Here is a 225,688-nt window from a genome sequence, read left to right on the forward strand (position 1 = left end):
CGCTTATACTTTGGTATGGGGTTAGACCAATGGTCTAAGCCTCACGACGGATCAGCGCCTGGCATCCTAAAGCGCGCCATACCGCAGTCGATAACCCTGAACCTGCAACCATCGATGCAAAAGGCATTGTCAGCGGTGTTGCCACCAAGGAGGGGCAAGCATGCTCAGACACATCTCTATCGGCCCACGGCTGGGGCTTTTCTTTGCCGTTATCGTCTTATTCCTGATTGCTCTGGGCGGTTTTGCGCTGAACCAGTTGCGTTACCTGAATGATGAAATCGTCACCATCGATATTCATCGACTGCCCAGCCTGGAAGCCATCGTCAACATCAACAGCAATTTTTTGATGGTGCGCATCCAGACGGCCAATATGCTGACCTCAGATAATACAGCGACGATTGAACGCTACTCCGCCAATGTCGATGCCGCCCAGGCCGCTCTGGAAGACGCCAAGATTGAATTCGAAGGGCTGATGCGCGCGCCAGCCGCCATTGAAATTTATGGCCAGATGCTGGAGGGCTTTGATCAATACTGGCCGTTGAATGAACGTTTGCGGGAACTGGCATTAGCCGGCCGCGAAGAGCAGGCAGAACAGATTCTGGAGGCCGATCTGGCTCCGCTGGCCGCCACCATCAGTGCTGAAATTGCCGAGTTGGTGCAGTTCCAGAAACAGCGTATCCGCGATTCTTCCACCGTCGCCCAGCAAACCTTCAGCATGGCCCGGATGATGATCCTTGGCGCTATCGGCGCGGTGATCGTGCTGGTGATCCTCTGCGCCATCTGGCTGACCCGCAGCATTGTCGGACCGATCCGCCAGGCCATCGGGGTTGCCAATGTCGTCGCTGATAACGACCTGACCGGCGATATCGACATCATCGGCCGCGATGAAGCCAGCCAGATGCTCAGCGCCCTGCAGCGCATGAAGGAAAATCTGCGGACGACCCTGATGAGCATTAACGAATCATCCGATCAACTGGCATCGGCTTCGGAAGAACTCAGCGCGGTCAGTCGCGAATCCACCCAAGGCTTGCAGCAACAGTCTGCAGAGCTGGATCAGGCGGCGACGGCGGTTACCGAAATGACCGCCGCCATCGAAGAAGTCGCCAATAACGCCAACGAAACCGCCCAGGAATCCCAGCAGGCGGAAGAGCGGTCGCGTTATGGCTTGGAACAGGTTGGCCGCACCATCAGCTCCATCGAAAGTCTGGTGACGGTGATCAAAAATACCGCCACCGATATTGCAGACCTGTCGTCAAAAATCGCCGACGTTACCTCGGTTTTGGACGTCATTCGCGGCATTGCCGAACAAACCAACCTCTTGGCATTAAACGCCGCCATCGAAGCGGCCCGGGCGGGTGAACACGGCCGAGGTTTCGCGGTGGTCGCCGACGAAGTACGCAGCCTGGCACAACGCACCGCCGATTCGACGCACGAGATCGAGCGCATCATCGAGGCGGTGGAAGCCGGTTCAGAACGCGCCGTCAGTGCTATGAACACCAGTAACGACAGCGCCGGTCACACCTTGGAAACGGGCCGTGAAGCCGGCGAAGCCCTGAACGCCATCGCCGCCCTGATCAGCAGCATCAGCAACCACAACACCGCCTCGGCCAGTGCCGCCGAACAACAAGCAAAGGTGGCGCGGGAGGTGGACCGCAACCTGATCACGGTGCGCGATCTGGCGACCCAGACCGCTGCCGGCGCCGAGCAGGCCAATTCCTCCAGCCAGGAACTGGCACGGCTGGCGGAGCAACTCAACAAACTCGTGGGTCATTTCAAGTTGTAAGCTGCCCACCCTGTCCTGGGCAGCAGGCCGCTCAGTCTGCTGCCCAAAAACGACCTGAGTGACGCTAAAACACCTTAACCAGCCGCAACCAGACCCTAGCTGGCCCCGGTCTTGCGTTAGTTTTCGACCATTCACTGGTTTCTCTTATTCCGTAGCGTTTTCGCTCGCAGTAAGGGTTTGGAGACATCGCATGCTGCGTAGAATCAATATCGGATTACGGCTGGCGCTGATTCTCGGCACGACGCTGGTTCTGCTCTTTGGTCTGGGGCTTTACGGCCTGCAACGTCTGGGGCAACTCAAGGATGAGATTACCCAGATCGACGCTCAGAACGTGCCCACCCTGATTGCCGTGAGCAACCTCAACAACGCCTTTATGCAAGTGCGCACCCAAACCGCCAACCTGATGTCGGCGCTGACTTCGACACAGCGCCAGCTGTTTCGCACCAAACTCGACCAGGCACGGGAAGATTTGAACCAAGCCAAGGCCGATTACGCCGCACTGGTGCAAACCGAAAGCGGGCAGGCGATGCTGGCGGAGATTGAGACGGATCTGGCCGCCTATTGGCAATTGAACGATCGCGTCTGGGAAATGGTGGCTGGCTTCGACAACATCGGTGCCCGCGACATGCTCGATGAAGACGCCGCGCCGCTGGCCGCCGCCATCGACGAACGTATTCACGCCACCATCGACGAACAAAAAAACCGCATCGCCGCCGTGGCGGATATTGCCAATCGCAGCTACCTCCAGACGCAACTGACCACCCTGGGATTATTAGCCGGCATCGCAGTGCTGATTCTGCTGCTGTCCTGGCGGTTAACCCGCTCAGTGACCGGCCCGCTGCGCGAAGCGGTGCAGATTGCCAACCACATTGCAGCTAACGACCTGACCAGCGACATCCAGCTAAGCGGTCACGATGAGGCCACCGAATTAATGCACGCGCTGGTGCGCATGCAGGACAATCTGCGCGATACGCTGGCCAGCCTGTCCAACTCCTCAGCACAACTGAGCACCGCCTCCGACGCCCTGAGCAGCATCACCAATGCCGCCAACGACAGCGCTCAACGCCAGTCGGAGGAAATCGAACAGGCCGCCACGGCGGTGAATGAATTAACCGCCGCCATCGAGGAAGTCGCCGGCAACGCCACCAGTACCGCCGACCAATCGCGCCAGGCCGACGAGCGCACCCGCTATGGTTTAGGCAAGGTAGACGCCACGCTGAGCGCCATCGAAGAGTTGGTTGGCAGCGTGCAAAACAACGCCCAAAGCATGGAAAGCCTGGCGACCCGGGTAACCGACGTTGGCTCGGTGCTGGAAGTGATTGGGGAAATCGCCGATCAGACTAACTTACTGGCGTTGAATGCGGCCATCGAAGCGGCCCGCGCCGGCGAACACGGCCGGGGTTTTGCGGTGGTTGCCGAAGAAGTGCGCGGTTTAGCGCAACGCACGGCGGATTCTATCGCTGAAATCGAAACCATCATCGAAGCGGTGCAAAGTGGCACCGAAACCGCCGTGGGTGCCATGCGTTCCAATAACGAGCAGGCCAGCCACACCCTGACCAGCGGACGCGAAGCGGCCGATGCGTTATCGACCATCGCCACCCTGATCAGCGATATCAACGACCGCAATATGGCCTCGGCCAGCGCCGCCGAACAGCAGGCATCGGTCGCCAAGGAAGTGGATCGTAATCTGGTCACGCTGCGTGATCTGAGCAACGAAACCGCCCAAGGTTCGCAACAGGTGCAAACCTCCAGTGACGATCTGGCACAGCTGGCGGCGAGCATGAATGAACTGGTGGCGCGTTTTAAGGTATCGGCCTGAACGAACCCAAACCCGGCTGATACCTCAGCGTTCGAGAGGCGCTCTGGTATCAGCAACGCAGCGCCTGCTGACAAGCCCAAAACCACTGGATTGCAAACACCACGGATAAGATTGTGCGTCCCATCCGCCGAACGTGACCACCCGCTTTGCCGGCGCTGCTTCGACCTGTACTGAGCCCAGCGGTAAAGCCTTATGGCAGAGCGGTTACCGCGATTTTCTCAGCCCAAAAAACCCGCGATTATTCCCGCAAATAACGCAAACAAATCCCATTTCTAACCGCCTGAAAATCTAGCAGTGGTCAGCGTTTGACAGCTATATAAGCAACGTCTAAATAAGTAATAACAGCCAATTATAAGGCTGATTATTTCCGAATCGCTGTGGTGTTACTGCGCCCTTGGACAGCGATGGGTCATCGCTTGTGTGCACTGTTGCAGATGTTGTTAGCAAAACGTTTTCGCGGGTTTCAAAAAGACCGGCGCGAACTGTTATTGGCTGTTAATTGGAAAAGGAGCAGACCCTTATGTCTGTCAGAAAAAAGTTCTCCCTGGCGGTGACTTTGTTGATTTCGCTGGTTATCGCCATCACGGCGATTTTTACCGTTATTTCGCGCAACCATGAGTTGACACAAACCGCAGAAAACCAGGCCCAACAAGCGGGCAGCCGTATGGTTCGACTGCTGACCATCACCGACTCCATCATGATGGATCGCGTGCGCAGCAGCATGGCGGTGCTGATCAAGCGCGGTCAGGCCATCGGCACACCCCGCCTGGCTGGCGATACTCAGGTCGGCGAACGCTCCGTGCCGCAACTCTGGCTCGGTGGCGATGCCCAGGCCAATCGCTATGATCTGGTTGACGAACTCACCGCCGATATGGGCGGCACCGCCACCCTCTTTGTGTTCGACGGCGAAAACTATGTGCGCGTGTCCACCAACGTCCAGAATGAAGGTAAGCGCGCCACCGGCACCATTCTGACCCCCGGCGGTGCGGCCTTCCGCGCCATCGAATCCGGCCAGGCGTTTTATGGCCAGGTCGATATTCTTGGCAAACCCTATCTCACCGGCTACGCGCCCATGTTCAACGCTCGCAATGAGGTGGTGGGTATCTGGTACGTCGGTTATTCAGCCGATATGAGCGTGCTCGAAAGTGCCATTAGCGAGGCCTCGGTGCTCGAGGATGGCTTTACCGCTCTGGTCGACGACAAAGGCCGTCTGCGCATGCATTCCAGCAACGTCGACACCGCCACCGTCGAAGCGGCGTTAAAGGGTGATCACGATCACTGGGCGTTCACTGAAACGAATTTTGATCGCTGGGGTTACAAGGTCGTCTCGACCTATTCACGCCATGAACTTAACAGCATTATTTTGTCCGATTCACTGCTGATCGCCGGTGCCATTATCGTCATCGGCGCGCTGCTGATTGTGGCGATCAATCTGTTGCTGTCGACCGTAGTCACCCGACCGATGCAGCGCATGATTGGTCTGGTCAACGACATTGCCGAAGGTGAGGGCGATTTGACGGCCCGCTTTGCGTCCAACAGTCGCGATGAATTCGGCCAGATGGCCAAGGGTTTCGATAAGCTGCTGGCCAAGGTGCAGGACACCATTCGCAGCGTCGGCCAGTCATCAACAGAAGTACTGAACGCAGCCCAGGGTTTGCGTACGGTGGCGGAGCAATCCAGTCTGTCGATCAGTCGGCAGACCGCCGATACCGAACAGGTCGCGACCTCCATGCACGAGATGTCGATGACCGCTCAGAACGTCGCCGACAGCGCCAGTGCCGCCGAAGCCGCCGCACGCTCGGCCGACACTCAGGCACACAGTGGTCATGATCTGGTGCAGCAGACCATCCAGGTCATCGAACAACAGGCCAAAACCATTGCCGATTGCGCCCGTGCCGTCGAAGAACTCGACCAGCACAGCGACGCCATCAGCGGTGTACTGGAAGTGATTCACGGCATCGCCGAACAGACTAACTTGCTGGCCCTGAACGCAGCCATCGAAGCAGCACGCGCCGGCGAACAAGGCCGGGGTTTTGCCGTTGTCGCCGACGAAGTGCGAATGCTGGCCAACCGCACTCAGGATTCCATCGACTCTATTCGCAGTCAGATTGAACAGCTGCAGAACGGCGCCAAAGCCACAGCGCGGATGATGAGTTCGACTCAGGAACTGTCCGAAAACCTGACCTCCAAAGCCGAGGAATCCGGTTCGGCCATCAATCAGGTCCGCCAAGCGGTGGGCAGCATTACCGAACGCAACGCCGACATCGCCAGCGCCGCCGAAGAGCAAAGCCGGGTGGCTGAAGACATCAACGCCACCCTGGAACGTATTCACAGCAATGCTCAGGATACCGCCACCCAGGCCAACCAGACCCGCAGCGCCAGCGAAACCATGATCCGCCTGGCCGAAGGTCTGCAGCAGCAGTTAGCGCACTACAAGGTTTAAACTACAAGGTTTGAACTACAAGGTTTGAACTACAAGGTTTGAACTACAAGATTTGAGTGTCAGCACCCTCAGGGATTGAGGGTCGCTTTTTGCTTTTTGCCTTTTGCTTTTCGCCTTTTCCAGCACAAACGCCCCACTGCAACAGCTTTGCAACAGGTCCGCTTTAAGCTGTCAGCTTTTTGCACGGAGCCTTTATGCGAGCCTTGCTGAGTTCCCTTTTAGCGTTGAGTTTTGTGGCATCGGCGCAGGCCGTCGAACTGAAAATCGCCACCCAATATCCACCCGGATCCGTAGCGGTCACCAGCCTAAACGCCCTGGCTGACGACCTGTCCAACGCCACCGGCGGCGAGTTGGAGCTCAAGCTCTATCCCAGCGGGGTAATGGGCAACGATCCAACGGTGCTGCGCAAGATTCGCGTCGGTCAGTTGCACGGCGCTCTGGTTTCGAGCAGCACCCTGTCACTGCTGGACGTCCAGGCCGACGGCATCAGCCAACCCTTTCAATTCGACTCTCTGGATGCCGTGGATACGGCTCGCGATCAATTCGATCCGCGCATTCGCGCCCAGTTAAACGAACAGGGCTGGTACGGTTTCGGTCCGCTCGACGGTGGCTTTGCTTATTTAATGTCGCAGCAACCGGTGGATGGCATGGCCGGTTTGCAGGCGAGCAAGCTGTGGTTGCCGGATACGCCAACGGTGCGTGACATCAGCAACAGTGTGGCTATCGACTTTGCGGTGCTGGGCGTGGGTGATGTGTTGGCAGCGCTCGAAACCGGTGCAATCGACGCTCTGATTGCACCACCAGCGGCCGCCCTGACTTTGAACTGGCACAGCCGGCTGGATTATCTGACCGACCAGCCGGTGGTCTACACCTGGGGCATGTTGATCTTGCCAGAGCGGGCAGTAGCGCGGCTGTCGGACACGCAGCGTGAGGCGCTGTTCAGCCGTCTGGATCGCTGGGCCAGTGAGTTGGATGCGCAGATGCGACAGTCCAATGCCTCGGCTCGCACCGCCCTGTTGAGTCTGCTCACCCCGGTTGCCTTTGCACCGGCCGAGCTGACAGAGCTGCGTCAGCAACTGCCGACACCCTGAGCGACGCCTCAGGTGTCGCATCTGTCCGCTGTTATGGAACAATTTCGCGGTCAATCCCCAACCATGCCGGTTGGGTAACGCTTGGTAACACCCGGGTGTGAGCTTGTGTAACAAGCGTGACGGCCATAAAAAAAGCGCCCTAGGGCGCTTTTCGCGGTCTTAACGACCGATCAGAACAGTTCCAGATCCAAATCATCCAGATCCTTCCGCAAGCGATTTTGCTCCAGATGGTCTTCAATCGCGCGACGCGCCGCCAACCGACGATGATTGGTGGAACGTTTGTTTTCGCTGGTATCTGCCGGTTTGTGCAGTTGATTGTCCTCAATATTAGCCAGTTCCAAATCAAACAGATTCACAGACATGAGATCAGCTCCTTTAAATGGCGACTGCCGTTTCTTGTTCTTTTTTGGTTTATCGACGCTGAGTACCTGGCCGGTACCCGAACGAAAAACGCATTTTAGTCAGCGGCTGTGGCAAAACTGTGAACGTCTGAAAGGACTCACTTTCGGCCCCCAGCTGCGACCAAGTGGCAAAATGTAAGCAGGATATGTGCCCATGCGAGAAAGGTTCTCAGACACAAGACCAATCTGCGTTGTCAATGCACGCGATCGGTGCTGTCGAATACCTGTGGCAGGTTGGTGTGACGGATCAGGGTGAACATCTCATCCGCCGGCAGTGGCCGGCTGATCAAATAACCCTGGGCATGACCACAGCCGAGTCGTTTCAGATAATTCAGTTGCTCACGACTTTCCACACCCTCGGCGACCACGCCCATCTTAAGACTGTCAGCCATGGCCATGATGGCTTCGATCACTGGGCTGCTTTCACCCTGACGCCATTCCTGCAGAAAGGAGCGGTCAATTTTCAGCGTCTGAATCGGGAAACGCTTGAGGTAGTTGAGCGAGGTGTAGCCGGTGCCGAAGTCATCCAGCGTCAGGCCGACACCCAGGGTGCGCAGCTGATTGAGAAAATCCTGAGCGTGATTGGCGTCTTCCATCAGCATGGCTTCGGTCACTTCCAGTTCCAGGTAACGCGCTTCCAGACCACTTTGTTTGAGAGCGTTGGCGACGCGATCATAAAGGTCGTCGCGGTAGACCTGACTGGCCGAGAGATTGACCGATACGGCGATGTCACCCAACCCCTGACGCTGCCAGCGTGCGGCATCAACACAGGCGCGTTGCAGCACGGCATCGCTGATGCGGCCAATCAGACCGGCATCGATGGCCAGCGGAATAAAGTCTTCCGGATCGATCGGGCCGCGCTGCGGATGTTGCCAGCGCACCAGCGCTTCGACCGAATCGATCATGCCGGTTTTCAGATTCAGCTTGGGCTGGTAATCGACACTCAACTGATCGGTGGTCGCCGCCTGGCTGAGTTCCTCCACCAGCTTGCGGCGTTCGGCCGGACGGTCGCTCAACGCCTGGCGATAGAACAGCAGCGTATTGCCACCGCGCTGTCGTGCCTGACCCATGGCGGTGATGGCCTGGTTCAACAGCTGGTGCAGATTATCGCGATGCACCAGACAGACGCCCATGCTGGCGGTGATGATCAGTTCGTGTTCGCCAATCAGGCTGGGCCGGCTGACTTCTTCGAGCGCCATCAACAAGGCGGTATCGAGCGCCTGACGATCGCCGCCGTAATCGAGCAGCAACGCAAATTCATCGCCGCCGAGGCGGGCGACCGAACGCACCGGATCCTGCAGATTATTGAGTCGGGCGGAAACATCGCGCAGCAACTGATCACCGACATCCTGGCCCAGGCTTTCGTTGATCGCCTTGAAGCGATCGAGGTTCATCACCGCCACCGCGTACTGGTTCGACATCAAAGGTTCATGGCTTTCGAACTGCTTGAGCAATTGATGGAAATAAGCCCGATTGAACAGGCCAGTCAGCTTGTCGTAATTGTTCAGATAATCGAGTTCCAGCGCCTTGTTTTGCTGCTCGGTCAGATCGCGGGCGATGCCTAAATAATGACTGGTACGACCATCGGTGCTGCGAATGGCACTCAGCGTCAGCCGCATCGGAAACCGATGATGACCATCGCGCAGCGCTACGATCTCGCCCTGCCAGCGACCGTTGTTGGTCATGCCCTGAGCGATGCGATTGCGCTGTTCGGTGCGAATCACATCGAACAAACCCTGGCCGACCAGCTGGCTTTTCTGCCGCCCGATTATCTGACTGAACACCCGGTTGCAAGTGCGCAGACGCTGGTCGCTGTCGAGCACAAAGACGCCATCGGGGCTGTTATTGAACAGCGATGACGACAGCCGTAATTCTTCCTGCAAACGCATGTCTTTGGAAATGTCACGGCGCGTACCGACCATGCGTTGGGGCCGGCCCTGATCGTCACGAGAAATCACCCGGCCGCTGTCTTCCAGCCAGATCGGGCGGTCGGCATCGGGGCGGTGCAGGCGGTAACGGGCGTGGTAAAAACGGGTACGACCTTTCAGATGGGCGCGCAACGCCCGCCGCACCAGAGCGCGATCGGCCACGTCGACCCAGGCTTCGAGATCGATGTAATCAACGGCATCGGTCACCTGGCCGAAAAACCGCTGCTGATCGGAGTGATAGACGCGTCGGCCGGTGATGTCCCAATCCCAGAAACCGATGCCACTGGCGGCCATCGCCATGTTCATCTGTTCTTCGCTTTTAAGCAGCGTCTGGTTGACCTGCTGACGCAGACCCACCTCGTCGTTCAGGCGTTGGTTAATCGCCTCCAGCTCGGCCGTTCGACGGCTGACAATACTTTCCAACTCATCACTGTGGCGCGACAACTGAGTCGCCAGACGGCGCCGGTCAATCAGACTTTCCAGATTGCGTTTCGCCATATTGCTGGCCTGCCAGGAAGCCAGCAGAATCAGCAGCATCAGTGGCAAATGCAGTTCGATCAAGGTCTGGTTCGGTAACCCTGGCTCAGCAAAGACGGGAATCAGCAACACCGGCAGACAAGCCATCACCTGGCTGCGCCACTGTGGAATCAGCGCGATGCAGGACAGCACCGCATAGGCAATCCCCAGGGTCAGACAGAGCCCGCCAGCGCTCGCCTGAACGCCCCAGTAAATGCCGTGCACCAGTGCCAGGGCGCTGATCCAGATATCCGGCCGCCAGCCTGGCCGCAGCTTCAGATGCTGCCCGCCCCAACGCGCAAACGCGATACCCACCAGCGTCAGCAAGGCCATCAGAGCCAACTCATAACCGGCAAAGGGTGCCTCACGCATGGCAGTGCAGACGCTGGCCAACAGCCACGAACTGATCCACAGCAGCGAGCTATAACGCAGCATCAGCGAATGGCGTAGAAAACGCAGGGTGTCCTGAGGTTGATGCATCAGCAGATCGCCATGGCTCGGCGTAGCACCGAGATGAGAGTAACTTGCATCAGTATAGTTCAATTTTGGCGCTTTACCGGCCAATACCGATAACGGTCGTCGGCTTGGGACAGGCGGGAACCAGCGCATCATTACTCCAGAGCCTGCTGTTTGGGCGAAGGCTTGTTGCTGCTCAATGCCGGTACTGCTATGAGCCGATTAATCGCCTGGCAAGATCAGTGAGGCTGACAAACAGACGCCATCAGGCTCACATTATGCGACCTGGTCTCGGCGCTTGGCGTTGCCAGTGGTATTCTTGTCGGCATAGCGGCTGGGCCAGATCACCTGCGGCGCCACACCTATGGCGTCAGCGATGATGCGTTCCCCCTTGGGCCAGGGCCTGGCCAGGGCATTGGTCAGTGTACTGGGCGAAGCATAACCATGGTGCACTGCCAACCGACGCAGGCTCCAACCGGCCTTGCGCACCGCGGCTACGATGTCGGCACGATGCCAGTCTTCAGGGCTGGTTTTTTTAGCGTCATTTTGTGTAGTCATAAAACAAAAGCAGTGCGCCATGTTTGTTGCGATATAACCGCATAGTGCACACGTTTGGGTCGACATTCAACTTTTATGGCGTTTTTCCGCATATAAGCGCCATAAATATGACGATCTGTTAAAAATTCAATTAAATCAATGGATTACACTAAAAAATGGCACATTCAATGGCACAAGATCAAGCTGACAGGGCAACTGATCGAAGCTCAGATGACTTTATGCAGCGTCTGAATGTGGCGATACAACGTGCCGGCGGCGCCACTTCCATGGCGAAGCAGGCGGGCGTCTCGACCTCGGTATTACGCAAGTGGCGCTCTGGTCAGTCCGAGCCAACGCTCCGACATCTGTGCCAACTGGCCAAAGCGGCTCAGCTGTCAGTCGGTTGGCTGGCCGCCGGAGAAGGGCGGATGGACAGCCCGGCTGGCTGGTCGACAGTCGCCGAGACAGCGAGTGCCTATACACTCAGCGTCGCTGACACCATCGATCATCTGCCCGTTGAGATTTACGCCAAGATGGTGACCCCGCTGCACGATCTGGGCAAAACCCCCGACGAACGCCAGGCCATTTTAACGGCAACGCTGCGCTTGCTGGGCGTGCTGAAGATGGCCGGCTCGATCAATATCGACAACCTCGACGAAGCCGACCTGCTGCCCATTATCCAGGTCGCCCTGCTGACCAACGGCGACCCCGAAGGCAGCCAAGACGCCAAGGAATAACGGCGACCCGGCAGTCGTCAATCTGCCATCCCCAGCCCGGCCTTCCTTCTGGTACACTCCATTCCCTGTTTTTTTGTACAGCTATTGATGCCGATGGACCTCAACGCCCTGCTCGACCAACTGAACCCCGAACAACGCCAGGCCGTGGAAAGCGACGCCCAGCATTTATTGGTGCTCGCTGGCGCCGGCAGTGGCAAAACCCGAGTGCTGACGCATCGCATCGCCTGGCTGATTGCCGCCGGGCTCGCTTCGCCCTATTCGGTACTCTCGGTCACCTTCACCAACAAGGCGGCACGCGAGATGCGCGGCCGGGTGGAGGAACTGCTCGAATCACCCAGTACCGGCTTGTGGCTGGGCACTTTCCATGGCCTGGCGCATCGGCTGCTCAAAGCTCACACCGTCGATGCCGGCCTGCCGGAAAACTTCCAGGTCATGGACAGCGACGACCAACTGCGGCTGGTCAAGCGGGTGATGACTGAGCGCGGCATTCCCGACGACCGGGTGCCGCCCAAACAGGCTCAGGGTTATATCAACCGTCAGAAAGATGAAGGTATTCGTGCGGCGGCTTCCTTCAGCAATGGCGACTGGTTTGGTGAAGCCCTGGTGGAAATCTACCGCGCCTACGAAGATGTGTGCGAACGCTCCGGCCTGGTCGATTTCGGTGAACTGTTGCTGCGCGCCCACGAGTTGTGGCTGAACCAACCGCACATCCTGGCGCACTACCAGCAACGCTTCACCCACCTGCTGGTGGACGAATTTCAGGACATCAACACCATTCAATATGCCTGGCTGCGCGTGCTTGCCGGCGACCGCCTGAGCCTGACCATCGTCGGCGACGACGACCAATCCATTTACGGCTGGCGTGGCGCCAAGGTCGAAACCATCCAGACCTTCGAACACGACTTCCCCGGCACCCACATCGTGCGTCTGGAACAAAACTACCGCTCCACCTCAACCATCCTCGACGCTGCCAACGCGGTCATTGCCCGCAACCCGGCGCGACTGGGCAAAAACCTCTGGACCGAAGGCGACAAGGGCGACCCGATTCGTCTCTACGCCGCCTTCAACGAACAGGATGAAGCGCGCTATGTGGCCGATGAAATCAGCCGGCTGATCGACGGCGGCACCAACGCCAATGACATCGCCATGCTGTATCGCTCCAACGCCCAGAGCCGGGTGCTGGAAGAAGCGCTGATCCATAGCCAGATTCCCTACCGCATTTACGGCGGCCAGCGTTTCTACGAACGCCAGGAAATTCGCAACAGCGTGGCCTACCTGCGACTGGTGTTGAATCGTCAGGACGACGCTGCCTTCGAACGCGTCAACAACGTACCGACGCGCGGCATTGGCGGCAAAACGGTGGAAGCCATTCGCACCATCGCCCGCGATCAGGGCTGCTCGCTGTGGGAAGCCAGCGCCAACGCCGTCGAAAATAAAGCCATTCCTGCGCGTGCCGCCAATGCCCTGGCCGACTTCATGCTGTTGATCGCCGACCTCGAAGCCCTGGTCAGCGAGCAGGAAGAACTGGGCAAGATGGTCGAAAAAATCAACGACGCCTCCGGATTGATCGAACACTACGAACAAAAAGAGAAAGGCGAAAAAGCCCGCGCCCGCATCGAAAACCTCCAGGAACTGGTCACAGCCGCCCAGAGTTTTGCCGGCGACGACGAGGCCGAAACGCCGATACAGTTACTGGCGCAATTCCTCGGCGAAGCCTCCCTCGATGCCGGCGACCGCCAGGCCGACGAATTTGAAGACAGCGTAAACTTAATGACGCTGCACTCGGCCAAAGGCCTGGAATTCGAGCAGGTCTTTCTGGTCGGTATGGAAGAAGGTTTGTTCCCGCACAAGATGTCGATGGACGACGCCAGCGGCTTGCAGGAAGAACGCCGTCTGGCTTATGTCGGCATCACCCGCGCACGCAAAAACCTGACGCTGACCTACGCCGAAAGCCGACGTTTATACGGCTCCGAACAATTCAATTCGGTGTCGCGTTTTATCAAAGAAATTCCCGCCGAACTGATGAACGAAGTGCGGCTGCGCTCGTCGGTGTCGCGCCCGGTCAGTTTCGGCTTGCAGGAAGATATGGCGATGGAAGCCGGTGGCTTCAGTTTAGGCCAGCGCGTACTGCATCCGATGTTTGGTGAAGGCACCTTGATCAATGCCGAAGGCGGTGGTGCACAAGCGCGCGTGCAAGTCGCATTCGATGACGGCAGTGAGCGTTGGTTGATGATGCAGTATGCGAAGTTGGAAGTGATTTGATGACGTTTTTAACGGTTAAAAGAAACTGAATGCGCGCTTCCCTTCGCGAAAGAATCATCCAGGTTTGTGACCAGAAAATCGCCACCAAAGGCGATAACGTCGGCCTGTCGTTTTATGCATTTTTCGCTAATAAAAATGACGACCCCGACTTACTGATGGAAGCGGCCACCTGGTGGATTAAAACGCACCAACTGGATCATTTTGAGAAAGCAGTAAAGATTAAGACGATGGTGTTAGCCGACCAATAATATTGCACGCCGTTATTCTTCGAGCATAAAACGACGCAGTAATTGTTCTTCTCTCATCACCAGTAGAATAACAACTTCGGCAGCTTCATAGCGGTAGAAAACCCGACAAGGCGGCACCACAACTTCCCGATAGACTGAAGCGGGCAATTCCGGTGGCATTCGGCCGGAATCAGGAAACCGAGCCAGGCGTTCCACTTCCTGAAAAACCTGCGCAACCAATTGATTGGCCGCCTGGGGTTTATCCAAAGCAATGTACTCGGCGATGTCATCCAGTTGTTGCAGCGCTGGTTCCGTCCAGACTATTTCAACCATTTCGCCATTTTCTCCCTGGCTTCAGTATGACTCAGCGTGCGGCCTTCCATAAGCGCACGTTCACCACGGGACAACCCATCCAGAAGCGTCAGACGACGCTGCATCATTTCGTAATCCTGAACGTCAACCAGATAGGCCGACGGCTGGCCGTGTTCGGTAATCAACACCGGCTCTTTCGAGGCATGAAGATCCGCCAGTATCTTGGTGGCCTGGCGCTTGAGATTGGTGACCAGTTCGACTTTCATGGCTTCCTACCGAGCGGCTACTTAGTGACACTATAGTATCACTTTCAGTGAATCATAGAACAGCCGAGCCAGGCGATGGTTGCAGCACCAGCACCTCATCACCATTCTCCAAACGCTCTCCGCTGGGCACCCAGCCCAACTTACGATAAAAGCCATGGGCGCGAACACTGGGGTTGCTGTCTGCGGCCAACCAGATTGCTTTGTGACCCTGCCGCCTAAGCGCTTCAACAACCAGCCCCAACAACTGTCGGCCAATTCCCTGGCCTTCGAAGTCGGGTAGCAACGCCAGTACCAGAACTTCTCCGGTATTCAGCTCACCGTTGCAGAACCCAACGATGGTTTCATCGACCATAGCGACCCAACCGCACAAATATCCATCATCAAAGCCCTGACGTATCGATGCCGGGGTAATGCCCAACTGCGCCAAGCGCTCGGTGGACATAGGATTATCGCCGGTCTGAGTACGAACGATAAAGAGCGGGTCCACATCGGTACTCTGAGTTTCTCGATATTGTATGAGCATCGGTTATTTCCCTTGAGTGGCCCCGCCAGTATCAGCTGTTGCTTAGACGATAGGTCGCACAGACTTTGTTTCCGGCCGGGTCGCGTAAATAGGCGGCGTAAACTCTCAAGCCGGACCTCTCGCGAATGCCCGGCGGATCTTCACAGTGCGCCCCTCCGTGCTGTAAACCCAGCCGATGCCATGCGTCCACGGCTTCCGCATTGGGCGCTTTAAAGGCGATGGTGATGCCATTACCCTGACTGGCAGGCTCGCCATTGATCGGCTCCGCCACTATTAAGGAAGCGCTATCGCTACGATAAAAGCAGCGACCATGGTCGTCCATCTTGGCACTTTGGTAACCCAGCGCTGCCAGCGTCGCATCGTAAAAATCTTTTGATGCAGCAACATCCAGCGCACCGACAGTGAGGTGATTAATCATGGTTGCTGTCGCCTTTTGCCGTTAACGACCGCAAGACATCGGGCAGGTTGGTCAGCCCCCAGTGCTCCAGATAACGACCGTCGCGGATGCGCACCACATCCATGACTTCAATCTCAATAACGCCATGGCTGGGTTGAACACCAAACAACTCGCCTTGGTGCGTGCCTACAAAACGCTTAAAGGTCGATACCAGATCGTTTTCGGCGGTCTGATGCACGATGTCCACCCTTAAATCCGGTATGGCCGGACGCAGCAATTCGTTGAAAACGAACAAGACTCCGGCAGCGCCATTGTCCGACTCGGGTGGCGCGGAATGATTGATAAAGTCAGGATCGAAAAAGGCGTCGCTATCGTTGTTACCGCGCTCAATCACCTCGCGGTTGAAACGAATAACGGCTTGTTTTGCTTGCTGTGACATGGTCTGGCCCTCGTTGTTAAGAGCGGCCAGTATGCGTTCAGGTTTGAACAGTCGACTTAGTAAATTGGTTCAAAAACTGTGGCCATTCAGCCAAGGTGACTGGGTGGGTAACCGTAGTATTTACGAAATGCCAGGCTGAAGCTGGAGTGGTCCTGGTAGCCGACACGATGGAACACCTGCGACGGCGGCGTGCCGGATTTCAATAATAGCTGCGCCTGCTGCAGTCTGCGTTCGAGCAACCATTTGCCTGGGCTTAATCCGAAGTGTGCCTGAAACGCACGCTTAAACCCTGACAAACTCATATGGCACAAAAAGGCCAGCTCTTCGATGCTCACTGGCTGCAAAGCGTATTGATTAACCACCCGTGTCAGGTGATAAATCGAAGCCTTGCCGCCGGCCAGACCCAGACGATTGATCGTCTGCTCATGCTTGGTTGTTAAATAGAGCAACAGCTCCCGGACCTTGATCTCAAGCAAGTTGTTGTCTGGCGTATCGGCCTTATGACACAACAACTGCAAAGACTGACGAAAGTTCATTAAATAATCGTCAACTTCAAACAGCGCATGATGACACTGAACATCGGCACTGACAGTCTGGGTTTGAACTTCGGCAATCAGTTTGGGATCGACATACAACAACAAAGACTGGAAACGTCCGGCTTCGGCAACGAGCTCGGACGTCAGCATGGCACCCGGGCTTAGCATGACCAGCTGATTGGCGGCCACCTCGAACTGAGTATGCGGTTGCAGCACGGTTTTATGGCCTTCGATCAGGAAATTGATCAGCACATAATCGAGGTGGATCACATTCTTCTGACGGCTTTCATGCATCTGGTAAGGCTGCAACAAAACCGTCGGCCAACTGTCTTGCGCGGCGACAAGATCAGCGGGTACTCGTACAAGAGGTAAAGCATCAATGGGTTCTGCCATGGCAATCGCGCTCTAGTCTTCGTGCCGGATCAAAACTGATTTAATCTCGATAAAATTTAGCAAAACGAAAATTATCCGCCTGGTAGCCCAGAGTTTGATAAAAGCGGTGAGTCTCAGAACGCTGCAAGCCACTGGTCACTTCGAATTTCACACACTTCTGGCTAATGAAAAAAGCTTCAGCCTCAGTAACCAGTAACCGCCCAATGCCTTTGTTTCTGACGCTCTGTTCAACCAGTAAGCTGGTAATGCGACCGCTGTTACCAGCTTGATGAAACAGTGGCGTTAGATGGCAGGAAATAAAGCCGACCAGGTTGCCATCGAGTTCGGCAACAAAGACGGCATCACTCTGACTTTTCGAAAAGTCAGCAATTTTATCGGCTAACCTAGCTGGCGCTATGACATAACCCAGTTGTGGCATTAACTCAGCGAGTCGCTCGGCATCGGCAAGCCTGGCTTCACGAATCACCACTGACATTAATGCGACCTCCTTTAGCCACTTACCTCAGTCTTCCAGACGCAACTGCATTTCCATCAAAGTCGGGCTAAAGCCCAGCTTTTTATATGCCCGAATGGCCGACGCATTGTGCGAATAAACGTCCAGGTAAAAATTACTGACGCTCTGAGATTTTCCCCAGTCGATCAGCCGCTGCATGATCAATTGATTCAAACCCTGGCCGCGATAGGTCTCGGCGACAAACATAAAACCCAGATAACCATGACGGTTATGATTGAGCGCCGCTTTCGAATGTCTGATTTGCACATAGCCGGACGCAATGATTTCGTCCGACACTTCACCCACCAGCAGATAAGTGTCTGCATCGTCGATCAGATAATCGAGGTCGTAATAATAAGCGCCATTGGCTTTTAACGACGCATTAAAAGGACGCTCTGCCGTTATCAACGCCTGCTCCAACTGAAGCAGGGCGGTTTTATCGGTCGGCTGCGCTTCGCGCAAGCTGACTGTCCTTTCGCTGGCATGTCCGGCTATCTTATTCAAGCCAGATACCTCGTTTTCAGGTGATCCAGAAAATAAGTTGGGTTCAAGGTTTCACCACTGGCATTTTTCAGCAGGTCGTCGTAATTAAAAAAGCGACCCTGTGACCAAACGTTTTCGCTCAACCAATTAAAAATCGGCTGCAATTCCCAGTCGCCAATGCCATCGGTCGCACCGGAAACTTCTTTGATCATCGCCTGATGCAACTGGGCGGCGTTCATGGCGCCGAGGGTGTAAGACGGGAAATAACCAACCGCGCCCATGGTCCAGTGAATGTCCTGCATCGGGCCGTCTTTATAATTACCGCGCGTATCCAGGCCCAGGTATTTCTCCATGGCGATGTTCCAGCGTTCGGGAATATCGCTTACGTCAGCGCGGCCGAGGATGATGTCGCGTTCCAGTTCGTAACGCAGGATGACATGCAACGGGTAGGTCACTTCGTCGGCGTTAACTCGAATCAGGCCTGGTTTTACCTGGGTGTAGAGCGCGCGCAGATTATTAGCTTCGAACGCCGGATCCTGGCCGAGGTGTTTGCTCAATAAGGGCGCCAGGGCTTCGATAAAGGGCCGCGATCGACCGAGCTGCATTTCAAAAAACAGACTCTGGCTTTCGTGCACGCCCATGCCCATCGCCTGGCCAACGGGTTGGCTGAGCCAGTCTTTGGGCCGTCCCATTTCATAGCGGGCGTGACCGGTTTCATGGATCACGCCCATCAGGCCTTCAATGACATTATTTTCGTCGTAACGGGTGGTGATGCGCGCATCTTCCGGCACGCCACCGCTGAACGGATGGGCGGTCTGGTCGAGGCGGCCGGCGTTAAAATTGAAGCCGAGTTTGCCCATTAAGTCGCGCGCCAGGGCGTCTTGTTTGTCGATGGCAAAGGGACCTTGCGGTAGCACCGGGGCCGGCCGACTGTTTTGGCGATCGAGAATATCTTGCAGCAGGCCCGGCAGCGTCGCTTTCAGTTCATCGAACACCGGGTCGATGCGTGCCATGCGGGTGCCCGGGTCGTACAGGTCGATCAGGGCGTCGTAGTGGTTGGCATAACCGCGCTCATCGGCCAGAGCGGTGTGTAATGCCTGAGCCGATTCTTTAGCCAGGTCGAAGACCTTTTGCAGCATGGGTTCGAAGTCGGCCCAGTTATTTTCCGGACGCAGGGTGCGCCAGGCGTGTTCGCATTCATTGCTGGCCAGGGCCTGAGCTTCGACCAGTTCTTTCGGTATCGCCAGCGCCTGCTTCCACTGCACCGTCATTTCGCGCAGGTTAGCGCGTTGCCATTCGCTTAAATCCGCTTCATTTTCGGCCGCGTTAAAGGCATCGGTGAGGCTCGGGTCCTGGAGGATTTCCGCACTCATCACGCTTAATTCGGCCATGGCTTTGCCACGTGCCGAGTTTCCTCCGGGCGGCATCATCACCGCCTGATCCCAACCCAGCATGGCCTGGGCGTGCTCCAGTTGAGCGAGACGATGGAAGGTTTTTGCGAGGGTGGTGTAGGACATGGATTAGGACCGGTTGCGGTGTGGTGGTTAAGTCTAACAAGAGGTGGTGGTGAGAGGGAGACGCTGAGCGAGAGACGGGAGACGCTAAACCCATTGACTGCCAATCGCGCCTTGGTTCCGCTAACCTGCGTCTTCCGTCCAGCGTCTCCCGGAACACCATGTCCACCATCCAAAGCTTCGCCCCCATCGAGCCGAACCAGGCCAAAATTCTCGTCCTCGGCTCCATGCCCGGTAAGGCCTCGCTGCGGGCGCAACAGTATTACGCCCATCCGCGCAATGCGTTTTGGCCGATATGGGCGCGGCTGTTGGGTTTCGATGCTGATTTGCCGTACCAGCAGAAAGTCGCCCAGTTAAAGGCCGGTGGTGTGGGTGTCTGGGATGTCCTGGCGGCCTGTACCCGCACCTCCAGCCTGGATTCAGACATAGTCGAATCGTCCATTGTGCCCAACGATTTCGCCCGCTGGTTCGAACGCCAGCCGCAAACCCGGGCCGTTTTCTGCAACGGTGCCAAGGCGTTCGACAGCTATCGCAAGTACGTTATTCCGACATTGCCCACGGATTACGCGGCCTTGCCGCTGATCCGGCTAGCGTCGACCAGTCCGGCTCATGCCAGCCTGACACTGGATAAGAAATTTGTGGACTGGTCGGTAGTAAATAATTATTTGTTCGGCTAATTGGCCCTGGCGACGCATTCCTTTATTGTAAGCGTTTGTTTCAGACCCCGGGCCCACGGATATGCGCTTGGAAAGGATTTTTCGACCCCTGCTTCACCTGGGAATAGGTGCTTTTCTCTTCGCCGGCCAGGCTTCTGCCTACGATCTGGTGGTCAGCAGTCACACCCGGAGTGTGCGCTACACCCAGGCTGAGCTGCTGGCGCTCGAAACCTCGACACTCGAAACCACGACGCCCTGGACCGACGGCATACAGCGGTTCGAAGGTGCCCGCCTGGAAACCGTGCTCGAAAACGCCGATGTCGACGCCGAACAATTGCTGGCCAGCGCACTGAACGGTTACTCCGTCGTCATTTCCGTTGCTACGGCCATCAAAGAAGGCGCTTATATCGCCGTTCAGGTCGATGGCGAACCGATGCGCGTGCGCGATAAGGGTCCGTTCTGGCTGGTGTTTCCCTGGGCCGAGCGACCGGAACTGCTCAATCGTGAAGTGCGTTCCTGGTCCATCTGGCAGTTGCAACGTCTGGAACCGGTGGAGTAGTCCGCATGATGAAACGCTACGGATTTGTCGTGCTCTGGGCGCTGGCCTTTCTGGTCTTGCTGGTCTGGCTGTGCGCTCTGGTGGTGAAGATCTCTAACGAGATCGACCGTTTTGATGAGCAACTGCGCGATGAAAGACCCTGGCATATTTCCCGCCTGCAAGTGGAAATGGAACGCATGAGCGGCTCACTCGATCTGTATCGGGCCGTACCAACCGAAGCACATCGTCAACGCGCTTTATTGCATACGGAAATTTTCTGGAGCCGCGCCGCTTTGCTGACCGAAGGCTCCACCGGCGACTACACCCACAGCGTTGACCCCGAGCTCTACCAAAAAGTATCGAATATTATTGCTTTCCTCGAAGCGCATCAGACGGAGGTCTATCGGATGTCATCGGCCGACGCTCAGATGCTGGCCGATGAATTAACGCCTTGGGGCGAAGCCTTTCAGTTCAGTTTCTTCCGCCTTTACGAAAATGGTTATATTCAGGCGGTGCAGCGCAGTGAGTTGGTGCAGGCCACTTACTATCGCATCCGCGATGTGCTGATTCTGCTTGGCACGCTCGGCACTCTGGCCATGCTCGCCATGTTAATTGCCTTACTGCGTACGCGTCGGTTGCGCCTTACCGCCGAGCGTTCACGCCAGGCCCAGGCGAATTTTCTGGCCCGGATGAGCCATGAAATCCGCACCCCGTTAAACGGCATCATCGGCACCATCCAGTTAATGGAACAGGCGCAGAACCAGGCCGAATACGACAACCTGATCGATACCTTGCACCAATCATCGGATGCCTTGCTGGCACAGATTAATGACGTTCTGGATTACAGCCGACTGGAGTCGGGTCAGCATCAGGTCGATATCGCACGCTTCGATTTAATCGAACTGGTGACGCATTCGATCGCCGTCTTTATGGCTCAGGCACAAACTCGAAATCTGGCGTTGAGTTTTCAACATGCTCAGCCAGACAGCCTTTGGGTGCGCGGTGATGACGCCAAAATCCGCCAGATTCTGCTCAATCTGATCGGCAACGCCATCAAGTTTACCGACAGCGGTCGCATCCAGGTAAGCCTCACCGTTGAAGATAAGGGTGACGATCAACTCTGGGTCAGACTGTCGGTACGCGACAGCGGCATCGGAATCGCTGCGGATCAACGCGAGCGCCTGTTCCAGCCATTCAATCAGGCCAACGGACCGGAACAGCGCCATGCAGGCGGCACCGGCCTGGGTCTGGCCATCAGCCGGCAACTGGCGGAATTGATGGGCGGCTCTATGACGCTGGAAAGCCAACTGGGCCGAGGCAGTGAATTCACGCTGAGCCTGCCTTTGCAGCGTGCACCGGCAACGGTCAAAGCCGTGGCGCCAGCAAAAGCCGTTGAGCCAACCAACCAGCCGTTGAGCGGTCGTGTGCTGATTGCCGAAGACAACGCCATTAATCAGCTGATCGCGCAGCGCATGCTGGAAAAACTCGGCGCCGAAGCGGACATCGCCCACAACGGTCGTCAGGCCCTTGAGATGGCGCAACAGCAGCATTACGACCTGATCTTAATGGACGTGCAAATGCCGGAAATGGATGGTCTGGAAGTGGCGCGACAGTTACAGCACGACGGCCTTGAGATTCCCATTATTGCGCTCACCGCCAACGCCACTCTGGATTCGCGCCAGGAGTGTATGCGCGCTGGCATGGTCGATTTTCTGTCCAAACCTTACCGGCTGCGCAATCTGGAAACGGTGGTGTCGCCTTACTTAAGTGGTCGCCCGATCAACGCCGATCAAGCCGTTGACGAAACGTCTCCATGATGGCGTCGTACAGACCATCACCGGCCCAGGCATCTTCCACACCACTGTCGATGGAAGGATTGTCGTTCACTTCGATGATATAAACGTCATCGCCTTTTTGTTTTAAATCCACGCCGTACAAACCGTCACCAAAAGCGCTGGCGACATCGAGCGCCGCTTTAATCACCGCGCGCGGTGCTTCGTGCGTGGGCACGGTTTCAAAACCACCGCTTTGCTGGCTGGGTTTGGCCGCGTGGTTATAAATCTGCCAATGCCCTTTGGCCATAAAATAACGACAGGCATAAATGGCGCGACCACCGAGCACGCCGATGCGCCAATCGTAATCGGTCGGCACATAAGCCTGAGCCAGGATGATGGCGCTTTGCGACAACAAATCTGCCGCGGTTTGCTTTAAGCCATCGGCGTCGTTCACCTTGATCACGCCGCGTGAGAAGGCTCCGTCGGGAATCTTCAACACCATCGGATAACCGAGATCCGCTTCCAGTTCACCCAGCACCGTCGTGTTTATCTGACTGATGGCACGGCTGGCCGGTGCCGGCAACCGACGGTTGTGAATCAAATCCGATAAATAGATTTTATTGGTGCAACGCAGTATCGAATCCGGATCGTCCATCACCACCATGCCTTCGTACGCCGCCTTGCGCGAAAATCGATAGGTGTGATGGTTGACGTTGGTGGTTTCGCGAATAAACAAAGCGTCGTATTCGGCCAGACGGAAATAGTCGCTGGGCTGAATAAAATCGACATCCAGACCCTGACGTTTGGCCGCGCGCTCAAACTTGCGCAGCGCCGCCTTATCACTTGGCGGTAAGGCTTCGTCTTTGTTGACCAGGATGGCCAGATCGTAACGATAGTTGCGTTTGGCGCGAGGCGCGCGCCAGATTTTTTTGGAAAAGCGTTCCAGACTCTCAGCAAAAAAAACTTCTTCGTCTTCGCCCAGTTTATTCAGACCGACGGCGCGCACCGATGCCAATTGCCAATCGGTCTTCTTATGGAACCGCACTTCCAGAATGGGCACTGAAAAACGCTCGAACAACTGTCGCGATACATCGGCAAGATCGCTCTGCTGAGTTTCGCCAAAGTAGATGCGCCAGCTGAGTTTGCTGGCGGTGTCGGCGACCTTGTCCAGCGCCTTATTAATCGACTGATCGAACACCCCGTAAATGGCCGGTTGCGACAGGTCGGTCAGCGCCTTTACCGAGGGAATGACTTTGTGGCCGCGCGCTTCCGCCAACAGCGAGACATAGTAACCGCGGCTCATGTACTTGTAGGACCGGCACAGATTAATTACCCGCTGCGGTTCCAGGTCGGCGCCATCCAGATAAGCCTGAGCAGAACGCAGGTCTTCGGTGGGATGGTAGGCTTTCCAGTCAATTGTCTGGTCGACGATGATGCTCAGTCGCGTCACGCGAAAAATCCTTTGTGTGAGACCCGAAACGGGCGACTATAGTGTTATCACTTTGGTGCAAAATACAATGTTCTGCCAGGGTGAATTTTCTGCGGTCACCGTCTGATCCCCAGCGCCATTTTTCACCCTTACCCGATTGAGAATCTGCCATGCAATTCAGGCCAGCCACTGCGGCCGATCTGGACGCCCTGATCCAGCTGGAACGCGACTGCTTCGACAGCGATCGCATCAGCCCAAGGTCCATGCGTCGCTTTTTGAAACGCAACTCCCCGATCTTCCGTCTGGCCGAGCAAGACGGCGAAATCCTCGGTTATGGTTTGCTGCTGTGTCACAAAGGCACCAGCCTGGCGCGGCTCTATTCGCTGGCGGTTTCGCCACGCGCCCAAGGGCAGGGTTTGGGTCGGCAATTGATGACGCAACTGGAACAGGCGGCCGAAACGGCGGAGCGACGCTTTATCCGGCTGGAAGTACGCACCGACAACGCCGCCGCCATTCATCTGTACCAGAGCCAGGGCTACAAAATTATCGGCAAGCGCGCCGGCTATTACGAAGACGGCGGCGATGCGCTGTGCCTGGAAAAACGCCTGCATCCGGCGCATCCGCAACCGGAAAACCTGCCGTTTTTCAGCCAGACAACGCCCTTCACCTGCGGTCCAGCGGCGTTGATGATGGCGCTGCATCATCAGGACAAACAACGACCGCTGAATCGCGACGAAGAAATCCAGCTGTGGCGCGAAGCCACCACCGTTTATATGACCACCGGCCTGGGCGGCACCTCGCCTTTTGGCTTGGCCGCCGCTGCGGCCCGGCGTGGTTTTGACGTGGCGGTCTGGGCCAGTCATCTGGACGTGCCGTTTCTGTCGTCGGTTCGCTCGGCTCACAAACGCGACCTGATGACGCTGGTGCACGAGTCGTTTCTCCACGATTGCGCGCAACTGCAGGTGGAGCTGGCGGTGAAACAACTCACACTGCCAGACATTCGCCGCCTGCTTGATGACGGCTGGGCGCTGCTGGTTCTCATCAGCACCTGGCGACTGAACCGCAACAAGGCGCCGCATTGGGTCTGGCTGGTCAGTATGGATGACGATCACGCTTACCTGAACGACCCGGATACCGACGAAGAGTACGACCGCCGTGATCTGGATAACCTCTTTATGCCGGTACGGCTGGACGAACTGAATGCGCTGACCCGCTATGGCCAGCAACGTTACCGCGCCAGCGTGATGGTTCGGCGGCGTTAAGCGCAACGCCTTCTTGGCAAAACCGCCGTTGATCCGTTGTCGCGGCGCGCTTAACGTGCGTTGCATCCTATTGTCGAGTTATCAGGTAACGCCATGCAGTTTGAGCAGTTGGAAGTTCACCCGCGTCACGGCCCGAGTCTGTATCTGGATCAGTGGCAGCTGGTGCCGCCACAAAGCTGGGTGATTCTTGGCGGAAACGGCAGCGGTAAAAGCGCGCTGGCGCGCTTGCTGTGCCACGAGCTGCCCATCGCCAAAGGAGCGTTGCACGACCGACCCGCTCAGGTGCACTGGCTATCGCTGGAAAGCCAGCAGGCGCTGTACGAGCGCGAGCTGTACCGCGACGAAACCGACTTTAGCGACCATCTCGATCCGGGTACCTCGGTGCGCGAATTACTCGAAGAAATCCGCCCGTGGAGCGATGAACACGAGCGCCTGGTTCATTTGCTGACACTCACGCCCTTGCTCGAACGCGGTTATCGACTGCTCAGCAGCGGCGAAGGCCGCAAAGTCATGCTGGCGCGGGCGGTGCTCGACGCGCCCGATCTGCTGCTGCTCGACGAGCCTTTTGAAGGATTGGACCGTCAGGCGCGGCTCGATTTGATTGCCGTGCTGGGCGATCTCGCCGCGAACGGTCAATGGCTGATGATGTTGATCGGCCAGCGTCAGGATGTACCGCCCTGGGCGAGCCATCTGGCATTGCTCGATCGCGGCCGACTGGTGTTACAGGGCGAGGCGCAGACGGTGCTCAATCATCCGGACTGGACGGCTGCGCTGGATCTGTCCACACGCCAAGCCATCGAGTTGCCCGAGCGCCAATCCGAATTCCAGCTCCCTGACTGGCCGGTCGACAAGCCGCTGGTGGAACTGCATAACGGCCGCGTCGAATACAGCACTGGCGTGCAGTTCGAAGGCCTGAACTGGCAACTGCGGCCGGGCGAACATACGCAGATTCACGGCCCCAATGGTTGCGGTAAATCAACGCTGCTCAACCTGATCAGCGGCGATCACCCGCAGTGCTACGCCAACGACCTCACCGTCTTTGGTTACCGGCGCGGCCGGGGCGAAAGCATCTGGGATATCAAGAAGCATTTGGGCCTGGTGTCGGGCCATCTGCATCGCGATTATCGCGTCGCCGGCAATGCGCTCACCGCCGTTGTTTCAGGTTTAACCGATTCGATTGGTGTCTATCAGGATACCGGCGCGCACGAAGCCCAATTGGCGCGCCAGTGGCTCGGCTTACTCGGCCTTGCCGACAAAGCCGGCGAAGCCTTTAAGCGCTTATCGACCGGCGAACAACGGCTGGTGTTGATCGCCCGGGCGCTGATCAAACAACCGCCGCTGTTGATTCTGGACGAGCCGACTCAAGGCCTTGATGACGTCAACCGCTTTCGCGTGCTGGCTGCGGTGGAGCGTATTCTCGATGCGGGTCCGACGACCTTGCTATTCGTCAGTCACCGCGACGATGAACAACCGGCACTGATCCAACGTCATCTGCGTTTCAGCGCCAGCACCGATGAATCAGCCTTATTTCAGGTTGCCATCGAATGACGCTGCGTTATCTGCTGAAGTTTTTAGTCTTGCCGCCACTGGCCCAATTGCTCGGCCTGTTGTTGGCGGCTTTGCTGTGGCGCCGTCTGCCCCGGCTGGCGCGCGCCCTGGCAATTGTTTCGGCTCTCAGTCTGTGGTTATTGGCAACACCGCGCATCAGCGAATGCTTGGTCGCTGGCCTGGAACAGCAGTATCCAAGGCTGACGCCGACCGAACTGGCAGCGAGCGAGGCTCAGGCAATCGTGGTAATTTCCGCCGGGCTCGACCCGACGGGCACCGAATTTGGTCGCCCCAGCGCCAGTGAACATACCTTGCTGCGGCTACGTTATGCTGCCTTTGCGCAACGTCAGACCGGGCTGCCACTGCTGGTCTCCGGCGGTCGTGTGCTGACGCAAAGCAACCTGACGCTGGCGGAAATCATGGCGGCGGAATTGGTGACGCAATTTCGCGTGCCGGTGCGATGGCTGGAAGGTCGCAGCCGCAACACCGAGGAAAACGCGCAATTTTCGGCCAACCTGCTTAACCGCGCCGGTGTCCAGCGCGTGCTGTTGATTACCGAAGCCTTTCATATGCCCAGAGCCGTGATGGCGTTCGAAAACGCCGGCCTGGAGGTCATCGCCGCGCCAACCGCGCCCTTGAACACCAGCGAATCCGCCATTCTCGCCTGGGTGCCCAATGCATCGGCCCTGAACAACAGCAATCTGGCACTGCACGAGTACCTGGGCTGGCTGGTTTATCGCCTGGGTTACTGAACCGACAGCTGAGCCGACTATTGAGCCGACAATCGCGCCAACACCGTCCACTGCTCATCGCTGACCGGGCTCACCGATAAACGCGACTGACGCAACAACGCCATCTCCGCCAATTCCGGCGTCTGTTTGATCTGCTTTAGCGGCACCGGCTGGGGCCAGCGCTTGCGGAAGGCCAGCTTGACCACCGTCCAGCGTGGGTTATCGGCGCTGCTTTTAGGATCGAAATAAGGCGATTCAGGGTTCAGCGCATCCGGGTCCGGGTAGGGCTCACTGATCACCTCGGCTTCACCGACGACCGCCGGTTCCGCGCAGGCCGAATGATAGATCAGCACCCGGTCGCCCGGCACCATGGCACGCAGGTGATTGCGCGCCTGATAGTTGCGAATGCCATTCCAGGGTTCGCCGGCGTCACCGCAAGCGGCCAGATCATCCAGTGAAAACTCATCCGGTTCGGTTTTTGCCAACCAGTTCGCCATTTGATTCTCCTCTGTGCCGTGGTTTCATTTTTGTATTTGCTTTTTCGACGTTCTGTGCCAAATTGGTCGACCGGCGTGAAAATATCTGCATTTAGCAGCATTTAACGTCAATTATATGGCTTTTCAACTCAACAGTGATCCGGGAATTGTGCAAACGCCAAAATTCCGGCAGGGAAGTACGCTTATGAAACGTAAAAAGCCCGATATTCTGATTGCTCTGGCCTTTATGCTCGGCCTGGGTGTGACGCTGTCCAGCCTCAGTCAAGGCGATGATGATGCGCGCAAGTCCGGCTATAACGCCAAGGCTTCGGGTGTCATGGTCAACAGCAACACATCCTACTGACATTCAGGATTCAGACGAACTGGTAACCCAGGATCCAGGGATGGATCACAGCCGACACGGTTGCTGATTCAACGATTGTGATTCAACACCTGTTGATCAGTCACCACAGCGGCCAGTGGAATATCCCAACTCTCCAGCGGTATGCGGTCGACCTGCTGGCACTGATGTGCCACACCGATCAAACGCGGCTGCCGCGGCCAGCGCGCACGTGCCGCAAAGGTGCGGTCATAAAAACCACCGCCCATACCCAGACGCCCACCTTCAGCATCGAACCCCACCAGCGGTAACAACACCCAATCCAACGCCCAGGGCGGTTGACGCCGGCCGGAGGTTGGTTCGGGAATGCCAAATCGATTGGCGAGCATGGCACTGTTCGTCCGCCAGGGACGAAACCACAGCGCGATCTTGCGCGGCTGCAACACCGGCAGATAAACCTTCTTGCCATCACGCTGCAGGCGGCGCATCAAAGCATGCAGATCAATTTCGCCGTCGGTCGCCCAATAAAGCGCTACCGACCGTACTCGACTGTAACCGGGCAGACGCACCAGTTGGCGGGTTAGGCGCTCGGCGGCAAGCCGTTGTTGATAGGAAGAGAGTGCGCGCCTGCGGGCACGTAATTGGCGACGCAATTGTTGTTTGAGTTGCGCGGTGGCGGATGTCATTGAGCCCCCGACTCAGCCCCAACAAACAAAAAAGGAAGGAAATGCCCCAGACTACCGCTGCCGTGGGAGACCTTGAACCGTGAAGTCCAAGGCGGCGTTCCACGTATCGAATTAGGCTTTCCGACAAGCGGACATGCTCACATCGAAAACTCAGGAACACCTGTATTCAAAGTATCGGCTCGAGGACTGTGCACGACTGGCGCATAGCCCAGGGACAACACCAATTATAATGAAAATCCCGGTAATGACAGTCTTGACAGCGCGCTTTTCGACAGCTGTATAGCGACTTTACTCGCGCCTTCAGGCGTCGTCGTCACCGTCCAGATCCAGTGACATCGACTGCGCCTGGGCTGGCAGCACTTCATCCAGGCGACGCACCAATTTTTCGGTAATGATTTGTTCTTCACGATTATCGCCCGGTTCACGATCGAGCAATTCGCGGGTCAGGTTCAAAGCTGCCATCACCGCAATGCGTTCGATGCCAAACACCTTGCCGGTGGTGCGAATTTCTTTCATTTTCCGATCCAGCGACGCAGCAGCCTGCTCCAGCTTGGCTTCCTGACCTTGGGGGCAGGCGACGCGGTATTCGCGCTCTAAGATGGTGACGGTCAGGGTATTGGGTTGGCTCATCCAGATTGCTCCATCGTCTTCAGCCGTTCGATCATCGCCTCGACGCGATCGCGAGCCAGTTCATTCTGCTTCACCAGCTTAGCGCGCTCACCCTGCCAGGCGGCACGTTCGGCTTTGAGCAGACGATTTTCCTGTTCTAATTGCTGATACAGCTCGATCAGCGTTTCAACCTTATACTCAAGCTGCTTCAGAGTGGGTTCGGACATAACACCGCGGGCCTGCGAAGAAAGGGTTGGAAGACCGCCGAACTATATAGACTGGCTCAAAGAGCGGTCAACGACTGCGGTCACAGTGCCAACAATGGTAGCATTTTGCCGATCAAACCCCACCTAGGGAGTCGCAAAAGACGCCCGCGGAGAATGCATGTCCGAATCGAACAAAGATGTCCCCCAGATGCGCCACCAGGATCTGGCCAAATTTTTTCAACTGCTCGGCTCCGGCCAAAGCCCGACCACGCTGCACGCCTCGCTGACCGGCGTCTTCGCCGCCGGCCACCGTATGGAGAGCGCCGACTGGGTCAGCTGGGCGAGCGATATGATCGGCCCCAGTGAAACTCTCACCACCGATCACCAGGCCATTCTCAAGGCACTCTACAGCACCACCCTCAATGCCCTGGAAGACAGCAACATGAGTTTTCGGCCGTTGCTGCCAGCCGATGACAGCCCGCTGAGCGATCGACTGGAAGCGTTGAGCGACTGGTGCGGTTCTTTTCTCGGCGCCTTTGGCACCGTCGGCGTGGTCGCTGAAGATAAAAAAATGCCGACTGAAATCGAAGAGATCCTCGAAGACCTTTCGGCCATCGCTCAGGTCGAAACCGATCAGGACGGTGACGCCCAGGCGGAAGAAGATTTCACCGCCATCAGCGAGCACGTGCGGATGGGCGTGCTCAATCTGTTTCTCGAATACAACCGGCCGGCGGCGGATGGCAAATCCGAACCGACGGTACATTGAGCGGCTCTGGAGACACCTTAATGACAAGCATCAGCCGAACCGAATTCGCCGAGCGTCGCCAACAGCTTATGGAGCAACTGGCACCGGGCAGCATCGCCATCATTCCTGGCGCCAGCGAAACCATTCGCAACAACGACGTGCATCATCCGTTTCGCCAGAACAGCGACTTTATGTACCTGACCGGCTTTGCCGAACCGGACGCCGTGGCCGTGCTCGTGCCTGGCCGCGAAGCCGCGCAATACATCTTATTTGTGCGCGATAAAGACCCGGAGCGGGAAATCTGGGACGGCTATCGCGCCGGTCCGGAAGGCGCCGTCGCCGATTACGATGCCGACGACGCCTTTCCCATCGATGACATCGACGACATCCTGCCGGGCCTGATGGAAGGCCGCACCCGCGTCTATTCGCACATGGGCGTCGATGCCGGCTTCGATCATCAGCTGATGGCCTGGGTGAACCAGATTCGCGCCCGGGTGCGTCTGGGTGCTCAGCCGCCGGACGATTTTTCCGACATCGCTCACCTGCTGCACGACCAGCGCCTGGTCAAATCCGAGCAGGAAATCGCCATCATGCGCGAAGCCGCCCAGCTCAGTGCCAAAGCGCACAAACGCGCCATGCAAGCCTGCCAGCCGGGCGTGATGGAATACCAGCTGCAGGCGGAAATCGAACACGAATGCATGCGCGGCGGCAGTCCCTGGCCAGCCTATCCGGCCATTGTCGGCGCGGGCGATCACGCCTGCGTGCTGCACTACATCGAAAACTCAGCAACCATCAAAGACGGCGACCTGGTGTTGATCGATGCCGGCGGCGAACTGGAGTATTACGCCTCCGACATCACCCGGACCTTCCCCGCCAACGGTCGCTTCAGCGCAGAGCAACGCACGCTCTACGATCTGGTGTTGCGCGCCCAATTGGCTTCTATCGAGGCCGTCAAACCCGGCGCCACCTGGATTGAGCCGCACAACACCACCGTGCGCATACTGACCGAAGGTCTGGTGGAACTGGGTCTGCTCGAAGGCGACGTCGATACGCTGATTGAACACAACGCCATCAAACCCTTCTACATGCACAAAACCGGACACTGGCTGGGCATGGATGTGCACGATGTCGGCGATTACAAAGTCGGCGGCGAATGGCGCGTACTGGAACCGGGCATGGTGTTGACCATCGAACCGGGCCTGTACATTTCGCCGCACAATACCGACGTTGATAAAAAGTGGCGCGGTATCGGCATTCGCATCGAAGACGATGTCGTGGTTACCCGCACCGGCTGCGAGATTCTCAGCGCTGACGTCCCCAAAGACGCGGACGAAATCGAAGCCTTAATGGCCGCTAACTAAGCTCATCTCTATCGCGGGTACCGCCCGGTGCCCGCTGTCTTTATGTTGCATCCGATGATCACTCCGCCAGCAAGCAAATCTGCCGCTTTTGACTAAGCTGTCGTATCAGAACAGACGTTTTTTTGGCCGGAGACCCAAATGCAGGTTCTGATACTCGAAGATGAAGTCGTCATCCGAGAACTCATCAAGACGGTGCTCTATAGCCTGAGCGATGATGTCGAAGTATTGGAAGCCGACACCACCCACCAAGGCCGCGCGCTGTGGCAACAACACCGACCGCAACTGGTGTTGTGTGACTGGTCACTGGCCGATAGCAGCAACCCTGGCATCGAGCTGGTCAAATACATCCGCGAAACCGACACCGATACGCCGATCTTGATGATCACCGGCCGCGGCGATCGTGAAACCGTGGTCAGCAGCCGGAAAAACGGCGTCACCGAATTTATCATCAAACCCTTCGACCCGGTCCGACTCGGCGACCGACTGAAAACCTACCTGGCGGCGACCAAACCGGATGAAGCCCCGACAACAGCCAAACAACTGCCAGCTTTGGACGTTTGGCTAGGCGATATAAAAAGCCGGCTGACACCGCCACCGACGCTCGGAGGCATCCGCGACATCGTCAACCAACTCAGCGCCAAAGAACCGCCCAGCGGCAAAGACCTGACCAAACTGTGGCGCACCAACCCGGCGATTACTGCCCGGCTGATTTATATCGCCAACAGCGGCATGGTCAACCGCTATGGCAAAAACGTCGATAACTTACTCGACGCCATCAACAGCATTGGCGTCACCATGGCGATGCAACAGGCACTGGCATTAACGCTGAACCAGCGCGATCAACTGTCGCATCCGGCGCTGGCACAACAGGCCATCCTGCTGTGCCAGGATGGCGAAAAAATTGCGGCCGCGGCGGCCACTTTAGCCAAGCAACTCAAGGCCAACGTCAGCCAAAGCTATACCGCTGGCTTGCTCTATCCACTGGGTGAGCTGGCACTGCTGCAACTGATGCAAAGTTATCTTGATAAGGGCGGCAAAATCGACAACGCCGAAATCGAAACACTGCTGGAAAAGTTGAGCGGAGACTATCTGAAAGCGCTGCAACAACTGTGGAAACTGCCGCAGGAATTGCGCGAACGCATCAGCGCCGCGCATGAATTACCGACGGACCTGAACCGACACGAATTAATTCTGATGACCGTCGCCGTCGACCAGGTAAAAGGACGTACCGACGGTGACGACTATCAACGCAAACTGGGCTTGCTTGGCTTGCTGCCGATCAACGATTAGATACGATGACCAGCGCCGACTTTTCTCCAGTGCTTGATGAGTCGCTCGGGAATATCATCGAGCGACTGCACTTCGGTCACTCCGCCGGCCTCCAGCGCTACCTTGGGCATGCCATAAACCACACTGCTGGCTTCATCCTGAGCCAGCGTATAGCAACCCGCCTGATACATGGACAGCATGCCCGCCGCACCATCTTTACCCATGCCCGTTAAAATCACGCCCACCGCATTGGCGCCGCAGGCATCTGCTACTGAGTTGAACAACACATCCACCGAAGGGCGATGGCCCTGCACCAATTCTGAATCGACCAATCGAGTCTGGTAATCCGAACCGGAACGCACCACCGCCAAATGCCGGTTGCCCGGCGCGATAAAGGCCTGGCCCGGCAAAATGCGTTCATGCCCCTGGGCTTCACGCACCTGCAAAGCACTGTTGCGATCCAGCCGCGCCGCGAAGGTGCGGGTGAAACCCGGCGGCATATGCTGGGTAATGACCATGCCAGGGGAATCCGCCGGCAGAGCACTCAATACCGATTTAATCGCCTCGGTGCCACCGGTTGAGGCGCCAATCGCCAGAATATGTTCGGTACTGATGCCAAGCGCCTGGATCGGTTGCGTGACCCTTTGTTGCGTCGCGCGAAACTGCTTAACGGCGGCAGCGGCGCGCAGTTTTTCGTGAATAGTCGTCTCATAGTCGACCAGCTCCCGACGCACATCGAGCTTGGGTTTGGCGATATAATCCACCGCACCCAGGTCCAGCGCCTGCAAGGTAGCCTCGGCGCCACTTTCGGTCAGTGTCGACACCATGACCACTGGCATCGGATGGCCTTTCATCAGTTTTTGCAGGAACGTCAGGCCATCCATGCGCGGCATTTCGATATCAAGCGTCAGCACATCCGGCGGTGACCGGCGGATAAAATCACGGGCGGCATAAGCATCGCCAACCGCACCGACCACCGTCAGATCCGGTGCGCGATTGATCAACTCAGTCAGCACCTGACGAATTAACGCAGAGTCGTCGATGATCAAAACTTTTATCACATCGTTTCCTTATTCTGATAAAAAAACCGATCAGATATCAAACAGCTCAATGTCACCTTCTGGTCGCTCATCGTTAAGACGATGCAGATACTGATCCTCTCGTTTAAGGATGGTGTCGTTATGCATCTGTTTCAGTTTTTTCACCAACACCTGACCCGACTCGGTAAAGAAATACACCTTACGCGGAAATGGCGAGAGTAAATCCTGGGCCTTAACCGGGATGTTTTCATCCGCTAAATACTTCAATACAAAATCGGAATTTTTCTGCCCCACGCTCTGACTGGTAATAGCTGCCAGCACATTGCCACCACCAAAGACTTTAGCTTCCAGATGCTTGCGGCTGGCACCCATTTTGATCAGCTCATTGATCACCAACTCCATCGCATAAGCACCATAACGCGCGGACTTGTAGGACGTTAAAGATTCAGAGGTTTCATCCGCCGGAAGCAGAAAATGATTCATGCCCGCAATACCCAGCTGAGTATCGCGAATACAGGCTGCGACGCAGGAACCGAGGACGGTAACAATCAACTTGCCCGGCTGCGCAACATAATATTCACCGGGCAGAATTTTGACCGCTTCGCGTTGAAAGTAGCGGTCATAATAACGATTGGGGGCCAGCTCAACATTGTGGTGCGGTTGGGACTGACCGCTATAGCTTTGTCCGTCGTCGTAACTCACTCGGCCTCCTAGGCTTGCCGCTGATAAATGGTCTTCCCGACCAAACGCAGAGCACGATATTCACGGTCAATGGTTTCTGAATGTCCGGCCACGTAGTAACCGTCTTTGGCCAACAAGGGCACCATGCGATCGAGCAGTTTAAGTTGCGTGGGTTTATCGAAATAAATCATCACATTGCGACAGAAAATCACATCTAAATCCGCTTCCACACGCCAGTTGCTATCGAGCAGATTCAGCCGTTCGAAACGAATCAGCCGACTCAGTTCCGGGCGCACCTTCACCAGTCCCTGACGCTCGCCTTTGCCCTTCAGTAAATAGGATTTTTTCAGGCCGATATCCAGGTCCTTAACCCGGTTCTCGGCATAGGTTCCAAGGCGCGCCGTTGCTAATACCTGGCTGTCGATATCAGTTGCCAGAATCTGTACCGGCGGAGTCAGACTTTTAAACGTCTGGCAGGCTGTCATGGCGATGGAATAAGGCTCCTCTCCGGTACTGGCAGCGGCGCACCAGATGCGGATCGGCTTGCCTTGACGATGGCGCTCCGTCAGCATGCCCGCCAGCGCCTGAAAGTGATGCGGCTCGCGAAAAAAAGACGTCAGATTCGTCGTCAAGGCATTGATGAACAGCTCAATTTCATCGGGATGTTGATCCAAAAAACTCAGGTACTGGTGGAAGCTGTTCAGATTCAGCAAGCGCAGACGGCGCACGATACGGCTGTACACCATCTGACGTTTGCTATCGCCTAATTTGATGCCGGCCGCCTGAAAAATCCGTTTGCGAATGGCCTCGAAATCCGCTTCGTCGTAGTTAAATTCCCATTCCTTGTCGACCGTCATGATGGTTTAAAAAGACTCCCAGTCATCGTCGTCGCTTTCCGGCAGCGGAACCACCGATCCTGCCGGCTTACTGACCGGTGAACGCTTTGCCGAGGTCGAACGAATGGGGGCAATATTCGTCGCCTTCGATTCACGTTCTTCGGTTCTGGGGGCAACCCGGGCCTGCATTTTTCGACTCAGCTCAAACTGGGACAGGTTTCGGACCAGGGTATCGGCCTGCGCCTGAAGGTTTTCCGACGCCGCTGCGGTTTCCTCTACCAGGGCGGCGTTTTGCTGAGTCATTTCATCCATCTGACTCACCGCCGTACTGACTTCGGAAATACCGCTGCTTTGCTCGGCCGATGCGGCGGCAATTTCGCCCATGATGTCGTTGACACGTTTGATCGACTTGACGATTTCGTCCATCGTCTCACCAGAGCGATTCACCAGAACGTTGCCGTCTTCGATCTTCTCGACAGAGTCCGAAATCAACGCCTTAATATCTTTCGCGGCATTCGCCGAACGTTGCGCCAGCGAGCGAACTTCCGATGCCACGACCGCAAAGCCCCGTCCCTGTTCGCCGGCACGCGCTGCTTCGACGGCCGCATTCAAGGCCAGAATATTGGTCTGGAAAGCGATGCCATCGATCACGCCAATGATCTCGGAAATTTTCTGCGCTGAGGCGTTAATGGCTTCCATCATGGTCACCACCTGACCGATCAGATCGCCGCCCTGATTCGCCACTTCTGAGGCCTGTTCGGCCAGACGATTGGCCTGCTGGGCGTTGTCGGAATTCGAGCGCACGGTGGAACTGAGTTGCTCCATGCTCGACGCCGTCTCTTCCAGATTCGACGCCTGCTGTTCAGTGCGATTACTCAGGTCGCTGTTACCCTGAGCAATTTCCGCCGAAGCGGTTTGAATGGTCGCCACTGCCTCACTGATCTGAATCAGCATGGAATCGAGGTTTTCTGCGGTCTTGTTGCAGTAGTTGCGCAGATCGCCAAAGCTGCCGCCAAATTCGGTGGTAATACGAGTAGTCAGGTTGCCTTCGGCCATCTTCTCTAAGGCACCGTTGACGGTCGTCAGGGCGTCATTAGCGACAGTGACCAATTCATTAATGGCTTCGCCCAAGGTGCGGAAGAAACCGCTACGCCCCTCGACATCCATCGACAAACTGAAATCACCATTGGCTGCGCCTTCCACGATGCGAGTAACTTCGCGCTCAGTCCAGGCCTGCTCAGTACGATCCTTCCATTCGACAATAGTACCCAGCCGCTGGTTAGTCTCAGGATCAAAGATCGGTGTGGCCTGCAGCTCAAAGGTTAACTTACCCACCTGAATCTCGGTGATGTAGGTATCGGTCAGACGGTCCAGCATACTGATCTGATGCTGCGGGTTTTTATGAAAGCGATCGATGTTGCCACCAACAATGTTATCGGCCGAAAACTGCGGTAATTCTTTACGCAGATCGGCTTCAACCCGGTGCATCATTTCCGACACCGCTTCGTTGACGTAAACCACATTGCGGTCGACATCTGCAATCATGACATTGGTGCTGGTGACATCCATGGCTTTACGGATGCGCGCATCGGACACTGCGTTGGCCAGACTTTCACGCAAAGTTCGGTGCATCGCTACAACCGACTCTAAGACACTGCCAGATTTAACTTTGTCCGGGATATCAATGTCTTTATACCCACTTTGAATAGCCTGCATTATGCCGCGCAACTGGTCCGGCTCGGTACCCAGGTTATTGCGCAAATTGCGGAACCCCCAGATTGAAAACATCAGCGCGAGCAACATAATGACACCCGCGATAATCAGCTGAATGGTTACCTGGCGAATCAGGTTCGCCCCAGTCATAACATCTTCCTGCTGCTCGACTAACGCAGTTAGCTGTTGGTCAATCTGAACAAAGGCGGCTTCCAACTCTTCCAGCTCAGCAACACTCAGCTGGCGGCCAACTGCCGCACTGGTATCCTCCACAAAGCGCTCAACCAGTCCGGGTAACGAAGCGGGAATTAACACATTGAGTTCTTGGGCATCGACAACCAAATGCGCCATACGGTCATTGATCTCGAGCTCCAATTCGTTCAGATCTTTCCGTAGCTCGGAAACACTAAAAGGAACCTGATCGCGACGATAGAGTTGCGCCTTTAAAATATTATTGATCCGCTTTTCTGCCAGAGTATCAAGTGATGCACCACTCGAAATCAGGTCATTGCGAAAGGCCGCCGCTTCCATCCGGGCACTGAACCCGGATACCGAACCAACCAGCGCAAAGCCGATGATCACCAACAAGATCAGCGGTATCACTGTGGTCAACAACTGTCGCGTACTGAAAGACGGTATCAGTTTATTCATGGTTTGGACCTCCAGCGTCCAGCATTCTCAAAGCACCGCAGCACGAATCTTTATGAGTCACTGGTTTTGCCAGCTTCTTTAACAGCCACAGCTTCTTCATCGATCAGCCCCAGTTCGTTACTGCTGATCAAGGCTTCTATATTGACCAGAATGATCATCTGATTTTCCTGAGTGGCGAGCCCCGACAAAAAGCGACTGTCGAATGCCACGCCAAAATCCGGCGACGGTTTTATTTCATCGCGCGTCAAACCAATCACATCGGACACTCCATCAACCACCATGCCGACCAGGCGATCGTGCACCTGCACAACAATGACAATGGTGAACTCGTCATACTCCGGTTTGATGTTGAGGAATTTGATGCGCAGGTCGACAATCGGCACTACTTCGCCACGCAGATTAATCACTCCCTTAATAAAGGCAGGCGCATTGGCGATACGGGTTACCGCTTCGTAACCGCGAATCTCCTTTACCTGCATGATGTCCATGCCATAGACCTCGTCACCCAGCGCAAAGGTCAGGTATTCATAACGAACTTCGCTGTCGGTTTGTGCAGTCATGACGCCGCCTCCATCGCGGGGATTTCTTTCATGCCTTTGGCCAGGGATGCCAGATCCAGAATCAGGGCGATATGACCATCACCCATGATGGTGGCTCCCGATACGCCTTTGATGCGTTTGAAATGCTGTTCCAGACTTTTGATCACCACTTGCTGCTGACCAATCAAGCGGTCCGCCAGAATGCCGAAACGCTGTTTGCCGGACTCCACCAAAACGACGATACCCTGATCAAGTTTCTGGCAGTCGGTATCGACCTGCATGGCTTTATGCAGCCGGATGATCGGCCAGTAATGGCCCCGCACATCGAGTAATTCATCACCACTGAGGGTTTTGATTTCGTGCTTCGATGGCTGAATGGATTCGACAATACTGGCCAACGGAATGATGTAGGTTTCGTCGCCAACGGCGACGGCCATGCCGTCGAGAATAGCCAGAGTCAGAGGCAGCAACAGCTTCAAGGTGGTACCAAATCCCTGCACCGATTCGATGTCGATGCGGCCACCCAGGCTGGTCAGATTTTTCTTCACCACATCCATGCCGACACCACGGCCGGAGACATCGGTCACTTGTTCGGCCGTGGAAAAACCGGCTTCGAATATCAACTGCCACACCAGATGATCTGGCATGTTGTCGTCAACCGACATGCCGCGTTCGCGCGCTTTTGAAAGGATGCGCTCACGACTCAAACCGCCGCCGTCATCCATAATGCTCAGGACGATATTGCCGCCTTGCTGCGATGCGCTGAGTCGTACGGTGCCGGTTTCTGCTTTGCCCAATTCTTTGCGTTTCTCGGGCGTTTCGATGCCGTGGTCAATGCTGTTGCGAACTAAATGTGTCAGTGGATCGGACAGTTTTTCGACCAGACTTTTATCAATTTCAGTGTCACCACCTTCAATCACCAGTTCGACTTTTTTGCCCAGCTTGGTGGCGATGTCACGCACTACACGCGGAAAACGGTTAAAGACAAAAGACACCGGCAACATACGGATCGACATCACCGATTCCTGAATTTCCCGGGTATTGCGTTGCAGCTCTTCAACCACCGCTTCCAGTTTTTCCTGCCGAATAGCGGCAAAGTCTTTGCCCATCATCGCCAACATGGACTGAGTAATAACCAACTCACCGACCAGGTTGATCAGACTGTCGACCTTATCGACGTTGACTCGAATCGATTGATTGGATGCGGTTGCACCTGCCGCTGGTACCGCCGATTTTGCTTTCACTTCATCCAAGGGTTTAACCGATTCTGACGGTTTGGCGGCGGGCGCTTTTTCCGGCTCTTCAAAGAAGCCATAACCTTTATCTTCTATTGGTTCATTGCTGGCGACGGGTGCTGCGTCCTCGAAAAACCCGTAACCTTCATTCTGGTTTTCATCCTTGCTGTATGCAGTCTCTTCTGACTCTTCGAAAAAGCCGAAACCGGGATCGTCTTCAACCGTGCTGTCATCAACGTCGTCAAAAAAGCCAAAACCGACATCCTCGGTTACCGCTTCTGCTGAAGCCGATGAACCACCTTTGAAAACAGCTTCCATCTCCTGAATACGTTGCTTCACCCAGCCTTCATCAATGATCTCATCAGCCTGGTAGCTGGCCAGCAGCGCACGCAAGTCATCGACCACAATCAACATCTGGTCAATATGGTCAGTCACTGGTCGGCATACTTCTTTGCGCCAGTCGTCCAACTGGTTTTCCAGAACGTGGGTTATCTGGCCGAGCGCAGAAAATCCGAACACACCGCTGCTGCCCTTGATGGAATGTGCCGCGCGGAAGATGCTGTTGAGCAGCTCCATATCCGGTGCGTCGATATCCAGACTCATCAGACCATTTTCGAGGGTATCCAGATGTTCCTGACTTTCCTCGAAGAACACTTGATGAAATTGACTCAGGTCCAGACTCATAACCTTATGTCCTGTTATGGAAGAACTTTGGCAGCGACTTCCAGCAAGCGCTGCGGGTCGAACGGTTTGACCATCCAGCCGGTTGCGCCGGCACTGCGCCCCTGGGCTTTCATGTCGTCTCCGGCTTCAGTGGTCAGCACCAAAATCGGCGTGGTTTTGTAATTGGCCTGGGCGCGTAATGATTTGATCAACGTCAAACCGTCCATGCGTGGCATGTTCTGATCCGTCAGCACACAGTCGTACTTGGCGGACTGACATTTATTCAATGCGTCCTGACCGTCTTCTGCCGTCGTGACCTGATAGCCCGCCGTTTTCAACGTGTGCTCAACCATCTGTCGAATGGAGGAGGAGTCATCAACTATAAGAAAGTGCTTGCTCATCCGTTTTGCTTCCTTTGAGTGATAGAGAAACCATGGCCATGTTGCCCGGTGGGGTAACAACCATCTCCGTTGCAAGCTGTCGACACAGTGCGAGTCCACGACCAGCAACAGCTTCAAGATTCAATAGTGTGGAGTTGTCACGCAGGTAACCGGGACCGCTGTCTTCAACTTCAATAATCAAACTGCCACTGGTTAAATTCATACGAACTTCCACCCAATCGGCATCGCTTAAATAAGCCAGGCGTTGTTCGCGTTTTTCGAAATAATGTGCAAAGCCGTCGGGATCGGTTTTTAGATTTGAATCCAACCCTAAACAGCCATGATCAATGGCGTTGGTAATTAATTCTGTTAACACCGTGAAGGCGCGTTGTTGCAACGTCAGCGAAACGACCCAGCGTTTGAGTACTTCATCCGCGGCGGCCAAAAAGGCTTCAACGACCAAAGCCAGGCCACATAACCGGTATCGCCACAAAGCATTGCCTTGCAATAAACGGGTGTCGATCTGTACCGGGGTATCGGGACGCCTAAACTGACTCGGACTGAACACCATCAGGCTGACATCATCGTCCGGGGTAGGCTGATCCAGATGGTTTCTGAACACTTCCAGGCAACCGGGAATGGCGCTACTGGCACTGGCCTGTTGCAGACGTTCATGAATGGCACCGACGGCGAGAAAGTTGTCGTTCAGATCACGCTGTTCAATCAGGCCATCGCTGACGGCTATAAAAAAACCATCTTGCGTCGATTTCAACACAGAGGTCTGGCCATCGAAGTGCGCTTCGCCACCCAAACCCAGGGGTAAATCGGTTGATATAAATTCCTGCTGGATGCCGTCCTTGACCCAGTAAGCCGGGGGCATTCCACCGTTCCAGATTTCCAGTTCACGCAAGTCCGGATCGTATTCGAACATGACGGCGGCAACGAAGCGGTCGTCCGGCGATTCTTCAAACACCTTGCGGTCCATTTCCCGGATGATCATCACCAACGGAAAACCTTTCTTAACCATGGTGTGGAACACCCCCAGAACAGGCAGCATGGTCAGCGCCGCTGCCAGTCCGTGCCCGGTTGCATCGGCGACCATGCCGTACAGATGTCCATTGGCACCGGAACAACTCAATACCATGTCTCCGGAGAACTGGGAGTGCGGCTGAATGTGCCAGTGCAAGCCTTCATTCTCTTCGTGATAACGATCGCGCAGGTGATCATAAATAAACCGCGCCATCCGCGTTTCGTCTTCCATCTGCACCAGTAACCGCTGTAACGATTGGTTGTTGCGCTGAAAAGTCCGGCGCAATCGGCGCTTCTCCAGAAACGCCTTCACTTTCAATCGCAGCAGCGTCGGCCGGATGGGCTTATTCAGGTAGTCGTCTGCACCGATCTGAAAACAACTTTCGATAAATTCTTCGCTGTCCTTGGCGCTGATGATCAATACAAAAGGTTTATGTTCATGCCGCTGCCGACGCAAAGCCCGCAATACATCCAAACCATCGCCATCACCGAGTACCTGATCGAGAATGATGAAATCGTAATAGCCTTCGCTGATACAGGTCATGGCTTCGGCGTGGCTGTATACCTGATGCATAGGCAAACCCAACCGCTCGACGGCTGACCTGATGGCTTCATTGGCTGATGGTTGATCATCCACAATCAATAACCTTTCAGTTTGCTGAATCATCGAACGGAACTACCTATTCAAGAGGAATCAGCTTTTGCAGATTCGATAACACGATCAAATCTCTGGCGGTGCCTTTGGCGCCACGGATTACCAGTTTTTTGTTCTCGGCGTTGGCTTTTCTATAAAGCATATTGACCATACCGACGGCTGAGCTATCCAGATAAACGACACGTGAAAAATCCAAAGTAATAACACTGACCGACGAGTCTTTTAACAGCGGTTTATAGTCAGCCGTAAAACGACTGTGATAGCCGAAGTTAAATTGTTCTGGGATGCTGATTACTGCTTTTTCGGTACTCATCACTGCTCCTTAAAATAGTTCAACATCACCCGAACCCTCGGGTTGGTGTTCCACGGGGGACAGCTGAATATCAGCGTGACAGTTGATCAGGCGTTGATAGTCCGCTTCAGTCATTGGCCGTTTGATGGTAATGATCTGCTGCTGGATGGCCTGCATTAATTTCATCTGGTGTTCAATGGTCTGATAGCTGATGTCGCCAAACTGCAAGCCACGTACCGCATCGTTGGAGGCCTGCGATAACTTGCTCGCTACGGTTTGGATATCGACGGTGGCTTTTTCGTCTGAGTCGGCCTTTCTTACCAGTCGCTGAATGGCATTTTCAACATCCGATTTGGAGTTCAAAATGAAGTTCATATCGCTCGATGCCGTCACACCAATGCGTTCGTGCAAGGTGCGAATATCTTTGCGTACCGAGATAACCTGATTACGAATATGACCACTGAATTCAGCGGAGCGGGTAGACAGGGCGCGAACCTCATCGGCCACCACGGCAAAGCCACGGCCGTGTTCTCCAGCACGCGCTGCCTCAATGGCAGCGTTGAGCGCCAACAGGTTGGTCTGATCGGAAATACCATCAATGTCTTCCAATGCCTTCACCACCGATGGCATCTTTTCTTCGATGCTGGCCACCAGTTCCACCAATTCCATCATTTCAGTACTGTTATTTACTGTGGTGGTAACGAAGTTATCCATGGTCTCGGAAGTGCGCAGCGCAAAATCCTGCATGCTGGTGTGCAGTGAGTCAGAATTTTTATCTTCGTGGAATTCGAGAATCTGATTAATTAATGCATTTTGTTGATCAAGTAATTGGTGAATTTCCTTAAAGGCGCCAACCAGGTTATCGACCGACTTGTTCTGGCGCTCGTTCAAACCATCCATGACACTTTTATGCTCTATGAGTTGGTCGTTTAACCAACGCAAGGCGGCATCAAAGTAGTCCGGTTCTCGGGCATTACTTTGCTGCGCCGGAGAATTTTTCCGACTGATACTCTGATTAACTGTTTTAGTTGACCATTTTTTTGCCACACCGACCCAGGCCAACACTGACAAAGCCGTCATTGCCGGCAGAATATTGGTTGGCAAAATACGCCCTAGGGCTGTACTTGCAGCCACTAACACCAAAACACCAAGAGCAAAAAAAACTCTGCCCTTCTTTAGTGGGCCAAAACCTAATTGCATGGAAGATTTTCCTAAGTCGGCTGGTACCGGTTCTGTTATTGAACGTAGACCGACATAGCGCTTATGCAAGCTGGAGGCGGACAGTAATGCGCCCATCCTGCTGCAGGACAAGAATAATTTTTACAGCTGTTAAATTCGGCCCGGGCCAATATTCAAATTTTCTAATTAACGAAAAGAATCCAGACCAACACTGGCCTGAATGCCGATAAAATCTGGCTTAGACAGCTCATTTTTAAAACGTCTATTGCCGTTGCTGCTGCTTAATTTAAGTTACAAAAAGCAGCAGAAGCGGACAGATTCGATACCGTACGCTGTTATAACGTTACGAATGAAGGTCGATATCAATTCGTTTGCTAAACAAAAAATTTTTATGTCTGCTAATAAAATCGGCATAACTCGTTATTTGCACTACAGTGAGATTTTTATGCGCCGTTTTTTATCAACGATAAATACGCTAAAGGGATGTTGATTGTGGCCAGTGAATCTATAGTTGATCAGTACATTGATTCGTTGTTTGTCTTCGAGTTTTCTGAACCCGAATCGGTCGAGGTTGTGGCTTCAACCATTGACGCTCATCAAGCCTTGGTACCGACGTTCAAAACACCCAACCAGCTGGGACAGTTTATGCTGATGTCGCAACAGTTGCTTGCCCTGGCTCATCAGCTGCCGCCATCGCGGCTTAAACAACATTGCCTCGATACCGGGCTGAAGGCGTTGTTTTCCGGTGCGGAATTAATGCACCTGACAACCGAGGTCGATGCGGGCGACACACCCAATCTGAACGAACTGCTGAAGCTGAACACTCTGGTTCAGTAGTCTTCCATCACTGTCTTCCGAACTAGCATAAGATTAGAACAGAACGGTTTAGCAGCGCGGAGCCAGCTGCCTTGAAATTTGCGATGACAGCTCGACCTAGGAGGTAACCGGCAATCTTCGTTGTCCTGCCCGGTTACATCTTTGGTTAAGGAGGAACGACTTATGTCATTGCGCATTAACGATACGGCTCCCAACTTCACAGCCCAAACGACTCAGGGTGTTATCGATTTCCACGATTGGATCGGCGACAGCTGGGCCATTCTGTTTTCCCATCCCAAAGACTTCACCCCGGTGTGCACCACCGAACTGGGCTATATGGCCGGCCTGCAGCCGGAGTTCGACAAGCGTAATACCAAGATCATCGGCTTGAGTGTCGATGCGGTCGATAACCATGAAAAGTGGGCCAAGGACATCGAAGAAACTCAGGGTCACTACCCCAAGTATCCGATGATTGGCGATACCGATCTGAACGTTGCCAAGCTGTACGACATGCTGCCAGCTGACGAAGACGGTGATGCGGAAGGTCGCACCCCGGCCAACAACGCCACCGTGCGTTCGGTCTTTGTGATCGGCCCGGATAAGAAGATCAAACTGACCATGACTTATCCTATGACCACCGGCCGTAACTTCGATGAAATTCTGCGCGCTCTGGATTCGATCCAGCTGACTTCCAGCCATCAGGTCGCGACACCGGTTAACTGGAAGCATGGCGAGGATGTGATTATTCCACCGGCGGTGTCGGATGAAGAGGCACAGAAGAAGTACCCTCAGGGCTATCGCACCTTGAAGCCTTATCTGCGGCTGGTGGAACAGCCCAAGTAAGACAGCGGTTGCGTTGTTATAGCTGAGTTACCTCTGACACAACCCGGCCTGGCGCCGGGTTGTTTGCTGGGTTGTTGTGTCAGTGGCTGTGCAAACCGACTCGATTGCCTTCGCTGTCTTCGAAATGACCGACAAAACCCCGCTCGCCAATACTCATCTTGGCGTTGATAACCTGACCGCCATATTGCTCGACGCGATCCAGGGTGGCGGCGATGTCATCCACAGCCAGATAGACCATGGCGCCCTGATAGGAAGGCGTATAGCCGTGTGCCTGCATCAAGGCGCCGGCACGGTGATCCGACGCCGGGAACAAGGTCATCTTGAAATTCTCGCCCAGATCCAGCTTTTCCATGGAGGTCTCCAGCACGCCTTCGTAGAAGCGTTGCGCACGCTCCATATCCGCCACCGGAATTTCAAACCAGGCGATGGGTTGGGAATCCAGAGCCATCGTTATGCTCCTTACCGGCGCTGCCGGTTGACCACAGGTGCGATCAGTTTAGACGCTTTTTAGTCAGTTCAAAGTCGCTTAGAAAGTCCCTTGAAAAGTCGCTTAGTCAGTTCAACGCCGGCCGATCATAGATGACAAAGGAGTAGTCGTAAGGGTTGGGACCTTCGGCTGCAAAGTCTTCACGCGACTGTTCCTGCCAGGCGTCAAAATCGATGGCAGGAAAGAGCGCATCACCCGCGACCTGGGCATGCACCAGGGTGACATAAAGCCGATCGGCGCGCGGCAATGCTTCGGCGTAAATCTGGGCTCCGCCCATCACGATGACTTCTTCGCCACCATTCACCGCCAGTTGCGCATCAGCCAGTTCCAGCGCCTCATCCAGCGAATGCACCACCTGACAGCCTGCGGCGCTGAACCCGCTATCGCGGGTGATGATGATGTTGGTGCGATTGGGCAGCGGTCGGCCGATGCTGTCGTAGGTCTTGCGACCCATGATGACGGGTTTGCCAGAGGTGATCTGCTTGAAGTATTTCAGGTCGTTGGGCAGGTACCAGGGCAGTTTATTGTCACGGCCTATGACGTGGTTCTCAGACATAGCCCAGATAAGTGCAATGCGCATGCGTTCTCTCCTTCACTGAGCGCGGTATACTAACAGAGAGCCCGGCCAGCGAGGACGACGCTGGCGCAGTCGGTCACAGGCTTGCGCGGCTGCATCAGAGCCGCTAAAGTTCGCAACCCTTTTTTTCCTGACCACTTATCCAGCAAACCGAGGCCGCTATGACCGCCATTCCCGCCGAGATTCGTGAAGTGCGCGAACAGGCCGATTGTCTGTTCAGTGAAACCCAGGTCGAAAAAGCCATCGATACTATGGCTACCGACATCTCCCGTGATCTGGAACAGACCAACCCTATCGTATTCAGTGTGATGAACGGCGGCCTGGTGCTGACCGGCAAGCTGGTCACCAAGCTGGGTTTCCCGCTGGAGATCAGCTATCTGCACGCCACCCGCTACCGCGACAAGACTTCCGGCGCCGACCTGGAGTGGCGCATGCTGCCGCAGCAGTCGCTGGAAGGCCGTACCATCCTGATCGTGGACGACATCTATGACGAAGGTGCCACCCTCGGCGCCATTGTCGATCACTGCCGCGAAGCCGGTGTCGCCGAGATCAAGATCGCCGTTCTGGTCGACAAACAACACGACCGTAAAGCCCGCCCGGACATCGTGCCCGACTACGTTGGTCTGCAATGCGAAGACCGTTATGTCTTTGGTTATGGCATGGACTACAAAGGCTACTGGCGCAACGCCCCGGGAATTTACGCCGTCAAAGGGCTTTGACGGAAAACGCGGAGTGCCGCCCAGCTGGACGGGAGACGGGAGACGCCGGATAGCGGAAAACCTAGCTCAGCGTCCTGCGTCTCCCAGCAGTATCGCCCGATGCTGCTGTAACCTCCCTGCCATCTAAATGTCATACACTGGTGGAACCGACCATCCAGAGGCGTGACATGACCGAACCGCTCACCGTTACCCCAGCCCACTTCATCAATCGCGAGCTGTCGCTGCTCGAATTCCATGACCGGGTGCTGTCCCAGGCTGAAAATAATCAGATTCCGGCGCTCGAGCGACTGCGTTTTCTGTGCATTTCCAGCACCAACCTGGATGAGTTTTTCGAGATTCGCGTCGGCGGTTTGAAAGAACGCTTCGAAGCCGGCTCCACCCTCACCGGTCCGGAAGGGCTGACACCGCGCCAGCAGTTGGATGACATCGCGGAACGCGCGCACCAACTGGTGGACCGCCAGTATCAAATTCTCAATGAGCAGTTGCTGCCGCTGTTGGCCGAGCATCATATTCGGGTCATCAAACGCGAAGACTGGAGCGAGTCGCAAACCGCCTGGTTGCAGCAGTTTTTCGAGCACGAAGTACTGCCGTTGCTCAGCCCGATCGGGCTCGACCCGGCGCATCCGTTTCCGCGCATTCTCAATAAGAGTCTGAACTTTATCGTCAAGCTCGATGGTAAAGACGCCTTCGGCCGCAACTCCGGCCAGGCCATCGTGCAATGCCCGCGTGCTCTGCCCGATATGATTCAGCTGCCCGCCGACGAAACCGGTTCGGGTCCACATGACTTTGTGTTTCTGTCGTCCATCATTCACTACTTTATGGACGAAATATTCTTCGGCATGACAGTCAAAGGTTGTTACCAGTTTCGCGTTACCCGCAATTCCGATCTGTTCGTCGATGAAGAAGAAAGCGGCGATTTGCGCCGAGCCATCGAAGGGGAACTGGTTTACCGCCAATACGGCGATGAAGTGCGGTTGGAAGTGGCCGCCAATTGCCCCGATGAATTACTGGAATTTTTGTTCAAGCAATTCGAAATTACCGAGACCGATTTATACCGTGCCAACGGCCCGGTTAACCTGAATCGGCTCGCCAACCTGATTGACACAGTCGCTCGCCCAGAACTGCTCTATCCGCCCTTTGATGCCCGGGTTCCGCGCGTATTGCGTCGCAAAGCCAATATTTTCGATGCCATTAAAAAGAGCGATATTCTGCTGCATCATCCGTTCGATTCCTTTATGCCGGTGGTCGATTTTATTCGTCAGGCGGCGAAAGATCCGAACGTGCTCACCATCAAGCAAACGCTGTATCGCACCGGTGCCAATTCGATCATCGTCGATGAATTAGTAGCCGCTGCCAAAGCCGGCAAAGAAGTCACCGTCATCATCGAATTGCTGGCGCGTTTTGATGAAGAGGCCAATGTGGTTTTGGCCGAACGGTTGCAGGAATATGGCATTCATGTGGTGTACGGCATCGTCGGTTATAAAACCCACGCCAAGATGTTGATGGTGGCGCGGCGCGAAGGCGACAAGCTGCGTCATTATGTGCATCTGGGTACCGGTAATTACCATCCGAAAACAGCTCAAGTATACACCGACTATGGTTTACTGACCTGCAATAAGCAGATTGGTGATGATGTTTATCGGGTGTTTCTGCAGCTCACCAGCCTGGGCAAGGTCAGCAAACTCGATACGCTGTTTCAATCGCCTTTTACGCTGCATAAAACCATGATGCGCCGCATCGAGCGTGAAATTGAAAACGCTCAAGCCGGCAAAGCCGCGCGCATTATTTTGAAGATGAATTCACTCTACGAAGAACAACTGGCGCGTAAACTTTATGAAGCCAGCCAGGCGGGTGTCCAGGTCGATTTAATTGTCCGTGGTGTCTGTCAGATTCGTCCGGGCTTGCCCGGTGTTTCGGAAAATATTCGGGTGCGTTCCATCGTCGGTCGTTTCCTCGAACACACCCGCGCTTACTGCTTCCATAACGACGGTGATCCGGAAGTGATTCTCGCCAGCGCCGACTGGATGAGCCGCAATATGTTTCATCGCGTAGAAATCGGTTTCCCGCTGTTAACCAAAAAACTGCGCGACAAGGTGATCAAGGATTTGGAAAGTTATCTGGCCGATAATTGCCAGGCCTGGGAACTCGACAGTGACGGTCATTACCTGTTGTGTCGCCCCGGCAAAGCAACGCCTGTTTCGGCGCAACAGAGTTTGCTGGATGAAGCCATCAGCGGCGCCGGTATCAGTTGATTCAGCTGTCGCCGTTCGCCATTGTCGGCAACTGCAATTGATAACCCAGCTTAGTCAGATACTGCGCTTCCTGCTCCAGGTCGGCCTGGGTCAGGCTGTGCTCTTCCCACCAATCTGCGGTAGCGATCAAGGTCAGATCGGTGTTGTCGATACGCAACGAAATGCCTTCCGATTTACTACCGGTACGGGCGCGATGCAGCACCACTGCAAGACGAAACATCACCAACAAGGCGGGCAGAATCTGGCGGTCTTCATCGGTTAAATGTGTCAGTGCATCGGCGTCCGGTTTTTTGCGATGATGTTGAATCAAAAATGTCAGTCGCTGTTGTTCTTCGCGACTGAAACCCGCTAGGTCACAATGCTGCACAATGTACGCCGAATGTTTGTGGAACTGGTTATGGCTGATGTCCAAACCCACTTCGGCCAGCTGCGCCGCCCAGCGCAAATAATTGTTCCACGGATGTGGATCGCTCAGCCCCAAAGCGTCGACATTATCGTTTAAAAAACCTTCGGCGGTGGCAGCGACGCGCTCGGCCTGAGCGGCATCGGCGTGAAAGCGTTGCGCCAGATGAGTCACACCGCGACTGCGCACATCTTCCTGATCGAGCCGGCCAATAAGGTCGTACAACAAGCCTTCACGCAGCGCCCAGGGCGACGCTTCCATGCTGTCGAGGCCCAGGCCTTCGAAGACAGCGCGCAAGACGATCAAACCGCCGACAAAGACCGGCTGCCGATCGCTGCCCAGACCATCCGGTTTGAAGTCATCAATCGATTTAGCCTGGCCAGCCTGGTCGCATAAATCGTCCAGCAAGGCGCGGGTAATAATGGGTGAACCGGTGGTCGCTTCAGCAACTTTGGAAATGGCCTTGATGGAACCGGAACAACCGATGGCGCGTTGCCAGCCGACCGTTAGGAATTCATCGCGCACCGGTTCAATTTTTTGCAGGCAATAGGTGGTCGCCTTCTTCACGGCTTTTTTGCTCAGCGAACCGGATTCGAAAAATTCGCGCATCAAAGCAACGCAACCCATACCCAGACTTTCCAGCTGCAAGGGCTGGAATTGTTCGCCGACAATCACCTCGGTGCTGCCGCCACCGATGTCGACCACCAGGCGGCGATCGAGTTCGTCATCCAGCCCTTGGGCCACGCCCTGATAAATCAGCCGCGCTTCTTCGGCGCCAGAAATCACATCGATACGATGACCGAGCGCCTGTTCAGCCTTGGTTAAAAACACTGACGAGTTGGTCGCCTTGCGCAAGGTTCGCGTGCCAACGGCGCGGACTGCCGAGGCCGGCAAATGACTGATGCGCTGACCAAAGCGGCTCAGACATTCCAGGGCGCGACGCTGTGACAAATCGTCCAGAGCGCCATCTTCGCTTAGACCAAACCCTAATCGCACCGGCTCTTTAATGCGGTCGAGCACGGTCAACTCGCCCTTGTCGAGGCGGGCGACAATCATATGAAAGGAGTTGGAACCCAGATCGATGGCAGCCATTTCTTCGACCCGGTTGCGCCAGAAATCCGACAACTTAAGCATGAGCAATGCAACCTAACAGGCAAACTGCGACAATGCTGACTCAGCTTTATGACAGGAGCAAGGACGATGGCCATCCATTCATTTCGCAACCATCAACCCAAACTGGGCCGGGCGGTGTTTGTCGATCCCAGCGCCATGGTCATTGGCGATGTGGAACTGGGTGATGATGTCTCGGTCTGGCCGGGTGCCATCGTACGCGGCGATATGCACCGCATCCGCATCGGTGCGCGTACTTCCGTCCAGGATGGCGTGGTGCTGCACATCACCCACGCCAGCGACTACAACCCGGACGGTTATCCCTTGACCATCGGCGACGATGTCACCATCGGTCATCAGGCCTGTCTGCATGGCTGCACCATTGGCAATGAAGTGCTGATCGGCATTGGCACCACCGTACTCGATGGCGCTGTGGTCGAAGACCGGGTAGTGATCGGCGCGGGCTCGCTGGTGCCACCGGGCAAACGGCTGGAATCGGGTTATCTCTACGTCGGATCACCGGCGCGACAGCAGCGTGCACTGAGCGAAAAAGAGCTGAGCTACTTCCGCTATTCGGCCGCCAACTACGTCAAACTGAAAGACGACTATCGCGCCGAAGGTCTGAACGGTGTTGCGCCAGCCTGACACTGATCGTCTCGGAAAATTTCGTTCAATAAGCTTTTTCAGCTTGAGCCCTTGAAAAGCTTGTTATACAGTCCCACGGGTCGAAACGCAGTGTTTCGTCATTTTAAACCCTCAACACGAATTCATAAGCACAGACGGAGGTTAGCTATGCGACGCATTCATCCATACGCACAAAATACCTCTTGCTCCGCCCGCCTGATGGCGACCGGAGTTAAAAATCTGTTGCGTCCGCGATTCGTGTAACACCTGCCTCACGAGCCGCGGATTGAAGCCGCGGCCCGTACTGATTTAGCACCACAAAACAGTTCCCTCCAAGGCTCCAATCCGTCGCTCCAGGCTTAACAAACTGGAGAACGAACCATGTTAGTCAACAAATTGATCAACCATTTGCAGCGCCGCCGCGAATTGAACCTGTGGCTCAAAGAGAAACGCCAGCAACGCTTTCTGGCCGATCATTTAAGTGATCACCTGCAAAACGATATTGGTCTGCACCAGCAAACCGTCGAGCGTCCGCTGAACTGGAAGACGATTAAGGAAGAGCGCCAGGAGCAAGCCAGTATTGGCAGAGAAAGAGCAGGGCCTGGTAGCGCCTAACGATGGGGAGCATCCATTTCGTCAGAGACGATGCTGACAGGATGCTCCCCATTTTTTGTGTCGGGGCGCCAGGGCAGATCCGCACCCCGACAACAGCTGCTTTATCCCCTCTCACTCAGTGATAGACTGCCCGCAAGCCCCTCGGATAACGGCTTGTATGCGCACCGACATCGAACGCCTCTACCAACAAGAAAATCGCCGCGTTCTCGCCACCCTGATTCGCCTGCTTGGCGATTTCGACCTGGCCGAAGAAGCCTTACACGACGCCTTTATGGCCGCCTTAAAACAATGGCCCGAAGACGGCATACCGGATAACCCCCGAGCCTGGCTGGTTTCCGCCGGACGCTTCAAAGCCATCGACCAGCTGCGCCGCCGCAACCGCCACCGCGATGCGGTCGAGGAAATGACCACTCAGGCCCTGATCGACCAGGAGGCCGAAGCGGACGATATCGATCACAGCATCGACGACGACCCATTACGGCTGATCTTCACCTGCTGCCACCCGGCACTGGCCCGGCCCGCTCAGTTAGCGCTCACCCTGCGTGAAGTCTGCGGCCTGCGCACCGAAGAAGTGGCGCGCGCCTTTCTCACCAAAACCCCGACCATCGCCCAGCGCATCGTGCGCGCCAAAAGCAAAATCCGCGACGCCGGCATCCCCTACGAAGTACCCGAACGCCACGAACTGGCGCAGCGACTGGAAGCGGTCCTGGCGGTGGTCTATCTGCTGTTTAACGAAGGCTATGCGGCTTCGGAAGGCGATGATCTGACCCGGCCGGACCTCGCCGAAGAAGCCATTCGCCTCGGCCGCATGCTGGCCGACCTGTTACCCGAACCCGAAGCACTCGGCCTGCTTGCCCTGATGCTGTTGCACCATTCGCGTCGACCTGCGCGCAGCGATGCCCAGGGTGAACTGGTGCGCTTGCAGGATCAGGACCGCAGCCTGTGGGACAGCAAACTGATCGACGAAGGCTGTGCGTTAGTGCCGCGCGCTTTGGCGCCGGGCGGTATCGGGCCTTACGGTTTGCAGGCCGCCATCGCCGCCCTGCATGCCGAAGCCGCTAACTTTGCCGACACCGACTGGGCGCAGATTCTTGGCCTCTACGATGCTCTGCTGCAACTGAACCCATCGCCAGTCATCGCCCTGAACCGTGCTGTCGCTCTGGGGATGAGCCAGGGCCCGGCGGCGGGACTTACTGCCATTGAAGCGCTGCTCAGCGATGCCACCTTGCAAAACTACCATCTGACGTTCGCCGCCCGCGCCGATTTCTGTCGCCAGCTTGGTCAACTGGATAAAGCCCGTGCCGCCTATCAACAAGCACTGGCACTTACGGCTCTGGCACCGGAGCAGCGTTTTCTGCAACGCCAACTAAAAGCGCTGGGTTAACAATGTCGAATTGCAATCTCGGCCAGCGACTACAACAAAACCACCACGGAGAAACACCATGCAATACCTAGCTCTGGTCTACTACAGCGAAGCCAAGATGGCCGAACTTTCAACCGACGACTGGGACGCCCTGAACCGGGAATGCATCGCCTGCGGTGAAGGCCTCACCGCCAATGGCCAGATGCTCGACGGCCGCCCGCTGATGCCGGTCGATACCGCCACCACCGTGCGCGTACGCGATGGTAAAGTGACCGTAACCGATGGCCCCTTCGCCGAAACCCGCGAACAATTGGCCGGGTTTTATTTACTGGAAGCGCGCGATCTAAATCAGGCCATTCAACTGGCTGGCAAAATTCCACCGGCGCGTTATGGCAGTGTGGAAGTGAGGCCGGTAAGGGAATTGAAGAGCGAAGGAAATGAGCACTACCGCTAGCCAAAGAAGCTGATTAATAAAATCAGTCGTTTATCAATGAGGCTATCGTTTGCTAAAAAAACTGCTCAAAAAATTCAGCGAACCTAAGAAGGAAGGCACTGAAGTACGATTGATACTTCCGCAAGAGACTTTCACCGTCGCCAATTACCGGCGAGAAGGATTGCCCGGCGTTGCGGTCATCAATACAGGGTTAATGGACTTTGATCATCAAGGAGTTTTCTGTTGGCATCTTTCATTGATTATCGACTTTGACGAATCAGAAATTATTGACAATGGAATGCCGTCCATTCAGGAAAGAGAAATCGTCGAAGCCTTTGCTGACAAGCTCAACAAAGAAATTAAAGCAGGAGGCAATGCTTTATTTTTAGCCAGGGAAACCTGGAATAAAACCCGTCGATTGGTGTGGATGGTCTACGATCCGGATATCGCACACGAGCACCTTCAACACCTGATTGAGCACCATCAGTACCCAAGATACTTTGATTATCAAATGAAAATGGATAACGAATGGCAACAGCCAAACTGGTACTTCGATTGGATAAGGAAGTCTGAAAAATCCAATTAACCGCATGGTTATATCAAACAGCATTCTCTCAAGAGTGATAGGACATGTCCCTTGATCATCTGTAAGACCAAAAGGCTGATACTGCGCGAAGCACAAGTCGACGATTCTGCCTCTCTCTTAGAGCTGCTCAACGAACCTGCCTGGCATCAATTTATTGCCCCGAATTCAATCGACAGCATCGAAAAAGCGTCCGATTACATCGAACAGAAGATGCTAACCAGTTACCGCGAACATGGCTTTGGCCTGTGGTTGGTTGCAACCATTGATGGCTCGTTACCCATAGGCATTTGTGGTTTGCTAAAACGCAATACCCTGCCACATCCTGATCTAGGCTTTGCACTACTGAGCAAATATTGGGGCCAGGGTTTTGCGTTGGAGGCAGCGTCGGCTTCGGTGGCCTATGCGCAAGAGACCTTGGCACTGCAACAGCTGTTGGCGATCGCCAAACCGATAAATCACCGCTCCATCGCTTTGCTGGAAAAGCTGGGCTTTCGCCATGAATCCGGTTTTTCTCATCCTGGCTCCGACGAGGTTTTGTCGTTATTTGCCAAGTCGTTCGGTTAATTAAGCAAGCGCTGTCGAAAAAGGTCTGACCGAGTCGACTAAGAGGACTAACCACAACAAGAGGCGTCCTCTGATGCGTTTTATGATTATCCGTAAAGCCGACACCGATACCGAAGCCGGCGTGATGCCCGGGCAAGATTTATTGGAAGCCATGGGCCGTTACAACGAAGCCCTGGTCGATGCCGGTGTCTGGCGTGGCGGCGAAGGTTTAAAACCGAGTAAAGACGCCTATCGCATTCAGTTCAGTGGCGGCGGCGAGCCGCAGGTCATCGATGGCCCCTTTGCCGAAACCCGCGAACTGACCGCCGGCTATACCATGATTGAAACCCAGAGCGTTGAAGAAGCGCTCGACTGGGTAAAACGCTGGCCGCGTGAAGATGGCGATGTCTGTCTGGAACTGCGTCCGGTCTACGGACTGGAAGATTTTGAGCCCGGTGTCGGCCTCGACATTCACAACGATCTGGACGCCCGCACTTCACGTCAATCGGTCAGTCAGGCGGTGCATCTTTCGTTCGAGGGCAATTGTCGCGAAGCGCTGGAGTTTTATGCTGACTTATTGGGCGGCAAACTGCTGACCATCGCGACCTACGGCGAGGCGCCGGAACCAGCACCGGTGCCGGACGACTGGTCCGACAAGGTCATTCACTCTGAGCTGTCGTTGGGTAATCTGGTGATTATGGGTGTCGATGCGCCACCGGCCTATTTCGAAAAACCTCAGGGCATCAGCGTGCAACTGAGTTTCGACAGCGTTGAGAAGTCACGCTATGCGTTCGATCAGTTGGTTGAAGGTGGCAAGGTACGGATGCCGTTTGACGAGACGTTCTGGTCGGCCGGTTTTGGCATGCTGACCGATCGCTTTGGTATTCACTGGATGATCAGCACGATTTAACGGCGACGGCCTAACGCAACTGACTGTCTTTGGAACCGCGCCGGTTGTAGCTGCTGTAGGCGGCATCGGCGTCGCGTTCGGCCTGGCAGTTGATGCACAGTTGCACGCCGGGCAAGGCTTGGCGGCGCGCTTCGGGAATGATTTCGCCGCATTCGGCGCAGTCGTGTCGGCTTTCGCCCTGAGGCAGGTTGCGACGCGCACGCTCCAAAGCGTCATCGATGGTGGCATCGATTTGATCCTGGACGGCGCCATCGCCGGCCCAACCACTGGCCATACCCACCTCCGCGTTATCGAAAACCCAAGCTTAGCTTAGCAAACAGCGACCTTTCGGCCATGGCTGTTCACAATATTAAAGATAGGGTTCAACCGAGCCCGCATAAAGGGTGTAACCCGCCGAACCCAGTTCGGAATCGTGTTTTTGGGTACGCATCAGGCCGGTGACGTAGACCGGTTCATCCAGACCTGGGGTCGGGAAACCGCCTTGAGTTTGCACATGGATAATCTGATTGGCGGGTGGTGGCGGGGTGTGAATACAGGCGCCGAAGTAGGGCACCAACAAGAAGCTGAGTACCCGATCTTCGTCCTGTTCCAGCGGCACCACGAAACCGGCAATTTTTACCGACAGGCCATCATAGGCTTCCACCACCGGCGCATCAGCCAGGGCGTCGCGCATCGACTGGTACAGCCGCTGTGCTTCCGGGTCGTCGTCGGCCAGGCTCGATAGAGGTGTTGTTGGTTGCTCGATCTTGGCCGCCAAATCACCATAACTGAAGCCGCTGGGGATCAATTCTCCCCAGCGCAGTTCCTGCACCGGCCGGCTGTCGGCCCAGGCGGTACTGACCAGCATTAATCCGATCAGCGCCAGACGAAGTTTCATGCAGTGCCCTCAGGTGGTGACAGTCAGGCCGTCACTGAGTGAACGACGGTAGGCTTTCCAGCCCGGCGCCAGGCCAATCAGAATACTCAGCGCAACCACCGCCAACAAGACGCCAGACATCGGCCAGACCGGCAGACTCAGTGTCAATTGAATGCCATAGGCTGGCTGTACCCAAAGTGCAGCGAGGGCGATCAGCGCCCAATGCAGCAACAAGCCCAGCACCAGACCGGCGATGCCATAGAAGCCGGATTCAATCATCAACAAGCCAAGAATATGCTGCGGTCGGGCACCCAGTGCCCGCAAGATCGCCATTTCCCGGCGACGTTCATTCAACCCAGCAAGAATGACTGTGACCATGCCGAGCAAGCCGGTAATCACCACCAGACCAGAAATGGCGATCAAGGCATTTTCGGCGATGCCGATCATTTGCCACAGCTCGGCCAGCGTTGCCCCGGGAATAATGGCGGTCAGTGGTTCGGCGCGATACTGATTGATACGGCGCTGAAAACCCAAGGCCTGAATGCGCGATTTCATGCCGACCAAAACGGCGGTGACGGTGTCGGGCGTCAGGTCCATTTCCAAGGCTTCTTCGGCCGACACATCGAAACCGGGCAAACGCACACCGGCAGTCCAGTCGATATGAATGGCGGTCATGCCTTCGAGCGGAATGTGCAGGGTGCGATCCACCGGCGTACCGGTTGGCGCCAATATGCCGACCACGGTGAAGGGTTTGTCGTCGTGCAGTTCGAAAGAGGTACTGCCCAGACCGTGGGCGATCACCACCGAGTCGCCAAGGTGATAATCCAACGCCTTGGCCACGGCGCTGCCCAGAACAACATCATAAACGCCGTCGAAGCTACGACCTTCGCTGATGCTCAGATTCTGACGACGACCGTGTTGATAATGCTCGAAATAGTCGTTGTTGGTACCGAGCACGCGGTAGCCATGGTGGGAATCGCCGAGTGAAAACGGAATGGTCCAGTCGACGGCGTCGTTGTTGCGGATGTCGTCGTAGGTTTGCCAACTGATGTTGTTGGTGGCGTTGCCGATGCGAAACACCGAGTACAGCAACAGATTCAGACCACCGGTGCGGCCACCCACAATCAGGTCGGTACCCGACAGCGTATTGGAAAAACTGGAGCGGGTGTCTTGGCGAACGCGGTCGACGGTCAGCAACAGCGCCAACGACAGTGCCACCATTAATAAGGTCAACACAGCGGTTGAGCGTCGGTTCCACAGACTGCGCAGCGCGAGGTTGATCCAGTTCATTGGCTCACCTCCGCGGCATGGGCGGTCAACGCCAAATGCTGATCAAACCAGTGCCCCAAGCGACGGTCATGGCTGACGAAAATCAGCGACGCCTTGATGCTGCGGCACTGTTCGGTGAGCACCTGCATAAAGTTTTCGACGTTGTCTTCATCCAGCGCCGAGGTCGGTTCGTCGGCGATAATCAACTCTGGCGAGCCGATCAAAGCACGGGCCGCAGCCACACGTTGTTGCTGGCCCACGCTGAGCCGGGAAACCGGTGCATGCCACAAGGCTTCCGGCAATTGCAGACGACGCAACCAATGTTCCACCGCAGCGCTCAATCCACCGTGCTCATCCTGAGTGCGTTGCAGCCGACGTTTCGACAGTCGCGCCGGTAACTCAACATTGGCAGCGACCGATAAATAAGGCAGCAGATTAAACTGCTGAAAGATGTAACCCAAGTGATCGGCGCGAAAGCGATCGCGTCGCCGTCCGGACCAATCACTCAGGGGTTGTTCGAGCACCTGCAACTGGCCTTCGCTGGGCACCAAAACACCGGCCAGCAAGTTCAGCAGCGTACTTTTGCCGCTGCCGCTGGGGCCCTGGATAAACAAGGATTCGCCTTGGGCTAATGCCAGGTCGGCAAGCTCGACCGTAGGCCGGGACATGCCCGGCCAGCGGTAGCTCAGCGCCTGCCAGGAGACAGCTGTGCTCATGGTGTGATTACTCCAGGTTTAAAGTGGTACGGCTCGGCGATAGTTCGGCAGCGCCCTGGCTGGTTTCAGTCAGGTATTGAACGTCGAGATCTTCAAAACGCTCAAAGGCGTCGAACAGACCGACTTCCACCTGCACCAGTTCGTCTGGATTGTCGCAATGGAAGTGCCAGCTAACGTCCACATCGCTGTGTTGGTGGCCTTCGTGGTCATGATCGTGATCGTGGTCTTCGTCATGGTCGTGGTCGTGGTCGTGATCTTCATCATGATCGTGGTCATGGTCATGATCTTCATCATGATCGTGGTGCTCATGCTCTTCATCTTCGAGCACCGCACTGTCGATATCCACATCTTCCAGTTCGCAACCGGCGGCAGAGCTCAGTGTCCACAAGGCATCAGCATCACGCAGCTTGGCCAGCGCCGCATCGATAGCGGCGTGCTGTTCGTCAGTGCTCGGAGCGTGTTCAAAACCAAACACATTATAGGCCGGCGATTCCAGAGCAAAGACCACTTCGTGATGATCGGCGGCAATCGATAATTGCGCTGCGCCGTGTTCGTGCGCGCCATGCTGACGTTCGGTTTCAGCCATTACAGAAGTAGCCAGCGGAGCCATGGCAAAGGTTGCCAACAACAGGGGGAGTTTGGTTTTCATAGGATCCTCAATTCAACAATAAATACGACGGCCGAGGTTCGGCCACTAACATCAGTTGAGTATTGAAGACGAAGCCGGTGGCCCACGAGCCGCCGGTTGGATTGCCGTTTTATTGAGGGTCCACAAAGGACGCTGGGTCACCAGCGGGGCAGCGCTGGTGACAGTAGAGAACGCGACGAAAGATAAGGCGCCAACCTGGCTAAGTTTAAGCAGGTTACAGCTCTGGCAGTCGGTAAGGTCATCAATATCGGAATGGTGATCATGATGCGCCGAGACACTTTGCATCTGCTGCGCCAGATGCACCGGTTCATGCCCGTGCTGCAAGGCACCCTGGCACACCAACATCGCCAGTGTGACCAATAACAAGGCGCGCCAACGACGCTGGGCAATCTTAACCATCAGGCAGGCAGCATCCGTTCGGCGCGGGCCGAAGAAGTTTGCTGTCTGCCTGAAATCGGACATTGGACCTGCTTACCTCTAGTGGTTACTGCAACACGACGACCGGCACCAGCAGCGAAGCCTGACGCGGTTCGGCGCCGTCGGCTTCGATGGTGGCCGTGAGTAGCAACTCACCGGTTTTGCTGCCCGCACTGAATTGCGCGAAGAAAGATTGCTCACGGTTATTGGTTGGGTCGGACAAGGACGGATCGCTGTGCAATTTCATCGGTGTCGGCTGACCACCCGGCCGGGTCACGGTCAGGCTGACGCGGCTGGCGTCTATATCATCGAAAGAATCCGGCAGGATACGCACGATCGCCTTCACCTGCTCACCCACCTGATAGATCGGCGTTTCGGTATCGACACTGACACCGATCAGCGCCACCACCTCACCCAAGGCGGTAAAGATGGTGGTGCGTGGCCGTACCGGAACCCGCTTAACCGCGGTTTCAGCGCCCAGATCCAAAGCGGTAACGACAAAATCCTGAGCCGATTCTTCGTTCAAAATGGCCTGATGCGTCGCAAAGCTGGTGGGGAATACATGACGATTCTCGAGCACGGCACTGTTGCGCATGACCACACCGTCGCCACCCCAGCTGGTTTCGATCTGCAACTGGGCTTCTTCGTCATTGCTGAGGTAATTAATGCGATATTGCTCGGGAGTGCGTTGGTCGATACCGATGACGATCACGTCTTCGATATGCTCCGGCAGCGATTGTTCAATCACTTCCTGAATATGCATCTGACGTTCACTGGCAGCGACCAGGTCGGGCAGACCATCGGCTTCTACGCCATCCCAATTCAACCGCACCCAGTCGTCCGGATTGTCCATATTGAAATCGCCGAGGCGACTGCCAGCATCACCACAGCAACCGTCGTAACGCGGAATCAAATCGAAGGTCGAGGGGAAAGTCAGCATGGTGCGGCGAAAGCCATCGACTCCACCCATAAAGACATTGGCGGTACCCCAGCCATTTTCCAGCAGATCAAAAACTTCCACCGAGCCACGTAACGGCGTGCCAGCGGTGATCAGACGGTGCACTCGCTGACTGCCACCTTCTTCGAGAATATAGGCTCGGGAAATCAGGCCACCCATGCTGTGGGCAACCAGATCGACGGTTTGCTCCTGGGGAATATTCTGGTCGATAAAATCGGCCAGGATACGGGCATTGTCGAACACGCTGAGACGCCAGTCGTAGTCGAACAAAAACAGATCTTTGCCCTCGCGGTAACCTTCTTCGGCTAAGCGATTGATAAAGCCGGCGTAAACTTCCTGCTTATAGACGCCGAGATAAGAAATCTCCCGAATCAGACCGCAAGGCCGGATGCTGGTATCCGCCGGGTCGTAAGCCAAGGTTGGAAATTTAGTGATGGACGCGACGGTGCCCCAAACCACCTGCTGCTTGCCATCGGCGCTGTCGCGACACAGCCGGGAACCCAGCAGGCCGGGTACAACAACAACCGGAGTGTGCATTTGTTGTGAGGGTTCATTTTGGGCGCAGGCAAGCAGAGTAAAACTGCTCAGCAATAGGAGACCGCACAACGTTAAGTTGCGTCGAGCGGTGTTCAGTGAAGGTACGAATAACATGGTCTTTCTCCCTGGGTTGTATCCTGCGCAACCCCGGCCGGATGTTACAGTGTATCATTTTATTTGCAAGCCGGACGGGTGTTGCACGCTTGGATATACTGACGTTTTCCTTGTTGTGAGTTCGCTGTGATCGCCGCCTACCTCAATGCACTCTTTCCGGTGGTGTTTTGCGCCGCGCTCGGCTGGTTGTTAGCAAAACGGACCACCTTGTTGTCAGCGCCGGGGCTGTCTCAACTGGTCACACAGATTGGTTTACCAGCACTGATCCTCAATGCCCTCCTGGGTATGGAGGCACCACTGGCAGATGTTTCCGCTACGGCAGTGGCCATGTTGCTGGTGCTGGTGGTGTCGACACTACTGGGCGCGGTGGTACTGAAACTGAGCGGCCTAAGCGTGCGCGGTTACCTGTCGATGCTGGTCAATCCCAATACCGGCAATCTGGGGATCCCGCTGGTGTTTGCCCTGCTCGGACAAAACGCCCTGGTGCACGCTGTGGTCATCTCCACCGTCGTCCAGATCAGCCATTTTACCCTTGGCACTTGGCTGCTGTCCGGTCGTTTTACGCTGAAATCAGTACTGGGTAACGCTTCTATTATTGCGTTAATCGTCGGCGCGGTTTGGCATGCTGCCCAGGTGCCGACACCGACGGTCATTCTCAGTACGCTCGACTTGCTGGCCGGCATGACCATACCGGTGATGTTGTTATTGCTCGGTCGCTCGCTGGCGGGGATTGATCTGAGCGAGTTGCGACGCCTGGGCAGGATACTGGGACTGTCTTTCGGTCGGGTGATGTTGGGGATCAGTGCGGCAACCTTGGTGATCTGGCTGATGCCGTTGGCACCCATCGTGGCGCAAACTTTATTGCTTCAGGCCTGCATGCCGGTGGCGGTGATCAGCTACATTCTGGCCAGCCATTATGACGGACCCAAGGATGATATCGCCGCCGTTACTCTGATCAGTATTCCACTGTCGCTGCTGGCGGTAATGGCGTTGATGCAGTGGGCGCCGGTGTTTCATTGATCACAGCGTGCCGCCGGTTTCGATGCGATAACCCAGATCGATAATCGACTCTTTAACCGCTTCACCGCGCAAACGCGCCAATAACGCCTGGGCCGCCCGTTTGCCCATGGCTTCGCGCGGTGTCACTACGCTGGCCAATTGGGGCGCCATCACCTGACCGACATCGTGGCCGTGAAAACCGGCGATCGCCAACTGGCCGGGAACATCCAGACCGCGTCGCACGCATTCAAAATAGGCACCGATGGCAACGTCATCGTTAGTGCAGAACAGACCATCGGCGTGCGGATATTGCTGCATCACTTCGCCGAGCAAGGTGGCCCCAACACTGTAAGAAGAGCGCTCGGCGCGGCGCAGTGTTTGAGGTTTTAGGCCAGCAGCGCGCATCGCCTGGTTATAGCCTTCTTCACGCTGCAGGGTCCGGGCATCAAGCCGCACCGCCAGATAAAGAATATGACGTCGACCGCGCTCGATCATGGTTTCGACCATGGCCCGGGCGGCAGCGACATTGTCGAAACCAACCGCCTGATGAATCGGCGGGTTGCGGGTATCCATCAACTCCACCGTCGGTACGCCGGCGGTTTCCAACATACGCAATGTGCGATCAGTGTGTTGGCTTTCCGACAGCAGAACGGCATCGACGTTGTACGACAACAAGGACGCCAGGGTGCGTTCTTCCACCTCCGGACTGTAACCATAGTGCGCTAGCATCAGGTGATAACCGGCCGGTTCGGTCACCGCTTCGATGCCTTTAAGCACATCAGCAAACACCTGGTTGGTCAGCGATGGCAACAACACACCGATGGCCCGACTGGTCGATTTCGACAGAATATCCGGGCCGCGATTGGGAATATAACCGAGCGTTTCCACCGCTTCGAAAATGCGCTGGCGCAAGCCTTCAGACACCGTATCCGGGTCGCGCAGACAGCGACTGACGGTCATTTTGGTGGCGCCAACCTGATCGGCGATGTCTTGCAAGGTAGGACGACGTTTCTTCACGGAGCTCCGCTATCGAGTTGGACAAACCGCTTCATCTTACACCAGGCGCGGCTCAAGCGGTGCCCCGGCCAATGACATCGAGACAAGCGTCCAACACGGCTTCGGCCGGACGATTAATATCGATGCGAAAGGCTTCATCCAAACCCGGCCGCTCCAACTGTTCGAACTGACTTTGCAGCATGTCGCGACCATTAAAATAATGATCGCGTCGCTGCGACAGCCGTGCCCAGATGGTGTCGATATCACCATCAAGATGCACAAACACCAGCGATGGATCAGCCTCGCGCAAGGCATCGCGATAACGCTGGCGCAGCGCCGAACAGGCCAACACCAAAGGTGCGCGCGTGCGGATCAACTGCGCCAGGCTGTCCAACCAATCGGCGCGGTCGGCGTCGGTCAGCGGCACGCCACTGGCCATCTTGCTGACGTTGTCTGCGCTGTGAAAATCGTCGGCATCGAAAAATGGCAACTGCAACGCCTGCGCCAATTGCTGACCGATCAGACTCTTACCGCAACCAGACACACCCATAACGACGATGCTTTGGTTATTCATTGATGAGCACCACTTCTATTGCCACCACAGTTACTGCCACCAAAGAGCCAGCTGCGGAAAGGCAACCAACAAGCTCAGCGCGACCAGTTGCAAACCGATAAAGGGCAGCAATGAACGGAAAATTTCACCCAGCGAAATGTCTTTCGGCGCGACGGTTTTCAGATAAAAGGCGGCCGGACCAAAGGGCGGCGACAGGAAGGACACCTGCATGTTCATGCAGAACAAGACGCCAAACCAGATTGGGCTGTAACCCAGCTCGGTAATGATGGGCACAAAGATCGGCATGGTCAGCAAGGCCACCCCAACCCAGTCGAGAAACATGCCCAGCACCAGCAAGATCGCCATCATAAAGAGGATGGTCGCCAGGCCATTACCGCCGCTGACCGCCAGCACCGTTTCGCGCACAAATTCGATGCCACCCATAAGGTTATAAACCCCGACCAGAGCCGTGGCACCAATGCCAATCCAGATGATCATGCCGCAGGTGCGCAAGGTGGTAATGGTGGCCGAGCGAATCATCTGATAGCTCAGTTCGCCACGCACCCAGGTACTCAGCGCAATGCCGATCACACCCAAGGCAGAGGCTTCGGTTACCGACGCCACGCCGGTATAAATTGAACCCAGCACCACAGCGACAGACAACAACGGAAACAGCAAAGCTTTAAAGAAGTTCGGTGCCGGTTCGGCGTCAGTTTCGGCTGCGTTATCAGATGGCAAAGGCGCCAGCGACGGATTCAGATAAGCCCGAATCAGCACATAACCGACGTACAGCAAGGCCAACAACAAGGCGGGCAAAAACGCGCCTTTAAACAGATCGCCAATGGACACGTTGGCGGTGAGACCGTAGATAATCAGCACGATACTCGGCGGCAACATGGTGCCCAGTGCGCCGCCGGCACAGGTCGTACCGATGGCCAGACGACGGTCATAACCCAGACGCAGCATTTGCGGCAACGCCAGCAAACCGAGCAACACAGTTTCGCCGCCGATCACACCCGACATCGACGCCAGAATGACCGCCACAACTAATGTCTGAACCGCCACACCGCCGCGAATTTTGCGACCGAGCCGATTCATGGCATCGAATAAATCACGGGCGATACCGGAGTGGTCGAGCAAGGCGGCCATCAACACAAACATCGGCACGGCCAGAAACACATAGCTGCCAATAAAGCTGAACAGGCGACTGCTGACAATGCCCAAGGCCGGCGGACCGAACCAGCCGAGCGCAAAAATCAGCGCCACAAAACCGGTCACAAAGGCCAGCTGCATGCCGGTCAGCAGCAAGGCAATCATCAGCACCAGCATCAGCAAACTGCCGTAGGCGATGCCAATATCAGAAAGTTCAAACATCAGACCTTCCTCCGCCACTGGCGCAGATCACGCAGCAGATGCAACAGGTATTGCAGCGTCAGCACGATGATGGCGACGAATACCATCACCTTCAGCAGGGCCGGAAACGGCGGGTTCCAGGCCGAGCCGGAAGTTTCCAGACGAAAGGCGCCCCAAGGCGTGAACACCGCTTTCTTCGCCATGATTGAGGAGGCGTAGAGCATCATGGCGCAGAAACCCAGACCAAACAGATGATGAACGATGCGCAAGGCTCGTTGGCCGCGCTCGGACAGGTGGTCATAGATCAACACCACCCGCACGTGTTTATCGGTGGCAAAGGCATAGAGGCCACCGAAGATAAACAGCGACGCGCCGAGAAAAGTGGCGGTTTCATGCACCCAGAAAGTCGGCGCATTAAAGGCATAACGTCGCACCACTTCGTAACAACCGATGAGGGCGACGATGGCAAAAATCAGGCTCAGTTTTTTGCCGAGCCAGACAATGGCGCGGTCGAGCCAGGTCGATGCCAGGTCCGCATCGTCCTCTGTCGGCACCACCGCAGCTTGGGGTTCGGTATTCATGCAAAGGCTCCGGCCCCGGCTATGGCCAGGGCATGACAATCAATAACTTAGAGCAGGCCCTGGGATTCCAGGAAGGCGGTGACCGAATCGTAAACGCGACGCGCGTTGGGCGATTCTTCGGCGTATACCTCCCACTGCGTCCGGGCGATGGCACGGAACTCCATGCGCTCTTCCGCCGACCAGTCGTGGATGGTGATGTCCGGGTTGTCACGCGCTTCTTTGACCGCATCGATATCGGCCATCGCCAACTGGGTGCTGATGTCGTTGGCAAAGTCACGCACGGACACCGTGAAGATCGCCTGAATGTCTGCGGGCAACTCGTTCCACTCATCGAGATTCATCGCCACTTCCAACAACGGCAGCGAATGGAAACCAGGATAAACCGGGTGCGGCGCAATTTCGTGCAGACCCTGAGCGTGGTTGGTGGAGAAAACGGTGTTGTCGGCGGCATCAATCACGCCTTTGCTGAGCGCGGTATAGACTTCCGAACTGGGCAGGTTGACCGGCGCGGCACCAGCGGCAGCAAACACCGATTGCACCAGACCTTCCGGTGCGCGCAGTTTCAAACCTTGCAGATCGGCAACGCCATCGAGCGGCACTTTGGACACAAAAGCTTCCAAACCGGTCGCGGCACCGCCGACGAACTTAACGCCATAAGGCTCATAGAGTTCGTTCATCAGCTCATAACCACCGCCGTAATAGATGTAGTCGATCAGTTGATCCGGATTCGACCAGGCGCCGACGGTGTTGCCGATCAAACCGAACGCAGGATCTTTACCGGAGAAATAACCGGTCACCGAGATGTGTCCATCGAGAATGCCGGACTCGATGGCATCGAGCGTTTCAGTGTGGCTGACCACGGAATTGACCGGCAGGATTTCAATTTCGACACGACCGCCGGTCATGGCTTCGACGCGCTCGGCCCATTCCTGCTTGATTTCGAAATTGCGGACCCCGGACGGGTCGGATGATTGGAACTGAAAACGGTAGTCTGCGGCGATTGCCTGGCTGCCGATGGCGATCAAGGCCAAGCCGGCCGCCCACTTGAGTGAAGCGTGCATGGTAGTCTCCTAGCTTTTGTTTTTGTTGGTTTTGTTACCGGTAACATCGTTAGCAATGTTACCGGTAACTCGACAAACTCTAATGCAGCTTTTCCGGCTTGGCAAGCGAGGATTTGCGCGCAGCGAATTGAAAGTGCGACAAGCTATTCGAAGGGGTAGCGGAAGTTCCAGTCGGCGCGCATGGAATCCATCAACTGCATCATCGACAGCGTCTCAGCCAAGGGAATCACCGAGCTTTCCAATTCGCTGGCAGCCAGGCACCGCGCCACTTCTTCAACCTGATAGACAAAGCCGTTGTCATGCCGCTGCCATTCATGAGTCTCGCTGCTAAGCACCTCGTTACCACCGTCATGACGATGATGAGTAAAGCGATTACCCTGCTGAAACTCGGGGAATTCTACATAGCCCTGACTGCCATAAATCATCGCCTCCTGCTTCATACTCAGGCTGCAACTGGTACTGATATTCACCATCACACCGGATGGGTAGCGCAGCAGATAATTAGCCCATTCATCGACGCCAGTAGCACCGAATTCGGCCATCGACTTGGCCTCAACCGGCCGCTCGCCTAGCAGGAAGTTGGCGAAGGTCAGCGGATAAATACCCATATCCAGGGTCACACCACCGGCCAGATTCGGATCTTTCAATCGGGTTTCATAATGCGGCGGCACAAAACCACCGAAGCTGATATTCAGTTGGCGCAAATCGCCGATCAGGCCGTTATCCAATTGCGCTTTTAACTGCGCCTGAGCTGGCAAAAACCGGGTCCAGATGGCTTCCATCAAAAACAGACCACGCGCCTGAGCCAACTCGATCAGAGCGCTGGCCTGAGCAGCATTAACAGTAAACGGCTTTTCCACCAGCACCGACTTGTCATGCTCCAGAGCCATGCGGGCGTTGTCGTAATGGAAGTTGTGCGTGGTGGCGACATAGACCACATCGATATCGGTTCGCTTGAGCAGGGTTTCATAATCACTGCCATCAATGCCGAACTCGGTGGCAAATTCGGCCGCTTTGGCCGGCGTGCGAGAAGCCACGGCGAGTAATTCACTGCCCTCGTGCTGCTGCACAGCGGCGGCCAGTTTGCGGGCGATAATACCGGCGCCAAGAATGCCCCAGCGAATCACGGCTTTACTCATAGGACGCTCCGATTGGTGTGTCATCTCGTCGTCAAGATGGCGCAAAATGTGACCTCTGACTGGCCGAGTCTGATTGCAATGTGTCAGGCTAGCCCCATTGACTTAATACAATTTTACCGACGGCTGCCGAGTTGCAGCGTCTCGAATGACCCACAAAAGGACAGGTGAACCACCCATGTCTCCGCTGAAACGTTTGCTCGCCGCCATCATCGGTCTGGCCGTTATGGTCTTTCTGTTCTGGATTGGCTTATTTGTTTTTCTGGCCGCGCTGGCCATTGGCATTGGCTTGGCGGCAATTAACGCCATTAAATTAAAACTGACCGGTCGCCCCTTGTTCGCCAGCCGCTTCCGTCGTTTTTACGAACAACAGCAGCGCCGGCAATCCTCACAAAAGGGCAATGTCATTGAAGGTGAAGTCGTTAATCACGACGACGATCGCTAAGCCTTTAACTCTCTGCGCTGATGTCTTCGGCCGACTTTTTCGGAATAAAGCGGCTGAATAACAAACCCAGCTCAAACAGCAACCACATCGGCACCGCCAGGATTGATTGAGACACCACATCCGGCGGTGTCACCAGCATGCCAATCACAAAACAACTGACAAAAACGTAAGGTCGTTTCTTACTCAAAGATTCAACCGATGCGATGCCCGCCCGTACCACCAGAAAAGTAGCAATGGGAATTTCAAAGGCGATACCGAAAGCAAAAAACAGCTTCAGACAGAAATCCAAGACGTTGCCGATATCAGGCATCAGGTTGATGTCTTCCGGGCCCACCGAAGTAAAAAAACCAAACACCAGCGGCAGCACCACGAAATAAACAAAGGCCACGCCGGCATAAAACAGAAAGACGCTGGAGATAAACAGCGGCACCGCCACCATGCGCTCGTGCTTATATAAAGCCGGTGCAATAAAGCCCCAGATCTGATGCAGCAAATAAGGCACCGACACAAAGATGGCCAAGACGATGGTCAGTTTCAGCGGTACGAAAAACGGCGAGGCGACACCGGTGGCGATCAACTGGCCACCCTCAGGCAACAGAATCTGCAGCGGCCGGACCAGAATCATGTACAGATCACCGGCCAGAAAATAGAGGCCGAGAAAAACGACAAAGACCACCAGTAATGAACGCATCATCCGGTCGCGCAACTCCTTGAGATGCGCTACCAGCGGCATGGAAGAATCTTCAGGGTTTTCCGTGGTCATCATTACTGCCTGAGGGTGCCGATGTCGACTGCGATGGAGTCGAGGAGGAGGAGGATGACGACGGGTCTTTACCCGCCGGCTCATCATTATTGCGGAACGTTTGGCCGCGGGTTTCAGCCATAATCTTCCGGTTCAGTTCATCCAGCTTCACTTCCTGTTCCAGCTGGGTCTGCATGGAACGCATAAAGCGGCGCAAATTGCCGACCTGACGACCCACTGTACGAGCCACGCCCGGCAATCGTTCCGGGCCAATCACCACCAGACCGATCACGGCAATCAACAGCAGCTCGCTAAAACCCATGTCGAACATCGGTGAAGCCTCTTAGCTGCTGCTCTTGTCGCTTTCCTGCTTGGCTTCAGCAGTGGCGGTTTCAGAAAACTGAGCGTCTTTGGATTTTTCTTCCAGACTCTTGGCTTCTTCCGCCTTTTCCGCTTTCTCTTCTTCGCTCATCGCTGACTTGAACGACTTAATAGCACCGCCGACATCACCACCCAAGCCTTTCAGTCGCTTGGTGCCGAAAATCAGCACGACGATCGCCAAGACGATCAATAATTGCCAAATGGAAATTCCACCTAAACCCATCTTGCACCTCACTCGGTTTTAAAGCGCTTCGGCCGCTGCCGAAGTGCGGGATTCGTGCGCGCCCCTCAGTTGGAGCGGGCGGCTTTTTCATCGTGTCCGGACAAACCGACACGTCGCTGTAATTCTTCCAGTACCGCGTCCGGGCCTAAACCCAGGTCGGCCAGCATCACCAGGCTGTGGAACCAGAGATCAGCGGTTTCACTGATGAGTCGCTCCGCCGGGTCGCTGCCTGCTTTAACGTTCTTGGCGGCGAGAATAGTTTCGACGGCTTCTTCGCCCACTTTCTCGAGAATCTTATCCAAGCCCTTAGCGTATAACGAAGCCACGTAGGATTCATCCGCCGCCGCGCCTTTACGCGCTTCCAGCGTCGCCGCCAATTGTTGCAAAACATCCATAATATGACACCGTCGTTAACGAATTATGTCGGTCCTAAGGCCACAGCAGCAAGAGGGCACCAACACCCAGTCCGGCCCATTGGCCCGGCGACAGGCTCAGCAGCCAGGCGCCTGGATCACCGGTCCAGAACACAAAGAGTAACAAAACCGTCGCCAACAGCCGGCGCGTCAGTTTGCGATTGGCGCGCTGCTGACTGACTTGAATATCGGCCAGACGCTGCTGCAAACGCTGCTCAACCTGACCGACCTGCCGCAAGTTGAGCAAGGTATCGTGCACCAGATCCGGCATCTGCGGCGCCTTGGCGAGCCAGCCCGGGCCATGCTGTTGTATGGCTTTGAGCAGTCGCTTGGGTCCGACCTGCTCGCGCATCCAGCGTTCCAAAAAGGGTTTGGCCGTCGCCCACAAATCGAGTTGTGGATACAACTGACGACCCAAGCCTTCAACATTCAGCAGCGTTTTTTGCAGCAACACCAATTGCGGTTGGACGTGCATATCGAAACGCTGTGCGGTCTGGAACAAACGCACCAGCAATAAACCAAAGGAAATTTCCGCCAACGGCTTTTCAAAAATCGGTTCACACACCGACCGAATCGCCGCCTCGAATTCATTGACCCGGGTATTGGCCGGCACCCAACCAGACTCAACATGCAGTTCGGCAACGCGATAATAGTCGCGATTAAAAAACGCCAGCAGGTTCTGCGCCAGATAGTTCTGATCTTCGCGTGACAGCGAACCGACAATGCCGCAATCAATGCCAATGTACTGCGGCGATTGCGGATGCTGACGGCTGACGAAAATATTGCCCGGATGCATGTCAGCGTGGAAGAAGGAATCGCGGAACACCTGCGTAAAGAAAATCTCCACACCGCGCTCGGCAAGGATTTTCATATCGACGCCAAGTTCGTTGAGCTCATCAACACTGGACACGCCGATACCATCAATGCGCTCCATTACCAGCACATTGCGCCGGGTGTATTCCCAGTATACCCAGGGAATATAGAGCAGCTCAGAGTCTTCAAAGTTACGTTTAAACGCTGCCAGGTTGGCGCCTTCACGCATCAAATCCAGTTCATCGAGAATGGTTTTGCGGAAATCTTCAACCACCGCCTGGGGCCGCAAGCGATGACCATCCGGCAGCATATTGACCAGCCAGGCCATCACTTCCATCAAGCGCACATCTTTAATAATGCCGCTTTTGATACCCGGCCGGATGACCTTGACCACCACCGAGCGACCGTCGGGCAATACCGCACTGTGCACCTGGGCAATGGACGCCGACGCCAGCGGGTCGGCATCAAATTCAAGAAACAGATCGTCGATGGATTGACCCAAGGCTTCTTCGATCAGAGCGCGGGCTTTTTTGCTGGGAAAAGACGGCACATTGTCCTGCAAAAAGGCCAGTTCGATGGCCATTTCCGGCGGCAGCAAGTCGCGCCGGGTCGACAGAATCTGGCCAAATTTAACGAACACCGGGCCGAGCGTTTCCAGCGCGCGGCGCAGCCGATAGCCTTCGCTGCCACGCGCCGGAATGATCCAGCGCAACGGGAAAAACCATTGCGCTACCCGGATCGGCCAGGGGACTTGCTGGTAGCGCAGCAGGGTATCCAGACGGTATCGACTCAGCACCCAGGCGATGCGGATCAGACGAAAAATGGTCAAGAGCGGGACGTCTCCGTATTCAGGCGTTTGGACAAACGCTCCAGACGCGCAGCCAGACGGTCGGCGGCCAGGCGAGTGTTATGCACCTGCTCGCTGTGTGCTTGCCAAAGCGAGTTAGGTACTAGGGCATCGCTTTCTTCGCGCAGATAGTTATGCAGCGTGCGCCCAGCCGATTCGCTCTGAACCCGCGCCCAGCCAGCAAAACTGCGTAAACCTTCGGCCAGCCAGTGCGCCGGGAGATCACCCAGGCGATCACCGAGCGCCATTTCCCAGTCGATATCCAGCCCGGCGAGAATGGACTGCAGCGTAAAGAAGGTACGGGTATCGCCCTGAATATCGATCTGATGCGCCATCATCGCCTGAGTGCGATCGGTGGAACGCAGCACAGCGAACAAATCTGTGGCGCGGCCGCTGACGCGGGCGTTAACCGACTCGGGCTCTTGAAACGCCACTTCGATATGAGCGGTTTGGGCTTCAGCGCTGTCGGCTTCGATCGCCAACGCAACCTTTAATGCCGGTTCGCGCATTTCCAATACCAGACTTTGACCGGCCAAATCAGCCAACCGATGCCGGGCACTGGGGTCATAACGGAGGGCTTCGTTGATCAGTCGCTGCAGCGGCAAAGCCAGCAGACTCATGGCTTGATGCCTCGGTGCAAGGCAACAATACCACCGGTCAAGTTATGGTATTGCACGCGTTCCAGACCGGCATCGCTCATCATGGCTTTCAGCGTTTCCTGATCCGGGTGCATGCGAATGGACTCGGCCAGATAGCGGTAGCTGTCGGCATCGCCGGTGACCATGCTGCCCATGCGCGGCAGCGCCTGGAACGAATAAAAATCATAGGCGCGGCTGAGCAGATCGTTACGCGGCTTGGAAAATTCCAGCACCAGCAAACGGCCACCGGGCTTCAAGACGCGCTGCATTTCTGCCAGGGCTTTTTCTTTGTGAGTGACGTTACGTAAACCAAAGGCGATGGTGACCACATCGAAGCGGTTGTCATCAAACGGCAGCGATTCGGCGTTGGCCTGAACGGTTTCCAGGTTGCCGGCGATGCCACGATCGGCCAGGCGGTCACGACCAACCTTGAGCATGGACTCGTTGATATCCGCCAACACCACCTGGCCTTCGGCGCCAACCTTGCGCGCAAAGGCGTAACTCAGATCGCCGGTACCGCCGGCAATATCCAGCACGCTATTACCGGCACGAACGCCGGACAATTCAATGGTGTAACGCTTCCAGAGTCGGTGAATGCCGAACGACATCAGGTCGTTCATCAGATCATATTTGCTGGCCACCGAATGAAACACATCGGCCACCTTTTTTTGCTTATCGCCAGTGGCGACTTCCTGGTAACCAAAATGAGTGGTGTCTTTGTCGGCCATCCGAACTCCGCAGCAATAACAAGGCAGCCCGCATTGTAACGATTTCGCCTGAGCGGGGCGACAGCACCGGCCTTGGAAACTGACCTTTACGCCCGGATAATGACTTCAGTCAAATTGCCTGCCACCGACTTCAGGAGTTCCACCGCCATGCGTCATTATCCCCAAACCCGTCTGCGCCGCCTGCGCGCCCATGACTTTTCGCGCCGCCTGGTGCGTGAAAACCAGCTGACGGTGGACGACCTGATTTATCCGGTTTTTGTGCTTGAAGGTGAACAGCAGCGCGAAGCGGTACCCTCTATGCCGGGCGTGGAACGCCTGTCGGTGGACCTGCTGGTGGCAGCGGCCGAAGAGTGGGTGCAACTGGGCATTCCCATGGTGGCGCTGTTTCCGGTGGTGCCAACAGAAAAGAAATCGCTTGAGGCGGAAGAGGCTTACAACCCCGACGGCCTGGCACAACGTGCCACCCGGGCTTTAAAAGCGGCCTATCCGGAACTGGGTGTGATGACCGACGTAGCGCTCGATCCGTTCACCACTCATGGTCAGGACGGCATTATCGACGACAGCGGCTATGTGATGAACGACGTCACCGTCCAGACGCTGGTGCGCCAGACCTTGTCGCACGCCGAAGCCGGTGCTGATGTGGTCGCACCCAGCGATATGATGGACGGGCGCATCGGCGCCATGCGTGAAGCGCTGGAAGACGAAGCCTTTCATAACACCCAGATCATGGCGTACTCGGCCAAGTACGCATCGAATTATTATGGTCCGTTCCGCGACGCGGTCGGCTCGGCCGCCAATCTGGGCAAAGGCAACAAATCGACTTACCAGATGGATCCCGCCAACAGTGATGAAGCGCTGCACGAGATTGCACTCGATCTGGAAGAGGGCGCCGATATGGTGATGGTCAAGCCAGGCATGCCCTATCTGGACATCGTGCGCCGCGTGAAAGACGAATTCCGTGTGCCAACCTTCGCCTATCAAGTCAGCGGTGAATACGCCATGCATCAGGCCGCTTTTGCCCAGGGCTGGCTGGATAAAGACAGCGTCATGCTGGAAAGCCTGATGGCGTTTAAACGCGCTGGCGCCGACGGCATTCTCACCTATTTCGCCGTCGATACCGCCCGTTTACTGGCAAATCGGACTTGAAAACCAGCGCCTAAGCGTTCATGTTAGGCGCTTCCTGAGGGAGCGCCGTCCGGTGTTCCCGGTCAATACCGCCAGACAGCTTCTTACTGCAAGGGTGCCCAGCAGCCTTGATGGCTCAGGAACGATTTCATTTAACGAGTACGGAACCTAATGAGCGAACAAATCAAAAACGTAACCGACGACAGCTTCGAAAGCGAAGTACTGGGCAGCGACAAGCCCGTCCTGGTGGACTACTGGGCGGAATGGTGTGGCCCCTGCAAAATGATTGCGCCGGTTCTGGAAGAAGTCGCCGATGAGTACGCCGAGCAACTCGATGTTGCCAAACTGAACATCGACGACAATCCCAACACGCCGCCTAAGTTTGGTATTCGCGGCATTCCGACACTGATGATGTTCCGTGGCGGCGAAGTCGTTGCCACCAAAGTCGGTGCTTTATCCAAAACTCAATTGATCGAGTTTATCCAGGGCAACCTGTGACGCCGTTCCGGGCCGGGAAATCCGGCCCGAATCTTTTCTGGACAGGCTAAATTGCACCCCCTATAGTGTCTTTAATTCCAAATTCCAACGCTTCCCAACCACGTCTCTGGGCACCCCGCCCACCCATCATCCCTATATAATCAAAACCGCTAATCCTATGAATCTGAGTGACTTAAAAACCAAACCTGTGCCTGAGCTCCTGGAAATTGCCAAGGACATGGGCCTGGACAACCTGAACCGTTCACGCAAGCAAGACCTGATTTTCACCATCCTGAAACGTCACGCCAAAAGCGGTGAAGACATCTGGGGTGATGGAGTCTTGGAAATTCTGCAGGACGGTTTTGGTTTTCTGCGATCGGCAACCGCTTCTTATCTGGCCGGCCCGGACGACATCTATGTCTCGCCCAGCCAGATCCGCCGTTTTAATCTGCGCACCGGCGATACCATCTCCGGAAAAATTCGCCCGCCGAAAGAAGGCGAACGTTACTTTGCGCTGCTCAAAGTTGACAAGATCAACTACGAACCACTGGAGAGTGGCCGCAACAAGGTTCTGTTCGAGAACCTGACGCCACTGTTTCCACAAGAGCGACTGCTGCTGGAATCCGGCAACGGCTCAACCGAAGATTTATCCGGCCGGATTCTCGACCTGGTATCACCGATCGGTAAAGGTCAACGTGGCCTGATCGTCTCGCCACCCAAGGCCGGTAAAACGCTGATGCTGCAACATGTGGCTCAGGCAATTACCCGCAACAATCCGGAAACCCATCTGATCGTTTTGCTGATCGACGAACGTCCGGAAGAAGTGACCGACATGCAGCGTTCGGTGCGCGGCGAGGTCATTGCTTCGACCTTCGATGAACCACCGGCGCGTCACGTTCAGGTTGCCGAAATGGTGATCGAAAAAGCCAAGCGTCTGGTCGAGCACAAGCAGGATGTGGTCATTCTGCTCGACTCTATTACCCGTCTGGCGCGGGCTTACAACACCATCGTACCGAGCTCCGGCAAGGTACTGACCGGTGGTGTCGATGCGCATGCACTGGAGCGCCCCAAGCGTTTCTTTGGTGCAGCACGGAATATCGAAGAGGGCGGTTCGCTGACCATTATGGCCACTGCCTTGATCGACACCGGCTCGAAAATGGACGAAGTGATCTACGAAGAATTCAAAGGCACCGGCAACATGGAAGTGCATTTGGATCGCAAGATTGCCGAGAAACGCATCTTCCCGGCCATCAACGTACGCCGCTCCGGTACCCGTCGCGAAGAGTTGCTGACCAGCCAGGACGAACTGCAACGCATGTGGATTCTGCGTAAACTGCTGGCGGAAATGGAAGACGTCGCCGCCATCGACTTCCTGATCAACAAACTCAAGCAGACCAAGACCAACGACGAATTCTTTAAATCGATGAAGGGGTAAATCGCGGTGGGCTTCGCCCTCAAAAGAACCCTTAACGGGTTCTTTTGAGCGATTTACGACCGGCCATGGATGGCCGGGCTGGACCACTCCACTGGGACGTCCAACTACTAAACCAGCCCCTTAACGGGGCTTTAATAGGATTTTTACGGCCGACACGGAAGTCGGCCTGGACCAGCTAACAGGGATGTCCTGCCTGCCAGGCTTCGCCCACCACGATTTAGCAGATCAAAAAAATCCCGGCATTTGCCGGGATTTTTTTATCTAAGGCGGCTTACGCCATTTCAGTGCTGGACCGAACTACCTTACTGACAATGCCATATTCAATGGCTTCATCGGTGGTCATCCAGCGATCCCGCTCAATGTCTTTACGCACCTGTTCAATGCTCTGGCCAGTCGCTTCGCTGATGATGCGCGCCAGACGTTCACGCATACGCAGAATCTGCTCGGCCTGAATGGCGATATCGCTGGCCTGACCACCCACACCACCGGTCGGCTGGTGGATCAGAAAGCGGGTATTGGGTAAGCAATAACGGTCTTCTTTATCGGCCGCTAAAAAGATGTGGGTGCCCGCGCTGGCTACCCAGCCGGTACCGATCACTTTAACGCGCGGCGCAATAAACTGAATGATGTCATGAATGGAGTCACCCGCTTCTACGTGACCACCCTGGCTGTTGATAAACAACTGGATGTCATCGTCCGACTCTTCGGCCAGGGTCAGTAACTGACCGATCACCTTCTTGGCCATGCTCTGATTGATCTCTTCACAGATCAAAACTTTGCGCGCCTTGATCAGTCGATCACCAACGGGATCAAGGATTTCTTTGCTGTCTTTCTTATCGTCGCTCATCTATGTCTCCTTGGGCTGGGTGAGCCATCACGGCGTATTGCGCCGTTAAGGTTCTCAGGGTGACAACCCAGCTTATACACAAAGTGGTTGCCTATGACGGTTAGCTGTCTTTGTTATGACAACCTCTGAAGATATATCTCTAACTTATTGATTTTCTTTTAAAATTCTCTTTCTTATCGAGCATCATTGGCAGCACCGCTCTACGCCTCCGCCCCACACTGGCGCAGTTGACCCAAGCTTATCCAACAACTTATCCACAGATTAGAGAGCGGCCTCTGCCGCTTCCACTGTTTCACTCAATGTCAGCCACTGCGCTTCCGATTCCTGCAGGCGCTGACTCAAAGTCGACTGCTCTTTGAGCAAGGCCTGGAGTTCGTCTTTACGCGAATCTTCGTATAGATCGGTATCGGCAAGGTCGCTTTCAATGGCTGCCAGGCGTTGCTGCTGTTTTTCCATCGCTTTTTCCAACTGCTGCAACTGACGCTTCATCGGTTTCAAGCGTTCACGCTCAGCCGCTTTCTGCTGACGCAGCTGTTTTTTATCAATCGGGGCGCTGTTTTGCGGTTGCGCATTGGCTTCTTTACGACTTTTAAGTTGCTCCGGCTGCTTCAACAACGCCTGGAAGTAATCGTCCAGATCGCCACTGTATTCGTCGACGCGACCCTGATTGACCCACCAGAAAACCTCAGCGGTGTTGTTCAGCAAATAGCGATCGTGCGATACCAGAATAACGGCGCCTTCATATGCCTGAAGCGCCAGGTTTAACGACGCCCGAACTTCCAAATCCAAATGGTTGGTTGGTTCATCCAGCAATAGAACATTCGGTTTGCGCCAGGCGATCAGGGCCAGCGCCAGGCGCGCTTTCTCACCACCGGAAAAATGTTCAATGCGTTCATCGGCGCGGTCACCATTGAAGCCGTAACGACCGATAAAGTTACGCAGTGTCTGGTCGCGCTCACGCGGATCGAGACGCTTCAGATGTTCCATCGCGCTGGCATGGCTGTCCAGGGATTCAAGCTGATGCTGAGCGAAATAGCCAATGCGCAGATGTTGTCCCGAGGTCAACTCACCAGCCATCGGCTCCAACTCGCCAGCGAGCGCTTTGACCAGGGTCGATTTACCCGCGCCGTTTACACCCAGCAAACCCACTCTCATGCCTGGATGCAGGCTCAGGCGAATGCCTTCAATGACAGCGCGTTCGCCATAGCCCAGACTAACGTTACTGAGACTGAGCAGCGGATCCGACACCTTGTCATGGCAGGGCAGGCTGAGATCATAGCCATTATCGATATGCACCGGCGCTTCCAGCGTCATCCGTTCGAGCATCTTAACTCGACTCTGCGCCTGCTTAGCTTTGCTGGCCTTGGCTTTAAACCGATCGACAAAGGACTGAATTTCAGCGATACGCGCCTGCTGCTTTTCGTATTGCGACTGTTGCAGTCGTTCCTGCTCGGCGCGTTGACGCTCGTACTGGCTGTAGTTACCACGCCACAAGGTGAGTTGGCGCTGACTTAGGCTCAGTACCTGGGTAGCAACGCCATCGATAAAGTCGCGGTCGTGCGAAATCAATAACACCGTACCGGGATAGCGGCGCAACCAGTTTTCCAGCCAGTAGCAGGTGTGCAAATCCAGGTGGTTGGTCGGTTCGTCAAGCAGCAACAGGTCGGCCGGTTTCATCAAGGCACGCGCCAGGTTCAACCGAACCCGCCAGCCGCCGGAGAAATCCGCCACGGCCCGATCGTAGTCGCTGGTGGTAAAACCCAATCCCAACAGCAGTTGCTCTGCCTGACTGGTTTTGGCGTAAGCCTGATAATTATCGAGCTCGCCCAGAACATCGGCCAGACGATGGTCGTCTCCGGCCGCTTCGGCTGCAGCCTGTTCGGCTTCCAGAGCGCGCAATTGGTCATCGCCATCAAGTACGAAGTCGCGCGCCGATCGTGCGCTGGCATCCACTTCCTGCGCCATATGGGAAATACGCCAGGAGGCGGGGATGGACACACTGCCGCCATCGACAGCAAGCTCGCCCTGCAAGACTTGGAACAGCGTTGACTTACCGCTGCCATTGGCACCGATAACGGCCACCCGCTCACCCGGATAAAGGGTGATGGTGCTGTCTTCAATCAGGGGGACGCCGCCGCGCTGGAGGCTGATTTGGTTAAGCTGAATCATGGCGCGGAGTTTACCAACGCTCTGTGATACTGTCTGCGTCCAATACCATCAGTCTCATCAATATGACGTCTTTTGGCCCCAAGCTTTGGGATTTTGCCCTTTCCGTTTATCCCGACCACAAAGAAACCCTGCTGCAATGGCAGGCTGACGGCGCGGGCGTGAACGATATTCTGCTGTGCGGTTTCGCGATGAAGCACCAATGGCGCCTGGACTGGTCCGCCTGGCTGACGGTCGAAACCGGGCAGCCACGACAGCTGCTACGCCGGGTAAGACAGCATCGTTTCCAACTGGCGCGCAGTCATCCGACTCGGCCATTGGCTTTGCAGTGGGAGTTAGTACTGGAGCAGTGGGATCTGGCGTTGCTGGCCGGTTGTCTGGATCAACAACACAGCAGCATTACGGCTGAGCAGGCAGTCGATGCGCTTTGTCAGCATTGGCAGATAACAAAAACCCAGACGCTGCACCAACTGGTGCAACGCCTGGGTTCCTGAAGCACTGAGTTAGGCGTCTTTTTTCGGATCGAACAGGCTGCGACCGTCACCCGATGGCACAGTATTCACCAGCGGCTTATTCTCCGCCGGTTTGGCCGGCGTTTCTTCACGCTTAGGCTCTGCGGGCTTGGGCGCTTCCGGCTTCGGCGTGCTGGTTGCAGCTGGCGCCGGGCTAGGCGTTGGCTGTGTCGGTTTTGGCGCCGCCGGTGCAGGGGTCGCTGGTTTAGCGGTGCTGGCCGGGGCTGCAGGCTGCTTCACCGGAGCTTTCTTCGGTGCCGCCGCTTTTTTAGCCGGCGTCTTCTTTGCGGCTGATTTCTTAGCAGCGGTTTTCTTCGGTGCTGCTTTTTTAGCCGCAGCTTTCTTAGCCGTGGTCTTCTTCGCCGCTACCGACTTCTTAGCCGTGGTTTTCTTGGCAGCGGTTTTCTTAGCGGTCGTCTTCTTGGCTGCCGTCTTTTTAGCGGTGGTCTTCTTCGCCGCCGTTTTTTTGGTCGCCGCTTTTTTGGCAGTCGACTTCTTGGCGGTGGTTTTTTTGGCAGCGGTCTTTTTAGCGGCAGCCGCTTGTTTTACGGCTGTTTTCTTAGCCTTGGCAGCGCTTTTCTTACTGGCTTTGGCTTCGGCTTTCTTGGCCTGAGCCGCCTGTTTTTTCTCGGCAGCCTGACGCGCCTTTTCAACCGCCTTGTTCACCGCATCAGCCGACTTTTTCTCTGCCAGTGCAGCGGACAAGTTGTCTTTGGCGATCTCGAATTCCAGTTTCAGGTCTTCAACCACAGCCTTGCTTGACGCCAAGGTCGCATCAGCTTTCTGCAGTTGGTTTTGCGCCGTTTTAGTAGCACTGGCTTTAGCGCGGGCGGCAGCGGCTTTGCGCTTGGCTTGCGCTGTTGCCATCTGCTTCTTGGCGGTATCCAGTTTTTTCTTCAATTGATCGCGCAGCTTCTCTGATTCAGAAACGGCTTTGCCGCGCGCTTTTTCCAATTCGGTTTGCAATTTTCCCAGTTCAGTTTTGAGCAACTCAACCGGTGAACTCAGTATGGATTTTGCTGCTGCCTTACGCTTAGGTGCTGCTTTGCGTTTGGCAGTGGTCTTACGGGCAGTAGTCTTCTTTTTTGCGGCGGCCATGAGTCTTTCCTCTCATTTAATCCCCAGTGCCCTGTACTATTGTCAGGGCGTTATAAAAATTCAAGCCAGGACATTGAATTCGACAACATTATTGCGTTTTTATTCGACTATTTCCGATATTTCCGCTCGATGTATTTGCTGACCTCTTTTAGCGGGCCTTTTACTGAGCAGTAACTCACTTCTCGATCCGATGGTTATTTATCTTGATCAATCCAGTCGATTAACTGCTGCCAGTCAGTTAAGTCTGCTTGCTGGGCATTATCCAGGTCGTACAAACCCATGCCGTATTCCGATGCCCGTACATAAAACTGGGTATCGCGGAAGGTGGCAATAAAAGGAATTTTTAAGCTGCGTAAAAACAGCTCCAGCTTGGAATACACCAGGGTGTTTTTACGAGCCCGGTTAGCCAATACCGCAACACGGCGCGGCGAAGAACGATACGCCGGGCACAACAACAAATCTTTAATGAAAACGGTGGTAGCACGGATATCAATTGGCGACGGTGTTACCGGGATCAACACCACATCGCATTCGCGGACCAGTTCATTCAGCAAGGAACCGGTCAAACCAGAAGGCGTATCGATAATAACTTTGGAGGTATCTGCCGGCATGTTGCGCAGATGCCAGGATCGGGTGATCTGGGTGGCGGCGCGGCGGAACGCGGCAACACCATGAATATAACGCTGGTCCGCCTGGCGCGACTGCAACCATTGGGTTGACGAAGCCTGGGGATCATAATCGATCAACACGGCGGTTTCGTTGCGGCTGGCAAAGAGACTGGCCAGGTTGGTCGCAACAGTGGTTTTACCGCTGCCGCCTTTCGCGTTGGCGACCAGAATTCGTACCGGCTGCGGCGCAGAAATAACACGAGCGCTGGGCGATTGCGCCTCAGCGTTTTCGGTATTTTCCGGATTTTCTGAAGGATCAGCAGACATTCATCAGACCCCTACTAACTCCCTGGTTATTGTGCTTTGCAATGGTCATTAACTGACGCAAAGCGACCATGGTTTTTGACCCCATGGTTTTTGACCATTGTTGGCCTAAATCCAATTTAGAACGCATACAGATATCCATCCGAACCTAACACCAATAGTCGGTCATTCTGCCATGTCATATCAAGTACTGTCGCACTGCGGAACGCATTTTGCCAAAAAGAACCGATTCTCCAAACAGCCTGACGCTCACCGCTGTTCAAATCGTATTGCAGAATTTCACGATGCGTCGTGCCCAATAAGAGTTGGTTTTGGCCGATAAATCGAGCGCTGTATAAACGATGCTGATCGGTGGGCAGATCGGCCACCTTACGCCGGCTAGCCAGATTCCAGACCGAGGATATTTCGCTGGCCGGAGCCAGTAACGCCAGCCGCCCATCGCTGCTGAGTTTTACTAAGGTGACCTGATTGGGCAGGTCAAAGCGCTGGATCAAAGCATTGTCGCGGACATCCCAGAGCCTTGCAGTGAGGTCTTCCGAGCCGGTCAAGGCGCGGCTGGCGTCCGCCGTCAGCGATACCGACAGTACCGGACCATCGTGCAAAAACTCGCGCAATACGCCGCCATTAACGGTGTCGAATAATACGGCTTTGTTGTTATTTAATCCCAGTAAGGCAAAACGACCATCAGCGGATAAATCGACCGCTTCAATCCGCGCGGGCGCCGTCCAGAAAGACAGTGACTCGCCGTTGCTGGTGTCCCAGGTCACCAGGTTGTAATAGTCAGCGGTCAGTGCGACCAGGCCATTGCTGGAGAACTGACTGTAGAGGATTTCGCTGTAGCTGCCGGGCTGATGATTCCAGTCGTACTGACGCGCCGGTGGTCGGGTTGTCCAGTAGCTGCCGCCCTGATGAATGGAGCCCACTACCAGACGATTACCATCAGCGCTGAGCCCGCCGCTGTAGGCGCCCTGCGTAGCCACCTCCCAGCGCTGTTCTGGCACCGAATACCAGCAACCGGCTAACACGCTGGCCATCAGACTGATGCAAGACCATCGCCATAGGGAAAACAGCACCGGGGGCATCATAGCGATAACGCGAACAACGGGCCGGCGCAGGTCATCATCACCAGCGCACTCAGGCGACTTGCCCACGATGAATGTTGTGCAGTCGTTCGATCAACCGATCTTCCAACTCAAAGCGCTCGGTCATCTGCTCACCCAGTTTGGACAGGTCAGCTGGCAGTTCCTCGGCATGGAGTGCGCATTGTTCGGCGGTGTCGTACTTGTCGTTGAAATAGAGGATAAATTCGGTGGTGGTTTCCAGTGCGGGGTACAGCTTGTGTGCCAAATCCAGACCGCCGTCATCAAATTCACGGGCTTCCCGAATCAGTTGTTCGTAGACTTCGAAATGTCCGGCCGAAACATAATCCATCAGTGTTTCGCAAAAATCCTGCAGCGGCTCGGCCTGCTGATCGGCGGCGATGTCTTTCTTCAGCTTGAAATAAGCAACCAGAGTCCGTTTGCGGTTCTCCAGCCAACGGTCGATCATTTCGTGCGTGCCACCCCAACGTTCATGGGCTGTTTTGCAATCTTCGAGCATAGCGATTCCCACGGTAAGAAGTTCAACAGGGTAACCCGGCCGTTCATTATTAGGTTTGCTCCCTGGGAGACTCACTATAGGTCAGCCACCCACACCCGACAACTGCCCCCTATAACCCAGTGGGCAGCCGGCGATGTGGCGGCTAGAATGACTGGACTGATGGCTATTGACCGGCCAGGATGTAGCCCGTTCACATCGTTTCAGGAGGCGTTGCCGAGATGACCGCTCAGCCCATTTACCGTCGTTACTGCGCAGCTATTCTGGGCAGCCTGATTGTGCTGCTATCGACTGTCAGCCTGACCGCTTCTGCCGAAGAAGAACCGCTGGGCCCAAACTACGTGGCGCTAGAGCCGGAATTCACCTTGAACTACGGCCAGGGTGATCGACTGAAATACGTGCAGTTATCGGTCACGCTGGAAGTGGATGACAATAATGCGGCCTTGGAAGTGAACGCTCACTCGGACTCCATTCGACACGCCGTCATTATGCAATTCGCCCGCGAAGAAGAGAGCACTTTGCGCAGTATCGAAGGGCGGGAATTAATTCGGGAACGTTTGCTGGATCGCTTGCGCGAAGTCATGGAACGCGAAGTGGGCGAAGCCATGATTCGCAAGGTGCTGTTCACGTCCATCGTCGTTCAGGGATAAGAGTACAAGGCTAAGGGTTCAGGGATAAGAGTTCAGGGCTAAGAGTGCAGGGCCAAGCAGCAACGCCAAGCGTTTAATCAGGCAGTGCGAGGGGAGTTTGCTTCGCGCGAGTGACTTTCCTGCTGGCGCTGATACTGTTCAAAGCCATCATCCCAGCCGGATTCCCACGCCGCCACCAACACATCAATCTGATAGCAGCAGTCTTCCGCGCCACGACCGGTCAAACCCACCAAATAGCCCTGTTGGTAGGCTTTATTGAGGCTGTCCAGCGTCCAATGCGTGCGCTCCACGGTGCTAAACCTCTGTGCGTCTTAGGCGCGATGAGCGGTGACTTGGCGTTAACCGCTCTAAATTGCACCGAACGGCCAATACGAAATAGTGATGAAGTTCACAATACTACCGCGCAAGACCGTTCTTATGTAAGCACTTTCGACGCTGAATCCGGCCTATTGACGCAGATATAGACTTAAAAAAGCGTCGAAATCTTCACCGCTGTCTGCCGCTTCCATTTGCTGCTGTGTCGCCAGGCTGGTTGTCGCGGCGTCGTGCAGGGCTGCAAAGATGGCTTGATCATTGGGATCGTCCTTGCAGCAGTTACCATGGATGCCCGCCAGATCCATACTGGCCTGGCGGTAAGAACCCGCCTCGCGCACCTGAGCCAGAAACCGTGCCGACGGTGTTAAGTCGACATCCACCATCTTGGCACGTTGGGCTTCCACGGCGGCGGCATAACCCGAGCCCGGCGCTATAGCATCGAGTTCAACGGCCAGAGTTGCCAGGGAATCGAGCACGCGCTGACCCTGCTCACGCAGACCCACCGCCTTGCCGTTGAACACCAGTTCCAGCTTCGGATCGCGGCCAGCCGCCGCAACGCGCTGGTTGTTTTCACGCAGCCGGAAACAGTCTTCGCGCTGGATCAGTGAATTGTCCTGCACCAGACACCAGAACAGGAACAGATCGACAAAGCGCATGCGTTCAACATCGATGCCATAAGGTGCGAAAGGATCGACATCCAGACAGCGCACCTCGATGTATTCAACGCCACGCTCGTTCAACGCATGTATCGGTTTTTCACCACTGTGCGCCACCCGCTTGGGACGCAGGTCGCTGTAGTATTCGTTTTCAATCTGCAGGATGGCGGTGCTGAGCTGACGGTACTCACCATCGACCTTGGTACCGATTTTTTCATAGGGCGCATAGGGCGTATGAATCGCTTCGGACAGAGTTTCGGCGTAGGTTTCCAGGCTGTTGAAACAGACATAAAGGCTGCTTTGGGCACTATTGGAGTAACCCAGATCGCTCATCCGCAAGCTGGTGGCATAGCGCCCGAAGAGGGTGTCGTCACCCAGACTTTCCAAGCCGTGGTTGCCCTTCGGCAAGAAGCTGCGATCGGCTGCCGGCGACGCGCCGAACAGATAGAGCAACAACCAGGAATGGCGCCGGAAACCACGGATCAGACTGAAATATTCGCGGTTGATAAAGGCCTGCAGTGAGCCGTTCCAGCCTGAACGTTGTGCCCAGTCGGCCCAGAAATCAGTGGGCATTGACCAGTTGTAATGCACGCCGGCAATGGTCTGCATGGTACGACCATAGCGATGCCACAGGCCATGGCGATAAATGGTTTTCAGTCGACCAATATGACTGCTGCCGTATTGAGCAATGGGAATCTGCGTCTCAGCCGGTAGACGAGTGGGCATGGATGCCGGCCACAGTTGCTCATCCTTTAACTGAGTCAGCGCATAGCGATGCAGCTGACCCAGTTCGGTCAGGGCCGACTCCGGTTGATCGTGCACGCCGGTGATAAATTCCAGCAGGGCTTCAGAGTAATCGGTAGTAATCGACGGATGCGTCAGCGCCGAACCCAGCCCGGCCGGATGCGGAGTTTGGGCAATATCGCCAGTCGTGGTGGCGCGTAAGGTTTCACGCTCGATACCGCGATTGAACTTAAGCCAAGCCGGGTTCAGATCAGCCAATTGACCCAAGCGGGTGAGGGTAGGCAAGGGAAATTCCTCTGTCAGGGCCCGCTCGCAAGGTTGCTCAGGCCATTATTCTTCGCCGTCAGTGGGGCCGGTATGCGTACTTTCCAAGCACGGCCCACTGCCGCATTTGCCTATCGGGACCAGCCTATCAGAGCCGTCCACCCTTTTTCTGCAGGGCTTGCTGCAACTGGGCACCCAGGGCGGTTTGTTGCGGTTCGGGCTGGCGTTGCCGGCGCGGTTGCCCGCCACGACCACCGGCCGATTGACGACCCCCGTCAGAGCGTTGCTGCTGGGGCGCACCGGCTTCATCGTCGAGGCGCATCGACAACGCGATGCGTTTGCGCGCCACATCAACTTCCATCACCTTCACCTTAACGATGTCACCCGCCTTAACCAGCGCCGACGGATCCTTGATAAAGCTGTGACTCATTGCCGAGATATGCACCAGGCCATCTTGATGCACACCCACATCCACAAAGGCACCGAAGTGGGTGACGTTGGTAACCACACCTTCGAGGACCATATTCAGTTTCAGGTCGGAGAGTTTTTCCACACCGTCCTGGAAGCTGGCGGTTTTAAATTCCGGGCGCGGGTCACGACCGGGTTTTTCCAACTCGCGCAGGATATCGGCCACGGTCGGCACACCGAAGGTTTCGTCGGTGTAGTCCTCGGCTTTCAGGCCACGCAGAAAAGCCGCGTCGCCGATCAGATCGGTCACCTGCTTGCGCACACTGCTGAGAATGCGCTCCACCAGCGGATAGGATTCCGGGTGAACCGCTGAGGCATCGAGTGGGTTATCACCGTTCATCACCTTCAGGAAACCCGCCGCCTGCTCAAAGGCTTTCGGGCCGAGTCGGCTGACTTCTTTCAGGTCCTTACGACTGCGGAAGGCGCCGTGCGCATCGCGATGGGCGACGATGTTACCGGCGATGGTCGCATTCAAACCGGACACCCGGGTCAGCAATGGAATCGACGCCGTATTCAGATCGACACCGACGCCGTTCACACAGTCTTCAACCACCGCATCCAACTGACGTGCCAGCGCTACCTGGGAAACGTCGTGCTGGTACTGACCGACACCGATGGATTTGGGATCGATCTTCACCAGTTCGGCCAGCGGGTCCTGCAGGCGACGGGCGATGGAAATGGCGCCGCGTATGGTCACATCCAGATCGGGGAATTCCTTGGCGGCAAATTCCGACGCCGAATACACCGAAGCACCGGACTCATTCACCATCACCGCCTGAGCGTTCAGCTCGGGATGGTCTTTGAGCATGTCTTTAACAAAGCGCTCGGTCTCACGGCTGGCGGTGCCATTACCGATGGCGATCAGTTCAACCTGATATTTAGCACACAAAGCCGCCAGCACCTGCGCCGATTCGCGCGTTTTATTCTGTGGCTGGTTGGGGAAGATGGCGCCGTGATCCATCACCTTGCCAGTGGCATCGAGCACCGCCACTTTCACACCAGTGCGCAAACCTGGGTCCAGACCGATGGTCGCTTTGGGGCCTGCCGGTGCGGCCAGCAGCAGGTCTTTCAGGTTTTTGGCAAAGACATCGATCGCCGCCTGTTCGGCGTCTTCGCGCACCCGGTTAAACAGGTCGGTCTCGATATGGGTCAGCAATTTCACGCGCCAGGTCCAGCGTACGACTTCGGCCAGCCAGGCATCGCCGGCCCGGCCTTTATCTTCGATGCCAAAACGTTCCGCTACCAGCACCTCACCCTGGCTGGAGCCGCGCGGCTCTTCACCGGGAAAACCCAGAGACAGTTGCAGCACACCTTCGTTGCGTCCACGGAACATCGCCAGCGCCCGGTGGCTGGGTACTTTTTTGATCAGTTCGTCGTGTTCGAAATAATCCTGGAACTTGGCGCCTTCGTGCTCTTTGCCATCGACCAGGCGCGCGCGCATTTCGCCGTGCTGCCAGAGGTAATCGCGCAACTGGCCGATCAGCGTCGCGTCTTCGGCGAAGCGCTCCATCAAAATGGCGCGGGCGCCGTCAAGCGCGGCTTTTACATCGGCCACACCTTTGTCTGCGTCGACATAGGCTGCGGCTTCGCTCTGCGGGTCCAGCGTTGGATCGTTAAACAGCGCATCGGCCAGCGGTTCCAAGCCCGCTTCGATAGCGATCTGACCTTTGGTGCGACGCTTGGGTTTGTAGGGCAGGTAAAGGTCTTCCAGCTCGGTCTTGGTGTCGGCGCCCTTGATGGCACCGGCCAGCTCGTCGGTCAGCTTACCTTGCTCGTCGATGCTCGACAGGATGGCGGCGCGCCGGTCTTCCAATTCGCGCAAATAACGCAATCGATCTTCCAGACTGCGCAGCTGGGTATCGTCCAGACCACCGGTGACTTCCTTACGGTAACGACTGATAAAGGGCACAGTGGCGCCTTCATCGAGCAGCGCGACGGCGGCACTGACCTGGCGTTCGTTAACCTGAAGTTCGGTGGCAATGCGGCTTTCAATGGACGGCATGGACGCTTCCGCTGTGGCTGGATTTGAAGCGCGCATCATTAGCCAAAGCGGCCCCTATTTCAAGGCTCGAACTGTGAGCTAAATCCTTGATTCGACAAAGAAAAGCAAAAGCGCTTTGCGAGCGCGGTTGTGGCCTTGCACAGCGCCACCCATAATCGCCTGCCAACCCTTGCACAGCCTCGATGCTTTATGAGCGAACGCGATCTTGTTTTGATCGGTGGTGGTCACAGCCATGCTTTGCTGATCCGCCGACTGGCCATGAACCCCCTGCCCGGGGTGCGCGTCACGCTGCTTTCCGAGGCCAGTGAAACACCCTATTCCGGCATGCTGCCGGGCTTGATAGCCGGTCACTACAGCGCCGACGACATCCACATCGATTTAAACCGACTGTGCCGCTGGGCCGGCGTGCGCTTTATTCGCGGCCGGGTGTGCGGACTGGATGCCGGCGCCAAGCGCATCCAGATTGAAGACCAGCCCGATTTGGCTTACGACAAGCTCAGCATCGACACCGGCTCAACACCGGACCTGTCGATTCCCGGCGCACGCGACTTCGTTATCGGCGTTAAACCCGTCAGTCACTTCTATGCCCGATGGCAACACTTACTCAACGAAGCCGGCCCGGGCGGCCATTGGGGTGTGGTCGGCGGTGGTGCCGGCGGCGTCGAACTGATACTGGCGATGGCGCACCGCTTGGGTGCCAAGCGCTCGGTACAGCTGCATCTGGTTCACAACGGCGAACGCATTTTGCCCGGCGCACCCGAGGCCGTTGTCCGCGCCGCCGAAGCGGCGTTGCAGCGCCAAGGCGTACAGGTGCATCGTCGCTTCCGAGTCGCAGCGGTGGAACAGAGCGGTCTGATCAGTAACGACGGTGAACGGCTGGCGCTGGATCAGACGCTTTGGTGTACCTCGGCGTCGGCGCCAAACTGGCCCAAGAGCTCCGGCCTGGCCTTGGCCGAGAACGGCTTTATCGCGGTCAATCAGCAACTGCAGTCCGTCTCCCACGCCGATGTCTTTGCTGCTGGCGATATCGCTGAGCTGCTTGCCGATCCGCGCCCCAAAGCCGGTGTTTATGCGGTGCGCGAAGCGCCCTTTCTCTACAACAACCTGAAACGCGCCTTTGCTGGCCGGGCACTGCAACCAATACGGTTGCAGAAACGCTTTCTGTCGCTCATTTCACTGGGCGATAAAAGCGCTGTGGGTCACCGTGGACCGCTGGTGATTAGCGGTGCCTGGGTGTGGCGCTGGAAAAATCGCATCGACCGCGCCTTTATGGATCGCTTTCAGGCGCTGGGTCCGCCTCAAACCATGGCTCAGGACGAAGCTGGCGAAACCATGCACTGCGCCGGCTGTGGCTCCAAACTGGCGCCAGCCATTCTGGCTGGAACGCTGGATCGGCTGCCGCGCCGCGAACGCCCCGGCTTTACACCGGCCTTGGGCCAGGCTGAAGATGCGGCGAGCTGGCAGCCCACGCCCGGGCGCTTACAGGTGCAGAGCATTGACGGCTTTCGAGCTTTCAGCGACGACCTCTACCGCTTTGGGCGAGTCGGCGTCTTGCATGCGCTCAGTGATCTGCACGCCATGGGTGCCGAGCCGGTGGCCGCGCAGGTCTGGGCTACGTTGGCCTATCAGCATCCGCGTTTGCAAAAACGCGACTACGACCGGCTGATGACCGGCATCGCCGAGGCACTCTACGCCGAAGGCGCCACTCTGGCCGGCGGCCACAGTACCGAAGGTCCGGAAAATCAGCTGGCGCTGGTGGCTCAGGGTGAAGCCGAGCCGCAACAGCTGTGGTCCAAACACGGCGGCCAGGCGGGCGATTATCTGGTACTGACCAAGCCACTCGGCACCGGCGTAATCCTCGCCGCCGATATGGCAGCGGCCGCACCGGCACAGGCCGTCGATGCCGCCTGGGCATCGATGCTGCGTTCGAATCAGCAAGCTGCTGCAGCACTGCGGGCTTTGCGGCCGACAGCGGTCACCGATGTGACTGGTTTCGGTCTGCTCGGCCATCTGCTGGAAATGCTCGATGAGCAACTGGGTGCCCGGCTCGAAAGCACCGCCATAGCGGCGTTGGAAGGTTCGCTGGCGTTGTTTGAAGCGGGTTGGCAATCGACCTTGGCGCCGCAGCTTGAGCCCTACCTTAATGACTGTCAGTTCGATGCGTCGGTACCCGAACCAGTGCGCCGCCTGCTGCTCGATCCGCAAACCTCTGGCGGACTATTAATCGCCCTTGCGCCGACTGACTGGCCGGCGTTACAGGCCGCACTGCCGGGCGCGGTTTGTATCGGCCAGCTGACCGAGCGCGCTCAGCAGCCGACTGCGGTAGTGGTCCAGGCGACCGAGCCGCTATAATCGCGGCCCCTTTTGGATCAATAGCACCGCATGGCTGACCGCATTACGCCTGAACAACTGCTGCCGCTGCTGGCCGGCGACACCACCTTTATCGATGTGCGCGCACCGATCGAGTTCGACCAGGGTCATGTGCCCGGCGCGCTTAATCGCCCGCTGATGACCGATGAGGAACGCCATAAGGTCGGCATCTGCTACAAGCAGCAAGGCCAGAAAGCCGCCGTGGCGCTGGGTCATAAGCTGGTCTCGGGAGAGGTGAAAGCGCAGCGGGTAAGTGCCTGGCTGGAGGCTGCGACAAAGCCGGAGCAGACGGTGCTCTATTGCGCCCGTGGCGGTATGCGCTCGTCGATCAGCCAGGGCTGGATAAGCGAAGCCGGTCTCGATCTGCCCTTGGTCCAGGGCGGCTACAAAACCCTGCGCCATGCCTTGATGGAGCAGAATCAACACTTCAGCGATAGCGCCGATCTGATCGTCGTCGCCGGTCGCACCGGCTCGGGTAAAACCAAGGTGATCGAGGCGGTCAGCAACGCCATCGACCTGGAAGCCCTGGCCAATCATCGCGGCTCAGCTTTTGGACGTCACACCAGCGCGCAACCCAGCCAGGCCAATTTTGAAAACGCCGTCGCCATGGCCAGCCTGCGCATCGACACCAGCCGGCCGGTGGTGATCGAAGACGAATCGCGCAATATCGGCAGCGTTCATCTCGGTCAGCGTCTGGCCGAACGCATTAAAAGCGCTGCTGTGGTGATGCTGGAAGTGTCGCTGGAAGAACGCGTCGAGGTGATTCTGGAAGACTACGTCATCGGTTTACAGGCGGAGTATCAACAGCAGTTTGGTGCCGAAGGTTGGCAGCGTTATCGCGACTATATGGAAGGCGCCTTGCAGCGCGTCAGTCGTCGCCTGGGCGGGTTGTTGTATCAGCAGGTTTTCAGCGAACTGCAGTTCGCGCTTCAGCACCAGGACACGACCGGTTCACTGGACGCCCATCGTGTCTGGATCGAATTACTGCTGCGCAATTACTACGACCGGATGTACGACTACCAACTGCAAAAAGCGCCGCGTGATATTTTATTCAGCGGCGGCCGTCACGAGTTGATCGACTTTCTCAATCAGCGCCAGAACGGTAACTGATACGTCAAAGTCACCATCTCAGTACCCGGGTTTTCCAACGCAACGCTGGCGTTGGACAGATGCGCATAATGCACGCCGATGCGGGTGGCATCAGCAAACTGCCAGACCAGACCACCGCTGGATTTCAGCTCGAACATATGACCCAGATCGGTGTCTTCACCTGCGCCGTAAAAATACAGTCCCGGGCCAAAACTGAAGGTGAATGCCAGACCGGTTTCACCACTGGTAAAAAACGACGTGCGGCTGATACCGGTGTAGAGATAATGCGACTGCTCCCGGGTGCGCATGAAACCAAGCAGCGGCTTGAAATCGTAGCGACTCAAGCCTCTCTGCGCTTGTATTTCCAAGCCGTATTGAGTGTCCTGATTGTCACGAAACATATCGTAAGTGCCAATAAAAACCTTGGCATAACCCGCTTCATCGTCGGCCCAGACGGGTCCAATCCAGAGCAACAAAAACAGCCAGCAATAACGCACTACGTCTACCTCTTTTATCGTCATTCGGCGAACAACCGCTCGTCCGGGTTTTTATCACAAGCATTGCTGCAGGCATCTCCTTTTGCCAATCCATGCGGTTAACGAACAACCTCAGCCAGCCGCTGCACCGCCTGGTTCAGTTGCTCGGCCGTCACATAAGGCGCCGGTCCCAGGCGCAACGCATCACCACGACTGTCAGTATAGACACCGCGCGTTTTCAGCTGCTGCACGATGTCCGCGGCCTTGGGTGTGTGCAGTACCAAAAACCCACCGAGGTGATCGAGTGGCGTCTGCGGCAGTTGCAGATGGTCGGGCCAGGCATGTTCGTGCAACAGATTCAGCAGGTGTTGTTGCTGCGCTTTGTAATAGGGGTATAGCACAGCGGGTGTTAATCCCTGGTCGGTGAAGAAATCAAGCACCGACACCGCCCGGTAATGGCTGGTGGTGTCGTAGGTGGACCCTTCAAATGCCCAGCGACCACGACCGTATTGCACCTCATTGCTGGGAACCTGATTCAGCGTCGCGTATTCGGCGTACCAGCCGGTCACCAACGGCCGCCAATCGCAGTCTTTGGGCACGCGCAGAAAACAATTGCCTTCGCCGAATTGGCAATATTTATAACCACCCCCAACAACAAAGGCGCTTTCCAGTTTCAATTCGGCCAACGACCAGGGCAGCACATTGACGGCGTGATAGGCATCGAGCAACAACGGCAAATCACGCTGCTGACAAAAAGCCGCCAGCTCACTCAACTGCGGCACGACACGACCGCTTTGAAACAAAACCGCCGAGCACAATACAGCGGCAGTCTTGTCATCCACTTGAGCCATTAAACGTTCCACCAGAGTCGAAACCGGCTCGGCCGCCACCTTGACGACTTCGATGCGGGTTTCATTCAGCCGATCGAGCAGACGACGCATCGAATGAAACTCACCGTCGGTGGTAATCAGTTTGGGTTTGTCCTGCAACGGCAAGGCCGATAACCAACGCACCAGCAATTCCTGAGTGTTCTGACCCAGGGTGTATTCGCCACTGGGATCATCGAGCAAGCGCCCATAGCCGGCGCGCAGTTGCTCGGCCTTGGCAAAAGCCGCCGACCATTTGTCATCAACGTGGGTAGCGGCGTCTTCAATGGCTTGCATCTGACCTTCGAAAGCGACATCCGGCCAGGCCTGATGTGAATGGCCGGTGAGCAGGATGCGTTCGTCGACGCGGAATTTTTGGTAATGGCGCTGCAGTTGGCGGGCACGGTCCTGCCAGTCACGCGGGGAATTGGTTGGGTTATTCATGGTCGGTCCTAAATGTCAGTCGCCATAGCCTAGCACCAAAGACATGTTCCCTCAGTGAGACGCCCGGTTTCTGGCTGGTCGCTCGCTGCCTGGCTCGCTATGCTCGACGCTCTTGTTTTTGCTGTTCATTGTTATTGTTATCGGTCGCCTTACCCCGGAGTTTATTGCCATGACCCAAAGCGAATTTCCTTTCCAACTGCCCAGCCAGCCAGAACACCACAGTGCCTTGCCGGATAGCTGTGATGTCGTCGTCATCGGCGGCGGTGTTATTGGAGTCATGACGGCCTGGTTTCTGAATCGCAAAGGACTCAAGGTGGTGCTGTGCGAAAAAGGCCGCATCGCTGGTGAGCAGTCGTCACGCAATTGGGGTTGGGTGCGCCAGCAAGGTCGCGATCCACACGAACTGCCGATCATGATGGAAGCCAACCGGCTGTGGCAGCAATTGTCGGCCGACAGCGACGAAGAACTCGGCTTTCGCCAGACCGGCATTCTCTATGTCGCCGAGAGTGAAAAAGAATTGGCTCAGTTTGAGCAATGGCAGCGACTGGCCAGTGAGCAGGGACTGGATAGCAAGATGCTCAGCCCCGCTCAACTCCAAGGCCAGCTACCCAGTTATCGTCGTGATTGGCTCGGCGGACTGTTCACGCCCAGCGATGGTCGTGCCGAACCCTGGCAGGCGGTGCCGGCGCTGGCGCGAGCGGCAGCCAAAGCCGGTGTGACCATCGTTGAGCAATGCGCGGTGCGTACCCTGGAAACCAGCGCCGGTCAGCTCAGTGCGGTGGCAACCGAGCGCGGGGTTATTCGCTGTGAGCAGGCAGTTTTGGCCGGTGGCGCCTGGTCGAGTCTGTTTGCGCGCAATGCGGGCATTCACATTCCGCAGCTGTCAGTGCTGGCTTCTGTGGGTGCAACCACTGCTTTGCCAGAATTCTACGACGGCCAGATCGGCGCGCCGGATTTCGCACTGCGCCGGCGTCTGGATGGCGGCTACAACATCGCGCCGGGTTACGATCACGATTTCTTTATCGGTCCGGATGCCTTCCGCCATTTCCGGCATTATCTGCCGCAGTTGCGCAAAGATTTTTCCGGCACGCATTTTCATCCACTGGCACCGAAAAACTTCCCCGATAGCTGGGGCACCCAGCGCCACTGGCAGGGCGATCAGATCAGTCCGTTTGAGCAGCAACGCATTCTCAACCCGACACCCAATCACAGGGCGCTGAACAAGACTCTGCAGCGCATCAAGGATGCCTTTCCGGGTTTTGGCGATGCCAGCATCCGCACCAGCTGGGGCGGTATGATCGATACCATGCCGGACATTCTGCCGATACTGGATCGGGTACCGAGTTGCCGTGGTTTGGTAATCGCCACCGGCATGAGTGGTCACGGTTTTGGTATTGGGCCCGGTATGGGCAGGGTGATTGCCGATCTGGTAGCCGAGCAGCCGGTCGGCCACGATCTCAGCCGTTTCCGCTTTGATCGGTTTAGTGATGGTTCAAAGGTTGAACTGAGCCCGGCGTTTTAAAGGAACAATTCGGTTCGTGGTTTGTTCCGCAGCCACCGGGGCAGGTTCTGAGTGGGACGCTGCAAGTACGTCCCTGTAAGCTCGGCGATCCACATCCCTGTGGATCGACGCCCACTCAGAACCTGCCCCGGCGACTGCTCATTACTAGGCATTGGGTTGTTACTGAGTTACGGCTGCAACCGTTCAACCTGCCACTGAGATCCTTCACGTCGATAGATAAACCGATCGTGCAAGCGTCCACCGCGACCCTGCCAGAATTCAATCTGCTGCGGTTCCACAGCGATGCCGCCCCAAAACGGCGGCAACGGAATTTCTTCGTGGTCGGCAAAACGCGCTTCGGTTGCAGCAAAAGCCGCATCCAAATCGTCACGTGAGGCAATCGGCTGACTCTGCTGGCTGGTCCAGGCACCAATCTGGCTGGCGCGCGGCCGGGAATGGAAGTACTCCGCCGAGGCCTGCTCGTCGATGCGTTGGGCGTTGCCATAGACCACCACCTGACGCTCCAGCGCCAGCCAGCCGAAGTGCAAACTGACCTTGGCATTGGCGGCGATATCGCGGCCTTTATGGCTGTCGTAATTGGTGTAGAACACAAAGCCGCGTTCATCGAGCGCTTTCAGCAACACCACTCGCTGGCTCGGCTGACCATTAGCATCGACCGTGGCCAGCGTCATCGCCGTCGGATCAGCGCTCAGTTGTGCATCGACTGCCTGTTGCAACCAGGTTTCGAATTGCACGATGGGATCAGCATGCAAATCCACACGGTTCAGCCCACCCTTGAGGTAATCACGGCGAATATCATCGAGTTTCATGCGGTCTCTCCTGGTTGCGTTAACGCGGCTGACAGTTCGGGCAATAGCAGGTGCTGCGGTTATTGGTGCGCATTTCTTTGATCAGCGTTGCGCAGCGCTTACACGGCAAACCAGCACGGCCATAGACATTCAGCGACTGGGCAAAATAGCCTGGCTTGCCATCACCGCCGACAAAATCGCGCAAGGTCGTACCGCCCTGGCTGATCGCCAACGCCAGCACCTGCTTGATGGTATCAACCAAGCGCTCGCACTCTGCCTTAGTGATTCGTCCGGTTTGTTTATGGGGATAAACACCGGCCATAAACAGCGCTTCGTTGGCATAAATATTCCCAACACCGACAACGACTCGCGCGTCCATCAGGAAGGTTTTGATCTTGGTTTTGCGCTTGCGGCTGAGCTTGAATAAATAGTCAGCGCTGAACGCATCGCTGAGCGGTTCCGGGCCTAGGTGTGCAATCAATTCATGGCTGTTGATCGGCGCTTCGGTATAGAGCCAGGCACCGAAACGGCGCGGATCGTTGTAACGCAGTCGCACGCCATTATCGAGTTCCAGATCGAGATGATCGTGCTTGCCCGGCGTCGGATCATCGAGCAAGACGCGCAGGCTGCCCGACATGCCCAGATGAATGATCAGCACGCCGCGTTCGAGTTGGATCAGCAAGTATTTGGAGCGCCGCTCGGTGCCGAGAATTTTTTGGTCCTGAAGCTGCGCCGGCATTTCCGGCGTCACCGGCCAGCGCAGACGACCGTCGCGCACGGTCAGGCGCATAACGCGCCGATTCAAAATATGAGGTTCAACACCGCGTCGTGTGGTTTCGACTTCGGGTAATTCGGGCATCTGGGTTTCCGTTAATCAGAACAGCGGCGGCTGAAAAGCGGCCATTATGGCATGAAGGGCCGGGGACGACATGAGCTGTAGAACCCGGCCCAAGGCTCAGTTCACTTTCTGTGCACGCAGCAATAGAAACAACGGAATTTCCTGTGCTGCACGACGTTCAGCACGGCTCAGTTTCTGGCTCGGCTGCAGCGCTTCCAGCATGGGGATTTCCACCAATTGATCCACCAGAAAGCCGCTACTCACCAAAGCACTGACATAGTGGCTCAGTGGTCGGTGATAGCTGCGCGTGGTGCCCTGGCCGCTCTGGTGTCGTTGCATCGGTATGTTCAGTGGCGACAGATAAGTGTCGATCCGCCGGTACTGCAATTGACGACCGCCATCCCAGCCCCAGCCACTTTGGCGTGGAATGCGAAAACACGGATGCGTCATCAACATCACTAACCGACCACCGGGGCGCAGCAAGATGGCCGCGTTATCGATGGCCGGTTGCAGCGGATTGATGTCCTGCACACTGAGCATAAATACCGCCGCATCAAAGCTTGTGTCTCCCAGGCGTGCGGGCAACGCCGGATCGGTCACATTAGCAACGATGAAACGACGGCCGGCGCCAGCATGGTGTTTGCGCGCACGACTAATCAATTTGCCGCTGAGATCCACACCGGTATAACTCAGGCCCAGCCGACTGGCATGTTCGGCCAGTGCACCCGGACCGCAGCCCAGATCCAGCAAGCGTTCACCGGCCTGCCCATCAACAGCCTGCAATACAGCCGGAATGGCCAGCTTACGATGGTGGATACTGCCACGCGGGCCAGACCAGCCTGCGTACCAATCAGCGACACCATCCCAACTCTGGCTGGAACGCGACGCAATGGATTGTTTTGCCATCACAAAATTTCCTGTCGTTAACTTCGACGGAAACACAGCGACGAGCAGGCCCTGTCATCCAAAAGAAAACTGGATCGGAGCGGTGTCGAAAGAAGAGGGGTTGGTACCGTCTGCTCGCCACTCAGGCGAAGCGCAGGCGACCAAAGACGATGTCAGCAAAAACCATCAACGACATGATGGGAACCTTATCAAATCAGAACGCAGCCGCATTCTAGGTAGCCTCGCTGCTGTGGGTCAAGCAGACACAAAAAAACCGACGCTGCAGAACAGGGTCGGTTTTTTTAACGAAGGCCGAGACTTACTTGATCTTGGCTTCTTTGAAGATGACGTGCTTGCGAACGACCGGATCGAATTTTTTGAATTCCATCTTGTCGGGAGTATTACGCTTGTTCTTGTCGGTGGTGTAGTAGTAACCGGTACCGGCGCTGGACACCAACTTGATTTTATCACGCATGGCTAAGCTCCTTAGACCTTCTCGCCACGGGCACGAATGTCGGTCAGAACCGCTTCGATACCCTTCTTGTCGATGATGCGCATGCCCTTAGAGGAAACACGCAGTTTGACGAAACGCTTTTCACCCTCAACCCAGAAACGGTGAGTGTGCAGGTTCGGCAGGAACCGGCGCTTGGTCTTGATGTGAGAGTGGGAAACGTTGTTCCCGGTTACGGGACGCTTACCCGTAACTTGGCAAATTCTGGACATGGTGCAATCGCCTCCGATTCTTCGGTCAGACCGACGTTATAGCTCGTGAAATTGGCTTTTGGTTCAAAGCCTGGAGTCCGTTCGGCACGCGCGCCGTTTGGCCCCGATCCGCCCTGTCGATCCGGGGCCCGGATAAAATGAGGCGCGTTTTATACCAGAAGGCCCGAACCAACTCAAGCATCCTGGCGAAACTTTGTTCAGTTCCTGGAGTGCAACCTCATTCACCGTAACCAACCGCGTTCGGCAAAGCTCACCACCACACCAGCACCGACCACCATGTGGTCGAGTACTCGAACGTCGATTGTCTGCAATGAATCGATCAGTCGGTCGGTGATACGACGATCGGCATCGCTCGGTTCAGCGACGCCGCTGGGATGATTGTGCGCCAGTATGACGGCTGCGGCGTTATGCGACAACGCCCGTCTCACCACTTCGCGCGGATAAACCGCAGCGCCATCAATGGTCCCGGTAAACAGCGGCTCGTAGAGCAACACTCGATGCTGATTATCAAGCCAGATACAGGCAAAGACTTCGTGCGGCAGGCTACGCAGTTGCGCCAATACAAAGGAACGCGCATCAGCCGGCGAGGTCAGTGCCGGCCCGGTGCGTAATTCATCGAGCAGATAGCGCCGGCTCATTTCCAGCACCGCCTGCAACTGCACGAACTTGGCGCTGCCCAAGCCCTTACCAGCGCAAAAAGCATTTTGATCGGCGGCCAGTAAGGCAGCCAGACTGCCGTAATCGTTGAGCAGGGTGCGCGCCAGATCGACCGCCGTCAGACCGGGCAAACCAGTGCGCAGAAAGATCGCCAGTAATTCGGCATCGGTGAGTGAAGCGGCGCCTCGTTCGAGCAGCTTTTCCCGCGGCCGTTCGGCCGCCGGCCAATCCTTAATCGCCATCCTTGCATCTCCTTGTGGTCCAACCGTGGACTCTGAGCACAACCACCCCCATGTGGTATTCTCGCGCTCTATTTTGAAAGGCGGGACCTTGGCATGCAAACACTGGTCGGAAAACGCATCGTGGTCGGTATCACCGGAGGCATCGCCGCTTATAAGTCGGCTGAGCTGGTGCGCGAGCTGATTCGCGCCGGCGCCGAAGTGCGAGTAGTGATGACCGAGGCGGCTCAGGAATTTATTACCCCCCTGACTTTGCAAGCGCTCAGCGGCCATCCGGTGCATCGCAGTCTGCTCGATGAAGAAGCTGAGATGGGCATGGGTCATATCGAGCTGGCGCGCTGGGCGGATCTGTTATTGGTTGCCCCGGCGACGGCCGACTTTATTGCCCGCCTCGCCTCGGGTATGGGCAATGACTTGCTGACCACTCTGTGCCTGGCCACCCGTGCACCCCTGGCTTTGGCACCGGCAATGAACGAGAAAATGTGGCTTAACCCGGTCACTCAAGCCAACGTCGAAAAGCTCACCACCTTGCAACCGGGCACTCTTTGGTTCGGTCCCGATGCCGGCCAGCAGGCCTGTGGCGATATTGGCCCGGGCCGGATGCTGGAACCGGTCGGGCTGGCCGAGCTAACTGCGCGGGCGTTCAGCGCCGGTTTTCTGACCGGGCGCAAAGTCGTCATTACCGCCGGGCCAACGCGCGAAGCCATCGACCCGGTGCGCTACCTGAGCAACCACTCCAGCGGCAAGATGGGTTTTGCGCTGGCCGCTGCAGCTGCCGAAGCCGGTGCCGACGTCACCTTGATTGCAGGCCCGGTAAAGCTCGCCACGCCACCGCGAGTTAAGCGGCTTGATGTGACCACGGCTGTAGAGATGGACGACGCAGCCCAGGCCAATCTGGACGCGGTGGATTTGTTTATTGCCACTGCGGCCGTAGCGGATTATCGGCCGGCGTCTGTGCCGACCCAGAAAATTAAAAAAGACCAAGGTCAGAATGGTCTGACGCTGGAACTGATCGAAAACCCGGATATCGTTGCCGGGGTCGCCAACAGCGAGCGACGACCCAAGCAGGTCATCGCCTTTGCCGCTGAAACTGAAAACCTGGAAAGTCACGCCCGCGCCAAGCTGGAGAAGAAAGCCGTCGACTGGGTCGTGGCCAACGATGTGTCGCGCAACGACATCGGTTTTGGCAGCGACCTCAACGACATCCTGCTGGTCAGCGCACAACGCAGCGAAGCCTTCGGCCCGGCCAGCAAGGCCCAGGTAGCGCGCTGGCTGATCGAACAATTTGCCACCCAACTGCCACCGATACAGGACACCGAATGAAGCACCGCCTGAAAATCAAAAAACTCGACGCTCGTCTGGGCGACAGCATCCCTCTGCCCAGCTACGGCACCGAAGGTTCTGCCGGTCTCGATCTGCGCGCCTGTCTGGATGAGCCGCTGACGCTGGAACCGGGACAGACCACTTTAGTCGGCACGGGCCTGGCGATTCATATCGATGATCCGAACTACGCCGCCATGATTCTGCCGCGCTCTGGCCTCGGCCATAAACACGGCATCGTGCTGGGCAACCTGGTGGGCTTAATCGATTCGGATTATCAGGGCGAGTTAATGGTGTCGTGCTGGAATCGCGGCCAAACCAGCTTTCAACTGGAACCCGGCGAACGCCTGGCGCAACTGGTTTTGGTGCCCGTGGTGCAGGCGGAATTCGAATGGGTCGAGGATTTTGAGGTCAGTGATCGTGGCGCCGGCGGCTTCGGGCACACCGGTCGTCACTGATCAGTCTTCACGCTGTTGGGTAAACAGCGAGCGCCAATAAGCATCGGCCGGCTGTTCACCCAATTGCACCAGCGCTTCATCGAGACGTTCGGGCTGACTGCCGTAGCCGGCGATCAGATCGTTGATCAGAAAGAAGCGCTGCTCGAGCTTCAGGCGCACTCTCATATAAGCCGGTTCTTCCACCACCGTGAGCGGATAGACACCGGTCGATAGATAAAAGCGTGCGTAATAGCTGTAATTCAGCGCCACTTCACCCTTGAGAATACGCCGCACCGTGCGTTGAGTGACACTCAAAAAGTCGGCAAATTCGCGTCGGGTGAAACCGTTTTGGGTGATAAAACGACGCATGGCGTCGGCAATCATCAGGTAATAATCATCCGAATAGAGAAAGCGGCGCGCCTCTTCCATCTCTTCGATGGAGATGTGCATCGAACGATCAATATCGCGGTGAATGGTACGCGGACAATCATCAATCAGGCCGCGCAACGCCTCCATCGACTGCGATGACGGAACCCGCTGCAGCAGCAGCGCCAATTTGATCTGGCGGATATTGCGGTAATCGCCAATCGGCAAGTGACCAAAATAATCGGACTGCGCCAGGATATGCAGGGGCGACAAGCCCATGACAAAGCTCCACCAGGCAATGATGTGCATGCGGTATTGGCGCTTGCCTTTTTCCATTTCCAGATAGGTTTTCTTGGATACCGATAAGGCATTCATCAAGGCCGGAATTTTCTGCTGGTTCATATGACGAACCTGCGCCAGAAAAGCACCAACGTTCTCGTTGAACTGTCCCTCGATTTCGCTGAAATCTACGCCATCAAGTGCAATGGGGTTTGAGCGTGAATTCGGATTCATAGCCACCGTTGTTGTCATCCGTTCAGATCGACTTCCATGCCGCCTTACCCATCCATTCGCAGCCGCCTGTTATGTGGCACGCTCCGTTCCAGTCACGCTATCGGCAACAACTACCATTCACAATACCGTCTTTTCGCTTTTTGTTGTCATGTCTAACAGTTAGTACGACCAATAGCCCATTCTAGAGCGGCTGCAAGGCGGACAAAAACGACACCTTTTGGGGTGCCGGTTTTTAAAGAGGGAGAATGCCGCCCGGATTCAGGCGGCGGGAGGGGCACTAAAGTCTGTGCTCAATCAAAACGGTACAGGACAAAACCGCTGTCCAACTGACGCAGCGGTGCAACCTGCGCCGGCATCAACCGCTGCGCTTGCGGCGAAGTCTGGAAAACCACCTCGGCATTGCCCCAGTCGGCAAAACGCCAGTTGTTGTCCGCCGACGGATTCAAGGTGCCCTGACTGAGCAGGTAGTTGGCGACCACATCGCGGTTTTTATCCGGGGCATCGATCACCACCGTCGAACCATCCAGGTTCGGGAAAGAACCACCGCCGCCCGCGCGGTAATTGTTGGTCGCTACCAGAAAGCGCTGCTGCGGATCCAAGGGCTGGCCTTGATAGGTCACATCGACGATACGGTGTGCATCGTTGATCACATTACCTTCACCGTCATAGCGCGGCGGCACGGTGACATCGATGCGGTAGCTCAGGCCATCAATGACATCGAAGTTATAGCTGGGGAAAGCGTCGTTAACCAAGGATTGTTCACCGCTGGCCTCGGGGTCGATGGTGTTGAACTGACCGGCGGCCCGCTCCAGCCATTCCACAACCTCCGCGCCGCTGAGCTCAACGACTTTTAAGTCATTCGGATAGATGTACAGATCGGCCACATTTTTCAGCGCAATCGGGCCAGCCGGTACTTCGGTGTAGTAATCCGCACCGCCGCGACCGCCGGCTTTAAAAGGCGCCGCCGCCGACAAAATCGGCATGCCATCGTATTCGGTGCCGGCAACAATCTGTTCAACGTACCAGCGCTGAGCGTTGTTAACGATTTGAATCGAGGGATCGTCCTGCACCAGCGCAAAGTAGGAATTAATGTTGGCCGTGGTTTCACCGACACGCTGCGCCATATAGTTCAGCGTTCCTTCATGATCGGCACGGACGGCGCGAACAATCTCCGGTACGGCATCCACCAGGGCGACGGTCTCGCCATCACGGCGCTCATAGATAGGTTGTGCCTGTGCCTGGCTGGCGACAATGGTCCAGTCGCCGGTTTCGCCTTCCAGCGTCAAATCGATAATGCCCAGATGGCTGCCCCAGAAACCGGGCATGACTGAAGGCACACCGAACAGCGTGCCGGCTTCAGCGTCAACGCCTTCAATGCCGTCGTAACCCGGGCCCGGAAAGACGCGGTGGGAATGGCCAAACATAATGGCATCGATGCCATCGACCTGAGCGAGATAGCGGCTGGCGTTTTCATCGCCACCCTGGCGCACGCTGCCGCTGATGCCTGAATGCGGAATGGCAACAATGATGTCGGCACCCTCGGCCTGCATTTGCGGAATGTACTTTTCCGCCGTCTCGACAATATCGCGCGACTGCACCCGGCCGGTCAGATTCGCCTGATCCCAGACCATGATTTGCGGTGGCGTAAAACCGATGTAGCCAATTCGTAACCGATGCAATTCTCCGTCGGTGTCGGCAACGGTTTTATCGAGAATCACGTAGGGCTGAAAGTAGGGTTCGTCGTTGCTCGGGTCGTCATCACCATCGTCCACGACCACGTTGGCAACCACGTAGGGAAATTCGGCACCGGCCAACGACTGCTCTAAAAATTCCAGGCCGTAATTGAATTCATGGTTACCGATATTGCCAACATCGTAGTCGAGCAAATTCATCGCTTTAAAGGCCGGATGGATTTCGCCGTCTTCGAGTTTGCGATCTTTAGCGGCGTAATCGCCCAAGGGATTACCCTGAATCAGGTCGCCGTTATCGACCAATACCGAGTTGGTCGCCTCCATACGCGATTGATTCACCAGCGCCGTCGTTCGTGCCAGACCCACGGTGACGTTGGTACGGTCTGAGTAATAGTCGTAGTCGACCAGGTGCATATGAATGTCGGTGGTTTCCATCAACCGCAATTCCACCCTGGCTGCATGGGCGACACTGCTAGCACTCAGCGCCGCCAGTATGGCGATTCCTGTTGTCAGTCTGTTCATGGCAAATGCCTTCTTACTGGTTGGTTCAGCGAAAGACCCGGCATCCTGGTGTAAACGATCACGCCGGGCGTCCTATTCGACCCTTTTTGACCCTGCGGTCAACTAATGCCAAAGGCCAACCATCTTGGCAAGAACGAATGACAAAGCGACGACAAAACCGGACCAGCTCACACCCAACCCAAACATCCCAGAGCGATCGCCACAGCCACCAACACCAGCACCGGGCAACGCAAAAACCGCAGCCCAACCAACGCCAGTAACGCCAACGCCAAGGCCGTCGCGTCATCAATAGCGGACACAAACACAGGCTGATACAGCGCCGCCAGCAACAAACCAACAACCGCCGCATTGATAGCGGCCAGTGCGCCGGCTAAGCGTGGGCGCTGAGCCAGTTTTTGCCAGATATCGGCCAGCGCCAACAGCAGTAAAAATCCGGGCAGGAAGATAGCCAGCGTTGCCACAGCAGCACCCCACCAGGGTTGCTCCGGCTGCAACTGCGCGCCCAGAAAAGCCGCCAGGGAAAAAAGCGGACCCGGCATCGCCTGAGCACTGGCGTAGCCAAAGAGGAATTGGTCAGCATCGATCGCAGCACCGACGCCCGCCTGCAACAGCGGCAACACCACATGACCGCCACCGAACACCAGACTGCCGGCCGAGAAAAACGGCAACGCCAGATCGGTCGGGACGCTGCGAATGATAAAGAGCGTTAACACGACCAGCGCAAAAACAATCAGCGGCCAGAGTTTGATCCGGCCATTGGTTGTAGTATTCAACTGGATAGAATCGGCAACCAGAAAACGGGCGCCGACCAAAGCCATAACCAGTAGCAACAAGGGTTGCACCCAAACCCAGGGCGACACCAACACCGCAGCGGCAGTCACCAGCGCTATCGACTGGGTTAAGCTTCGTCGGCAAAACGACACAAACAGACCAATCACCGCATCGGCCACCACCACCAGCGCCAACCACTTCAAACCCGAGATCACAGCGGGCAACCAGGCTTGGTCCAACCAGCTGCGACTGCCAATCGCCAGCGCAGTCATCAGCATAAAAGACGGCAAGGTAAAACCGACAAAGGCCGCCAACCCACCGAACAAACCCGCGCGCTGCAAGCCGATGGCAAAACCGACCTGGCTTGAGGCCGGGCCGGGCAGAAACTGGGCCAGTGCAACCAGACGCGCATAGCCGTCGTCATCCAGCCAACCCAGACGCTGGACAAAGGTCCGCCGGAAATACCCCAGATGAGCAGCCGGCCCCCCAAAGCTCAAGCAACCGAGCACAAAAAAGCGAAGGCCTACCACCAGGGCCTTGCCAGCGGTCGATAAGCGTTGCGTCATCCGAATCACCCTTGCTATTGAACCAACAGTTACTGAACCAACCGATCATTGTTGCGAAGGTCGATGACTGTTTTATGGCATTCGACTTTCATGGCATTCGGCACTCCACACCGGCTGCACAATCGCCGACTATGCTGTGCACTGGATTCCTTAATACCAACCTCTATGCGTATTCGACTTCGTTATCAGGTACTGGCGGTCATCTTGCTGGCCAACGCTCTGCTGACGTTGGCCATTGTGGTCGCCAACAACCAGGCCTTCAGCACCAGCTTTGAAAACTATCAGGAAGCGGTGCAGAGCAAACGGCTGGCGCCATTGATCGAGGCGCTGGCCGAAGACTATGCCGACCAGGGTGGTTGGCAGTCGATGGATAACTTCCGCTGGGCAACCTTAATTAAACCCTTCTTATTTGGCCGGCCCGATAGCGAGGCTGAAACGGCTTCGCCGTCACCCAGCCGACGCTTTCGCGGCCCGCCGTTGCAACTGCGTGATGCCCAGGGAGCGCTGATTGCCGGCCCACCCATTCCCCGCCATTTCAGCACCTGGCTGCCAATTGAAAACAGCGCCGGCGAACGCATCGGCGAACTGGGTGTACCTTCCAGCCTGCGCCTGACCGGAGAGTTCGACCGGGTCTTTGCCGATCAACAACGTCGGCAACTGCGCTGGATTGCTTTGGTGGCTTTGCTGTTGTCAGTCGCCGTTGCGTTGCCATTTGCCGCCGTTTTAACCCGACCGATCAGCCGCCTGCAACGCGCTACACACCGACTGGCCGGCGGTGATTACAATACTCAAATTGCCGTCACCGGCAGCGATGAACTGGCCGACCTGGCGCGCGATTTTAATCATCTGGCCACGACGCTGGCGAAAAACCTTAATGCCCGACAACGTTGGATTGCCGATATTTCTCACGAGCTGCGCACGCCCATAGCGGTGCTGCGCGCCGAGCTTGAAGCCATTCAGGATGGCGTGCGCCAACCCAGCCCGGACACCGTCACTTCGCTGTATCAGGAAGTCGAACGACTCAGTGCTCTGGTGGAAGACCTGCACGAACTGTCGTTGTCGGACGCCGGAGCGCTCAGTTATCGACGCGAGCCTCTGGAACTCACTGAGCTCTTAAAGGAAGTCCTCAGTCATCAGCAAGCGGCCTTCGATCGCGGCGGTTTGCAGCTGACACTCAAAACGGTCGACGCCCCCATGCTGATTGAGGCCGACAGCCATCGACTGACCCAACTGCTGACCAACCTGGCGCAAAACTCCCTGCGCTATACCGATGCGCCGGGCCAGGTGAGTGTCAGCCTGAGTCGCACTGACCAGTACGCCCGGCTCGAATGGTCCGATTCGAGCCCGGGTGTTCCCGACGCTGCCTTAGCCCGGCTGTTTGACCGCCTCTACCGGGTAGAAGATTCACGCAATCGCGCCAGCGGCGGTTCCGGCCTGGGTCTGGCCATCGTGCATAACGTCGTCAGTGCGCATCAGGGGCACGTCGAGGCGCGTCATTCAGCGCTGGGCGGACTGACGCTCATCATTGAACTGCCGTTGAGGAAAACCGCATGAGCGCATTGATTCTGATCGTCGAAGACGAGACCAAATTGGCCGAGGTGGTACGCGATTACCTGCATCGCGACGGCTACGACACTCATCTGTGTCACCGCGGCGATGAGGTTCTGCCCTGGCTGGCCGATCATCAACCAGACTTGATTCTGCTCGACCTGATGCTGCCGGGCACCGACGGCCTGACACTGTGCCGCGAGATCCGCAAGACTCTGACCACACCGATTATCATGACCACGGCCCGAGTCGAGGAAATCGACCGTCTGCTGGGTCTGGAGCTCGGTGCCGATGACTACATTTGCAAACCCTATAGCCCGCGAGAAGTGGTGGCGCGGGTTAAAGCCGTACTGCGGCGCACCGGCCTCAATAATGGCAACGAAACGGAAACAGGTACTCATCTGGAATTACCCGAAAGCGCCAATGAAGCGCGCTTTGGTGATCGCAAAGTCGAGCTGACTGCTTTAGAGGCCCGGCTGCTAGCGGAGTTAATGCGTCATCCCGGCCGTATTTTTTCGCGTGACCAACTGATGGATGCCATCTATCCCGATCGGCGCCTGGTCAGCGATCGCACCATCGACAGCCACATCAAAAACCTGCGTCGTAAGCTGCAACTGCTGGCACCGGAAGAAGAATTTGTTCGCTCGGTTTATGGCGCTGGCTACAAGTACGAATAAGCAGTTGGTAAAGGTTATGTCGTGCATCCTGGCTCCATATTCGCTGCGAATAAGGCGGCGAGACTGAACATCACCGGGGCACAGGCCCTGCGCTATTCAGGAGCACAGATCATGAAACCAACACATCGCAATACCTTGATCGCCACCGCTCTGGCCGTGGCTCTGACAGCCGGCGCCAGCAGCGCCTTGGCTTGGGGTGGCAATGACCGTCAGCCCGACCCGGCCGAACGCTTCGGCTATATCTTTAACGAACTGAACCTGAGCGACGACCAGGCCGAAGAAGTGCTGGACGTCATGCGCAACTTCCGCGACGACCAACGCCAGGCCATGCAGGCCCGTCGTGATTCCGGAGCCGGCCGGCCGTCGGAAGAAGAGTTTGCGGAGCTGCGTGCACAGGCTCGTACTGCGCTGTCGGATCAGTTAGGAACCGTACTCAGCGCCACTCAGGTTGAAGACTTGATGACCTATCTGGAGTTCCACGGACCGATGCTGGGTGGTGGTCGCCACGGTCGCGGTCAGTTTGGTGGCCAGCCAATGCCGCCGGCACCGGCGGAGTGAGGTTAAAGCAGTAAGCCGGCCGATTCCCCCACCGGTTTTCTCGAGTTGCCCACCTTTAGGTGGGCTTTTTTTGGGGTCGCTTTAGGTCTGAATATTTTTCAAATACTGACCCGGTGTTAAGCCCAGCACCGCTTTGAAATCGTGAATAAAATGCGCCTGATCAAAGTAGCCCGATGAAAAGGCGACATCCAGCAACGACACTTTCTCTGTTTGTTTTAATAGCCAGCGCGCTCGACCAACGCGTTGCACCCGGCTGTATTGTTTGGGCGACAAACCCACCAGCAGTTTGAATTGCCGCTCCAACTGGCGCTGACTCAGTGGAATCTCTTGCAGCAGCTTAGCCAACGGAAGGCTGCCCTCTGTCTGGCTGATGCGTGTGAGTAACGAATGCACCGGCCCTGGCTTGAAACCAGACTGGCGCAACCGATCCAACAGCGCCTGTTCGATCAGCCTTTGTTGCTGATCGCGGTGGCGACATTCGCTGAGTTGTTCGGCCAGCCGCCCCAGTGACAAACCGGGCACCCTGTCTTCGAGCGTCAGTTCGTCCAAGCCGACCGCAAAAAAAGGATGTCCCATACCAGGCTGGAAGCGAATACCCACCAGCTTAACTTGCCGCCCAAACTGCACTTGAGTGCTGTGCATCACCGGACCACTGACCAGCGCCGATTGATCAACGACAGCACCGTTAATCTGCACGGGCGCCGCCAGATTAAAAATGACCCCACTGCCGCCGTCTGCGTAGAGATAATGCGAACGGCTTTGGTGCCAATCGTCGATGTCGAGCCACCAAAAATTCTGCACATAAGGCAACAACGCAGGCGTCGGTGACCGGCGGAAAAATCCTTGCAGCCTGGGGGCCGTGTTTAAGCGTAGCGACATCTTTGTGACCGTCTCAACGGTTCTGATAGTGACATTCTAGCCTGTCAAAACAGACCGTTCTAACCTCGCATCAGGATGTCGATTTTCTACAATCCGGTCGCACTTAGGCCGATTATCTTGGCGTCTCCAAACATCACAGGAGACCGACCATGCGTTTTGATTTTCAATCCGCCAGCCCTGGCGCCATGAAAGCCATGTTGGGACTGGAAAGCTATCTGGCTACGCAAAGCCAAAGCGAAGCCGGCGTCGAAAAACGTCTGATCGAGCTGGTTAAAATTCGCGTTTCTCAGATCAACCGTTGTGCCTTTTGCCTGGACATGCACACCAAGGACGCCCGCGCTCTGGGTGAAACTGAGCAGCGTATTTACGCGCTCAATGCCTGGCAGGAAACGCCGTTTTTTTCCGATCGCGAACGTGCCGCTCTGGCCTGGGCTGAAGCTACCACCCAGGTATCGACCCAGAACATCGATGACGCCGTTTATCAACAGGCGCGTCAGCAATTCAGCGAATCCCAATTGGTGGATTTAACGCTGGCCATCGCCACCATCAACGCCTGGAATCGCTTTGCGGTAAGCTTTCAGGCAGCCGTCGGCGACTATCAATCGCCCTATTAATTGCACTCTCAGAACTGACTGCGCAAAAAAAACGGGTGTCCATCGACACCCGTTTTTGTGCAGATTAAAGCGCTTAAACCGGCGCTATTGTCAGACCCTGAACCCGCAATACTTCCAGACAAGCGCCCAGAGTGTGGTAATCACATTTGGCACCAGCAGCACTTTTCTCGTTGGAAACTTTGCTGTTGTCGCGCGTTAACAAACGGAACCAGGCACCGTACTGATGATCGACAAAATGATCCCAGCTGTATTGCCACAGCTGCTGATAGTGCTCCAGATATTTGTCGTCGTTTGTCGCCTGATGCAGCAGGGCGGCGGCGGCAAAGCTCTCCGCCTGAACCCAGAAATACTTGTCGTCGTCGCACCACTGGCCTTCGGGATCGAAGCCATAAACCAGGCCACCATGATCGGCATCCCAGGAGGTTTCCCAGGCGCGATCGAAGAGTGATTTAGCGCGCTTCAGCATCCAGTCTTCCGGTGCGTGTCGATACAGCATCAGCAGCAGTTTGGTCCATTCAGTCTGGTGACCCGGTTGGAAACCCCAGGGGCGATAGAGGTTTTTCGGATCGTCCTTGTTGTAGTCCCAGTCGATGCTGAAATCCGCTTTGTAGTGCTCCCAAATCAGCCCGTCGGTCTGGTCGGCCTGACGTACCGCTATGTTCTGCGCCAGGGTTTTTGCCCGGTCCAGATAACGCTTTTCGCCAGTGGCCTCGAAGGCGGCAATCATGGCTTCGCACAGATGCATATTGGCGTTCTGGCCGCGGTAATCACTGAGCACACCAGCGGCGCTGATTTCGTCGGCGTAGAGTCCGTATTCGGCTTGCCAAAAACGCTGCTCCAGTTGCTCGAAGGTGGTTGCCAAAGGCGCATTATCGACCAGTCCGGCCTGGCGGGCAGCGGCGTACGCCAAGAGTACAAAGGCGTAACCGTAAGCCTGCTGGGTCATGTCTTCGGGTTGATGATCGCGCAGCGTCCAGGCATAGCCGTCAGCTTCTTCGCGCCAGTGCACACGCTCCAAATAATCCAGGCCGTGCTGGGCAATGCTCAGGTAATCGGCTCGATCGAAGAAGCGACCGGCCTGAGCATAGTTGACGATGATGCGGGTTGAAGACACCAGTTGACGAAAGCCCGGGTCAAACAGACTGCCGTCGTCGTAGTAATTCTGGAAATAGCCGCCGCCGGAATCGACCACGCGCGGGTCGTAAAACGCCAGAATGGACTTCAGATGGTCCACCAGAAAATCGCTTTCATAAAAATTCATCGAATGTTCCTCAGGCGTCGAACGGCCAGCGATCGCTGACTTCAGACCAGGTTGGCAGAGATGGCAGTGCGCCAGCGCGGCTGACGGCTTTGGCACCACAGGCCGCGGCGAAGTGGGTAATTTGCTCAAGCTCGCTCCGGCTCAACTGGCTCAGTTCCCGACCATTGAGCGCACGCAGCAGACCACCGCTAAAGGCATCGCCACCGGCGGTGGTATCGACGGCTTTAACAGTCGGCGGCGTAACGACTAAATCGCCATCGCGCGTCAACACCCGAATGTCGCCACCTCCGTCGGTCACCCAAACCGCTTTGACGGTATCGAGCCATTCATCCAGCGGGAAGCCGCTGGCTTCGATCCAGTCGGCTTCTTCTTTAGAGACTTTGACGATGTCAGCCAGACGCAGAAAACGATCGATCACCGCTGGGTCCACCACTGTTTTTGGCCAGAGGTTATGGCGCAGGTTTACATCGAAACTGATGGTCGCGCCGACTCGACGTGCCTGGGCGATGGCCGCTTCGGTGGTCCGTGCGATGGCCACGTCAGTCAGGGTGTTGGAGCAGAAATGAAACAGGCCCGCGCCGTCGAAGGCGGGGATGGGCAGATCTTCCGGTGTCATCAATACATCCGCTGACGCTTTGCGCAGGAATTCAAAACTGCGTTCGCCCTCGCCATCGAGAAAGACATAAGCCAGGGGCGTATGAGCGCTGGGATGCACGCCCAGAAATTGCATATCGACACCCATCTGCACCATGGCGTCGGTCAGAAAGCGACCAAACCGATCATCGCCAACCTGACCGATAAAACGCGCCGGAGCGTCCAGACGGGCAACCGCTGCGGCCACATTGGCGGGCGCGCCACCGGGATATTGGCGAAACTCGGGCAGGTCAAAACCGCCTTCGTGGGCGCTGTTAAAATTCAGAAAATCGATCAGCAATTCGCCGAAACAAAGTATGGGTTTCATCTTGTTGTTGGATCCGTACGGTTGATAAAACAGGCGGTATCGATCACCTGGAGTTCATTCATCGGAGCGTCCTCCGACAGGGCGGTTAATAATACCCGACCCAGTTGCCGACCCGTGTGATGCAGGTCTTGCCTAAATCCATCGACCGGCAGGTGGAAATAATCCGCCAGGGTTGAAGTCTCTAACGCTACCACATCTGCGCTGCGTCCGGCATCGCTAAGGCCGGCGAGCACGCCCATGGCGGTGATTTCATTGCCACAGATATAGCCATCCGGCGGTGTGTTGCTGGCGGCTAATTGGCGCGCCAGAGCGCGCGGATCAAAGTCGGCCGTTTGTGGCAACAACTGTTGCTGTTCATCTACGGCGATACCTCTTGCCTGATGGGCGTGCATAAAACCTAAGCGCTGATGCCAGGCGAACAGATAACGCGACGGAGGCAGTAATAGACACAGCCGTTGCCGACCTCGATCCAGCAAATGATCGGCCGCGCGACGACTGAAATCGACATTATCCATATCGACATACGGATGCTGCAGCGCCAGCTCAGTCCGGCCGAAGGTGACAAAGGGCAGGCCCGCTTCGGCGAGAAACCGAACCCGCTTATCCTGACTTTCGGTCAGCGTCAGCACCACGCCATCGGCCAAACCCTGCTCCACCAGGATACGCACGGGCGCAAGTTCATCCTGATCACTGCGGCTGGGAATGATGGTGAGCTGATAGGGCGTTTCCGCCAGTGCGGCCGTCAGCCCTTCAATCAAAGGACCGGTGCCCACATCACCAACGACTTCGCCGGGCCTTAACACCGGCAGAATCAGCGCAATCACGTGGGTCTTGCCGGTCTTCAAACCGATGCCCGACTGATTGGGCCGATAACCCAGTTCGGCAGCGGCGGCTTTGACGCGAGCGATGGTGTCGGGGCGCACTTCCGGGCCGTCCTTCAATGCCCGCGACACAGTGGTGATCGACAGGCCCAGATGTCGGGCTAAAGTTTTTAACGTAGTGCGGGCGCGCATCATGCGAACAGCCTCTGTGCAGAATATTGAGCTGGGTTCACGCCATCAGCTCCGGTAACTGCGTTCTAAATGGTCAACACGCAATTCCGCACTATTGAGGCGATCATCGCCCTGCCAATAGAGCCGACGCGGCTCGTCCGGCAACAAGGTCAGGCTGTTATCGCTCCAATGACCCGCCGTCGGCGCCGACAGAGTGACAAAGTGCGCCGGTCGATCACAGCTCAGCTCAATCCAGCTATTACCTCCATCCTGACCCTCTTTAACACTGACGTTGGCGATGGGCAGATCGAGCGATTTCCACAGCGAAAAATAGCCAGTGGCGTCGCAATCGAAGTGCTGCTCGCCGGAAAGAGCCGTCGCCTGGGCGACAACAAATTGTTGATCGGGACGTGCAGATTCGATGTCGGCGATCACAGCGCTTTCGCCCGCTGCAAGCGTCCGCTGAATCACTTCTTTGCGCTCAACGTCGCCATCCAGAGTCAACACCCGCCAGCTGCCATCCAGTTGCGCCGGTTCGGCCCTGTCATTGACCGCAACCAACTGTTTTTGCGCTCCTTCGCCAATAAAAAACAACTGAATGGGTTGGTAGAATCGCTTGGCGTGGTAGTGCAATTGCTTCCAGCGCCCGCCGTATTCCAGACTGCTCCAGGACGCCACCGGCCAGGTATCGTTCAACTGCCAATAGAGCGTACCCATGCAATGGGGCCGCAGCGAGCGCCAGTATTCAACCGCGGTTTTGATCGCCAGCGATTGCTGTACCTGACTCAGGTACAGGAATTGATCGAACCCGACCGGGAAACGGAAATAGCGGGTGAACATTTCCACGATGCGGGAATTACCGCCGGGGTTTTTCTGATGCGCTTCCATGACAGGGCTGGTGACATTGCGATCACCTGGGTCAGTGATGGACTCGATCAACGCCAAAGACGGAAATGACTGATAGCCGAACTCGGAACAGAAACGCGGTTTGATGTCGGTGTAGGCGGAAAAGGATTTGCCTTCGTGCCAGACATCCCAGAAATGCATATCGCCGCGTCCATCGTCGTGCCAGGCATCGCCGAAATCCAATTCACCGTTGCACGGTGAGCTGGGCCAGAATTTTCGACTCGGGTCCGCTTGAGCGACGGTTTCATCGAGCACGCGATTGAGGCGATCGTAGTTGACCAGATATTGGTCCCGGTTATTGCGCGATACCTCAAACCAATCGATGGCACCGATGACTTCATTATCGCCACACCACAAAGCAATACAGCCATAGGATTGCAGGCGGCGAACCTGGTAATCGACTTCCGGTCGGACGTCATCGATAAAGGCTGGCGTGCTGGGGTAGAGCGCGCAGGCAAACATCAGGTCGTGCCAAACCAGCAAACCAAGCCGTTCGCAGGTGTCGTAAAAAGCGTCGTGCTCATAAAAACCACCACCCCAGACGCGCACCATATTCATGTTGGCGGCGACGGCATCGCCGAGCAGTTGCTGGTAACGTTCGGGCTGATGACGGGCGGGGAACGCATCCGCCGGTATCCAATTGGCGCCTTTTGCAAAGATATCGACGCCGTTAACCACCACCGCCATTCGATTGCCCGCCGCGTCTTCGCTGAGATCCCAATGCAGTGAGCGCAAACCGATATTCCGCTGCCATTGCTGAGCGCCCAAACGAGCGCTCAGTCGATACAGCGGTTGCTCACCATAACCGGCTGGCCACCAGAGCTTCGGATGCTTAACAACCAGCGTCGCCTGCGCCTGGTTCTGACCGGCCGGCAGCGTTAGCAGGATGGGTTCGGCATCGGTCAGCGACAGCTCGATTTGTTCGCTGACGTCGGCGGGACCCGTGGTATCGACGGTAATATTTAAACGGACACAATCGGCGTCATGCTGTTGATCGACCCGCACCGTGTCCAGTCGACGCCCCGGATGCATTATTAATTCGGGCGCCACATAGACGCCGGTCGACAGCAGACAGAGCCCCCAGTCCCAACCCGCATCACATTGGGTTTTGCGCACCAGGTTCATGTGTGGGATCTGGTTATTCATCTCTGCCCAGGGAACCGGGAAGGGTTGTTGTTCGGCGCGCTTTGCCGCCAAGACCGCGTTATCGTGCAGGGTGATGGTTAAACGATTGGTGCCGACATGGAGCGCCGGGCGAACATCAAGATCGAAACGGCGAAAGAAGTTGGCCAGTTCGCCCACCGGCTGATCGTTAATGGCGACGCTGGCATGGGTATCCACAAAGGCAAGACGCAGCGTCACCTGATCAGCAAGGTCCGCCTCGGTGATTGCAAATTCGGTCTCCAGCACCCAGTCGTGCTGATGCACCCACTGCACCGCCGACTCATTGTTACGCCAATATGGGTCCGGAATCTCACCGGCCGCCAGCAGGATTTGATGCACGTCCAGCGGGACCGTAGCCGGGAAAACCGAGCCCGGCTGATCGGCCCGGTACAACGTCCAACCCTGCTGCAATAAGCGGGAACCTCTGTCTGAAGCCATGCATTTCACCCCTGGATAGCCGAAAAATCTTAACGTTACGATTTTTCGCAGTTTGCCAGCCAAATAAAAAGATTCAAAGCGCTATGGGGAGGATTTTAACGTTTCGATTATGATTTAACGTAGGACTGGGACCGAACAGATACCAATCTGTTGCTACTGATTATGTCCTGAAGGCAAAAAATAGGCCGAGCGTCATTGAATTTATACAGAAAGCGAGCACTCTATAGGCGACTTCAGGACTTTTGGAAATAAAACATGTCCACCACTAAGTTACCCACTTACTCCATTATCGAGGAGTGGGCGAACAGTCTGACGCATGGCATCGGCGCGGTCTTATCGGTCGCCGGCCTGGTGATTCTGGTCGTACTGGCCAGTCTCTATGGCGATGCCTGGCAGATTGTCAGCGCCAGCATTTATGGCGCGACGCTGATTCTGCTGTACAGCGCCTCAACGCTGTATCACGCCATCCAGGCGCCGCGCGTGCGCTTATTGATGCGCCGTTTTGACCACATTGCCATCCTGTACCTGATCGCCGGCACCTATACGCCGTTCACCCTGGTGACCCTGCGCGGCCCCTGGGGTTGGACTTTGTTCGGTATCGTCTGGGGACTCACCTTGCTCGGCACTGTGGTTCATCTGACGTCGTTGCGCCGTTTCCATTGGTTGATGGTCGGCCTGTATCTGTTTATGGGCTGGTCGATTGTGATCGCCATCCGCCCGTTAATTGCAATATTGCCGCCCAGTGGGCTCGGATTATTGGTCGCCGGCGGCTTGTCTTATACTCTGGGCGTGGTCTTCTACGGCATGAAGCGATTGCCGTTCAACCACGCCATCTGGCACCTGTTTGTGCTGACGGGTAGCGTGCTGCATTTCTTTACAGTGCTGTTTTACGTCATTCTCTGAGGCGATCAATAGCCATAAAAAAACCCGGCATTTAGCCGGGTTTTTTGTATCTGCAGCCTTAATCGACGCAGCAGTAATCGTCAGGCAGCAGTGAAGTCAGCCGTTGCCGACCACTCGAATTCTTTCAGCAATTGCTTACAGCTTTGACCACAGGAGCCGCAATCGGTAGCAACGCCCAGCTGCCGACGGATTTCGCTGTAGTCGGCACCTTCGATGGCGAGGTTTTCGATGTCGCGGTCAGTGACCCCTTTGCAAACGCAGACGTACATCGTGCTGATCAACCCTGTTAACGCTGGATAGTGAATAACAAATCTAATACGAATCGTTATTATTAACAAGCGTTTCGAGTTATCAAAACTGTAAGTTTTTGTCGTTCTCAGAACCCAAAAAAAGCGGCCACTTGGCCGCTTTTCAGAACAGCATACTATCAATCACTGGTCTGGCTTTCGGTCATGCTTTGACGCATGCGACGACGCAGGATCGGGCCTACCAGATAAGGCAGAACCAAACCCAGAGCGGCCAGAATCCAAAGACCTGCGGCCAACGGACTGCCCCACAGAATGGACCAGTCACCATCAGACAACACCATGGCGTGTCCCAGGTTTTTCTCCATTTCCGGCCCCAGCAGCAGACCCAGAATAATAGGCACCAAAGGGATTTCCAGCTTGCGCAGCAGATAACCGGCAACACCGAAGGCCACCATGAAATAGAGATCGAAGGTCGAATGGCTGATCGAGTAAATGCCGACAAAGGCCACCATGGTCACCACCGGCAGCAGATACATCGGCGGTACCGACAGCAGCTTCACAAAGAAGCCCACCAGCGGGATGTTGAGCACCAGCAACACCAGGTTACCGATCAGCAAGGCGGCAATAACGCCCCAGACGATGTCCGCATTTTGGGTGAACATCAGTGGACCCGGGGTGATGTTCAGCGAGATCAACATCGCCAACAACACCGCAGTGGTACCACTGCCGGGAACACCCAGCGTCAGCATCGGCACCAACGCACCCGAGGAAGCACCGTTGTTACCGGCTTCCGGTGCGGCCACACCGCGCGGGTCACCTTCACCAAAGTTGCCCTTTTTGCCCAGGTACTGCTTCTCCAGCGTATAGCTGATAAAGCTGCCCAAAGAGGCACCGGCACCCGGTAGCACCCCGGCGATAAAACCCAGGACGCCGCCGCGCATGGATGTCGGCAAGGTAGCGATGATTTCTTTAGGTCGCAGCACCAGCTTGCCGACCTTGATCAGCTTACGACCCGCACCGGCACGCTCTTCGATAAACAGCAGCAACTCAGAGATGGCAAACAGACCAACGATGGCCAGGATGAAATCGACGCCTTCGTACAGCTTCAGAATACCGAAGGTGTAACGCTGGGTACCGGTGGAATCGATACCCACGGTCGAAATCATGATGCCCAGCGTCGCAGCAACAATGGTCTTCACCGGGTTCTTGCCGGTAATACCACCGAGGGTGGCAAAGGCCAGCAAGAACAAAGCAAAGTACTCCGCCGGACCAAAGGTCAGGGCAAAACGCGCCAGGACCGGTGCCAGCAGAATCAAACCAAGAGTTCCGACCAGGCCGCCCATAAAGGAGGCGATGGCGGAAATTGCCAGCGCTTCTGCCGCCTTGCCTTTCTGCGCCATCGGATAACCGTCCAGACAGGTCATCATCGCCGGTTCATCACCGGGAATGTTCAGCAGAATGGACGAGATGCGACCACCGTACATGGCACCGGCATATACCGAGGTCAGCAAAATCATGGCCGTATCAGCCGATAAGCCGAGGGTAAATGCCAAGGGAATCAGAATGGCGACGCCGTTCGCCGGACCCAGGCCCGGTAATGCGCCAATCAAGGTACCGACAAAGGCACCAAAGAGCGCAAACATCAGGTTTTGCGGCTGCAATGCAACGGCGAAACCTTGCATCAGGAAGTTCAATGTATCCATCGTTCAACCTCCAGCAGCCCCGCCGGCAAAGACAGTTCCAGCAGATAATTGAACAGAATGAACACCACTACTGCGCCAATCAGGCCCGTCAGGAAGGCACCTTTGGGACGCGCACCCATACGCCAGCACAGCGTGCCGACTGCAAGAGTGGTTGCCACTACAAAACCGAGCACTTCCAGCAGCAAGGCGTAGACAATCAGCACCAAGACAGCAACGGCCAGCTCCACCAGTGTATGGCGGCCTGGCCAATCGGTATCCGGATCCGGTTTGGCGATCAAGTAACAACTTGATAGCGCCAGTATCACCGACAGGATAGTGGGAAAGGTATCCGGTCCAACCGCCTCTTGGCCGCCGAAGGGCGGCGGCCAGTGTTGGGCGGCCCAACCGTAGGCAACGGCCAGGACCAATAAGGCCAGGCCGAGCAAACGATCTCCGCGTGCGGTCATCTCAGCAATCCGATCTCACGTGACAATTGTTCAATATCAGCAACCTGGTCGGTCACAAAGCTTTCGAACTCGTTCGCCGGCGGGTGGAACGGAATCAGGCCGTTACGAGCCATGACGGCTTCCCACTCGTCGCTGGCGTAGAGCTCGTCGATCGCTGCAACCCAGTATTCCTGAGCTTCCGGATCGGCATCGGCCGGCATGTAGAAACCACGCCAGTTCGGACCCAACGCATCAATGCCTTGCTCACGTGCGGTCGGGATGTCGCTCAGACGACCCGGCAGACGCTCTTCTGACAGCACCGCCAGTACGCGCAGGTCACCGGATTCGATAAAGCCGGTGGCTTCACTGATATCACCGGTGAATGCATCAACGTGACCACCGATGACCTGAGTCATGGCTTCGCCGCCGTTGTTGTATGACAGGTAAGGAATACGCGGCAGGTTCTCAACGCCCGCTGCCTTGGCAGCAATCAGTGCTTTGAGGTGGTCCCAGCCACCGTTGGCGCTGCCACCGGCGAATTTGACCGAACGTGGATCGGCTTTCAGCGCGTCCATCAGTTCATTCAGGTTCTGGTATTCGGAGTCATTAGCGACCGCGATGATGCCGTAATCGGCACCCAGCGCACCGACCCACTTAACCATGCCTGCGTTCATGCCCGGGAATTGCTGCTGAGCCAGACGAGTGGTGGTAGCGGTTGATGCAGCGACCAACAGTTGGTCGTCATCATTACGCTTACTGACCGTATGAGCGAAGGCAACACCGCCACCGGCGCCTGCCATGTTGGTGGTTTGGACGTTACCCGAAACCAGGTCCAGGTCTTCCAATACCTGACCGACACTGCGGCAGGTAAAATCCCAGCCACCGCCCGGATCTGCCGGTGCGATGCATTCAACACGACCACTTGGCTCCCAGGCCAGGGTAGTTGCACTGACGGCGAGCGCCGCCAGCAAAGCAAGACTTTGCTTGAGCTTCATTGGATTGTCCTCTTCGTTGTTGTTGTAGGCTGCCGGACGCAACCGGCCACTGACCGAGGGCGGCCGTGGCCTGACCGGACGTTAGGTCGAGCAAGCAAATGCGACCAGCTTATGGACGTAAAGCCTTTATCGGTTATAAAGGCACTTTAGTTCATTTTGTTCACGGGCAATCAAAAATGGCTTCCGTTACGCTTAACCAGCGCTCGGAACCGTGATCGACCTGTCCAACCTGTATCACTGGACCGCTCCGGCCTCCCACGAACAACTATTAGATAGAAGCGCGCTGTCGTGTTTAGAAAATTAAAACTGAAAACCCGCATGATATTGGTCCTGGGTCTGGTCAGTGCTGTTCAGACCGGGCTGATCGGCGGCTTCGCCTGGCAATACCTCAGCCGCTCCCTGGACGATCAGATTGGCCAACGCGCCTTGATGGTCGCCAAAACCATCGCCGCCATGCCGGGCATCATCAACGGCATCGAACAACGGGACTCCACTGCACTGCAGCGACTGAGTGAAAAACTCGCCCGCACCAATGAAGCCCTCTTTATCGTCATCGGCGATGCCAACAACATTCGACTGGCGCACCCCAACCCGGATCGCATCGGACACTCCATGGCCGACGATGATGGCGACAGCGGGGAAATAGCCCTGCTGGATGGCCGCGCCTATGTGAACAAGGCACACGGCAGTTTGGGCGAGTCGATGCGCGGCAAGGCGCCGGTATTCGACGACAGCGGCCACGACATCATCGGGCTGGTCTCGGTGGGCTATTCACTGGACCAGGTCCGCACCACCATCAATCGCTATAAGCTGGTGTTGATCCTGGCCATGACGCTGATGCTGATGGCCAGTGTCGCTGCAGCCACCATCATTGCCGGTCGCTTCAAAAAAGCGATTTTTGGCCTGGAGCCGGAACAGATTGCCCGGCTGTTCGAAGAACTGGATGCCACCTTACAGTCGGTTCGCGAAGGCATCATTGCCGTGAACCGCGAGGGTCAGATCACCACCGTCAACCGCACCGCCATTGAAACCCTCGGCCTGGCGCCAGACACCACTCTGGTCGGCCGCCAGATTGACGAAATCGTACCCGACAGCGGACTGTTGCCGATTCTGGACAGCGGCGAATCGCAATTCGATCAGGAAGTCTGGCTCAACGGCCGACTGATGATCGTCAACCGTTTGCCCGTAAAACAGGACGGCGCCCTGATTGGCGTAGTGTCCTCATTTCGGCTGCGCGATGAACTGGACCAGGTCAGTCGACAATTGACTCGCATTCAGCAGTACGCCGATACGCTGCGCTCCCAAACCCACGAATACTCCAACAAGCTGCACACCATCGCCGGCCTTATCCAACTGGGCGCACACGACGAAGCCCTGGCATTGATCGGCAGCGAAGTCAGCGATCACCAGGCGTTGATTCAACTGTTGCTGGAGGCGGTGCCGGATCCAGTACTGGCTGGCTGTCTGCTCGGTAAATACAACCGCGCGCGGGAAATGGGACTGTCGTTGGTCATCGATCCAGGCAGTCGCATGACCGAGTTGCCGGAGAGCCTGCCGCGTGACCAACTGGTCAGCGTGGTCGGCAACCTGATCGATAACGCACTGGAAGCCACACGCCAATCGAAACCCAATGGCGGTCAGGTGCAATTGAGCATGACCGACCTGGGTCACGACCTGATTTTTGAAGTGGAAGATCAGGGTCCCGGTATTCCCAGCGAACAACGTGAACGCATCTTTGAGAAAGGCGTGAGTACCAAAAGCGATACCAACCACGGCCTGGGCCTGCACCTGGTGCGCTCCTTCGTTGCCCGCTGGGGTGGCTCCATTACCCTGGAAGTGCTGCAATCGGGCAGTCGCTTTACCTTATACCTGCCGAAACAGCCGGAAGCAGAGGCCGACGCATGAGACATTTAAAATTGCTCGTCGTTGAAGACGACCCTCAAATTGCGGAAATCCAGCGCCGTTTTGTGGAGCGACTGGAGCATGTCGAACTGTGCGGCATCGCCCACAACCTGACCGACGCAGCCGACCTGGTCGATGTCTTCCAACCGGATTTAATGTTGCTGGACGTGTTCTTCCCCGACGGCAACGGCCTGGATTTACTGCGTCAGCTACGCGCCCGAGACGTCCACACCGACATCATCCTGATCACCGCCGCGCGTGAAGTCGACACCCTGCGTTCAGCGCTGCACGGCGGCGTCTTTGATTACATTCTCAAACCGTTGGTGTACGAACGACTTGAAGAAGCCGTTCATAATTACCGGCAACACCGGGATCGGCTGGATAACCTGGAAAGGGTTGCGCAAAAGGAAGTGGATGCCTTGCTGCCGCGCGGCCACAACGACACCGGCAACGAACCCGAACGACTGCCCAAAGGCATCGATGCACTGACGCTCGACACCATCCGCAAGGTACTACAGCAAGACGGCACCTGGAGCGCCGAGGCAGTGGGGCAACGCATCGGCGCGTCGCGCACCACCGCAAGGCGCTACCTGGAATATCTGGTCAGCGCCGGTGAGCTGGTTGCCGAAGTCAACTATGGCAGCGTCGGCCGACCGGAACGACGTTATCGCCCCGGTGCGGCTGATGTTAATCAGTGATGGGGATTACCACTGATAGCTCATGCTGGCGGTCGCTTTGCGAGCTTCGCCGTAGTAGCACCAGTAGTCACACGAGGCGACATATTCTTCATCGGTCAGGTTTTTCACGTTGACCTGAGCTTGCCAGCCATCGGCAAAAGCATAGCCAGTCATCAGATCGAACAGAGTGTAGGAAGGTACAGTAACATCACCCGCCTCATATTCTGTTTCGCCGACGAATCGGACACCGCCGCCCAACTTCAAGCCATTCAATACGCCACTAAACGCATAATCCGCCCATAACGCAGCCTGATGAGTCGGGATGATGGCTACGCCGGTTTCGCTGCTGCCGTCGTCAGTATAAGCATCGTTATAGGTATAGCTGGCCATCAGCTGCAGCGCATCGGTGACATAACCCACGCCTTCAACCTCAAAACCGGTGGCGTGGCGAGTGGAGCCGTCCTGAACGATCTGGCCACTGCCATTACGGACCAGGGCATTCTCTTCTTCGATCTGGAAGACCGACGCAGTGACATAGCCATCGATATCCAAGGGTGCAATCTTCACCCCGACATCCAGCTGGTAGCCCTGGCGCGGCTCGTAGAGATCGCCATTGATATTGGCACTGGTGGTCGGCTCGAAGGATTCGGTATAGCTCAGGTAAGGAGAAATGCCCAGCTCGGATACATACATCAAACCACCAGAAAAGGAAGAAGCTTCCAACTCGGAGGTTTCCGATGACTCCCGGTTTTCCGTATTAACCCAGTCATAACGCGCGCCAGCCTGTGCCAACCAGCGATCATTCCAGCGAACCTGCTGCTGCAAATAGACACCAATTTGCTGCTTGGTTACGGAAACGTCACTCAGGTCACTATCGGCTACAGGGGTATAGTTACCGTAGGCTGGGTTGAATAGGTCGACTAGGCCAAAATCTCCTGGGTCAGTGATATTCCCATTATTATCCGTAGATGGATAACTATCGTACTGAGTTCCGCGCTTGTTTACGTCTTGGTAGTCCACCCCTAAAAGTAAGGTGTTTTCAAACTGGCCAAAACTAAAATCACCAATGAACTGATTATCTAAACTCCAACTTTCCATGCGACCGTCACGATGTAGATGACCACGACCAGCCGACAAACCATCGGCTACCGCAAAATAAGTCGAACGAAGAAACAGATCCAACTCGCTGTAGCGAGCGTGTTGCTCTACACGCCAAGTGTTGTTGAATTCGTGGCTGAACTCATAGCCCAAAGATATCTGAGTCCGATCATTGGTGTCGTAATCGGGCTCGCCATAAAAGGTCGAAGGATCAATCTGGCCACCACTGGTATCGATAGTGCCGACGATTGGCTTAAAGCCATTGTAAGGAACCGCATCATCTTTCTGGACGCTGGCCAAGACCGTCAGGCTAGTCGCATCGTTAATGTCCCACTCCAGACTGGGTGCAACGTAGAGGCGCTCGCTCTCGGTGTAATCAATGTCGCCATTTTCAGAGCGATAAAGAGCCACCAGGCGATAGCGAACACTGTCACTCACCGCATCAGACTGATCAATGCCGACCTGAAGGTGCTCACGGTTACCTACTTGCAGGTCAAAACGCCCCTGAGGTTCATCCGTCGGCCGCTTGCTTTGCAGGTTTACCAGACCTCCTGGCAGCGCTTCGCCATAAAGGTTGGACGAAGGGCCTTTCAGCAAATCGATTTGCTCCAGGCCATAGGGTTCGGCAACCCAGTAGTAATAGCCATCTTTGAAGATGCGCATGCCATCAAGATAAGTAGACTGGTCAAAACCACGCACTTTCAGCCAGTCGGCATCGTTATCGCCACCGTATTGACCACTAACGACGCCAGCGCGGTAACGAAACGCCTCATCCACCGCCTGAACATCCTGTTCTTCCAACTCTTCACGCTGAACAACGGAAGCGGGCCGCGGGGTTTCGAGCAGCGGTGTTTCTACTTTTAACGCCGTACCTGAAACCACGACAGCGTTTAACGAAGGTGATTCGCTTGTCTCGTCTTCAGCGAATGCCAGGTTCGAGCCGGCCAGAGCCGACAAGGGGAGAGCAAAACCAATAGCCCGGACCAGCGAAGCCGGTCGGGTAAATGCAGGAGCAGCCATGAAAACCTCGATAACGAACAGGTGTGTATCGTTTGAAAATTCGCTTAAATTACAACGATAATAGTAATTATTCTTATTTTAATTAGCAAACTGTCATCTGATTCCCGCTTCGTCCGATGTTATTGTGCTACCCAAAGCATCGAAGTGAGTGCACACCTTGTCATCAAACCAACTGATTACCCTGCTAGTGCTGGCCGTATTCGGGGCCTGGCTTTGGCACCATCTGGGCATCCGCCAATATGCACTGCAGGCCGCGCGTCAGATCACCCAGCGCGCCGGAGTTCAGCTATTAGATCAGAGTATTTATTTGCGCAAGGTGAGAGTGGTGCGCTCCAAATCCAGCCTGATCGCGCTGGAGCGCAGCTATGAATTTGAATTCTCCACCCGCGGCGATCGCCGCTTTTTAGGCTGGGTAGTAATGCTGGGTCGGCGAATGGAGCGGTCTGAACTGCAGCCTTATACCGAAGATCAGTTGCTTCAGTGAGGACTGAGTTGGGGCGGGGAAGAATTGGTCGGAGAGACAGGATTTGATCCGGCCGGCGCCCCGGCTGCGACCCTCGGGTCGCGGAGCTTGTGTTACTGATCTTCAAAGAAGGGAGGTATCTGGATTGGTCGGAGAGACAGGATTTGAACCTGCGACCCCTACCTCCCGAAGGTAGTGCTCTACCAAGCTGAGCTACTCTCCGACACTGGATGCCTGGGGCTAGGCAATCTCACGCAAGCCCTTGATTTCACAGACCTTTGCGGCCAATGCCAGTAGGGCGGCGTTCGAGCTGCGCAATAGTACGGAGTCCAATCAACGGCGTCAACTCTTGCCGGGCGCCAATTGCCGCCACGCCGACCGCTCGGTTATGCTGGCTTCTCTATCCCCGGTAATCGCTGCGATGACGGACAGTCAAAACGCCCGCAAATTGGACCGCCTGGATTTAAAAATCCTCCGCGCCCTCCAGGAAAATGCCCGTATCTCCTACGTTGATCTGGCCGAGAAAGTCGGGCTGTCGACGACGCCTTGTATGGATAGAGTCAAACGCCTGGAACGCACTGGCCTGATCCAGGGTTACCATGCCAGTATCGACCCGCTGGCGCTGGGCTTGTCGTTGTTGGTTTTCGTAGAAATCACGCTTTCGAACCAATCGCCTGAGGCTTTCGATGCGTTTCGTGAAGCCGTTGATGGACTCAGCTACGTTCAGGAATGTCATCTGGTGTCTGGTCAGTCCGACTATCTGATCAAGCTCCGCCTGACCGACCTCGCCAGTTACCGTAAGTACCTGGGGGAGATGCTGCTCGCACTGCCTTATGTACGGGAATCAAAAAGCTATATTGTGATGGAAGAGGCCAAACAAACGGCCCTCTTACCGTTAGATTTAATCAGTCACCGTTTTAAACGCTAAGCACTGCCATTCACCCTAGGGAGGAACCCATTGATGAAAACCTGGCAGACGTTGTGCTGGCCATTGGCGCTGAGCAGCGCCATCCTGACCGGCTGTACTTCGCTGGAAGCCTTTACTGGCGAAAACCAGATCAATAACACCTCGCGCGGCGCCATTGCCGGCGGTTTACTCGGTGCCGTTCTGGGAGCGGCCACAGCCCCCAAGGACGAACGCATGCGTCGCGCCCTGATTGGTGCCGGCATCGGCGGCGTTGCTGGTGGTGGGGTCGGGCTTTATATGGATCGCCAGGAAGCCGAACTGCGCCGGGAATTGGTCGACAGTGGTGTGCAGGTGCGCCGCACCGAAGAAGGCCAGATTGATCTGATCATGCCGGGCAACATTACCTTCGATACCAATAGCTCGACGGTCAAAGCCCAGTTTACCGACACTCTCGAATCTGTCGCCAAGGTGCTGCAGGAATACGAGAACACTCTGGTTACGGTGGAAGGTCATACCGACAGCACCGGCAGCGACAGCTATAACCAGTTGCTGTCGGAGCAGCGCGCCTCAAGCGTCGCGGAAGTGTTCCTGAAAAACGGCGTCGCCTACGAGCGGGTTGCCGCCATCGGTTATGGTGAAGCCCGACCGGTTGCCAGCAACGAAACCGAAACCGGCCGCTCGGCCAATCGACGAGTGGAAATCAGCCTCGAAGCGATTGTCGCGGGGCAGTGAATTCCCAACATAGAAAACAAAGGCGGCCGATGGCCGCCTTTTTTAATTCCGTCGCCGCAGTCGACCACCTTTATTAATCGCCAAAGTCGGCGGAAAAATCATCATCCGGTGAGACGCTGTTATTCGCCCCTTTGGCGTAATAATAGCTGGCGGTAAAGGAGAATGACGCCCGCGACTTGCCTTCCACCCGGGCGCGGTATTTCAGCCAGAGTTTTTCGCAATCGGTGGTGGCTTCTTTCTCGCCACGAATCATCTTCAGAAACTGTTGTTCAACTTCATTAACGGCCTGGTGCTCACCCACCTCAAGACGACGAAAGGTTTCACCCAAACGCCTCAGCAGTTCAGCTTCGCGAATGGAGAAATCACCAGACCGCTCCAGACCATAGGGGTAATGACGGTTATCGGTGAATGCCTTAAAGAGAGTGTAGCCTTCAGGGCTGATTGCTTGGGACATGACAACCTCCGCAGTCCTGCTCACATGCGCGCATTCATAAGGTCTGTACGGCCGAGTGTAAAACGAGTAATTTTTGCCGCGTCGATGCAGTCTTTTGATCAACGAATGAAGGCGCTGGGATCACACAGCACTTCGCAAGGCGAGGAGCCAGCCTTGGATCTGCAACAGTTAAAAACTTTTTTGGAAGTCTGCCAGACCCGGCATTTCGGTCACGCGGCCAGCAACCTCTATCTGACCCAGTCGGCGGTCAGTTTTCGCATTCGGCAGTTGGAAAACCAACTCGGCACAACACTCTTTGTGCGCCACCGCAACAACCTGCAGCTGACCGCCGCTGGCGAACGCCTGCGCCATCACGCCGAGAGTATTTTAACCAGCTGGGAACAGGCGCGGCAGGATGTCGCCAGCCAACAGGATCGAGCGGCAACGATGAGTTTGGCCACTACCTCAGCCATCTGGACGTCCTGGTTGGGTTCGGCGCTGGCGGACATGCATCACCAACTGGCCGACCGCTATTGGCGCAGCGAAACCCTCACACCCGATCAAATCAGCCGGCGCTTACTGGAACGCAGCCTGGATCTGGCGATATTGCCGGTGCCTCTTAAAGTGGACGAACTCACCAGCCGCTTGCTGACCCCTTTGACGCTAACGCTCGCCAGCGCCAAAAACACAGCCACTGAAACGGCCCTGGAACAAGCCTATGTCCAGATCGATTGGGCGCCACAGTTGCCCATCCATCCCGGAGCCGAGCTCAGCGCCATTCCCAGTCTGCAAACCACTGACCTGCAATTGGCTATGAACTGGATACAACGTTACCAGGGCGCCGCTCTGTTACCGGAAAATCTGCTCGACCTGAATGACTGGCAACTCAGATCGGACCTGGCAACCACTCAATTACCGCTCTATCTGATTCATCACAGCCACCATCCTGATCTGACCAACATGACTCCGGTTATCGACTACCTGCTGCAGCGTTGATTGATTAGAATCAGGCCTTCCAACCGTTCGGAGTCTCTCTATGAAAGTGGCCATTCTGGAAACCGATATCCTGCGTGACAACCTGCAGCCAACCTATATCGGCTATGGCCGGATGTTTCAGCAACTCTTTGGCCGTGTCGGTGTCGATTGGGACATGCCCATCTTCTCGGTCATTCAGGGTGAGTATCCGGAGACAATCGACGACTTTGATGCTTTCCTGATCACCGGCAGTAAGCACGATGCCTTCGCCGACGACGCTTGGATCGTGCGTTTGCGCGACTACTCCCGCCAGCTGTTCGAAGCAGGCAAGCCGCTGCTTGGCATCTGTTTTGGTCATCAACTGCTGGCACACGCTCTGGGCGGCCGCGCGGAACGCGCTGGTTCAGGCTGGGGGTTAGGCGTGATGCACTACCAGTTGGATGAACAACCCGGTTTTATCGACAGCGACCAGAGCGTCAGTCTGCTGGTCAGTCATCGTGACCAGGTCACCGCCTTGCCGCCAGGCGCAAAACCCTTGCTCAGCAACAGTTTCTGCCCGCTGGCTGCTTACTTTATTCCCGACCAGGTGCTGTGTTTCCAAGGACATCCGGAATTCAGCAAAGACTACGAACGCGCCTTGCTTGAGTACCGTGAAGACGATGTCAGCAGTGAGCAGATGGCGCGCATTCGCGCCAGCCTGGACGAAGAGCATCAGGGAGAACGCATTGCTCAGTGGATGAAGTCCTTTCTCGAACAGGCAACCAGCACACCTTTACAGGACTGACCCGAACCGACAGAGTGGGCGGCGGTTTGCCATCATCCACTCGTGGAGTCCCTAATGTTGTTTCGTTTTCAGGATCGGTTACTGCGCACCCTCTATCCGGTTAAACCCGCGGCGGGATGGTTGCTCGGGCTCGGTATCCTGTGTTTTCCCGTCTTGCTCGGTGTCGCTGTATGGCGACCCCAAACCGACACAGGATTACTGTTTATTGCTCTGGTGTGCGGACTGAGCGTTGTGCTGTTCGGCATTTTGGTGTCGATGAGTCGCCCGCAAGCTGCTCCGAAAGCAGGTTTGGGTAACCGGCTGAGACGGTTCTGGGAAGGGCTGGTGTTCTGGTGCTGGTTAGGTTGTTTGGTTCTGGTGATCAGCCTGGCACTGAAGATCGTCAGCTTCAGCAGCTGAGTGCTCAGCCCAGTTTTTTAGCACCCGCAAAGGCCACACCACCTTTACCGGAGCGTTTAATGTCGTACATAGCCTGGTCGGCATGATGCATCAGTTCATCCAGGCTCTGACCGTGGTCTTCGTACTTGGCCACACCGATGCTGGCCGATAAGTGCAGGGTGTCATCGCCAATCTTCAGCGGCTGTTCGATGACCGACAGAATACGTTTAACAAACCCACTCACCTGCTGGGCAGGCTGCATATCATCGATGATGATAATAAATTCATCGCCGCCGACCCGAGCCGCAAAATCGGCTTTTCGCAGCGACTGCGACAAACGCTTGCCCAACACCACCAACACCTGATCACCAATACGATGACCATGACGATCGTTGATCGGCTTGAAGCCATCCAGATCGATATAAACCAGGTAAAAGGTTCGGCGAGCCTCGGCCGCATCCTGAATCTTGGCATCCACAAATTCGGACAACAGCCGCCGGTTAGGCAGGCCGGTCAGGGTGTCGTGGTGCGCCATATGTTCGATCCGTGCCTGAGCCGTTTCCATCTGGGTTTTTTCGTGGGTCAACGCCTGGTTCAATTCGAACAATCGCTGATGACTGACCGCGTTACTCAGAGTAATGGCAACAAATGGCGCCAATGATTTCAGCAGCTCCAGCTCTTCCTGGCTGAAGCGATCGGCAAAACGGCTCTGCAGCGAGAATAACCCCAGCACCTGGCGATTGTGCACTAACGGCATAAACAGTTGGCTGCGCGGCAAAATCTGACTGTCGCCCACCCAGTTAACGCCGGCTTTAGCGGTTTCATCGCCGACAAGAATAGGATCGCCACTGCGAGCGGTTTGCACCGCCCGGCTCTCAGTTACCCGATAAGGAATGCAATAAGCCGGCACCGGCTGGCCATTGTCGATGATGCTGACAAACTCAACGCCTTGGCGAGCCGGGTGATTTAACGCCAGAGAAACAAAGTGCACATCCAGACGCTGGGAGACGATGTCGTACAGCTTGGGGGCGATCTCTTCCAACGCCAAAGTTGACGCCAGCTCACGCGATAAGTCGTTAATCAACTGCAGTCGCGCCTGGGTGGCTTTCAGTAAACGGTTTTCGTGATCGGTGATCTGGTTTTCCAGGCGTTGTTCATCAATCTTGGCTTGCAGTTGCCGCACCTCAAATTGCCGGCGCATATCCTGATCCTGCAGCTTACGCTCAACATCCAGAGCCCGGCGCAGAACGCGCATTGAGGCCTGGTACTTGCCACCTTGCTCGAGACAAATCGACAAGACTTCCAACGCCCGCAGTTGGGTGAGGCTGAACGTCGGTGTTGCTGATCGCTTCAAGCCAGTACGAACCGCCATAACCGCCAAAGCGAACCGCCCCTGACTGGCGCGAACTTTTGCCAGCTCGATATAAGCCGACAAGCCCGACACACCTTCGCGCTCAAACTCGGGGTGGTCGATTGTTACCATTAAAGTGGTTTCAGCCTCAACTAACCGACCCTGTAATCGCTGACAGCGCGCTACGGCAATCAAGGCCTGGATTTCCAGGTGCCAGTAATTTAACTGCTGGGCGAACTTTAACGCCGCGCGGCAGCCCAGAAGTGCATCATCGAATGCAGAGCGCTTGGAATGCAGGTTGGCCTGCAACAGCGCGGCTTCACCCAGGTTTTCCAGCGACACCTCACGAGTATCGCTGCCCAGCGCACGGTTAAGCAGACGCTCGGCGGTATCCAGATCATCGGTTTGGAAGTGCAGCAGAGCCTGATTTAACAAGGCCGCAAAGATGCCGTTGCTATTACCAACCTGCTGATTCAGCTCGAGAGAACGTTCGTAATAACGCTCAGCCAAACCATATCGGCCCAGGTTGTAGTAGGCCATGCCAATGCCATTGCAGATCCGCATGGTCGGATCCAGCGCATTGAGGCGTTCAGCCAGCGCCAGCGCATTGGAGAAAAGCGTCAGTGATTTGAGGTATTCACCTTGGAAGATCAGACACCAGCCGGAATGGAAGTCGAGCTCTATGCTCTCCTGTTCGGATGGTTCGACCATTGTTCGAGCCTGGTCGATCAAAGTCTGGGCGGCCAAAGGGTCGCTAACCATTTGTGCCCAGGCTGTTTTCAACAGCTGTCCGAAGTCGGGGCCGGATGACGTCACCGGTTAAACCTTTTCCTGATCATCCGTTCAGTTTAGTCCAATCCATACCCCGGCGACGACCCAAAGGTGTCACTTGCGTCCTGTCAGTTCACTTCCAACAGGAAAGTCACCGGGCCATCGTTGAGCAGTTCAATCTGCATATTGGCGCCAAATTGCCCAGTCTGAACCCGGTCATACTGGTGGCGAATCTGAGCCACCAAGGCATCAAAGATGCGTTCACCATCGGCCGGTGGCGCTGCCGAAGTGAAGCTGGGCCGCAAACCCTTATTGGTATCGGCTGAGAGCGTGAACTGTGAGACGAGTAGCAAGGCGCCACCGATATCCTGGACATTGAGGTTCATGCGGTCTTCGGCATCGGCAAAGATGCGGTAGTTCAACAGCTTGTGCGCCATCTTTTCGACCCGGTCGATCTCATCGCCTTTATCGATGCCCACCAACACCAGCATGCCCTGGTCGATAGCCGCAATAGATTCCCCGTCAACCTCAACACCGGCGTGACGGACGCGTTGTATCAATGCTTTCATCGCTCAAGCCTCCTCATCACCCTGACCAAAGCGTTGTGCAACGTTCTGGGTGGCGCGGATCAGGGCGTCGACCATGGCCGGATCAAAACCTGAATGCCCGCCTTCGCGCACCATGTCCAGCTCAGCATCCGGCCATTGCTGCGCCAACTGCCAGGCCTGATCCGGTGGGCAAACCATGTCGTAGCGACCCTGAACGATATAGCCGGGGATGCCCGCCAAACGGTGCGCCTGCTGTAATAGCTGGTCCGGCTGCATAAAAAACTGATGCTGAATGTAGTGGCAGGTAATGCGCGCCAAACTGAGCGCGACATGCGTGGAGGTGAAGTAATCCAGCGACTGTTGGCTTGGTCGTAAGGACGCGTTGACCGCCTCCCAACGCGCCCAGGCTTTGGCAGCGCCCACTCGCGCCAGATCGTTGCTGCCATTGAACAGTTCGGCGTAGGCATCGATCAAAGCTCGACCGCTCAAACCGGATACCGGTTCGATAAAGCGCGCCCACTCCTCAGGAAAATAACGACCCGCACCACCGCCGTATAGCCAGTCAACATCCAGCGGCCGGCCGAGAAAGACGCCACGCAGTACTAATGCCCGGCAGCGATGCGGATAGGTTTGAGCGTACAACAGCGACAGGGTTGCGCCCCAGCTGCCACCAAACAACACCCAGCTTTCCAGGCCGAGATGCTGGCGCAGGGCTTCCAAATCCTCGACCAGGTGCTGACTGTCGTTCTGATTCAATTCGGCATGCGGTTCTGAACGACCCGCGCCTCGCTGATCGTAGAGAATAATATGAAAGTGTTCCGGATCGAAAAATCGGCGCAGCTGCTCAGAAAATCCAGCGCCGGGACCGCCGTGAACCACGACCACCGGCAAGGCTCCCGCTGTGCCGGCCTGCTCAACATAGAGGCGATGACCGTCACTGACGCTCAGCCACTGGCGATCAAAGGGGCGAATCTCTGGATAGAGTGGCAGCATCTGTAGATCCTCAACGGCAGTGCTGCCGCATCATGACACAGCCCCTCCGGACTGCCCAGTCTGCCTTGATGGCGCGGTTGGCATTGCCTAGTATCGAGCGACCCGGCCCAAGCTGCGGCCTTGCCTCCTAGCTTAAGAGTTGTCATGAGAATCTTACTGCTGTGTTTTTGTGTCTTGATCGGCCAGGTCTCTGCCGAGATTCGTTTAACCGATGATTTAGGTCGCACGGTACAGCTTGAGGCGCCAGCCCAGGGAGTAATCAGTCTGGTTCCCCACGCCACCGAATTGCTCTACGACATCAACGCTCAGGATCAGTTAATCGCCACCGTCCGCTATGCCGACTATCCCGAAGCCGCCAAAGCCAAGCCCAGAGTTGGGGATTACAACAGCCTGAACAGCGAGGCCATCCTGATGCTCGAGCCCGACCTCATCATTGCCTACCCAACAGGCCCCGCTCGCGCTCAGGTTGATCGGCTTATCGAACTGGGCATTCCGGTGTTTTTCAGCGATCCACAGAACTTCGATGCCATTGCCCAGGCGATGCGTGATCTGGGGCAACTGACCGCCCAGGTCGACAGTGCCAACGCCGCGGCCAGCGATTTCGAAGCCGCTATCGCAGCATTGCAACAACGCTATGCAAACCGATCCGAACTGAGCGTCTTTTACGAAGTCTGGCATGAGCCCATCTATACCCTGAATGGCGATTCCTATATCAGCGATGTGATCGAACTGTGCGGCGGCCGGAATGTTTTCGCTGATCTGCCAGTGCTATCGCCTCAGGTCAGTCTGGAGGCGGTCTTTGCGGCCAATCCGGATGTGATCGTGACCGACAGCCCGGACTTGTGGCGTCAGTGGACCCAATTGCAGGCGGTTCAGACAGATGCACTGATCAGTACCGATGCCGATGTACTGCATCGGCCCACACCCAGCCTGCTGATCGGAGCCACCCAACTCTGTGTTGATCTGCAGCGGATTCGCACCACCATCGGGGCGCAGTAATTGGCTGCAAATGGAAACAGCTCGGCGATCAGTCAGCGATTGGCGTTTATTGATGGCTTACGCGGCATCGCTATCCTCGGCATCCTGATCATGAATATTCAGGCCTTTGCCCGGGTCGAGCGCGCCTACTTAATACCCAACATCCTCGAGCCACTGTCGTTCACCGACCGTTGGTTACATGCCTTGGGCTATTTTTTTGCCGAGCAGGTTTTTGTCAGCCTGCTGTCCTGTCTCTTTGGCATCGGCATCTGGGTACTGGCCGAGCGCAATCTGGCCGCCGAACAAAACCCGGTTAAACAACAACGCCGAAGAAGTCTGGGTCTGTTAGTGATTGGGCTGATCCACGCCTATCTGATCTGGAGCGGCGATATTCTGGTCGCCTATGCCATTGCTGCCTGGATCCTGGCTCCCGCTGTCTATTGGAAAACCCGTACCCAGCTACAAGTTGGATTGGCTTTTTTGGCGTTTACCCCGGCGCTGAGCCTACTGGAAATGAGCCTGGTTCCTGCGGAAATACGAGGTGCAGCTTATGCTGCTGACCCCCAGGCTTTGCAAACTGAGATCAATGCCTTGCTCGGCGGTTGGTGGGAGAACCAGCATTGGCGCTTCGAACGAACGCTGGAGTCGCATTATCTGGGGCTGCCGTTTGGCACCTTCTGGTTTGTGGCCGGCTGGATGTTGGTTGGTATGGTCTTGTATCGCATCGGCTTAGCGGCCGGACAATGGTCATCTCAGCGCTACCTTTTACTGCTAAGTGTCATTTTGCCATCTGGGTTGCTGTTAAAGGCGCTGGGTTACCTCTATCAAGCCGGCGGCAATTTTGATCCGGCACGAATGGTTGTGGGGCGCGGCTTTTTCAGCTACTTCGGAGCCGCTTGTCTCTGCCTGAGCATTCTATGCACGGCGATACTGTTCTGGCGGCGATGGCCGCAACATGGTTTAGCGCGTCTGTTGGAAGCCATTGGCAAGACAGCACTGAGTAATTACCTGCTGCAAAGCCTGATCGCGACGACGTTGTTCTATGGCTTTGGATTGGGTTGGTTTGAGCAACTGTCTTTTAGTCAGTTGGTTTTGGTAACAATTGGCATCTGGATGACAAACGCCGTGTTGACGACGCTGTGGCTGCGGACTTTCCGGCTGGGTCCAATGGAGTGGTTATGGCGCTGGCAAAGCCGGGGACGAGCCCCGGCGTTAAAGCGTTAGTCGTTTTCGATCAACAAACGCATCACTTCGCGATATTGCTGTGGGCTGTGCGGCGGGCGAATCAACGCAACATATTCACCGTCAGGATTTAGCACCGCCTGGTTGTCACTGTGGGCAACGGTGTAAACATCACCGTCACCTTCCGGATAGAACACTGTATTGAGCTGGCGCGCCAGAGGCTGAATGGCATTGGCCTCATCGCCGGTCAAACCGATAAAGTCCGGGTGAAAGAAGGGAACGTACTGGGCCAGGCGGTCGGCTGAATCCCGAGCCGGGTCGACGGTGATCATCCATACGTCCAGCTGCTCACTCAGTCCATCGTCGGTCAAACCGCGGTAGGCATTTGCCAGGTCGGCCATATTGGTCGGGCAGATATCCGGGCAAAAGGTGTAACCGAAATTGATCAACCGCCAACGACCATCATTCAACTGGGCCGTCTCTATGGTTGTGCCATTATGGTCGATCAACTCGACCGCTGGTACCGGGCGCGGATCTTCAAAGTACAGCGTATTGTGCGCTTCCAAAGCACTGACCAGATCAGGACCGGCCAGGGTGGTTCTTAGAATTGCGGCGACAAAAACAACAATCACGATCGCAAACAGAATTAACGCGGTTCTGAGTGCACCACGGCGCTGTTGGTCAGCGCCGGCTTTTGAACTCGATGTCATAACCAGGCTCTTACACTGTAATCAACCAATAGAGCGACAAAGAGTAACAGCAGATAGGTGATGGAAAAACGAAAGGATCCCCAGGCCGCGTCCGGACGACGATCAGTCAACAACCACCAGTTCCACTGCAGATAGCGCGCACCCAATACAAAGGCGCACACCGCGTAAATCGGACCGGCCTTCAAGGTGGCGAACGGCAACATGGAAATTGCCAACAGCAACCACGAATACAGCCAGACATTGATCTTGGTGTATGCGATGCCATGAGTCACCGGCATCATCGGAACATCGGCGTTTTGATAGTCTTTAATGCGGTGAATAGCCAGCGCCCAGAAATGCGGTGGCGTCCAGGCGAAGATAATCAGCACCAGCAACAACGGCATGGCGCCAACCTGACCGGAAACGCTGGTCCAGCCTAATAAGGGTGGCATAGCACCGGCCAAACCACCGATCACAATATTCTGCGGCGTCGCTCGTTTTAAGAAGACCGTATAGATGACAGCGTAGCCGACCATGGACGCCAGCGTCAGCCAAGCGGTGAGAGCATTGACCCAGGCATAGAGCATAACGAAGCCAGCGACCGTCAAGCTGGCAGCAAAGGCCAGCCCCTGATTCATGCTGACCCGACCGGTGGCCATGGGTCGACGGTGAGTGCGCGCCATACGCTGATCAAGTTGGCGATCCAGCATATGGTTAAAAGCCGCACCGGCCGCCGCCAGCGCTGCGATACCCAGGGTGCCGATCACCATACCAAGGGCGGCGCCATCACCTTTGGGCGCCAAGGCCATTCCGACCCAGGCGGTAATTAACATCAACAGGACCACCTTGGGTTTGGTCATCTCCAGGAAGTCACGCCAGCTGGGTAACTTTTGAACCGCGCTTACTTTAGACATGGTTCGCCTCCCGATATAACTCATAATTCACTGTCACCAGTGTGGCCAATAGTATGGCGCCGAAGAGGTTATGCAGCACGGCTACAGCCAATGGCAGACCAAACACCACATTACTGACACCCAGACTGATTTGGGCAATTAACACCAAGGCAAGGCCACTGGCCAAGGCCGCAAACCGAGCCTTAAACAATCGCAATACCAACCAGGCCACCACCAGCAAGGTCACCAATGCGCCGATTCGGTGAGCCAGGTGGATTGCCGTTCGGGACGGTATATCCAAATGCCCACCTAAATAGTTCGGCCCGATGGGATGCGCCAGATCGAAGCCGGCGACAAAATCAGTTTGCGGTAAGATTTGCGATTGGCATAACGGAAAATCCGGACAGGCCAGAGCGGCATAATTCGATGTCACCCAACCGCCCAGGAAAATCTGCACGACGACGACGGTCAACGCCAACGCAGCCAGGCCGCGGGGCAGGGCGCGCTGTTGCAGCGAAAACAGTTGAATCGGGCGCGAGCCGCCTAAGCGCAGTGTCAGTAGCCAAAGCAGCGAGAAGGTTAGGAAACCACCCAGTAAGTGAGCGGTTACTACTTGAGGCCAAAGCCGCAATGTTACCGTCCAGGCACCAAAGGCACCTTGCAGTATGACCAAAGCCAACAGCAACAACGGCAATTTCACTGGCTGGCCGGGGTATTTCCGATTACGGAAAGACACAACCACTAAAGCGATGATCAACAAGCCCAGCGTCGAAGCCAGGTAACGGTGCACCATTTCCGGCCAGGTTTTTTCCAGATCGACCGGCAGTTCCGGATAGGCGTCATTGGCAGCGCTGATTTCAGCGTCGCTTTGCGGCGCCCAGACATGACCATAGCAGGTTGGCCAATCAGGACAGCCAAGGCCGGCATCCACCAGCCGGGTAAAAGCACCTAAAACCACAACGGCGATGGCAAAACAGGTTGCGAAGGCGGCCAGTCGAAAACCGGGCTTGGCATTTTTCAGTGACAACATGCACAGCTCCTACCCAATTGTTGACAGGTCCAACAGAGTTTCCATATCCGCCAGTTGATCTTTGTAGTCGTTACCGGGGGTGAAGTAGAGCGGCACGTTGCCCAGAGGGTCGACAATAAAGACGAAATCGCGCGCGCCGAAATCGGCAGGCACACGTTCCAGCAAGGCGGCACTGTAATCCTGCGGCTGATGTTGTTGAACATCCAGTCCTGGATACTCGCTTTCCAAACCATTCAGGCCCGAAGTTGAAGTCAACAGCAAGCGCTTCATGCGCGGCTCGTCTTTGCCCAAAGACACATGAATCTGGCGCTGTGTATGGACGCGTTCCAGGCAGCTCTGCTGACACTCAAAGGACGTCTGCACCATCAGCCACTGGCGTTCGGGATTCACGGCGTCAATTTCCAGACCCAGGTCGGAAAGCTGCAATACCGGATCCAACAGCACGCCGCGGTTAACCCGAGAGTCCGGCACCAGCCAGCCCGAGTAATAAAGTCCTGTTGCAGACGCCATTACAATCAAGGGAGTCAGCAGGATAATCAGCAACTGCAGGCGACTGTAGTTTGTGGAAGAGTGAGTACTCGCTCCGGTCGCTTTGCTCATTATTGGTCTTCCTCTTGCCTGGTATGTTTCACGGTTCTGGCGAAACGCCTCCCCGCATACAAATACATCAACAACAACGCTGCGGCCATGGCGAACCATTGCACGGCGTAACCACGATGACGCTCCGCTGTCATAACAATTGGCGTCCAGATGACCGGACCCACGCCCGCCTGGCCGGGCAATAACTGCAGTAATCCAAGCGGCTTAGCCCGCCCCAGTTGTTCTGCCATAACATCGGGGTCGATCGATTGAATAACCTGTGGCCAGTGGCGCGCTATGTCGGTATCCGCCAGGACAACCGATTGACTTAACGGCCTTGCCTGAGCCAACCAGGGACGTCTGCTCTCGGGTAGGTCGAGCTGCGGTAACCGGTCCCGGCTGGCAGTTGCTGCAATCCAGCCGGCCGAAGCCAAATACCAGCCATCGTCAGTCAGCATCGGCGCCCAGACTTCATAACCAGCCTGACCCTGATGAGTCCGGTTATCGAGCAGCCAAAGGTGGTCGCCATCCAACTGGCCGGTCAGTTGGTAATGTTGATATAACTGCGGTGAGGTCCCGCTGGGTAATAGCTCAACCTGACGACCGGCCTCGATGCTGGCACCTAGCTGGGCTTTTTGTTCGGCTCTGTTAAGCTGCCAAATGCCCAGGCTGATAAAAACCGGCAAAAAAACAGCAACAAAAACGGTCAACAGCCAACCGGGGCGAAAGTTCAACATCCCTTCCAACCGATCAAGAGGGCCTGTCCAATGGCGCTATTGTTAAAAGTCGTTCTCATACTGCTGATTATCGCCATGTTGGTTTCCCTCAGTGGTGCCCTGACCTCCTTATTCAGAGACGACGCCGAATCAACACGGCTGGTCAAATTGCTAACCATTCGAGTCAGCCTGGCCGCTTTGATAGTGGTGGTACTGATCATTGGTTTTGTGACTGGCGAACTTTCCCAACAGGCGCCTTGGGTTGGCCAGTACTGAGGTTTAAAAAGGCGGCCTTGGCCGCCTTTTGTTACGTCATCAAATCCAATAAACCAAGACGAACAGACACAACCAGACCACGTCGACAAAGTGCCAATACCAGGCCGACGCCTCGAAGCCAAAATGATCATCCGGTTTAAAGTGCCCACGCAGAGCCCGCAGGAACTGAACAATCAGCATCAAGGTACCGATGGTGACGTGAGCACCGTGAAAGCCGGTCAGCATAAAGAAGGTCGAGCCATAAATACCGCTATCGAGCGTCAGCCCAAGATGGTTATAAGCTTCAACGTACTCTTCGGCCTGCAGCACCAGGAAAGAAATACCCAGCAAAATAGTAATGCCCAACCAGACTTTCAGTTGCGTCCGATGCTCTGCTCTTAATGCGTGGTGAGCAATGGTCAGAGTGACACTGGAAACCACCAGGATAATGGTGTTAATCAGCGGCAAACCGAAGGCATGTATGACTTCTTCCGGCGCTTGGAAAACTGAATTGTCCGGGTTGTGCAGCAACGGCCAACTGAATTCAAAACCCGGATACAAATAGTTGGAGACGCCTTTGGAACCTTCACCACCGAGCCAGGGGCCGACCAGGTTGCGCACGTAAAACAAGGCGCCAAAAAAGGCGGCAAAGAACATCACTTCTGAGAAAATGAACCAGCCCATGCCCCAGACATAAGATTGCTTAAGCTGTGGGCTGTTCAAACCGGCATGGTTTTCCCGAATGACTTCACTGAACCAGTTGTAGAGGACAAACGCCAAAACGGCGAAACCGGCAATAAAAAACCACTGGGCATTGGATTCGGTAGCGCCATTAGACATATCTCGCAACATGCTGCCCAAACCAAAAACGGTCAGGAACATGGCGAAGGCCATCCAAATCGGCAGGCGGCTCTGCGCTGGCACGTAGTAGTGTTCGTGATTGGCACTGCTGGACATAGCAATCTCCACTTATTCTTATTCGCCCGGCCGACCATCGGCCGGGGTTCAAAGCCTGACCGCCGCAGCGGTCAGCGCGCTGTCAATCAATCTTCGGTGGTGTCGAGAAGGTGTGATAGGGCGCTGGAGAATCCACCGTCCATTCCAAACCTTCTGCGCCGTCCCAGGGTTTCGCCGGCGCTGGTTTACCCGCTACGACGGTATTAACGACGATATAAAGGAACAGCAATTGGCTAGCACCAAAGAGGAAGCCACCCATGCTCGAGATCATATTGAAGTCGGCGAATTGCAGGGCGTAATCCGGAATGCGTCGCGGCATGCCGGCCAAACCGAGAAAGTGCTGCGGAAAGAACAGGACGTTTACACCAACAAAGCTCAGCCAGAAATGCACCTTGCCCAGCGTTTCGTTGTACATCTTGCCGCTCCACTTGGGCAGCCAATAGTAGACAGCCGCCATAATGGAGAAGACCGCACCCGGCACCAGCACATAGTGGAAGTGAGCCACAACAAAGTAGGTGTCGTGATACTGGAAGTCAGCCGGAGCCATTGCCAGCATCAAGCCGGAAAAACCACCAATGGTGAACAGAATGACGAAACAGACCGCGAACAACATCGGTGTTTCAAAGGTCATCGAGCCACGGAACATGGTGGTCACCCAGTTGAACACCTTCACGCCGGTCGGAATCGCAATCAGCATGGTCGACCACATAAAGAAGGCTTCACCCAGGAACGGAATACCCACGGTGAACATGTGGTGCGCCCAGACAATAAAACTGAGGAAAGCAATCGATGCCGTGGCGTAAACCATGGACGAATAGCCAAACAGTCGTTTGCGGGCAAAGGCAGGAATGATCGCCGAGACGATACCAAAGGCCGGGAGGATCATGATGTAGACCTCAGGGTGCCCGAAGAACCAGAACACGTGCTGGAACAATACAGGCGAACCACCACCGGCGGCATTAAAGAAGGCCGTTCCGAAGTGGATGTCCATCAACATCATGGTGACCACACCGGCAAGCACCGGCATCACCGCAATCAGCAGATAGGCGGTGATCAGCCAGGTCCAGACAAACAGCGGCATCTTCATCAACGTCATGCCAGGGGCGCGCATGTTCAAAATGGTCGCGATGATATTGATCGCGCCCATGATCGAAGAAGCACCCATGATATGAATGGCGAAGATAAAAAAGGTCACGCTGTCGGGCGCATAGGTCGTCGACAGTGGTGCGTAGAAGGTCCAGCCAAAGTTAGGTGCACCACCATCCATAAAGAGGGTGGACGCCAACATGGCAAAGGCGAACGGCAGGATCCAGAAGCTGAGGTTGTTCATCCGCGGCAAAGCCATATCCGGCGCGCCGACCATCATCGGGATCATCCAGTTGGCCAAACCGACAAAGGCCGGCATCACGGCACCGAACACCATGATCAGACCATGCATGGTGGTCATCTGATTAAAGAATTCCGGCTGAACCAATTGCAGGCCCGGCTGGAAAAGTTCTGCCCGGATCACCATGGCGAATGAGCCGCCCAGCAGGAACATGGCAAAACTGAACCACAGATACATCGTGCCGATGTCTTTGTGGTTGGTGGTATAGAGCCAGCGTGTTATGCCCTTGGCCGGCCCGTGATGTGCGTGATCATGATCATGATCGTGGGTAGTAGTGGTCATGTCACTGCTCCTTATTCGCCGGCACTGAGGTTGAGGATTTCAACAGGTTCGACCATATCGCCCATGCTGTTACCCAACGCATTGCGTTCAAACGTCACAACCGCAGCCAGATCGACCGGGCTCAACTGATCACCAAAGGCCTGCATTGCAGTTCCTGGTCTACCGTGGAAAACGATGTCGATGTGGTCCTGAATGTCACCCGTGGCGATCGGGCTGCCGGTCAGCGCCGGGAAAGTACCTGGAATACCGCTGCCATCCGGTTGGTGACAGGAGGCACAGGCCGACTGATAAACACCCCGGCCGCGTTCGACCAGCTGCTCCACTGTCCATTCCTGATTGGTCAGTTCAGCCACCTGACGGGCCTCTTCCTGCTTACCAGCCAGCCATTCATCAAATTCGGCTTGCGGTACGGCTTCAACCACGACCGGCATGAAGCCATGATCGCGGCCACATAACTCGGTGCATTGGCCACGGTAAGTTCCTGGTTCGTTAATGACGGTCCAGGCTTCGTTGGCCATGCCGGGAATGGCGTCTTTCTTAACAGCGAGATCTGGCACCCACCAGGAATGGATCACATCCGCTGCAGTCAGAACAAAACGCACCTTTTGGCCCACTGGCAGCACCAGTGGCTGATCGACTTCGAGCAGGTAGTTTTCATTCTTGGCCAGACGGTTGTTGATTTCGTCTCGGGAGGTGGCAAGGCTGGAGAAGTAGTCGACTTCAGCGTCAGGGTCGGCTTCATTGACGTAACGATAACGCCAGCGCCATTGATAACCGGTAACCTCCACCGTCATGTCCGCATTGTCGACGTCATACATATCGGCCAGGGTAAAAGTCGCGCGCACACCGATGGCAAAAATGACGACAGCCGGGATCAAGGTCCAGGCCAACTCGACTTTGGTACTTTCGTGGAAATTAGCGGATACCGCGCCTTTTGATTTGCGATGTTTGAACATCGCATAGAACATCACCCCGAACACGGCGATGCCAATAATCACGCATACCCAGAAAATGAGCATGTGCAGGCCATAGACTTCCTGACTGATGTCCGTCACACCCTTGGGCATGTTGAATTGCCAGTCAGCTTGGGCCGCAGACCCCACCAGCAGTGCAACCATAACGGCGCCTGCACGAAGCAGCCTTCTCTGCATCCTTCACCTCTGCCTTGTTATTGTAGTTGGGCGTTACCGAGTGAAGCTTACTTAATGTTTCAAACCCGCATTCCGACACTACTCATTTTCCAGCTCGCTGTTGTTGGCAAACACAGCCGGAAATGAAGACGTCATTGTGGGCGCTGTCCCGGTTACCCAGATTCAGAAACGGTCGAAGTCAGTATAAACACGGTTGTTTTTAAAACCCAAGCGTCGGGTGCGCTCAGGCTCCTTCCAACCGCTCTACTTTGATCCTATTTCATTTGTAAAAACAAGGCGTTAGTTGGATCATCGCAGGACTATTTTTTTGCGACACCCCGATGATTTCGATTCCCACCACCGCCTGGCACAGAACCTGGTCACTGATGTGGCCGGTCATGTTGGCCAACGCTTCCATGCCACTGCTGGGTTTAGTGGATACCGCCGTTCTGGGTCATTTGGATGACAGCGTTTATCTCGCAGGCGTCGCGCTCGGTTCCAGTTTGATGGCGTTTGTGTTCTGGGGGTTCAATTTTCTATCGATGGGCCTGTCCGGCTTTACCTCTCAGGCTTATGGCGCACGCAGCCCCTCTTTACTGAGAACCCAGCTGGCGCAATACAGCCTGGTCGCCCTGGTGCTGATCAGCCTGGTGCTTGCTATCCATCCCTGGCTGATTGCTGCCGGCCTCGATTTTATGGACGCTTCGAGTGCCGCGACGGAAGAAGCCCATCTTTATTTAAGCATTCGTGTCTGGGGCGTACCGGCGCAAATATTCAATACCATGCTGCTCGGTTTCTTCACCGGCATGCAGAACACCCGCATCAGTCTCTACACCGTCTCCCTGGCGCAGATGGTCAATCTGGTGCTGGATGTAATTCTGGTTTACGGCTTTGGTTTAACCACCGCCGGTATTGCGCTGGGCACCGTATTGAGTGAATACCTGGCGCTGGCCTTGGTGCTGCTGATGCTCAAGCGCACACTCAGACGGCTTGATCCTGGCCTGGATCGGGCGCTGCTGCGACGGCTCAGTGCCTACAAAGCCATCTTTACCGTCAGCGCCAGTCTGTTTCTACGTACCTTTTTATTGCTCAGTGGTTTTGCCTGGTTCAATCGCATGGGCGCCCAATTCGGTAACGATGTATTAGCGGCAAACGCCATTTTGCTGACCTTTCTGACGCTGATCTCCAATACGCTCGATGGCAGTGCAGCCGCCTCCGAAGCTCAGGTTGGGCTGGCCATCGGTCGCGGCCGGACCGATCAACTGCGCACCGTCCTGTGGACGACTGGCCTGGCGGCCCTGGCACTGATGACCCTGATGAGTCTGTGCTTCGCTTTGGGCGGTGGTTTGATCATCGATTTATTGACCGGCCAGGCCCAACTGGAGCAGTTGGCGCGTCACTATCTGCCATGGATCGTGGCCTTACCGCTGGCGGGAGGTCTCGCCTTCTGGCTGGATGGCGTCTTTATTGGCGCGCGCATGACCCAGCAGATGCGCAATGGGGTGATCTTTGGTTTCGCGTTGTTTATCGGCTCCAGCTTTATTCTGCCGGCGACCAACCACTGGCTCTGGTTTGGTTTTTCATTGCTGTTCGTCGGACGCTCAATCTGGATGCTCAGTGTCTTCCGTCTGTATTTAATTCCTAAAATTCGACAGGCAAAAAAAGCACCTTAAACTACACTTATTCGCATCATTCAATCGAGACTGCTGCTTTGCCGCATACCACCCAGTCCCAATCTGAATTGCGCGACCCCAGAATTCTGTCCGTAATCAACCGCCAAGCCTTTGAAGAGTCAGCGACCATGCCGTCGAGCCGTATCAATAGGGCACTGCAACAAGCGTTGAATGCGCCCGATGGCGCACAGAATATGGCCCGATTTATCGCCACCTTCCAGCGCAAACATCCGCAATTATTGACGGCGGAGCAGGGCGATATTGAGCATCGGCTGTCGGAATTTCTAACCGACTATGTCCGCTTATTGCCGGTGCTGTTGGTAGAGGTGGATCAGGCGTGCCAGTCGCTGGACATTGCCAGCGTCAGTCAGCAGTTATTAATCATTCTGGACCAGTTTTTCGCCGCCATTGAACCGTCTCGTTTTGATTATGGCTTGGTCGGCGTACTGGATAAGGTGTATTTCGGACATCGATTGGTGGAAGAACTGCACGATCAGCTGTTAATGCGACACGGACAACCTTTGATCAGCTGGGACACAACGCTGGCGAATTTGCTGGTGCATACACTGATCGGCGACAGCTACGCCACCCGCCTGGACATGACAGCACAGGAAATTGTTGGCTACTTACCGGCCGCCGATAGCGCAGCGACACCCGGTACCAATGGCCATATCCATTGGCCCTGCCTGGTTCATGAACACGGGTTGCGTCTGTTACTTAGTTAGTGAGTTAAGTTAGTGAGCTGAGTTAACAGGCTCAGTCAGGCAACTCATTGCGCAACAAAGCTTCCAACTGAGCACAACTTTGCTGCAGCTGTTCGTCGGTCGTCGCGGTCAAGGTGATATGACCAATTTTGCGACCACGACGCGGCGCCTTCCCATAGTCATGCCAATGTGCGCCCGCAATGGCCATTACCTGATGACGGTCCGGCAGCGCACCAATGACATTATAAAGTGCCACCGGGCCTCTCGTTTGAGTAGCACCCAAGGGCAGATCCGCCACCGCACGTAAATGGTTTTCGAACTGACTGCAGACGCTGCCTTCGATGGTCCAGTGACCGGAGTTATGCACCCGTGGCGCAATTTCGTTGGCCAGCAGGCGATCACCCACCACAAAGAACTCAAAGGCTAAAACGCCAACATAATCCAGCGCCGCCATTACCTGACCGACTGCCTGCTCCGCCTGTGCTTGCAGCGGATGGTCAGTAAGCGGCTCAGAACGATAAAGCATGCCCTGACGATGCTCATTGCGAACCAAGGGATAAAACGCCAGCTCGCCCGAGGCAGAACGAACGCCGATACAGGAGACTTCGTAATCGAAAGCAATAAAGCCTTCGAGGATCATGGGCACAGCGCCTAATTCAGCAAAGGCGCCTTCAACATCGATTGGATCCCGTAATACTTTCTGACCCTTGCCGTCATAACCCAGGGTGCGGGTTTTCAGTACCGCCGGTAAGCCGATGCGAGCTACCGCCTTATCGACATCCACCTGGCTGGCAATATCCGCCAACGGCGCGGTTTCGATGCCCAACTGCTGAAACAGACTTTTTTCCAGCCAACGATCCCGCGCTGTCGCCAAGGCTTGTGACGAAGGATACACCGGCAGATGTTCGGCAATTTGCGCCACGGTTTGCGCCGGCACACTTTCAAACTCAAAGGTGACTCTTTCGACCGAAGCGGTCAGTTGATCGATAGCGGCTGGATCATCATAAGCGCCTTGAATCAGGGTTCCGAACGGGGCAGCACAGGCCTCGGCCGATGGGTCGAGAAAGCTCAACTGAATATCCAGCGGCAAGCCTGCCTGTGCCATCATGCGACCCAACTGGCCGCCGCCAATTACACCAATGCGCATTAAGCCCCCGGAATCGGCCGAGCCAAAACGCGATCGGTCTGGCGTTGGCGGAAATCAAGCAACGCCTGTCGGACTGATTCGTCGTGGTTGCTTAAAATGCTGGCTGCCAGAATGGCGGCATTAATAGCACCGGCTTTACCAATCGCCAGGGTTGCGGTTGGTACGCCGGCGGGCATCTGGACGATGGACAGCAATGAATCGACACCCGAAAGCATACTGCTTTGCACTGGCACACCGAGCACCGGCAAATGCGTTTTGGCCGCACACATACCCGGCAAATGGGCAGCGCCACCGGCACCGGCAATAATCACTTCCAGGCCTCGATCAAATGCCGTTTCAGCGTATTCAAACAATAAATCCGGCGTGCGATGCGCCGACACCACCTGGCTTTCGAAGCCAATACCCAATTCTTTCAACGTATCGGCACAGTGGCTCATGGTGCTCCAGTCAGACTGAGAACCCATGATGATACCCACTTTTATCGTGCTGGCCTGGTCGGTCACTGAGAGGAATCCTTACTGGGGGTTTGGGGATCGAGAATGCGCACCGGCTGCGCCTCGATATCCGCTTGCTGGTTCGATTGGCTGACTCGGGTATCCAGCTCAGTCGGTGCATTAACCGCTTGGCTGATGCGATCAGTAAATCCACACTCAACGCATTCGCGCACCATGACGTCGCCGTCATTGCCAGCCTTGAGGGTGTCCATTTCGCCACAACGCGGACAAACCGCACCAGCGATGAATCGAATCGACATAAGCACCTCAGGAAAAGGAGCGCATTATAACGACCGCGGCCGGCAGCGTCATGTGCCCGACCTGATCAAAAACGACTCAGTCCTGCTCTTCGTCTTGCTCTTCGACCAGTTGGCTGCGCAACCAGGTTTCCAGTTCCGCCACTCCGTCTTTTTTTAATGAGCTGAATAACTGCACCGACAACCAGCTGGCCTGAGACTGCAACTGAGACCGCACGCGCTGAAACGTACTGGCCGCCGGGCCGCGCTTGAGCTTATCGGCTTTGGTCAACAACACCCGCAGCGGCATTTCTGTTTCGATCGCCCAACGCACCATCATTTCGTCGAAATCGGTCATCGGGTGACGCACGTCCATTAGTAGCACCACACCTTTCAAGCTGGTCCGTTCAGCCAGGTATTCACCGATATTACGATCCCAATCCTCTTTCATATCCCGATTGACCTTGGCGTAACCATAGCCGGGCAAATCAACCAGGCGATGATCACCAGACGATAACGAAAAGAAATTGATCAACTGGGTGCGGCCCGGCGTCTTGGAGGTACGGGCTAATTTCGAATTCCGTGTCAGACTGTTTAGAGCACTGCTTTTACCAGCGTTCGAGCGGCCAGCAAAAGCCACCTCGGCGCCGGTGTCAGCAGGGCACTCTGCCAGACGAGGCGCACTGGTTAAAAAGCGGGCTGAATCAAAACGCGGGACCGTCATGCTAATTCCTTGGCAAAAAGGGCAGTTTACCTGAAAGCGTTGCTGGGCATGAAAAATCCCCTCAAAGGGCAGGGTTTCTTCTCAACCCCGACCTCACTCTATATAATGCGCGAACATCTACCCCGGCAGCCGCACAATAAGCGGGGCGACCTTCTGAAAAGTAACGACGGCTGCCGCCCACATTCATACTGGATTTGCGGGACGCGACATGAAGAAACTGATCGTTGGCTTGGTGATGCTGGCGGGTATTACCGGCCTGGCCTCGGCAGAAGAGGGTGACGCCGCACGAGGCGAGACTCTGGTTCAACAGTGCAGCGCCTGTCATGGTGCCGGCGGCGCTTCCACCACCGGCAGCTTTCCCAAGCTGGCAGGACAAGGTGAAGCCTACCTGCTGAAACAACTGCAAGACATTCAAAGCGGTGCTCGTGTCGTCACTCAGATGGCTGGCCAGCTCGACAACCTCGACGAGCAGGATCTGGCCGATATCGCTGCCTACTTCTCCGAACAGGATAAAACAGTCGGTACGGCTGATCCGGATCTGGTTGAATTGGGCGAGCAGCTTTACCGTGGCGGCAACCCGGAAACCGGTGTTCCTGCCTGTGCCGGCTGTCATTCACCCACCGGTGCTGGCAATGCGCCTGCAGCTTTCCCAATGTTGTCCGGCCAGCATGCCGACTACATCGAATCTCAGTTACATAAGTTCCAGGCCGGTTACCGTGCCGATGAGCCTTCTGATGAAGCTCGCACCAACGATGGTGAAAGCATGATGATGCGTGCCACGGCCTTCCGCCTGAAAGACTTCGAGATCGAGGCACTGGCCAGCTACATCAACGGCCTGCATTGATCAGAACCCGGCATTCAGGCCGGATTCAGACGCGGTAAAGAGAATGAAAAGCGGACCCCGGTTCAGGTGGTCCGCTTTTTTTGGCTTCGGCTTTCCGGCAAAGTTAGCCTCCGCCAGCGCTTTCGATGATGATGGAGACAAATGCATGCTCAAACGCCTGATGCTTACCGCCGCAGTTGTGGTTCTGGGTTTCAGCTCTGCCCAGGCTGAGGACTTTCAAGCCGGCACTCACTACCGTGTTCTTCCGGAAAAGTTACCCACCAGCTATCGCGGTGATGAAGCCGGTGAAATCCAGGAAATTTTCAGTTACAGCTGTATTCACTGTTACAACTTAGAACCCTTTGTACAGACCTGGATTCAGAGTAAGCCCGACGACATTCGTTTCACTCATGTACCGGTGCTGTTCAATGATCGTCAGTTGCCCGAAGCGCGTGCCTACTATGCGACTCAGTTTCTGGATATTGCCGACGCCACTCATATGCCGATCTTCAATGAAATCCATTTGAATCGTCATCGTCTGTCAACCGATGAAGGCTTTGCCGATTTCATCAGTCAGTTTGGCGTATCCAAAGACGACTATCTGGAAATGGCCGACTCCTTTGCCGTTAACGCCCGCATCAATCAGGCTCGGGTGATCACTCAAAAAAGCGGTCTGTCCGGCACACCCAGCCTGGTGGTCAATGGCCGCTACCTGATCGACGGTCGCATGGCCGGCAGCAATCAACGTATGTTTGAAGTCGCTGAATGGTTAGTGCGTAACGACCCTGCCCAATAAGCCTCTGGCGAGCTAGACTAAGTTGGCTGATCGCAACGATCAGCCAACATCTGCTCCAGGGGATCCTGTCTTTATGAACCGTGCCGCTTCGGCCAAACGCTTTCCCGTTCACCTCTGTCGGCCTGACGACTTTCACGCTTCTTCACCCGGCCATCTGAGTTTTCTGAGCTACAACATCCAGGTTGGCATCCAGACCCGCCAGTATTCCGATTACTTTCTGCGTTCCTGGCAGCATTTCTGGCCATCGCGTTCGCGCCAGGCCAATCTGGATCGCATTGGTGATTTGCTGCGCCACTTTGACGTGGTCGCCTTACAGGAAGCCGATGGCGGCAGTTTCCGCTCCGGCTTCGTTAATCAGGTTGAATACCTCGCCAAAAAAGCGGATCAGCCATACTGGCATCAGCAACTTAATCGCAACCTCGGGCCAGTGGCCCAACACAGCAATGGCATTATCAGCCGCTTTCCACCGCATGAGATCAACACTCATACGCTGCCCGGTTTACCCGGTCGCGGTGCCATCGTTGTGAAATTGGGCGACAACGAACCACTCTTGGTGGTGATGATGCATCTGGCGTTGAGTCGACGCGCTCAAAACCAACAACTGCGCTTTATCCGCAATCTGATCGCGCTTTATCCCAATGTCATTTTGATGGGTGATATGAACACCCACAGCCTGCGCCTGCTCTATGATTCACCGCTCAAGGATTCCGGCCTGAAATCCGCCCATGCACGGGCCACCTTTCCCAGTTGGCAACCGCAACGCTGCCTCGACCAGATACTGGTCAGTCGTCATCTGAAGATCACCCGCATGGGCGTTCTCGACTTTCCGTTATCGGACCATTTGCCAGTGGCTATGGAGATCGAATGGCCGCCGAATAAAGATTGATCACAGACCCTGGTTAGATCAGTGACTATAATGCGCTGATCATCAGTCATATCCGGACCTCACCGTCGTATAGGGTCAGTAGCTGGCATGAATATTATTGAAGAAGAATTACGCCGCGGCGTGCTGGATCTGGCGTTGATGCTGAAAGGCATCGATGCCGATCTGGATACTGCGCTGGAAAACTTAAAGCAGGTACTGAAGCAGCGCGAAGAGCTGGATGCGGATGCATTCCGTGACGCTCTGGAAAAAGCCGACGAGCGCTTCGATCAAATCGAAGATATCACCCAAACCGGCACACAACAGCTCTATCGTCTTTATCAGTCATTGATGGATTTAAATACCAATGCTGCATCAGAGTCGTTCAGTCTGGCGGTAGAGCGAAAACACCAATATTTGTTCGATGCGCTCAAGCTGTCTGAAGATGCGCTTCGACTGGTGCCTGGCAGCGCCGCCAATGCAACAGCCGGCGATAACGAAAAACTCAAGCGTCTGCACCAAAAGCTGTGCTCCCGATTCATCACGCTGTTACGGACCCTCGCCATTCTCGGCGACGAAGATGGCCAGCTGCAATCACTGGCGCGCCGTCTGGAACCCATGCCCGACTGGCCGGAACTCGATGGTCTGGCTGAAGAAACCATCGCCCTGATTCAACGTCGGCTCGATGCTGAAAAAGGACAGTTCCAGTACTACCTCAATCAGCTCAGCGAAAAGCTACGCAGCATCAACGAACTGATCGGTCAGAATAAACAAGCCGTCAGCGACCTGACTGAATTGAACGACAGCCTGGATCAACAGGTTGATGATCAGATTGCCCGCGCCCGATCAGCCATCACTGGCGCCGTTAATATGGAACAGCTGCGCGCCAGCCTGAATGACTCCATCGATGGCTTGATGTCATTACTGAATGACTTTCAGAGCCGGACCCGCAACAGCCTGATTGCCATGAATCGTCGGCAACAGGAACTCAATCAGCATCTGGATGCGTTGCAGGAAGATAATCATCGATTGATCAAACAGGTCACTCAGGAGCGCGAAATTGCCCGCCGTGATCCTTTAACCCAGCTGCCCAACCGCCAGGGTTTCGAACAACGCCTGGAACAGGAAATCGCACGCAGCGATCGCTACGGCCAACCCTTGAGCATTGCCCTGATCGACGTCGATCATTTCAAGAAGATCAATGATCGATACGGGCACCTCGCCGGCGACCGCGTGCTGCGCATCCTGGCTAAGGAAATGTACAGCCAACTGCGTAAAACCGACTTCCTGGCTCGTTTTGGTGGCGAAGAGTTCGTGATATTGCTACCAGAGTCTGACCGGGAACACGCCCTCGCCGCCATCGAAAAAATGCGGCTGCACATCAGCCAATGTCCGTTTCACTTCCAGGACAGCCCGGTGCAGATCACTATCTCGGCCGGCATTGCCATCCACAAACCCAATGAAGAAGCCGAACATTGGCTGCACCGAGCCGACAAGGCGCTGTATCAGAGCAAAGACCGTGGCCGCAATTGCACCTCCATCAGTGACGATTCACTTTGACACGCTGCTGAAACTCAGCTGTAGCGCGACAGCACCTTCTCCAGTTGGCGAGTACTCACTGGCTTAGTCAGAAAATCGTCCATCCCGGCATCCAAACAGCGTTGCCGGATCTCTTCCAGAGCATGCGCTGTCAACGCAATGATTGGCAGTCGCGACTTATGGTGTTTCTGTTCGTATTCTCGAATCAGTCGAGTTGCCTGATAGCCATCCATTTCCGGCATCTCGCAATCCATCAGAATCAGGTCGGCCGGCCGATCAGACTGCTGTCTGATACTCACAATTTCGTCGCCATTTGTTGCCATAATAGTCTTATGGCCCAGTTTTTCCAGCAACCCTCTGATCACCCTTTGATTCACCACATTATCTTCTGCGACCAACACCGAAAGTTGACGTGACACAGCATGGCTCGGGTTCTCTTCAACAATATTCTCCCGGATACGCTCAGACTGCAGGGGTACTAACAGCTGAAACTCAGACCCCTGTCCGAGCTGGCTGGTGACATTCAGCTCACCGCCCATAAGCTGAACCAACTGCCGGCTGATCGCCAACCCCAGACCCGTTCCGTAATCAGCCCTATCATGGTCAGCGTGGATCTGAGAGTAAGCGTTGAACAGCGATTCCAGCTCGGATGCCGCTATACCAATACCGGTATCAATAATTCGACATTGCAACCAGTGGCTGCCCTGTCGCCATTCACAACTGACTTTTATCCGCACTGAGCCGGCATCAGTAAATTTAATGGCATTGCTGACCAGATTCGACAGCACCTGGCGCAGACGTTGAACATCGATTTGAACTTCGTCGGGGACAGAATCATCCACCTCAGATTGCAGGGTGATTCTTTTACGCTCAGCCTGGGCGCAAAACAGTTGGGTTTGTTGGTCAATCAGCGAACGGATATTGGTGAATTCCAAATTCAGCGACATCTTACCCGCTTCAATTTTCGAGTAATCCAGGATGTCATTGATCAACGACATCAGGGACGCACCCGATCCCTGAATGGTATGAACGTAACTGAGTTGCTCATCATCCAAACGGGTTCTGGCCAATACTTCAGTCATCCCTAAGACGCCATTGAGCGGCGTTCTTATTTCATGACTGATCTGCGCCAGAAAGTAACTTTGCGCTTCGGCACGCATCCGCTCACGCTCGCTGCTTTCACGCAACAGGCGGATACGGTGTGCCAGAGCAAAGCTGAGTAACATGGTTTCCAGGAAGGCACCCAGCTTGGAAACCAGAATGGCCGGCCAGGGTAGAAAAATCAGACCACTGCTAGCGAGCAGAAAAATAACATTACCGAGATAAAACACCGCCCAGGCGAGGACGAAATACTTGGCGGCCATCACACCCTTATACCAGGCGTAGATACCCACCAGCATCGCCATGGTGAGATATAGAAAACTGTCGATAGTCAGCAGCAGGCCCATTAGTGCTCGGTCCAGATACCAGGCCAGGGCCGCCAGTATTAACTGGAATGCAATCGCCACAACGACAAAGAGGGTTAACCCAGACGATACCCGCGGCAGATCGAGAAACTTAACAATAAAGCAGCCGGCAAAAGCCAGGGTTAGACCCGATAACAAATAGTTCAGGCGGGTGTCGTAGCCCTGACCCTGCCACCAGAAGTACTGGAACATATAGCCGTCAAGCGAGAACTGAATAGCGCCGAAGAAGCCAATAAAGAGCACATACCACAGATAACTGCTGTCCCGCACCGTCAGAAACAGGAACAGGTTGTAGGTAACCATCGCCAGAATGACGCCGTAGAACAGCCAGTTACCGAAGTCTTCTAGCTGCACAGTCGACCAGAACGTTTCTCCCGGATGCAGTGTCATCGCCAAATGGCTGTTTGAGGTCGCGTCGATGCGCATTAAAAAGGTAGTCGGTCCATACACCTCCAATGGCAGCACAAAATAGCGATGATCCTTGGCGCGGCTGTCGAAAGGTCGCATAGCGCCGGTGCGATGCACCAGACGCGGACCCGAGGTATCAAACAGCTGATAGAGATCGATGTACTTGAGTGATGGGTTGGCAATCACCAGATCCCATTCTTTATAGATAGAACGACTGGCGTCGAGTCGAAACAGCACCCAGACAACACCGAACCGATAGTTGTGTTGCAGTTCTCTGCTTGTGGTCGTACGCCATTGCTCATCATACGCATCCGATAACACATCGAAGGGTGACAGCTGGCCACTGTCGTCCGCCAGAACAATAACCTCTGTGCCCAAATCAATGGACTGATCGGACTCCAGCAGAATGGATTCCAGGCCATCTGCTGCATGCAACCAGCTCGGCAGAAGAACGGCCAAAAGCAGCAACAGAGGCTGCCTGAAGCTCATCGGATCTTCCTTAGTAAACAACTCAGGGTGGCAATTTTGCCCCAACCATTGCCCCTGAGCAGGGACGGACTAATAATGAACTTTGTGACGTTCATTTAACGAGCGACTCCAATACGTCGATAAGCAATTCAAACGCTTAAACATAGAGAGAGAACAGCGGTATGTCTATTCAAGTTGGCGATGTCCTGCCTGCGGATATTTTGCTCTACCGAATGGCCGAAAGTGGCCCGGTCAGCGAGTCCACGCAATCCATTTTTCAGGATCAACGTGTGGTGCTCTTCGCTGTTCCCGGAGCCTTCACTCCCACCTGCAGCCAGGCCCATCTACCCGGCTTTGTGGTTATCGCTGATCAGCTAAAAGCCTCGGGTGTCGACCGCATTATCTGTCTGAGTGTGAATGACGCCTTTGTCATGCATGCCTGGGGACAGCAACACAACGCCGAAGCCATCGATATGCTCGGCGATGGCAATGCCGATTTTGTCAAAGCCTTAGGTCTGGATATGGATGCCAGTGGTCGTGGTATGGGTGTGCGATCACGACGCTTTGCGCTAATTGCCGATAACGCCAAAGTCCGCTGGATGGGTGTTGAAGAGCCTGGTCAGTTTGAGAAGAGTTCGGCCGATGCGGTTCTTGCAGCACTGCAGACGCTCTAAGCCAAATGCCAACTGATAGCAGAAGGTTCCACGTGGAACCTTTTGCTACTCGCTGTCAGCTTAACGCCCGTCTTTCTTAACCTCCGACATTTCGAATAGAGCGTGCATCTATGACTCACCCCGATCCGCAGCCGCGGGCTGTTTTCTATCAGACGCTGGCAGCCATCCCCAAAGGCTACTTCACCAGCTATGGGCGTCTAGCCGATCTATGCGGAGTTCATGTACGTCAAATACAGGCTTGGTTAAGAACTCTGCCACGAGACTCCGGTCTACCCTGGTTCAGGATCATTAACAGCCAACGTAAGATCACCGAACACAGCGGCGCCGTCACTCAGTATAAGAATCTGGCAGCGGAAGGATTGATTCCCGACAAAACAGGCCGCTTTCCGAAAGATCGCTATTGGCCGGACTGCCTCGACCAGTAATGTTCCACGTGGAACATCATCCCTCTACTGCTGTTTATCCAGAGATAAAAAAAGCGCCGTTCAGGCGCTTTTTGTTTGAGAAACCAGACGACTTAGTAATCCAGATTGGTCACCAACAACGCATTGGTTTCGATAAAGGCGCGACGTGGTTCAACCTCGTCACCCATCAGGGTATTGAAGATCTGATCGGCGGCAATGGCATCTTCAATGGTAACCCGCAACATGCGACGCGATTCCGGATCCATGGTGGTTTCCCACAACTGCTCGGGGTTCATCTCGCCCAGACCTTTATAGCGCTGGATGTTGTAGCCACGCTTGGCCTCTCCCATCATCCATTCAATAACGGCCTCGAAGCTATCGACTGCTTCGGACTTGTCACCGCGCTTCAGGTAGGCACCTTCCTCGATCAAACCATCCAGGCGTGCATTCAACGCCACGATCGCTTTGTATTCCTGGCTTTCGAAGAAAGCGTGTGAAAACTGATAGTCAGTCGCCAGACCATGAGCCACCGCCTGAACCTTGGGCAGGAAAACATGGCGTTCGGTATCTTCGGTAATCGACAGCTGATAAACGGTGCTGCCTGCGGCCAGGCGCTCAGCCAAACGATCACTAAGACGATCCGCCCACTCAGCGACTTGAGCCTGGTCAGCACGCATCTCAGTCGTCAACTCAGGCATGTAGATCATCTCTTCCATGGCCGCACGCGGATAGACGCGACTCATCCGATCGATACGCGCCATCACATCTTTATACTGAGTGACCAGACCTTCCAACTGTTCATCACGAATCGGCGCCGCGCCTTCGTTAACAAAGAGTTCGGTACCATCCAACGCCTGGGAAATCAGGTACTGCTCCAGCGTTTTCTCATCTTTGATGTACTGCTCCTGCTTGCCTTTCTTCAGCTTGTACAGCGGCGGCTGAGCAATAAAGATGTGGCCGTTCTCGATCAGTTCGGGCATCTGCCGGAAGAAGAAGGTCAGCAGCAGAGTACGGATGTGGGAACCGTCGACGTCGGCGTCGGTCATGATGATGATGGAGTGATAACGCAGCTTCTCCAGATTGAATTCTTCACGACCGATGCCCGTGCCCAGGGCGGTGATCAAGGTACCCACCTCGGCGGACTGCAACATCTTATCGAAGCGCGCTTTTTCGACGTTCAGGATCTTACCTTTCAGCGGCAGAATCGCCTGAGTCCGACGATCGCGACCTTGCTTGGCAGAGCCGCCCGCTGAATCACCCTCCACCAGGTAGATTTCAGACAGGCCCGGGTCTTTCTCCTGACAGTCAGCCAACTTACCTGGCAGGCCAGCAATATCCAAAGCGCCTTTGCGACGGGTCATATCCCGTGCCTTACGCGCCGCTTCACGAGCCCGGGCGGCATCAATCATCTTGCCGACCAGAATTTTGGCTTCGTTAGGATTTTCCAGCAGGAAGTCGGAGAAGGTCTTACCCATTTCCTGTTCGACTGCCGGTTTCACTTCTGAAGACACCAACTTGTCTTTGGTCTGGGAGCTGAACTTCGGATCCGGCACCTTGACCGAAATAATCGCCGTCAGGCCTTCACGGGCGTCATCACCGGTGGTCTGGACTTTGTGTTTCTTCTGCAGATTCTCAGACTGAATGTAGTTATTCAGCGTCCGGGTCAAGGCCGCACGGAAACCGGCCAGGTGAGTACCACCGTCGCGCTGCGGAATGTTGTTGGTGTAGCAGAGAATGTTCTCTTGATAGCTGTCGTTCCACTGCATGGAAACTTCGACACCGATGCCATCTTCTTCACGCTGATAAGAAAAATGGAAGACTTGGCTGAGGGTCTGCTTGTTCTTGTTCAAATACTCAACGAAGGCTTTCAGGCCGCCCTCGTATTTGAAGTACTCCTCTTTGCCGGACCGCTCATCTTTCAGATGAATGCCGACGCCGGAGTTCAGGAAGCTCAACTCACGCAGACGTTTGGCCAGGATATCGTAGGAGAACTCGATATGAGTGAAAGTCTCAGACGAAGGTTTGAAATGGATGGTGGTACCGGTGTATTCCGCATCACCGACCACACCCAGCGGTGCAGTCGGCACACCGTGCTTATAAACCTGTTCATGGACCTTACCGGCACGGCGAACAGTCAGTGTTAATTCGGCCGAGAGTGCATTGACCACCGACACACCCACACCGTGCAGACCACCAGAAACCTTGTAGGAGTTGTCATCGAACTTACCGCCGGCGTGCAACACCGTCATAATCACTTCGGCCGCCGACTTACCTTCCTCCGGATGCATATCGGTCGGAATACCGCGGCCGTTATCTTCGACGCTGATGGACTCGTCCGGGTGAATAAACACCTTGATATCCGTGCAGTGACCTGCCAGAGCTTCATCGATGGAGTTATCGACCACCTCGAAGACCATGTGGTGCAGGCCGGTGCCGTCGTCGGTATCACCGATGTACATGCCCGGACGTTTACGAACCGCATCCAGACCTTTCAGCACCTTGATGCTCGAGGAATTGTATTCATTACTCATTCGGGTTTACTCCCCATCGTCCATTGCCTGAACCTGGCCTTGTTCCACGTGGAACAATTTTACCCGGTCCGGCGCTTGCCAAAATTCGCTCAAAGGCTCTGGATCTACACTGGTCATAAAAACCTGCCCAGTCAGCCCTTCCATTAACCCTCCCAACTTACGGATGTGATTGCGGTCCAGTTCGGCCGGCAAGTCATCCACCAGAAAGGTCGTGGGTCGGTTATGAACGTCTTGTAGATGAAGGCTCTGTGCCACCTTAAGCGCACAGACGACCAACTTTTGCTGACCGCGAGACAACACATCACTCGCCGCCTGGTTATTAACCTTGATGCGCATATCCGCGCGTTGTGGACCGGACTGGGTATATCCCAACTTGCAGTCCCGATCCCACTGGCTATCCAGCAATTCGACCAGTGATCGGCTTTTGTCCCAGCCACGGTAATAGTGGATGCGTAACGCCGGCAGCTCGATTAACGCATCCAGCACCTGATGAAAGCGCGGCACAAAGCCTTCCAGATACTGTTTTCGATAAGCATCCAAACGTTCGGCTGCGGCGATAAATTCACGTTGCCAGACCGCCATTTCAGACGGGTCTATTTTACCAGATCGCAGCAGTGAGTTCCGGTTTTTCAGGCTTTTCTGTGCACTCTGCCAGGCGCTGTGAAAGTCCAGATCCTGATGGAAAACGCCCCAATCGAGAAACTGGCGTCGATGACTGGGCGCGCCTTCCAGCAACAGAAAGGAATCGGCGTGAATTAACTGCAGTGGCAATCGATGAGCCAGCTCGGAAACCACTGTAACGGCTTCACCGTTCAGGCGAATGGAATGCTGTCCCTGACGCGAACGCTGTACACCAATGCGAGTACGGTCATTCAGTTCAGCAAAGACCGTCGCCTGATCTTCGGCCTCGCGAATCAAGGTTCGGGTACGGGACACTTTAAAGGAACGCGCCAAAGCCAACAGATGAATGGCTTCGAGGATGCTGGATTTGCCCGCGCCGTTATCGCCGTAAAGGACGTTAACGCCCGGGCCGGGGTAAAATTGGGTGTCAGCAATATTGCGCACACCCTGAATGGTCAGCCGATCAATCGACATCCCTGCAATGGATCCGGATTACAACCGCATCGGCATAACAACGTAGACGGATGAATCGTCGTCAAAGTCACTCAACAAAGCACTGGAGTTGGCATCAGCCAAAACAATTTTGATTTGCTCGCCGGAAGTAACGTTCAGAACGTCCAACAAGTAGGTTACGTTGAAACCGACTTCCAGTTCCGGACCCTGATAATCAATTTCCTGATTAACCTCGGCTTCTTCCTGCTCTGGGTTATTGGCTTTCACCATCAGGTTGTTATCACTGAGCAACAGACGAACACCGCGATATTTCTCGTTCGACAGAATCGCTGCACGGCTGAAGATGGAGCGCAATGACTGACGATCGCCGACGATCTCTTTATCTCCACCACGTGGCAATACGCGCTCATAATCGGGGAACTTGCCGTCAACGAGCTTGGAAGTGAACGTAAAAGCCGGGGTACGTGCACGAATATGATTAGCACCCAAGGACACATCCACGGTTGCTTCGGCTTCATCACTCATCAAACGATTCAGTTCCAAAATGCCCTTACGCGGCACGATGACTTGGCGGCGCTCTTCTAATTCCAGACCCGGCGCAGCTTTGCTGCTCATGGCCAGACGATGGCCGTCGGTTGCCACCGTTCGCACCTGGCCGCGACTTAATTCCAGCAACATGCCATTGAGGTAATAACGAACGTCCTGCTGCGCCATGGCAAAAGCGGTGGCATCGACCAGCTGTTTCATGGTCATCTGCGGCAACATAAAGTCGAGGGTGTTTTCGTCATCCTCAACATTCGGGAAATCCGACGCTGGCAAGGTCGACAAGGTAAAACGGCTGCGACCCGAAGTGACCACCACCCGATCTTCATTTTGCACCAGGGTAATGGGCGCATCGTCCGGCAGTGACCGAACAATATCGATCAACTTTCTGGCCGGCACGGTAATGGCACCATCAACGGCGCCATCGGCCAGTTCAACCCGACCGACAATTTCCACTTCCAAATCGGTCCCGGTTAAAGACAACTGACTGCCTTCAACTTCTAACAGAACATTGGAAAGCACCGGCAGTGTCTGTCGTTTTTCGACCACGCCTCCCACCAGTTGCAGTGGCTTTAACAAGGCATCGCGTGACAGCGTGAATTGAATCATGAGTCCGTTTCCATCCCTATATCAGGTGGTCAGCGTTCGTAACAGGTTATTGTAATCTTCATTGATGTCTCCGGTCGTCTCGCGCAATTCCTTAACCTTACGGCAGGCGTGCAAAACGGTCGTATGATCGCGCCCGCCGAAGGCTTCACCGATTTCCGGCAAGCTGTGCTGAGTCAGTTCTTTGGCTAACGCCATCGCAACCTGACGCGGACGGGCAATACTGCGACTGCGTCGTTTGGAATGCAGATCGGAGATTTTAATTTTGTAATATTCGGCCACGGTGCGCTGAATGTTTTCAATACTGACCTGTTTGTCCTGCAACGCCAAGAGATCCTTCAGGGATTCCTTAACGAAGGCCGTATCGATGGCCGCACCGGTAAATTGCGCATTGGCCACTACACGTTTTAACGCTCCTTCCAATTCACGAACATTGGAACGAATGCGCTGAGCAATAAAGAAGGCGGCATCGCCGGGTAACTTCACTCGTGCCTTTTCAGCCTTCTTCATCAAAATAGCGACCCGAGTTTCCAGATCGGGCGGTTCGACTGCAACCGTTAATCCCCATCCAAAACGACTCTTGAGCCGATCTTCCAGACCTTCAATTTCCTTGGGATAACGATCGCAGGTCAAAATCACCTGCTGATTGCCTTCCAACAACGCATTAAAGGTATGAAAAAATTCTTCCTGAGAGCGGTCTTTTTTGGCGAAGAACTGAATGTCATCGATCAGCAACGCATCCAGGCTGCGATAAAAACGCTTGAACTCGGCCATGGCATTGAGCTGCAACGCCTTCACCATATCAGCGACAAAACGCTCTGAATGCAGGTAGACCACCTTGGCACTCGGATTCTGTTCAACGATGTGATTACCAATGGCCTGCATCAAGTGCGTCTTACCCAGGCCCACACCACCGTATATAAAGAGTGGGTTGTAAGCACCGCCGGCGTTATCGGCAACCTGCTGGCTGGCTGCCAACGCCAATTGGTTCGACTTACCTTCAACAAAAGACGTGAAGGTAAAACTCGGATTCAGATACGACTGGAATTTGCCTTTGCCGCGTTTAGCGCCGGTTGTCTGTACCGGCTCCGGTGCCAGACGATCCGCCAGTTGCGCTGCCGGTTCTGTCGCCGGAGCCTTGGTTTCACTCACTGACGCCTCGGCATGGCTGCCATTATAAGTAGAGCCATTGGCAACGGTAGTAGATGTAGCCCGACTCGGTACCGTTGTGGTCCCGCCTTTAACCTCGACCAGCACCTGAGTATCAACAGCGCCAAACTGGGCCATCAGCTCTTCAATACGGTGCAGGTATTTGTCGCGCACCCAGTTACCCACAAAGCGGTTCGGTGCCTGCAATACCAAAGCATCACCATCAAGACGATGGCTGAGCGGACGGATCCAGGTGTTGAACTGATGCGACGGGACCTCGCCACGCAACAGATCCAGGCATTGATGCCAGGCTGACTCGGGCACGGACACTCCGAACGGGTCTGGGAAATGGCCTGCCATTCTAACTTGACCGCCGGGCCCTTGCCAGTCGTTACCGCCTCTCAGACGTAACTGCTTTTTTGGTTAAAGAATCAAAGACTTATCAGTCAACTGGCTTTGGAAAGATCTGTGGGTAAGCGGGCTCACAAGCCTGTGTGCAACCCCTGAAAAGCGGATGAACAACTCAGGCTGTGGAAAACCTGGCTGGTTATACACAGTTCGCACACCGGTCGTGCCCATTTAACTCCCGCCTTCTCAGCCTGGATATCATCGTCCTATCTTTTTGTTTTATAAGAGTTTTTTACGGTTAAGCACAGAATTTGGCCGCACTAACAATGAACAAATACATACAATCCTTTCATACATACCTTACCTAATGATCTTATTTATCTGTCTCACTCACACAGATCGACGATTGAACATAAAATGGACATTGAAGTAGAACGACAAAGCCTTTAGAATCCGCGATCCAAATTCAGGGGTCGGTGCTCTGTCTGCATCGAACCAAAGCCTTAACCGGAAGCCTCGCTTCCCAATCTTGTGGTGAGAACCCATATGAAACGTACATTTCAACCCAGCGTCCTGAAGCGCAAGCGTACTCACGGCTTCCGTGCCCGCATGGCTACCAAGAACGGTCGTAAGGTTCTGGCACGTCGTCGTGCTCGCGGACGGGCTGCTCTGACCGTCTAAGATGGTTCTAAACGGACATCCTCGTGCCCATCGTCTACTGACAGCCGGGGATTTCCGTTCGGTGTTTGACCAGGTTGATGTCAAAGCCGCCTGCCCTGAACTGTTGCTACTGGCTCGAACCAATCCCGACGCTCCTGCTCGGCTTGGTTTTATTATTTCCCGTAAGAATTGTCGTAGCGCTGTCGCCCGCAATCGCGTTAAACGCATTGCCCGCGAAATCTTCCGCACTCAGTATGCCCAATGGCCTCAGCTGGACATCATTTTGATGGCCCGGCCCGGCATTGATCAGCTCAGTAAAGAAGAACTGCACCGACTGATCACCAAACAACTGCAGCGCCTCACACGGCGTTGGCACAAAAGCCAATCCGTCGCGGCTGAATAAGCGCCTTTTGGCTGGCAAATCCCCCCTTTGACAGGTACCATTTCGGCGCTTTTTTACCCAGCCCGGTGCCAACTGCCTTCCTTTTCCAAATCTGGCTTATGTTACTGACCAGACGGCGGTTTTACGCGATTCCGGGATGAATGATCTGACTGGAAACTGATTATGGATGTGCGTCGTATCGTCCTGATCGCGGGTCTTGCCGTGGTCTCTTATATAATGATTTTGCAGTGGTCCAACGACTACTCGGATTCAGCTTCGGAACAACAGAGCGTCAGCAGTCAATCGACTGTGAGCGAAGTTCCTGCGGCTGTCGCTGATAGCAGCAGTGAAGTGCCGTCAGTATCGCAAGATGGCGCTGAGACCGCCGCAGTGGTTCAAAACGCCTCTGCCGTTAGCGGTACAGTGATCGATGTGCAAACCGATGTGTTGAATCTGCGCATTGATCTCAACGGCGGTGATATTGTCTTCGCCAGCCTGCCGAAATACCCGCAGCATGCGAATACGCCTGATCGCCCCTTCACCATTCTGGAAAACCAGCAACGTACCTACACCGCCATGAGTGGTTTGGTGGGTGAAGACGGTATCGATACCGACGGCCGTGCCAGCTATGAAGCGGCACAACAAAGCTATCGTCTGTCGGAAGACAGCGATGAGTTGGCGGTCACCCTGAGCTACGCGGCTGACAATGGTCTGGTCGTTAACAAGGTGTTCACCCTGACCCGCGGCAGCTACCTGATCAATGTTCGCTACGATCTGACCAACAACTCAGGTGAATCGCGCAGTGCCAACCTCTTTGGCCAGATTAAGCGCGACCGTTCGGATGACCCAAGCCAGGGTGGCGGCATTGGTATGGCGTCCTATCTGGGTGTGGCGACCACCACCCCGGATGATCGCTACAAGAAGATCAAGTTCGGCGATATGGAAGACGAAACCTTCCGGGTCAGCCAGGAAGGTGGTTGGATCGCCTTTCTGCAGCATTACTTCGAATCGGCCTGGATACCGGCCAGTGATCAGACCCATAACTACTACGCCCGTCAGCTGAATAACGGCCTCTACTACGCCGGGTTCCAATCGCCAATGGTCACTCTGGCCCCGGGTGAAAGTGCCTCAACCGGTGCCGATCTCTACGTGGGTCCGAAAGTTCAGGAACGTCTGGAAGCCATTTCTCCAAACCTGAATCTGACCGTCGATTACGGTTGGTTATGGTGGGCAGCCCAGCCGTTGTTCCATCTGTTGGAGCTTATGCATTCGCTGGTCGGCAACTGGGGCTGGGCGATTGTGTTGATGACGCTGACGGTCAAGATTGTGCTCTACCCGTTGACGGCTTCCAGCTATCGCTCCATGGCGAAGATGCGTAAGTTTGCGCCGAAGATGACTCAGTTGCGTGAGCAATATGGCGACGATCGTCAGCAGCTGGGTCAGGAAATGATGAAGCTGTACCGCAAAGAAAAACTGAATCCCATGGGCGGTTGTTTGCCCATTCTGATTCAGATGCCGGTCTTTATTGCGCTCTACTGGGTGCTGAAAGAATCGGTTGAGCTGCGCCAGTCGCCGTTTATTTTCTGGATCGAAGACTTGTCGATCAAAGATCCGTTCTTCGTATTGCCGCTGTTGATGGGTGCGTCCATGTTCCTGCAGATGCAAATGCAGCAGCAACCGACCATGGATCCGACCCAGGCGCGCATCATGAAGATGATGCCGGTGGTGTTCACCTTTATGTTCCTCTGGTTCCCGGCGGGTCTGACGCTGTACTGGTTCGTTAACAACGTCACCACCATCGTCCAGCAGTGGATCGTTAACCGCCAGTTTGAAAAGGCGGAAGCGAAGAAGGCTCAGTGACGACAACCACAGACACCATCTGTGCGTTAGCCACCCCGCCCGGTCGCGGCGGGGTCGGCATTATCCGGGTATCCGGACCCAGGGCCGGCGAATTATGCCGGTCGATTCTCGGGCGCGACCTGCCGCCCCGCTATGCCTACCATGGTGCTTTTTTCGATGTCGACGGCCAGGTTTTGGACGAAGGTATCGGTCTGTATTTTCCCGGCCCTAACTCCTTTACCGGCGAAGATGTGCTGGAACTCCAGGGTCATGGCGGCCCGGTTATTCTCGATCTGCTGCTGCAACGCCTGCTTGATCTGGGTGCGCGTCTGGCGCGTCCGGGTGAATTTTCCGAACGTGCTTTTTTAAACGACAAACTCGATCTGGCCCAGGCCGAGGCCATCGCCGATCTGATCGATGCCTCTTCAACCGCTGCCGCTCGTTCGGCTGTGCGCTCACTGCAAGGTGCCTTTTCGCGCGAAGTTCAGGCGCTGGTTGAGCGCTTGATTGAACTGCGTATCTACGTCGAAGCGGCCATCGATTTTCCCGAAGAAGAAATCGATTTTCTTTCCGACGGTCGCGTTCAGGCCGATCTGAACGCTGTCTCTGAACATCTGCAAGGTGTTCTTGCGACGGCTAATCAGGGCAGCCTGATGCGCGATGGCATGAGCGTGGTGATCGCCGGCCGACCCAATGCGGGTAAAAGCAGTCTGTTGAATGCGCTGGCGGGTCAGGATCGGGCTATCGTTACCGATATCGCCGGTACCACGCGCGATGTGTTGCGCGAACATATCCACATCGATGGTATGCCGTTACATATCATCGATACTGCCGGTCTGCGCGATGCGCCGGATGAGGTGGAGCGGTTAGGGGTTGAACGCGCCTGGAAAGAGATCGAACAAGCCGATCGGGTCCTGCTCATGGTCGATGCGACCGAAACGGATGCTGTGGATCCTGCTGAAATCTGGCCGGAATTCGTACATCGTTTGCCGCCTGAAGCGGCGCTGACCGTGGTGCGCAACAAGATCGATCTGAACCAGGAATCCCCAGGCTTATCCACAGCTTTGACCACACCCGTCGTGCGCTTATCGGCGCAATCGGGGCTGGGTCTCGATGCCTTGCGTGATCACCTGAAACAACTGATGGGTTACGACAGCACTCAGGAAGGCGGTTTTATTGCCCGGCGCCGCCATCTGCAAGCCCTGCATGAAGCACAGCGCTTTATTGAAACCGGCCGTGAGCAATTGGCGGGCGCAGCGGCCGGTGAATTGTTAGCCGAAGATCTGCGTCAGGCGCAGCAGGCGCTGGGCGAAATCACCGGTGAATTCAGTTCCGACGATTTGCTGGGGCGCATTTTTTCCAGTTTCTGCATTGGTAAGTAACTCGGCTTAACTGGCGCGTCGAACCTGGCTGGGCGATTTAACCGGCGGACGTTTGACTGCTGGCCAGGCAACTCTCTAGATGCTGCCAGACTTCGTCAGCGTTAATCTCGTTAATCAACTCGTGCCGACCGCCTTCGAATAAGCGGGCGCTGGCCACCTGAACGCCGGCCTTCTTTAACGCTTCAATATGACGCCGGATGCCGTGGCCCCATTCACCCAAACCATCCTCGGTACCGGACATCAGATGCACCGGTAAATCTTTGCGCCAGCTTTCGGGACGAATCGACAACATGCCGCCGATCAAATCACTCCAGAGACGCGGCGTGCACGCGAAGCCACAGTAGGCGTCATCGATGTAGGCATCGACTTGAGCGGTATCGCGGCTGAGCCAGTCGAAGTCGGTGCGGTTGGGTTTGAAGCGGCGGTTGTAGGATCCGAAATTGACGGTCTCGATAAAACCACTGGCGTTGCGAAAACCGCTCAGCAAACCGACCAAATTCACCACCTGTTTTGATGCCATCAGCATCGGCCGGTTGATGCGGTTGGTGGAGCCAAGCACCAACGCATCAAGATCGTCGCCAAATTGCTGCACGACGCACTGAGCAACAAAACTGCCCATGGAATGACCGAGCAGCGTCAATGGCAGTCCTGGTTCCAATTGCCGAGTGTAATGAATGACCTGACCAACATCGCTGACCGTTTTTTGCCAGCCATTGTGATCGGCCAGATGACCGAGATCCTCATCGGGGCAATCGTCGGAATGGCCACGCTGCTCCAAGGCGACAACCGCGACCTGATGTCCAGTCAGCCATTCGGCCAAAGGCGCATAGCGCGCGGCGTGTTCAGCCATGCCGTGGACAATAACCAAGGTTCGATCAGGCTGACGTGGTCGCCAGACTTTGATGGGAATCGAATGACCATCATCGGCTTCCAGCCATTCCTCTAAATACTGCATGGCAGCGCTCCTGCTGGTGTTTGTTTGAGCCTGGGATGGATGGTAGTCGAGGCTAGGACAGCTCGGAATCGTTACTGTCGTTTTGTTGATCCAAACGAATGGAATGCGCCTGCTGATCGACTTTGGCTTTTAAATAGGCCGCATTATGACGATTCACATAGACGCCGGTATCGACGCGATCGATCACTGCAATGCCATGCTCTTCCAACTGGCTGGCCTTGTGCGGGTTGTTCGACAGCAGGCGAATCCGGTTGATGCCCAGCGCTTCGAGCATTTCCGCCGCGGGGGTGAAATCACGCAGATCGTGGCCGAAACCGAGCATGGTGTTGGCGGTGTAGGTGTCGATGCCCTGGTCTTGTAAAGCGTAAGCATCGAGCTTGTTGTACAAACCAATGCCGCGACCTTCCTGACGCAGATACAACAAGATGCCGCCTTGCTCGGCCAGCAGCCGTTGCGCTTCTTTTAACTGTTCGCCGCAGTCGCAGCGTTGTGAGCCGAATACATCTCCGGTCAGACATTCGCTGTGCAAACGCACCAGCGGCGGTTCTTGCGAGTTCAGGTCACCATAGATGATGGCCAGATGTTCCTTGCCATCACTCAGGGTGTCGAAGGTGACGAAACGGGTAGCTACACCAGCTTCCCCGAGTGGGATACCGACGCTGGCGCGTTGTTTAACGGTCATTGTTGTCTCTAATGCGGAGGCGTGACCCCATTTATAGGGGCATGCGCTGTGAATAAAAGGTGATCTTAGTGTCTGGAATGTCGAATTGAAGGGAGTAGAGTAGAGCCATTCCAACTTGTCCAGTCAGCGAGAGGAGCCTTGCATGGCGGTCTTTGCAATTGTCGGCGCCGGTCTTGCCGGTATGACACTCGCTCGTGAATTTATCGATGCCGGTCATCATTGTCAGGTGTTTGAGAAAAGCCGTGGTATTGGCGGTCGTCTGGCGACGCGTCGCCGCGATGGCTGGCAGGTCGATCACGGTGCGCAATATTTTACCGTTCGCAATGAACAGTTTCAGCAGGTGGTCGACACCTGGTGCAAACAGGGTTGGGTTGCGCCCTGGGATGTTGAACCCTGGTTGTTAAATCGCGATGGCCTGCATGCCTCGCCCGATGAGCGGCGGCGCTATGTCGGCACACCGAGCATGAACGCCATGATTAAAGGCTTTGGTCAGGGCATCGATGTATTTACCCAGACCCGGGTCGATCGGCTCGAACGTGTTGGTGAACAGTGGCGGCTATGGGACGACGCTGGTGAACACTACGGCCAGTTTGATGCGGTGTTTTTGACCGCGCCCTTGGCGCAAAGTCTGGCCTTATTACCGGCCGGTGCGCGTGCCGAAGTGCCGCTGCGTAATGCCAGCATGAAACCCACCTGGGCGCTGGCCATGGCCTTTGATCAACCAACCGGTGTCGAGCCGGATGCTATCTTTGTCCGCGAAGGGGTTATCGACTGGGCGGCGCGCGATTCTGCCAAACCTGGCCGCGACGCTGCCATGGAAGTCTGGTTGATGCACTTTGCCTCACACTGGTCGGCCAATCATCTGGATGCCGCTGATAATCTCCTGCAGCAACAGGGGTTAACCCTGTTACGCAACCTCAGCAATTCTGACCTGCCGGAACCCAAAGATGTGTTCAAGCATCGTTGGTTGTATGCACGGTCCGGCCCGATCGAAACCCGGGTGCCACAGTGGGACGATTCGCTGAAACTGGGATTAGCCGGCGACTGGACTCTGGGCGATCGACTGGAAGATGCCTGGCTGAGTGCCAAAACCCTGGTCGCGGAAGTCCGCGCGGGTGGTCTTTAACGCCACCGATCAAAGCATCAGCAGAAGAATCAGCAAGGTCAGTAGCAGGCCCTGGATAACGCCGACAACAATATAGCTCCAGTTGTGCGGTATGCGTTTGGGCCGGTTGTCATTGTCATTCATAGAATCACCTCGGTGAGGTGGATATGCCATCCAGACTAAGCCTCGGCCTTGCAACTTGCCAGCGCCTGCCCCATCTGACCGATCACGATGGAACAAAGGATGCGCAGCAGCGTCTATTCCAACACCCTTTATCGCAACGAACCTGGCCGGGTGCCAGCGTGGAGAAGCAAGATGAGTGACCTTAAAGAACTGAAAATCGACGTGGTATCCGACGTCGTCTGCCCCTGGTGCGCCATCGGCTACAAGAATCTGGAAACTGCCGTGCAACGTCTGCAAGGCGATATCGACATCGACCTGCAATGGCACGCTTACGAACTGAACCCGGATACCCCGGCCGGTGGCAATCCGCACCGGCAGATGCTCAAAGACAAGTACGGCATGTCGGATGAGCAATACGAAACCAATCATCAGCGCATCACCGACATGGGCGCCAAGGCCGGTTTCGAATTCAACTTCCGCGATGAAATGCGCACCTCCAACACCTTCGATTGCCATCGCCTGCTGCTGTGGGCCAAAGACAGTGGTCACCAGACTGATCTGAAAATGGCGTTATTCCAGGCCTATTTCACTGACACCAAAGACGTGAATGATCGCAGCGTGATTCTCGAGGCGGTGGCACAAGCCGGTCTGGATGTCGACGCCGCCCGGGCCGTGCTGGACAGTGATCAGTACGCCGCCGAGGTACGCGCCGAAGAAGAACGCTATCAGCAGTTGGGCATTCAATCGGTGCCGACCTACATTGTGAATGATCAGTACGCCATCAGCGGTGGTCAGCCGCCGGAAGTGTTCGAGCAGGCGCTGCGTCAGATCGCCGATGAAATGAGTGCCTGAGCCGAGCCTGCTATACTGTGCGGCCTCATTGAATTGAACCGTCGATAAGGATTGCTATGGCGCTGGTATACAGCACCGAAAGTGGCCGCACCTGCCCGGATTGCGGCCAGCCGGTTGCCGATTGTCGTTGTGCTCCGGATGCACCGCCGGAAGGCGATGGCGTCGTTCGCGTATCGCGCGAAACCAAGGGCCGCAAAGGCAAGGGTGTGACGCTGATCAGCGGATTGGCGTTGCCGGAAAAAGAGCTCAAGGCGCTGGCCAAAAAGCTCAAAGCCAAGTGCGGCACCGGTGGTACGGTGAAAGATTTTGTCATCGAAATACAAGGCGATCAGCGCGATACGCTGGTGCCGGAACTGGAAAAACTCGGCTACCGCGTCAAGCGCGCCGGTGGTTGAGCGGAGCACTGTTATGGATTCCCAAACCCGAACTGAAATTGAAGCGGCCGCCTTTCGTCGCTTGCTCGACCATTTGGCCGAGCGCACCGATGTACAGAACATCGATCTGATGAATCTCGCCGGTTTCTGTCGCAACTGTCTGTCACGCTGGTACGCCGAAGCGGCCGCAGAGAAAGGCGAAAACATCGATAAAGAGGCCGCCCGGGAAATCGTCTACGGCATGCCTTACGACGCTTGGAAGGCGCAATATCAGACCGAAGCCAAGGCCGACCAAAAAGCCGCTTTTGAGCAAAACCGCCATGACTGAAACCGCTGTGCAAAGCCTGGGTTTTGACGACGCCCGCCGCTGGTTGATCGATCAACTGGCCGATGCTGACGAAGGTGCCGGTGGTCCGGTACCACCGTCCATCGAAGGCGTTGATGGCTATCTGTTTGCCATTGCCCAGGCGCCGGTGCCGGTATCGGCCAGCGAATGGGTCGGTGATCTGCTCAGTCTGTTTGGCAATGCGGTGGATAACCGCGAAGCGCTCAATGCGCTGTTGTCCTATCAGCGCCATTTGGAAAAGCGTTGTCTGCAGCAGCAGTATCCGATACCTGAACTGACCGGTCTCGATGCGGTCGATCAGATTCAACCGGGCCGGCTATTGAACGATTGGAGCCGGGGTTTCGATCTGGGTTTCGACCGCGTCGCGCCGCTGTGGCACAAGCTGATTCCCGGTGAACTGAAAGCCGAACTGGACAGCCAGTGTTTTGCACTCGGTTTCTTTGCTTCGCCCGACAAAGCGCGTGCCTTTCTGGCCAGCCGCGATTCGCAAATGCGCCCTGAACAACTGGCCGATCAAATCATCGGCCAGTTTCCCAAGGCCGTTGATCTGCACGCCCGCTTATCGATTTCCGTTGGCGACGTGGCTCAGGCAAAGCTGGAAGACCCCAAGGTCGGCCGCAACGATCCCTGTCCCTGTGGCAGCGGCAAAAAATACAAGCATTGCTGCTTGCAGTAAGTCGCTAAAGCCCGCCCAGATCGATGCTGTGAAAGCGGCGGATCAGATGATCGCGCACCATCTGTATCCGTCGCGGCAATTCCACCCGCGATGCCCACACCAACCAGATGGTGGTGTTCTCAATCTGCCAGTCGCTTAATACCGGCACCACTCGTCCGGCCTGCATGGGTTCTTTCAGTACCAGGTTCGACAGCCGGGCGATGCCCAATCCCTGTTCCACCGCCAGCAACTGCGCCTGACTCGACGGCGAGCGCCAATTGCCTTTGGGCGTGTGCTCGACGCTGTCGTTACCACGGCGAAAGCGCCAGACTTGAGGTGTGCCGGTCACACAATTAAAGCGACTGAGGTCGTTAGGATGGTGCGGAAAACCAACCCGATTCAGATATTTCGGGCTGGCACAGAGGCGATGCTCCAGCCGACCGATGCGTTCAGCAGCAACACTCAGGCCCGGGTTGTCACCACCGCGAATCACCAGATCAACGGGGTCACGATTTAAGTCGACGCGCTGGCTGGAATAGTCGAGCCGGATATCCAGATCCGGATGCGAATCGACAATCTCAGTCAGCACCTTGGCCAGATAATGTTCACCGAGCACACCACCGACCGAATTAATGCGCACCGGGCCGGACAGCCGATCGGCCATCAACTTTAGCTTATGCTCAGCGTCATCCAGTTGCTGCAAGCCAGCCTGGCTCTGGCGGCGGAAATGTTCGCCTTCGGGGGTTAAATGCTGGGTGCGTGTGGTGCGTTGCAACAGCGTCACGCCTAAGCGCTGTTCCAGTTGCATCACCAATTGACTGACGCGGCTGCGCGATAAACCCAGCTTCTGGGCCGCTGCGGTAAAGCTGCCAGCATCGCAGACGGCGAGGAAGGTTTCGATCTGGGTATAGCGGTCCATTGGTTAGCCTGAATAACGAATTCGGTTAATTTTTACTGGATTATCGTTTTGCGCAAGCCAATTACAATAGCGGCCCTCAAACAGTCTGCATTAATCATCAAGCCTCGGGAGGCGTTATGACCATTCCTGCACAACGTGAATTGGGCGGCACCGGCTACGCCGTTTCGGAAATCGGCCTGGGCTGCTGGCAACTCGGCGGCGACTGGGGTGCTTTGCCCGCCGGCCAGGCCGAGTCAGTACTTGAAGCCGCCAGTCAGGCCGGCGTGAATTTCTGGGATACCGCCGATGTCTATGGCGGTGGCGAAAGCGAACGCATCATTGGCGCCTATAACCAGGCGCATCCCGACCCACAGCGCATTATCGTTACCAAGGCCGGTCGTAATGCCGATTTGTATCCCGATGGTTATCGCCGTGACAGCTTACGCGCTTCCATCGAAGCCTCGCGCGAACGCCTGCAGGTCGAGACACTCGATCTGGTGCAACTGCACTGCATTCCGTTCGCCGAGATTCAGCGCGGTGAGGTGTTCGAATGGCTCGACGAATGCCGCCAGGATGGCTTGATTCGCTACTACGGCGCCAGCGTCGAAACCGTCGAAGAAGCGACTTACTGCCTGGAACACACCGAGGTCGCCAGTCTGCAACTTATCGTCAATCTGCTGCGCCAGGATATGACCGAAACGGTGTTACCTCTGGCGAAAGAACAGGACGTTGGTGTCATTGTGCGGCTGGGTCTGGCCAGTGGGCTGTTGTCCGGCAAGATGCAAAAAGACAAGGTGTTTGCTGCTGAAGATCACCGCAATTTTAACCGCGACGGCGCCGCCTTCTTTGTCGGTGAAACCTTTGCCGGTTTGCCGTATGAAACCGGTGTCGACCTGGCCGAGCAATTGAAAGCCTATTGCCCGCAAGGCCTCAGCCTGCCGCAACTGGCGTTGCGCTGGTTGCTCGATCAGCCCGGTGTCAGCAGCGTGATTACTGGCGCCAGCCGGCCAGAGCAGATTCGCGATAATGCGGCAGTATCCGCTTTGGCGGCGCTACCGGCCGAGTTGCATCAACAGCTGGGTGAGTTCTATCGTCAAACAGTTCGCCAGCAGATTCGCGGTGCTATTTGAATTGAAGCACTGCTTGAGTCAACCATTTTAGTTGTCGTTATCCGATGTTAAGAGGTTACTAGTATGGAATATCGTCGTTTGGGTAAGGCCGGGCTCAAAGTTTCGGCTTTGTCGTTGGGCTCCTGGGTCACCTTTGGTAAGCAGGTCGACCTCAAAGACGCCAAAACTCTGCTGAAGACGGCCTACGACGCAGGCATCAATTTCTTCGATAACGCCGAAGGCTACGAAGCCGGCGAATCGGAACGCATTATGGGCGAAGCCATCAACGCTTTGGGCTTGCCGCGCGATACCTTTGCCGTTTCTTCCAAGGTGTTCTGGGGTGGCGAAGGCGTCATGCAAAAAGGCCTGTCGGCCAAGCATGTGCGCGATGCCTGCGATGCGGCCTTGCAGCGGCTAAAAGTCGAGTATCTGGATCTGTATTTCTGCCACCGTCCGGACATCGACACGCCCATCGAAGAAACCGTTCGCGCCATGGATAACCTGGTGCGTCAGGGCAAGGTGATGTACTGGGGCACATCCGAGTGGAGCGCGCAGCAGATTACCGAAGCGCACGCCATTGCCCGTCAGGAACACCTGACGCCGCCGACCATGGAACAGCCGCAATACAACATGCTCAATCGCCACAAGGTTGAGGCGGAATTCCGGCCCTTGTATGACGGTCCGGGTCTGGGCACGACCATCTTCTCGCCGCTGGCGTCGGGCTTGCTCACCGGTAAATACCTCGATGGCATTCCCGATGGCAGCCGTCTCGATCTGCCCGGTTATGAATGGCTGCGTGATGCCTTGCTCAGCGATGCCGGCCAGCAGCGACTGGAGAAAATCCGCCAGCTAAAGCCACTGGCCGACGAACTGGATATCAGCCTGACGCATCTGGCATTGGCCTGGTGTCTAAAGAACCCGAACGTCAGCACGGTGATTCTCGGTGCTTCTCGTCTGGAGCAGCTCGAAGACAACCTGGGCGCGCTCGATGCCGTTGCAAAACTCGACATGGCGGTCATGGACCGCATCGACGCAATTTTGGATAATCGCCCGCCCGAGCCAGAACGCTTCGGCCAATAAGCCAGCGGATTCTGCTCACAGGCGCCGGCGTTCGACCGGCGCTTTTTTGTTGTAGGGCCTCGGATTTTCACACCGGGGCCGCTTGTTCAAGGAATTGCCGTGACCCTTAAGTTTTGGTTACAACCGACCATTCTTCGTCTGTTAGCGCTGTGCCTGTTGCTGGGTACCGCCGGAGCGTCGGTTTTTCCCGTACTCAGTACGCACCTGGCCAGCAATTTAGGCATTCAGCCGTTGTGGATCGGTGTGTTTTTCGGCGCCAATACGCTGGCCGGCATTGGCGTCAGCTTGTGGCTGGCGCGCCGTTCCGATGCCGGTATGAGCCGGATGCGTATTCTGGTGATTGCCGTCAGTGTTTCCATGGTTGGGTCGGTCGGTCTGGGGTATCTGCAATGGTATCCGGCCTTGCTGGTGGCAGGGATGATCTGGTTTGGTTTGTCGTCGACCGCTCAGCCGCAGTTATTTGCCTTGGCGCGTGAGCAAGTCGATGACCGTCAGGCCGCGCTGTTTCAGTCGGTGTTGCGCGCTACCATTTCGATGAGTTGGATTGCGGGTCCGCCGCTGGCCTATCTGTTGTTCGAACAGATCGGTTTTAAACACCTGATGCTGGTGACCGCGGGTTTGTTTGCGCTCTGTCTGTTGCTGTTGCCCGGTTTGAAAGACGCTCGTCTGGCGCCATCAAGCACCACTGTGTCGGTGACCGATCCGCGCATTCTGGGTTTGACGCTGATCATCGGTTGCCTGTTTGCGGCCAATTCGATGTACGTCGTTTATATGCCGATCTATGTGCGCGATGTGCTCGGTCTGCTGAGCATCGCCCCGGGCTTGTTGATGGGTCTGGCGGCCGGTTTGGAAATTCCCATTATGATCGGCGCCGGTGCCCAGTCGTATCGCTGGCCGTTGTTCAGTCCGCTGAAAGTCGCCGCCTTGTGTGGTGTTTTGTTCTACACCGGTGTCTGGTGGTTCGACAGCTTCAGCGCCATGTTGGCCTTGCAGATTTTCAATGCTGGACTGGTGGGTCTGGCTGCAGGTTTAGGCATCAGCATTTTCCAGACACTGATGAAAGATCGCCTCGGCATGGCCTCGACGCTCTATACCAACGCCATCAAAATCGGCAGTCTGGCCGGCTCCACACTCGGTGGTGTGATTGCTCAAGTGGGCGGTTTCGACTGGGTGTTTTTATGCTGCGCGCTGCTGTCTTTAGTCGCCTTTGTTTTGGTTTACTGGGTTTCTTCTAAACCACAATAGGACAGATGTGACACCTCGGGTTTGCGGCTTTTTGAAATTGATGGTTATCTGAGCGGGCGCGATGTCTGGAAGAGAAATTGATCTTCCTGTTTGCAGTACGCCCTCTCTGTTCTCTCTTCTGCAGCGGACTTGTCAATCTTTCCTGGAATCGCCTTTTCCGTTCCCACTAAAGGATTTAGTCCATGCAGAAGTTGCATATTGTAGTTGCATGTTTGGTAGGTGGACTGGCGTTGGCCGGCTGTAATCCAGACGAAGGCGACAAAGACCCAAAACCTAGAATTACCGATGTTGGTACGACCATTCGGACAAATGGTGATGCTTTTAGCACATCCGCATCAATCACCGTTCGTTATGTGGCGGAAATTAAAGATGCCCAGGGAGATGATGACATCGTATTGGCGGAGATCACCTATCCAGAAGGTGGTAAAGACATCATCCATGATACTCGGGCGGGTGCGAGTAAAGATAAATTGTACGATGGTCTACTCGGATCTAGCTTCTTCTATTCTGGTTCTACGCCGGATCAGACGGGTATTGGCAGCGTGACCCTGCGAGTTGTCGATTCTGATGGACATGAAGCGACACAGACTTTTAGCACCAGTTTGCTTGAGCCAGATGAGAGCAATGGGAAGGAATTTGTGTATTCTTCGGAATTTTCAGGAGATGTTACAAACGGGTACCCTGGCTTAGCGGTGGCTGAATTTGAAGATCCAGTAGGAGAAATAAACAATTCGAATCAGACGATTACAGTTGATTTTTCAATCAATGATGATCGTGTGAAATCGCTATACATCTACTTCTGCAGCAGCTTTGACAATGAGATATCCGGCTTGGTAGAGCTAAAAGCTGGTACTGATTTCGCTAACGACGGTACGGTTAACAATAAATCGTACCGTTGGAGTGATATTGAAAGCTATGAAAGTTTTAACCAGTTCAATAGCGCATTTTCCGGTGTTCAAATATACGCGATGAGCAGCAAGTTAAGTGACGATGGCGCTTTGGCAGAGCAACCAGTCTTCTCTTCAATAACAGAATGTGCTGAACTTGACTGAGTTCACCAAGCTTTGATGAGAAATGCACCCAATCTTTAGTAATAGCCAATCGGCCAGCAAGGCGGTGATATGATCAACACCGCCCTCCTGGCTGCCTTTATCCCCACCTTCCTCTTTGTCTCCCTGACGCCCGGCATGTGCATGACGCTGTCGATGAGTCTGGGCATCACCATTGGTATTCGTCGTACCTTTTGGATGATGGCTGGCGAGTTAGTGGGCGTGGCTTTGGTTGCCGTTTGTGCGGTGGTTGGGGTGGCGGCGATCATGTTGGGTTCGCCGCAGATTTTTATTGCCTTTAAATGGGCCGGTGGCGCTTATTTGCTGTGGCTGGGCATACAGATGTGGCGTTCGCGCGGCAAGCTGGCGATTCCTGAAACCGGCGACTCCGCGCACGTCAAAGCCAGTCCGCTGCAACTGGCGACCCAGGGCTTTGTCACTGCCGTGGCGAACCCCAAAGGTTGGGCGTTTTTTATGGTGCTGCTGCCGCCGTTTCTGGACGATAGCCGTCCTTTGGCGCCGCAATTGGCGGTGCTGATCGCGATGATTCTGATGATCGAGTGGCTGTCGCTGATTCTCTACGCCAGTGGCGGTAAAACGCTGAGCAAATTGCTGGCGCGTGGTTCCAACGTGCGTCGAATTAACCGCGTCGCCGGCACCTTGATGATGGGCGTCGGCGTCTGGTTGGCGCTGGGTTGATTCCCGTTAAGAATTCAACATCGCTCTAAGGTTGGCGATGGAGCGGCTGCCCTGTTCGCGGGTGGCTGCCGGGTCGGCGTCTTCGCGGCCGTCCCACTGCAAGTCATCTTGCGGCAGCTCATCGAGAAAACGACTCGGTGTACAGTCGACAATTTCGCCAAACTGTTTGCGCTTGGCGGCGTAGGTGAGCGTTAAGGTGCGCTGAGCGCGGGTGATGCCCACGTACATCAGGCGGCGTTCTTCTTCGATGTCACCGCTTTCAATCGAGTTGCGGTGCGGCAGCAGTTCTTCTTCCAATCCCATGACAAAGACGTGCGGGAACTCCAGGCCTTTGGAGGCGTGCAGCGTCATCAGCTGGACGGCGTCGGTGTCGTCCTCTTCTTCCTGACGATCCATGATGTCGCGCAGCACCAGCTTGCCGATGGCGTCCTGCACCTGGATATCGGAATCGTCGTCTTCGTCGCCGCGTTCGAGCATGGCTTGCAGGCTGTCGATCAGGATGTGCACGTTGGCCAAACGTTTTTCTGCCTGGCGGTCAGTGTCGCTGTCTTGCCGTAACCAGGCTTCGTAGTTGATGTCGGTGATCATCTCGCGGATCACCATCACCGGGTCGTCTTCGGTGTGCAGTTTTTTAATAGTGCGATCGAGCCAGGTGCTGAAACGCTCCAGACGTTCGCCGGCTTTGGCGGGCAGGTGTTCATGCAGCCCCATTTCCTGACAGGCCGCGCTTAGGCTGACGCTGCGCTGGCCGGCATATTCGTTGAGTTTTTCCAGCGTTGCCGGACCGATTTCACGGCGCGGTGTGTTGATGATGCGCAGGAAGGCGGCGTCGTCATCCGGGTTTACCAGCAGACGCAGATAGCTCATCACGTCCTTGATTTCCGCCTTGGCGAAGAAGGAGGTGCCGCCGGTCATCTTGTAGGGAATGCGGTTCTGCTGCAGTTTGATTTCCAGCACCCGGGCCTGGAAGTTACCGCGATAGAGCACGGCGAAATCTTTGTACTGACCGCGCCGCACCAGATGCTGATGCAGAATTTCGTTGGCGATGCGTTCGGCTTCGGCTTCATCGTTGGGCGTGCGGATGATGCGAATCGGGTCGCCAAAACCCATTTCACTCCACAGCGTCTTGGTGAAGACGTGTGGGTTGTTGTCGATGACGGTGTTGGCGGCTTTCAGAATCAGCCCGGTGGAGCGGTAGTTCTGTTCCAGTTTGACCATCTTCAGGCCGGGGAAGTCGTCCTGTAATTGCACCAGGTTTTCCGGTCGGGCACCGCGCCAGGAATAGATTGACTGATCGTCATCGCCGACCACGGTAAAACGCGGTTGATCGCCGACCAACATTTTCACCAACTGATACTGGGAGATGTTGGTGTCCTGATATTCGTCGACCAGCAGATAACGAATGCGCCGGTTCCAGCGCGCCAGCACTTCGGGATGATCGCGGAACAGCACGGTGGGCAGCCGGATCAGGTCGTCGAAGTCGGTGGCGTTGTAGGCGCTCAGCATGCGCAGATATTGATCGTAAATTTCCACCGCCAGCGAATGGCGGGCGTCTTCCATCTTGCCGCGCAGGTCGTCTGGCTCAGCCAGATCGTTCTTCCACAGGCTGATCATATTGCGGAAGAAATCGACATCGTCGACGGCGTTGGGCACTTCGCGCAGTACGATGTCTTTAATCAGCGCCTTGGTGTCGTGGTCATCAAATAATGTGAAGCCGGGTTTCAGACCCAGATGCGAGCCATCGCGGCGCAGAATATTCAGCCCCAGGGTATGGAAGGTCGAGACGATCAAACCGTGGCCCGCCTTGCCTTTCACCAGCTTGCTGACGCGCGACTTCATTTCCCGCGCCGCCTTATTGGTAAAGGTCACCGCAGCAATGTTGTGCGCCTTGTAGCCACACTCGTTGATCAGATAGGCAATTTTCTGGGTGATCACCGACGTCTTGCCACTACCAGCCCCGGCCAATACCAGCATCGGACCACTGATGTAGTGCACCGATTCGCTTTGTCGGGGGTTCAATTGGGCCATGCGGCGGAGATCCTGTGGAGGCGGGTTTGGAGAGCGCTAGTTTAACAGTGCGCCCGGATGGCCCCAAGCACAAAGCGGGGTTAGGCCCTGACTTCGGTGCTTGGCTCTATTGTTTTTTGACAACTAAGTCGTTTCAATCGGAACCACGTCTCGTTGCAGCCGTTTTAGCCACGACAAACAATAAAGGATCGAGCATGGATCGTTATGCGGTACTGGGTCACCCCATCAAGCACAGCCTGTCACCCGATATTCACACCGCCTTTGCTCGACAAACCGGGCAGGCTATTGAATACCACGCTATAGAGCTGCCGGTGACCAGTTTTGAAACCCGCGTCTGGCAGCTTTTTAAAGACGGTTATAAAGGTTTTAACGTCACCGTTCCGTTCAAAGAAGACGCCCATGATTTCGCCGATGTATTGACAGAACGAGCCAAGCGGGCCGGCTCAGTCAATACTTTGACACACACTGAAGACGGCCGTATTCTGGGCGACAATTCGGACGGCGCCGGCCTGGTGTTCGATTTGATTGAGCAACTGGGTTGGACATTAACAGGCAAAAATCTGCTCATTCTGGGCGCTGGTGGTGCTGTCCGGGGCGTGTTGGAACCACTGCTGGCATGCAGTCCCGCCCAGTTGGTATTGGCGAACCGAACCCTGGCAAAAGCCGAAGCGCTAAGCGAAGATTTTCCTGAAGTCTCACCGGTGGCGTTCGAAGAAATCAGTGGCCAATTCGACCTTGTTATTAACGGCACCTCAGCAAGTTTATCCGGCCATTTACCGCCTCTGCCGCCAGGGCTTTTGAATGCCGAAACCCGCTGTTACGACATGATGTATGGCAAGGACGAGACGGTCTTTAATCGTTGGGCACGTTCTCAGGGCGTCATTCACTGTGCCGATGGACTGGGTATGTTAGTGGGTCAGGCCGCAGTGAGTTTTGAAATTTGGCGCGGGGTTCGTCCAGACCCAATGCCAGTGCTGCAAGGATTGCGCGAGCAACTGTAATTAGATGAAGCAAATTTTTGTATTGTTAAGCCTCGCCATGTTGTCGTTTTGGGCCCAAGCCAACGATACCTTTTACTCTATTGCCGGCACCACGCCCGTCACTCAGTTCGACCGCGCCGGCGCCCGTTTCTACGTACACCGCGACCTCGGCCGGCATCTTGCCGTTGCCGGTGGTTATGCTCAATCGGAGCCGCAGCTCGGTGTCAGCCAGGGCAGTTTTATCACTCGTTTTTCCATGCCGTTCCAAACTTCAATTAACGAGCGTGTTTATCCTTTTGCGGGTTTGGATCAGCAACTGGAAGCCGATGCGATTGAGCCCGCGGCCTTTGTGGGTGTAGGCATTGAGCAGCAATGGATTGATCAATGGGGTGGCCTGTTCGAAATGCGTTACCAGACCGGGCGCGAAGAGGAGTTTCACCTGCAGATGGGCGTTCGATTCTGGCCCGGACGCGCTAAACAACTGGATGCGCGCGTTCGCCGCAGTGACCCGGATATCGCCCGGAACGATGCTGAATTTGAAGGTCAAATCGAACTGTCAGAAGCGCAGCAGCGCCAGGCTGAACCACCGCCAGAATCGAAGGTTCAACCCCAACCCAGAGTTCAACCGGTACCTCAGGCGCAACCTGATCAATTCCTGGATGGTTTGATGAGCCAGGCCAAACGCGATTTACCGGATGGCGTTTATGTGCACCTCGGTTTTTTCCGTCAAGTACATACCATTCAACAGTATCGAACTCTGGTCACTGACTACGTTTGGGGCGACGATCTTTTGGTGCACTATGATCAGCGCCTGAACGGATTCCGGGTGTTGATTGGTCCCTATACCGAAGCCGATGCCCGAGCCCGTCGGCGAGACATTCTCGAACACGGTATGGATGCGTTTATCTATTGGGTGCCAGAGCAGTAAAAAGAAACAACTGACATGGCCGCGATACCAGGCGTAAACCTGCTCGGTATCGCGGCCATTTTTTTAGGCGGCTGTTTTTAGGCGGCTATACCCGAATGACGCAGCAACGCATCAACACTCGGTTCGCGGCCACGAAAGGCTTTGAACAGATCTGCTGCCGGCTGAGTACCGCCGTTGGCCAGAATGGTATCGCGGAAGGAACGACCGGTTTCGGTGTTGAACACACCCTCTTCCTCGAAGCGGCTGAACGCATCCGCGCTCAAGACTTCGGCCCATTTGTAGCTGTAATAACCGGCTGAATAACCGCCGGCGAAGATATGGCCAAAACCGTTTTGGAAACGGTTTTCTGCGACCACCGGCACCACGCTCACTTCGCTGCGTACCTGATCAATCACAGCCTGAATGTCGGCGCTGCTGAAAGCGTCGGTGCGACTGTGCAGTTCCATATCAAAGAGCGCAAATTCCAACTGACGCACAGTGCCCATGGCCGAGTGGAAATTCTTGGCAGCGAGCATTTTGTCGAGCAGCGTTTGAGGCAGTGGTTCACCGCTATCAACATGACCAGAAATAAAGGCCAGCGCTTCCGGTTCCCAGCACCAGTTTTCCAGAAACTGGCTGGGCAGTTCGACCGCATCCCAGGCCACCCCATTGATGCCGCTGACGTCGGCAACGTCTACCTTGGTCAGCATGTGGTGCAGGCTGTGGCCGAATTCATGGAACAGGGTGGTGACTTCATCGTGGGTCAGCAAACTGGGTTTGTTGCCGACCGGCGGCGTGAAGTTACAGGTCAGATAAGCGACGGGTTTTTGCAACAATCCGCCCAGTTCGGCGCGACGACGGCATTCGTCCATCCAGGCACCACCACGTTTGCCTTCGCGAGCGTAGATGTCCATATAAACGCGGGCGATGACCTCGCCGTTTTCCAGGACGTTATAAAGCTGAACGTCTGGATGGTAGGTCTCGAAATCTTTCACTTGTTCAAAGCTGACGCCGAACAAACGGTGGGCAGTCTCAAACAAACCGCTGATCACGCGCGGCACCGGAAAGTAGGGTTTCAGTTCTTCCTGCGATACTGAATATTGCTGCTCTTTCAGTTTCTCGCTGGCGTAACCCACATCCCAGGGTTGTAGCTCATCAAGGCCCAGCTGGTCGCGGGCGAAGCTTGTTAATTCGTCGAATTCGCGCTTGGCTTGGGGCACGGCTTTCTCAGCCAGATCGCGCAGGAAGGCAAGCACTCCAGCCGGGCTGTCGGCCATCTTGGTCGCCAGCGACACTTCGGCGTGGTTGGCAAAGCCGAGCAGTTTTGCAGCCGCCTGTCGCTTTTCCAAAATGGCCGACATCACCGGGCCATTATCGAACTGGCCACCTTGCGGGCCGATTTCCGACGCCTTGGTGACGTTGGCGAAATAGGTTTGGCGACGCAGTTCGCGATCGTCTGCGTAGGTCATCACCGGGATCACCGCCGGCATTTCCAGCGTCACCAGCCAGCCGTCTTTGCCTTTTTGTTCGGCGTATTGGCGCAAGGTGGCGCGCGCCGATTCCGGTAAGCCGGCGAGACGGTTTTCATCGGTAATATGCAGACTCCAGGCCTGAGTGGCATCGAGTAATTGTTCGCTGTATTTCTGACTCAGTTGCGCCAGTTCCGCTTGCAGATCGGCGAAAGCTTTTTTGTCGGCGTCGTTTAGATCGACACCGGCCAGACGGAAATCGCGCAGCGATTGTTCAATGGCGGCTTGCTGGGCGCGGCTTAAATCAGCGAAATCGTCACGCGCGGCGATGGCCTGATAGGCCTCGAACAAACCGCGATGCTGGCCCAGCCAGCTTTGGTATTCGGTCAGCAGATTCAGTGCCTGGCTGTAGGCATCGCGCAATTCTGGTGAATCTTTTACGCCGGTCAGATGACCGAACAAGGCCCAGGCCTGATCGAAATTTTCGTGGCTGCGGTTGATCGGCTCAATCAGGTTATCCCAGCGCGGTTCGCCAACCTGGGCCAGCAACATCTCAATGGTATCGCGGTTGCGCTTGAGCAGGGTTTCGACTGCGGGCACCACCTGGTCGGGCTGGAACTGAGCAAAGGGCGGCAGTTCGTGTTGTTCGAGTAAGGGGTTGGCCATCATGCCCTCCATTTTCCTGTGGCGATGCTAGGGTTCGTTAAAGCGTCATCGAACGGCAGTATAACGAGCCCATGCTGAGACCGCTGTACCGTTTTGCTCACCGTCGTCGCCATCCGTTGGCAGCCGCTTTATTGATCTGGCTGCTGTGGTCGGTATTGGCGCGCGAAGATGCGCCCTCATCCTGGGTGTTGAATTGGGGGCTTGAACAGGGTGAGACAAGCTCTGAATTTATTGGCGTCGCCATCGATGCGGCCATGCTCACCGGCGGTGAATGGTGGGCCGGTGAAGGACCGCCGCGTCCGGTTGACCTGGCCGATGATGAACTCTTGCACTGGGCACAACTGCTGCAACCCGCCTGGGTGCGATTGGGCGGCACCGAGGCCGATCGGCTGTGGTGGCGCCTCGACGACGAAGACGATATCGACCCCAGCTTAAGCCGCGCCGACATCATCCGTTTTCTCGCCTTCGTTGAAGCCCTGGGCGCCCGCCCAATGCTCACCGTCAGCACCGGCCCGCGCGTTCGCGACGACAACGACGACTGGCAGCCCGACCAACTGCAACGCCTGCTTGAATGGCTGCCCATCGACTACAACGGCATCCTCGAATTTGGCAATGAACCGGGCGCCCACTGGTTGATGTTCGGCCCCAGCCATCAAATCGGTTTCGAACAATACAGCCGCGAATTCGACCGCGCGCGCAATTATACCGGCGAGATTCCGCTGGCCGGCCCCGCCAACGCCTTCTGGCCGGAAGTGGGTGAACCGCTCAGCACGCTCGTGGGTTCCTCACGCGAATTTCTCGAAAGCGGCGTCGAACCGGCCATCTTCACCTGGCATTACTACCCGACTCAATCGCGCCGCTGCACGGTACGCACGGAAGGCGCGGAATGGGAGTCGCTGCTCGATGTCGAAGCGGTGACCGAATTCGCCAAGCAATCACGCAAAGTAAAAAGCTGGGTCGACCGCTACTCGCCCGAGACGCGTTTGTGGCTGGGCGAAACCGGCCCGGCGCAATGCGGCGGTGTCGACCAACTGACCAACCGTTTCGGCGCCAGCCTGTGGTGGCTAACGCAACTCGGCCTGGCTGCCAAAACCGGACAGGAAACGGTGATTCGTCAAAGCCTGATGGGCGGCGACTACGCCTTGCTCGCTTACCGCAACCACTACAGCCCCAATCCGGATTACTGGGCGCAGTTATTGTGGCAACGTTTGATGGGTCCGCGCTGGCTGTCGGTCAGCGGTGCCGATGGCGTGGTGCAGGCCTTCGCCCATTGTGAGCCGGGTGACGGTGGCGGTATCAGCCTATTAACCGTTAACCTCGCCGACCAACCGATGAACATTCGCTTACCGCTCGGAGCCGAACTCGTCGAGGCACTGACGGTAACCAGCACGGCGCTCGACAGTCGCTTGGTGCAGATCAACGGTCAGTTACCGGAAACGCTCGACTGGTCGGCCGCGGCGCCCTTGCCCTGGCAACCGCTAGCCTTACAAAGCGAACAACCGGCGCACAGCTATCGCTTCACGCGCATTGCCGATCACCCCTATTGTTCCGGTGAGCCGCCGGGGCTGCGGTAGGCATTGCCAGACGCAATCCCTATACTGAGCGGCTTCATTCTCTGCCAGAAGGCTTTGCCTTATGCGACCCAGCGGCCGCCAGCCCGACCAATTGCGCCCCGTCTCCATTCAACGCCGTTTCACCAAACACGCCGAAGGCAGTGTGCTGGTCAGCTTCGGTGACACCCAGGTGATCGTCACCGCCAGCGTTGAAACCGGTGTACCGCGCTTCCTTAAAGGCCAGGGCCAGGGTTGGGTCACCGCCGAATACGGCATGCTGCCGCGCGCCACCGGCTCGCGTAACCAGCGCGAAGCCGCACGCGGCAAGCAAGGCGGTCGCACCGTCGAGATCGGCCGTTTGATCGGTCGCTCATTGCGCGCCGCCATAGATATGAAAGCCCTGGGCGAGCATTCCATTACCCTCGACTGCGATGTTATCCAGGCCGACGGCGGCACGCGCACCGCTTCTATTACCGGCGCTTATGTGGCGCTGTGCGATGCCATCAACGGCATGCTGGAAAAAGGTCAGATCAAGAAAAACCCCATCAAATATCCGATTGCGGCGGTTTCCGTCGGTATCTGGAACGGCGAAGCTGTACTCGACCTGGACTACGCCGAAGACAGCACCGCCGAAACCGACCTCAACGTCATCATGACTGCCAGCGGTGGCTTCGTGGAAATTCAGGGCACCGCCGAAGGCGAACCCTTCGCGCCCGATGAGCTGACCGCCATGCTCGCCCTGGCGCAAAAAGGTGTCGCCGAGCTGTGCGACATTCAACAAGCTGCATTGAACGAGGTCTGATGCCATGCCGCTGTCGATGACCGCCTTCGCCCGTCGCGAACACAGCCTCGCCAGCGGCCAGCTTTCGGTTGAGCTGCGCTCGGTTAACCATCGCTATCTGGAAGCCAGTTTCAAACTACCGGACAGTTTAAAACCGGTGGAAATGCCACTGCGCGAGCAACTGAAAAAACGCGTTGCCCGCGGCAAGGTGGAAGTGAATCTGCGCTTCTATCCCGCCCAAGGTGGCGACAGTCTGGCGGTGAATACCGAACGCCTCGAAGCGCTCGGCCAGGCACTCGATCAGGTGCGCGCCACCATCCTCGACAGCGCCGCCCCCAACGCCATGGATCTGCTGCAATGGCCCGGCGTACTGGCCGAAGCCGACACCGATATGGACGCCGTTTTCGAGTCGATGAAAGCGCTGTTCGCTGAAGCTCTGGATGACCTCATCGCCCACCGCGAACGCGAAGGCAAAGAACTCGCCGACCTGTTGCGCCAGCGCCTGGATGCCATCGAAGTCATCGTCGCCAAGGTGCGTAAAAACGCCCCGGCCTTAGTCGAAAGTTTCCGCGACAACTTAAAAGCCAAAGCCGCCCAACTCTCAGTCGATCTCGACCCGGAACGCCTGGAACAGGAAGTGGTATTACTGGCACAAAAAGCCGACGTCGCCGAAGAACTCGACCGCCTCGACACCCACTGCCAGGAAGCCCGCCACGTGTTGAATCAGAAAGGCGCCATCGGTCGTCGGCTGGATTTTCTGATGCAGGAATTTAACCGCGAAGCCAATACGCTGGGCTCAAAAGCCACCCACACCGACACCACTCAGGCCGCGGTGGATTTAAAAGTGTTGATCGAGCAGATGCGCGAGCAGGTGCAGAATATTGAGTGAATGATTGCTAGCTAGTTTGATGTCAAAAAGGAAGGAGGGTCAAAAAACAACGCTTGCCGAGAAGAGAACTTAGAATTAGTTATAAATAATAATTTTTGTCAAATATAACAAAAATAGTCTATATGTAAGTAAAAAATGTTATTTGTAATGTTTTTAGTGGTAGCTAAGCTAAAATAGCAAAACACAAGGTAAGACCTTTCGTTCGACAAGTAAAGGATCCCCATGAGACCTCTTGGTTATGCCTACCTGAACGAACACTACGCTCTGCTGTTACCTAAACTGGGAGTCGAAGTGTATCAGGACCCCAATACTGATGCTGAGCAAACCATCAACTATGGTGGGGGCAAGCGGAAAATCTTACCTAAGCATCGCAAGTATTCTGATAATCCTTACGATCAAATGCATGTGGCGATTAAGCATCAGGGTATTCGGCTACATTTTTTTGCAGCCATGTTTGGCAAAGTTGACCGCCAAGAATTCTCCGCATTCATTGCAAAAAAACCGACCAGTGAATATAACCGAGTGCTTTGGTTCCTTTATGAGTGGTTGACGGATACCAGGCTGGACATACCGGATTTAAAGTCGGGCAACTATGTTAAGTTGTTTAACGACGAGTTTTATTACACCTTGAATGAAGGTGTTCGAAATAAGCGAACCCGCATTATCAATAACGCCATAGGCACTTCGGATTTTTGCCCAACTATTAGAAAGACCGCAAACGTAAAAGCGCTTGAAAAAATAGACGTATATAAAACGGCATACAGCAAAATGCAGGGCGTTGGAGATTTATTGTCGGCAGACACTATCGGGCGATCTATTAACTATCTATATACCAAAGAAACCCGATCATCGACGGAGATTGAAAACGAGCAACCGGGCAAGCAGCGTATGCAGCGGTTTCTGAATGCCATTAAAAACGTTGGTTTATATGAACTCAGCAAGCAGTCGTTGCTAAACGTACAAAACCAAATTGTTGCTGATAATATGAAAGCCAGCGATTACCGACAATCAGATATATATGTAGGTACAACCATTCAGCGCTACAGCATGCAGGATGAAGACGTTCATTATATTGGAGCCAGGCACGAACATCTGGAGAGCATGATGAATGGCTTGTTCAAATTGCATGACAACTTAATGGTTGACAGAAGCGTTCCTCCGCTCATGCATGCGACATTGCTGTCATTTGGTGAAGTCTATATCCACCCCTTTGATGATGGTAATGGGCGGTTACATCGTTATTTGATCCACGATGTGATGAAACATCGAGAGCCTGACCATAAATTTATTATTCCTATCTCAGCGGCAATTCTTAAAAACCAATCTAAGTACGATGCTGTACTAGAAGTTATATCGCGCCCAATTATGGCTATGCTGGACTACCATTTTGACGAATCAAAGAATCTCGTCATTAATAATGACATCGATTATATGTATCGATTTCCCGACTACACCGAGCATGTGAAATTTGTTTATGAAATGATGGAAACCGCTGTATCAGACGATTTGATGAGTGAGATATGTTTGCTGATGGTTTTTGATCAGTTGAAGAAATTTCTTGGCAGCCAAGTGGACCTACCTAATAGTAAGTTTGACGCTATTGTATCTATAGTGATTCAAAATGCGGGCACAGTATCTAAACGAAAGAGAGCTAGTATTGAACAACAGCTTGGACTTGAGTTGATGGAGTCGTTACAAATTATGGCTCAACAACTTATTGGTTCGATAAAAGAGCGCTTTGGTGTCGATGTAGTTAAGATGATAAATAGCCCCGATTCATAGCCTGTAAGTTCCCTCACACCAGCGACCGCGACCACTCGTGCTATAAAGACCTAGGCAGCTGGGTGTATCTCTAAACCTGTCCCCCTACTTTTAGAGCTTGCTTCGACCGCTCGGCCTTAATGCGTGCCAGTAAGGCTTCAGCGCGCTTGTCACCTCTGATCAATTGTTTGGATCGCTACTAAAGGCACGTTCCGCAGCACCGGCCAGCTCTACAAAAAGCGGGTCGTGCTCTGCGAGAAATGAGAAATTGTTACTACGTTCGATCATCCCACCGACACCCTGAAATCACATTCGTGCAACGCTTACCTTGGTTGCTGAGTGGCTAAGGTACCGGCTTTAGCGGTTAGCTTGAAGACCTGGCGTTTGCTGTTCGGTTCAGGCCCGCACCGACCCCCTCACCACAGCCTCCATCTCCACCAACTTGATCTCTTCCGTCGCCTTAGCATCCAACAACATCCGCACCGCTTCGCGGCCCATGGTTTCGTGGGGCAGGGCGATGGTGGTCAGGCCGGGGCGTAAGTAGGAGGCCAGTTCGTCGTTGTCGAAGGAGACGATGGAGACGTCGGTCGGAATGCTCAGGCCGGTATCGGCGAGTGCCTGGTAGGCGCCGAAAGCGAGGCGGTCGTTCAGGCAGATCAGCGCTTTGGGTTGTTCGTGTTTGAGGTATTTCTTCACCAGCTTATAGCCGTTTTCCGGTTCCCAGTTCCAACTGCTTAACTCGTCGTCAAAATGCAGACCGCGTTCGGCCATTTCGGTGCGAATGCCCTCAAGTCGGCGGATCACGGTTTCGGAACGGAATAAGCCTTCTTCCACATCGGCGTTGTGGCCGACCAGTACCAAGCCCTCGCTGAAACCGGCTTCTGCCAGCAGTCGCACCGCTTCGCGCCCGCCGTTGAACTCGTCCGGCAGGATGGCCGTTGGGCACTGCTTGCTGGTGCCGTTGAGCATCACCATCGGTATGTTGGCCGAGATTTCCGGCAAGAACACTTCGCGTGAGCGCATGGCGGCGAAGATGATGCCGTCCACTTGCCGGTCGATGGCTTCGTCGATCGCCCGGGTTTCCAGGGCTGGGTCGCCGTGGGTTTCCAGTACCAGCATCACCTGCTTGGCGGCTTCCGATTCGGCCAGGGCGCCGCGAATCAAACCGCTGGCAAAACGCGTCGTGGCGATGTGGTCGGAAATAAATGCCAGGGTTTGCGTTTTATCGGTACGCAAGGCGCGGGCGGCGGCGTTGGGTCGATAGCCCAACGTAGCGGCGGCTTCGTGAACCCGGGCATGGGCTTCGGGCGACAGGCGGGTGTCGGGGCGGCCGGTCAGAATCATTGAGGCGGCCGAGGTCGATAAGCCCGCCAGTCGGGCCACATCGGCGAGCGTTACGCGCTTTTTCTTACTCAAAACGAAGTCCGTTTTTGGTGTCTGGTCGCAGAGCATACCTTGAAAGATGAAAATCGCGCAGCCTTGACAATGTGCTAAATCGTTTTATCTTTGTGCCATCCGGTTCGGCGACCCCTACAAAAACCAATGGTCGTGAACCCTTCTGAATCATCATTGAGGAAACAGCATGGGCACAGAGGTAGTGGGCCACATTCAGCCTGGCTTCGAAGCCGTGCGCGACGCTTTTCGCGCTGGTTTTGAGGAAACCGAGGGTTGGGGCGCAGCGCTCAGTATTTGGCAGGACGGTAAGGAGGTTGTGCATCTGCAAGGCGGTTCAGCCGACCCGCGTCAGCACAAGCCTTGGAGCGATGAAACTGCCGCCGTGGTGTTTAGCTGCACCAAGGGTTTGATGGCCATTATCGCCGCCCAACTGGTGCAGGAAGGCAAGCTCGACTACCAGCAAAAAGTCGCCCATTACTGGCCCGAATTCGCGGCCCATGGCAAAGCCAACATTACCGTTGCCGAGGTGCTGTCACACCGTGCCGGCCTCAGTGCGCCGCGCCAGCCATGGTCGTTTGAAGACCTGCTCGACTGGACCAAGCCGGTCAATGCCTTGGCTGAACAAGAGCCGCTGTGGCCGCCGGGCAGTGGTCATGCTTATCACGCCATTACCCATGGTTGGTTGGTCGGTGAAATTCTGCGCCGTGCCAGCGGCACCCGCGTACGTGACCTGGTGCAGCAGCGTCTGGCACAGCCATTAAATGCCGATCTTTGGGTTGGTTTGCCAGCCGATAAGCAGCCGCGAGTCGCGCACATCGGTTGCAGCCAGGCGTTGTATGACTTGTGGGATGCGGAAGCGGCGAAAGACAGCCCGGAAGAACCCTACTGGCCCTACCGCGCCATGACCTTGGGCAATGCCTTGCCTGCGGCGCTGGTCACCGACACCGAAGGCTTTAACGACCCGCGCTTGCAGGCCGTCGAAGCGCCGGGCGCCGGTGGCATTGCGACCGCCCAGGCATTGGCATCGATCTGGTCGGCCGTGGTGACGCCCACCAAGGGCGTGCGTTTGCTGCAAGACGATACTTTGAAAGTCGCTACTGAAGTGATGAGCCAGGGTCCGCAGATTTATCCAGCGCCGGGTCCGTATCCGGCTTGGGGCAAAGGTTTCCAACTGGATTCAGAAGTGCGTCGTTATCTGAGTTCAGCCAGTTTTGGTCACGACGGTGCCGGCGGTCAGGTGACCTTTGCCGACCCCGAGCAGCGTCTCGGCTTTGCCTTTGTGACCAACTGGATGTACGGCGAGGGCGACCCGCGCGCCACCCGTATCATCCAGGCGCTCAAGGAGATGTTCTGAGCGCACCGAAGAGGGCGGTGTGATGCCGCTTACAGTGTAAGAAAGGCCGGGTTCGCTTTACAGGCTTAGCCCGGTCACCGATGATATGCTAAAACCTTTTAGCAAGATCCGTTCAGTAATACCGCTGAACGGACGCCCTTGAGGAGGTCGTCATGATAAAAACAACATCCAAGGCCTTGCGCTTGTCGCTGCTGGCCTGCGCCGCCACCCTGACTGCTCCGAGTTTTGCTGCATTAAGTTGCGGCGCCGAGCCGGTCACCCTGAAAGCGTATTTCGAAACCGGTTTTCCATTGCCGAGCCGTTTGGCTGAGGAATTCAGCAACCAATACCCGAATGTCAGCTTCGACATTCGTGAAGATCAGTTCGCCAACCTGATGGAAAATAGCCCGCGCCTGCTGTCGCAAGACAACGCGCCGGACTTGATCCGCCTGCCCAGCATCAGCGATCTGGTCGCTAACGATCTGCTGCAAAACCTCGATCCTTATTTCGATGAATTCGGTTGGGACAGCTTCCCCGCCTCGCAGCTGGTGCAATTGCGTCTGCACGAAAGCGGCCGTCCGCGTGGTATCGGTTCTTTGTACGCCCTGGGTCTGAACTACAGCACCACCGGCGTGTTCTACAACAAAGAACTGGCTGCCGAACTGGGCATGACTGACGTGCCAAAAACACTGGCCGAGCTTGATGATCTGTTGGCACGCGCCAAAGACGCCGATATCCAGCCGATCATGCAGTGGAACAAAGACACCGCCGGCATCAACTTCCCGCTGCAGAACCTGATGGGTTCTTATGGCGATCCGGAGCCGATCAACGAGTGGATCTTCCAGCAGGAAGGCGCGACCATCGACACCCCGGAAAATCTGGCGGCTACTGAGCATTTGCAAGACTGGATCGAAGCCGGTTACTTCCCGCGCAACGCCAACTCCATCGACTACTTCAACATGATGAGCCGCTTCACTCAGGGCCAGGGTTTGTTGATGTTCAACGGCGACTGGGAATCGGCCAACCTGCAACAGCAGATGGGCGACAAAGTCGGTTTCTTCCTGATGCCTCCGCGTGAAGCAGGCGGTCGTTACTCGACCATGTCGTCGCCGCTGACCTTCGGCATTGGCGCCAACTCCAACAACCCGGATTGCGCCGCCTTCTTCCTGAACTGGGTCGCCACCAATGAAACCGCTCGCCAGATCAACGTTGAAGTCGGCGGCTCCAACCCCGGTGGTCCGGCCGATCTGCCGTTGCCGGAAGTCGATCCGAACTCGCTGATTGCTTCTACCCTGGCAGCCAGTCAGGTCATCGCTGCGAACAACGGCGCCATGGACTTCACGGCCAACGCCACCGGTGCGATTTTCGCCGCGGCCTGGACGCCCGAATTGCAAAAAATGGTCGGCGGACGTCAGGATGCCGAAGGTTTGCTCGAAGCGGTTCAAGAAGAATACGAGAAGCAGCTGTCGCGCTGAGCCTCGTCATTAATGTGGATGTGATTCATGACCGTCACTGAGACTGTCCAAAACCCCCAGGCGCGCGAGCCGGTTAAGGTGAAACGCCGCATCGCCGCCGCCTGGTGGTTTATTTTGCCGGCGTTCGCCATCTATGCCGCCTTTGTGCTGCTGCCGATGGTGATTTCGGTTTACTACTCGCTGCTCAACTGGGATGGCATTGGCCAGGCCAGTTTTGCCGGCCTGTCGAATTATTGGGAAGTGATGACCGACAGTGATCTGCTGCAGATCATCGGCAACGCTTTCCGATTGATCATCTACTTCACCGCCGTGCCGGTGGTGCTCGGTTTGCTGATTGCCTCGGCGATTCGCAACCAGATGTCCGGCCGTTTTGGCACCGTCACCCGGACCATCCTGTTTATTCCCCAGGTGATTCCGTTGGTGGCCGCAGGCATCGCCTGGAGCTGGATGTACGACTTCGACGGCGTGGTGAACCAGTTCCTCAACCTGATCGGTCTGGAAAGCTGGACCCGAGGCTGGCTCGGTGATTTCGATTACGCCTTGCCGGCGGTCGGTCTGATTGGCACCTGGGTGTTGCTCGGTCTGTGCTTGCTGTTGCTGGTGACTGGCATCGCCAAGATTGACGCGGCCTTGTATGAAGCCGCCAAGCTCGACGGCGCCACGCCCTGGCAGGAATTCCGTCACGTCACGCTGCCCAGCCTGCGTCCGGAGATCGGTGTTTGTATTACTGTCACCATCATTCAGGCGTTGTCGAGTTTCGACGTGGTTTACGTCTCCACCGGTGGTGGTCCGGGCATCGAAACCACGGTGCCGGGTCTGGAAATTTACCGGCTCGCCTTTGCCCACCGTGAGGTGGGTCTGGCGTCGGCGCTCGGTGTGGTGCTGATGATACTGGTACTGGCGTGCATCCTGCCGGTGCAATGGCTGACGCGGGAGAAATCATGAATCACTGGTTACGTAATCCGTGGATCGGCCGTGGCCTGATTGTGCTGTTGATGGCCATCACCCTGCTGCCGTTTCTGAGCATGTTGTCGGCGGCGTTGGCACCTTCGGGCACCTACCCGGTGGGTATTTCCTGGCCGTCCGATCCGCAGTGGGGCAACTTCGCGCGCGCTTTCGAAGTCGCCAATATGGGGCAGATGATGCTCTCCAGCCTGTTGATTGTGGCCGGTGTGGTACCGCTGGCGGTGATCATGGCGTGTTTGGCCGGCTTTGGTTTATCCAAGCTGGTGACTGGACGACGCAAATGGTTGTACCTGGTTTTCGTGCTGGGTCTGACACTGCCGTTCGAATCCATCATCACGCCGCTCTATTACGAAGTGCGCGCCCTGGGTCTGCTCAATACTCGCTTCGCGATCATCCTGCCGCTGCTTGGTCTGTATATGCCGTTCTCGGTTTATTGGATGCGCGCTCACTTTATTGGCGTACCCAAAGATTTGAGCGAAGCGGCGCAACTCGATGGCGCTGATAGCTGGCGCGAGTTCTGGAAAATTCAGATGCCGCTGGCACGGCCGTCGATCATGTCGTTGTCGATCCTGCTGTTTCTGTGGACCTGGAACCAATTCCTGCTGCCGGTGGTCTTAGTGCAGGACCCGACCAAACGCACGGTTGCCGGTGCCTTGGGTGCCTTCCAGGGTCAGTGGGGCACCGATGTGCCGCTGCTCTGCGCCGGTTCGCTGATCATTTTGGCGCCCACCGTTATTTTGTTTTTGATCTTCCAACGCCAGTTTGTCTCCGCGTTGTTGCAAGGTGCGGTGAAAGGCTGACCGCCGTTTTAAAGATCGGCTGTTTATTGCTGTTTTTCGTCAAGGTCCAAAAGTGCGATTGTTTACCCGGCTGCGGCCGGGTTTTTTTGGCGCATCGTGCCGGTCCGAATGTGGAGTCCACAAGATCGCATGACGCTGATTGATAACCCGCGCCAGTCACCGTTTTGCGTCATGATTCAACCAAAACCAACTATTTGCGTTTTTTCAAACGATTTGGCCGATATTTCTGGAAAATACCTCGTTTATTCAAACTCTAAATACAACGACCGTGCTTTATAACAGAGGCGCTGAATAACACTCTGGCCACTCGCTGGCCGGGTCATTTCAACCCTGTTTTGAGGCACGTTATGAATCATCTCACACCGACCAAAATAATCAGCGCCCTGCTGCTCGCCCTCGTGCTGAGTGGCTGCGACTCCGACTCTAGCGGGCCTGCCGCTGCTAAACTCAGTCTTAAGTTGGACGACATCAAAACCTTTCACTTCAGTTGGCCGGCGGTTGCAGGCGCCACCCACTACCAACTCCACGAAGACCCGGATGGCAAAAAGGGCACCGCCAAATGGACGATGTTGGCCGAACTTCCCGCCGACACCCACGAGTATCGCCTGAAAGTCCCGCTCTATGCGCGCGCCGATGCCCAGTATCTGTTAAGCAGTTGTAATGCCGACGACTGCACCCCCGGCCAGGTGGTGATGATCGATGGTAATCCCGAGCTCAACCATCTGGTTAAGAACATCGGCTACCTGAAGGCGAGTAATACGGGGACGGGAGACAGATTTGGCTACGCCGTCAGCCTGAACCAGGATGGCACGGTGCTGGCGGTTGGGGCGCCCTATGAAAATGGCGCTAACGATACGAAGTCTAGCTCCGGCGCTGTCTATCTGTTCAGCCAGGACGCGCAGGGCAACTGGCAAGCGCCGCAGCATATCCGGGCAACGGATGCGACGGGAAATGCCCTCTTCGGCTGGTCCGTCAGCCTGAACGATGCGGGCGATGTGTTGGCGGTTGGGGCGCCTGGAAAAAATAATAATAACGGTGCCGCCTATGTTTTCAGCCCGAACAGCGAGGGGGATTGGGAGGAACAAACCGTCGTCCCTGGCGATGAGGAGGACTATGGCCAATTCGGCCGCTCCGTCAGCCTGAATAAAGACGGCACGGTGCTGGCGGTGGGAGCAGACGGTCTATCTGTCACTGTCACTGACACTGGTATTGGCTACGCCTTCATTTTCGTGCCTGATGACGATACCCCTGACCTCACGGACTGGAAGCAACAGGCTCGCCTCTCCGCGAGCAATGCTGAACGTTATGATGCGTTTGGTGTTTCCGTGAGTCTGAACGATGCCGGTACCTTGGTGGCGGTGAGTGCGCCGTGGGAAGACAGCTTGGTTACAGGCGTATTGGTCGGTAGCGATAATCAACCAATAGCGGATGGCGATGTTGACAATAATGGCGGTGCGACTGATACAGGCGCGGTCTATCTGTTTGGCAAGGAAGTCGACCCGAACGACCCGATCATCACATGGCCACAACAGGCCTACATCAAGGCCAGTAATACCGGCAGGGCTGACTACTTCGGCACTTCCGTCAGCCTAAACGGGGACGGTAGGGTGTTGGCGGTGGGCGCAAAGTATGAAAGCAGCTCGGCTCAAGGCGCCCATTTCTCCAAACCGACAACCGACGATGACGATAACAATGCACTTTCTTCCGGCGCGGTCTATCTGTTCAGCCCGCAAGGCGACACCTGGGAACAGCAGGCTTATATCAAGGCCAGCAATACCGGCGAGTATGACGGCTTCGGCACCTCCGTCAGCCTCAGCGCCGATGGCCAGCGGCTGGCTGTGGGGGCGACTGGGGAGCGCAGCAACGCCATCGGCCTGAATGGCAACGACAAGGATGATACGGGTTCCAATAACGGTGCAGCCTATAGCTACGTCGTCAAGCCGGGCGGCACCTGGCAGTTTGAAAGCTATCTCAAGGCGTCCAATGCAGAAGAGTATGATGCTTTCGGCGCGGCCCTGTCCCTCAGTGGTGACGGCCAAACCCTGGCGGTGGGGGCGCCTTATGAAGACAGCAACGGCCAAAGCGTGGGTGGTTTAGGCGGTGACAATCTGCCTGACGATTATGATCCGCTGACCGACAACAATATGGAAGACTCCGGCGCGGTCTACCTCTACTGAGCGTCGTTGTTAACCCCAGCAAAACCCACCCGGCCCTGCCTCGCAGCGCCGGGTTTTTTGATTTATGCAGATGAGCGGTAAAAGCGGCTTTGCTCTGGAGTAAGACTCTCTGGTTTTGTTCCATTCGCAGTCAGGCCAGTTTGCGTTCGCCTTGATTCGATGATTCGTCCGTTCTAATACGCCGTGGTTAGCCGAAAGATCTTTAAGCCAGCCGACCAAACTGCCGGGCGTATAACGCGGCCGCCCAATCGACAAACACCCGCACCCTTGGTGGCAGATGTCGTTGCGACGGATACAGCACCGAGATCGGAATGCCGGGGCTGGGATAGTCGGCCAGGACTTCCACCAGTTCGCCGCTGTCGAGGTGTTTTTGCGTATCCAGGCGCGGCACCTGGATCAGGCCGCAGCCGCTGAGCGCGGCGGCCAGATAGGCGCGGGCGTCGTTGACGGTGATCCAGGCGGGCAGGTCGTAGGTTTTGACCACGCCATTCACGGTGCATTCCAGCGGGTAACTTGAGTCGTAGCCTCGGGAAAAAAATCCCACCACCTGATGCCGCTGCAAGTCGTCCGGATGTTTGGGCATGCCATGGCGCTGCAAATACAGCGGGCTGGCGCACATGGTTTCCGGGATCATCGCCAGGCGTTTGATCACCAGCGATGAATCGCGCGGTTGGCCGGAACGAATCACGCAGTCGATGCCTTCGGCGACCAGATCGACCAGGCGGTCACCACAGCTGAGTTGCAGTTCTATGTCCGGGTAACGGCGATGAAAGTCGTCAATATTGGGCAATACAATATTGGCCGCGTGGGTGCCATGCAGATCAATGCGCAACAGGCCGCTGGGGTTGCTGCGGGTTTGGCTCAGTGCGGCTTCGGCCTCTTCCAGTTCCGCCAATATGCCCAGGCAGCGTTGATAAAACTGCTCGCCATCGGGCGTGGCTTTTACCTGGCGGGTGGTGCGTTCCAGCAGCCGGGCACCGAGCCGGGCTTCCAGGTCTTTGATCGCCTGGGTGGCGGTGGCGCGGGGTATACTCAGCGCTTCGGCGGCCTGGGTAAAACTGCCCAGTTCGACGATGCGACAGAATAATTGGAAGGCGTCGAGTCGGTCCATTGTTTATGATTTCTGAATAGTTAAACCAGAATATCGGTAATTATCCAAGCATCGTCAATAACGATACTGGCAACCGTCATTCACCCACCGACGGAGATTCTTATGACAACTTCTTCTCAAGTCGCCATCGTTACCGGTGGTTCTCGCGGTATCGGCAAGGCGGTAGCGCTGCGGCTGGCACGCGATGGTTTTAGTGTGATCGTTAACTACGCAGGCAACCAGGCAGCCGCCGATGAAACGGTGGCCGACATCGAAACCGCCGGCGGCATTGCCGTGGCCGTGCAGGCGGACGTTAGCGACGAAGCGGCGGTGCAGTCGCTTTATGCTCAAACCGTCGATGCCTTTGGTCGGGTCGATGTGGTGGTCAATATGGCCGGCATTCTGGGTATGCACGCCATCGAACCGGCCAGTTTTGCTGACTATCGCAAACACATTGCCACCAACCTCGACGGCACTTTTTTGATGATGGCCTACGGCAAGGAACATCTGCCCGAGGGCGGCCGTTTTATTGCTGTGTCATCGTCGGTGCTGGCGCTGAACTACCCGAATTACGGGCCTTACATTGCCTCGAAAGCGGGCGTAGAAGGTTTGGTGAAGGTGTTCGCCAACGAATTGCGCGGCCGCAACATTACAGTGAATGCCGTAGCACCGGGTGCAGTGGCGACCGAGCTGTTCTTTAAAGGCAAGAGCGCTGAACTGGTGGAACGGCTGAGCAAGTTGCCGCCGCTGGAACGTCTCGGAGAACCGGACGATATTTCCGGTGTGGTGTCGTTTCTGGCCGGGCCGGATGGCCGTTGGATTAATGGTCAGGTGGTGCGCGCTAATGGTGGCGTGGCCTGAGTTGATGAAAAACGCGCCCTGGGTTCAGGCCCAGCGGCGCGTTTTGTTTTTGATTTCCTTGGCGCGAAAGGCGTCTTCCAGATTCACCTCATAACGATTGGCGATGGAGCACAGATAAATCAGCACATCGGCCAATTCGTCGGCAATATCTCCGGCTACGGCGTTTACATCCATCGGCATGCCTTCGGCCTGGCGTACGGCTTTAAAGAGTTCGCCCACTTCCTCGCCCAGCAATAAACATTTATCGCGCGCGTTTTGTTGCGCAAAGCCGCGTTCGAATTCCAGTTCATGCACGTATTGCTGCAAGGCGGCGAGGCTGGCTTGGGGTTTTAGGTCGGGCATTTTTGAATCCTGAAGTAAGCCGTGGGCGGCTGAGGTTATTGTGCCGCACCGCCGGCTTTTTCTGCAGCTTCTATCAGCAATTCACAGACTTCCGCCACCCGCATGTGTGAATCCATGGCGCGTTTTTGGATGCGGTGGTAGGCGTCGTCTTCGCTCAATTTCAGGTTCTTCATCAGCAGTGCTTTGGCGCGTTCGAGCAGCTTGCGTTCGTTCAGCGCTTCGCGGGTTTCACAGAGTTCATCGCTGACCTGGCGCAGGTGCTCAGCTTGCGCTTTGAGCAAGTCGTAAAGGGTGCGGCCGATCGCTGGTTCCGAGCTGCTGGGGTTATAGCCGGCGAGCCCGGCCGGTACTAAAGGCGCGTCCAGATCGAGCAGCAATGAGGGCGGTTCGGCGTAGCTTTCCTGGCTGTCGGAGAGCACCGACAGCAACTGATATTCGTGATCGCGCAGCTGTTGTTTGGCGCGGCTTAACTGCGCCTGGCTGAGGCTGAGCAGGTAGTTCGCCAGGTCGCGCTCCAGTTCGTGCATCAGATCGATGCGTTGGGTGGCGAGGTCGTACCAGACTTCACCGAGATCGGCCGGCACGCTGTCGTCGTCACTGAGGGCATCGATGACGTCGCGCAGTTTGTTGAAGTGAGCGACCACTTCGGCGTTTTCGATCGACTGCCATTGCCATTGTTGTTCGGCGGTGGCGAAGCTGTGGAATTGATCGAAGCAGCGTTGCTGGGCGAAGCGCAAACCAGCGAGGCGTTCGCGGCTGTCGTCGTTGACTTCGCTGGCGGTAAAGCCGAACGCTGCCCAGGCGCGTTCCTGACCGGCGTATTCCTTGCCCTGCATAAAGTTGAACAGCGCCAGCAAGGCTCGCGTGGTGCTGGGGTCGCCAGCGCCGTCGGCGGCTTCGAAGACGATGCTGAGCAAACCCGCCATTAAGCGACTGAACGCCTGGGTGCTGAGCCGGGCGTCGATTTGTTGTTGATTGATGCGTTGGCGCAGGGTGTCGACTTCATCGAGCGCCTGCATCACCAGGGCGGTACGCGTCAGCACACGGGTGGATGGTGAGTGGCGACGCGATTCCAAATAGCGATGTTGCAGCAAGGTGCGCAGCTCGGTTTCCTGCTGACGGCTGCGCTCAATTTGTTCGTCGCGTTGAGTGGCCAGCCGTTCGCCGTGGCTGCCCAGATAGACGTTCGATAAACCACGTTCGCGTTGCAACTGATGAATCAATTCACTGACCCCGGTGACCACTTCACAGGTATCGGCGAGCTCTGCCAGGCTGGTCGTTTCGGACTGCTTGGCGGCCAGCAAAAATTGTTCGGTGGCGCGGGGTCTGGGGCTCATGGGGCTGCAATCTCAGCGGTCATGGGATTGCTAAGGCAAGGATTGCTCCATAACGCCAATACCTCGCTCTTAACTCAATCTGACCGGTTTTTATGACTGTTAAAGAGGCACGGCGGTGCGAATTTGCACCAAGACGGAACATTCTGATCTTTGGAAAAATTGCGGATTCAGTGGCAAAAATTCGTCTAACTCTTTGATTTAGCGCGCAAATAAATATCCGGCACAGAAAGTGGCCTCGTCTTTGCTCCGGCGAACTCAGTTAGGGTGAAAACCCGCTGACAATTTGTGCACTCGGACTATGGCGTCCACCTCGACTGAGCCTTTTGGGTTCAGTCGGGTGGGCGCTTTTTTTGTGCCCAGCAAAAGCTCGGCGGGAAGCAAAACGCAAGGTTCCAACCTTTATTACGCACAGAGAGAGGGGAATGAGATGTCTTACTTACTGCCGAATGAGTTCGTCACCAAGATGGTCGATGCGGGCGAGTCGAAAATTTATATGTCCACGCGCGATACCCTGATTCGCGCTTTTATGGCCGGTGCGATTTTGGCACTGGCCGCCGTGTTTGCAGTCTCGGTTGCCGTGGCAACGGGCAGTCCGTTGTTGGGGGCGGTGTTGTTCCCAGTCGGTTTTTGCATGTTGTATCTGATGGGTTTCGATCTATTGACCGGCGTTTTTATGCTGACACCGCTGGCGTTGCTTGACCGCCGCGCTGGCGTCACCGTGCCGCAGGTTTTGCGCAACTGGGGATTGGTGTTTCTGGGCAACTTTGCCGGTGCTTTGACCGTCGCCTTTATGATGTCGTTTATCTTCACCTACGGTTATAACACCGACGGTGGCGCCATCGCCGCCAAGGTGGCCAGCATTGGTGAAAGCCGCACCGTCGGTTATGCCCAGTACGGTGCGGCCGGTTGGTTCACCATCTTTATTCGCGGCATGTTGTGTAACTGGATGGTGTCGCTGGGTGTCGTCGGTGCCATGGTGTCGACCAGCGTGTCCGGCAAGGTGATCGCCATGTGGATGCCGATCATGCTGTTCTTCTTTATGGGTTTCGAGCACTCGGTGGTGAACATGTTTTTGTTCCCGTTTTCGCTGATCATGGGCGGTAATTTTTCCGTGGCTGATTATTTCGTGTGGAACGAAATCCCGACGGCGCTGGGTAACCTGGTCGGTGGTTTGGCCTTTACCGGTCTGACCCTGTTCAGCACTCACTACAAGACCGCGCCCAAGCGTCAGTTAGCGAGCCGCGAGCCGCTGAATACAGCCGACGCCAAAACCGCCTGAGCAAGCTAACCTGTGCTGCCATCCAACCCGGCTTTGGCCGGGTTGTCTGCGTTGGAACTGAGCGATGTTGAGTTTTACCGAAGCGGCGCTGAGCCAGGCTGGGCGTAAGCGCGACAATCAGGACTACTGCGCCAGCCATCGCACCCGCACCGGCGCTGTGTTTGCGCTGGCCGATGGCATCAGCAGTAGCGCGGTCAGTGCGGCGGCGGCCGAGCACGCGGTGAATGAGTTTATTGCGGCGCTGCGCCGCCAGGGTGATGCGATGACCGCGCGCAGTGCCGGTGTGCAATCCTTGCAGGCGATCAACCAACGGCTGCGCCAGGAAAGCCTGGCGCAGGGTTTCAGCGCTGATCCTGACAAGGGTTACGTCTGTGCCTTCACCGCCTTGGTGCTGAAAGGTCGGCAGGCGCATCTGTTTCATGTGGGTGATACCCGGCTGTATCGCTGGCGCGAGCAACGGCTGGAATGTCTGACTCAGGATCACCGCGCCTGGCTCGATGATGGCCACTCCTGTCTGGCGCGGGCTTTGGGTGCGAGCGAAAGCCTGAGCGTCGATTATCAGGTTTTAGATTTGGCGGTCGGCGATCTGTTCGTACTCAGCAGCGACGGCGTGCACGATTTTCTCGACGAACGTGACTGGGCTAAAGCGCTGGGTGATACCGACAGCGATGCAGAAACGCTTATAGAAAGGACGGCCGAGCAATTGCTGCAACTGGCGCTGGCGCGCGGCAGCGACGACAACCTCAGCCTGCAACTGGTGCGCTTAGACAACCTGGACGACAGCGACGTCGATTGGATTGAACGTGAACTGTCACAACGACCACTGGCGCCGGACGACCTCGCTGCCGGTGACCGACTCGACGGTTTAACCTTACTCAAGCTGATTCATAGCAGCCCGCGCAGCCGGGTCTTCAAAGCCATTGACGATGCGACCGCAACGACCGTTTTGCTCAAATTACCGTCGCGCGAAGGTGGCGCAGACCGCGCCTATTTACGCCGCTTTCTGCTCGAAGAATGGATCGGCCGGCAACTCGATAGCCCGCATATTGTGCGCGTCGCCTTGCCGAATCGACCTCGGCAAACTCTGTACAGTTTGCTGGAGTGGATTGAAGGCCAGACCTTAGCCGATTGGCAGCGCCAGAATCCTTCGCCCTCCATTGAGGTGGTGCGCGCCATTCTCGATCAGGCCGGTAAGGCGCTGCAGGTGATGCATCGACGCGATCTTTTGCATCAGGACATCAAGCCCGACAATTTGATGATCGATGGCGATGGTCAGGTGACCTTAATCGACTTCGGTTCCACGCGCAGCGCTGGCTTGGCGGAGCTGAATCAGGACGACGAACCGGCGTTACTGGGCACGGCACTGTACACCGCGCCGGAGTATTTTCTCGGCGAATTCGGCGATGAACGCGCCGACCAATTCTCCCTCGCCGTACTCGGCTACTGGTTACTTAGCGGCGCTCATCCGTACGGCACCGGCGTCGCCAAAGCGCGCAGTGCCGGGGCACAGAGCCGATTGCGTTATCGGTCACTGCGCCATTCACACAGCGAACTGCCAGCCTGGTTCGAAGCCACTTTGGCCAAGGCGCTGTCGGTTCAGCCGCAACAGCGTTACGCCGAATTGTCGGAGTTTCTCTACGATCTGCATCACCCCAACCCGGAACTGAAAACGCTGAGCTGGCAGCCCTTGCTGGAACGCCATCCGGTGCGTGTCTGGCAAGGCATTTCCGCGCTGCTGGCGTTGGCGCTGCTGGGCCAGTGGCTGCTTTATCACTGAGCAATTTTATTCAATACCCGCCGTCATTCAGTCCGCACACTGCCGCCTGTTGAATCAGGAGAGGTAGCAAGATGTTTGCGCTGTTGTGGCCGATGGCGGCCTTTGCGTTGGCGGCGTCGATTTCGCCGGGGCCGGTTAATCTGGTCGGGTTAAGCAGCGGCAGTCGTTATCGGCTGAGCGTCGGCCTGGTGTTTGTCACCGGCGCGACGCTGGGGTTTATCCTGCTGTTTGTGTCGGTGGGCCTGGGTTTGTATGCACTGCTCAGCCGTTGGCCGCTCTTTATTGTGGCGTTGCGTTGGGGCGGCATCGGTTATCTGCTGTTTCTGGCTTGGCAACTGGCGCGCGACGAGGGTCGCCTGGGCGATGCCGACCCGGACCAAGCGCCCAGCTTTTTCACCGGTGCGCTGATGCAGTGGCTGAACCCTAAGGCCTGGCTGGCAACGCTGGCGGGTTTATCGGCGCTGACCGATGGCAGCGTTAACCAACTGCTGTGGTTCGCGGCGCTCTACTTGCCGATCTGTTGGTTGTCGTTGGCCAGTTGGGTGTTGGCCGGTGCCTTTTTGCGGCGCTTGGTCCATAACCCCAAGGTGCTGGTCACGATAAACCGGACGCTGGCGTTACTGCTGGTGTTGAGTTGCGCGGTGATGATCGTCGACTGAGCGGCGGTATTGATCGGGCGTGGCTGCGACCAGTTTTTTGAAGGTGCGCTGAAAATGCGCCTGGTCGCTGAAGCCGGTATCGAGAGCGGCGTCGGCAATCGGCTTACCGGCTTTTAACGCCTGCTGGCCCAACTGAATACGCCGGTTCACCACATAGGCGTGCGGTGTTAAACCAAAGTGTTGTTTAAAGGCGCGGATCAGATGGCCGGGGCTGTAGCCGCTCAGGCTGCACAGATCATCCAATGACAGATCGTCGGCGGCGTGAAGGTGCAGATGATCGGCCAGTTGGCGTAACTGGTCCGGTACCAGCTTGGGTTCGTGCACCGCTTGCTGCGCCAAGTGCTGCATCAGTTCGGTTAAAAACAGCACCGCCTGACTTTGCTTTTCCAACAGATCGCGCTGCGGGTCAACAAGGCACTGCGCCAGCTCGCAATAACCCTGGTACCAGTGCGGCTCGTTGAGCATGGGTGTGGCGATGTCTTGCCAGTTGGGTGTTGCCAGTAAGCCGGCCTGATGGCGCAACTCAGTCAGCCAGTCGGTGTCGACATAGAGCATCCAGTAAGCCCAGGGCTGGTTATCCACCGGATTACAGGCGTGTACCCAGTTGGGGTTCATCAGCACCAGGGTGCCGGTTTGGATGGGGTAGCAGTCGTCGCGATATACAAAGGTGCTGTGGCCGCCGGTGATGGCACCGAGCGACCATTGCTGATGGCTGTGCGGTGCGTAGCAAACCTGGCGGCCATCCTCGACGCGGCGCAGTTCCAGGTGCGGCAGGCGTTCATCGCGCCAGAACAATGGCTGCGCTCGGGCGGTGGCAGATTCCATCATCGAAACTCCAGGTAACTGAGCCATTCATGCGGGTGGAAATGGCGAAGCCAAGTTAGTCCTTGTGCTCGACCTTTGCCAGTGCAACGAAGTCGTTTCGGCGACCATCCTCAGCGTTGTAGATATACAGCCGTTTGGCCAGGTTCGGGTAATCGCAGACGTCGAACTGGGCGCGACCGCCGCCGACCAGATAGATCAGATCGTCATCACTGTTGTTGTAGAGCGCATGTGCCGCGCCTTGAGCCGGCATGCCGATAAAATCACCGGCCTGAATCGGCTGGCGTTGCTGGTCGAGGAGTAGTTCGCCGTGACCTTGCAGCACATAGATAAATTCATCGACGTGCTGGTGGCGATGCTGCTCGGTCGAATAATCCCCCGGCGCAACGCGCGTCAGATGAATGCCCAGCTGGGTCAGGCCGGTGGCGTCGCCGAGTGAAAAGGAGCTGCGTCTGGCCTGGTCGTTCAGCGGGTGAGTGTAGGTTTTAGCCTCGGCCAGTCGGTTGATGGCCTGGCTGATAAGCTGTGATGCATCGGTGGGCATGGGTAATCTCCGCAGCGGTTGGCATTACTGTAACGCGAATAATGACGAAAAGTTCCGCTTCTACGGACTGTTGTCAGGTTGTTATTTACCGTGCTGGCCGCAGTGAGGGAGCAACGATCAGCGACCTACGGAGTCAGCCATGAAAGCCGTTACTTACACAACCTTCGGAACCCCGGTTGATGTCGTCCGCGTCACCGACGAAGCCCAGCCCGAACCGGCCGCCGGCCAGGTGCGCGTGCGCATGAGCCTGTCGCCCATTCACAACCACGATTTGTGGACCATTCGTGGCTCCTACGGTTACAAGCCGGAACTGCCCGCCACCGCCGGTTCAGAAGCCGCCGGTGTGGTCGAAGCTGTGGGCGCTGGTGTCGATGAAAAACTGATTGGTCAGCGCATTGCCGCTGCCGGTGTACCTGGCGCCTGGGCCGAAAGTTTTGTCGTGTCAGCCGCTGGCATTGTGCCGCTGCCCGATGCGGTGTCCGACGAAGTCGGTTCGCAATTGCTGGCCATGCCGCTGTCGGCGTTGGCGCTGCTTGAACAACTGCCGCTCAAAGCAGGCGATTGGCTGGTGCAAACCGCCGCCAACGGCACCGTCGGCAAACTGATGGTCGGCATGGCGCGCGAACGCGGCATCAAGGTTCTGAACCTGGTGCGTCGTGCGCAAGCCAAGGCGGAAATGGAAGCCTTTGGTGTCGATGCGGTATTCAGCACCGAAGAAGACGATTGGAAAAACCAGGCCCTGGCGGTGCTGGGTGAAAAAGGCGCGCGTGCGGCGATCGATTCGGTCGGTGGTCCCGTGGTTGCCGATGTCGCTGACCTGCTTGGCCTTGATGGCGTACTGAGCGTTTTTGGTACCGCTACCGGTGTGCCGTTGTCGCTGAACGCCGGCAACATCATCAGCCGTCATATCACCGTCACCGGTTTCTGGGGTGCGCGGGTTATGGGTGAGATGAGCGGCGAAGAAAAAGGTCGTTTGATCGGTGAGCTGTTGCAACTGGCGGCCGCTGGCAAATTGCATCTGCCGTCGGGTGGCGATTTCACTCTGGATCAGGTCGGCGCGGCGATCGATGCTTCTTTGACCGCCGGCCGTCAGGGCAAGATTCTGCTTAAGCCCTGATCACGACTGAGCGCTAAACGCCAGCTTGATGCCGAAGTAGCCAAATAAAGTGCCGGCCAAGCGGTTCAGCCACAGTGTCAGCCGCGGGTTTTGTTTTACCCGGCGGCTGGCGTGTGCGCTCGACCAGGCAAGCAGATGACACCAGATCATGCCGTTCAGATTAAAAATCAGCCCGAGCACGATAAACGCCAAGGCTTTTTGGGTGGATGCCGGGTCGATGAACTGGGGCACAAAGGCGAGGAAAAACAGCGCCACTTTTGGGTTCAGCACATTGGTCAAAAAACCCTGCCGAAAGATGCGGCGCAGTGGCATCGGTTGAACCGCTGCGACCTTGGAGGTTGGCTGGGCACGACTGAGGATCATGCTAATGGCGATGCTGATCAGGTAGAGCGCGCCGACGATTTTCACCACCATAAAGGCGGTGGCCGAGGTCGCTAGTATGGCTGATAAACCCAGAGCTGCGGCCAAGATATGCACAAAGGTGCCACTGCCAATGCCGAGTGCAGCGGCCGAACCGGCCTTAAAACCCTGGCCGGCGCTGCGGCTGATGATGTACAGCGAATCGGGCCCGGGCAGGATGTTGAGCAGGATGCCGGACAGCATAAACAGCCACAGATCATTAATGCCGAGCATAGGGTTCTCCGTATTGAGCGATATCAACTCAGGTGGGCGGTGCGACCTTTATGATCGAGCTTATCATCGGTTGCGGCAAGCGCTAAGCGGTGATCTGCGTTGATGCAGGCGTTTACAGCCATGGAGACAACAATGAAGACCGTCTTTATTGCCGGAGCCACCGGTTATCTGGGGCGTTATCTGGTCAGTCATTTTGCGCAGGCCGGATGGCAGGTTAAAGCGCTGGTGCGCGATGCCAACCGAGCCGCCGATCTGGGCGCGCATCAGTTAGTGGTGGCCGAAGCCACCCAGCCGGAAACACTGAGTGGGCATTTCGATCAGGTCGATCTGGTGGTGTCGAGCCTGGGTATTACCCGGCAAAAAGATGGGCTGGATTATTGGGATGTCGACTATCAGGCCAACCTCAATCTGCTTGAAGCAGCGTTGGCTGCGGGCGTGCCGCACTTTGCCTATGTGCATGTGATCGGCGCGCAACGGATGTTGCAGGTGCCGATGGTGGCCGCCAAACAAGCCTTTGTTGAGCGGTTGCAGGCGGCGTCCATTACCAGCACGGTGATCGCGCCTTCCGGTTATTTTTCGGATATGGCGGACTTTCTTAATATGGCGAAATCCGGTCGAGTCTGGTTGTTTGCTGATGGCGAACTGAAGTTAAACCCGATTCATGGCGACGACCTGGCTCAGGCCATTGTCGAAGCCTGTACTGCGCAACGCGCTTGGCTCGATATCGGTGGCCCTGAAGTGCTGACCCAGAATCAGTTGGCGCAATTGGCGTTCACCGCCATGCAGCGACCGGCAAGAGTCACCCATCTGCCTGACTGGATTCGTCGCCTGCTGTTAAAGGTGCTGCCTTTAGCACCGCGTTCGATCAGTGGCCCAGCGCGTTTCTTTCTGACCGCCATGGCCGAGGACATGGTCGGCGAGCGCTATGGTCGTCACCGCCTGCTGGATCATTTCAAAGCTCAGTTGGATCGACAGGACTGAGAGCAGCGCGCAGATCAACGCTGCGCGTTTCCCAGAAATCCAGATTCAAATGTTGCTCTAAATCGTTCAGATGATGGCGCATGCATTGGATGGCCGGCTGGGGATCACGGCTTTCGATGGCCGTGATGATGTCACCGTGTTCGTCACAGCCGCATTGCGGATCGCTGTGGCGCTGGTACAACGAAATGATCAACGAACTGCGCGTGATCAGATCTTTCAATACGTCTTCCAACACCGGATTGCCCGCCAGCCGCGCCAGCAATAAATGAAACTGGCCCGACTCGCGGATGATCGCCTCGCGCTGGCCGCGTTCAATGGCCGCCTGTTCCTGGTCGCGCTGTTTGCGCAGTAATGCCAGGTTTAAAGCACCGCGCCGACTCACCAGAATTTCGATAATGCCGCGCTCAATGACCGAGCGTGCGGCAAACACCGCACGCGCTTCTTCCACCGACGGCTGGGCGATGCTGGCGCCTTTATTCGGCTCAATGCTGACGATACGTTTTAATGCCAGCCGTTGCAGCGCCACTCGTACATGGTTGCGATTGGCGTTCAGGCTTTCTACTAATTGCGCTTCTACCAAACGCGTGCCTGGCGGCAAACGTTGCTCCGCCACAGCCCGGTCGATGGTGGCGACGATGCGATCAATTTCACTGGCTTTGTTGGCTGGCTTCATAGTCTCACCTGGAAAAAGTCCAAGAAGGCGCTTCAAAATTGTTAACAATTTTTTGAGCTTTTTTGGCACCGAAAGCGGGCAGCGCGCCCGATTTTGGCTCAAAAAAGTCACATCTCTGTGCGCCCGCTATCGGCGTATCCACCCCGCTTTAGATGGCCTTCTGGTCAGGTTTCAATCGAAAAACCCTTACAACTCAGGCGCTTAGGTCAGTGCTTTGCGGCTGGCACTGCAGTTGCAATAAATCTGCCATCAATTGCTAACAATTTATCTGAGGCGCATTGAGATGGCAGGATCGGTCGAGCTGGTAAAACTGACCAAGGCGTATGACGGCCAGACCGCCGTCGACGGCATTAATTTGCGCATTCCCGATGGCAGTTATTGCTGTTTGCTCGGCCCCAGCGGCTGCGGCAAGAGCACGACTTTGCGCATGATCGCCGGCCACGAAGTGGTGAGCGATGGCGACATTCTGCTCAACAACCGCAACGTCACCGATCGTTCACCGCGCCAGCGCGGCACCGCCATGATGTTCCAAAACTACGCGCTGTTTCCGCATCTGTCGTGTCGCGACAATGTTGCCTATGGCTTGAAGATCGCCGGCCAATCAAAAAGCGAGCGTCACCGTGCGGCCGATGAAATGCTCGAGCTGGTCAATATGAGTCAGCACGCTGATAAATTGCCGACGCAGTTATCCGGTGGTCAGCAACAACGCATCGCCTTGGCGCGGGCGCTGATCTGTCGCCCGGAAGTGGTGTTGCTCGATGAACCTTTGTCGGCGCTCGATCCGTTTTTGCGCATTCAGATGCGCAAGGAATTGAAGCAGTTGCAGCGCGACCTGGGGCTGACCTTTATTCACGTCACGCACTCCCAGGAAGAAGCCTTTGCCTTAGCCGATCTGGCGGTGGTGATGAACGATGGCGTGATCGAACAAAGCGGTCATCCGCGCAGCATTTTTGAAGCACCGGCGTCGCCTTTTGTAGCGCACTTTATTGGCGGTCATAACGTCCTGACGCCCGGTGCTGAGCCCCTGGCAGGAGAAAGCAGTCGCTTCTCCATTCGCGCCGACCGACTCGGAATTGCCGCGCCTCAAACCGACCTCCCCGAACCCAGCGCCCGTGTCGAAGCCACCATCGTCGATGTGGAATTCCAGGCGCAATTTTACTTCGTCGAAGCCCGCCTGGACGACGGCCAGGCGGTGATGTGCTACTTGCCCGAAGCGCAGTTGGATGCGGCGGTGGTAGCACCAGAACAACGCGTGGTCCTTCACTGGGACCGCGCGGCCGTCAATCGTTTCGAAGCTCCCCAATAAGAGAACCTGACAAGAACCCTGACCCCGAGGATCCAACCGATGAACGATCAAGACCCAACCAAGCTCGACAACACGCCGGACGACAGCGGCGTTAACCCGACTGAAACTGAAAGCGTAACCAGTAAAACCAGCAGCGGCCTGTCGCGTCGTTCGGTATTAAAAGGCGCCGCCGGTGCCGGTGTAGCGGCGGTAACTGGTTTCCCGATGATCTGGGCGCAGAACATTCAGAACGTCACCCTGCGTCAGTTCGGTACCGGTGTTTCCAACCTCAACGCCATCGCCGAAAAATGTAAGGAAGATTTGGGTTTCAATCTGCAACTGACCTCGCTCGATTCCGACAGCGTGACTCAGCGTGCGGTGACTCAGCCGAATTCTTACGACATCGCCGACATTGAATACTGGATTTGTAAGAAGGTTTATCCGTCCGGCGTGATGCAGCCGTTGGACGTCAGCCGACTGAGCAATTACGACAAGATTTCCCAGCTGTTTATTACCGGTCGTCTGACTGAAGATTCCGAGATCGCTCAAGGCACCGCGCCGCACACCGTCGGTTTCGTACCGAGCCAGGATGCGACCACCTTTGCCGATGGTCCGACCAACTGGATGACGCTGATTCCGACTATTTATAACGCCGATACCCTGGGCATTCGTCCCGACCTGATCGACCGTCCGATCACTTCCTGGGCCGACATCATGGACCCGGCTTTTAAAGGCCAGACCTCGCTGATCAACGTGCCGTCCATCGGCATTATGGATGCGGCGATGATCTGCGAAGCCATGGGTGAAATCACTTACGGCGACAAGGGCAATATGACCCGCGCTGAGATCGATCAGACCATCGAAATCTTAAAAGCCGCCAAACGCGACGGCCAGTTCCGCGCCTTCTGGAAGACCTTCGATGAGTCGGTGAATTTGATGGCATCGGGCGAGGTGGTTATTCAGAGCATGTGGTCACCGGCTGTGGCTGCGGTGCGCAGTCAGGGCATCGCCTGCCGTTACCAGCCGCTGCAGGAAGGCTACCGTGCCTGGGGTGGTGGCTTGGGCATCGCCGGTCATCTGTCCGGTCTGGAATTGGATGCAGCCTACGAATACATCGACTGGTATCTGTCGGGCTGGGTTGGCGCTTACCTGAATCGTCAGGGTTACTACAGCGCGGCACCGGAAACGTCCAAGCAGTACATGAGCGACGACGAATGGGGTTACTGGATGGAAGGTCGCGAAGCCCAGGGCGACATTTTGAGCCCGAGCGGCGATATCATGGAAACCGCCGGTGCGGTGCGCGACGGTGGCTCCTATGAAGACCGCATGGGCAGTGTCGCCTGCTGGAACTCGGTGATGGACGAGAACCAGTACATGGTGCGCAAGTGGAACGAATTTATCGTTTCCTAAGGCGCTGATGTCTGAGGCGCCGGTGTCTGGCTGGTCAGCATCGGCGGCCTCTTTTTTTGAATGATTTTTGCTCGGGATAAGGCTATGTCGGCAACCAAAAATCTGCACGCCTATTGGCAGGCTTCACCACTGACCTTGGTGCTGTTGGCCTTTCTGGTGTTTCCGATCATCGTTATCGGCATCGTCAGTTTCTGGAACTACAACGCCTACTCGCTGATTCCCGATTTTATCTTCGATAACTACGCTTATTTGCTGACCTCACCGGTCACGCTTAAGGCCTATATCAATACTTTTCAGTTTGCCTTTTTGGCCTGGTTTTTCACCCTGGCGATTGGTTTTACCGTGGCTTATTTTCTGGCCTTTCATATTCATTCGGTGAAGGCGCAGACGATCTGTTTTCTGATCTGCACGGTGCCGTTTTTTACCTCCAATATCATCCGCATGATTTCCTGGATTCCGTTACTCGGTCGTAATGGTTTGGTGAATTCTTCGTTGATGTCAGCAGGCATTATCGACCAGCCGCTGACCTTTTTGTTGTACAGCGATTTCGCCGTGGTGCTGGCCTATGTGCATCTGTACAGCCTCTTTATGGTGGTGCCGATTTTCAATTCCATGATGCGCATTGATCGCAGCCTGGTTGAAGCCGCGGTCGATGCCGGTGCCAATGCCTTTCAGGTATTGCGCGACGTGGTCGTGCCGCTGTCGAAGTCGGGCATTATCGTCGGCAGTATTTTTGTGATGACGCTGGTGATGGGCGATTTTGTGACCGTGAAAATCATGGGCGGCGGCATTACCGCCAATGTCGGCATGATGATCTACAACGAGATTTCCTTGCTGCAATATCCTGCAGCGGCGGCCGGTGCCGTGGTGTTGCTGGCGACGGTATTGATGATGCTGGTGATCCTCTTCCGTCTGGTCGATATCCGCAAGGAGCTGTGACATGAAACGATCGCTCAGTTTTTATCTGCTCGCGGCTTTTTTCGGACTCTTCGTGCTGTTTCTGTACGGCCCGACGCTGACTATTGCCATTCTCTCTTTCCAAGGCCCGGATGGCGGTCTGACCTTCCCGATGCGCGGTGTCTCCGTGCATTGGTTTGGGCAACTCTTTCAGGCCCAGGCGGTGGGTAATTTTGGCACCGCCTTAACGCGGTCGCTGTTGCTCGGTTTGGCGGTAATGATCTGCACGGTGGTGTTTTCGCTGCTCGCCGGCCTGGCGTTTCGCAAGCGCTTTAAAGGCAGCGGCGTGCTGTTTTATCTGACGCTTGCCAGCCTGATTATTCCGTCCATTTTGATCAGCCTGGGCATCGGTTTGATGTTCGATCGTTTGGAGTGGACGCCGGCCTGGTTCAGTTCCGGTTTTGGTTCGCATCTGACCTGGACGCTGCCCTTCGGCCTGCTGATTATGTTTGCGGTGTTCAATCGTTTCGATGCCAGTTATGAGATGGCCTCGGCCGATCTAGGCGCTTCGCACTGGCAGACCTTCCGTTACATTTTATTGCCCTTGTTGGCGCCGAGCCTGCTTGGCGTGGCGTTGTTTGGTTTTACCCTCAGCTACGATGAATTCGCGCGTACACTGATGACCTCGGGCAGTTTTAATACGCTGCCGCTGGAACTCTTTGCCATGACCACCAACGTCACCAGCCCGGTGCTTTATGCCTTGGGCACGCTGACCACGGTGATTTCGCTGAGTGTTATTGGTTTGATTCTGCTGGTAATGCGCCTGGCGCAGCGCCAACCCAAAGCGACATCCGAATCATGACCATCGCTGTGATCAACCCCAATGCCTCGGTCGCCATGACCGAGTTGATTGAACGCGAATGCCGTGGCTTGGATGGTTTGCGTCAGCCATTGAGCATTTATCGCTGTGAGCAATCGCCACCCAGTATTGAAGGTTACAGCGACGGCGCTCAGGCAGCTTTCTGGGTGGCCGAAACGGTGCGTCAGTTGGAAATGCTGGATGAAACTCCCGCGGCTTATGTGATCGCCTGTTTCGATGACACCGGCCTCGATGCAGCGCGCGAACTGACGCGCTCGCCGGTGCTCGGCATTGGTGAAGCGGCGATGCAGGCCGCCAGTCTGGTGGGCAATCGCTTTACTGTTTTAACCAGCCTGGAGCGCTCCATTCCGATTCTAAGCCGCAACCTGCGCCACTACGGTTATAGCGACCGCTGCGCCGGTGTTTATGCCTCGAATGTCTCTGTGCTGGCGCTGGAAGCCGACCCGACCAGTTACGATCAGGTGCTCGAACGCGCCTGGGTGGCGCTGGAACAAAGCCGGGGTGAGACGCTGGTGCTGGGTTGTGCCGGCATGAGCGGCTGGGTGGCGCGGCTGCAAAAAGACGTCGGTGTACCGGTGATCGATGGCGTGCGTATCGCCGTGGTGGTGGCCGATGCTTTGGCGAGCCTGGGATTACAGACCAGCAAGTCGCTGGGTTATGCCTTTCCCGAAACCAAGTAGATGCCTGGGCGGTTTTCGTCTGGCCTGTTACTGACTGGCAAACCTTCTATAATGCCCGCCATTCTTGCCAAGCCGACCAGGACATCCGATGACTCTCAGCATCCCGCCCGAACTCGTTCCCAAAGCCGCCAGTGGTACGCTCTACATCGTCTCGGCGCCGTCGGGTGCCGGTAAAAGCAGCCTGGTTAATGCGCTGATCAAACGGTTGCCCTTCGTCTATCTGTCAATTTCGCACACCACGCGCGGCATGCGTCCGGGTGAAACCGATGGCGAGCATTATCACTTTGTGTCGCGCGATGAGTTTCTCGCCATGGTCGAACGCGGCGAGTTTCTGGAACACGCTCAGGTGTTCGACAACTACTACGGCACCAGCCAGGTCTGGGTGCAGCAGCAGTTGGACGAGGGCCACGATGTGATTCTGGAAATCGACTGGCAGGGCGCGCAGCAGATTCGCCAGCAGATGCCCAAGACGCTGGGCATTTTTATTATGCCGCCGTCGCGTGAGGCCTTGCAGGAGCGCCTGGAAAAACGCGCTCAGGACAGCGCCGAAGTCATCGCCCGGCGCATGCGCGATGCCACCAACGAGATGTCGCACTACCACGAATACGATTACGTGACGGTGAACGACGACTTCTACAAAGCGCTCGATGAACTCTGCGCCATTTTTATCGCCAACCGCCAGACGCTGGAAAAACAGCAGGAATCACACGGCGACTTGTTCAAGCATTTGCTGAACGACTGATACCTCTGAACGATTAGCGGCTAGGCGTAATAGAGCCCAATCGGTCGACCTTTAAAGCGTTCGATGGTCATGTCGATGTCATACAGCGCTTTCATTTTCTCCGCCGTGATTAACTCTTCCGGGTGTCCCTGAAACACCAGCTTGCCGCCTTGCAGGGCGACAATGTCGTCGGCGTAATAGGCGGCGAAGTTGATGTCGTGCAATACGATGATCACTTTCTTGCCCATCTCTACACTGGCGCGTTGCATCAGCTTCATAATGTCGACGGCGTGTTTCATATCGAGATTATTCAGCGGTTCGTCGAGCAGCACGTAGTCAGTGTCCTGGCACAGCACCATGGCGATATAGGCGCGTTGGCGTTGGCCGCCGGACAGCGTATCGAGAAAACGCTGCGCCAGCTCTTCCAGGTTCAGAAACGCCAGCGCGCGTTGCACCTGCTCCAGGTCTTTCGGGCCGGGCCGGCCTTTGCAGTATGGGTAGCGACCGAAGGTGACCAAGTCGATCACTCTCAGCCGGGTGCTGATCTGGTTTTCCTGACGCAGAATCGCCAGCTTACGCGCCAGTGTCATCGACGGCGTGGTGGTGATGTCCAGCCCATCGATATGCACCGTGCCGGCATCGATCGATTGCAACCGGCTGATCATACCCAGCAGTGTCGACTTGCCCGCGCCATTAGGACCGATGATGGCGGTCACGCCGGCTTCCGCCAGATTCAGGCTGACATCATCGACAACGGTGCTGTCGCCATAGCGTTTACTCAGGTTGCGGATTTCGATCATCAACGTCGCCCCTGTCGGATAACCAGAAGAATGAAAAACAGCCCGCCGCCGAATTCGATCAGAATGCTCAAGCCGGTGCCAAAGTGCAGCAGGTGTTCGAGAATCGCCTGACCGCCAAGCAGCATGACGACCGCCAGCAGACCGGCCATCGGCAAGATATAGCGATGCTGATGCGTGCCGGCCAGCGCGTAGGCGAGGTTGGCGACCAGCAAGCCGAAGAAGGTAACCGGCCCGACCAGAGCGGTAGAGATCGACACCAGAATGGCGATGCCTACTAAGGTGCGCATCACCAGCGTGCGCTGATCCAGGCCCAGGCTGATGGCTGGATCGTCGCCCAGACTGAGCACATCGTAAGCATGACGTGCACGCCACAGCAGCGCGCTGACGATGGCAGCGACCAACAGCGAAATGCCCAGCAGCGAACTATCGATCCGATTGAAGCTGGCGAACATCACATCTTGCAGGGCGTCGAATTCGGCCGGGTCCATCATGCGGGTGATCAGAGAGGTAAAAGAGCGGAACAGTACGCCGAAAATCAGCCCGACCAGTACCAGCAAATGCAGGTCGCGGCGCTGGCGCACGAACAGCCAGTAATAGAGCGCACAGATCGCGCCGGTCATCACCGCTACATCGAGCAGCCACTTCAATTGGGCATTGATCTGCACATAAAACAGATTGCCCAGGGTAAACACCAGCACCGACTGCAACAGCAGATAGAGCGCATCGAAGCCCATGATGCCGGGGGTGAGAATGCGGTTGTGGGTCAGTGTTTGGAACAGCACGGTGGACAGGGCGATGCAGTAACCGACCAGCGCAATGGCGATGAGTTTTTCGCCGCGAAACGACAGCGTGAATGCCCAACTGGCGCGGACGTTCCAGGTCATAAAGGCGATGCCCGCCAGCACCGTTAGCAAGGCGACCAAAACCAAGCGCGCTGCGGGCGACCAGTCTTTCAGCGAGCGCATCATGAACGCGCCTCAGAGCCGCGTAACAACAAATAGATAAAACAGGCACTGCCGATAACACCAAAGACAGTGCCGATGGGAATCTCGTACGGATAACGCAGCAAACGGCCGATGATGTCGCACGCCAACACCAGTGCCGCGCCCATCAGCGCCACCCAGGGCAGCGAGCGACGCAGATGATCACCCATCATCAAGCTGACCACGTTGGGTACCACCAGGCCGAGAAAGGGAATCACGCCGGTGGTAACAACGGTGACCGCCGAAATCATCGATACGATGGCCAGGCCGAACAACAATACCCAGCGGTAATTCAAACCCAGGTTGGTGGCGAAATCGCGGCCCATACCGGCCACGGTAAAACGATCGGCGGTGAAGTAGGCGATAACGGCGAGCGCTGCGCCAATCCACAGTAATTCATAGCGACCGCGCAAGATGGCGGAGAAGTCGCCGTTGGTCCAGTTGGCGAGCGATTGCATCAAGTTCAGCCGGTACGCGATAAAGGCGATTACCGCCCCGACCACGCCACCAAACATAATGCCGATCAGCGGGACCATTACCGTCGAATGCAGCGGCACGGCGCGCAGCAAAGCCATAAATACCAGGCTGCCAGCCAGCGCGAACACCGAGGCGACCAGCATCTTGCCCATCACCGGCATGGCCGGCGCCACCAGCGTGACCAGCAGCAAACCGAGCATGGCGCATTCCACGGTGCCGGTGGTCGAAGGCTCAACAAAACGGTTGCGCGCTAGCATCTGCATCAGCAGACCAGCCACCGACAGCGATACGCCGGCCAAAACCAGCGCCAGCGTTCGTGGCAGTCGGCTGATCAGCAGGATTTGCACATCGCGGCTGGTCATTTGCGTCAGATGCAGTTCGGCAACGCCGATCAACAGACTCAGCGCGAACAGCAACAGAAACACCGGCAGCGCCAGCCACCACAGTGGCAGCCGGCGCCTGGGTAAGGCGGGGCTATTAACGCTCAAGCGCGGCCTTGACCTCTGCGACCATCTGGCTGGTGGCGGTCAGGCCGGACATAACGATGTACCAGTTGACCGAATCCAGATAGGTGACCCGATCGTTCTGCACCGCATCCATCTGCTTGACCAGATCGTTATCCAGGGTGGCGCGAGCAGCATCGCCGGCGTTGATGGCTGAATCGCGGTCGATCACGAACAGAGTGTCCGGGTTGGTTTCGAGCAGGAATTCGAATGACACCGGGTCGCCGTGAGTGGCGGCTTCGACATCTTCGATCACCGCTTTGACGCCCAGCTCATCGTGCAACCAGCCAAAACGTGAGCCCGGACCGTAAGCGCTGACCCGGCCGCCGGAGGTCATAATAATCAGCGCCGTGCCGGCATCGGCTGCCAGGGCGCGGGTCGCTTCAACATTGGCGTCGAGTTCGCTCAGCTGTGCGCTGGCTTCATCCTGGTGGCCAAAGATTTCGCCCAGAGTGGTGACGCGATTGCGCAGTTGATCCAGATAGTTTTCACCCCAGACGGTCATATCGATGGTCGGCGCGATCTTGCTCAGGTCGTCATAAGCGGCAGACGAACGGTTGGCGACGATGATCAAATCCGGCTGCAGTGCGGCCAGGGTTTCAAAATCCGGTTCGAACAGGGAGCCGACGTTGGTGTAGTCGTCGCCGCGATATTTCGACAGCCGCTCGGGCACGAAATCCTGCGGCAGGCCGACGACCTCGATGCCGAGAGTATCGAGCGTATCGAGACTGGCGATGTCGAAGGTCACCACACTTTGGGGGGTCGCCTCCAGGGTCGTCGTGCCCTGGGCGTGTTCAACGGTGATCTCGGCCAGGCTGGCCGTACTCAGGCTGGCGGCCAGCAGGCCGGTGGTAACCAGTGCAGACATCCTCATGGGGCGCTCCTTGTTGTTTATCGTCGGCAGATTTTGGCAGTCGATTGTAGCAGCGCAAACTGAAAACTAAATAAGAGTAATGCGCATTCGCTGATGCGGGTCAAAATGACCGGAACGCTGCGCTTGAATGCTCTGCACCGCTACTTGTGGTTTTGCTCAAAGTCCGTACAATTCGCCGGCTCGAAAGATTGCTCGAACCCATTCCCGCTCGCTGAGGAGACTCTGATGGCTCGTGTCACTGTTGAAGATTGCCTGGAAAACGTGGCCAACCGCTTTGAATTGATCATGGTGGCCAGCAAGCGTGCTCGTCAGCTTGCCAATGACGGTGCCGACGCACTGGTACCGGAAGAAAATGACAAGCCGACGGTCATCGCGCTGCGTGAAATCGCTGAACAGAAGATCAACCCGGCTGCCATTCTGGCCGAAGGCAAAGAAGACGATCTCGACGTCGATTTCGGCTGATCCTATCGTCAGACTTTTTGCTTGATCGTTAAAAAACCGGGCCTGTCCCGGTTTTTTTATTGCTGCGCCACCCGCATTGATTACACTTAAAGTCAGTAACCACTAGGAATGCCGCCGCCTTGCTCACTGTTGATGCCTTAGCCAAACGGCTTGAGAGCTATCTGGAACCGGATAACATTCGTCGTATCCGGCGGGCGTATTTTTATGCCGAGCAAGCGCACGAAGGCCAGATGCGCCGTAGCGGCGAGCGCTATATCACCCATCCGCTGGCCGTCGCCAATATCCTCTGTGAAATGCACATGGACCATCAAAGCCTGATGGCCGCCATGCTGCACGATGTTATCGAAGACACCGCCGTCTCCAAAGAAGCGCTGGCCGAACAGTTTGGTCCGGGCGTGGCTGAGCTGGTCGATGGCGTCTCCAAGCTGACTCATCTGGAATTCGAAACCAAAAAAGAAGAGCAGGCCGAGAACTTCCAGAAAATGGTGCTGGCGATGTCGAAAGACATCCGCGTCATCCTGGTCAAACTCGCTGACCGCTTACACAACATGCGCACTCTGGGCGCCATGCCGCCAGAGAAAAAACGCCGCAAGGCGCGGGAAACGCTCGATATCTATGCGCCCATCGCGCTGCGCCTGGGCATCAACGATCTGCGTATCGAGCTGGAAAACCTGGCGTTTGAATCGCTCTATCCGCTGCGTGCCCAGCGCATTGCTACGGCCATCAAAAAAAGTCGCGGTAACCGCAAGGAACTGGTCGGCCAGATTCGTCAGGCGCTGGCTGAACGGTTGTCGACGGAAGGTCTGGAAGTGCAGGTGATTGGTCGCGAGAAGCATCTGTTTTCCATCTACAACAAGATGAAAGACCAGAAGAAGACGTTGCAGGAAATTCTCGACGTCTATGGTTTTCGCATCATCACCCAGTCGGTCGATGCCTGTTACCGAACGCTGGGCGTGGTACACAACTTTTATAAGCCGGTGCCGAACCGCTTCAAGGATTACATCGCCATTCCCAAGGCGAACGGTTACCAGAGTCTGCATACGACTTTGATTGGTATGAACGGTGTGCCCATCGAAATCCAGATCCGCACTCAGGAAATGGAAGACATGGCCAACCACGGTATTGCTGCTCACTGGTTGTATAAGAACGAAGACAGTTCCGACAACAGCCCGACGCATGCCCGTGCCCGTCGCTGGGTAAAAGGGCTGCTGGAGATGCAGGAACGCGCCGGCAACCCGGTGGAATTTATCGAAAACGTGAAGATCGATCTGTTCCCGGATGAGATTTACGTGTTTACGCCCAAAGGCAAAATTCTCGAAGTGCCCAAGGGCGCGACGGCGGTCGACTTCGCCTATGCGGTGCACACCGACATCGGTAACGCCTGCGTCGGCTGTCTGGTGAATCGACAGATTGCGCCGCTGAGCCAACCGCTGAACAGCGGCGATACCATTAAGATCATCACCGCCCCGGGCGCGCGGCCGAATCCGGCCTGGCTGAATTTTGTCATTACCGCCAAGGCGCGTTCCAACATCCGTCACTTCCTGAAGAATCTGAAAAAGCAGGATTCCATCGAACTGGGTCGCAAGCTGCTCAATAATTCTTTGCGCAATTTCGAGACCGAACTGGAGGCGCTTTCAGACGCCAGCATTCAGTCTTTGTTGCAGGAATATCAGCTGTCGAAGCTCGATGAGTTGCTGGAAGACATCGGTCTGGGCAATCGCGTGGCCTATGTGGTGGCGCGCCGTCTGCTTAACGATTGCGCCGAAACCTCGGAAGCCAGCACCGATAAAGCCATGACCGTCAGCGGCACCGAAGGCATGTTGGTGACCTACGCCAAATGCTGCCGGCCGATTCCGGGCGATCCGATTGTCGGGCTGATCAGCAAAGGCAAAGGCATGGTCATTCACACCGAGCAGTGCCGCAATATTGTCGAAATGCGCAAAGACCCGGATCGCTGTATGCACCTGCGCTGGGATAAATCGATGGAAGGCGAATTTGTCGTCGACCTGAGGGTGGAAATGCGCAACAGCCGCGGCGTGCTGGCCGGCGTTGCTAATGCGGTGTCTCAGGCCGACGCCAACATTGAGAGCATCGAAATGCAGGACCGCGATGCCACGACCAGCCGACTTAACCTCACCGTTTCGGTCACCAGCCGTCAGCATTTGGCGCGGGTGATTCGTCGGCTGCACGGCTTGCCGGCGGTCGGTTCCATCGAACGGGTGCAGGGTTAAGGCTGCACTCCTGGCGTCACCTGCGCTAAGCTCTGCGCATCTTAATCAAGGGATGCGTTCATGCCCGAATTTCCAATCTCAGCAAGCTGGTTCACCGAAGTCTGGTCCGCCGAAGGCTCGGCCTTTTCGCTGGAGGTGACTGAAAAGCTGCACGAAGAAACCAGCGAGTTTCAGCACATCGAAATCTATCAAACGCGTCATTGGGGCAAGCTGATGGTGCTCGATGGCTGCTATATGGTCACCGATCGCGATAACTTTCTGTACCACGAAATGCTCACTCATCCGGCGCTCTATACCCATCCGAATCCGAAAAAAGTGCTGATTATTGGCGGTGGCGATTGCGGAACCTTGCGCGAAGTCTTGCGTCACCCGGACGTTGAGCAGGTTTGGCAGGTGGAGATCGATGAACGTGTTACCCGCCTGGCCGAGCAGTATTTCCCGGCGCTGTGTGAAGCGAACAACGACCCGCGCGCCAGCCTGTTGTTTGAAGACGGCATCGCCTGGATTCGCAACTGCGAGCCGGGTGAGCTGGATTTGATTATTGTTGATTCCACCGATCCAGTCGGCCCCGCTGCGGGCTTGTTCAATCGCGAATTTTTCGGCCACTGTCTGCGCGCTTTGGGTAAGGATGGCTTGTTGGTGCAACAAAGTGAAAGTCCGCTGTTTCATACCGAATCGCTGATTCGAGAAATGCGTTCTGAGCTGTCGGCTGCCGGTTTGGTGAACCAACTGACGCTGCCGTTCCCGCAGCCGATTTATCCGTCCGGCTGGTGGAGTTGCACCCTGGCCAGCGCCGGTTTGAATGTCCGTCAGTTCCGCACCGAGGCAGCCCAAAACAAGCCCTTTGCCACCCGCTATTACAACGCTGGTGTGCACAGCGGTGCCTTGAATCCGCCGGAATTTATGAAGGCGCTGGACGCGGATTAGTCATTTTCTGGTAAAACCCTGACACGGATGCGACCGGCTGTATTGGCAGGCCGCTAGAATGGCGCCTTTGCTGCATTTTGGAGTCGTTATGATTGATCGCCTTGCTCGTTTTATGGCTTCGCGCTGGTATTGGCTGGGTTTGATGGTGCTCGCCCTGGTGCTCGAAGGCGTTGCCTTGTTTTATCAGCACGTCTTGAACGAGCCCCCCTGCGTGATTTGCATCCACGCCCGTTTGTGGGTGTTGGGTATTTTGCTGGCTGGCGGTTTGGGCATGACGTTGCGACAGCATTGGTGGGGCCAGGTAGTGGCGCAGTCGGTGTTGATCATCAGCTTGCTTGGCTTGCTCGAGCGTTCCTGGGTGGGCGTGCAGATTGAGCGCGGTATCTATGAGGGTGCCTGCGGCATGGATCCGGGTTTTCCGGCTTGGTTACCGCTCGATGACTGGTTTCCCAACCTGCTGCAAGTCTGGACCATGTGCGGTTATTCGCCAGTGATGCCGTTCGGTCTGACCATGGTAGAAACCCTGACCTATGGTTCTGTGCTGGGATTATTACTGGCGGCTCTGGGCCTGGTGGTGATGGTGATTCGCCGTCGCTGATTGTCTAGGCTAATTCGGACAACGTTGCAGGCTTAAGTTTTGGAGAGGCCAATGAGCACCCCTATTGAAACCACCATAGCGCCACGCGACCAATCCTTGATGGGGTTGCCCATCCGTCGTCTGTTGCCCTGGCGTGGACAACGGCATTGCGGACCTTTTGTATTTCTCGATCATATGGGGCCGCACACTTTGGCGCCGGGCGAAGGTCTGGATGTGCCGCCGCATCCGCATATTGGTTTGTCGACACTGACCTGGTTGTTCAGCGGCGAACTGGAGCATCGTGATTCACTGGGCAGCCTGCAAACCATTCGTCCCGGTGAAGTGAATTGGATGACCGCCGGACGCGGCATTGTGCACTCCGAACGCAGCCCGGACAGCGAGCGTGACGGCGAATCTCATATCGAGGGTCTGCAGTTCTGGGTGGCGCAACCGCAACACACTGAAGCCGGCGAGCCGCGTTTTGAGCATTATTCGGATGCAGAACTGCCAGCCTGGCAAAGCGATAACGCCAGCTGGGTTCTGGTTGCCGGTCAATGGCATCAGCATCGTTCTCCAGTGCAGACCGATTCCGAACTGGCGCTGTTGGATGTGCGTACGACCGCCGCCGGAACGCTGCAGTTAACTGACCTGGATGACGACTGGGAATGGGGTATTTACCCCTTGTCGGGTGCGTTGCACTGGCAGGATGTGGAGCTGGCGCTGCGTCATCTGGGGGTGACCAATCAGCCAGCGACGTTGCGTTGGGAGGCGGGCAGTCACTTCGTGTTGTTTGGTGGCAAGACGCTCGGTGAACGTCGCATCGACTGGAACTTCGTTGCCTCCGATGAAACGCTGATCCGTCAGGCCCGCCAGGATTGGCAGGCGCATCAGTTTCCGGTCGTGCCGGGCGATGATGGCTATGTGCCTTACCCTGGCAGCGAGTAACACTCAGCCCGAGCGTACGCAGTTGCGGCCGGCTTGCTTGGCTTTGTAGAGCGCCTTGTCGGCGCGTTGAATGGCATCCTCTGGCGAATGGGCGTGGCGATTGTCGCTGACGCCAAACGACGCCGAAATACTCACCTTCTTGGCGCTGCCGGTATTACCGCGATGACGCTTGCCATCTTTCGATGAGCTGGGGCGGTCGGACTTACGCACCATCAGCGGATAGTCGGCGATGCGCTCGCGCAGTTCATCCAGAATGGGCGTGGCTTCTTCACGCGTCATACCGCGAAACACCAAGGTAAATTCCTCACCGCCATAGCGAAACACCCGCACGGGCAGGCGATGCTTGGACAGGATGCTGGCAACAACCCGCAGTACCTGATCGCCGGTTTCATGGCCCCAGGTATCGTTGAACGATTTGAAATGATCGACATCGGCCATGGCAATGGCATAGCGCCGGCCGAGCGTGCGCAACGACTGACTCAAAGCGCGGCGGTTGGGAATGTTGGTCAGGGCATCGCGGTAAGCGACTGAATAGGCATCGGTCAAAATGGTGGCGCCGATGACAATCGCCAGCGCAATCCAGACAAAGGAGGTTGCCTGCTCGCCCTGCCAGCTCAGCACCGCTGTCAGCAGTACACCCAGGCCGTGCCAGGGCCAACTGGCCGAGGGTTTGAGTACAAAGCGGAACAGGGCCGACAGCGCCGACAAAAAAATCAGCGTCAGAATGATCGGCGAAATATCGACGATGGCCAGTGGTTGTGGCCAGCGGCTTTGCGGCCATTGCTGCCAAGTGGCGGGTAATAAAGGCAACCAGGGCCAGAGCGCTATGATCAGCAGCATTAATAAAGGCAGCCAACTGCCGGTCAGTCGCAAGGGTTTATCGGGTCGCCAGAACGCCCATAACCAGGCCAGCCAGACGGCTAAAGCCGGGCCGGGTTCGATCACGGCTTCCTGACTCAGGCAGACGGTCATCAACACCAGCAGCAGCGTTAACCAGGCGGTGCGATGAAACACCATGGCCAGCACAGCGGTAGCGAGCAAGACCCAAACGGCGGGCGACAGCGTCATGCCATCAAAGTATGACAGCACGGCCGAAGACATCCGATACAGCGGGCTTTCAGACAAAGGAGACCTCGAAATCAATCAGTGATTCTGGTTGTTAATAAGCCACTGCGCAGCTTGCTATCAGTCGGATCTGAGCGCTGGCCGGTGAACCAGAAGTTGGGCATAGCAAAGCATAGATTGATCGTCATGTCAGCGACTGTAACCGCAGCTGTTTGGTTGTTATTCAGCCACGAACTTTAAGCTGCAAGACAGTGTCAGTGAGCGACGCTAGACTGGCGCCACTAAAATTAAAGATCGCAGGAGTCGTGCGAATGACAGCAAAACAAATGACCTGGGCAACGATGGCCCTCGCCCTGGCAGTGCAACCAGCGCTGGCCGACAGTGACACCCTGGAAGCCGACTGGCTGTATTTGACCACTCAAGGCAGCTGGATCGAACGTTCGGCTGAATTGAATCAAGCCAGCGAAACCTTGCCCTTGCCGGTCGCCGATTTATCCGCTTCGGCGTTCTGGTGGCAGGCTGACGACGGCAATTTACTGCTTAGCTGGCAAACGCCGCAGTCCAGTGATTGGCTGACCGAGGGTGAGTTGGTTCAGGTGGATGACTGGTCTGGATCCTGGGCGGTAGAGCGGGTATCGGCGTCCAATCTGGTGCTGTCACAGGATGGCGTGCAACGTGCGTTGCCGGAGGATCAGTGGTATCGACTCAGCTGGTTGGCGGGTCAGGATGGCAATGATGTCTTTGAGTTGACCGTGCAACAGCAAGCAGCGACCCGCAATGCCTTCCGTTACGCCTGGTTCGACGGCAGCCTGGGCGCCGAAGTTCGTTACAGTCTGGATCTGGAAGCGGCCCGTCCCACTCTGCGTCAGCAACTCGTGCTGCACAACAACAGCGATTACAGCGTTACCGCGCCCGGCTACAGCTTTGCGCAAAATCGATCTCAGGGTCGGATGATGCTGGCGCGCAGTGAAAGCATGGCCATGTCCGATATGGCTGTCGCAGCGCCCAAGGCCGGTGACAGTGCCGGTCAGGCA

Annotated in this window: 225 protein-coding genes, 1 tRNA gene, 1 other RNA gene and 2 pseudogenes (1 of these 229 cut by a window edge); 108 read left to right on the top strand and 121 right to left on the bottom strand. The window is 55.9% G+C overall.

Annotated features, from left to right (window positions below):
• Window positions 1–160 precede the first annotated feature (160 nt).
• From ABMA60_RS00585 to dctP, 4 genes are all read left to right on the top strand, one after another.
• Entirely contained in the window at window positions 161–1,783 is a 1,623-nt protein-coding gene (locus tag ABMA60_RS00585; RefSeq protein WP_392797357.1) for a methyl-accepting chemotaxis protein, read from the top strand.
• Window positions 1,784–1,973: 190 nt separating this feature from the next.
• Window positions 1,974–3,602, top strand: coding sequence for a methyl-accepting chemotaxis protein (locus ABMA60_RS00590; RefSeq protein ID WP_392797359.1), 1,629 nt, complete (start codon window positions 1,974–1,976; stop codon window positions 3,600–3,602).
• Between the two features lie 520 nt (window positions 3,603–4,122).
• Entirely contained in the window at window positions 4,123–6,045 is a 1,923-nt protein-coding gene (locus ABMA60_RS00595; protein ID WP_392797360.1) for a methyl-accepting chemotaxis protein, read from the top strand.
• Between the two features lie 194 nt (window positions 6,046–6,239).
• Complete coding sequence (dctP, locus tag ABMA60_RS00600) at window positions 6,240–7,136, top strand: TRAP transporter substrate-binding protein DctP (RefSeq protein WP_392797362.1); 897 nt, start codon at window positions 6,240–6,242, stop codon at window positions 7,134–7,136.
• A gap of 170 nt (window positions 7,137–7,306) precedes the next feature.
• Here dctP and ABMA60_RS00605 read toward each other — a convergent pair whose 3' ends face one another.
• From ABMA60_RS00605 to ABMA60_RS00615, 3 genes are all read right to left on the bottom strand, one after another.
• Entirely contained in the window at window positions 7,307–7,498 is a 192-nt protein-coding gene (locus tag ABMA60_RS00605) for a PA3496 family putative envelope integrity protein (RefSeq protein WP_108163513.1), read from the bottom strand.
• A 233-nt stretch (window positions 7,499–7,731) separates the two neighbouring features.
• Window positions 7,732–10,524, bottom strand: coding sequence for a putative bifunctional diguanylate cyclase/phosphodiesterase (locus ABMA60_RS00610; protein ID WP_392797364.1), 2,793 nt, complete (start codon window positions 10,522–10,524; stop codon window positions 7,732–7,734).
• A gap of 189 nt (window positions 10,525–10,713) precedes the next feature.
• Window positions 10,714–10,995 carry a transcriptional regulator gene (locus ABMA60_RS00615; RefSeq protein WP_392797366.1) on the bottom strand — a complete coding sequence of 94 codons (282 nt, stop codon included), beginning with the start codon at window positions 10,993–10,995 and terminating at the stop codon, window positions 10,714–10,716.
• 218 nt (window positions 10,996–11,213) lie between these two features.
• Between ABMA60_RS00615 and ABMA60_RS00620 the strand changes: the two genes are divergently transcribed.
• The 3 genes from ABMA60_RS00620 (at window position 11,214) to ABMA60_RS00630 (ending at window position 14,221) form a co-directional block, all read left to right on the top strand.
• The gene (locus ABMA60_RS00620) at window positions 11,214–11,711 is read left to right on the top strand and encodes a helix-turn-helix domain-containing protein (RefSeq protein WP_392797367.1); all 498 of its coding nucleotides are present in this window, start codon (window positions 11,214–11,216) and stop codon (window positions 11,709–11,711) included.
• An 87-nt stretch (window positions 11,712–11,798) separates the two neighbouring features.
• A complete protein-coding gene (gene uvrD, locus ABMA60_RS00625; protein WP_392797368.1) occupies window positions 11,799–13,973 on the top strand; it encodes a DNA helicase II in 2,175 nt (724 codons plus the stop codon).
• Between the two features lie 29 nt (window positions 13,974–14,002).
• The gene (locus tag ABMA60_RS00630) at window positions 14,003–14,221 is read left to right on the top strand and encodes a DUF6500 family protein (RefSeq protein WP_392797369.1); all 219 of its coding nucleotides are present in this window, start codon (window positions 14,003–14,005) and stop codon (window positions 14,219–14,221) included.
• A gap of 12 nt (window positions 14,222–14,233) precedes the next feature.
• Here ABMA60_RS00630 and ABMA60_RS00635 read toward each other — a convergent pair whose 3' ends face one another.
• From ABMA60_RS00635 to ABMA60_RS00675, 9 genes are all read right to left on the bottom strand, one after another.
• Window positions 14,234–14,533: a type II toxin-antitoxin system RelE/ParE family toxin gene (locus ABMA60_RS00635; RefSeq protein ID WP_392797371.1), complete on the bottom strand. Its 300-nt coding sequence runs from the start codon at window positions 14,531–14,533 to the stop codon at window positions 14,234–14,236.
• Window positions 14,521–14,778: a type II toxin-antitoxin system Phd/YefM family antitoxin gene (locus ABMA60_RS00640; RefSeq protein ID WP_392797373.1), complete on the bottom strand. Its 258-nt coding sequence runs from the start codon at window positions 14,776–14,778 to the stop codon at window positions 14,521–14,523. The genes ABMA60_RS00635 and ABMA60_RS00640 overlap by 13 nt, the downstream gene beginning before the upstream one ends.
• 52 nt (window positions 14,779–14,830) lie before the next feature.
• Window positions 14,831–15,301, bottom strand: coding sequence for a GNAT family N-acetyltransferase (locus tag ABMA60_RS00645; protein ID WP_392797375.1), 471 nt, complete (start codon window positions 15,299–15,301; stop codon window positions 14,831–14,833).
• A gap of 31 nt (window positions 15,302–15,332) precedes the next feature.
• Window positions 15,333–15,719 carry a VOC family protein gene (locus ABMA60_RS00650; RefSeq protein ID WP_392797377.1) on the bottom strand — a complete coding sequence of 129 codons (387 nt, stop codon included), beginning with the start codon at window positions 15,717–15,719 and terminating at the stop codon, window positions 15,333–15,335.
• Window positions 15,712–16,137, bottom strand: a complete 426-nt coding sequence (locus ABMA60_RS00655) for an ester cyclase (RefSeq protein ID WP_392797379.1) — start codon at window positions 16,135–16,137, stop codon at window positions 15,712–15,714. The genes ABMA60_RS00650 and ABMA60_RS00655 overlap by 8 nt, the downstream gene beginning before the upstream one ends.
• 86 nt (window positions 16,138–16,223) lie before the next feature.
• Complete coding sequence (locus ABMA60_RS00660; RefSeq protein ID WP_392797381.1) at window positions 16,224–17,066, bottom strand: helix-turn-helix transcriptional regulator; 843 nt, start codon at window positions 17,064–17,066, stop codon at window positions 16,224–16,226.
• Window positions 17,067–17,106: 40 nt separating this feature from the next.
• Entirely contained in the window at window positions 17,107–17,541 is a 435-nt protein-coding gene (locus ABMA60_RS00665) for a GNAT family N-acetyltransferase (RefSeq protein ID WP_392797383.1), read from the bottom strand.
• 27 nt (window positions 17,542–17,568) lie between these two features.
• Window positions 17,569–18,063, bottom strand: a complete 495-nt coding sequence (locus tag ABMA60_RS00670) for a GNAT family N-acetyltransferase (protein ID WP_392797385.1) — start codon at window positions 18,061–18,063, stop codon at window positions 17,569–17,571.
• Window positions 18,060–19,559, bottom strand: coding sequence for a carboxypeptidase M32 (locus tag ABMA60_RS00675; RefSeq protein WP_392797387.1), 1,500 nt, complete (start codon window positions 19,557–19,559; stop codon window positions 18,060–18,062). Before ABMA60_RS00675 ends, ABMA60_RS00670 begins: the two co-directional genes overlap by 4 nt.
• Window positions 19,560–19,717: 158 nt before the next feature.
• Between ABMA60_RS00675 and ABMA60_RS00680 the strand changes: the two genes are divergently transcribed.
• From ABMA60_RS00680 to ABMA60_RS00690, 3 genes are all read left to right on the top strand, one after another.
• Window positions 19,718–20,233 (top strand): DNA-deoxyinosine glycosylase, encoded by a 516-nt coding sequence (locus ABMA60_RS00680; protein ID WP_392797389.1) that lies wholly within the window; start codon window positions 19,718–19,720, stop codon window positions 20,231–20,233.
• 67 nt (window positions 20,234–20,300) lie between these two features.
• Window positions 20,301–20,771 (top strand): molybdopterin-dependent oxidoreductase, encoded by a 471-nt coding sequence (locus ABMA60_RS00685; protein WP_392797391.1) that lies wholly within the window; start codon window positions 20,301–20,303, stop codon window positions 20,769–20,771.
• Between the two features lie 5 nt (window positions 20,772–20,776).
• Complete coding sequence (locus ABMA60_RS00690; RefSeq protein WP_392797393.1) at window positions 20,777–22,567, top strand: ATP-binding protein; 1,791 nt, start codon at window positions 20,777–20,779, stop codon at window positions 22,565–22,567.
• On the opposite strand, the gene ABMA60_RS00695 is transcribed toward ABMA60_RS00690, so the two are convergent.
• A complete protein-coding gene (locus tag ABMA60_RS00695; RefSeq protein WP_392797395.1) occupies window positions 22,530–23,975 on the bottom strand; it encodes a RimK family protein in 1,446 nt (481 codons plus the stop codon). The two genes, ABMA60_RS00690 and ABMA60_RS00695, sit on opposite strands and share 38 nt — an antisense overlap.
• A 149-nt stretch (window positions 23,976–24,124) precedes the next feature.
• Between ABMA60_RS00695 and rimI the strand changes: the two genes are divergently transcribed.
• From rimI to ABMA60_RS00710, 3 genes are all read left to right on the top strand, one after another.
• Entirely contained in the window at window positions 24,125–25,216 is a 1,092-nt protein-coding gene (gene rimI / locus ABMA60_RS00700; RefSeq protein ID WP_392797397.1) for a ribosomal protein S18-alanine N-acetyltransferase, read from the top strand.
• 93 nt (window positions 25,217–25,309) lie between these two features.
• On the top strand, window positions 25,310–26,764 hold the full coding sequence (locus ABMA60_RS00705) for an ATP-binding cassette domain-containing protein (RefSeq protein ID WP_392797399.1): 1,455 nt from the start codon (window positions 25,310–25,312) through the stop codon (window positions 26,762–26,764).
• Window positions 26,761–27,516, top strand: a complete 756-nt coding sequence (locus ABMA60_RS00710; protein ID WP_392797401.1) for a YdcF family protein — start codon at window positions 26,761–26,763, stop codon at window positions 27,514–27,516. Before ABMA60_RS00705 ends, ABMA60_RS00710 begins: the two co-directional genes overlap by 4 nt.
• A gap of 17 nt (window positions 27,517–27,533) precedes the next feature.
• Here ABMA60_RS00710 and ABMA60_RS00715 read toward each other — a convergent pair whose 3' ends face one another.
• Entirely contained in the window at window positions 27,534–27,992 is a 459-nt protein-coding gene (locus tag ABMA60_RS00715) for an EVE domain-containing protein (protein ID WP_392797402.1), read from the bottom strand.
• Between the two features lie 184 nt (window positions 27,993–28,176).
• On the opposite strand from ABMA60_RS00715, the gene ABMA60_RS00720 reads away from it, so the two are divergent.
• Window positions 28,177–28,335, top strand: coding sequence for a hypothetical protein (locus ABMA60_RS00720; RefSeq protein ID WP_392797403.1), 159 nt, complete (start codon window positions 28,177–28,179; stop codon window positions 28,333–28,335).
• Between the two features lie 68 nt (window positions 28,336–28,403).
• Here ABMA60_RS00720 and ABMA60_RS00725 read toward each other — a convergent pair whose 3' ends face one another.
• The 4 genes from ABMA60_RS00725 to ABMA60_RS00740 form a co-directional block, all read right to left on the bottom strand.
• A complete protein-coding gene (locus ABMA60_RS00725) occupies window positions 28,404–28,997 on the bottom strand; it encodes a 5-formyltetrahydrofolate cyclo-ligase (protein WP_392797405.1) in 594 nt (197 codons plus the stop codon).
• Between the two features lie 39 nt (window positions 28,998–29,036).
• Window positions 29,037–29,215, bottom strand: a non-coding RNA gene (gene ssrS, locus ABMA60_RS00730) — 6S RNA.
• Between the two features lie 82 nt (window positions 29,216–29,297).
• Window positions 29,298–29,627 (bottom strand): cell division protein ZapA, encoded by a 330-nt coding sequence (locus ABMA60_RS00735; protein ID WP_392797406.1) that lies wholly within the window; start codon window positions 29,625–29,627, stop codon window positions 29,298–29,300.
• Window positions 29,624–29,833, bottom strand: coding sequence for a TIGR02449 family protein (locus ABMA60_RS00740; protein ID WP_392797408.1), 210 nt, complete (start codon window positions 29,831–29,833; stop codon window positions 29,624–29,626). Before ABMA60_RS00740 ends, ABMA60_RS00735 begins: the two co-directional genes overlap by 4 nt.
• Window positions 29,834–29,990: 157 nt before the next feature.
• Between ABMA60_RS00740 and ABMA60_RS00745 the strand changes: the two genes are divergently transcribed.
• From ABMA60_RS00745 to ABMA60_RS00755, 3 genes are all read left to right on the top strand, one after another.
• Entirely contained in the window at window positions 29,991–30,578 is a 588-nt protein-coding gene (locus tag ABMA60_RS00745) for a UPF0149 family protein (RefSeq protein ID WP_392797410.1), read from the top strand.
• Window positions 30,579–30,598: 20 nt separating this feature from the next.
• Window positions 30,599–31,918 carry a Xaa-Pro aminopeptidase gene (gene pepP / locus ABMA60_RS00750; RefSeq protein WP_392797412.1) on the top strand — a complete coding sequence of 440 codons (1,320 nt, stop codon included), beginning with the start codon at window positions 30,599–30,601 and terminating at the stop codon, window positions 31,916–31,918.
• Between the two features lie 138 nt (window positions 31,919–32,056).
• The gene (locus ABMA60_RS00755; protein ID WP_392797413.1) at window positions 32,057–33,208 is read left to right on the top strand and encodes a response regulator; all 1,152 of its coding nucleotides are present in this window, start codon (window positions 32,057–32,059) and stop codon (window positions 33,206–33,208) included.
• Here ABMA60_RS00755 and ABMA60_RS00760 read toward each other — a convergent pair.
• The 10 genes from ABMA60_RS00760 to ABMA60_RS00805 are packed head-to-tail and all read right to left on the bottom strand — an operon-like array spanning window position 33,205 to window position 44,197.
• Window positions 33,205–34,248 carry a chemotaxis response regulator protein-glutamate methylesterase gene (locus tag ABMA60_RS00760; protein ID WP_392797414.1) on the bottom strand — a complete coding sequence of 348 codons (1,044 nt, stop codon included), beginning with the start codon at window positions 34,246–34,248 and terminating at the stop codon, window positions 33,205–33,207. The genes ABMA60_RS00755 and ABMA60_RS00760 overlap by 4 nt on opposite strands.
• 30 nt (window positions 34,249–34,278) lie before the next feature.
• Window positions 34,279–34,929: a chemoreceptor glutamine deamidase CheD gene (gene cheD / locus ABMA60_RS00765; RefSeq protein ID WP_392797416.1), complete on the bottom strand. Its 651-nt coding sequence runs from the start codon at window positions 34,927–34,929 to the stop codon at window positions 34,279–34,281.
• An 8-nt stretch (window positions 34,930–34,937) separates the two neighbouring features.
• Window positions 34,938–35,765 (bottom strand): CheR family methyltransferase, encoded by an 828-nt coding sequence (locus tag ABMA60_RS00770; RefSeq protein WP_392797418.1) that lies wholly within the window; start codon window positions 35,763–35,765, stop codon window positions 34,938–34,940.
• A 6-nt stretch (window positions 35,766–35,771) separates the two neighbouring features.
• Window positions 35,772–38,108 (bottom strand): methyl-accepting chemotaxis protein, encoded by a 2,337-nt coding sequence (locus ABMA60_RS00775; RefSeq protein ID WP_392797420.1) that lies wholly within the window; start codon window positions 38,106–38,108, stop codon window positions 35,772–35,774.
• 50 nt (window positions 38,109–38,158) lie between these two features.
• Window positions 38,159–38,668 carry a chemotaxis protein CheW gene (locus ABMA60_RS00780; RefSeq protein ID WP_392797422.1) on the bottom strand — a complete coding sequence of 170 codons (510 nt, stop codon included), beginning with the start codon at window positions 38,666–38,668 and terminating at the stop codon, window positions 38,159–38,161.
• Window positions 38,665–40,566 (bottom strand): chemotaxis protein CheA, encoded by a 1,902-nt coding sequence (locus ABMA60_RS00785; RefSeq protein WP_392797424.1) that lies wholly within the window; start codon window positions 40,564–40,566, stop codon window positions 38,665–38,667. Before ABMA60_RS00785 ends, ABMA60_RS00780 begins: the two co-directional genes overlap by 4 nt.
• A gap of 14 nt (window positions 40,567–40,580) precedes the next feature.
• The gene (locus tag ABMA60_RS00790) at window positions 40,581–40,946 is read right to left on the bottom strand and encodes a response regulator (protein WP_392797425.1); all 366 of its coding nucleotides are present in this window, start codon (window positions 40,944–40,946) and stop codon (window positions 40,581–40,583) included.
• On the bottom strand, window positions 40,921–42,621 hold the full coding sequence (locus ABMA60_RS00795; protein ID WP_392797426.1) for a SpoIIE family protein phosphatase: 1,701 nt from the start codon (window positions 42,619–42,621) through the stop codon (window positions 40,921–40,923). The genes ABMA60_RS00790 and ABMA60_RS00795 overlap by 26 nt, the downstream gene beginning before the upstream one ends.
• 13 nt (window positions 42,622–42,634) lie before the next feature.
• Window positions 42,635–42,922 (bottom strand): STAS domain-containing protein, encoded by a 288-nt coding sequence (locus ABMA60_RS00800; RefSeq protein ID WP_392797428.1) that lies wholly within the window; start codon window positions 42,920–42,922, stop codon window positions 42,635–42,637.
• Window positions 42,923–42,931: 9 nt separating this feature from the next.
• Window positions 42,932–44,197, bottom strand: coding sequence for a methyl-accepting chemotaxis protein (locus ABMA60_RS00805; RefSeq protein ID WP_392797429.1), 1,266 nt, complete (start codon window positions 44,195–44,197; stop codon window positions 42,932–42,934).
• Between the two features lie 375 nt (window positions 44,198–44,572).
• Here ABMA60_RS00805 and ABMA60_RS00810 point away from each other — a divergent pair, with 375 nt between their 5' ends.
• Complete coding sequence (locus ABMA60_RS00810; protein WP_392797431.1) at window positions 44,573–44,917, top strand: hypothetical protein; 345 nt, start codon at window positions 44,573–44,575, stop codon at window positions 44,915–44,917.
• 162 nt (window positions 44,918–45,079) lie between these two features.
• Window positions 45,080–45,739, top strand: a complete 660-nt coding sequence (locus ABMA60_RS00815; RefSeq protein ID WP_392797433.1) for a peroxiredoxin — start codon at window positions 45,080–45,082, stop codon at window positions 45,737–45,739.
• A gap of 79 nt (window positions 45,740–45,818) precedes the next feature.
• Here the strand turns inward: ABMA60_RS00815 and ABMA60_RS00820 are convergent, their stop codons facing one another.
• Window positions 45,819–46,187, bottom strand: coding sequence for a VOC family protein (locus ABMA60_RS00820; protein WP_392797435.1), 369 nt, complete (start codon window positions 46,185–46,187; stop codon window positions 45,819–45,821).
• Between the two features lie 106 nt (window positions 46,188–46,293).
• Window positions 46,294–46,806: a dihydrofolate reductase gene (locus ABMA60_RS00825; RefSeq protein WP_392797437.1), complete on the bottom strand. Its 513-nt coding sequence runs from the start codon at window positions 46,804–46,806 to the stop codon at window positions 46,294–46,296.
• A 158-nt stretch (window positions 46,807–46,964) separates the two neighbouring features.
• Between ABMA60_RS00825 and ABMA60_RS00830 the strand changes: the two genes are divergently transcribed.
• Entirely contained in the window at window positions 46,965–47,522 is a 558-nt protein-coding gene (locus ABMA60_RS00830; protein ID WP_392797438.1) for a hypoxanthine-guanine phosphoribosyltransferase, read from the top strand.
• A 167-nt stretch (window positions 47,523–47,689) separates the two neighbouring features.
• Entirely contained in the window at window positions 47,690–49,774 is a 2,085-nt protein-coding gene (ppk1, locus tag ABMA60_RS00835) for a polyphosphate kinase 1 (protein WP_392797440.1), read from the top strand.
• 1 nt (window position 49,775) lies between these two features.
• Here ppk1 and ABMA60_RS00840 read toward each other — a convergent pair whose 3' ends face one another.
• Window positions 49,776–51,311 carry an exopolyphosphatase gene (locus tag ABMA60_RS00840; protein ID WP_392797442.1) on the bottom strand — a complete coding sequence of 512 codons (1,536 nt, stop codon included), beginning with the start codon at window positions 51,309–51,311 and terminating at the stop codon, window positions 49,776–49,778.
• Between the two features lie 66 nt (window positions 51,312–51,377).
• Between ABMA60_RS00840 and ABMA60_RS00845 the strand changes: the two genes are divergently transcribed.
• From ABMA60_RS00845 to ABMA60_RS00875, 7 genes are all read left to right on the top strand, one after another.
• Entirely contained in the window at window positions 51,378–51,932 is a 555-nt protein-coding gene (locus ABMA60_RS00845; protein WP_392797444.1) for a gamma carbonic anhydrase family protein, read from the top strand.
• Window positions 51,933–52,292: 360 nt separating this feature from the next.
• Complete coding sequence (locus ABMA60_RS00850; protein WP_392797445.1) at window positions 52,293–52,526, top strand: hypothetical protein; 234 nt, start codon at window positions 52,293–52,295, stop codon at window positions 52,524–52,526.
• Window positions 52,527–52,683: 157 nt separating this feature from the next.
• Complete coding sequence (locus tag ABMA60_RS00855) at window positions 52,684–53,910, top strand: RNA polymerase sigma factor (RefSeq protein WP_392797447.1); 1,227 nt, start codon at window positions 52,684–52,686, stop codon at window positions 53,908–53,910.
• Between the two features lie 58 nt (window positions 53,911–53,968).
• Entirely contained in the window at window positions 53,969–54,343 is a 375-nt protein-coding gene (locus ABMA60_RS00860; RefSeq protein ID WP_392797448.1) for a YciI family protein, read from the top strand.
• Between the two features lie 49 nt (window positions 54,344–54,392).
• Window positions 54,393–54,908, top strand: a complete 516-nt coding sequence (locus ABMA60_RS00865; RefSeq protein ID WP_392797449.1) for a DUF695 domain-containing protein — start codon at window positions 54,393–54,395, stop codon at window positions 54,906–54,908.
• 51 nt (window positions 54,909–54,959) lie between these two features.
• Entirely contained in the window at window positions 54,960–55,472 is a 513-nt protein-coding gene (locus ABMA60_RS00870) for a GNAT family N-acetyltransferase (RefSeq protein ID WP_392797451.1), read from the top strand.
• A gap of 73 nt (window positions 55,473–55,545) precedes the next feature.
• Window positions 55,546–56,361, top strand: coding sequence for a YciI family protein (locus tag ABMA60_RS00875; protein ID WP_392797452.1), 816 nt, complete (start codon window positions 55,546–55,548; stop codon window positions 56,359–56,361).
• 10 nt (window positions 56,362–56,371) lie between these two features.
• On the opposite strand, the gene ABMA60_RS00880 is transcribed toward ABMA60_RS00875, so the two are convergent.
• From ABMA60_RS00880 to ABMA60_RS00910, 7 genes are all read right to left on the bottom strand, one after another.
• Complete coding sequence (locus ABMA60_RS00880; RefSeq protein WP_392797454.1) at window positions 56,372–56,635, bottom strand: DksA/TraR family C4-type zinc finger protein; 264 nt, start codon at window positions 56,633–56,635, stop codon at window positions 56,372–56,374.
• A gap of 75 nt (window positions 56,636–56,710) precedes the next feature.
• Window positions 56,711–57,238, bottom strand: a complete 528-nt coding sequence (locus ABMA60_RS00885) for a DUF3299 domain-containing protein (RefSeq protein ID WP_392797456.1) — start codon at window positions 57,236–57,238, stop codon at window positions 56,711–56,713.
• Window positions 57,239–57,247: 9 nt separating this feature from the next.
• The gene (locus ABMA60_RS00890) at window positions 57,248–58,507 is read right to left on the bottom strand and encodes an ABC transporter permease (protein WP_392797457.1); all 1,260 of its coding nucleotides are present in this window, start codon (window positions 58,505–58,507) and stop codon (window positions 57,248–57,250) included.
• Window positions 58,504–59,202: an ABC transporter ATP-binding protein gene (locus ABMA60_RS00895; RefSeq protein ID WP_392797459.1), complete on the bottom strand. Its 699-nt coding sequence runs from the start codon at window positions 59,200–59,202 to the stop codon at window positions 58,504–58,506. Before ABMA60_RS00895 ends, ABMA60_RS00890 begins: the two co-directional genes overlap by 4 nt.
• A 7-nt stretch (window positions 59,203–59,209) precedes the next feature.
• The gene (locus ABMA60_RS00900) at window positions 59,210–59,851 is read right to left on the bottom strand and encodes a DUF2796 domain-containing protein (protein WP_392797461.1); all 642 of its coding nucleotides are present in this window, start codon (window positions 59,849–59,851) and stop codon (window positions 59,210–59,212) included.
• A 51-nt stretch (window positions 59,852–59,902) separates the two neighbouring features.
• The gene (locus ABMA60_RS00905; protein WP_392797462.1) at window positions 59,903–60,313 is read right to left on the bottom strand and encodes a hypothetical protein; all 411 of its coding nucleotides are present in this window, start codon (window positions 60,311–60,313) and stop codon (window positions 59,903–59,905) included.
• A gap of 22 nt (window positions 60,314–60,335) precedes the next feature.
• Complete coding sequence (locus ABMA60_RS00910; RefSeq protein WP_392797464.1) at window positions 60,336–61,763, bottom strand: esterase/lipase family protein; 1,428 nt, start codon at window positions 61,761–61,763, stop codon at window positions 60,336–60,338.
• A 240-nt stretch (window positions 61,764–62,003) separates the two neighbouring features.
• On the opposite strand from ABMA60_RS00910, the gene ABMA60_RS00915 reads away from it, so the two are divergent.
• A complete protein-coding gene (locus ABMA60_RS00915; RefSeq protein ID WP_392797466.1) occupies window positions 62,004–62,897 on the top strand; it encodes an AEC family transporter in 894 nt (297 codons plus the stop codon).
• On the opposite strand, the gene gntR is transcribed toward ABMA60_RS00915, so the two are convergent.
• The 6 genes from gntR to ABMA60_RS00945 all read right to left on the bottom strand — a co-directional run bounded on the left by gntR (window position 62,898) and on the right by ABMA60_RS00945 (window position 68,559).
• Window positions 62,898–63,893: a gluconate operon transcriptional repressor GntR gene (gene gntR, locus ABMA60_RS00920; RefSeq protein ID WP_392797467.1), complete on the bottom strand. Its 996-nt coding sequence runs from the start codon at window positions 63,891–63,893 to the stop codon at window positions 62,898–62,900.
• Window positions 63,894–63,945: 52 nt separating this feature from the next.
• The gene (locus ABMA60_RS00925; protein WP_392797468.1) at window positions 63,946–64,446 is read right to left on the bottom strand and encodes a gluconokinase; all 501 of its coding nucleotides are present in this window, start codon (window positions 64,444–64,446) and stop codon (window positions 63,946–63,948) included.
• 30 nt (window positions 64,447–64,476) lie between these two features.
• Window positions 64,477–65,799, bottom strand: a complete 1,323-nt coding sequence (locus ABMA60_RS00930; protein ID WP_392797470.1) for a TRAP transporter large permease subunit — start codon at window positions 65,797–65,799, stop codon at window positions 64,477–64,479.
• On the bottom strand, window positions 65,799–66,359 hold the full coding sequence (locus tag ABMA60_RS00935) for a TRAP transporter small permease subunit (RefSeq protein ID WP_392797472.1): 561 nt from the start codon (window positions 66,357–66,359) through the stop codon (window positions 65,799–65,801). Before ABMA60_RS00935 ends, ABMA60_RS00930 begins: the two co-directional genes overlap by 1 nt.
• Window positions 66,360–66,406: 47 nt before the next feature.
• Window positions 66,407–67,420, bottom strand: coding sequence for a TRAP transporter substrate-binding protein (locus tag ABMA60_RS00940; protein ID WP_392797473.1), 1,014 nt, complete (start codon window positions 67,418–67,420; stop codon window positions 66,407–66,409).
• Window positions 67,421–67,563: 143 nt separating this feature from the next.
• A complete protein-coding gene (locus ABMA60_RS00945) occupies window positions 67,564–68,559 on the bottom strand; it encodes a Gfo/Idh/MocA family protein (RefSeq protein ID WP_392797475.1) in 996 nt (331 codons plus the stop codon).
• 175 nt (window positions 68,560–68,734) lie between these two features.
• Between ABMA60_RS00945 and ABMA60_RS00950 the strand changes: the two genes are divergently transcribed.
• A complete protein-coding gene (locus ABMA60_RS00950) occupies window positions 68,735–69,001 on the top strand; it encodes a hypothetical protein (RefSeq protein WP_392797476.1) in 267 nt (88 codons plus the stop codon).
• A gap of 4 nt (window positions 69,002–69,005) precedes the next feature.
• Here the strand turns inward: ABMA60_RS00950 and tatC are convergent, their stop codons facing one another.
• From tatC to ubiE, 7 genes are all read right to left on the bottom strand, one after another.
• Window positions 69,006–69,764, bottom strand: coding sequence for a twin-arginine translocase subunit TatC (tatC, locus tag ABMA60_RS00955; protein ID WP_392797478.1), 759 nt, complete (start codon window positions 69,762–69,764; stop codon window positions 69,006–69,008).
• Window positions 69,745–70,074, bottom strand: a complete 330-nt coding sequence (tatB, locus tag ABMA60_RS00960) for a Sec-independent protein translocase protein TatB (RefSeq protein WP_392797479.1) — start codon at window positions 70,072–70,074, stop codon at window positions 69,745–69,747. The genes tatC and tatB overlap by 20 nt, the downstream gene beginning before the upstream one ends.
• Before the next feature lie 12 nt (window positions 70,075–70,086).
• Window positions 70,087–70,347, bottom strand: coding sequence for a twin-arginine translocase TatA/TatE family subunit (tatA, locus tag ABMA60_RS00965; RefSeq protein WP_392797481.1), 261 nt, complete (start codon window positions 70,345–70,347; stop codon window positions 70,087–70,089).
• Between the two features lie 65 nt (window positions 70,348–70,412).
• Entirely contained in the window at window positions 70,413–70,745 is a 333-nt protein-coding gene (locus ABMA60_RS00970) for a phosphoribosyl-ATP diphosphatase (RefSeq protein ID WP_392800393.1), read from the bottom strand.
• A gap of 31 nt (window positions 70,746–70,776) precedes the next feature.
• Window positions 70,777–72,402 carry a ubiquinone biosynthesis regulatory protein kinase UbiB gene (gene ubiB / locus ABMA60_RS00975; protein WP_392797482.1) on the bottom strand — a complete coding sequence of 542 codons (1,626 nt, stop codon included), beginning with the start codon at window positions 72,400–72,402 and terminating at the stop codon, window positions 70,777–70,779.
• Window positions 72,399–73,040, bottom strand: a complete 642-nt coding sequence (locus tag ABMA60_RS00980) for an SCP2 domain-containing protein (protein WP_392797483.1) — start codon at window positions 73,038–73,040, stop codon at window positions 72,399–72,401. The genes ubiB and ABMA60_RS00980 overlap by 4 nt, the downstream gene beginning before the upstream one ends.
• Window positions 73,037–73,786, bottom strand: a complete 750-nt coding sequence (gene ubiE, locus ABMA60_RS00985; protein ID WP_392797484.1) for a bifunctional demethylmenaquinone methyltransferase/2-methoxy-6-polyprenyl-1,4-benzoquinol methylase UbiE — start codon at window positions 73,784–73,786, stop codon at window positions 73,037–73,039. The genes ABMA60_RS00980 and ubiE overlap by 4 nt, the downstream gene beginning before the upstream one ends.
• 147 nt (window positions 73,787–73,933) lie before the next feature.
• Between ubiE and hemB the strand changes: the two genes are divergently transcribed.
• The 3 genes from hemB (at window position 73,934) to rho (ending at window position 76,823) form a co-directional block, all read left to right on the top strand.
• Window positions 73,934–74,932, top strand: coding sequence for a porphobilinogen synthase (gene hemB, locus ABMA60_RS00990; RefSeq protein ID WP_392797485.1), 999 nt, complete (start codon window positions 73,934–73,936; stop codon window positions 74,930–74,932).
• Window positions 74,933–75,082: 150 nt separating this feature from the next.
• The gene (gene trxA, locus ABMA60_RS00995; protein WP_108163576.1) at window positions 75,083–75,409 is read left to right on the top strand and encodes a thioredoxin TrxA; all 327 of its coding nucleotides are present in this window, start codon (window positions 75,083–75,085) and stop codon (window positions 75,407–75,409) included.
• 157 nt (window positions 75,410–75,566) lie between these two features.
• Window positions 75,567–76,823: a transcription termination factor Rho gene (gene rho / locus ABMA60_RS01000; RefSeq protein WP_392797488.1), complete on the top strand. Its 1,257-nt coding sequence runs from the start codon at window positions 75,567–75,569 to the stop codon at window positions 76,821–76,823.
• A gap of 271 nt (window positions 76,824–77,094) precedes the next feature.
• On the opposite strand, the gene ABMA60_RS01005 is transcribed toward rho, so the two are convergent.
• On the bottom strand, window positions 77,095–77,670 hold the full coding sequence (locus ABMA60_RS01005; protein ID WP_392797489.1) for an ATP-dependent Clp protease proteolytic subunit: 576 nt from the start codon (window positions 77,668–77,670) through the stop codon (window positions 77,095–77,097).
• Between the two features lie 261 nt (window positions 77,671–77,931).
• A complete protein-coding gene (locus ABMA60_RS01010) occupies window positions 77,932–79,839 on the bottom strand; it encodes an ABC-F family ATP-binding cassette domain-containing protein (RefSeq protein WP_392797491.1) in 1,908 nt (635 codons plus the stop codon).
• A 23-nt stretch (window positions 79,840–79,862) separates the two neighbouring features.
• Between ABMA60_RS01010 and ABMA60_RS01015 the strand changes: the two genes are divergently transcribed.
• Complete coding sequence (locus ABMA60_RS01015) at window positions 79,863–80,330, top strand: hypothetical protein (protein ID WP_392797493.1); 468 nt, start codon at window positions 79,863–79,865, stop codon at window positions 80,328–80,330.
• Between the two features lie 9 nt (window positions 80,331–80,339).
• Here the strand turns inward: ABMA60_RS01015 and ABMA60_RS01020 are convergent, their stop codons facing one another.
• From ABMA60_RS01020 to rsd, 4 genes are all read right to left on the bottom strand, one after another.
• Window positions 80,340–81,446 (bottom strand): hypothetical protein, encoded by a 1,107-nt coding sequence (locus ABMA60_RS01020; protein ID WP_392797495.1) that lies wholly within the window; start codon window positions 81,444–81,446, stop codon window positions 80,340–80,342.
• 194 nt (window positions 81,447–81,640) lie between these two features.
• Window positions 81,641–82,381 (bottom strand): AAA family ATPase, encoded by a 741-nt coding sequence (locus tag ABMA60_RS01025; RefSeq protein WP_392797496.1) that lies wholly within the window; start codon window positions 82,379–82,381, stop codon window positions 81,641–81,643.
• Between the two features lie 116 nt (window positions 82,382–82,497).
• Window positions 82,498–83,412 carry a WD40 repeat domain-containing protein gene (locus tag ABMA60_RS01030; RefSeq protein ID WP_392797497.1) on the bottom strand — a complete coding sequence of 305 codons (915 nt, stop codon included), beginning with the start codon at window positions 83,410–83,412 and terminating at the stop codon, window positions 82,498–82,500.
• Window positions 83,413–83,512: 100 nt separating this feature from the next.
• Window positions 83,513–83,977, bottom strand: a complete 465-nt coding sequence (rsd, locus tag ABMA60_RS01035; RefSeq protein WP_392797498.1) for a sigma D regulator — start codon at window positions 83,975–83,977, stop codon at window positions 83,513–83,515.
• 218 nt (window positions 83,978–84,195) lie between these two features.
• Between rsd and ABMA60_RS01040 the strand changes: the two genes are divergently transcribed.
• A complete protein-coding gene (locus ABMA60_RS01040) occupies window positions 84,196–84,624 on the top strand; it encodes a flagellar basal body-associated FliL family protein (RefSeq protein ID WP_392797500.1) in 429 nt (142 codons plus the stop codon).
• A gap of 77 nt (window positions 84,625–84,701) precedes the next feature.
• Here ABMA60_RS01040 and rmf read toward each other — a convergent pair whose 3' ends face one another.
• The 3 genes from rmf to ABMA60_RS01055 form a co-directional block, all read right to left on the bottom strand.
• Window positions 84,702–84,914 carry a ribosome modulation factor gene (gene rmf / locus ABMA60_RS01045; RefSeq protein WP_392797502.1) on the bottom strand — a complete coding sequence of 71 codons (213 nt, stop codon included), beginning with the start codon at window positions 84,912–84,914 and terminating at the stop codon, window positions 84,702–84,704.
• Between the two features lie 156 nt (window positions 84,915–85,070).
• Window positions 85,071–86,624, bottom strand: coding sequence for a glutamate--cysteine ligase (gshA, locus tag ABMA60_RS01050; protein ID WP_392797504.1), 1,554 nt, complete (start codon window positions 86,622–86,624; stop codon window positions 85,071–85,073).
• A 127-nt stretch (window positions 86,625–86,751) separates the two neighbouring features.
• Entirely contained in the window at window positions 86,752–89,073 is a 2,322-nt protein-coding gene (locus ABMA60_RS01055; protein ID WP_392797506.1) for a Tex family protein, read from the bottom strand.
• A gap of 189 nt (window positions 89,074–89,262) precedes the next feature.
• Between ABMA60_RS01055 and selD the strand changes: the two genes are divergently transcribed.
• Window positions 89,263–91,425 (top strand): selenide, water dikinase SelD, encoded by a 2,163-nt coding sequence (gene selD, locus ABMA60_RS01060; RefSeq protein ID WP_392797508.1) that lies wholly within the window; start codon window positions 89,263–89,265, stop codon window positions 91,423–91,425.
• A 30-nt stretch (window positions 91,426–91,455) separates the two neighbouring features.
• Window positions 91,456–92,553 carry a tRNA 2-selenouridine(34) synthase MnmH gene (gene mnmH / locus ABMA60_RS01065; RefSeq protein ID WP_392797509.1) on the top strand — a complete coding sequence of 366 codons (1,098 nt, stop codon included), beginning with the start codon at window positions 91,456–91,458 and terminating at the stop codon, window positions 92,551–92,553.
• Here mnmH and ABMA60_RS01070 read toward each other — a convergent pair.
• Window positions 92,532–93,053, bottom strand: coding sequence for an acyloxyacyl hydrolase (locus tag ABMA60_RS01070; protein WP_392797510.1), 522 nt, complete (start codon window positions 93,051–93,053; stop codon window positions 92,532–92,534). The two genes, mnmH and ABMA60_RS01070, sit on opposite strands and share 22 nt — an antisense overlap.
• 74 nt (window positions 93,054–93,127) lie before the next feature.
• Window positions 93,128–94,318, bottom strand: coding sequence for a kynureninase (locus ABMA60_RS01075; protein ID WP_392797511.1), 1,191 nt, complete (start codon window positions 94,316–94,318; stop codon window positions 93,128–93,130).
• A 169-nt stretch (window positions 94,319–94,487) separates the two neighbouring features.
• Here ABMA60_RS01075 and ABMA60_RS01080 point away from each other — a divergent pair, with 169 nt between their 5' ends.
• Window positions 94,488–95,840: an NAD(P)/FAD-dependent oxidoreductase gene (locus ABMA60_RS01080; RefSeq protein ID WP_392797513.1), complete on the top strand. Its 1,353-nt coding sequence runs from the start codon at window positions 94,488–94,490 to the stop codon at window positions 95,838–95,840.
• Between the two features lie 167 nt (window positions 95,841–96,007).
• On the opposite strand, the gene pdxH is transcribed toward ABMA60_RS01080, so the two are convergent.
• The 6 genes from pdxH to radC all read right to left on the bottom strand — a co-directional run bounded on the left by pdxH (window position 96,008) and on the right by radC (window position 99,973).
• The gene (gene pdxH, locus ABMA60_RS01085; protein ID WP_392797515.1) at window positions 96,008–96,649 is read right to left on the bottom strand and encodes a pyridoxamine 5'-phosphate oxidase; all 642 of its coding nucleotides are present in this window, start codon (window positions 96,647–96,649) and stop codon (window positions 96,008–96,010) included.
• A gap of 19 nt (window positions 96,650–96,668) precedes the next feature.
• Window positions 96,669–97,487: a bifunctional DNA-formamidopyrimidine glycosylase/DNA-(apurinic or apyrimidinic site) lyase gene (gene mutM, locus ABMA60_RS01090; RefSeq protein ID WP_392797517.1), complete on the bottom strand. Its 819-nt coding sequence runs from the start codon at window positions 97,485–97,487 to the stop codon at window positions 96,669–96,671.
• 96 nt (window positions 97,488–97,583) lie between these two features.
• Window positions 97,584–98,372, bottom strand: coding sequence for a class I SAM-dependent methyltransferase (locus ABMA60_RS01095; RefSeq protein WP_392797519.1), 789 nt, complete (start codon window positions 98,370–98,372; stop codon window positions 97,584–97,586).
• A gap of 298 nt (window positions 98,373–98,670) precedes the next feature.
• Entirely contained in the window at window positions 98,671–98,826 is a 156-nt protein-coding gene (rpmG, locus tag ABMA60_RS01100; RefSeq protein ID WP_392797520.1) for a 50S ribosomal protein L33, read from the bottom strand.
• Between the two features lie 11 nt (window positions 98,827–98,837).
• A complete protein-coding gene (gene rpmB, locus ABMA60_RS01105) occupies window positions 98,838–99,074 on the bottom strand; it encodes a 50S ribosomal protein L28 (protein WP_392797521.1) in 237 nt (78 codons plus the stop codon).
• A 221-nt stretch (window positions 99,075–99,295) separates the two neighbouring features.
• Entirely contained in the window at window positions 99,296–99,973 is a 678-nt protein-coding gene (gene radC / locus ABMA60_RS01110; protein ID WP_392797522.1) for a DNA repair protein RadC, read from the bottom strand.
• A 93-nt stretch (window positions 99,974–100,066) separates the two neighbouring features.
• Between radC and coaBC the strand changes: the two genes are divergently transcribed.
• Window positions 100,067–101,293: a bifunctional phosphopantothenoylcysteine decarboxylase/phosphopantothenate--cysteine ligase CoaBC gene (gene coaBC, locus ABMA60_RS01115; protein WP_392797524.1), complete on the top strand. Its 1,227-nt coding sequence runs from the start codon at window positions 100,067–100,069 to the stop codon at window positions 101,291–101,293.
• Window positions 101,290–101,748, top strand: coding sequence for a dUTP diphosphatase (dut, locus tag ABMA60_RS01120; protein ID WP_392797526.1), 459 nt, complete (start codon window positions 101,290–101,292; stop codon window positions 101,746–101,748). The genes coaBC and dut overlap by 4 nt, the downstream gene beginning before the upstream one ends.
• Here dut and ABMA60_RS01125 read toward each other — a convergent pair whose 3' ends face one another.
• The 3 genes from ABMA60_RS01125 to chrA all read right to left on the bottom strand — a co-directional run bounded on the left by ABMA60_RS01125 (window position 101,749) and on the right by chrA (window position 106,156).
• Window positions 101,749–102,624 carry a hypothetical protein gene (locus tag ABMA60_RS01125; RefSeq protein WP_392797527.1) on the bottom strand — a complete coding sequence of 292 codons (876 nt, stop codon included), beginning with the start codon at window positions 102,622–102,624 and terminating at the stop codon, window positions 101,749–101,751.
• Window positions 102,625–102,896: 272 nt separating this feature from the next.
• Window positions 102,897–104,819 (bottom strand): bifunctional 2',3'-cyclic-nucleotide 2'-phosphodiesterase/3'-nucleotidase, encoded by a 1,923-nt coding sequence (locus ABMA60_RS01130; protein ID WP_392797528.1) that lies wholly within the window; start codon window positions 104,817–104,819, stop codon window positions 102,897–102,899.
• A gap of 167 nt (window positions 104,820–104,986) precedes the next feature.
• The gene (gene chrA / locus ABMA60_RS01135; RefSeq protein WP_392797529.1) at window positions 104,987–106,156 is read right to left on the bottom strand and encodes a chromate efflux transporter; all 1,170 of its coding nucleotides are present in this window, start codon (window positions 106,154–106,156) and stop codon (window positions 104,987–104,989) included.
• A 165-nt stretch (window positions 106,157–106,321) separates the two neighbouring features.
• On the opposite strand from chrA, the gene ABMA60_RS01140 reads away from it, so the two are divergent.
• The 3 genes from ABMA60_RS01140 to ABMA60_RS01150 all read left to right on the top strand — a co-directional run bounded on the left by ABMA60_RS01140 (window position 106,322) and on the right by ABMA60_RS01150 (window position 108,939).
• Window positions 106,322–107,710 (top strand): ATP-binding protein, encoded by a 1,389-nt coding sequence (locus ABMA60_RS01140; RefSeq protein WP_392797531.1) that lies wholly within the window; start codon window positions 106,322–106,324, stop codon window positions 107,708–107,710.
• Window positions 107,707–108,381 (top strand): response regulator, encoded by a 675-nt coding sequence (locus ABMA60_RS01145; RefSeq protein WP_392797533.1) that lies wholly within the window; start codon window positions 107,707–107,709, stop codon window positions 108,379–108,381. The genes ABMA60_RS01140 and ABMA60_RS01145 overlap by 4 nt, the downstream gene beginning before the upstream one ends.
• A 111-nt stretch (window positions 108,382–108,492) precedes the next feature.
• Window positions 108,493–108,939 (top strand): hypothetical protein, encoded by a 447-nt coding sequence (locus ABMA60_RS01150; RefSeq protein ID WP_392797535.1) that lies wholly within the window; start codon window positions 108,493–108,495, stop codon window positions 108,937–108,939.
• 81 nt (window positions 108,940–109,020) lie between these two features.
• On the opposite strand, the gene ABMA60_RS01155 is transcribed toward ABMA60_RS01150, so the two are convergent.
• Complete coding sequence (locus tag ABMA60_RS01155) at window positions 109,021–109,818, bottom strand: helix-turn-helix domain-containing protein (RefSeq protein WP_392797537.1); 798 nt, start codon at window positions 109,816–109,818, stop codon at window positions 109,021–109,023.
• Window positions 109,819–109,967: 149 nt separating this feature from the next.
• Between ABMA60_RS01155 and ABMA60_RS01160 the strand changes: the two genes are divergently transcribed.
• Window positions 109,968–110,432, top strand: a complete 465-nt coding sequence (locus ABMA60_RS01160) for a carboxymuconolactone decarboxylase family protein (RefSeq protein ID WP_392797538.1) — start codon at window positions 109,968–109,970, stop codon at window positions 110,430–110,432.
• 73 nt (window positions 110,433–110,505) lie between these two features.
• Here the strand turns inward: ABMA60_RS01160 and ABMA60_RS01165 are convergent, their stop codons facing one another.
• The 4 genes from ABMA60_RS01165 to ABMA60_RS01180 are packed head-to-tail and all read right to left on the bottom strand — an operon-like array spanning window position 110,506 to window position 116,154.
• Window positions 110,506–111,693 (bottom strand): AGE family epimerase/isomerase, encoded by a 1,188-nt coding sequence (locus ABMA60_RS01165; RefSeq protein WP_392797540.1) that lies wholly within the window; start codon window positions 111,691–111,693, stop codon window positions 110,506–110,508.
• A gap of 10 nt (window positions 111,694–111,703) precedes the next feature.
• The gene (locus ABMA60_RS01170; RefSeq protein WP_392797542.1) at window positions 111,704–112,654 is read right to left on the bottom strand and encodes a carbohydrate kinase; all 951 of its coding nucleotides are present in this window, start codon (window positions 112,652–112,654) and stop codon (window positions 111,704–111,706) included.
• Entirely contained in the window at window positions 112,651–113,670 is a 1,020-nt protein-coding gene (locus ABMA60_RS01175) for a LacI family transcriptional regulator (RefSeq protein ID WP_392797543.1), read from the bottom strand. The genes ABMA60_RS01170 and ABMA60_RS01175 overlap by 4 nt, the downstream gene beginning before the upstream one ends.
• Window positions 113,671–113,712: 42 nt before the next feature.
• Window positions 113,713–116,154 carry a glycoside hydrolase family 2 protein gene (locus ABMA60_RS01180; RefSeq protein WP_392797545.1) on the bottom strand — a complete coding sequence of 814 codons (2,442 nt, stop codon included), beginning with the start codon at window positions 116,152–116,154 and terminating at the stop codon, window positions 113,713–113,715.
• Between the two features lie 255 nt (window positions 116,155–116,409).
• Between ABMA60_RS01180 and ABMA60_RS01185 the strand changes: the two genes are divergently transcribed.
• On the top strand, window positions 116,410–117,057 hold the full coding sequence (locus ABMA60_RS01185; RefSeq protein WP_392797547.1) for a hemolysin III family protein: 648 nt from the start codon (window positions 116,410–116,412) through the stop codon (window positions 117,055–117,057).
• An 80-nt stretch (window positions 117,058–117,137) separates the two neighbouring features.
• Here the strand turns inward: ABMA60_RS01185 and ABMA60_RS01190 are convergent, their stop codons facing one another.
• The 4 genes from ABMA60_RS01190 to ABMA60_RS01205 all read right to left on the bottom strand — a co-directional run bounded on the left by ABMA60_RS01190 (window position 117,138) and on the right by ABMA60_RS01205 (window position 120,428).
• Window positions 117,138–117,326, bottom strand: a complete 189-nt coding sequence (locus ABMA60_RS01190) for a (2Fe-2S)-binding protein (protein WP_392797549.1) — start codon at window positions 117,324–117,326, stop codon at window positions 117,138–117,140.
• 158 nt (window positions 117,327–117,484) lie between these two features.
• A complete protein-coding gene (locus tag ABMA60_RS01195; protein ID WP_392797550.1) occupies window positions 117,485–119,008 on the bottom strand; it encodes a tripartite tricarboxylate transporter permease in 1,524 nt (507 codons plus the stop codon).
• Window positions 118,996–119,454, bottom strand: a complete 459-nt coding sequence (locus ABMA60_RS01200) for a tripartite tricarboxylate transporter TctB family protein (RefSeq protein ID WP_392797551.1) — start codon at window positions 119,452–119,454, stop codon at window positions 118,996–118,998. Before ABMA60_RS01200 ends, ABMA60_RS01195 begins: the two co-directional genes overlap by 13 nt.
• A complete protein-coding gene (locus tag ABMA60_RS01205) occupies window positions 119,451–120,428 on the bottom strand; it encodes a Bug family tripartite tricarboxylate transporter substrate binding protein (protein ID WP_392797553.1) in 978 nt (325 codons plus the stop codon). Before ABMA60_RS01205 ends, ABMA60_RS01200 begins: the two co-directional genes overlap by 4 nt.
• A gap of 318 nt (window positions 120,429–120,746) precedes the next feature.
• On the opposite strand from ABMA60_RS01205, the gene ABMA60_RS01210 reads away from it, so the two are divergent.
• Window positions 120,747–122,333, top strand: coding sequence for an ATP-binding protein (locus ABMA60_RS01210; RefSeq protein WP_392797554.1), 1,587 nt, complete (start codon window positions 120,747–120,749; stop codon window positions 122,331–122,333).
• Window positions 122,330–123,028 (top strand): response regulator, encoded by a 699-nt coding sequence (locus ABMA60_RS01215; protein ID WP_392797555.1) that lies wholly within the window; start codon window positions 122,330–122,332, stop codon window positions 123,026–123,028. The genes ABMA60_RS01210 and ABMA60_RS01215 overlap by 4 nt, the downstream gene beginning before the upstream one ends.
• Window positions 123,029–123,034: 6 nt before the next feature.
• On the opposite strand, the gene ABMA60_RS01220 is transcribed toward ABMA60_RS01215, so the two are convergent.
• Window positions 123,035–125,125 (bottom strand): TonB-dependent siderophore receptor, encoded by a 2,091-nt coding sequence (locus ABMA60_RS01220; protein ID WP_392797556.1) that lies wholly within the window; start codon window positions 125,123–125,125, stop codon window positions 123,035–123,037.
• 157 nt (window positions 125,126–125,282) lie between these two features.
• On the opposite strand from ABMA60_RS01220, the gene ABMA60_RS01225 reads away from it, so the two are divergent.
• Window positions 125,283–125,609, top strand: coding sequence for a DUF3301 domain-containing protein (locus ABMA60_RS01225; protein ID WP_392797557.1), 327 nt, complete (start codon window positions 125,283–125,285; stop codon window positions 125,607–125,609).
• A 125-nt stretch (window positions 125,610–125,734) separates the two neighbouring features.
• Here the strand turns inward: ABMA60_RS01225 and ABMA60_RS01230 are convergent.
• Window positions 125,735–125,811: transfer RNA gene (locus tag ABMA60_RS01230), tRNA-Pro, on the bottom strand.
• Between the two features lie 198 nt (window positions 125,812–126,009).
• On the opposite strand from ABMA60_RS01230, the gene ABMA60_RS01235 reads away from it, so the two are divergent.
• Together ABMA60_RS01235 and ABMA60_RS01240 are read left to right on the top strand one after the other, a co-directional pair.
• The gene (locus ABMA60_RS01235; RefSeq protein ID WP_392797558.1) at window positions 126,010–126,516 is read left to right on the top strand and encodes a winged helix-turn-helix transcriptional regulator; all 507 of its coding nucleotides are present in this window, start codon (window positions 126,010–126,012) and stop codon (window positions 126,514–126,516) included.
• Window positions 126,517–126,549: 33 nt separating this feature from the next.
• Window positions 126,550–127,227 (top strand): OmpA family protein, encoded by a 678-nt coding sequence (locus tag ABMA60_RS01240; protein WP_392797559.1) that lies wholly within the window; start codon window positions 126,550–126,552, stop codon window positions 127,225–127,227.
• Window positions 127,228–127,300: 73 nt separating this feature from the next.
• Here the strand turns inward: ABMA60_RS01240 and maoP are convergent, their stop codons facing one another.
• Entirely contained in the window at window positions 127,301–127,681 is a 381-nt protein-coding gene (gene maoP / locus ABMA60_RS01245; RefSeq protein WP_392797560.1) for a DUF413 domain-containing protein, read from the bottom strand.
• Window positions 127,682–127,834: 153 nt separating this feature from the next.
• Here maoP and ABMA60_RS01250 point away from each other — a divergent pair, with 153 nt between their 5' ends.
• The 3 genes from ABMA60_RS01250 to ABMA60_RS01260 are packed head-to-tail and all read left to right on the top strand — an operon-like array spanning window position 127,835 to window position 129,818.
• Complete coding sequence (locus ABMA60_RS01250; RefSeq protein WP_392797562.1) at window positions 127,835–128,656, top strand: LysR family transcriptional regulator; 822 nt, start codon at window positions 127,835–127,837, stop codon at window positions 128,654–128,656.
• Between the two features lie 40 nt (window positions 128,657–128,696).
• On the top strand, window positions 128,697–129,419 hold the full coding sequence (locus ABMA60_RS01255; RefSeq protein ID WP_392797564.1) for a gamma-glutamyl-gamma-aminobutyrate hydrolase family protein: 723 nt from the start codon (window positions 128,697–128,699) through the stop codon (window positions 129,417–129,419).
• Window positions 129,420–129,473: 54 nt separating this feature from the next.
• Entirely contained in the window at window positions 129,474–129,818 is a 345-nt protein-coding gene (locus ABMA60_RS01260) for a hypothetical protein (protein WP_392797565.1), read from the top strand.
• Between the two features lie 4 nt (window positions 129,819–129,822).
• Here the strand turns inward: ABMA60_RS01260 and ABMA60_RS01265 are convergent, their stop codons facing one another.
• The 3 genes from ABMA60_RS01265 to pip form a co-directional block, all read right to left on the bottom strand.
• Window positions 129,823–131,859 (bottom strand): diguanylate cyclase domain-containing protein, encoded by a 2,037-nt coding sequence (locus ABMA60_RS01265; protein ID WP_392797566.1) that lies wholly within the window; start codon window positions 131,857–131,859, stop codon window positions 129,823–129,825.
• Between the two features lie 188 nt (window positions 131,860–132,047).
• Window positions 132,048–132,488, bottom strand: a complete 441-nt coding sequence (gene dtd / locus ABMA60_RS01270) for a D-aminoacyl-tRNA deacylase (RefSeq protein ID WP_392797568.1) — start codon at window positions 132,486–132,488, stop codon at window positions 132,048–132,050.
• Between the two features lie 3 nt (window positions 132,489–132,491).
• Window positions 132,492–133,460, bottom strand: a complete 969-nt coding sequence (gene pip / locus ABMA60_RS01275; RefSeq protein ID WP_392797570.1) for a prolyl aminopeptidase — start codon at window positions 133,458–133,460, stop codon at window positions 132,492–132,494.
• 144 nt (window positions 133,461–133,604) lie between these two features.
• Between pip and ABMA60_RS01280 the strand changes: the two genes are divergently transcribed.
• Complete coding sequence (locus tag ABMA60_RS01280) at window positions 133,605–134,459, top strand: cobalamin-binding protein (protein ID WP_392797572.1); 855 nt, start codon at window positions 133,605–133,607, stop codon at window positions 134,457–134,459.
• Window positions 134,460–135,662 (top strand): DUF418 domain-containing protein, encoded by a 1,203-nt coding sequence (locus ABMA60_RS01285; RefSeq protein WP_392797573.1) that lies wholly within the window; start codon window positions 134,460–134,462, stop codon window positions 135,660–135,662. It begins immediately after the preceding gene.
• Here ABMA60_RS01285 and ABMA60_RS01290 read toward each other — a convergent pair.
• From ABMA60_RS01290 to ABMA60_RS01310, 5 genes are read right to left on the bottom strand one after another with little or no spacing between them, the layout of a single operon-like run.
• Entirely contained in the window at window positions 135,659–136,330 is a 672-nt protein-coding gene (locus ABMA60_RS01290; RefSeq protein ID WP_392797574.1) for an SCO family protein, read from the bottom strand. The genes ABMA60_RS01285 and ABMA60_RS01290 overlap by 4 nt on opposite strands.
• Window positions 136,327–137,223, bottom strand: coding sequence for a heme o synthase (gene cyoE, locus ABMA60_RS01295; protein ID WP_392797575.1), 897 nt, complete (start codon window positions 137,221–137,223; stop codon window positions 136,327–136,329). The genes ABMA60_RS01290 and cyoE overlap by 4 nt, the downstream gene beginning before the upstream one ends.
• Window positions 137,216–138,232 carry a heme A synthase gene (locus tag ABMA60_RS01300; protein WP_392797577.1) on the bottom strand — a complete coding sequence of 339 codons (1,017 nt, stop codon included), beginning with the start codon at window positions 138,230–138,232 and terminating at the stop codon, window positions 137,216–137,218. Before ABMA60_RS01300 ends, cyoE begins: the two co-directional genes overlap by 8 nt.
• Before the next feature lie 9 nt (window positions 138,233–138,241).
• On the bottom strand, window positions 138,242–138,832 hold the full coding sequence (locus ABMA60_RS01305) for a hypothetical protein (protein ID WP_392797579.1): 591 nt from the start codon (window positions 138,830–138,832) through the stop codon (window positions 138,242–138,244).
• Window positions 138,832–139,548 (bottom strand): SURF1 family protein, encoded by a 717-nt coding sequence (locus ABMA60_RS01310; protein WP_392797581.1) that lies wholly within the window; start codon window positions 139,546–139,548, stop codon window positions 138,832–138,834. The genes ABMA60_RS01305 and ABMA60_RS01310 overlap by 1 nt, the downstream gene beginning before the upstream one ends.
• A gap of 30 nt (window positions 139,549–139,578) precedes the next feature.
• Here ABMA60_RS01310 and ABMA60_RS01315 point away from each other — a divergent pair, with 30 nt between their 5' ends.
• Complete coding sequence (locus tag ABMA60_RS01315; RefSeq protein ID WP_392797583.1) at window positions 139,579–139,803, top strand: DUF2909 domain-containing protein; 225 nt, start codon at window positions 139,579–139,581, stop codon at window positions 139,801–139,803.
• A gap of 39 nt (window positions 139,804–139,842) precedes the next feature.
• Here the strand turns inward: ABMA60_RS01315 and ABMA60_RS01320 are convergent, their stop codons facing one another.
• The 3 genes from ABMA60_RS01320 to coxB form a co-directional block, all read right to left on the bottom strand.
• The gene (locus ABMA60_RS01320; protein WP_392797585.1) at window positions 139,843–140,739 is read right to left on the bottom strand and encodes a cytochrome c oxidase subunit 3; all 897 of its coding nucleotides are present in this window, start codon (window positions 140,737–140,739) and stop codon (window positions 139,843–139,845) included.
• Window positions 140,740–140,821: 82 nt separating this feature from the next.
• Window positions 140,822–142,408: a cytochrome c oxidase subunit I gene (gene ctaD, locus ABMA60_RS01325; protein WP_392797587.1), complete on the bottom strand. Its 1,587-nt coding sequence runs from the start codon at window positions 142,406–142,408 to the stop codon at window positions 140,822–140,824.
• A gap of 11 nt (window positions 142,409–142,419) precedes the next feature.
• Entirely contained in the window at window positions 142,420–143,526 is a 1,107-nt protein-coding gene (gene coxB / locus ABMA60_RS01330; protein ID WP_392797589.1) for a cytochrome c oxidase subunit II, read from the bottom strand.
• Between the two features lie 353 nt (window positions 143,527–143,879).
• On the opposite strand from coxB, the gene ABMA60_RS01335 reads away from it, so the two are divergent.
• Both ABMA60_RS01335 and ABMA60_RS01340 read left to right on the top strand, forming a co-directional pair.
• The gene (locus ABMA60_RS01335) at window positions 143,880–145,211 is read left to right on the top strand and encodes an MATE family efflux transporter (RefSeq protein ID WP_392797591.1); all 1,332 of its coding nucleotides are present in this window, start codon (window positions 143,880–143,882) and stop codon (window positions 145,209–145,211) included.
• A 128-nt stretch (window positions 145,212–145,339) separates the two neighbouring features.
• On the top strand, window positions 145,340–145,936 hold the full coding sequence (locus tag ABMA60_RS01340; RefSeq protein WP_392797593.1) for a hypothetical protein: 597 nt from the start codon (window positions 145,340–145,342) through the stop codon (window positions 145,934–145,936).
• 31 nt (window positions 145,937–145,967) lie between these two features.
• On the opposite strand, the gene ABMA60_RS01345 is transcribed toward ABMA60_RS01340, so the two are convergent.
• The 4 genes from ABMA60_RS01345 to yihA all read right to left on the bottom strand — a co-directional run bounded on the left by ABMA60_RS01345 (window position 145,968) and on the right by yihA (window position 148,516).
• Window positions 145,968–147,062 carry a 5-(carboxyamino)imidazole ribonucleotide synthase gene (locus tag ABMA60_RS01345; RefSeq protein ID WP_392797595.1) on the bottom strand — a complete coding sequence of 365 codons (1,095 nt, stop codon included), beginning with the start codon at window positions 147,060–147,062 and terminating at the stop codon, window positions 145,968–145,970.
• Window positions 147,062–147,565, bottom strand: coding sequence for a 5-(carboxyamino)imidazole ribonucleotide mutase (purE, locus tag ABMA60_RS01350; RefSeq protein ID WP_392797596.1), 504 nt, complete (start codon window positions 147,563–147,565; stop codon window positions 147,062–147,064). The genes ABMA60_RS01345 and purE overlap by 1 nt, the downstream gene beginning before the upstream one ends.
• Complete coding sequence (locus ABMA60_RS01355; protein ID WP_392797598.1) at window positions 147,562–147,816, bottom strand: YheV family putative zinc ribbon protein; 255 nt, start codon at window positions 147,814–147,816, stop codon at window positions 147,562–147,564. Before ABMA60_RS01355 ends, purE begins: the two co-directional genes overlap by 4 nt.
• A 76-nt stretch (window positions 147,817–147,892) precedes the next feature.
• The gene (gene yihA, locus ABMA60_RS01360) at window positions 147,893–148,516 is read right to left on the bottom strand and encodes a ribosome biogenesis GTP-binding protein YihA/YsxC (protein ID WP_392797599.1); all 624 of its coding nucleotides are present in this window, start codon (window positions 148,514–148,516) and stop codon (window positions 147,893–147,895) included.
• Window positions 148,517–148,724: 208 nt separating this feature from the next.
• On the opposite strand from yihA, the gene ABMA60_RS01365 reads away from it, so the two are divergent.
• From ABMA60_RS01365 to ABMA60_RS01380, 4 genes are all read left to right on the top strand, one after another.
• Window positions 148,725–149,360: a c-type cytochrome gene (locus tag ABMA60_RS01365; protein ID WP_392797601.1), complete on the top strand. Its 636-nt coding sequence runs from the start codon at window positions 148,725–148,727 to the stop codon at window positions 149,358–149,360.
• A gap of 145 nt (window positions 149,361–149,505) precedes the next feature.
• Complete coding sequence (locus ABMA60_RS01370) at window positions 149,506–150,135, top strand: thiol:disulfide interchange protein DsbA/DsbL (RefSeq protein WP_392797603.1); 630 nt, start codon at window positions 149,506–149,508, stop codon at window positions 150,133–150,135.
• A gap of 73 nt (window positions 150,136–150,208) precedes the next feature.
• On the top strand, window positions 150,209–151,021 hold the full coding sequence (locus ABMA60_RS01375) for an endonuclease/exonuclease/phosphatase family protein (protein WP_392797605.1): 813 nt from the start codon (window positions 150,209–150,211) through the stop codon (window positions 151,019–151,021).
• A gap of 87 nt (window positions 151,022–151,108) precedes the next feature.
• Complete coding sequence (locus tag ABMA60_RS01380; protein ID WP_392797607.1) at window positions 151,109–152,557, top strand: GGDEF domain-containing protein; 1,449 nt, start codon at window positions 151,109–151,111, stop codon at window positions 152,555–152,557.
• A gap of 14 nt (window positions 152,558–152,571) precedes the next feature.
• Here the strand turns inward: ABMA60_RS01380 and ABMA60_RS01385 are convergent, their stop codons facing one another.
• Window positions 152,572–154,899, bottom strand: coding sequence for a 7TM diverse intracellular signaling domain-containing protein (locus tag ABMA60_RS01385; RefSeq protein ID WP_392797609.1), 2,328 nt, complete (start codon window positions 154,897–154,899; stop codon window positions 152,572–152,574).
• 161 nt (window positions 154,900–155,060) lie between these two features.
• On the opposite strand from ABMA60_RS01385, the gene ABMA60_RS01390 reads away from it, so the two are divergent.
• Both ABMA60_RS01390 and ABMA60_RS01395 read left to right on the top strand, forming a co-directional pair.
• Window positions 155,061–155,552 (top strand): peroxiredoxin, encoded by a 492-nt coding sequence (locus tag ABMA60_RS01390; RefSeq protein ID WP_392797611.1) that lies wholly within the window; start codon window positions 155,061–155,063, stop codon window positions 155,550–155,552.
• Between the two features lie 110 nt (window positions 155,553–155,662).
• Window positions 155,663–155,977: an MGMT family protein gene (locus tag ABMA60_RS01395; protein ID WP_392797613.1), complete on the top strand. Its 315-nt coding sequence runs from the start codon at window positions 155,663–155,665 to the stop codon at window positions 155,975–155,977.
• Between the two features lie 92 nt (window positions 155,978–156,069).
• Here ABMA60_RS01395 and gyrB read toward each other — a convergent pair whose 3' ends face one another.
• From gyrB to dnaA, 4 genes are read right to left on the bottom strand one after another with little or no spacing between them, the layout of a single operon-like run.
• A complete protein-coding gene (gene gyrB / locus ABMA60_RS01400; RefSeq protein WP_392797614.1) occupies window positions 156,070–158,487 on the bottom strand; it encodes a DNA topoisomerase (ATP-hydrolyzing) subunit B in 2,418 nt (805 codons plus the stop codon).
• A 6-nt stretch (window positions 158,488–158,493) separates the two neighbouring features.
• Window positions 158,494–159,582: a DNA replication/repair protein RecF gene (gene recF, locus ABMA60_RS01405; protein WP_392797616.1), complete on the bottom strand. Its 1,089-nt coding sequence runs from the start codon at window positions 159,580–159,582 to the stop codon at window positions 158,494–158,496.
• Between the two features lie 18 nt (window positions 159,583–159,600).
• Complete coding sequence (dnaN, locus tag ABMA60_RS01410) at window positions 159,601–160,710, bottom strand: DNA polymerase III subunit beta (RefSeq protein ID WP_392800395.1); 1,110 nt, start codon at window positions 160,708–160,710, stop codon at window positions 159,601–159,603.
• 24 nt (window positions 160,711–160,734) lie between these two features.
• Window positions 160,735–162,183 (bottom strand): chromosomal replication initiator protein DnaA, encoded by a 1,449-nt coding sequence (gene dnaA, locus ABMA60_RS01415; protein ID WP_392797619.1) that lies wholly within the window; start codon window positions 162,181–162,183, stop codon window positions 160,735–160,737.
• A gap of 570 nt (window positions 162,184–162,753) precedes the next feature.
• On the opposite strand from dnaA, the gene rpmH reads away from it, so the two are divergent.
• The 4 genes from rpmH to mnmE all read left to right on the top strand — a co-directional run bounded on the left by rpmH (window position 162,754) and on the right by mnmE (window position 166,470).
• Entirely contained in the window at window positions 162,754–162,888 is a 135-nt protein-coding gene (rpmH, locus tag ABMA60_RS01420) for a 50S ribosomal protein L34 (RefSeq protein ID WP_108126598.1), read from the top strand.
• A 1-nt stretch (window position 162,889) separates the two neighbouring features.
• Window positions 162,890–163,270 (top strand): ribonuclease P protein component, encoded by a 381-nt coding sequence (gene rnpA / locus ABMA60_RS01425; protein ID WP_392797622.1) that lies wholly within the window; start codon window positions 162,890–162,892, stop codon window positions 163,268–163,270.
• Between the two features lie 162 nt (window positions 163,271–163,432).
• Window positions 163,433–165,109: a membrane protein insertase YidC gene (gene yidC, locus ABMA60_RS01430; RefSeq protein ID WP_392797624.1), complete on the top strand. Its 1,677-nt coding sequence runs from the start codon at window positions 163,433–163,435 to the stop codon at window positions 165,107–165,109.
• On the top strand, window positions 165,106–166,470 hold the full coding sequence (gene mnmE, locus ABMA60_RS01435) for a tRNA uridine-5-carboxymethylaminomethyl(34) synthesis GTPase MnmE (protein WP_392797625.1): 1,365 nt from the start codon (window positions 165,106–165,108) through the stop codon (window positions 166,468–166,470). Before yidC ends, mnmE begins: the two co-directional genes overlap by 4 nt.
• 37 nt (window positions 166,471–166,507) lie before the next feature.
• Here mnmE and ABMA60_RS01440 read toward each other — a convergent pair whose 3' ends face one another.
• Window positions 166,508–167,425: an alpha/beta fold hydrolase gene (locus ABMA60_RS01440; protein WP_392797626.1), complete on the bottom strand. Its 918-nt coding sequence runs from the start codon at window positions 167,423–167,425 to the stop codon at window positions 166,508–166,510.
• A 52-nt stretch (window positions 167,426–167,477) separates the two neighbouring features.
• A complete protein-coding gene (gene ribA, locus ABMA60_RS01445; protein ID WP_392797628.1) occupies window positions 167,478–168,107 on the bottom strand; it encodes a GTP cyclohydrolase II in 630 nt (209 codons plus the stop codon).
• A gap of 142 nt (window positions 168,108–168,249) precedes the next feature.
• Between ribA and ABMA60_RS01450 the strand changes: the two genes are divergently transcribed.
• From ABMA60_RS01450 to ABMA60_RS01475, 6 genes and pseudogenes are all read left to right on the top strand, one after another.
• Window positions 168,250–169,233: an NAD(P)/FAD-dependent oxidoreductase gene (locus ABMA60_RS01450; RefSeq protein ID WP_392797630.1), complete on the top strand. Its 984-nt coding sequence runs from the start codon at window positions 168,250–168,252 to the stop codon at window positions 169,231–169,233.
• A gap of 294 nt (window positions 169,234–169,527) precedes the next feature.
• Window positions 169,528–170,187 carry a DsbA family oxidoreductase gene (locus ABMA60_RS01455; protein ID WP_392797632.1) on the top strand — a complete coding sequence of 220 codons (660 nt, stop codon included), beginning with the start codon at window positions 169,528–169,530 and terminating at the stop codon, window positions 170,185–170,187.
• Between the two features lie 56 nt (window positions 170,188–170,243).
• A complete protein-coding gene (locus tag ABMA60_RS01460; RefSeq protein WP_392797634.1) occupies window positions 170,244–170,582 on the top strand; it encodes a translation initiation factor Sui1 in 339 nt (112 codons plus the stop codon).
• A 13-nt stretch (window positions 170,583–170,595) separates the two neighbouring features.
• Entirely contained in the window at window positions 170,596–170,889 is a 294-nt protein-coding gene (locus ABMA60_RS01465; protein WP_392797636.1) for a DUF1244 domain-containing protein, read from the top strand.
• A pseudogene (locus ABMA60_RS01470) lies at window positions 170,882–171,313 on the top strand (UPF0149 family protein); the annotation flags it as partial. The gene ABMA60_RS01465 and the pseudogene ABMA60_RS01470, both read left to right, overlap by 8 nt.
• A 192-nt stretch (window positions 171,314–171,505) precedes the next feature.
• Window positions 171,506–171,583, top strand: a pseudogene (locus ABMA60_RS01475) (SEC-C metal-binding domain-containing protein); the annotation flags it as partial.
• A gap of 4 nt (window positions 171,584–171,587) precedes the next feature.
• On the opposite strand, the gene ABMA60_RS01480 reads toward ABMA60_RS01475, so the two are convergent.
• The gene (locus tag ABMA60_RS01480) at window positions 171,588–172,481 is read right to left on the bottom strand and encodes a LysR family transcriptional regulator (RefSeq protein ID WP_392797638.1); all 894 of its coding nucleotides are present in this window, start codon (window positions 172,479–172,481) and stop codon (window positions 171,588–171,590) included.
• A 116-nt stretch (window positions 172,482–172,597) separates the two neighbouring features.
• Between ABMA60_RS01480 and ABMA60_RS01485 the strand changes: the two genes are divergently transcribed.
• The 5 genes from ABMA60_RS01485 (at window position 172,598) to ABMA60_RS01505 (ending at window position 177,642) form a co-directional block, all read left to right on the top strand.
• A complete protein-coding gene (locus ABMA60_RS01485; protein ID WP_392797640.1) occupies window positions 172,598–173,590 on the top strand; it encodes an aldo/keto reductase in 993 nt (330 codons plus the stop codon).
• A 63-nt stretch (window positions 173,591–173,653) separates the two neighbouring features.
• A complete protein-coding gene (locus ABMA60_RS01490; protein ID WP_392797643.1) occupies window positions 173,654–174,649 on the top strand; it encodes a potassium channel beta subunit family protein in 996 nt (331 codons plus the stop codon).
• A 99-nt stretch (window positions 174,650–174,748) separates the two neighbouring features.
• Window positions 174,749–175,894, top strand: coding sequence for a sugar efflux transporter (locus ABMA60_RS01495; RefSeq protein WP_392797646.1), 1,146 nt, complete (start codon window positions 174,749–174,751; stop codon window positions 175,892–175,894).
• Window positions 175,895–176,076: 182 nt separating this feature from the next.
• Complete coding sequence (locus tag ABMA60_RS01500; protein WP_392797648.1) at window positions 176,077–176,946, top strand: hypothetical protein; 870 nt, start codon at window positions 176,077–176,079, stop codon at window positions 176,944–176,946.
• A 69-nt stretch (window positions 176,947–177,015) separates the two neighbouring features.
• On the top strand, window positions 177,016–177,642 hold the full coding sequence (locus ABMA60_RS01505) for a LysE family translocator (RefSeq protein WP_392797651.1): 627 nt from the start codon (window positions 177,016–177,018) through the stop codon (window positions 177,640–177,642).
• Window positions 177,643–177,648: 6 nt separating this feature from the next.
• On the opposite strand, the gene rep is transcribed toward ABMA60_RS01505, so the two are convergent.
• Window positions 177,649–179,670 carry a DNA helicase Rep gene (gene rep / locus ABMA60_RS01510; protein WP_392797654.1) on the bottom strand — a complete coding sequence of 674 codons (2,022 nt, stop codon included), beginning with the start codon at window positions 179,668–179,670 and terminating at the stop codon, window positions 177,649–177,651.
• 194 nt (window positions 179,671–179,864) lie between these two features.
• Here rep and aroE point away from each other — a divergent pair, with 194 nt between their 5' ends.
• Entirely contained in the window at window positions 179,865–180,671 is an 807-nt protein-coding gene (gene aroE / locus ABMA60_RS01515) for a shikimate dehydrogenase (RefSeq protein WP_392797657.1), read from the top strand.
• A gap of 4 nt (window positions 180,672–180,675) precedes the next feature.
• Complete coding sequence (locus ABMA60_RS01520; RefSeq protein WP_392797660.1) at window positions 180,676–181,578, top strand: hypothetical protein; 903 nt, start codon at window positions 180,676–180,678, stop codon at window positions 181,576–181,578.
• Between the two features lie 77 nt (window positions 181,579–181,655).
• On the opposite strand, the gene ABMA60_RS01525 is transcribed toward ABMA60_RS01520, so the two are convergent.
• Window positions 181,656–183,695: a M3 family metallopeptidase gene (locus ABMA60_RS01525; RefSeq protein ID WP_392797663.1), complete on the bottom strand. Its 2,040-nt coding sequence runs from the start codon at window positions 183,693–183,695 to the stop codon at window positions 181,656–181,658.
• 68 nt (window positions 183,696–183,763) lie between these two features.
• Between ABMA60_RS01525 and ABMA60_RS01530 the strand changes: the two genes are divergently transcribed.
• The 4 genes from ABMA60_RS01530 to ABMA60_RS01545 all read left to right on the top strand — a co-directional run bounded on the left by ABMA60_RS01530 (window position 183,764) and on the right by ABMA60_RS01545 (window position 188,697).
• On the top strand, window positions 183,764–185,266 hold the full coding sequence (locus ABMA60_RS01530; RefSeq protein ID WP_392797666.1) for a hypothetical protein: 1,503 nt from the start codon (window positions 183,764–183,766) through the stop codon (window positions 185,264–185,266).
• Between the two features lie 61 nt (window positions 185,267–185,327).
• Window positions 185,328–186,047, top strand: a complete 720-nt coding sequence (gene rph, locus ABMA60_RS01535; protein ID WP_392797669.1) for a ribonuclease PH — start codon at window positions 185,328–185,330, stop codon at window positions 186,045–186,047.
• Between the two features lie 4 nt (window positions 186,048–186,051).
• Window positions 186,052–186,915 (top strand): YicC/YloC family endoribonuclease, encoded by an 864-nt coding sequence (locus tag ABMA60_RS01540; protein ID WP_392797672.1) that lies wholly within the window; start codon window positions 186,052–186,054, stop codon window positions 186,913–186,915.
• A gap of 222 nt (window positions 186,916–187,137) precedes the next feature.
• Complete coding sequence (locus ABMA60_RS01545) at window positions 187,138–188,697, top strand: Fic family protein (protein WP_392797674.1); 1,560 nt, start codon at window positions 187,138–187,140, stop codon at window positions 188,695–188,697.
• Window positions 188,698–189,072: 375 nt separating this feature from the next.
• Here ABMA60_RS01545 and ABMA60_RS01550 read toward each other — a convergent pair whose 3' ends face one another.
• Window positions 189,073–190,092, bottom strand: a complete 1,020-nt coding sequence (locus ABMA60_RS01550) for a LacI family DNA-binding transcriptional regulator (protein WP_392797678.1) — start codon at window positions 190,090–190,092, stop codon at window positions 189,073–189,075.
• A gap of 166 nt (window positions 190,093–190,258) precedes the next feature.
• Between ABMA60_RS01550 and ABMA60_RS01555 the strand changes: the two genes are divergently transcribed.
• The 5 genes from ABMA60_RS01555 to ABMA60_RS01575 all read left to right on the top strand — a co-directional run bounded on the left by ABMA60_RS01555 (window position 190,259) and on the right by ABMA60_RS01575 (window position 196,822).
• The gene (locus ABMA60_RS01555; RefSeq protein WP_392797681.1) at window positions 190,259–191,425 is read left to right on the top strand and encodes a serine hydrolase domain-containing protein; all 1,167 of its coding nucleotides are present in this window, start codon (window positions 190,259–190,261) and stop codon (window positions 191,423–191,425) included.
• A gap of 152 nt (window positions 191,426–191,577) precedes the next feature.
• The gene (locus ABMA60_RS01560) at window positions 191,578–192,879 is read left to right on the top strand and encodes an ABC transporter substrate-binding protein (protein WP_392797685.1); all 1,302 of its coding nucleotides are present in this window, start codon (window positions 191,578–191,580) and stop codon (window positions 192,877–192,879) included.
• Window positions 192,880–192,906: 27 nt separating this feature from the next.
• Entirely contained in the window at window positions 192,907–193,824 is a 918-nt protein-coding gene (locus tag ABMA60_RS01565) for a carbohydrate ABC transporter permease (protein WP_392797688.1), read from the top strand.
• Complete coding sequence (locus ABMA60_RS01570; protein ID WP_392797690.1) at window positions 193,821–194,645, top strand: carbohydrate ABC transporter permease; 825 nt, start codon at window positions 193,821–193,823, stop codon at window positions 194,643–194,645. The genes ABMA60_RS01565 and ABMA60_RS01570 overlap by 4 nt, the downstream gene beginning before the upstream one ends.
• Window positions 194,646–194,992: 347 nt before the next feature.
• On the top strand, window positions 194,993–196,822 hold the full coding sequence (locus ABMA60_RS01575; protein WP_392797694.1) for an FG-GAP repeat protein: 1,830 nt from the start codon (window positions 194,993–194,995) through the stop codon (window positions 196,820–196,822).
• A gap of 202 nt (window positions 196,823–197,024) precedes the next feature.
• On the opposite strand, the gene ABMA60_RS01580 is transcribed toward ABMA60_RS01575, so the two are convergent.
• A complete protein-coding gene (locus ABMA60_RS01580; RefSeq protein ID WP_392797696.1) occupies window positions 197,025–197,933 on the bottom strand; it encodes a LysR family transcriptional regulator in 909 nt (302 codons plus the stop codon).
• A 102-nt stretch (window positions 197,934–198,035) separates the two neighbouring features.
• Between ABMA60_RS01580 and ABMA60_RS01585 the strand changes: the two genes are divergently transcribed.
• On the top strand, window positions 198,036–198,773 hold the full coding sequence (locus tag ABMA60_RS01585) for an SDR family oxidoreductase (RefSeq protein WP_392797699.1): 738 nt from the start codon (window positions 198,036–198,038) through the stop codon (window positions 198,771–198,773).
• Window positions 198,774–198,797: 24 nt separating this feature from the next.
• Here the strand turns inward: ABMA60_RS01585 and ABMA60_RS01590 are convergent, their stop codons facing one another.
• Both ABMA60_RS01590 and ABMA60_RS01595 read right to left on the bottom strand, forming a co-directional pair.
• Window positions 198,798–199,115 (bottom strand): MazG nucleotide pyrophosphohydrolase domain-containing protein, encoded by a 318-nt coding sequence (locus tag ABMA60_RS01590; RefSeq protein WP_392797702.1) that lies wholly within the window; start codon window positions 199,113–199,115, stop codon window positions 198,798–198,800.
• 35 nt (window positions 199,116–199,150) lie between these two features.
• Window positions 199,151–200,452, bottom strand: coding sequence for a nitrate- and nitrite sensing domain-containing protein (locus ABMA60_RS01595; RefSeq protein ID WP_392797705.1), 1,302 nt, complete (start codon window positions 200,450–200,452; stop codon window positions 199,151–199,153).
• 427 nt (window positions 200,453–200,879) lie between these two features.
• Between ABMA60_RS01595 and ABMA60_RS01600 the strand changes: the two genes are divergently transcribed.
• From ABMA60_RS01600 to ABMA60_RS01610, 3 genes are all read left to right on the top strand, one after another.
• Entirely contained in the window at window positions 200,880–201,731 is an 852-nt protein-coding gene (locus tag ABMA60_RS01600) for a formate/nitrite transporter family protein (protein WP_392797707.1), read from the top strand.
• A 64-nt stretch (window positions 201,732–201,795) separates the two neighbouring features.
• Window positions 201,796–203,508, top strand: a complete 1,713-nt coding sequence (locus ABMA60_RS01605) for a protein phosphatase 2C domain-containing protein (RefSeq protein WP_392797710.1) — start codon at window positions 201,796–201,798, stop codon at window positions 203,506–203,508.
• Between the two features lie 71 nt (window positions 203,509–203,579).
• Window positions 203,580–204,167: a LysE family translocator gene (locus ABMA60_RS01610; protein ID WP_392797712.1), complete on the top strand. Its 588-nt coding sequence runs from the start codon at window positions 203,580–203,582 to the stop codon at window positions 204,165–204,167.
• Here ABMA60_RS01610 and ABMA60_RS01615 read toward each other — a convergent pair.
• Both ABMA60_RS01615 and ABMA60_RS01620 read right to left on the bottom strand, forming a co-directional pair.
• Entirely contained in the window at window positions 204,126–204,995 is an 870-nt protein-coding gene (locus ABMA60_RS01615; RefSeq protein ID WP_392797715.1) for a helix-turn-helix domain-containing protein, read from the bottom strand. The genes ABMA60_RS01610 and ABMA60_RS01615 overlap by 42 nt on opposite strands.
• 52 nt (window positions 204,996–205,047) lie before the next feature.
• Complete coding sequence (locus ABMA60_RS01620; protein ID WP_392797717.1) at window positions 205,048–205,533, bottom strand: cupin domain-containing protein; 486 nt, start codon at window positions 205,531–205,533, stop codon at window positions 205,048–205,050.
• Between the two features lie 139 nt (window positions 205,534–205,672).
• Here ABMA60_RS01620 and ABMA60_RS01625 point away from each other — a divergent pair, with 139 nt between their 5' ends.
• On the top strand, window positions 205,673–206,650 hold the full coding sequence (locus ABMA60_RS01625) for a zinc-binding dehydrogenase (RefSeq protein WP_392797720.1): 978 nt from the start codon (window positions 205,673–205,675) through the stop codon (window positions 206,648–206,650).
• Here the strand turns inward: ABMA60_RS01625 and ABMA60_RS01630 are convergent, their stop codons facing one another.
• Window positions 206,651–207,283 carry a LysE family translocator gene (locus tag ABMA60_RS01630; RefSeq protein WP_392797723.1) on the bottom strand — a complete coding sequence of 211 codons (633 nt, stop codon included), beginning with the start codon at window positions 207,281–207,283 and terminating at the stop codon, window positions 206,651–206,653.
• 132 nt (window positions 207,284–207,415) lie between these two features.
• Between ABMA60_RS01630 and ABMA60_RS01635 the strand changes: the two genes are divergently transcribed.
• Window positions 207,416–208,264: an SDR family oxidoreductase gene (locus ABMA60_RS01635; protein ID WP_392797726.1), complete on the top strand. Its 849-nt coding sequence runs from the start codon at window positions 207,416–207,418 to the stop codon at window positions 208,262–208,264.
• On the opposite strand, the gene ABMA60_RS01640 is transcribed toward ABMA60_RS01635, so the two are convergent.
• Window positions 208,236–208,937, bottom strand: coding sequence for a GntR family transcriptional regulator (locus ABMA60_RS01640; protein ID WP_392797728.1), 702 nt, complete (start codon window positions 208,935–208,937; stop codon window positions 208,236–208,238). The two genes, ABMA60_RS01635 and ABMA60_RS01640, sit on opposite strands and share 29 nt — an antisense overlap.
• A gap of 283 nt (window positions 208,938–209,220) precedes the next feature.
• Here ABMA60_RS01640 and ABMA60_RS01645 point away from each other — a divergent pair, with 283 nt between their 5' ends.
• The 6 genes from ABMA60_RS01645 to gmk all read left to right on the top strand — a co-directional run bounded on the left by ABMA60_RS01645 (window position 209,221) and on the right by gmk (window position 214,831).
• Window positions 209,221–210,243 carry an ABC transporter ATP-binding protein gene (locus tag ABMA60_RS01645; RefSeq protein ID WP_392797731.1) on the top strand — a complete coding sequence of 341 codons (1,023 nt, stop codon included), beginning with the start codon at window positions 209,221–209,223 and terminating at the stop codon, window positions 210,241–210,243.
• A gap of 39 nt (window positions 210,244–210,282) precedes the next feature.
• Window positions 210,283–211,632: a PotD/PotF family extracellular solute-binding protein gene (locus tag ABMA60_RS01650; RefSeq protein ID WP_392797734.1), complete on the top strand. Its 1,350-nt coding sequence runs from the start codon at window positions 210,283–210,285 to the stop codon at window positions 211,630–211,632.
• An 84-nt stretch (window positions 211,633–211,716) separates the two neighbouring features.
• Entirely contained in the window at window positions 211,717–212,571 is an 855-nt protein-coding gene (locus tag ABMA60_RS01655) for an ABC transporter permease (protein ID WP_392797738.1), read from the top strand.
• 1 nt (window position 212,572) lies between these two features.
• Window positions 212,573–213,391 carry an ABC transporter permease gene (locus ABMA60_RS01660; RefSeq protein ID WP_392797740.1) on the top strand — a complete coding sequence of 273 codons (819 nt, stop codon included), beginning with the start codon at window positions 212,573–212,575 and terminating at the stop codon, window positions 213,389–213,391.
• Window positions 213,388–214,089: an aspartate/glutamate racemase family protein gene (locus ABMA60_RS01665; protein ID WP_392797743.1), complete on the top strand. Its 702-nt coding sequence runs from the start codon at window positions 213,388–213,390 to the stop codon at window positions 214,087–214,089. The genes ABMA60_RS01660 and ABMA60_RS01665 overlap by 4 nt, the downstream gene beginning before the upstream one ends.
• Window positions 214,090–214,177: 88 nt before the next feature.
• The gene (gene gmk, locus ABMA60_RS01670) at window positions 214,178–214,831 is read left to right on the top strand and encodes a guanylate kinase (protein ID WP_392797746.1); all 654 of its coding nucleotides are present in this window, start codon (window positions 214,178–214,180) and stop codon (window positions 214,829–214,831) included.
• Window positions 214,832–214,851: 20 nt separating this feature from the next.
• On the opposite strand, the gene ABMA60_RS01675 is transcribed toward gmk, so the two are convergent.
• From ABMA60_RS01675 to ABMA60_RS01690, 4 genes are read right to left on the bottom strand one after another with little or no spacing between them, the layout of a single operon-like run.
• A complete protein-coding gene (locus tag ABMA60_RS01675; RefSeq protein ID WP_392797749.1) occupies window positions 214,852–215,610 on the bottom strand; it encodes an ABC transporter ATP-binding protein in 759 nt (252 codons plus the stop codon).
• Complete coding sequence (locus ABMA60_RS01680) at window positions 215,610–216,578, bottom strand: iron chelate uptake ABC transporter family permease subunit (protein WP_392797752.1); 969 nt, start codon at window positions 216,576–216,578, stop codon at window positions 215,610–215,612. The genes ABMA60_RS01675 and ABMA60_RS01680 overlap by 1 nt, the downstream gene beginning before the upstream one ends.
• A complete protein-coding gene (locus ABMA60_RS01685; RefSeq protein ID WP_392797755.1) occupies window positions 216,575–217,558 on the bottom strand; it encodes an ABC transporter permease in 984 nt (327 codons plus the stop codon). The genes ABMA60_RS01680 and ABMA60_RS01685 overlap by 4 nt, the downstream gene beginning before the upstream one ends.
• Complete coding sequence (locus ABMA60_RS01690; RefSeq protein WP_392797757.1) at window positions 217,548–218,441, bottom strand: siderophore ABC transporter substrate-binding protein; 894 nt, start codon at window positions 218,439–218,441, stop codon at window positions 217,548–217,550. Before ABMA60_RS01690 ends, ABMA60_RS01685 begins: the two co-directional genes overlap by 11 nt.
• A gap of 231 nt (window positions 218,442–218,672) precedes the next feature.
• Between ABMA60_RS01690 and rpoZ the strand changes: the two genes are divergently transcribed.
• From rpoZ to ABMA60_RS01715, 5 genes are all read left to right on the top strand, one after another.
• On the top strand, window positions 218,673–218,909 hold the full coding sequence (gene rpoZ, locus ABMA60_RS01695; protein ID WP_392797759.1) for a DNA-directed RNA polymerase subunit omega: 237 nt from the start codon (window positions 218,673–218,675) through the stop codon (window positions 218,907–218,909).
• Window positions 218,910–219,028: 119 nt separating this feature from the next.
• Window positions 219,029–221,140, top strand: coding sequence for a bifunctional GTP diphosphokinase/guanosine-3',5'-bis pyrophosphate 3'-pyrophosphohydrolase (gene spoT / locus ABMA60_RS01700; protein WP_392797761.1), 2,112 nt, complete (start codon window positions 219,029–219,031; stop codon window positions 221,138–221,140).
• A 60-nt stretch (window positions 221,141–221,200) separates the two neighbouring features.
• A complete protein-coding gene (speE, locus tag ABMA60_RS01705) occupies window positions 221,201–222,067 on the top strand; it encodes a polyamine aminopropyltransferase (RefSeq protein ID WP_392797763.1) in 867 nt (288 codons plus the stop codon).
• Between the two features lie 88 nt (window positions 222,068–222,155).
• Window positions 222,156–222,665: a disulfide bond formation protein B gene (locus ABMA60_RS01710; RefSeq protein ID WP_392797767.1), complete on the top strand. Its 510-nt coding sequence runs from the start codon at window positions 222,156–222,158 to the stop codon at window positions 222,663–222,665.
• A gap of 51 nt (window positions 222,666–222,716) precedes the next feature.
• A complete protein-coding gene (locus tag ABMA60_RS01715) occupies window positions 222,717–223,589 on the top strand; it encodes a pirin family protein (RefSeq protein ID WP_392797770.1) in 873 nt (290 codons plus the stop codon).
• A gap of 3 nt (window positions 223,590–223,592) precedes the next feature.
• Here ABMA60_RS01715 and ABMA60_RS01720 read toward each other — a convergent pair whose 3' ends face one another.
• Window positions 223,593–224,678, bottom strand: a complete 1,086-nt coding sequence (locus ABMA60_RS01720; RefSeq protein ID WP_392797773.1) for a GGDEF domain-containing protein — start codon at window positions 224,676–224,678, stop codon at window positions 223,593–223,595.
• 287 nt (window positions 224,679–224,965) lie between these two features.
• Here ABMA60_RS01720 and ABMA60_RS01725 point away from each other — a divergent pair, with 287 nt between their 5' ends.
• Window positions 224,966–225,688: the 5' portion of a hypothetical protein gene (locus tag ABMA60_RS01725; protein WP_392797776.1), read on the top strand. It continues 507 nt past the right edge of the window; 723 of the gene's 1,230 nt are visible here — the first part of the coding sequence; it begins with the start codon at window positions 224,966–224,968; its stop codon lies beyond the right edge, outside the window.

Source organism: Saccharospirillum sp. HFRX-2 (assembly GCF_043196805.1).
In the GTDB taxonomy this organism is placed as follows: Bacteria; Pseudomonadota; Gammaproteobacteria; order Pseudomonadales; family Natronospirillaceae; genus Saccharospirillum.

Excerpts from the sequence above, each read along its gene's own strand:
- ABMA60_RS00585 (WP_392797357.1), top strand. The coding sequence starts at position 161 with ATGCTCAGACACATCTCTATCGGCCCACGGCTGGGGCTTTTCTTTGCC.
- ABMA60_RS00590 (WP_392797359.1), top strand. The coding sequence starts at position 1,974 with ATGCTGCGTAGAATCAATATCGGATTACGGCTGGCGCTGATTCTCGGC.
- ABMA60_RS00595 (WP_392797360.1), top strand. The coding sequence starts at position 4,123 with ATGTCTGTCAGAAAAAAGTTCTCCCTGGCGGTGACTTTGTTGATTTCG.
- dctP (WP_392797362.1), top strand. The coding sequence starts at position 6,240 with ATGCGAGCCTTGCTGAGTTCCCTTTTAGCGTTGAGTTTTGTGGCATCG.
- ABMA60_RS00605 (WP_108163513.1), bottom strand. The coding sequence starts at position 7,498 with ATGTCTGTGAATCTGTTTGATTTGGAACTGGCTAATATTGAGGACAAT.
- ABMA60_RS00615 (WP_392797366.1), bottom strand. The coding sequence starts at position 10,995 with ATGACTACACAAAATGACGCTAAAAAAACCAGCCCTGAAGACTGGCAT.
- ABMA60_RS00620 (WP_392797367.1), top strand. The coding sequence starts at position 11,214 with ATGCAGCGTCTGAATGTGGCGATACAACGTGCCGGCGGCGCCACTTCC.
- uvrD (WP_392797368.1), top strand. The coding sequence starts at position 11,799 with ATGCCGATGGACCTCAACGCCCTGCTCGACCAACTGAACCCCGAACAA.
- ABMA60_RS00630 (WP_392797369.1), top strand. The coding sequence starts at position 14,003 with ATGCGCGCTTCCCTTCGCGAAAGAATCATCCAGGTTTGTGACCAGAAA.
- ABMA60_RS00635 (WP_392797371.1), bottom strand. The coding sequence starts at position 14,533 with ATGGTTGAAATAGTCTGGACGGAACCAGCGCTGCAACAACTGGATGAC.
- ABMA60_RS00640 (WP_392797373.1), bottom strand. The coding sequence starts at position 14,778 with ATGAAAGTCGAACTGGTCACCAATCTCAAGCGCCAGGCCACCAAGATA.
- ABMA60_RS00645 (WP_392797375.1), bottom strand. The coding sequence starts at position 15,301 with ATGCTCATACAATATCGAGAAACTCAGAGTACCGATGTGGACCCGCTC.
- ABMA60_RS00650 (WP_392797377.1), bottom strand. The coding sequence starts at position 15,719 with ATGATTAATCACCTCACTGTCGGTGCGCTGGATGTTGCTGCATCAAAA.
- ABMA60_RS00655 (WP_392797379.1), bottom strand. The coding sequence starts at position 16,137 with ATGTCACAGCAAGCAAAACAAGCCGTTATTCGTTTCAACCGCGAGGTG.
- ABMA60_RS00660 (WP_392797381.1), bottom strand. The coding sequence starts at position 17,066 with ATGGCAGAACCCATTGATGCTTTACCTCTTGTACGAGTACCCGCTGAT.
- ABMA60_RS00665 (WP_392797383.1), bottom strand. The coding sequence starts at position 17,541 with ATGTCAGTGGTGATTCGTGAAGCCAGGCTTGCCGATGCCGAGCGACTC.
- ABMA60_RS00675 (WP_392797387.1), bottom strand. The coding sequence starts at position 19,559 with ATGTCCTACACCACCCTCGCAAAAACCTTCCATCGTCTCGCTCAACTG.
- ABMA60_RS00680 (WP_392797389.1), top strand. The coding sequence starts at position 19,718 with ATGTCCACCATCCAAAGCTTCGCCCCCATCGAGCCGAACCAGGCCAAA.
- ABMA60_RS00690 (WP_392797393.1), top strand. The coding sequence starts at position 20,777 with ATGATGAAACGCTACGGATTTGTCGTGCTCTGGGCGCTGGCCTTTCTG.
- rimI (WP_392797397.1), top strand. The coding sequence starts at position 24,125 with ATGCAATTCAGGCCAGCCACTGCGGCCGATCTGGACGCCCTGATCCAG.
- ABMA60_RS00705 (WP_392797399.1), top strand. The coding sequence starts at position 25,310 with ATGCAGTTTGAGCAGTTGGAAGTTCACCCGCGTCACGGCCCGAGTCTG.
- ABMA60_RS00710 (WP_392797401.1), top strand. The coding sequence starts at position 26,761 with ATGACGCTGCGTTATCTGCTGAAGTTTTTAGTCTTGCCGCCACTGGCC.
- ABMA60_RS00715 (WP_392797402.1), bottom strand. The coding sequence starts at position 27,992 with ATGGCGAACTGGTTGGCAAAAACCGAACCGGATGAGTTTTCACTGGAT.
- ABMA60_RS00720 (WP_392797403.1), top strand. The coding sequence starts at position 28,177 with ATGAAACGTAAAAAGCCCGATATTCTGATTGCTCTGGCCTTTATGCTC.
- ABMA60_RS00725 (WP_392797405.1), bottom strand. The coding sequence starts at position 28,997 with ATGACATCCGCCACCGCGCAACTCAAACAACAATTGCGTCGCCAATTA.
- ABMA60_RS00735 (WP_392797406.1), bottom strand. The coding sequence starts at position 29,627 with ATGAGCCAACCCAATACCCTGACCGTCACCATCTTAGAGCGCGAATAC.
- ABMA60_RS00740 (WP_392797408.1), bottom strand. The coding sequence starts at position 29,833 with ATGTCCGAACCCACTCTGAAGCAGCTTGAGTATAAGGTTGAAACGCTG.
- ABMA60_RS00745 (WP_392797410.1), top strand. The coding sequence starts at position 29,991 with ATGTCCGAATCGAACAAAGATGTCCCCCAGATGCGCCACCAGGATCTG.
- pepP (WP_392797412.1), top strand. The coding sequence starts at position 30,599 with ATGACAAGCATCAGCCGAACCGAATTCGCCGAGCGTCGCCAACAGCTT.
- ABMA60_RS00755 (WP_392797413.1), top strand. The coding sequence starts at position 32,057 with ATGCAGGTTCTGATACTCGAAGATGAAGTCGTCATCCGAGAACTCATC.
- ABMA60_RS00770 (WP_392797418.1), bottom strand. The coding sequence starts at position 35,765 with ATGACGGTCGACAAGGAATGGGAATTTAACTACGACGAAGCGGATTTC.
- ABMA60_RS00775 (WP_392797420.1), bottom strand. The coding sequence starts at position 38,108 with ATGAATAAACTGATACCGTCTTTCAGTACGCGACAGTTGTTGACCACA.
- ABMA60_RS00780 (WP_392797422.1), bottom strand. The coding sequence starts at position 38,668 with ATGACTGCACAAACCGACAGCGAAGTTCGTTATGAATACCTGACCTTT.
- ABMA60_RS00785 (WP_392797424.1), bottom strand. The coding sequence starts at position 40,566 with ATGAGTCTGGACCTGAGTCAATTTCATCAAGTGTTCTTCGAGGAAAGT.
- ABMA60_RS00790 (WP_392797425.1), bottom strand. The coding sequence starts at position 40,946 with ATGAGCAAGCACTTTCTTATAGTTGATGACTCCTCCTCCATTCGACAG.
- ABMA60_RS00795 (WP_392797426.1), bottom strand. The coding sequence starts at position 42,621 with ATGATTCAGCAAACTGAAAGGTTATTGATTGTGGATGATCAACCATCA.
- ABMA60_RS00800 (WP_392797428.1), bottom strand. The coding sequence starts at position 42,922 with ATGAGTACCGAAAAAGCAGTAATCAGCATCCCAGAACAATTTAACTTC.
- ABMA60_RS00805 (WP_392797429.1), bottom strand. The coding sequence starts at position 44,197 with ATGGGCGCATTACTGTCCGCCTCCAGCTTGCATAAGCGCTATGTCGGT.
- ABMA60_RS00815 (WP_392797433.1), top strand. The coding sequence starts at position 45,080 with ATGTCATTGCGCATTAACGATACGGCTCCCAACTTCACAGCCCAAACG.
- ABMA60_RS00820 (WP_392797435.1), bottom strand. The coding sequence starts at position 46,187 with ATGGCTCTGGATTCCCAACCCATCGCCTGGTTTGAAATTCCGGTGGCG.
- ABMA60_RS00825 (WP_392797437.1), bottom strand. The coding sequence starts at position 46,806 with ATGCGCATTGCACTTATCTGGGCTATGTCTGAGAACCACGTCATAGGC.
- ABMA60_RS00830 (WP_392797438.1), top strand. The coding sequence starts at position 46,965 with ATGACCGCCATTCCCGCCGAGATTCGTGAAGTGCGCGAACAGGCCGAT.
- ppk1 (WP_392797440.1), top strand. The coding sequence starts at position 47,690 with ATGACCGAACCGCTCACCGTTACCCCAGCCCACTTCATCAATCGCGAG.
- ABMA60_RS00840 (WP_392797442.1), bottom strand. The coding sequence starts at position 51,311 with ATGCTTAAGTTGTCGGATTTCTGGCGCAACCGGGTCGAAGAAATGGCT.
- ABMA60_RS00845 (WP_392797444.1), top strand. The coding sequence starts at position 51,378 with ATGGCCATCCATTCATTTCGCAACCATCAACCCAAACTGGGCCGGGCG.
- ABMA60_RS00850 (WP_392797445.1), top strand. The coding sequence starts at position 52,293 with ATGTTAGTCAACAAATTGATCAACCATTTGCAGCGCCGCCGCGAATTG.
- ABMA60_RS00855 (WP_392797447.1), top strand. The coding sequence starts at position 52,684 with ATGCGCACCGACATCGAACGCCTCTACCAACAAGAAAATCGCCGCGTT.
- ABMA60_RS00860 (WP_392797448.1), top strand. The coding sequence starts at position 53,969 with ATGCAATACCTAGCTCTGGTCTACTACAGCGAAGCCAAGATGGCCGAA.
- ABMA60_RS00875 (WP_392797452.1), top strand. The coding sequence starts at position 55,546 with ATGCGTTTTATGATTATCCGTAAAGCCGACACCGATACCGAAGCCGGC.
- ABMA60_RS00880 (WP_392797454.1), bottom strand. The coding sequence starts at position 56,635 with ATGGCCAGTGGTTGGGCCGGCGATGGCGCCGTCCAGGATCAAATCGAT.
- ABMA60_RS00885 (WP_392797456.1), bottom strand. The coding sequence starts at position 57,238 with ATGAAACTTCGTCTGGCGCTGATCGGATTAATGCTGGTCAGTACCGCC.
- ABMA60_RS00890 (WP_392797457.1), bottom strand. The coding sequence starts at position 58,507 with ATGAACTGGATCAACCTCGCGCTGCGCAGTCTGTGGAACCGACGCTCA.
- ABMA60_RS00895 (WP_392797459.1), bottom strand. The coding sequence starts at position 59,202 with ATGAGCACAGCTGTCTCCTGGCAGGCGCTGAGCTACCGCTGGCCGGGC.
- ABMA60_RS00900 (WP_392797461.1), bottom strand. The coding sequence starts at position 59,851 with ATGAAAACCAAACTCCCCCTGTTGTTGGCAACCTTTGCCATGGCTCCG.
- ABMA60_RS00905 (WP_392797462.1), bottom strand. The coding sequence starts at position 60,313 with ATGTCCGATTTCAGGCAGACAGCAAACTTCTTCGGCCCGCGCCGAACG.
- ABMA60_RS00910 (WP_392797464.1), bottom strand. The coding sequence starts at position 61,763 with ATGCACACTCCGGTTGTTGTTGTACCCGGCCTGCTGGGTTCCCGGCTG.
- ABMA60_RS00925 (WP_392797468.1), bottom strand. The coding sequence starts at position 64,446 with ATGAATAACCAAAGCATCGTCGTTATGGGTGTGTCTGGTTGCGGTAAG.
- ABMA60_RS00930 (WP_392797470.1), bottom strand. The coding sequence starts at position 65,799 with ATGTTTGAACTTTCTGATATTGGCATCGCCTACGGCAGTTTGCTGATG.
- ABMA60_RS00935 (WP_392797472.1), bottom strand. The coding sequence starts at position 66,359 with ATGAATACCGAACCCCAAGCTGCGGTGGTGCCGACAGAGGACGATGCG.
- ABMA60_RS00940 (WP_392797473.1), bottom strand. The coding sequence starts at position 67,420 with ATGCACGCTTCACTCAAGTGGGCGGCCGGCTTGGCCTTGATCGCCATC.
- ABMA60_RS00945 (WP_392797475.1), bottom strand. The coding sequence starts at position 68,559 with ATGAGTAAAGCCGTGATTCGCTGGGGCATTCTTGGCGCCGGTATTATC.
- ABMA60_RS00950 (WP_392797476.1), top strand. The coding sequence starts at position 68,735 with ATGTCTCCGCTGAAACGTTTGCTCGCCGCCATCATCGGTCTGGCCGTT.
- tatC (WP_392797478.1), bottom strand. The coding sequence starts at position 69,764 with ATGACCACGGAAAACCCTGAAGATTCTTCCATGCCGCTGGTAGCGCAT.
- tatB (WP_392797479.1), bottom strand. The coding sequence starts at position 70,074 with ATGTTCGACATGGGTTTTAGCGAGCTGCTGTTGATTGCCGTGATCGGT.
- tatA (WP_392797481.1), bottom strand. The coding sequence starts at position 70,347 with ATGGGTTTAGGTGGAATTTCCATTTGGCAATTATTGATCGTCTTGGCG.
- ABMA60_RS00980 (WP_392797483.1), bottom strand. The coding sequence starts at position 73,040 with ATGAGTCTGCTGGCTTTGCCGCTGCAGCGACTGATCAACGAAGCCCTC.
- ubiE (WP_392797484.1), bottom strand. The coding sequence starts at position 73,786 with ATGGCCGACAAAGACACCACTCATTTTGGTTACCAGGAAGTCGCCACT.
- hemB (WP_392797485.1), top strand. The coding sequence starts at position 73,934 with ATGCGTCATTATCCCCAAACCCGTCTGCGCCGCCTGCGCGCCCATGAC.
- trxA (WP_108163576.1), top strand. The coding sequence starts at position 75,083 with ATGAGCGAACAAATCAAAAACGTAACCGACGACAGCTTCGAAAGCGAA.
- rho (WP_392797488.1), top strand. The coding sequence starts at position 75,567 with ATGAATCTGAGTGACTTAAAAACCAAACCTGTGCCTGAGCTCCTGGAA.
- ABMA60_RS01005 (WP_392797489.1), bottom strand. The coding sequence starts at position 77,670 with ATGAGCGACGATAAGAAAGACAGCAAAGAAATCCTTGATCCCGTTGGT.
- ABMA60_RS01010 (WP_392797491.1), bottom strand. The coding sequence starts at position 79,839 with ATGATTCAGCTTAACCAAATCAGCCTCCAGCGCGGCGGCGTCCCCCTG.
- ABMA60_RS01020 (WP_392797495.1), bottom strand. The coding sequence starts at position 81,446 with ATGGCCGCCGCAAAAAAGAAGACTACTGCCCGTAAGACCACTGCCAAA.
- ABMA60_RS01025 (WP_392797496.1), bottom strand. The coding sequence starts at position 82,381 with ATGTCTGCTGATCCTTCAGAAAATCCGGAAAATACCGAAAACGCTGAG.
- ABMA60_RS01030 (WP_392797497.1), bottom strand. The coding sequence starts at position 83,412 with ATGGCCAGCGTGTTAGCCGGTTGCTGGTATTCGGTGCCAGAACAGCGC.
- rsd (WP_392797498.1), bottom strand. The coding sequence starts at position 83,977 with ATGCTCGAAGATTGCAAAACAGCCCATGAACGTTGGGGTGGCACGCAC.
- ABMA60_RS01040 (WP_392797500.1), top strand. The coding sequence starts at position 84,196 with ATGACCGCTCAGCCCATTTACCGTCGTTACTGCGCAGCTATTCTGGGC.
- ABMA60_RS01055 (WP_392797506.1), bottom strand. The coding sequence starts at position 89,073 with ATGCCGTCCATTGAAAGCCGCATTGCCACCGAACTTCAGGTTAACGAA.
- selD (WP_392797508.1), top strand. The coding sequence starts at position 89,263 with ATGAGCGAACGCGATCTTGTTTTGATCGGTGGTGGTCACAGCCATGCT.
- mnmH (WP_392797509.1), top strand. The coding sequence starts at position 91,456 with ATGGCTGACCGCATTACGCCTGAACAACTGCTGCCGCTGCTGGCCGGC.
- ABMA60_RS01070 (WP_392797510.1), bottom strand. The coding sequence starts at position 93,053 with ATGACGATAAAAGAGGTAGACGTAGTGCGTTATTGCTGGCTGTTTTTG.
- ABMA60_RS01075 (WP_392797511.1), bottom strand. The coding sequence starts at position 94,318 with ATGAATAACCCAACCAATTCCCCGCGTGACTGGCAGGACCGTGCCCGC.
- ABMA60_RS01080 (WP_392797513.1), top strand. The coding sequence starts at position 94,488 with ATGACCCAAAGCGAATTTCCTTTCCAACTGCCCAGCCAGCCAGAACAC.
- pdxH (WP_392797515.1), bottom strand. The coding sequence starts at position 96,649 with ATGAAACTCGATGATATTCGCCGTGATTACCTCAAGGGTGGGCTGAAC.
- mutM (WP_392797517.1), bottom strand. The coding sequence starts at position 97,487 with ATGCCCGAATTACCCGAAGTCGAAACCACACGACGCGGTGTTGAACCT.
- ABMA60_RS01095 (WP_392797519.1), bottom strand. The coding sequence starts at position 98,372 with ATGGCAAAACAATCCATTGCGTCGCGTTCCAGCCAGAGTTGGGATGGT.
- rpmG (WP_392797520.1), bottom strand. The coding sequence starts at position 98,826 with ATGCGTGATAAAATCAAGTTGGTGTCCAGCGCCGGTACCGGTTACTAC.
- rpmB (WP_392797521.1), bottom strand. The coding sequence starts at position 99,074 with ATGTCCAGAATTTGCCAAGTTACGGGTAAGCGTCCCGTAACCGGGAAC.
- radC (WP_392797522.1), bottom strand. The coding sequence starts at position 99,973 with ATGGCGATTAAGGATTGGCCGGCGGCCGAACGGCCGCGGGAAAAGCTG.
- coaBC (WP_392797524.1), top strand. The coding sequence starts at position 100,067 with ATGCAAACACTGGTCGGAAAACGCATCGTGGTCGGTATCACCGGAGGC.
- dut (WP_392797526.1), top strand. The coding sequence starts at position 101,290 with ATGAAGCACCGCCTGAAAATCAAAAAACTCGACGCTCGTCTGGGCGAC.
- ABMA60_RS01125 (WP_392797527.1), bottom strand. The coding sequence starts at position 102,624 with ATGACAACAACGGTGGCTATGAATCCGAATTCACGCTCAAACCCCATT.
- ABMA60_RS01130 (WP_392797528.1), bottom strand. The coding sequence starts at position 104,819 with ATGAACAGACTGACAACAGGAATCGCCATACTGGCGGCGCTGAGTGCT.
- chrA (WP_392797529.1), bottom strand. The coding sequence starts at position 106,156 with ATGACGCAACGCTTATCGACCGCTGGCAAGGCCCTGGTGGTAGGCCTT.
- ABMA60_RS01140 (WP_392797531.1), top strand. The coding sequence starts at position 106,322 with ATGCGTATTCGACTTCGTTATCAGGTACTGGCGGTCATCTTGCTGGCC.
- ABMA60_RS01145 (WP_392797533.1), top strand. The coding sequence starts at position 107,707 with ATGAGCGCATTGATTCTGATCGTCGAAGACGAGACCAAATTGGCCGAG.
- ABMA60_RS01150 (WP_392797535.1), top strand. The coding sequence starts at position 108,493 with ATGAAACCAACACATCGCAATACCTTGATCGCCACCGCTCTGGCCGTG.
- ABMA60_RS01155 (WP_392797537.1), bottom strand. The coding sequence starts at position 109,818 with ATGTCGCTACGCTTAAACACGGCCCCCAGGCTGCAAGGATTTTTCCGC.
- ABMA60_RS01160 (WP_392797538.1), top strand. The coding sequence starts at position 109,968 with ATGCGTTTTGATTTTCAATCCGCCAGCCCTGGCGCCATGAAAGCCATG.
- ABMA60_RS01165 (WP_392797540.1), bottom strand. The coding sequence starts at position 111,693 with ATGAATTTTTATGAAAGCGATTTTCTGGTGGACCATCTGAAGTCCATT.
- ABMA60_RS01170 (WP_392797542.1), bottom strand. The coding sequence starts at position 112,654 with ATGAAACCCATACTTTGTTTCGGCGAATTGCTGATCGATTTTCTGAAT.
- ABMA60_RS01175 (WP_392797543.1), bottom strand. The coding sequence starts at position 113,670 with ATGATGCGCGCCCGCACTACGTTAAAAACTTTAGCCCGACATCTGGGC.
- ABMA60_RS01180 (WP_392797545.1), bottom strand. The coding sequence starts at position 116,154 with ATGGCTTCAGACAGAGGTTCCCGCTTATTGCAGCAGGGTTGGACGTTG.
- ABMA60_RS01185 (WP_392797547.1), top strand. The coding sequence starts at position 116,410 with ATGTCCACCACTAAGTTACCCACTTACTCCATTATCGAGGAGTGGGCG.
- ABMA60_RS01190 (WP_392797549.1), bottom strand. The coding sequence starts at position 117,326 with ATGTACGTCTGCGTTTGCAAAGGGGTCACTGACCGCGACATCGAAAAC.
- ABMA60_RS01195 (WP_392797550.1), bottom strand. The coding sequence starts at position 119,008 with ATGGATACATTGAACTTCCTGATGCAAGGTTTCGCCGTTGCATTGCAG.
- ABMA60_RS01200 (WP_392797551.1), bottom strand. The coding sequence starts at position 119,454 with ATGACCGCACGCGGAGATCGTTTGCTCGGCCTGGCCTTATTGGTCCTG.
- ABMA60_RS01205 (WP_392797553.1), bottom strand. The coding sequence starts at position 120,428 with ATGAAGCTCAAGCAAAGTCTTGCTTTGCTGGCGGCGCTCGCCGTCAGT.
- ABMA60_RS01210 (WP_392797554.1), top strand. The coding sequence starts at position 120,747 with ATGATATTGGTCCTGGGTCTGGTCAGTGCTGTTCAGACCGGGCTGATC.
- ABMA60_RS01215 (WP_392797555.1), top strand. The coding sequence starts at position 122,330 with ATGAGACATTTAAAATTGCTCGTCGTTGAAGACGACCCTCAAATTGCG.
- ABMA60_RS01220 (WP_392797556.1), bottom strand. The coding sequence starts at position 125,125 with ATGGCTGCTCCTGCATTTACCCGACCGGCTTCGCTGGTCCGGGCTATT.
- ABMA60_RS01235 (WP_392797558.1), top strand. The coding sequence starts at position 126,010 with ATGACGGACAGTCAAAACGCCCGCAAATTGGACCGCCTGGATTTAAAA.
- ABMA60_RS01240 (WP_392797559.1), top strand. The coding sequence starts at position 126,550 with ATGAAAACCTGGCAGACGTTGTGCTGGCCATTGGCGCTGAGCAGCGCC.
- maoP (WP_392797560.1), bottom strand. The coding sequence starts at position 127,681 with ATGTCCCAAGCAATCAGCCCTGAAGGCTACACTCTCTTTAAGGCATTC.
- ABMA60_RS01255 (WP_392797564.1), top strand. The coding sequence starts at position 128,697 with ATGAAAGTGGCCATTCTGGAAACCGATATCCTGCGTGACAACCTGCAG.
- ABMA60_RS01260 (WP_392797565.1), top strand. The coding sequence starts at position 129,474 with ATGTTGTTTCGTTTTCAGGATCGGTTACTGCGCACCCTCTATCCGGTT.
- ABMA60_RS01265 (WP_392797566.1), bottom strand. The coding sequence starts at position 131,859 with ATGGTCGAACCATCCGAACAGGAGAGCATAGAGCTCGACTTCCATTCC.
- dtd (WP_392797568.1), bottom strand. The coding sequence starts at position 132,488 with ATGAAAGCATTGATACAACGCGTCCGTCACGCCGGTGTTGAGGTTGAC.
- pip (WP_392797570.1), bottom strand. The coding sequence starts at position 133,460 with ATGCTGCCACTCTATCCAGAGATTCGCCCCTTTGATCGCCAGTGGCTG.
- ABMA60_RS01280 (WP_392797572.1), top strand. The coding sequence starts at position 133,605 with ATGAGAATCTTACTGCTGTGTTTTTGTGTCTTGATCGGCCAGGTCTCT.
- ABMA60_RS01290 (WP_392797574.1), bottom strand. The coding sequence starts at position 136,330 with ATGACATCGAGTTCAAAAGCCGGCGCTGACCAACAGCGCCGTGGTGCA.
- cyoE (WP_392797575.1), bottom strand. The coding sequence starts at position 137,223 with ATGTCTAAAGTAAGCGCGGTTCAAAAGTTACCCAGCTGGCGTGACTTC.
- ABMA60_RS01300 (WP_392797577.1), bottom strand. The coding sequence starts at position 138,232 with ATGTTGTCACTGAAAAATGCCAAGCCCGGTTTTCGACTGGCCGCCTTC.
- ABMA60_RS01305 (WP_392797579.1), bottom strand. The coding sequence starts at position 138,832 with ATGAGCAAAGCGACCGGAGCGAGTACTCACTCTTCCACAAACTACAGT.
- ABMA60_RS01310 (WP_392797581.1), bottom strand. The coding sequence starts at position 139,548 with ATGTTGAACTTTCGCCCCGGTTGGCTGTTGACCGTTTTTGTTGCTGTT.
- ABMA60_RS01315 (WP_392797583.1), top strand. The coding sequence starts at position 139,579 with ATGGCGCTATTGTTAAAAGTCGTTCTCATACTGCTGATTATCGCCATG.
- ABMA60_RS01320 (WP_392797585.1), bottom strand. The coding sequence starts at position 140,739 with ATGTCCAGCAGTGCCAATCACGAACACTACTACGTGCCAGCGCAGAGC.
- ctaD (WP_392797587.1), bottom strand. The coding sequence starts at position 142,408 with ATGACCACTACTACCCACGATCATGATCATGATCACGCACATCACGGG.
- coxB (WP_392797589.1), bottom strand. The coding sequence starts at position 143,526 with ATGGTTGCACTGCTGGTGGGGTCTGCGGCCCAAGCTGACTGGCAATTC.
- ABMA60_RS01335 (WP_392797591.1), top strand. The coding sequence starts at position 143,880 with ATGATTTCGATTCCCACCACCGCCTGGCACAGAACCTGGTCACTGATG.
- ABMA60_RS01340 (WP_392797593.1), top strand. The coding sequence starts at position 145,340 with ATGCCGTCGAGCCGTATCAATAGGGCACTGCAACAAGCGTTGAATGCG.
- ABMA60_RS01345 (WP_392797595.1), bottom strand. The coding sequence starts at position 147,062 with ATGCGCATTGGTGTAATTGGCGGCGGCCAGTTGGGTCGCATGATGGCA.
- ABMA60_RS01355 (WP_392797598.1), bottom strand. The coding sequence starts at position 147,816 with ATGTCGATTCGATTCATCGCTGGTGCGGTTTGTCCGCGTTGTGGCGAA.
- yihA (WP_392797599.1), bottom strand. The coding sequence starts at position 148,516 with ATGACGGTCCCGCGTTTTGATTCAGCCCGCTTTTTAACCAGTGCGCCT.
- ABMA60_RS01365 (WP_392797601.1), top strand. The coding sequence starts at position 148,725 with ATGAAGAAACTGATCGTTGGCTTGGTGATGCTGGCGGGTATTACCGGC.
- ABMA60_RS01370 (WP_392797603.1), top strand. The coding sequence starts at position 149,506 with ATGCTCAAACGCCTGATGCTTACCGCCGCAGTTGTGGTTCTGGGTTTC.
- ABMA60_RS01375 (WP_392797605.1), top strand. The coding sequence starts at position 150,209 with ATGAACCGTGCCGCTTCGGCCAAACGCTTTCCCGTTCACCTCTGTCGG.
- ABMA60_RS01380 (WP_392797607.1), top strand. The coding sequence starts at position 151,109 with ATGAATATTATTGAAGAAGAATTACGCCGCGGCGTGCTGGATCTGGCG.
- ABMA60_RS01385 (WP_392797609.1), bottom strand. The coding sequence starts at position 154,899 with ATGAGCTTCAGGCAGCCTCTGTTGCTGCTTTTGGCCGTTCTTCTGCCG.
- ABMA60_RS01390 (WP_392797611.1), top strand. The coding sequence starts at position 155,061 with ATGTCTATTCAAGTTGGCGATGTCCTGCCTGCGGATATTTTGCTCTAC.
- ABMA60_RS01395 (WP_392797613.1), top strand. The coding sequence starts at position 155,663 with ATGACTCACCCCGATCCGCAGCCGCGGGCTGTTTTCTATCAGACGCTG.
- gyrB (WP_392797614.1), bottom strand. The coding sequence starts at position 158,487 with ATGAGTAATGAATACAATTCCTCGAGCATCAAGGTGCTGAAAGGTCTG.
- recF (WP_392797616.1), bottom strand. The coding sequence starts at position 159,582 with ATGTCGATTGATCGGCTGACCATTCAGGGTGTGCGCAATATTGCTGAC.
- rpmH (WP_108126598.1), top strand. The coding sequence starts at position 162,754 with ATGAAACGTACATTTCAACCCAGCGTCCTGAAGCGCAAGCGTACTCAC.
- rnpA (WP_392797622.1), top strand. The coding sequence starts at position 162,890 with ATGGTTCTAAACGGACATCCTCGTGCCCATCGTCTACTGACAGCCGGG.
- yidC (WP_392797624.1), top strand. The coding sequence starts at position 163,433 with ATGGATGTGCGTCGTATCGTCCTGATCGCGGGTCTTGCCGTGGTCTCT.
- ABMA60_RS01440 (WP_392797626.1), bottom strand. The coding sequence starts at position 167,425 with ATGCAGTATTTAGAGGAATGGCTGGAAGCCGATGATGGTCATTCGATT.
- ribA (WP_392797628.1), bottom strand. The coding sequence starts at position 168,107 with ATGACCGTTAAACAACGCGCCAGCGTCGGTATCCCACTCGGGGAAGCT.
- ABMA60_RS01450 (WP_392797630.1), top strand. The coding sequence starts at position 168,250 with ATGGCGGTCTTTGCAATTGTCGGCGCCGGTCTTGCCGGTATGACACTC.
- ABMA60_RS01455 (WP_392797632.1), top strand. The coding sequence starts at position 169,528 with ATGAGTGACCTTAAAGAACTGAAAATCGACGTGGTATCCGACGTCGTC.
- ABMA60_RS01460 (WP_392797634.1), top strand. The coding sequence starts at position 170,244 with ATGGCGCTGGTATACAGCACCGAAAGTGGCCGCACCTGCCCGGATTGC.
- ABMA60_RS01465 (WP_392797636.1), top strand. The coding sequence starts at position 170,596 with ATGGATTCCCAAACCCGAACTGAAATTGAAGCGGCCGCCTTTCGTCGC.
- ABMA60_RS01480 (WP_392797638.1), bottom strand. The coding sequence starts at position 172,481 with ATGGACCGCTATACCCAGATCGAAACCTTCCTCGCCGTCTGCGATGCT.
- ABMA60_RS01485 (WP_392797640.1), top strand. The coding sequence starts at position 172,598 with ATGACCATTCCTGCACAACGTGAATTGGGCGGCACCGGCTACGCCGTT.
- ABMA60_RS01490 (WP_392797643.1), top strand. The coding sequence starts at position 173,654 with ATGGAATATCGTCGTTTGGGTAAGGCCGGGCTCAAAGTTTCGGCTTTG.
- ABMA60_RS01500 (WP_392797648.1), top strand. The coding sequence starts at position 176,077 with ATGCAGAAGTTGCATATTGTAGTTGCATGTTTGGTAGGTGGACTGGCG.
- ABMA60_RS01505 (WP_392797651.1), top strand. The coding sequence starts at position 177,016 with ATGATCAACACCGCCCTCCTGGCTGCCTTTATCCCCACCTTCCTCTTT.
- rep (WP_392797654.1), bottom strand. The coding sequence starts at position 179,670 with ATGGCCCAATTGAACCCCCGACAAAGCGAATCGGTGCACTACATCAGT.
- aroE (WP_392797657.1), top strand. The coding sequence starts at position 179,865 with ATGGATCGTTATGCGGTACTGGGTCACCCCATCAAGCACAGCCTGTCA.
- ABMA60_RS01520 (WP_392797660.1), top strand. The coding sequence starts at position 180,676 with ATGAAGCAAATTTTTGTATTGTTAAGCCTCGCCATGTTGTCGTTTTGG.
- ABMA60_RS01525 (WP_392797663.1), bottom strand. The coding sequence starts at position 183,695 with ATGATGGCCAACCCCTTACTCGAACAACACGAACTGCCGCCCTTTGCT.
- ABMA60_RS01530 (WP_392797666.1), top strand. The coding sequence starts at position 183,764 with ATGCTGAGACCGCTGTACCGTTTTGCTCACCGTCGTCGCCATCCGTTG.
- rph (WP_392797669.1), top strand. The coding sequence starts at position 185,328 with ATGCGACCCAGCGGCCGCCAGCCCGACCAATTGCGCCCCGTCTCCATT.
- ABMA60_RS01540 (WP_392797672.1), top strand. The coding sequence starts at position 186,052 with ATGCCGCTGTCGATGACCGCCTTCGCCCGTCGCGAACACAGCCTCGCC.
- ABMA60_RS01545 (WP_392797674.1), top strand. The coding sequence starts at position 187,138 with ATGAGACCTCTTGGTTATGCCTACCTGAACGAACACTACGCTCTGCTG.
- ABMA60_RS01555 (WP_392797681.1), top strand. The coding sequence starts at position 190,259 with ATGGGCACAGAGGTAGTGGGCCACATTCAGCCTGGCTTCGAAGCCGTG.
- ABMA60_RS01560 (WP_392797685.1), top strand. The coding sequence starts at position 191,578 with ATGATAAAAACAACATCCAAGGCCTTGCGCTTGTCGCTGCTGGCCTGC.
- ABMA60_RS01565 (WP_392797688.1), top strand. The coding sequence starts at position 192,907 with ATGACCGTCACTGAGACTGTCCAAAACCCCCAGGCGCGCGAGCCGGTT.
- ABMA60_RS01570 (WP_392797690.1), top strand. The coding sequence starts at position 193,821 with ATGAATCACTGGTTACGTAATCCGTGGATCGGCCGTGGCCTGATTGTG.
- ABMA60_RS01575 (WP_392797694.1), top strand. The coding sequence starts at position 194,993 with ATGAATCATCTCACACCGACCAAAATAATCAGCGCCCTGCTGCTCGCC.
- ABMA60_RS01580 (WP_392797696.1), bottom strand. The coding sequence starts at position 197,933 with ATGGACCGACTCGACGCCTTCCAATTATTCTGTCGCATCGTCGAACTG.
- ABMA60_RS01585 (WP_392797699.1), top strand. The coding sequence starts at position 198,036 with ATGACAACTTCTTCTCAAGTCGCCATCGTTACCGGTGGTTCTCGCGGT.
- ABMA60_RS01590 (WP_392797702.1), bottom strand. The coding sequence starts at position 199,115 with ATGCCCGACCTAAAACCCCAAGCCAGCCTCGCCGCCTTGCAGCAATAC.
- ABMA60_RS01595 (WP_392797705.1), bottom strand. The coding sequence starts at position 200,452 with ATGAGCCCCAGACCCCGCGCCACCGAACAATTTTTGCTGGCCGCCAAG.
- ABMA60_RS01600 (WP_392797707.1), top strand. The coding sequence starts at position 200,880 with ATGTCTTACTTACTGCCGAATGAGTTCGTCACCAAGATGGTCGATGCG.
- ABMA60_RS01605 (WP_392797710.1), top strand. The coding sequence starts at position 201,796 with ATGTTGAGTTTTACCGAAGCGGCGCTGAGCCAGGCTGGGCGTAAGCGC.
- ABMA60_RS01610 (WP_392797712.1), top strand. The coding sequence starts at position 203,580 with ATGTTTGCGCTGTTGTGGCCGATGGCGGCCTTTGCGTTGGCGGCGTCG.
- ABMA60_RS01615 (WP_392797715.1), bottom strand. The coding sequence starts at position 204,995 with ATGATGGAATCTGCCACCGCCCGAGCGCAGCCATTGTTCTGGCGCGAT.
- ABMA60_RS01620 (WP_392797717.1), bottom strand. The coding sequence starts at position 205,533 with ATGCCCACCGATGCATCACAGCTTATCAGCCAGGCCATCAACCGACTG.
- ABMA60_RS01625 (WP_392797720.1), top strand. The coding sequence starts at position 205,673 with ATGAAAGCCGTTACTTACACAACCTTCGGAACCCCGGTTGATGTCGTC.
- ABMA60_RS01630 (WP_392797723.1), bottom strand. The coding sequence starts at position 207,283 with ATGCTCGGCATTAATGATCTGTGGCTGTTTATGCTGTCCGGCATCCTG.
- ABMA60_RS01635 (WP_392797726.1), top strand. The coding sequence starts at position 207,416 with ATGAAGACCGTCTTTATTGCCGGAGCCACCGGTTATCTGGGGCGTTAT.
- ABMA60_RS01640 (WP_392797728.1), bottom strand. The coding sequence starts at position 208,937 with ATGAAGCCAGCCAACAAAGCCAGTGAAATTGATCGCATCGTCGCCACC.
- ABMA60_RS01645 (WP_392797731.1), top strand. The coding sequence starts at position 209,221 with ATGGCAGGATCGGTCGAGCTGGTAAAACTGACCAAGGCGTATGACGGC.
- ABMA60_RS01650 (WP_392797734.1), top strand. The coding sequence starts at position 210,283 with ATGAACGATCAAGACCCAACCAAGCTCGACAACACGCCGGACGACAGC.
- ABMA60_RS01655 (WP_392797738.1), top strand. The coding sequence starts at position 211,717 with ATGTCGGCAACCAAAAATCTGCACGCCTATTGGCAGGCTTCACCACTG.
- ABMA60_RS01660 (WP_392797740.1), top strand. The coding sequence starts at position 212,573 with ATGAAACGATCGCTCAGTTTTTATCTGCTCGCGGCTTTTTTCGGACTC.
- ABMA60_RS01665 (WP_392797743.1), top strand. The coding sequence starts at position 213,388 with ATGACCATCGCTGTGATCAACCCCAATGCCTCGGTCGCCATGACCGAG.
- gmk (WP_392797746.1), top strand. The coding sequence starts at position 214,178 with ATGACTCTCAGCATCCCGCCCGAACTCGTTCCCAAAGCCGCCAGTGGT.
- ABMA60_RS01675 (WP_392797749.1), bottom strand. The coding sequence starts at position 215,610 with ATGATCGAAATCCGCAACCTGAGTAAACGCTATGGCGACAGCACCGTT.
- ABMA60_RS01680 (WP_392797752.1), bottom strand. The coding sequence starts at position 216,578 with ATGATGCGCTCGCTGAAAGACTGGTCGCCCGCAGCGCGCTTGGTTTTG.
- ABMA60_RS01690 (WP_392797757.1), bottom strand. The coding sequence starts at position 218,441 with ATGTCTGCACTGGTTACCACCGGCCTGCTGGCCGCCAGCCTGAGTACG.
- rpoZ (WP_392797759.1), top strand. The coding sequence starts at position 218,673 with ATGGCTCGTGTCACTGTTGAAGATTGCCTGGAAAACGTGGCCAACCGC.
- speE (WP_392797763.1), top strand. The coding sequence starts at position 221,201 with ATGCCCGAATTTCCAATCTCAGCAAGCTGGTTCACCGAAGTCTGGTCC.
- ABMA60_RS01710 (WP_392797767.1), top strand. The coding sequence starts at position 222,156 with ATGATTGATCGCCTTGCTCGTTTTATGGCTTCGCGCTGGTATTGGCTG.
- ABMA60_RS01715 (WP_392797770.1), top strand. The coding sequence starts at position 222,717 with ATGAGCACCCCTATTGAAACCACCATAGCGCCACGCGACCAATCCTTG.